The sequence below is a fragment of the Catenulispora sp. GAS73 genome (assembly GCF_041262085.1).
In the GTDB taxonomy this organism is placed as follows: domain Bacteria; phylum Actinomycetota; class Actinomycetes; order Streptomycetales; family Catenulisporaceae; genus Catenulispora.
The window spans coordinates 171,359-399,585 of the sequence record NZ_JBGCCM010000003.1; the positions used below are offsets into that span (position 1 = coordinate 171,359).

A 228,227-nucleotide genomic window follows, 5' to 3' on the forward strand; every position below is an offset into this window, starting at 1 on the left:
GCACGCCGCTGCACACCACCGAGTTGCCCTCGTCGATCACCGCGGGCAGCGACAGCCGCTTGGCGACCGACACCGCGCTGTCGGCGGCCGACGTCTCCTTCGAGTGGGTTCCGGACGACAACAGGCCGGCGATGCTCGGCCCCGGGTTCGGGCTCCCGCAGTTGGACAGCGGGTAGTGGTGGCTGGTCAGCTCGCTGATTTGCGGGGACCCCATCGACGCCTGGTCGTTGACGAAGGCGGTCTGCAACGCGCCGGTCGGCGAGGTGGCCGCATCGCTGCCCTCGATCGGCACGCCGGGCACCGCGGCCCGGATCGCCTGGACGTAGGCGTGGAAGTCGGTGACGTACTGCCCGGAGTTGCCGCTGTACTGCGGATAGAGGTCCGGTTCGTTGCCGATCTCGATGTCCTGCAACGACGAGCCGAGCGCGGCCTCGGCGTGCGCGGCCTCGTCGGCGGCGCGCGCCGGGTCGTACTGCTTCATGTTCACGCCGAGGACGACTTTCCAGCCGCCGGCGGTGGCCAGGGTGGCGAGGTTGGTCAGGTCGGCCGGGGTGATGGTGGCGTCCGCCCAGGACGGTTGCGGCTCGTTGCCGGAGGTCCAGAAGGACTTGTCGACCTGGTTGCCGCCGATGCGGATGACCGAGGTCCCCAGGTTCTTGAGGTACTGGAACTGGTTGCCCTGCCCGAAGCTCGGAAGCGCCAGGAACGACGCCTCGTACGACAGGCCGACGTCGCTGTTGGCCAGCGAGGTCCCGGTGCCGGCCGCCGAGACGCTGATCGTCGCGCTGGCGGCGGCGGTCGTGGTGGCGGCTTCAGCAGCAGTCTGCGGGGCCCGCGCGGCCAGCGCTGTGGGGATCGCGGCCACGGCGGTCAGGACCGCCGCACCCACGACGATCGACGTTCGGCGGGAGAATCCGCCCGGTGTGAGGGCATGCCGCATCGAGGCCTCCTGGCGGGATGATGGTGTTCACGTATATGAACGCCTTCTGCATGGGTGAACGGCGCTGATGCTAGATGCCGGGAAAGCCCTCGTCTACGGATTCTTGTTGCGCAACTCAGGGCCTTGTCGAAGCGAACTCGACGATCTCGGCCAGCCCCGGTTTCCAGCTCGCTGTGGTGTCCACGACCAGGGTTGGAACGTCCAGCGCGATCGGGACCCACGACTCGATCGGCCGCTCTCCGTCAGCGATGCGGCGCAGGAGCGCGGCGTCCGCGTGCGCCGCGCGCGCAGACTGAGTCGCTGCTCGGTGAGCGATGCGTTCGCGAGCGAGTTCGGGATCGACGACGCATCGCAGGATGCGGATGTCCGCCAGCTCGGCCAGCGGCTCCAGTCCCGGACGCCAGAGCCGGTCCTGGAAGGCCGCCTCCGCGACCACGCTCGTGCCCGACCGCAGCAGCTCGCTGAGGGTGTCGAAGAATGCTGCGTTGGTCTTCAGGTTCAGGTTCAGGTCGTGGGCGTCGGCGAGGTTCTGGGCGTCGGCGCCGACGGCGACCATCCGCTCCTTGATCTCGTCACGGCACACCGCCGGCCGGCCGAGCGCGTCGGCCAGCGCGTGCGCGAGCGTCGTCTTGCCCGTGCCGGGTGGGCCGCTGACGGCGATCAGGCTGGGTCTCATCGACTGGCTGCGACCGCTACTAACCGCTACGACCGCGGCGTCGCCCGCGCCGCGAGGATGGCGATGTCATCCTCGATGGCCGCCGGCGCGACCAGGCGCAGCGCGTCGTCGAGCAGGTCCTCCAGTCCGCCGCCGGCCGGCAGCGGCAGCGACGCGAGCCTGGCGAGGGAGACGTCGATGTCCTCGCCGCGGCGCTCCACGAGGCCGTCGGTGTAGATCAGCAGGACCTGGTCCTCGCGCAGGTCGACGATCACCTGCTCGTAGCCGCCGAGGCCGGTGCCCAGCGGCGGGCCGGTCGGGACCGTCACCAGCTCGGTCGGGCGGTCGGCGACGAACAGCGCCGGCGGCAGGTGGCCGGCGCTGGCGAAGGTCCAGCGGCCGCGGTTGGGGTCGGCGACGCCGAGCAGGCAGGTCGCCGGGCGCGCCGACTCGTCGCGGGCAATCAGCGTGTCCAGGTGTCGCAGGATGCCGTGCGGCGGCAGGTCCATGCCGCCAGCGTCGCGGATCGCCGAGCGATAGATGCTCATGTCCACCGCGGCCTCGACGCCGTGCCCCATCACGTCGCCCATCACCAGCAGCGTGCGGCCGAACGGCAGCCGGACGATCTCGTACCAGTCGCCGCCGACCAGGGCGCGGTTGCCGGAGGGGCGGTAGCGGGCGGCGACTTCGAGGTTCGAGTGCGGGCGGCCCGGCTCGACCAGCAGGGCGCGCTGGAGTTCCAGCGTCACGCTCTGGGAGTCGGCGTACTGCCGGGCGTTCTCCACGCTGACCGCGGCCCGGTCGGCGAGGTCCTGGACCAGTACGGCGTCGTCGTCGGTGAAGCCCTTCGACGTGCCGCGGCTGCGGGCCAGCGTCATCACGCCGACCAGTCGGCCGCGCGCACTCAGCGGGACGGTCAGGACCGAGTCGATGTCGGCGAGTTTGTAGGCGGCCAGGGTCTCCCGGCTCTCGGCCCAGTCGGCCAGCTCGTCGTCGGAGAGCAGGTTGCCGACCACCGGCCGGCCCTCGGCCAGGCTGCGCGCGACCGCCGAGTCGGCGCCGGGCCGGATCGAGGCGCCGGGCAGGGCCAGCGGACCGAGGCGGCGCCGCAGCTCGGGAGTGCAGGCGAGTGCGGCGCGGCGCATGCGGGGGGTTTCTGGCGGGGCGCCTTGGCCGCTCTGTCCGCGGTCGACGAAATCGTGCGGCATGACCTCGACGATCGTCAGATCGGCCATCGCGGGAACCGTGAGCTCGGCGAGCTCGATGCAGGTGATGTCCACGTCAAGCGTGGTGCCGATGCGCTCGGCGGCGGCGGCCTGCAGGGCCAGCCGGCGGCGGGCCTGGTCCAGCTCGCGCTGGTGGCCGGTCGGGGACGGCGTCACGGCCGCGACCACGCCGACGACCTGGCCGTCGGCCTCCAGGCGCCGGTATCGGACGTGCCACCCGGTCGCCGTGCCGGAATTCGCCTCCCGGGCGTCGGCGTCGGCCAGCACCCGGCTGATGGTGGGCAGGTCGGCGGCGAAGGGCGTCGCGGCGACCGGCCGGCTCAGCAGCCGCGCCGACTCCAGCCCGGTGGTCTCCAGGAACGCGGAGTTGGCGTAGATCCAGCGCAACTCGGCGTCCAGCAGACCCATCCCCACCGGGGCCCCGGCGAGCACGTCGGCGAGCAGCTCCGAGCTCAGTGACGCGATGGTGCCGAGGAGAGCGTCAGCGCGCCCTCCCCGAGGATCGCTCCGCGAGTACCCGTCGTCCATATCCATCTATCGGGATGATATCGTCACTAACTGCTCAAAAGGGATGACGGAGCGCAGCAGCCAGTGTGGCCTTCCGCACAACCGCCGACACGCGACCAGACACATCTGGCTGGCCTCATCGTAGGTCACGACGCGATTCGAGGCATTGGTTCGGAGCGGTTCTTACACTTCTTTATGGATTCCCCTCTAAGGAGACTCGATGAACACGCACGCCCGCACGAAGGCAGCGATCGAAGAACACTGGCAAGCCTCCGAGGCCGGGGACATCGAGCTCGAACACGCGATCTACACCGACGACGCGATCCTCGACTACCCCCAATCCGGCGAACGCTTCCGCGGCCGCACGACCATCGCCGCCCAACGCGGCGGCCACCCCGCCGACCGCCACTTCAGGGTCCTGCGAATCACCGGCCACGACAACCTGTGGGTGAGCGAATGCGTGATCACCTACGACGGCGCCCCGAGCTACTCGGTCAGCATCATGCAGTTCGCCGACGACCACGTGGTCCACGAAACGCAGTACTTCGGCGACGCCTTCGGAGCCCCCGCGTCGCGGCTGGCGCTCGCCGAACCCATGCCGGGGCGGGCGATCAACGGGTCTTGATTCGCTCCCGTCGGCCCGACCGGCCCGGCCCGCGCTCACCGAGCTGATGCCGGGGCGGGCGATCAACGGGTCTTGATTCATTCCCGTCGGCCCGACCGGCCCGGCCTGCGCTCGCCGAACCGGTGCGGGGGCGGGCGATCAACGGGTCTTGATTCGCTCCCGTCGGCCCCACCTGCCCGGCCCGCGCTCACCGACCTGATGCGCGCGTTTGCGATCGGCGCTCGCCAACCTGGTTCACGCTCGCCGATCTGCGCCGCGCACGTTTGCGATCGGCGGCTCGACAGCCTGGTCCGCGCTCGCCGATCTGGCTCGCGCGTGGGCGATCGGCGTGCGCGCCTGCTGGCTTGCAGCAGGCGGTCGTGCGCGAATGTGATCGGCGCTCTTCGACCTGCTGGCGCGCGCCCGCTGGTCTGATCGGCGTGTCTGCTGTCGCGGCGCGCGGGCCGGATCAGGGGCCTGCTAAGCCGTCGCCGGATCGCTGGGATGCCGCGTCAGCGCCAGCGTCCCGACCTCCAGCCACTTGTCCATCGGCAGCGACCGCAGATACCCGTCCAGGCTCCCGGCGTCAGCCGCCTGCCACAGCCCGAGGTTGCGCCCTTCGCCCGGCAGCGACCACAGCCGGATCAGCCGCCGCTCGGCCGCGAGTTCGGCGGTGCGCCGGGCTTCGCCGGCCGTCGTGGCCTCGACGTCCTGCGGACTCGCGTCGGGCGGCACCGTGAGCGCGAACGTCGTGAAGTACTCCGTGGCCGTCCCGTCGAGCGCCACGCGGCCGGGCCCCGGGTCGTTGCCGTGCGGCCCCAGCGGCGTCACCTCGTCGGTGCGCCAGACCCGCAGCGGCATCGTGGCGAGGGTCTTCTCCAGATCGTCAGGGTCCTGCGCCGCGAACAGACCGAGCGTGCGCCATTCCCCGGGCGCCAGCGGTGGACGCCACAGTCGCAGCACCTTGCCGGCCTCCGCGAGGGCCCGTGTGTTCGCGGCCTCGCGCGCCCGGACGGCGTCCACTTCCTCCGGCTTCGTGCCCTCCGGCACCTGAGTCGTCATTGTGACGAGGTATTCCATGAATGTTCTCCGAATCCGTCATCACGCCATCCGTCATCACACCGGCTGATTCTTCGCTTCCAGCATCAGCAAGTCCGCTTCCCGAAACGCCTCCGCGAGTCCCCGCCCCGCGATTGCCGTGACCCCCATGGTCACCGACACCGGCGTGCCCGGAGCCAATCCGCTCCAGTCGTGCGCGGCGACCGCCGCGGTGAGCCGCGTGACCACCTCCTGCGATTCGGCGAGCGCCGTGCCCGGCAGCACGATCACGAACTCGTCGCCGCCGTAGCGCGCCAGGAAATCGTCGCCGCGCAGCGTCCGCGACAGCACCGCCGCCACCTGTTGCAGCACCTCGTCCCCGACGAGATGCCCGTGGACCGTGTTCACCTCCTTGAACCCGTCCAAGTCCGCGACCCCCAGCACCCCGCCTCCGCCGCGTCCGGTCAGCTCCCCGACGTACCGCTCCAGATGCCGCCGGTTCGGCAGCCCGGTGAGCGGATCGGTCTGCGCCTCGTCGGCGTACCGGCCGATGTTGCGGCGCAGCTCGTCGAAGTCCAGCCGCGCCGTGATGCCGTCGACGAAGAGGTCGTAGACCTGGTCGCTGGCACGCGCCAACAGGTACGTCACCTCCCGGTCGGCGGCGTGCGCCGCCGCGTGGTCGCCGGCGGCGAGGTGTGCCAGGGCTCTGAGTCGCGGCACCTCGGCGCGGCCCAGCCGGGTCTGCGACGTCCGCGCGTCGCCGAGCAGTCCCAGTGCCTTCGCCGAGTCGCCCTCCGCGATCTGCAACGCCGCCTCCCCGAGCCGGGCCAGCTCGACGCTCTCCGGGAACTGCGCGTTCTCCAGACGCAGCAACAGTCTCGCGTCCCCTTCGTAGGACCCGCCGAGCGCCGAGTAGCGCGCCATCGCGTAGCCGAGGTACGGAACCTCCATCGCGATCAGATCCTCGGCCCGCAGCCGGTCGACGAGGTCGCCGAGCACGGCCTTGGCGGAGCCGGTCTCGCCGCGCTGGTCCAGGAACACCGCCTGCCGGACGCGGATCTCCGGGTGTGCCGTCAGCCGCCGGTCCTCGTCGCTGCCGAACCGGGCGATGTCCTCGGCGTGCCGCTGCGTGGCGACCGCGTGGCGGTGGAAGCCGACCAGCGAATAGGTGACGGCCATCGAGATCCACGGCCGGACCGCGCGCTGGTCGTTCGTCGTCGCCTCCAGCGCCTGCGCCCCGCGCACCAGGTCGGTGACGCAGCGCTCCAGCGAGCCCTTGCGGTAGGCGAAGAAGGCCGCGAGCGCGTGGAACTCTCCGACGTCCGCCGGCCGGGCGCCGTGCTCCTGGATGATCGCCCAGGCCGCGTCGATGATCGGCGGGCAGTCCCGGAGCCGGTCCATGTTCAGCAGCGCCGACACCTTCGCCAGCTGCACGGCCAGCACATCCTGCGGCGCGGTCAGCCCGGCCAGCAGCCGGTCGGCCTCCGCGACGGCCTCGGCCTGCCGGTTGGCCCAGTTCAGCCGGGCCACCGCCAGCCGCGGCTCGTCCGGCTCGGACGACTCTGACAGCTCGGTCGGATCCGGCACAGTTCCATCATCGACCCGGCTCCCGACCGGCGCCACGGCATCAATCCCGACCCGACTCGCGTCGCGCTTGCCATATGGGGGAGGCTATAGACGTGAACGCCACGCGCATCATCCCGTTGCGTCGGCGTGACGCGCTGGGGGCGGCCTGACCGTCCATGGCCGATGACACGCCCGGAGCAGACGCGGACACCGCGGAGAACAGCCGGAGCGCGGGGGGACCCCAGCCCCGGCGCCATCCCGTCGTGGGCGTCGCCACCGCGCTGTTGGAAGCCGACGGCCGAATAGTCCACTGGAGTGCCGCCGCCGAGGCGATGCTCGGCTACTCCGCCGAGCAGGCCGAGGGCAGCTTCGCCCTCGATCTGCTCGGCTCCGAGCAGCGGCGCGACGACATCCTGACGATCTACGGCCAGATCCTGCAGGGCGAGGACTGGGCCGGCGTCTTCCCGGTCCGGCGCGGCGACGGCCGCGTGGTGGACCTGGAGATCCACACCTATCTGATCGACTCCGGAACCCGGCCGCCGATGGTGCTGGCCACGGCCGTGGACGTCGGCGCCGTCCGCGGGGTCGAGGCCGACCTGGCCGTGCTGGACAGCTTCTTCAGCCAGTCGCCGGTCGGCATGGCGGTCTACGACACCGACACCCGCTTCGTGCAGGTCAACGCGGCCCTGGCGGCGGCGCACGGGATCTCGGTCGCCGAGCACCTCGGGCGCCGGGTCCGGGACGTGCTGCCGGGAGACGAGGGCTTACGGATCGAGGCGCAGATCCGGCAGGTGCTCGGCACCGGCCGCCCGATCTCCGACGCCCGGTGGGCCGGCCGCGCCGACGGCGACGTCGAGCACGGCGAGGCCGCGCACCATCACACCTGGTCGGCCTGGTACTCCCCGCTCCAGGACCCCTCCGGCCGGGTGTTCGGCGTCAGCTCGACCGTCATCGACGTCACGGAGCGTCACGAGGCGGAGGAGGAGGCCGCGCGGGCCCGGCGCGGGCTGGCCCTGCTGGCCGAGGCCAGCGCCGCCATCGGCGCCACACTGGACGTCCGGCAGGCTGCCGCGGAGCTGGTCAAAGCCATGGTCCCGGAGATCGCTGACGTGTGCGGGGTCCACGTCCTGGAGCAGCGCTCCCGGCACGGCCGCGGGCACGGCTCGGGTCACGGCGGGAACGGGAACGGCAACGGGAGCGGGGCCGCCGCGAGCGGGCCAGGTCCGGGCTACACCAGCGGCTACGCCGAGGCGCAGGCCGATCCGGAGTCGTTCGTGGTGCGCCGCGTCGCCTTCGACGCGGTCAGCGGTGACTTCCCCTACGACGACGTCCCGATCGGCCAGCTGCAACGCCTGGAGTCGGGCTCCCCGTACGCCGAGGCCCTACGGCTGCACGAGACCGTCATCGTCGACCCGGCCGAGATGCCGTCGATCATCGCCAACCCGACCGGCCGAGTGAGCGACTTCTACGCCCGCCGGGCCCAGACGGTGCGCGTCGCGCCGCTGGTCGCGCGCGGCGCGGTGTTGGGCTTCGTGTCCTACGCGCGCCGCAAGGAACGCGAGCCGTTCGACGACCAGGACATCACCCTCGGCGAAGAGCTCATCGCCCGCGCGGCCACCGCCTTCGACAACGCCCTGCTGTTCCAGCGCGAACGCGAGACCGCGCTGGCCCGGCAGGAGACGCTGCGCCAGGCGAACGCCGCTCAGGGCCGCCTGGCCCTGCTCAACGACGCCAGCGTCCGCATCGGCACCACCCTCGACCTGCAACGCACGGCCGAAGAGCTCATCGAGGTGGTACTGCCGCGCTTCGCGGACTTCGCGACCGTCGACCTGCTCGCCTCGGTGATGCGCGGCGACGAGCCGGCCTCCCCGGTCCCCGGCGAGCCGGTGGTCCTGCAAGCCGTCGCCGTCGCCGAGTCCTTCCCCTCCGGCCTGACCTCGCTCGCCGACGCGGTCGGCAAGACCTCCACCCGCGACGCCACCAAGGGCTACGCCCGAAGCCTGCGAAGCGGACGCCCCATGGTGATCCCGATCGTCGACGAGGAATCGCTCGCCGCGATCGCCTCCTCCCCGGAGCGCGTGGCGGGCGGCCTGGCCGCCGGCATCCACTCCTACCTGATGGTCCCGCTGCTGGCCCGCGGCGTGGTGCTCGGCGGCGCGGAGTTCATCCGCATGCAGGACCGCGAACCCTTCGGCCGCGCCGACGTCGCACTGGCCGAGGAACTGGCGGCGCGCGCAGCGCTGTGCATGGACAACGCGCGCCTGTACCGCAGGGAGCGTGCCACGGCACTGACGCTGCAACGCAGCCTGCTGCCGCAGAACGTCACCCACACCATCGGCATGGAGATCGCGCACCGCTACCTGCCGAGCAGCCGCGTCAGCGAGGTCGGCGGCGACTGGTTCGACGTCGTACCGCTGTCCAGCGGCCGGGTGGCACTCCTGGTCGGCGACGTGATGGGGCACGGCATCCGGGCCGCGGCCACGATGGGGCAGCTGCGCACCGTCGCCCGGACCCTGGCCACCCTGGACATGGAGCCCGAGCAGGTACTGACACGCCTGGACGCCACAGCCGCGAGCAGCGGCGACGACCAGTTCGCCACCTGCGTGTGCGCGGTCTACGACCCGGTCGAGCGCTCCGGCGTGATCGCCTCAGCCGGCCACCTCCCCCCGGTGGTGGTGGCACCAGACGGCACCACCACGCTGCTGGAGGTCGAGCCGGGCCCACCTCTGGGGGTGGGAGGCGTGCCCTTCGCGAGCATGGAGTTCGTCCTACCCGAGCACAGCGTCCTGGCCCTCTACACCGACGGCCTGGTCGAACGCCGAGGCCGCGACCTCGACGAAGGCATCAAGCTCCTCCGAGAAACCCTCGCACCACGCGGCCGCCCCCTGGAAGAAGCCTGCGACGCCGTCCTGGCCGCCCTAGTCCCCGGCGGCGCCGAAGACGACGTAGCCCTCATCATGGCCCGCACAGTCTCCCTGGCCGACGAACGCGTAGCCACCCTGGCCCTCTCCGGCGACCGCCGCATGGCCGGCCAAGCCCGCGTCTTCACCCGCGAGCGCCTCCGAGCCTGGAACCTATCCGCCCTCACCGACCTAGCCGAACTCCTAGTCAGCGAACTGGTGACAAACGCCCTAACCCACACCGACCGCCCCAGACAACTCCGCCTATTCTGCGACCGAATGCTGACAATCGAGGTCGCCGACTCAGACCCCCGAGCCCCAGCCCTCCGCAAGTTCACGGACTACGACGAGAGCGGCCGCGGCATCCGCCTCGTCGACGAGCTCTCGCACAGGTGGGGGAGCCGGACGACCCGCCACGGGAAGGTCGTGTGGTTCGAGCTGGAGCTGCCCGCCGGGTGGAACGGCGGCAACGGCAGCAACGGCAACGGCGGACAGCCCGACGAGTGACGGCAGACGCGCTCGCTGTCCACCGGCGCGGACACGACCGCGCACCGGCTCAAGCCCGAACCCGCGAATCGCCGACGAGTGGCGGTCGGCACCGGGCCGATGCGGCCAGACCGCCGATTCCGACGAGAACCGGCGCCTTGGCCGCCGTGGGTGGTGACGGGTCAGCGCGACCGGCCCCGTGGTGAGGGGGTCCGAAGGACCATGCGGGGTGTTGGTTCTGGGTCCCTCGCCGCGTCGGCGGGCGAAGCCAACCTGGCCGGTTTGGTGGTGTCAAGCCGGACGAGGCTGTACCACAGCAACAGGGGTGCGGCTTGATTCCGCCAAACCGGGCTGGTTCCGTTTACGGCGACGACGCGGCGAGGGACCCAGAACCCTGGTGACCACAAGCAGCGACCGCAGCTGACCAGCGCGACGCAGGCAACAGCGGATAGGAAGCCGACCAGTTGCGGGCCGCCGCCATCAAGCAGGTCGCGCGGGTCGCCCCCTCGCTGTAGAGCGCCCGCCGGAGGCCTCAAGGTGCCCACCACGCACGACGATTGCCGCCTACGACATGCGCAGTGACTCGGACCGGCGCGCGGTCGTGCACACGAACACCGCCAGCCGCCCACGCGCCATGCCTGATTCGAGCCGCCGCGCGGTCGTGCACACGAACACCGCCAGCCGCCCACGCGCCATGCCTGATTCGAACCGCCGCGTGGTCGTGCCAGCGAAAACCGGCGGCCGCCAGCGCAACATGCTTCGCTCAACCGAACTGCGTCCCCCTGCGAGGTCATCAAACCATTGGCGAAGCCGTAAAAACTGCCTGTAAACCACACGCCAGCCGCACCCTGACAAACCAACCGCACCGCACGCGACACCGCACCGCACGCGACACCGCACGCCACCCGACACCCCACCCCACTCCTCAACCAGCACCACCCACCCCCAACCCTTGCGCGATCTAATCGTATTCTTACCGCAATTTCTCAGACTCTTGCGTCAACGACACACCTGACACACGATGGAGCCGAGCGCGGGGAGGGCGAGTCTGACACCGGCGTGTGGCAGGCGTTTCAAGGGGGCTGGGCTATGGCTCTACCGGTACCGCAGGCGATCCTCGGCGGCGTGCGCATGACTGACGCGATCGTCGTCCCCTTCGAAGGCCCAGGCGCCGGCGTCGGTGAGCTGACCTGGGGGCAGCGCAAGGTCTGGACGCTGATGCAGCAGGCCCGGTCGTCGCTGAGCATGGGCGGCGCGGTGCCGGTGACCGACGGTCGGACGGTACAGGACCTCGCCTCTGAGCTCGCGTTCTTCATGTCCCGCTACGCCTCGATGCGCGCCCTGATCCGGTCGGGCCCGGGCGGTGCCTTGAGCCAGGTCGTCGCGGCCTTCGGCGAGGCGACGCTCGGCATCCTCGACGTCCCCGCCGACACCGACGCCGCCGACCCGGCCCAGGCCGCGCAGTCCCTAGCCGCCCACTGGGAGGCGACCCCCTTCGACCACGCGTGGGAGTGGCCGATCCGCATGGCCGCCGTCCGCTCCCACGGCGTCGTCACCCACGTCGTCGTCACAATCTCGCACGTAGCCACAGACGCAGGCGGAATCGCCGCCATGCTCGACGAACTCGGCACCCGCGACCCGCTCACCGGCGAACCGAAGAACCCAGATCCGGCGATCGGACCGCTGGAGTTGGCCGCACTCCAGCGCACGGCGTCCAGCCAGCGGCAGAGTGAGGCCTCGCTGCGCTACTGGGAGCGCCTGCTGCGCTCGGCCGCCCCCCTGCGCTTCGGCCCACACGTAGACCGGGGCGAGCCCCGCTACCGCCGCGCCTACTTCACATCCCGCGCACTACACCTGGCGTCGAAAGCAGCCGCAGCGCGCCTCGGCGTGCCAGCGTCAACAGTGCTGTTGGCTGGCTACGCGGTGGCGGTGGCGCGGCTGACCGGCATCAGCCCCGCGCTGATCCAAGTAGTCGTCAGCAACCGCTTCCGCCCCGGCCTCGCCGACGTCTCGCATCCGCTGTCGGTGAACGGCCTGCTCACGGTCGACGTCGCCGACGCCCCCTTCGACGAGGTGGTCGACCGCACGCAGCGCGCCATGGCTCTGTGCTCGAAGTACGCGTACTACGACCCGACGAAGCTCGAAGAGCTACGCGCCCGGATCAACGAGGAGCGCGGCGAGACTATCGACCTGTCCTGCCTGTTCAACGACCGCCGCGTCGGCATCGGCACCGAGCCGGTCGGCCCACCGACATCCCGCCCCGAACTCGAAGCCGCGCAGCATGAAAGCACCCTGCGCTGGGCCGAGCCGTTCACGACCTACCACGACAAGCTGATGATCCAAGTGGGGACGTCCCCGGATACGGTGGAACTGGAGGTCCAGGTCGACACCTACCACGTGTCCGTAGCCGAAGTCCAAGCGCTCGTGCTGGACATGGAGTCGCTACTGGTCCTCGCGACACCGTAAATCGCAGGTGCCGCGAGGACCAGTAGAACGTCAGGACTTAGCGACCGTCACCGTCATTGACCCGGTGACCCCGCCCGACGTCACCGAGATCGTCGCTGTTCCCGGGCACTTCGCATGCACCACACCGGTAACCGCATCCACGCTGGCCACCCGCGGATCCGAACTCCGCCACACATGCGACGCCGGATCCGCGATCGGCACGCTCAGCGCAGGCAGATCGTCCCCCGTCGGCGAGGTCCCCGTTGCCGACAGCTGCGTCGTCTGCCCGACATGCAGCGCCGCCGCACCACCACCCGCACCACTCACCGCAATACTCGCCAACGTAGGAACCGCCGCAAACTGCACATCCCCATCCGGCAGCACATGGAACAACCCGTAGTTATAAAACCCACCCTCGTCCGCCGCCGCATACGCCTCAACCCCAGCATCCGCGACCACGAAGTTCGGCAGCCCGTCCGCCGCATTGTGCCCCGTCGGATCCAACAGATTCTCAGCCCACCCCCGAGCATGCCCGAACAGCAAAATCACATGCGTCCGCGGATGCGAGTCCTGATACCTCCGCACCAACGTCTCGAACATCTGCGCCTCCCACCGATCAGCAAACTGACTGTCCTGCTGCGGATGCGGGTCATACGCCGGCACATGACTCACCACGAACACCACCGGCGACCGATTCGCCGTCAGCTGGTCGGCCAGCCACTGATACTGCGACGGATCAGTAGCCGGCACCTGATACGGATCCGAAGGCAGAATCCCGATATGCGAACTGTCCGTCACCACAACGTTCGCCGCACCCTGCGTATAGCTGTAGTGCGTCGGCCCGAACAGACTGGTCCAGTTCTTGTTCTCCGCATCAGCACCCTGCGTGATCTCGTGGTTCCCAACGCCCTCGTGATACGCCAGCCCAGTACCGTCCAGCAACGACTTCAGATACGTCAGGTTCGCCATCGTCCCGGAATCGCTCATGTCGCCCATCGTCTGCAACGACAACGCCCCGGTCTGGCTCGACGGCAGCGCCTTGATCTGCGCCCCGTCCTGCTTCAGCACCACACTCCCGGTCGAGTTCGGATCGTCGGCATGCGTGTGCGCGTCGTCCAGCGCGGCCAGCGTGGTCCCGCCGGCCCGGAACTTCGCCGGGTCCTCGGTGTACTGCAACCACGACGGATTGTGCGGGATCGCCACATACGGCGGCGTCACCAACGGCCGCGGCGAGTACAACGCCTGCAGGTCACTCACATACAGGTCCCCGGACAGCTGCTGCGTCGGGCTGATGACCAGGAAGTCCAGGAAGTTCACGGTCATCGGGAACTGAAGCCCCGCCGGCAGGTTCGCGACGATCAGCTGCCACCCGTCATACGTCACCGTCGACGGATAGAAGTCCACATACTGCCCGTTCACCTCGGTGTACGCCTCAGCCAACGTCAAGTTCCCCAACCCCAGCGGCGACCCCGACCCACCGGTCCCGGTGCCCTTGATCCACACCCCGACGCCGTCCGGCAGCTGCGTCTCCCCGGGCGGCGGGAACGACTCGTTCCCGTTCGGGAAGAACACGACCTGCTTGACGCCGTTCCCCGCCGGAATGTTGTAGCTCACGTCCATCGAACCGGCGTCGCTCGGCAGCCGCTTGGTCGTCGTCGACAGCGACAGACTCCCCGTCGCGCCGCCATGCGCCCGCACAGCCCAATTCCCCACATCGGTCATCGAGTCGACGATCTCAGAACGCTGACCCACCGCGATCGACACCGTCGCGCTCGCCCCGGCCGCACTCGCCGTGACCGTCACCAGTCCCTCGCCGCTCGCCGCCGCGGTGAACAACCCCGTCGTGGGATCGACGCTGCCCAGGTTCGACGGCGACGCCGTCCACGTCACCGACGCCGGCAGCAGCGACACCGGCTGCTTGTCCCGCGTCGTGGCGCTGATCGTGAGCTGCTGCGTCCCGCCGTTGTTCAGATCGACCGTGGCCGGGCTGAGCGACAGCGAGTTCAGCCGATCGGTCACCCGCAACGGCACCGAGTCGTGAGCCCGACCGGCCTTCACGACCAGATCGCCAGTGCCCGGCTCGCCCGACGCCGTCAGCGAAGCCCCGCTTGTTCCAGTACTGATACTCGCCCGAGAAGCCGGCCGCACCGACAGGCTCACCGCGTCGCTCGCCGGGTTCCCCAGCTTGTCGACCGCGTACGCCGCCACCGGAACCGTGCTGTTCGTCAGCACGGCCAGCGGCGCGCCGGCGTTGGGGACGGCCTTCACCGCCGGCCCCGGGTGCGCCTCGGTGCTGTAGAAGAACAGGCCGTTGGCCACCGGCCGCTCGTGCCCGTCCGACGGCGTGTTGCTGACGCCGGCCTGCTGCCGCCCCGGCTGCCGCGCGACCATCTCGCTGGAGCCGCCGGAGTCGAACAGCATCGCGTTGTACGCGCCGTGCGCCATCATCCACCCGGCCAGCTGCGGCCGGGTCAGGCCCTCGGCCGCGTCCTCCGGCTGGTGGCCGTCGAAGACCGCGACGATCGCGTGCTTGCCGTCCTTCGTCACGCCGAGGCCCGTGACCGGGTTGTTGACGTTGTTCTCGCCACCGCCCTGGAGCGGCACGGCCATCGTCCCGTTCTGCACTAGCACGGCCCCGCCGGACAGCGCCTGGCGCACGTTGTCGTCCGGGCTGATCGCCTCCGCTATGGCGATCCGGTCGCTGACGTGCGCCGTCGCGGTGAGCCACTGGCCCGCAGTGCCCGACCCGGCCAGGTCCTCGGTCCCGGCGGGCAGCGGCGCGAGGTCGGTGACGTTCGGCGTCACCTTGTCCACGACCAGGACGCCGGACGCGGCCGGATCCCGGTGGCCGGACACCACGACCGACGCCGGGACCTTCCCGCTGTCCCCGAGGTCCGGCGTGATCCGCACCAGGCCGTTGGCGGACAGGTCGTCCACGAAGTTGACCGAGCTGATCGGGTGGCTCGCGGCGCCGTCCGTGGCAGTGCCCGAATATGCCTCGGCGCCGATGCCGATCGAGCCGTCGGCGCGCACCACGAGGTTCTGGTTCCACCCCGGGTTCGGGCTCTTCACCAGGCGGCCGTTGATCACGACCATGCCGTGCGGACGACCGGAGCCGTAGATGTCGAAGAAGTCCCCGTTGATGCCGGCGACCGCGCCGGTCCGGTTCGCCATGGACGAGGGGATCTCGTTGGCGGGGTCGCTGAGCTCGTTGTGCGACTCCACGACGCCGAGCCGGACGTTCGGGTCGGTCAGATCGACGTTGAGTTCCGTCGCGTGCTGCACGCCGCCGACCGTCTGATAGGTGTCGGTGTGGTAGCCGATACCGCGCGTGATCTCCTGCTCGGCAGTGTGCGAGGCGGTGACGACCAGCGGCCACTGATTCGGGGTCGGCGGCAGCCAGGGCCGGTTGCCGGCGTCGCTGTCGGCGTTCGCGTTCGGGGTCGCGTTCGTCGTGCTCTGGGCGCTGGCGCCTCCGGTTCCGGCCACCGCCCCACACGCCAGCGCGACGACGACGGCGGCCGAAGCCGCGAGCCGTCTTCTCCTGTGCAGCATCATTCCACTCCCTCGGCACGGGCCATCCCGCAAGACTCCTCGCAAAGAGTGTCCTTGCCATGGCAAGTCGCGACACAAACGGGAAACAAGTCAGGACGCTGTAGCGATGTGCACAGGAAACCACAAAGAGTGGCTATTCTTCGATCTCCGGCGCCACCAGCCGCGTCGCGATCTGACGGTCGCTGTGCCCGGCGCCGACCAACAGCGCCACCTGACGTTCGCGGCCGGTCAGCGCGGCCAGCACAGTGGCGCTGGCAAGCGGCCCCGAGCCCGAGCCCGAACTCGAACCCGAACTCGAACCCGAACCCGAGCCCGAGCCCGAGCCCGAACTCGAACCCGAACTCGAACCCGAACCCGAACCCGAACCCGAACCCGAGCCTGAACCCGAACCCAAGCGCGAGCCTGAACCCGAACCAAAGAGCGAGCCCGAACCCGATGCGGAACCCAGCGCACCGGCGGCGGATCGCCCATCGTGCCGGCCCTGTATGGACCAGGAGCGCGTGATCTCGGTGCGTATCTCGGCGCGTATTAGGTCGGTGTTATCGCCGTGTGGGGCGGGCCCGGGAGGCTTCAGGTAAGCACTCCGCGCCTAGGGGGACGCCACGTGACCGAGACTTGCCCTTGCCTGACGCTGCACTGTGTCGGCTCCGACTCCGACTTCGAACACCTCCAGACGGAGCCGGAACCCGACCCGGCGTCGTCCGTGGCCGAGCGCCGCGCCGCCGCGGCCGAGATCCTGCGCGTCACTCCGATGCGGTCCGACCGCGAGGTCGGCAAGGCCGTGGGGCTGTCCGCCGGTACCGTCTCGGCGGTGCGGCGCACCCTCGGCGATCGGCGCGCCTCGCATCTGCGGGTCGGCGCGGACGGCCGGGTCCGGCCGGTGAACGCCCACGAGGGCCGCCGGGCCGCAGCGCGCCTGCTCGCCGAACGCCCGGAGATCCCGGTGCGGGCGATGGCGCGCGAGGCCGGGATCTCCCTCGGGACCGCGCATGACGTGCGACGCCGCGTGCTGGCCGGGCTTTCCCCGGTTCCCGAAGGACGCGCCGGCTCGCCGCCCGGCCAGCCGCAGCCCGGCGTCCCCGACGTCCCGCAGCCGCCGAACCTCGCACGCCGCACCCCGCGCTCGGACCCCGCCGCCGTGCTCGACGCCCTGCGTCGCGACCCCGTCCTGCGCTACTCCGACACGGGTCGCACGATCCTGCGACGCCTCGACGCCCAACTGCTCGCCGCCAGCCAGCTGATCGAGCTGTGCGAACACGTCCCCGCGCACTGCGGCACGCAGGTCGAAGCCGTGCTGCGGCACATCGGCGCGGCGTGCGAGGACGCCGCGCGCGCGGTGCAAGGCCGGGTGCCCGGGCGTCCGAGCGACGAATTCGACGGCTGATTTCCCTCTAGGTCGGCAGCGGCCCGCTGAGCGCCTTCGCCACCGCGACAGATGCCTCGCTGAACGCGCGCTGCACCGCGATGTAAGCGCGCAGCTGCTCGTCGGAGAACGCGGTGGCGACGGCTTCGAACCCTTCCGCCAGCTGGCCGTACGCCGCTCGCAGCGCCGCCTCGTGCCGTCCCGTGGACCGCACGTGCACCTTGCGCCGATCCTCGGTGCCCCGCACGCGCTCGACGAAGCCTGCCCGCTCTAGCCGGTCGAGCAGCGCGGTGACCGCCGCGGCCGACAGGCCCGTCGCGTCGGCGATCCGGCCCGCGGTCAGATCCGGCTCGGCGCGCGCCAGGTCCAGGCACTTGAGGTCGCTCGCGCCGAGCCCGAAGCGGTCGGCGATGGCCTGGTGCAGCACCAGCGCCCGGCCGGACGCCTCGCGGGCGACGGCGGCCAGGTCCGCCAGCAGCGCGTCGCGGTCGGTTGACATCGGGCTCTCCTCGGGCGACTATTTCGATGGATCGAAAGTTTCCATCCGTGGAAACAATTTACGCCGTCGGGAGGAGGCGTGCAATGTCCGCCACGCCAGTCGCGTCAGTCAACTCAGCCAACTCAGCCACGTCAGCCGCGCTGAATTCGTCCGTCCTGATCGTCGGGGCGGGCCTGGCCGGCCTGTCCACGGCCGTGTTCCTGGGCCTGCACGGCATCGACACCCTCGTCGTCGAGCGCCACTCGGGCCTGTCCACGCAGCCCAAGGCGCGCGGCCAGATGCCGGCGACCATGGAGGCGCTGGCCGTCGCGGGCCTCGCCGAGCGCTTCGCCGCAGCCGAGCCGCCCGGCCGCAATGAGATGAAGATCCTCATCGCCGAGAGCATGACCGGCCGTGTCTACCGCGACTTCGCGCAGACGATGCCCGACTTCTCACGCTTCTCGCCGCAGCGCGCCGGCATGGTCAGCCAGCAGCGCGCCGAGCGCATCCTCGCCGACCGGGCGGTCGAGCTCGGTGTCAGGATCCTGTTCGACACCGAGGTCGAGTCCTTCGATCAGAAGTCTGATGAAGTCGTCGTCCGGCTGCGTGGCACTCGGGACGGCACCGATTCCCGTGCCGTCACGCAGTACCTGATCGGCGCCGACGGTCACAAGGGGACGATCCGTGACGCGGCCGGGATCGGCGCTCACGGACGGCAGCGCGAGACGGAGTCCTCGGTCATGTTCGCCTCCTTCCGCGCGAATCTGGCCGCGGCTCTCGACGGCGCGGCTGTCGGGCTGTGGCACCTGCACAACGCCGCTTTGCCCTCCGGGTCGGTCACGGTCGCCACCACCGACGAGCCGGACCGCTTCGTGATCGGCGGCGGATTCAGCGTCGAGGACACCGAACCCGACCGCCTAGCCGAGCACATCCGCACCGCCGCCGGCGATCCCGGGCTGCGGGTCAGTGACGTCGAGATCGCCTGGACCCGAAGCGGCACCTGGATCACCCGCGTCGCCGACACCTTCCGCTCCGGCCGGGTCCTGCTGATCGGCGACGCCGCGCACCTAATGCCGCCGACCGGCGGCCAGGGCGGCAACGCGGCCGTGCTCGACGGGTTCCACCTGGCGTGGAAGCTGGCCGCGGTGCTGTCCGGCGACGCCGACGACAGCCTGCTGGACAGCCACGACGCGGAGCGCCGGCCCTACGCCGACATGCTGACCGAGCAGCAGTACGCCAACTTCGTCCAGCGCGTCGACCCCACCCTGGCCGACGAGAGCGTCGCAGAGCTCGTCGATCCGGCGCGCGGCTTGTTCGGCTACGTCTATCCCAGCGGCGCGTTCCTCGCTGAACCCGGCCACACCGCCGACAGCCCGTTCGAGGACCCCGAATCCCCGACGGCACGCCCCGGAACCCGCGCCCCGCATGCGGTCCTGCCCGACGGCACCTCGACCCGGGACCTGTTCGGCCGCGACTTCGTGCTGCTGGCGGCGGCGGGGCGCGAGGGGGAGTGGAGGGCGGCGGCGGCCGGCGTCCGGCCAGCGGTCACGTTGATCCCGGTGGACGATACGGTGCGCAAGCTCTACCAGCTCGCCGAGGCCGGTGCGACGCTCGTGCGTCCGGACGGCGTGGTCGCCTGGCGGTCCACCGAACCCGGCGAACTCGGCTCGGCGCTGCGCCAGATTCTGCACTGAATTCGGCGCTGGCCGAAGAGTGCCCCAGCGCACCGCCTAGACATCAGCCCTCTACCATCGTTGCATCATGGACTTCTTCGACAGCTTCCCAGAACCCGCACCCCCACCCGAGCAACCCCCGCTGCCGCCGCGCCCGACGTGGATGAAGCCCGACGCAGTGATTCCGGCGGACATGGCCGAGAACGCGATCATCGTCCACCAGGAGCGGCTCGCCATCGCGATCGGCGGCCTGTCGGTGTATCCGAACGGCTTCGACTTCTCCATTCACATCCGGACTCGCGACGACATCGAGCGGATCGACCCCCACGGCCGCCGTCGCCGCCGGGACTATGTGCGGAACACCGTCACACCCGACTCCGGCGATCCCACGCAGGACTTCCGCATCGGCGTCCTGTTCGCCGACGGCCGCCGCGCCGCCTCCAACCAGCCGCGCCCTCACCTCACGCCCGACCACGAAGTCGATCCCGACGAAGCGGTCCTGCTCTCAAGCCGCGGCGGAGGCGGCGGCCGGTCCTACGACATGACCTACTGGATCCACCCGCTGCCTCCGGAAGGCCCCGTCACCATCGTCGTATCCTGGCTCGCCCACGGCATCACCGAGGTGCGCCACGAACTCGACGGCGCCGCCATCCGCGCCGCCGCCGAGAAGGCGGTCCAGTTGTGGCCCGACGACCAGCCGCTTCAGGGCTGGGTCGGCAGTCCACAGTAGCGCTCCGGCCACGCCGGTGCCGCTGCGTCGGCGCCTGGGCGGGGCTCAGGCTTGTTCGTGGTCTGACAACTGTCGAACCGACCAGGCAGCGACCAGCGTCCCGGCGGCCAGCGTCAGCCACAGCGCGGCCGAGCCGTGCGAGGCCAGGACAGCGATGACCGTCGGCGAGATGGCCAGTCCCACGCCGTTGGACAGCTGGAAGCGGCCCAAGGTGCGACCGAGGATCGGCGCCGGAGTGATCGCCACCAGCAGAGGACCGATGCTTCCGGCGTACATGATCTCGCCGAAGGTGCAGAGCACTGATACGCCCGCGACGGCAGCTGCCGCGAAACTGTGGCCGAGGTCCGAGGCGAGTAGGAATCCCCCATAGGACGTAGCGATCACTACCCCAGACGCTGCCAGGGCGACGCTGCGTGGCCACCGCGCCAGGAAGATGGTCACCGGCACCTGGAAGGCGACCACGAGCGCCGTATTGGTCACGAAGATCCCGGCGGCCCAGGCCGGCGAGGCGTGCAGCAGCTTCACCAGGATCAACGGCAGCGCGATCTCGGGGACGTTGACGCAGAACACGTACATCACGTTCGCCGCCAGCAGCGTGAGCAGAGCCGGGCCGGGCCCGGGCCGGACCTCGGCAGTCTCGGCGGACGTCGACTGCGCGCGGATGTGGACCGACCAGGCCAGCGACGCGGAGCCCAGGAAGCTGAACCCGGTCGCCACGGCGAGCCAGCGCATCGCGGTCGGACCGCCGGCCAGGCAGGCGGTGGCGGCCAGCGCGCCCAGGCCCATGCCGGCGTTGCGCACCGACCGCGCGGCGGCGCTGGCCGCGTCCCGTTCGCGGCCCTTCGCGATGGTGGCGATGAGGGCGGAGTGCGCCGTGGGCATCGTCTGGTTCCCGATCCCGAGGAACAGCGCGGCCGCTGTGAACAGCACGACACTGCCGGTCGGAGCCGCCAGCAGCAACACCGTTCCGAGGACTCGGATCAGCATCGCCACGGCCACAACCGTGCTGCGCGCGCCGGTGTCCAACCAGCGGCCGGCGACTGGCGTCGCGGCGAGGCCGGCGATGATGCCGACGGTCATGGCGGCGCCGGAGGTCGGTGCCGACAGGTGCAGGACGTCGATGCCGTAGAGCAGCAGGAAGGGCCGCAGCATGCCGTTGCCGAAGGAGTCGACGAGCAGCGCGACGGCGTAACGGGGTCCGCCGGAGGCGCGCAGCAGGCTGCGTGCGCTCACGCGGGGTCGCGCGGCGGGAGCTGAGCCGTCGGACGCGGCGGCGGCGGCCGGGGCGGCATTGGACGAGGAGGCGGCGGCGTTCGGGGCGGCGCCGGCTTCGGTGGTGTCGTCCGGCACGGTTGGCGCGCTCATGGTCATGGCTCAAAGGTGCGGACCGTCCGACGACCGGTCACGTGAGTTGACGAAACGCGTCAACCGACGCGGCGTTCAGCACCGCCACCAGCGACAATGGTCACGTGACCTTGCGCATCGACATCACCGGCATGCCGCCCGAGCGGCTGCGGTTCGCCGTCTCCCCGCTGGCCGAGCTGACCGCGATGCTGCACGCGCTGGCCGCCACCGAGCACCACCCGAACTTCGCGTCCCGGGCCGCCGGCGTCCGCGCGGCGCTGCGTCCGGAGCTGGCCGAGCGCCTTCAGGAGGCCGAGTTCCTGTGGCGCTCCTCGCGTGCGGACTTCCTCCTCCCGGCCCGGCCGAAGCCGACTCTGAAGGAGGAACTGGACGACGTCGACCTCATCGACGACGAGGCGTACGTGCTGTCGGCGCTGGTCACGACGTGCGGCAGCAACCGCGTCCACTTCGGCGCGGCCTCGCCGCTCACCGACGACGCGGCGCGCGAGCGTGCGCTGGACCAGGCTCAGGCACGCGGCGCGGTGCAGGAGGCGTTCGCCGAGCGGCTGCTGGCCGATCCGGCCGCGGTGCGGCAGCGGGTGCGCCAGACACTTGAGCAGTGCGCCGAGGCGTTCTTCGACGCCGCGTGGCGGGACGTGGTGGTGCGGCTGGCGGCCGACGCGCAGGTGAAGACGGATCTGCGCGAGCGCGGGGGCATCGGTCGGGCTCTGGCCTCGGTGTCCGGCGCGGTGGCGGTCACTTCGCTGGGGGACGGCGCCGAGTGCATCGTCGTGGACAAGCTGCAGGACAACGCGACGACCGCGCGGGGCGTCGGGATGACGCTCATCCCGAGCGTGTTCGGCAGCCCGCATCTGGTCGCGGTCCACGCCGCCGGCTGGCGACCGGTGATGCAGTATCCGGTCGCCGAACCGAGCGTGGCGATGCGTGCGGTGCCGATGGACGTCATCGAGCGGCGGCTTCAGGCGCTGTCGCATCCGGTGCGGCTCCGGCTCGTGCGGACCATGGCCAGGAGCCCGCACACTACGGGCGAACTGGCCGACGCCTGGCGGTTGACGCCTCCGGAGGTCTCGCGGCACCTCGCGGTGTTGCGGAAGGCGGGGCTGTTGGTGACCGAGCGGCGCGGGCGGTATGTGTACTACGCGCTGGACGCTTCAGTGCTGACCGCGCTTGGCGGCGATCTGCTGTCGGCGGTGCTGCGCTGACGGTTCCCGGCCTCAGTTCCACAGGATTCCGATGCCCGCCCCGAAGGGCTTCGTGTACTTCTTCACGTGGTTGGACCACTGTTTCCGGGTCGTCAGGTCGTACCAGCGGGTCGCGCCGGTGGTGCCCGCGTTGATCCAGTCTGGGCCGTAGTCGCCGCTTCGTGCTCCGAACAGGTTGCGCAGCGAGGGGTCGTTTTCGGTCAGAGTCTTGACATAGTCGTCGAGGATGCTGCCCTTGAGCGCGTTGGTGAGGGCGGTGGGGTTCTTGGACTTGGCGATGGACGCGAGGTTGTCCCGGGTGTAGCCGATCTTGCCCGTGTTCCAGTCGTTGAGGGCCTTGTCGACGTAGTTCTTCAGCTTGGTCGCGATCGGGTCGGGGTTGGCGAGCGGCTTTCCGTCCGGGCCGACCAGGCGCGCTGTCGTCGAACAGCTTGGAGCCGGACCCGGGGCGGCGATGCGGAACGCGCTCGGCACGGCGTTCGACGTCGAGCAGGGGTCTTCCTGTTTGTCGTCAGCCTGCTGGTTCTCCTCGTCCTGCACGAGCTGGTCGACGGAGACCTGGGCCGTGGCGTAGACGTAGTACTCGCCGTTGAAGTGCACGTAGTAAGGGACTTCGGCGCCGTTCTCGGCTCTGGACTGCGCCTCGGCCGCCGCCTTCTTCTCGGCGTCCACGGACGTGAACACGCCGCCGGCGCCGGGGTCCGAGCAGCCCATCGTGGCGGAGTTGTTCAGCGGGAGCTGGCCGCTGGAGTCGCAGGACCCTGCCGGCTCGCCCTCGATGCTGATGTCCGCGTGCAGCTCCGCCGCGATCTGGCCGCCGGTGATCTTCGCGTTCGCCGTGGTCGGGTCGATGGTGTTGCTGACGGTGACGCTGACCTGGCAGCCCCCTGCGTTGCAGCTGATCTGGCCGTTGCCCTGGAGCTTGAACTGGAGGTCGCTGTTGACGGCGGTGCTGAGCTGCTTGGTGTCGTTCAGGATTTCGCCGGCGGTGGCGTCGGGCTCGTTGGCCGGATCGCTGGGGAAGTCGGTGTCGGGAGCTTGCCTTCCGGTCCAGGTGAAGGCTGCCGCCGCCGCTGTCGGGGAGCCGTCGCTCGCCGGGGGCGGGGACGACGAGCCGTCGCCGAGCGACACGAGGTGATACGGGGCGTCTCTGGACACTGACAAGGTGCCGAGCGAGGTGTTCGCTGTCAGGACACGAACACCGTCGACCACGGTTCCGGGATCGGAATCGGACGGCAGATCGTGGCTCGCGGCCAGGGCCGCGGCCAATCGCTCGGCCAGCTGCCCGGGCGGGACGAAGGGGGAGAGGCGGTCGCCGAGCAGGGTGTCGACGTCCTTGCCGGTCAGCCACTTGCCGCTGATCGCCGCCAGCTGGGCCTTGTTCGTCACGCCGGGCAGGCCCGACGCCGGCGGCTTGATGTAGAGCTTGCCGGCGACGCTGAGCAGGCTGATGGCGGCGCCGCTGTCGGTGATGGTGCCGACGGACTCGCCGTGGCTGGTGACGCGGATGTCGATCGGGTCGCCGTCGACGGTGCTGCGGTAGTGGACTTCGGGTGCGACCGCCAGGGTGTTCAGGGCGGCCATGAACGGGGCCTGCGATATGGCCGGGTGCAGCTTGGGGACGGCGGCGGCGGAGCCGGTCTCGCCGTGATGCGTGGACAGGCCCGGCAGGATGGTCACGGCGGCGACGACTGCGGCGGCCAGTGCGCCGATGCCGGATGCGAGCAGCAGTCTTCGCTTCCGCTGCTGGTTACGTACCGGAGCCGAAGCCCAACCTGGAACGGGAGCTGGAGCCGGTCCCGCAGCCCACGTGCCCAACTGCACTGTCGGCGTGCCCTGATTCGGCTGCTGCTGCCAGGTCGGTTGGTTCGACTCGGCGCCTTCTTGTTGCCAGTAGTGCTGCTCGTCCACGGCGTCCCTCCCTTGGCCCTGGGGCCAACTGTAGGAACGCGCTAAGAGGACCGGTCCTCCAAGAAGGCCGAGACAGCCGGATCGGTCTCGGTCGCCCGGTACAGCAGATGGAACCCCACCTCCAGGCCCGGTCCGGCGAGCGGCCGGTAGACGACGTCCGGCACGGCAGCCCTTCGTACCCCCGCCGGGACGACGGCGACGCCGACGCCCGCGGCGACGAGCGCGAGTACTGTCAGGGTGCTGTCTGCGCGGTGGCGGGACGTGGACGGCGGCAGGGCCAGGCCGGCGCGGCGCAGCGCGTCCGGGACCTGATCGTCCGGCTCCGCGCCGACCGCGTACTCGATCAGGTCCTCGCCGGCGATCTGCTTGACCGTCAGCCTTTCGTGGTCGGCCAGGGCATGTCCAGTGGGCAGTGCGACCACGAACCCCACTGAGCTGACCGGGAGTGATGCCAGCCGCGGTTCGTCGGGCGGCGCTGGTAGGGCGCTATAGCCGACGTCCAGCTCGTTGGCGAGGATCGCCGCGCGCTGCCGGAGCGGCGTGGCCTCGCGCAGCTCGATCCGCACCAGCGGCCGGGCCTCGTGGAACGCGCGGATCCGGTCGGCCAGCATGCCGCCGAGCACCGCGGCGCCCGCCACGCCGATGCGGACCGTGCCTGAGCGGCCCTCCAGCGTCAGGCGTGTCGTCGCTTGCGCTCTTTCGGCTTGCGCCAGCACCTGTCGGGCCTCGACCAGGAACACCTCGCCGGCTGCCGTGAGCTTGGTCCGTCGTGCGCCGCGGTCGAAGAGCGGGCCGCCCAGCTCGTTCTCCAGGTCGCGGATCTGCATGCTCAGCGTGGGTTGCACGACGTGCAGCCGACGCGCGGCGCGGCTGAAGCCGCCTTCCTCGGCGACGGCGATGAAGTACTTCAGGTGCCGCAGTTCCACTCGGAGTCTCCTATCAGCAGAACTGATCGGTCGATCACAAACAAGTGTTTGAGCTTATCGCTCGTCGGGGCCATCGTGGGTGGTGAAGACACAGATGAAGACACAGATGTCGAGACGACAAGGTGGTAGTGATGCGCATCGTCACGCTCGAAGAACACTGGACCGATCCGGCGATCGCCGCGGCCGGGGCGCCGACCGTGGCCGAACTCGTTCCGGCGAACGCGGAGCTGTTCGCTCCTGGGAATCCCTATACGGAACGGCTTCAGCTGTTGCGGGACATCGGCGATGCGCGGATCGCCGATATGGACCGCAACGGGATCACCACGCAGGTGCTGTCCTGCTTGAACATGTTCCTGCCGGCGGATGTGGCGCCTGCTTTGACCCGGACGGCCAACGATACTGCGGCGCGTGCGGTGCGGGAGCATCCGAGCCGGTTCGCGGCGTTCGCGACGTTGCCGACGGCGGTGCCTGAGGCGGCGGGCGACGAGCTGCGGCGGTGCGTCGGGGAGTTGGGTTTTGTGGGGACGATGATTTTGGGGCGTACGGATGGCGAGTTCTTGGATGAGGCGAGGTTCGATCCGATACTGCGTGCGGCCGACGCGCTGAACGTGCCGATCTACCTGCATCCTGCTCCGCCGCCGTTGGCTGTCGGTGAGTCGGATTACGGTCGTGGGTTGTCGCCGGTGGTGTCGTCGTTCTTCCGTTTGGCCGGTTGGGGGTGGCACCAGGAGACGGCGGTGCATTTTCTGCACCTGGTGCTGGCCGGGGTTCTGGACCGGTATCCGGGGTTGCAGTTCGTTCTTGGGCACTGGGGCGAGTTCATCCCGTTCTACCTCGATCGGCTGGACGAGGCGATGCCGCGGCATCTGACGAAGCTGGACCGGACGTTCCGGGAGTACTTCCGCGACAACGTGTTCATCACGCCGAGCGGGATGTTCAATCAGGCGCAGCTGCGGTACTGCGTCGAGACGGTCGGGGTGGATCGGATCATCGACTCGGTCGACTTCCCGATGCTGGGGAACGAGGGTGCGGTGGCTTTTCTGGCCGATTCGTACCTGTCGGAGGAGGACCGGGCGAAGATCGCGCATGGCAATGCCGACAAGCTGCTCGGGTTGGCTTCGTAGGGGTTCGGTTCGTCCGCGTGTTTGCAGGCGACGACTGTACGGATACGATCAGTCGCTCGTTTGTCGGCGTTTGGATGATCTGAATATTCGGGGGCTTCGCGTGGGTACGGACAAGCTTGGGGGCAAGGGCGAGGACAAGGGCGAGGCCGGTGGGGGTGCCGCTGGCAGTGCCGGTGCCGCCGGTGCGGGTGCGGGAGCGGGTGCTGGCAGGGCGCTGCCGTTGCCTTCGGAGCCTTCGCCGGAGGCTGAGACGGTCGCTGTCGCGTTCGGGCCGGCGGATGTCGCTGCTGCGGCCGGGGCCCGAGACGTTGATCGGCGGCGTCGGATGGTGATCGTCGGCGGTGCGGCCGTGCTGGTCGTGGCTGTGGCCGTCGTCGGTGGGGTGCTCGCAGTCGGTGGCGGCGGGTCGCACGCGCCATCGTCTTCTGCGCGTCAGGGTTCGCAGACCGGGAACGGCACGCCGTCCGGGGCTGACCTGGCCGGTGGTGCGGCGGGGCAGTCGACGTCGGAGCAGGGCGGCGGGGGTGCGGCGACCGGGAGTGCCACGGCTCCGAGCTCGCTTGGCTCGGCCGGTTCGGTGGGTCCGACCGGTGGTCAGAGCAGTGCGGGCGGTGGGCCGACGAGCGCGGGGCAGCCGGGTGGTCCGTCCAGTGCGAGCAAGGCGGGCCGGCCGTCGGGCTCGGCGCCTTCCGGCGGTGGCGGTCCCAGCGCTGTGGGGACCGGCGGGCCCAGCGCTCCGCCTTCGCAGCAGGCTGCGAAGGCTCCGGCATACGTCGGGCGGTTGGCGTCGAGTGCGGCGTCGTCGTCGCCGGATCCGATGCGGGTGACGTTGCAGACGTCGGGGTCATCGGCCAGCGGGGACACGTTGGTGGTGTCGGTCATGCTCACCAATACGCACTCGGGGGGTGTGGGAGCGTCCGACAGCGCGGGCAACGGCTACTCGGTGGTCGCGGATCAGAGTGATGGGGCGGGTGATCGTACCCTGATTCTCGCCGCGGTCGGGGCGAAGGCACTCGGTGCTGGCGGGTCGGTGACCCTCACGTTTCCGAGCACAGCGGAGCATCATGTCGCGGTCGATGTTTTCTCCGGCGTGACCGGCATCGGCGGGCACTCTTCGGCGTCTGCGGCGTCTGGCCCGTTCGCATCGGGTTCGGCTTCCGGCGGCGGAATCGTCTTCGGGGTCGCGGGGGTGCAGGGCGGCGAGAACGCGACGTGGTCTTCCGGATTCACCGCGTTGCCGACGCTTGTTGTGTCTCCGGCGGACCAGCTGGCGACGGCCTACGAGAGCGTGGGCTCGGGGAGCTTCCAGGCATCAGGGTCCTGCGATCACCAGTGGATGGCCGCGGTCGCGACGCTGACCGGCTGAGGCTCGGCCTCCGACCTAAGATCTCCCTACCGGACGAGACGCGGGGATAGAAGCGTGGACGTGCACTGGTGGGCCCTGGACCCCATTCGGGTGGAGGTGACGGGCCGCAGCGGCCGGTCCACGCGGTTGGTGGTGGAGCTGGCGTGGAATCCGGACTCGGGGGTGGACGCGTCGCTGGCGGCGGAGGTGCTGGCCGGCACGGTGAGGCCGGCACAGTTGTGGGCGCCGATCGGGTCGGTGGTTCTCGTGGCGCCGGGAGCCCGTGCGCACCCCGGTGTGGGGCCGGCCGTGGACACGGTCCGGGAGTTGTGGCCCGCGGCGACGGTCACGGTGGTGGAGGAGGCGGTGGCCGCCCTCGTCGGGGCGGGGCTGGACCCGGAGCCGGCCGTGGCCGTCGTGGTGCACTTGGACTCGCGGCGCACCTCGGTCGCCGTCGTCGCCGGACGCGAGGTGGTCACCGGCGGCCTCGCGGCGGGCGGCGCGTGGGGTCTGGCCGAGGCGGTGATCGCACACCTGCGTGCGGAGCACCGGTTCGACGTCAGCCTGGAGGAGGCGTGGAGCGCCGCTGTCGGCGGCGGCTCGTTCGTCCCCGAGCTGACGGTGACAGGTCCCCGGCCTGTCTACGGCAGGGCGATCGCAGAGGACGGCAACGTCATCCTCCCTCAGCAGTCAGGCAAGGTCATGGTGTCGCAGACGGACCTGCGAACGGTCCTGGCGCCCGCCTACCAGCCGGTGGCGGACCTGGTGGCGCAGGTGCTGAGCGATGCGCCGCCAGAGGTCGCCCGGCAGGCGGCTGACAGTGGACTGTTGCTGACCGGCCACCACCCGCCGGGAACAGAGGAGCAGCTGGCGAGTCTCGCCGGGCTGCCGGTACGCCGGGTTGTCGAGCCGGAGGGAGGGTTCGAACACCTCGCGGTCCTCCTCGCGGGGGTGGCCCGCCTGCTCAGTGACGACCTACGCGCCGCCCGTTAGGCTGACCCGGTGACGGCATCGAGCCAGCAGTATCCCGAACTGACGGTGGAGTCCGTCATTGACCAGCTCGTCGGCACCGTACACGGCCAGGCTCGTATCCTTGTCCGGCCCGCGGAACTCGAAGCCGGTATGACCCTGCGGCTGCGCCGCTTCCTGCCGCGCGTAAGTCTGCTGCGCTACCGCGACCTTGCGCAGGACGGATCGGAGCTGGGACCGGAGCGCGACGCGGTGACCCTTCCGAACGATGATCCCCGCCACGTCGAGTGCGTGGTCGACTTGCTGCCCGGAGCCGCGACTCGCGTGTACCGGCTGGAATGGGAGCTCAACCCGGATGACCACCCGGCGATCGGGGTGAGAGGCCAGGAGGCGCTGCTGTTCCGCGCCCACCTGGTGGATCGCGGTGAGGATGGCGTAGAGGAGATCCGGGAGCAGGGGCTCATCCGCATCCATTGGGAAGACCATTCCTCCGCGTTCGACCGCTGGTGCAGAAGCACGAGTACTCCAGAGCCACTTCGGGAAGCGTTGCAGGAGCTGTTGCTGGCGGAAATCCAAACCCCCCGCACATGCGAGTTGTGCCACGCGCGCGACGACCTCGACCTGCTCTTGGCACAGGACCGGGTGTGGGAATGTTCCGCCGAGCCGGAACTGGAGGAAATCCGTCGCCTGTTCGTGTTCCGCGAACTGGCAGGGCTCGCCGAGACCAGCTTCGCCGGGACGATCCGGACCAGGCACAACCACGAAGACCTCAGTGCGCAACTCGCTGCGGCCCGCGAGCGCCAGAAGGCACGGCTGATCGCCTACGCGCCGTCCGGGACCGATCAACTTCCCGCGGACTAGCCGGCCCGTCGAGCAGGGCGGCCCGTTCCGGTTCACCGCGGCCGGGTTGCCAGCGCGCCCGCGATCGGTAATCGCCACCGTGAGCGTCTGCGGAACCCGCGGCGCCCGATCTGCCTGGCCCCAGCCCTCCCGCCCGCCGTTGTTAGGGCGGTGTTAGGCCTCTTAGAGGCCTCGGTGCGAGCCTGGTTACCAGGCAGTAAACAGTGCCAACGGCGTCGGGCCGCCGCCACTCCCATCCACCCTGAAAGGGAGATCCGCCATGCCATCATCCACGCGGGCAGCCCGAGGCGTCCTCGGTGTCCGGTACGACGGAGGCGCCGCCGTGCGGTCCTTCGGCCGCTCGATCGTCGGCGCGTTTCGGGGCGCGGACACCGGGTGGGGGAACTGAGCGGTCGGCTGGGACGTGCCGTGCTGCGGGCGGCGCTTCGGCCGGTGAGTCAGAGGGCTGCCAAGTCAGGAGTGCTGACTCGGCCAGTCCGGTGAGGGCCGTATCCATTGCTATGAGCGCTGAGGTCGCGGTGGAATCGGCCTGCGGCTCGATCCTTCGAAACGGGGCGCCGGGCTTGTTGCCGAGGGCCCGGCGGATCGCCCCGACGTTTGCCGCAACAGCGCGGCGCAGCGGGTCCCACTCCGGTACGGCGTCGGCCTTGGTGCCGGCGAACACCCCGGCGAGGGTCCCGACCGGCTCGACGCAGCCGTGCAGCAGGTCGACGGCGTCGGCTCGGTCGGACGCGCCGGACAGCATCCGCTGCGCCCGCAACGGCTTCGCGATCTGCTCCAACTGCGTGACGGCGTGCTGGAAGTGCGCCTGGCGCCGCCGGACCTCGCCCGCGTCGCCCATCGGCGCGCCGAGGAAGGCGCTCAGCGCCGCGAGCGCGTCGGCCAGCCGGCGCTTGAGTACGCTCCCGGTGCGCACCGGCAGCAGGAACCAGGACGCTGCGATACCGATCGCCGCGCCGACGACGATCGCCTCCAGGCGCGTCTCCAATAGTGACGGCGCGCTTTGCCCGAAGTACCCGTACAGCAGCGACAACGCCGCCGTCACGCTACCGGCCCAGAATGCGTAACTGATCTCACGCAGCCAGCTAGCCAGCCCCAGCACCGTGAAGATGATCACCACCGACCAGCGATCCCCGGGCGGAAACGCCCCGGCGATCGCGGTGGCGACCACCGTCCCGACAGCCGCCCCCGCCGCACGCAGCACGCCCTTGTGCAGCACGTCCCCACGTCCCCGCGAGCCGCTGCAGACGATGAACGCGGTGAGCACCGCCCACGGCCAGTGATCGTGGAAAACGGTGTGGCCGAAAAGGAAAGCGGCGCCGAGAGCGACGGCCATCTGGCAGGCCATGCGCGTGCTGGCCGGAATGCGACCGGCGCTGGACGGAGTGGTGAGAGGCGCCGGTACCGATGGTCGAGAGCGCTGCTCGCGAAACCCCATCGCCGCGCCGCCAAGCTGAAACACCGCAACCCAGAAGGCTGCGACCACCGCGATCAGCGCGCACCACAAGTCATAACTCGCAGCGTGCGCCGGAACCCCCTCGGCATGCGTGACCAGCAGCGTGATGAACGGAACCACCACCACGGTCCCAGCCTTCGTCGCCCGCGGCCCGAAGCGCCGGATCCAGATCACGCCGGCCATCGCTGCAGTGAACGCCGCATCCCCGAAGAACGGGTACCGCAGTAGCAGAGAGCTGACTTCGGAAGCGCCCGCCGCGGCCACCGCGACCACCGCCGTACCGATCAACCGGTCCCGATGAGCGACGCCGAGCTGAACGCGCCCCAACGTCATCGTCATCGCCACGGCCGCGATCACGATGTCCACCTGCAGATGCGCGCGATGTTCGATCCAGATCGCCGAGCCGAACGCGCACAGCACCGCCGCCATCGCGACGACTGCGGCGCGCAGAGCCGCAGGCCGCCACACCGACCGGCTCCGGCGCGGCCCGATGGCTATCAGATTAGTACTCAATGTTTACGACCTTGCGCGAGAAATCGGCATGTCAGAGCGCAACAGACATGGACTAAACAACTGGATAGTAAGTGATAGCGTACCGATGTGACAAACGCCGAGACCCCACCGGACCACCTGGAAACGGACCACCTCGAAACCGCCACAGCCATCCGCCAAGGTGCCATCCGCCTGGCCCGCCGCCTGCGCTCCAGCCGCGCACCCGGAGCCCTGAGCACCAACAAGATCAGCGTCCTCAGCCACCTGAAACGGCACGGACCGGCCACCCCCGGCGAGATCGCGGCCGTCGACCGCCAGCAGCCGCAGTCCCTCACCCGTGTCTTCGCCGACCTGGAGCGCGACGGCCTCATCGTCCGCTCCGCCGACGCCGGGGACCGCCGGCAGTCGATCATCACGCTCACCGACGCCGGCAGCCGCGAGCTGGAGCGCGACGTCGCCGAACGCGACGCCTGGCTGGCCGGCGCCCTCGCCGGCCTGACCGAGACCGAGCGCCAGGTGCTGCGCCTGGCCGCGGCGCTGATGGAACACATCGCGGACGGCTGAACGGCGAACACGCCGGGTTAGGGCAGGATGTCTCGGGTGAGCGACATTGAGCGACCTGCCACTGCCCCCGAGCCGGACATCCGCGTGGCGACGGTCGACGACGTGCCCCGGATCGTCACCCTGATCGAATCGGCCTACCGCGGCGACTCCAGCCGCACGGGATGGACGACCGAGGCCGACCTCCTCGACGGCCAGCGCACCGACGAGGCCGACGTCACCGCCGCGCTGACCGACCGGTCCAGCCGCATGATGGTCGCCGAGTCCGGCGAGGACCTTCTCGCGTGCTGCCTGGTGCAGCACCGGGAGACCCACGCCTACTTCGGCATGTTCGCTGTCAGCCCGAAGTCGCAGGGCGGCGGCCTGGGCAAGCGCGTGCTCGCGGTGGCCGAACAGCTGGCGCGCGACGAGTTCGGCATGAGCACGATGCACATGACCGTCATCCGGCAGCGCGCCGACCTGATCGACTGGTACGTCCGCCGCGGATACCGGCGCACCGGCGAGATGAAGCCGTTCCCTTACGGCGACGAGCGGTTCGGCAAGCCGCGTCGAGACGATCTCGAATTCGAAGTGCTCATCAAGGATCTGGCGGCCTGAGCGGTCGGGATTTCAGCGCGCCTCGATCGTCTGGGCCAACACCCGGTACGTCCGCGCCAACTCCGACGACGGCCCGACCCCGGTCGCGCTCCCGGCCCTGCTCCCGGTCCTCCTTCCAGCCCGGCTCCCGGCCAGCCGGTTCGGCACGTCGGCCAGAGCCCGAGTCCGTCGCGCGATCGAGGCGTGCCCCGCGAGCCGGTCGCGCGCCGCGACGGGGTCGGTGCCCGATATCAGGGGCCTGGTCATCGGCTGCGCGACGAGCGCGAGCTGCCGCATCCGTTCTTCCATGAGCCGGACCCGCACCGGCAGGTCCGGCTCGGCATCGTCGTCGAGGGCTGACGCACTGGCGCGCAGCACGTCGGCGACGGAGTCCAGGAACGCGCGCTCGGCGGCGTCCAGGGTGTCGCGGGTGCTCGTCGGCAGCACGAAGACGCCGACGGCGATGCCGACCGCGGCTCCCAGCGCGGTCTCCTTCAACCGCAGCACCAGCAGCGAGGGCACGGTCTCGTGCAGTACGCCGTAAAGCTGCGCCACCATGATCGTGACGAAGAAGATCATGCCGGCGTAGGAGAGGTTGACCACGTAGAACCCGCACGACATGCTCGCCACGATCACCGCGACCGCGGTCACGGTGTGCCCGGAGGTCAGCGCGGCCAAGCCGATGCCCACGCCGAGGCCCAGCGCCGTGCCGAGCACCCGCGCCAGCGCCTTGTGCGAGGTCTCCGACCTGGTGGCGGTGCCGCCGAAGACGACGAACGCGGCGATGACGGCCCAGTAGTAGCGCTCCGGCGACAGGATCCGGCCGAGGACGATCGCGAGCGCCCCGGCCAGTGCCACCTGGACCGCCTGGCGCGTGGTGAGTGAAGCGCGGCTGAGCGGATTCCAGCGGCCGCGCGCCGGAAGGGCTCCGGCGACGGCGGCGGATCCGGGCAGCCGGCCCTGGATGAGCGCGACGGCCGGTGCGAAGTGGGGAGCCCGCGCGTGGGCGGCCTTCCTCGGCGCCTCTGATCGCTCGGGAGTTCCGGCGATCGCCAGGTCCGCGATGGCCACGGCGGCCAGCGCGAAGCGTGCCAGCGGCGCTCGTGGGCCGAGGTCGGCTCCGGACGCGACGGTGGTTTCGAGGGCTGCGACGTCCCGGGCGTGGGCTTCGGCGTTGCCTGTGAGCTTGGCGCGGATGCTCACGCCGCTGCCGTCGCCGTTGCCGTTACTGCTCGCCGGGAGCGCCGAGGTCACCGCGTCGAGCAGTTCGAAGGCCTGGTGGACGGCTGCGACCTCGACCGCGATCGGGTCGCCCTGCGGCGGCAGCAGCCGCTGCGCGCTCTGGCGGGCGGCATGGTAGTCGCGGCGCGCGATCAGTCCGGCGGTCTGGACCGGCACCTGTATCTGCTGTCTTCCCTGCGAGATGAGCGCTTCGGTGGCGTGCGCCAGCTCGTCGAGCGCCAGTTGGGCGTCGAGCAGGCGGCGCCGCAGGGCGAACGCCTCGCCGGCGTCGACGGCGGGATTCGGCTCGGAGAGCCAGGCATCGATCACCAGGGCCGTCTCCGCCAAGCGCAGGCCGCGTGAATGCAGGCGCCGGGCAGCCCGGGCGGTGCGGCGCGGATCGTCGCCGGCCTCCAGCAGATCCGCGCACGCCCTGGCCACGGCGCGCGCCCGGGCGCCGAACGCGTTGCGCAGCCGTGTCAGGGTTCTGCCGGGGTGCTGGCCCAGCACGGTCAGCGACAACAGCAGGGAGACTCCCGTGCCGACCAGCAGATCGGCGAAGAACGTCGGCAGCGTGGAGACCTTCGCGCCGAGGAACGCGGCGAAGAAGTAGCCCATGAACAGCATGAAGCCGTAGAAGAAGAACGCGGGCCCGAAACGCCGCACCCAGACCGCGGCGAACATCACGACGACGAAGACGCACAGCATCAGGTCCTTGTGGTCGGCGACCAGCGCGCCGGGGAGCAATCCCACTCCGAACGCGACCGGGAAGAACACCGCGGTGCGGATCTTAGGCCACCGCGCGGTGCCGGTCAGGGCCATCGAGCCCATGATCGCGACCATTCCGCCGAGGAGCATCGCGACCAGCACGGCGCGCGTCGCGTCGTGGATCACTTTGGCGTACCCGAACTCGACGGCGAGCGCCGCCGCCATCGCCACCGCCCCGGACACCGCCATCCGGGCCCGCACCAGGCCCGGGTCCGAGGCCACGATCCGGTCCCACAGTTCGAGCGGGGCACTGGCCCGCTTCGCGTCGCCAGCAGCCGACATACCCACCCGCAGCCTCCAGTTCCCGCGCCGCGGCGGGCCTTGTCGCGCGTCCGCCGCCGGCGCTCTCGCGGGCTCGGACGCCCTATCCTGCGGGAAAGGCCCTGGCCCGGAGATTACATGTATCATACCGATAATTGGAGGCGGTCGTGGAGGCAGCGCGGACGAGCGGATCCGTGGCGGAGCCCGGCGGGGGTTCGGGTGCGGGTTCTGGTTCGAGTTCGGGGCGGCGGCGGACCGACGCGCTGTCCGGGGTCGAGCGGCAGACGGCCGTCCTGATCCGCCACGTCGAGCTGCTCTACCGGCGGACCGACATCCACGACAACCTCGACCGCGCCGAATACCTGCTGCTGCGCGCGCTGGACGAGGCCGGGCCGCTGAACATCAACGCGCTGGCCGTGCAGTTGGGCCTGGATCCGTCCACGGCGGGACGTCAGGTGTCGGTGTTGCAGGCGGCCGGGCTGGTCGAGCGCCGCCCCGATCCGGCCGACCGGCGGCGCTCGGTCGTGACGCCGACGCCTGAGGGCGCGGAGCTGATGCGTCACGTTCAGGCCAGGCGGACCGAGAACATCGCGGATCTACTGGCGGCCTGGACGGACGAGGACGTGCAGGCGCTCGGGACGATTCTCGCGAAGTACAACTGCGCGGTCTCGGCCAAGTACCTGACCGGGCCCGCCCTGATCGAGGAGCCCTCGGGGGCGGGTCGGTGAGGTCCTGAGTATTTGCTACTCGTCGTGCCACTGCGGCGGCAGCAGATGCTCGACGGTCGGCGCCGGTGAGGACAGTTCGTTGGCCCGCTGTTCGAACTCCGAGTCGGCGCCGGTGAGCCGGATCGAGCGCTGGTCCTGGTGCTCCTGCCACGAGGCGACCTCGAAGACCTCGACGAACGCGTCCTCCCGGTCGCCGTCGCGGAAGACGCCCCAGCGGGTCGCGCCGGTGCGCCGCCGGGACAGCCCGACCCAGTCCATCGCCTCTCTGAACGCGGCCTGGTCGCTCGGCGCGACCTGGTACCGCTTGACCACCAGGATCGGCCCGCTGTCCAGGCCGGGTTCGAAGGTGAGGTGCGGGTCCGGCCAGTTGGCGTTCGTGGTGCGGTCCAGCTTCCCGGTCAGCGGGTGCAGCGGCAGCCAGCGCACGCTCACCGCCGCCAGCACGAGCAGCGCCGCGGCGATCACCAGCACCGTCGGGAGGCCGAGCGGTGCGGCCAGCGCGCCCCAGCCCAGGGACCCGATCGCCTGGCCGCCCATGAACACCAGCAGGTACACGGCCAGCGCCCGGGCCCGTACCCACGCCGGCAACGACAGTTGCAGGGCCGAGTTCAACGTCGACAGCGAGGCCAGCCAGGCCACGCCGGTCGGCACCATGACGATGATCACGGCCGCCTCGTTGGTGGTCTCGCCCAGGACCAGCGTGCCGACGGCGAATACGAGGGCTGACGCCGCCAGCAGGCGGTTCGACGTCAGGAAGCTGCTCAACCACGGCAGCGTGAACGCGCCGATCACAGCCCCGACGCCCAGCGCCGCCAGCAGCACGCCGTAGCCGCCGGCCCCGAGCCCGAGCCGGGAGCTGGCGACCACCGGCAGCAGCGCCCACAACGCGCTGCCGGGAATGACGAACAGCGTCGCGCGCAGCAGGATCCGCCGGGGCGAGGGCGCGTTGCGCATGTAGCGGTTGCCGGCGCGCAGGGCGGCGAGCGCCCGCTCGGGGTGTTCGCCGCCGGGCTGCGGTCCGCGGTGCCAGACCGCCACGGCCAGCACGACGAACAGGAACGACACGGCGTTGATCGCGAAGACGAGCGCGGCTCCGGAGGCGGCGACCAGGAAACCGGCGACCGCCGGCCCGACCGCCCGGGCCAGGTTGACGGTGAGGCTGCCGAGCGTCGCGGCGGCCGGGATCTGCTCGCGCGGCACCAGCTCCGGCTGGATCGCCTGCCACGCCGGCCCGACGAAGGCCTGGCCGCAGCCGAGCAGGAAGGTCAGGGCCAGCAGCACCGCGGGCGTCGTCAGCCCGGCGGCCGTCAGCCAGGCCAGCGCCCCGGCCACCAGCGCCATGACGAGCTGCAGGTAGATCAGCAGCCGGCGGCGGTCCAGGACGTCGGCCATCACGCCGGCGGGCAGCGAGAACAGCATCACCGGCAGCAGGCTGGCGGTCTGCACGGCCGCGACCAGGGCGGTGGAGGAGCTGTGCTCGACCAGCAGCCACTGGGCGCCGACCGTCTGCATCCACGAGCCGACGTTGCTGCCCAGCTGGGCCAGCCACAGGATGCGGAAGATGCGGTCGCGCATCGGGGCCCAGGGACCGGTCGAGGGCGTCGCGGCGGCCGGGCGCCCGGCACTGTCGGCAGATTGCGTCACACCGGAGTTGTACCTCGGATCCGGGTGCCGGTGCCCGACCGCCGGCAGTGCGCGTGTCGCCGGCTGCGATCTGTTGACGATGAAGGCGAGAGACCGCCTCCGGCCGCGACCGACGAACACGCCGCGATCGGCGAGCCGTCCGCGACCGACGAGCCGTCCGCGACCGACAAGCAAGCCGCCTCCGCCGAGAAACCCAACCCCGGCAACGGAAACATATAGTCGAACCCTCATCGGCCTCCGATTCCTTCACCCACTGCGGTAGTGTCAGGCACCGTAGATGCTCCGTGTATCCTTCCGGCCACAGCCGGCTGAGTATCACGCCTGACATGGGCTCGTTCCCGGCGCAGACCTGATTGAGAAGACGGATGAATGCTGATATAGCCCTGTGGTGTACGGTCGGCGCCCTCGTCGTCGTGATAGCGCTGGCGGTGTACTGGGTCGCCATCGCCCGGCGCCTGCGCGCACGCGTCGCAGGCCTCGAAGAGGCTTGTGCCGCCCGGGACGCCGCGGTGGGGCAGCTGGTCTCATTCGGCCTGCCGGCGGTGGCCGATGTGCTCAGCGACGCCCCCGTCGCCCGGACCTCGTTCGCCGTCGCGCCGTCCCTCAACGGCACCGCCTTCGCCGGCAACGCCGGTGTGCTGGCGCAGCGGTACACCATCGGCCTGCGTGAGCTGCAGGTCAAGGTGGCCGGGGCCGTGCGGCAGCGCGTGGAGGAAGAGGCGCAGCAGACCACTGAGTCGGCGGTGCGCTCCTTCGCCGAGACCGTGGTCAGCCTCGGGGCCAGCCTGAGCAAGGTGGTCGCCGAGGCCATGCGGCAGCACCGGGGCGACGAGACGTTCGAGACCCTCACCCTGATCGACCACACCGTCCAGCAGATGATCCGGCAGGCACAGTCCTACGTCGTGGTCTGCGGCGGGCTGCCGGGGCGGCGCTGGCCGGCGCAGTCGATGACCGACGTGGTGCGCGGGGCGATGGGCCGGATCCAGGACTACCAGCGGATCCGGCCGCGGGAGCTGAGCCGGCAGGTGGTCGGGCAGGCCGTCGAGCCCGCCGTGCATGCCGTCGCCACGCTGCTGGACAACGCCGCGCGTTATTCACCGCCCGGGTCGTTCGTGGACGTCACGTTCCAGGAGGGCCACCACGGCGTGACCGTCATCGTCGACGACGCCGGCGTGGGCATGAACAGCGAGCAGTTGGACTCCGCGCGGCGCATCCTGTCCGGGCAGGAACCCGTGGACCTGCACCGGTTCGGGCCGCATCCGAAGATCGGCTTCCCGACGGTCGCGGCGCTGAGCAAGCGCTACGGGTTCCAGGCGTCCATCGACGGATCGAGCAGTCCCTTCGGAGGTACGCGTGCCGCGCTGTTCATCCCCGAGGCGCTGCTCGCCGCCGACGCTCAGTCCACAGGCACAGACGGCGTGACGCCCGAACCCGCGCAGGCGCAGGCGCAGGGACAGGCGAAGGCGCAGGGGCAGGCAAAGGCGCAGGCGTCTGTGCCAGCGCAGACGCAGTCACCGGAGGTCGAGCTGACCGAGACCGGCCTGCCGCGCCGCAAACGGCACAGCGCCACCACCGACACCCAGCCCCTCCCCCCGGTGTTGAGCACCACCCAGCCGCGGCCCAGTGTCGCCGCGGCCTGGCAGAACGGTGCCCACGGTGCCGACCGCGCGGCCACGCCCTCCGACCCCGCAGAAGGGACTCGATAGCCTGTGAGCACCTCCGCCCCGCCGGCTGACGGGAACAACAAGCTCACCTGGATGCTCTCCAGCCTGGACATCGAAGGGGTGCGCTACTCCGTCCTGATCTCCGGGGACGGGCTGCGCATGGCGCATTCGGACTCGATCACCCGGGACGAGGCCGACGCCTTCGCCGCCGCCGTCAGCGGGGTCCAGTCCCTGGGCAAAGCCCTGGCCGCGATGTGCGGGGACGGGGACAACCGGCTGCGCCAGAACCTCATCGAGTACGACCAGGCGCTGGTCCTGGTCACCGCCGCCGGGCAGAACGCGATGCTCGGGGTGTGCGCGACGCCCACGGCCGACGCCGGGCTGATCGTGCACCGGATGAACGACCTCGCCTCGCGGCTGGGCAACGAGCTCACCAGCGAGACGCGCCGGCCGTGAGCCGGCCGCGGCGCGACCCGGATCTGGTGCGCGCGTACGTCATGACCGGCGGTGCCGTGCGCCCCAGCCGGGAGATGGGGCTGGTGACGCTGCTGGTCGCCCAGGACGTCCCGGCCCAGGGGCTGGCGCCGGAGCAACGCAGGGTGCTGGGGGTGTGCAGCCGGCACGGCGCGCTGTCGGTCGCCGAGATCGCCGCGCACCTGGACCTGCCGCCGTCGGTGGTGACGATCCTGGCCGCCGGGCTCATGGACTCCGGGCATCTGGCCGTCCCCACTCCCGCCGCTGACCTTCCCGACGTCGACGTGCTGAAAGAGGTGCTTCGTGGGCTCCGCCAACTTGTCTGAGGTCGCCTACCTGCCCGGCACCGTCACCCGGTCGGTGAAGCTCCTGGTCGCCGGGCCCTTCGGGGTCGGCAAGACCACCTTCGTGGGCAGCGTCTCGGAGATCAGGCCCCTGCGGACCGAGGAGATGATCACCGAGGCCAGCGTCGGGGTCGACGATCTGGCCGGGCTGCCGGCCAAGACCTCCACGACCGTGGCGATGGACTTCGGCCGCCGGACGTTCGGGGGAGTGGCGTTGTACCTATTCGGCACGCCGGGTCAGCACCGGTTCCTGCCGATGTGGGACGAGCTGGCCCGCGGCGCGCTCGGCGCGCTGGTGCTCGTCGACACCCGGCGGCTGGACCACGCCGACGAGATCCTGAGCGCCGTGGAGAAGCGGGACATCCCCTACACGGTGGCCGTGAACCAGTTCGACGGGGCCCGCCGTTACCCCGACGAGGAGATCCGCGAGGCGCTGGACCTGGCCCCGCACACCCCCTTGACCTCCTGCGACGCCCGCGACCAGGTCTCCTCGGCCAAGGCGCTGATCGTGCTCGTCGAACACCTCACCACCAGCCGACCCAGCCGACCCAGCCGACCGGAGATGTTTGCGTGACCACCCAGACCGCGGCGGACGCCACCACGGCGCGCGTCCCGATGTACACGCCGGAATTCGCCGCCGACCCGCACGGCGCCTACGCCGAGATGCGCCGCCTGCACGGCTCGCTGGTGCCGGTGCTGCTGCACCCGGACGTGCCGGCCACGCTGGTGATCGGCTACCACGCCGCGCTGAAGATCCTGCACGACCAGGACCGTTTTCCCGCCGACCCGCGCCGGTGGGAGGAGGGGATCGACAACGCCTGCCCGGTCAAGCCGATGATGGAGTGGCGGCCCAACGCGCTGCGCAGCTCGGGCGTCGAGCACGCCCGGTATCGCAGCGCGAACGTCTACAGCCTCAACGGCGTGGACCTGCACGGCCTGCGCAAGGTCGTGCAGGACGTGGCGATCAGCCTGATCAACGACATGTGCCAGGCCGGCGAGGCGGACCTGATCACCCAGTTCGCGTTCCCGCTGGCCTTCCAGGTTCTCAACACTCTGCTGGGCTGCCCGCCGGAGATCGGGCAGCGGGTCGCCACCGGGATGGCGCAGATCTTCGAGGGCAACGACGCCGAGGCCGGCAACGCGATGCTGGCCGGGGCGCTGGCCGAGCTGGTCGTGATGAAGAAGGAACGCCCGGCCAACGACGTGACGACTCGGCTTCTGCAGCACGAGTCAGCGCTGGACATCCCGGAGATGGTGCATCAGCTCGCCACGCTCTACGGCGCGGGAATCGAGCCACAGCAGAACCTCATCGCCAACGCGCTGCTGCTGATCCTCACCGACGACCGGTTCTCCGGCGACGTCCTGGACGGCAACCTGACGGTGCGCGACGCTCTGGACGAGGTGCTGTATCAGGACCCTCCGATGGCCAACTACGCCATCTCCTACCCGCCGTATCCGGTGCAGATCGACGGCGTCTGGCTGCCGGCGCACCAGCCGGTGCTGATCAGCATGTCCGCGTGCAACAACGATCCGGCGATCGCCTCCGACCAGCGGGCCGGGAACCGCGCGCACCTCGCGTGGAGCGTCGGCCCGCACGCCTGCCCGGCGCAGTCCGCCGCGTACCTGATCGCCCAGGCGGCGGTCGATCAGATCCTCGACGCGCTGCCGGAGATGGAACTGGCGGTCCCGCAGGAGTTGCTGGTCTGGCGGCCCGGACCGTTCGCCCGGGCGCTGGCGGCGCTGCCGGTCACGATCCCCGGTTCGCCGCCGATCCCGATGCGCTGACCGAACCGCCGATCCCGTCCCGTTGACCCCACCCCCACCCCCATCCCGCCGCGCCGACCGAACTGTGCTCGTTCATCCTCGTTCGTTCCCGTCCGCCATGGAGGCCCCAGCATGGACCAGCCTGTGCTCACACTCGACCCGACCGGCGCGAACCGCCACACCGAGGACGCCTATCTGCGCGACCACGGTCCGGCCACGCGCGTGGACCTGCTGGGCCAGGAGGTGTGGGCGGTCGCCGATCCGGGAGTGCTCAAGGCGCTCCTGATCGACCCCCGGGTGTCCAAGGACGCCGCTCAGCACTGGCCGAAGTTCCCCGACGAGATCCTCGGCAAGTGGCCGCTGGCGCTGTGGGTCGGCGTGAGCAATATGTTCACCGCCTACGGTGCCGACCACCGCAGGCTGCGCCGCCTGGTCAGCCCGGCCTTCGCCGGCCGCCGGGTCGCCGCGCTGGCCCCGCGCATCGAGGAGATGACCGACGCCCTGCTCGACGCGCTGGCCGAAATCCCGGCCGGGCAGAGCGTGGACCTGCGCGAGAACCTGGCCGTACCGCTGCCGATCCAGGTCATCAGCTCCCTGATGGGCCTGCCGCCGGCCGCGCAGCAGGCGTTCCGCGGCCTGGTGGACGCCGTGTTCGACACCACGCTGTCGCCGGAGGAGGCCCAGGACAACGCGGTGAAGCTGTACGGCGTCCTGGCCGGCCTCGTCGCCGAGAAGCGTGAGAACCCCGGCGACGACATGACCTCCGTGCTCATCGCCGCCCGCGACGACCAGGACGAGGAAGGCGACGGCTCGGCGCTGACCGAGCAGGAGCTGCTCGACACGCTGCTCCTGGTGGTCTCGGCCGGATACGAGACCACGGTCAACCTGATCGACCAGGCCATCACCCTGCTGCTGACGCACCCCGAGGAGCGCGCGAAGGTCGACGAGGGCAAGGCCCCGTGGCGCGACGTCGTGGAGGAGACGCTGCGGTTCGAGGCACCCGTCGCGCACCTGCCGCTGCGGTACGCGGTGGAGGACATCGAGCTGGCCGGCGGGCTGGTGATCCGGCAGGGCGAGGCGATCCTGGCTTCGTACGCCGCGATCGGCCGCCACCCGGATCTGCACGGCGAGACCGCGGGCGCGTTCGACGTCACGCGCGCCGGGCAGGACCACTTCGCGTTCGGCCACGGGGTGCACTTCTGCCTCGGCGCGCCGCTGGCGCGGATGGAGGCGGAGACGGTGCTGGACAAGTTGTTCGCGCGGTTCCCGGACATCGCTTTCGCGCCGGGGGCGGAGCTCGCGCCGCTGGGGTCGCTGATCTCGAACGGGCACCAGGCGCTGCCGGTAGTGCTTCAGCCTGCGGTAGCGAATCTTTAGGAACCTGTCAGGAACGTCGATCTTTGCTGCTTCCGGCCGCTGACATCTCTACAGTCGGTCGGATGAGCGGCACCATCTTGATCGTCGAGGACGACCCCAAACAGGCGGAGCTCATCCGCGTGTCGCTGGTGAGCGAGGGGTATCGCGCGACGGTCGTGCACGACGCGCCGGCTGCCTTCCGCAGCCTTGAGGAGTGGCCCCCGGACCTGGTGGTCCTGGACCTGATGTTGCCGGGGGCCGACGGGCTCAGCATCTGCCGCTGGTTGCGGGGGCGTGGGGATACGCCGGTGCTGATGCTGACCGCGCGCTCGACGGAAGACGACGTGCTGGCCGGGCTCGACGTCGGGGCCGACGACTACATGACCAAGCCGTACAGCCCTCGGGAGTTGGTGGCACGGATACGGACGGTCCTGCGCAGGGCTCGGGGGAGTGTCGGCGCAGATGCTCCCGCCCCGAACTCCACCGCTCTCCACGTCGGTGCCCTCACCGTCGACCCCGCCCACCACACAGTCCTCTGCGACAACCACCCCGTCGCCTGCACCCCCGACGAGTTCGCCGTCCTGGCCGCGATGGCCGCAGCCCCCGGCCGCGTCTTCACCCGGGCCCAACTCCTGCGCCACACCCGCGGCTTCAACCGCGCCTCCACCGAGCGCGCCGTGGACGTCCATGTCATGAACCTGCGCCGCAAGATCGAGCCGGACCCGGCCAAGCCGACTCGCCTGCTCACCGTCTACGGCGTCGGTTACAAACTGGTCGGGACCCCCTGATGCGGCGGCCGGTCCCGCTCTACCGCAGCCTGCTCGTCCGCCTGCTGGCCGCCTCCTGCCTGATCGCCGGCAGCGCCATCGCGGCTACCGCGTGGTTGGCCGCCTCCACCGTGACCTCGGCCCTGGCCCGCCAGCAGGGGCAGACGCTGCAAGCCGACAGCGACATCGTCACGCAGCTGAGCACCTACGCTGTCGGCCACACCGACTGGAGCGGCGTCGCGCCGTTCCTGCGTCAGCTGTCCGCGCAGTACCAACTGCGGGTCGCGCTGGTCGGCAGCGACGGCAAGGTGATCAGCGACTCCGCGGCACCGCAACCGGCCCCGCTGCCGCCGTCCGCCACCGCCACGGTCGACCCCCTGAGCTTCGACACCTCCACCAATCCGGGGGCGCAGCACCCCGGCATCGACCCGCGTGTGGTCGGCCCCTACCGACTCACCTCGGCGGAATCCACCGGGCTGAAGGCACTCGCCGACAAGGAAGTGTTCTGCCTGGTGAAGGACGGCACACAAGCTCAGACGGTCGAGTCGCCTTCCGGCCGATACACGGTCCAGGACCTCTCCGCGACGACCAAGGACGCGGCCACCTGCACTCCCGAATACGACAAGTACGTCGCCGAACCCCAGCCGACCGAGGCCAAGCCGTTGGCTGCTCTGGTGTCGGCCACTGCGGCGTGCGTGGCACGCGAGGGCTTGGCCGTCCCGTATGAAATGGCCGTCACCCCGACCTTCCAGCTTCGGGAGCTCCTGCCGCGCGGCGAGGCGGCCGCCCCGAGCGAACAATGCCTGCGCGCCGCACGGCTCGACCAGCTCCGTCCCTACGTGGCCGCCCCGGCCCAGCTCTACCTCGGTATCGGCACCAGCGCGCGCGGGCGGTTCGACCTGTCCGGGCAGAACCGCAGCAAGATCATCTGGACGGCGGCGAGCGTTCTGGCGCTCACCCTGGCCGTGACCGCGCTCGTCGGGCTGCGGCTCGTCAGGCCCCTGAGAGCGCTGATCCACACCGCGCGGCGCGACCCGGGCGAGTTCGCGCGCGCCCCGGTCACGACCCGCGACGAGACCGGCTACCTGGCGATGGCGTTCAACCAGCAGACCGAGCGCCGGCAGCAGATGGACTCCCAGCGCAAGGCGATGGTCGCCGACATCGCGCACGAACTGCGCTCGCCGCTGACCAACATCCGCGGCTGGCTGGAGGTCGCGCGCGACGGTGTGGTCGAGGCCACGCCAGAGCTGATCACGTCGCTGCACGACGAGGCCGTGCTGCTTCAGCGCATCATCGACGATCTCCAGGACCTGGCCAGCGCGGACGCGGGGACGCTGCGGGTGCGTCCGCAGCCGATCCCGGCGGTCGAGCTGCTGCAGCAGATCGCCGTCGCGCACCGGGCTCAGGCCGCCGATCTCGGGATCACGGTGACCGTGGACGCGGCGCCGGGTCTGGAGGTCTACGCCGATCCGGAGCGGATCCGACAGGTGCTGGGGAACTTGGTGTCCAACGCGGTGCGGCACACCTCACGCGATGGGCGGATCACGTTGACGGCGATCGCCGCCGGCGACGACGCCGTCGAGCTGCGAGTGCAGGACACCGGCACGGGGATCGCGGAGGCCGAGTTGCCGTACATCTTCGATCGCTTCTGGCGCTCGGAGAAGTCGCGGAACCGCAGTACCGGAGGGAGCGGGCTCGGTCTGGCCATCGCGCGGCATCTGGTGCAGGCGCATGGCGGCAGTGTTCGGGCCGACAGCACTGTCGGCGTCGGGACGACCATGACGGTGCGGTTGCCGGTGCGACAAGAATAATTCTGTCGACGATCCTGACGAGTTCCGAACAAGTGCTCGTCAGGCTTGGAACATGTCTCGCAGAAGTCTCATCCAATCGGTATGGATAGCGGTTCTTTTCGCTTCGGTCAGCGTATTGCCCACGGCGTGTTCCTCAATACATTCGTCGAGCACCGCGGAAGCCCAGGGCGACCCCATAGCGGCCACCTCGACACAGGCTCCCGTCCCGGCCGTCTCCTCGGCGCCGCGGGCGAATTCCGATGTCGTGCAGCCGGCGGCGGTGACGGTCCTGACCAGCCTGCCCGGCCTCGGTCCGAGGACGTCGGCCGCGATCCCGACCTCGGCCGGCCAAGTCGTCCTCGCCATCGGAGCGAGCACGACGTCCTCGGACACGACGGTGCAGCTGTTCACCAGGGTTCCCGGCGGATGGCAGCCCGCCGCGCTGGCGTGGCAGGGCCACAACGCGGTCGACGGCTGGACCGCCGAGCATTATGCCGGCGATTCGAAGTCTCCAGTCGGGATCTTCGGCCTCACCGACGCCGGCGGCCTTCTGCCCGATCCCGGTACCAAGCTGCGCTATACGCAGTCTTCGGGATTCACCATCAATGGGACCGGATTCCGGAACGAGCCTTTGGCGGGGTCGTTCGACTATGTCATTGCCATCAATTACAACCGCACTCCCGGAACATCACCCATGGACCCGACGATGCCGATGGGGGCTTCGCGAGGCGGTGGCATCTGGCTGCACGTCGACCACGGCGGACCGACGCACGCCTGTGTGAGCGTGCCGCGCGACGACATGAAGCAGCTGCTGCTGACGCTGGATCCGGCGCTGAAGCCGGTCGTCGTGATGGGGGACCGGGGGTCGCTGGCGCGCTGAATCAGGGTGCTGTCAGCGGGCACTGTCCCAGGCGGCCTGGATCATGCCGAAGATCTCGTCCACGGTGGCCTCCGGATCGTCCGATTCGCGGGCCACGGAGAAGGCATCGACGGCGAACCGGGCGATGGCCTGGCAGGCGGTCGCGGTGTGTGGCTGACCGGAGCCGGCGTCGGCGTCCGCTGCGATGGCCGTGGCCAAGGCCTGCGCGTGCCGCAGCCGCATCGACGCCTCGTACTGCCGCAGCGCCGGCGTCTCGTCGATCATGCGCCACATGGGGGCGGCGTCGTCGGTGGTGCAATGCCGGATCAGGGCCTGGACCTGGTCGCGCAGCGCGGGGATCAGCGGCTCGTCGGGCTTGCGGTCGGTGACGGCTCGCACGAGGCCGCGCTCGAAGTCCTCGTCCTGGTCGAAGACCAGCGCCTCCTTCGCGGCGAAGTGGGAGAACAACGTGGTCACGGCCACGTCGGCCTCGGCGGCCACCTCCCGGATGCCCACCGCGTCGTAGCCGCGCTCCAGGAAGAGCCGGAGGGCGGTGTCAGCGATCTTCTGGCGGGTCGCGGCCTTCTTGCGCTCGCGGCGCCCCGGCGGCTCAGGCGGCGCAGGCGGCTTGGTCATGGCTGAACACTATCAGGTGCAAAACAGTAGCTGTTTCAAAACACTAACCGTTAGTGCTACGGTCATGCGTCATGAAGAAAGTGAGCTTCGCCGAGTTCGGCGGTCCCGAAGTCCTGCACCTCATCGACGCCGAAGAACCTCACGCCGGCCCAGGTCAGGTGCGCATCGCGGTGCGCGCGGCAGGCGTGAACCCGGTCGACTGGCGGGTCCGGGAAGGCCAGAAGCTGTCGGCCCATCCGCTGAAGCTGCCTTCCGGCGTCGGGCTGGACGCCGCCGGGATCGTCGACGAGATCGGCCCGGGCGTCGAGGGGGTCGCGGTAGGCGACCCGGTGTTCGGCGAAGGCTCTGAGACCTACGCCGAGTTCGCGGTGCTCGGCGCGTGGGCCCGCATACCCGAAGGGCTGTCGTTCGAGGAGGCGGCCGGGTACCCCTCGGTGGTCGAGACGGCGCTGCGCATCATCGACCAGGTCGGTGTGCGGCCCGGGGAGACGCTGCTGGTGAGCGGCGCGGCCGGGGGCGTCGGGTCGGCGGTGTCGCAGGTCGCCCGAGACCGGGGCATCGCGGTGATCGGCACGGCGGGGGAGGCGAACCAGGACTACCTGCGCAGCCTCGGCGTCGTCGCCACGACCTACGGTCCCGGCTGGGTCGAGCGGGTCCGCGGGCTCGGACGCGTGGACGCGGCCCTGGACCTGGCCGGCTCCGGCGTCATCGGCGAACTCGTCGAGCTGACCGGGGATCCGCAGAAGGTCGTCTCGATCGCCGACCTCGACGCGCCGCAGTTCGGCGTGCGGTTCTCCGGCACGGCCGGCAGCGTGCCGGACGCGCTGGTCGAGGCGGTCGCGATGATCGAGCGCGGCACGCTGCACATCCCCGTCGAGAGGTCGTACACCCTGGCCGACGCCGCGCAGGCGCACATCGACAGCCAGGCCGGTCACACGCGTGGCCGACGGGTGATCGTGGTCTAGGCGGTGATCGTCGTCTGACCGGAGCGGTGTTTGATCCAGTGCGCCCCGGGCACACGCAGCCGGATGTCCTGGAGCAGGGCATCGGTCTCGTACCAAGGGAGGCGAACATGCCCCGCGGACAATGGAGCGCAAAGCGCGAACGCCAATACGAGCACATCAAGAAGAGCGCCGAGGAACGCGGTGAATCTGAATCGCGGTCCGAGGAGATCGCCGCTCGGACGGTGAACAAGGAACGAGCACGCCACGGCGAGTCGAAGACCGCCAGCCCGCTGTCCAAGCAGGACATCTCCTCCGGACGGCGCGGCGGGCTCCGGTCGCACCAGGGCTCCGGCGGCCGGACCTACGACCAGCTGTATCAGGAGGCCCGGCACCGCGGTATCAAGGGCCGCTCCAAGATGACCAAGGCCGAGCTGCTGAAGGCGCTCGGCGATCGCTGACGGGCCCTGAGCGCCCCGCGAGTCCCGCGAGCCCTACACGGAGAACGTGTCCGGATCCGCGGCGCGCCAGTCCTCGTACCAGTCCTCCGGCGGCTCGTGGATCAACTGGCCCTCGTCGAGCCACGGATAGAGATCGGCGAGCGTGCCGATCGTGCTCTGATCCACACGCCGCCAAATATGCCGAGGCCGCAGCTGATCGGGCCCCGTGAGTCCCATGGAGGCCACGATCTGCTGCGCCTCGGCGACCGTCCCCTGCTGGAAGCGCCGGACCCGCTCGGCCTTGTCGGCGACGTCCAGCGCTCGGCTCCGCTTCGGGTCCTGCGTCGCCACGCTGACCGGGCACTGGTTGGTGTGGCACTTGCCGGTCCCCAGCTCCCAGATCAGGTCCCCGCCCTGGCGGTGGTACTTGGAGATGCCGCCCTCGCCGGTGTCGTGCGCGAAGTGCCCGGCCGCGGCGGCGATGTTCAGCGCGCGCAGGGCGTTGCCGCTGAGGGCGCCGAAGCTCATGCCCGAGACGTTCAGCAGCGCCATCGGGTACGGATGCCGGCACTGCGCAAGGGCCGGCCGTCGTAGTTGCGCTCGATGAAGTACTGCTGGAGCTCGGGTCGCACGAACTCCAGCGCGAAGCGCAGATGGCCGATGACCGGGTAGTTCCGCAGGATCGAGTGGCGCCGCTGAACCAGGTCGTACACACCGAGGACGAACTCGTACCCCGGTAGTAGCGGTTCATGTACCCCGGCCGTGGCGGATCATGTGCAGGTTTTGTCCGATTTCGAACCATAACTCGGCCGGGTTTAGCCCTTGACTTACCGGGCAATCGTCGGCAATGGCCGGAATGAACCTTGCGCGCAAGCTCATCGGAGCGCATCTGGTCGACGGCGAGATGTCGCCCGGCTCCGAGATCGCGGTGCGCGTGGACCAGACGCTGACGCAGGACGCCACCGGGACGCTGGTGATGCTGGAGCTGGAGGCGCTCGGGCTAAAACGGGTCCGGACCGAGGTCTCGGTGCAGTATGTCGATCACAACCTGCTCCAGGCCGACGAGCGGAACATGGCCGACCACCTGTTCCTGCGCTCGGCGGCGCAGCGCTTCGGGCTGTGGTTCTCCCCGCCCGGCGGCGGGGTGTCGCATCCGGTGCACATGCAGCGCTTCGGCATCCCGGGCAAGTCGCTGATCGGCTCGGACTCCCACACCTGCGCCGCCGGCTCGCTGGGCATGCTGGCGATCGGTGTCGGCGGGCTGGAGGTCGCGCTGGCGATGGCGGGGGAGCCGCTGTACCTGACCATGCCGCGGGTGTGGGGCGTGCGGCTGACCGGCGCGCTGCCGGACTGGGTCAGCGCCAAGGACGTGGTGCTGGAGATGCTGCGGCGGCACGGCGTGAAAGGCGGCGTGCACCGGATCATCGAGTACCACGGGCCCGGCGTGGCCACGCTGTCCGCGATGGACCGGCACGTCATCGCCAACATGGGCGCCGAACTCGGGGCGACCGCGACCGTGTTCCCCTCCGACGACCGGGTCCGGGAGTTCCTGCGCGCCGAGGGGCGCGAGGACGACTTCGTCGAGCTCGCCGCCGACCCCGACGCCGAGTACGACCTCACCGACGAGATCGACCTGGCCGGCCTGGAACCGCTGATCGCCAAGCCCAGCTCGCCCGGCTCCGTGGTGCCCGTCCGCGAGGTCGCCGGCACCCCGGTGCACCAGGTGGTCGTCGGCTCCTCGGCCAACCCCGGGCTGCGGGACTTCGCCGTCGTCGCCGCGATCCTGCGCGACCGCCGCGCGCACCCGCAGGTCTCGCTCGACGTCAACCCGACCTCGCGCGAGATCCTCGCCGACCTGACCAAGACCGGCGCCACCCTGAACCTGATCCGCTCCGGCGCGCGCCTGCACCAGACCGGCTGCCTGGGCTGCATCGGCATGGGTCAGGCCCCTGCGAAGGGCCGTAACAGCCTGCGGACCTTCCCGCGCAACTTCCCCGGCCGCTCCGGGACGCCCGACGACCAGGTGTGGCTGTGCTCGCCGGAGACGGCCGCGGCAGCGGCGCTGACCGGCAGCATCACCGATCCGCGGGACCTCGGGTTCGACTACCCGGTCGTGGAGCTGCCCGAGCGCGCGTCGGTCGACGTCGTCGTGCTGGAGCACCCGCTGCCGCCGGGACTGGCGAAGGACGTCGAGCTGGTCAAGGCCGAGAGCATCGGCAGCCTGCCGGAGCTCGATCCGCTGCCGGACCGGCTCCGGATCCCGGTAGTGCTGAAGGCCGGGGACAACGTGTCGACCGACGAGATCCTGCCGGCCGGCGCCAAGGCCCTGCCGTATCGCAGCGACATCGCCAAGCTCGCCGACTTTTCCTTCACACGGCTCGACGAGACCTACCCGCAGCGGGCTCGCGACGCCGGCGACCACGCGGTGATCGGCGGCGAGAACTACGGCCAGGGCTCCTCGCGCGAGCACGCCGCGCTGGCTCCGCGCTCGCTGGGGCTGCGTGTGGTGATCGCCAAGTCCTTCGCCCGGATCCACGCCTCGAATCTGGTGAACTTCGGCGTGCTGCCGCTGGAGTTCACCGACCCGGCCGACTACGACGCCGTCCGACCCGGCGACGAGCTCCAGTTTGACGAGCTGAGCCAGAGCCTGGCCGCGACGGACGGCGAACTGGCCGTCACCAACCTGTCGCAGAACACGACGTTCCGGGTCCGGCATCACCTCTCGCCGCGGCAGATCGCGACGATCCTGGCCGGAGGGCGCATCGCCGAGCATCTGCGCGATCGGTGATCACCGGAACCGGAACCGGTCACCGATCGCTGAACGCCGATCGCCACACACCGGTCGCGGCACGCCGGACCCGATATGCGCGCCGCCGGCCTACCAGCCGACGACGCGCCGATCGTCCTCGGCTTCTCGGAACCGGATCCGGGTGTTGAGGACCCACTCCTCCAGTTGAGCTTCCAGCAGCTGCCGCGTCTCGGCATAGGAATCCAGAGCGGCCGCGCACGCCCGGTCCGCACTCTCAAGTCTGCGCCGCGTCTCCAGAACCGCCTGCTGATCCCCGACGAGCTGCACGACGGTCAGCCGATCGAGGAGCCGCTCACGCACGTGCGTGCAGAGGCTCACCGTCGACTGCGCCTCGTACTCGGCCAGCAGCAACTGCCCTATCCAGGCATCGCTCACCGCCTGTTCGGCGCTCCGCACGACCGCGCGCTGATCAAGGCCGCGATCGTCCCGGTTGATGTCCATGTACTGTCACCTCCCTGTGGCGTCTTCGAGCACTGACGGTAAGTGTGCACCGCCGTGAAGGCGCCAAGACTTCCGGCTTGACCGTTCTGCTGAGATCGAAACGGGGGCAGTTGAGGTTTTTCGGTGGTGCGGCTGCGAAGTGTTGGGATCCGACCTTACGACCATGGCGCCACCCTCCGCACCTTGATCGGGTTTGTCGTGAGATTGTCGGTCCGCACCGAGGTCCACGCCTGTGGAACGTACTTCGGGCGGGCCGCGTTCATCGGCCCGCCCGAATCTCCGTGCTCTGACTTACTCGGCGGGTTCGGGGGTGTTCCGCGTGCCGGTTCGCGTGCCGCTGTGCTCCAGAGCGCGGGTCACGTGCCGTCGGCTGTAGCCGAAGTAGACGACGAGCCCGACCAGCATCCACAGCCCGAACCGGATCCACGTCTCGACGGGCAGGTTGAGCATCAGCCACAGGCAGGACAGGATCGCCGCGATCGGCACGTACGGCACGCCCGGCGTACGGAAGGCGCGCGGCAGGTCGGGGCGGGTGCGGCGCAGGATGATGACACCGAGCGAGACCAGGATGAAGGCTGCCAGCGTGCCGATGTTCACCAGCTCGGCCAGCGCCTTGAGCGGGATGACGGCGGCGAAGCAGGCCACGACCAGGCCCAGCAGGATCGTGGAGCGGTAGGGCGTCTTGAACTTGGGGTGCACCCGGGAGAAGGAGCGCGGGAGCAGGCCGTCGCGGCTCATCGCGAAGAACACCCGGGACTGGCCCATGAGCAGCAGCAGCGTGACCGAGGTGAGCCCGGCGACCGCGCCGGCGCTGATGAAGCCGCTGAGCCAGTGCGCGCCGGTGGCGTTGAAGGCGTCGGCCAGCGGGGCCTTCTCCGAGAGCAGGGTGTACTTCTGCATGCCGGTCACGACCAGCGTCACGGCCACGTACAGCACGGTGCACACCGCCAACGAGGCCAGGATGCCGCGCGGCAGGTCGCGCTGCGGCTTCTTCACTTCCTCGGCGGCAGTGGCCACGACGTCGAAGCCGATGAACGCGAAGAACACAACGGCGGCCGCGGTGAAGATCCCCATCACGCCGTAGGCGCCGGGCGCGAAACCCAGGTGCTGGATCAGCGGCTGCGCGGCGCCGGTGGCGGTGTTGGCCGCCTTGTTCGACGTCGGCGGGATGAAGGGGTGGTAGTTCGAGCCCTTGATGAAGAACAGCCCGGCGACGATGACCAGCAGCACCACCGCCACCTTCACCGAGACGATCACGGCGGTGAACCGGGCCGACTGCTTGATCCCGACCACCAGCAGCGCGGTCATCACCAGCACCAGCGCCGCCGCCGGCAGGTTGAGCCCCCAGCGACTGTCGGTGCCGCCGCCGATGGAGGTGGGAACATGAACGCCGATGTCGGCCAGCAGCGTCTGGATGTACCCGGACCAGCCGACCGCGACCACCGCCGCACCGAGCGCCAGCTCCAGGATCAGGTCCCAGCCGATGAGCCACGCCGGGAACTCGCCGAGCGCGGCGTAGGAGAACGTGTAGGCCGACCCCGCGACCGGCACCGTCGAGGCGAACTCGGCGTAACACAGGGCGGCCAGCGCACAGACCACGCCGGCGGCGACGAAGGACAACGCGACCGCCGGACCGGCGTACTGCTTGGCGGCTGTTCCGGTCAGGACGAAGATCCCGGTCCCGATGATGACGCCGATGCCGTAGACGGTCAGGTCGAGCGCTGACAGCTCACGTTTCAGGCTGTGCTCGGAGTCGGTCGCGTCTCTGATGGTGTTCTCGATGTTTTTAGTACGGAACAGGCCCTTCGTCGCGTTCTGAGTGCTCATTCGCCCCGGCTACCCCGAAATAGGGAGGGCTATCGTAGATCTTTTGTCTTAGGATCCCGCCATGACGACCTCTGCCTCTGCCCCGGACGGCCGCGCCGGCATCGACGTAGCCCTGGTCGAACGTCTGATCGCGGCCCAGTTCCCGCAGTGGGCGGGGCTGCCGGTGACGCCGGTCGAGCTCGACGGCTGGGACAACCGGACCTATCGCCTCGGCGCCGACATGACCGTGCGGCTGCCGACTGCGGCCGGCTATGTCGCCGCGATCGCCAAGGAGAACGAGTGGCTGCCGCGGCTCGCCCCGCAGTTGCCGTTGCCGATACCGCGCGTCCTGGCCACGGGACAGCCGGGGGAGGGCTATCCGCATCCTTGGTCGGTTAGGGGCTGGCTGCCGGGCACCACGCTGAGCATGCCGGAGGTGGCCGATCCGGTGCGGTTCGCCACCGATCTGGCCGCGTTTCTGCACGCGCTTCAGGCCTGCGACACCAGCGGCGGCCCGATGGCCGGCGAGCACAGCTTCTACCGTGGCACGCCTCCGTCCTACTACGACGCCGAAACCCGTGCCTGCCTGGAAGACCTCGACGGACGTATCGACACACGCCGCGCCGCCGCCGTCTGGGAGGCCGCGCTGAAGGCCGATTGGGACGGCGAACCGGTCTGGTTCCACGGCGACATCGCCACCGGCAACCTGCTCACCGACGCCGGCCGGCTCAGCGCCGTGATCGACTTCGGCACCAGCGGCGTCGGCGACCCGGCGTGCGACCTGGTCATCGCCTGGGTGACCCTGACCGGCGAGGCTCGCGAGGCCTTCCGCGGCGCGATGGCGCAGGACGCGGGTATGTGGGCCCGGGCTCGCGGCTGGGCACTGTGGAAGGCGCTGTTTCTACTCAGCGGCAGGGGGCAGCTTGATTCGGCGCTGGTTCCGGTTGTCGAGCGGGTGATCGCGGACATCCTCGACGATCACGACCAGCACGGTTAGTGCGACCGGCGCGGCCAGCAGGACCGGCGCGCCCAACGCGATCGGGACGGCGAGCGCGACTGGCACAGCACGACCGGCGCGATCGGCAAGACCGGCGCGCCTAACGCGACTGGCATGGCGAGCGCGATCGGCACGCCCAACGCGGTCGGCACAGCACGACCGGCACGACCAGCAAGACCGGCGCGCCTAACGCGACCGGGACGGCGAGCGCGACTGGCACGGTCAACGCGGCCGGCACAGCACGCCCAACGCGGCGGCACAGCGACCGGCGCGACCGGCACGGCCAGCCACACCGGCGCGGCGAGCGCGATCGGCGCAGGCGAGCACGACCGGCACGGCCAGCCAGACCGGCACGGCGGGCGTGATCGGCGCGATCGGCACAGGTTGGCGCGATCGGCACGGCCAGCCAGACCAGCGCAGCCCGCGCGCCGATCACGATCGCCGCCGCTGAAGCGTTTCAGCGAATTCCGGTAGCCTCAAAGCCTCACAGCGATCGCTCACCGGAGGCCCAGTTGACCGCCCTGCCCCGCTCAGCCCCCTCCGCGCAAGCCACCGACGCCCGAGGCGTCATCGCCTTCCTCGACGCGATCGAGGGCGTCTCCGGCATCGAACCGCACAGCATCATGCTGCTGCGTCATGGCCACGTCATCGCAGAAGGCTGGTGGGCCCCCTACCACCCGGACGGCGTCCAGCAGCTCTACTCGCTGAGCAAGAGCTTCACCGGTACCGCCGCCGGATTTGCGTGGGCAGAAGGGCTTCTGGACCTCGACGCCCCGGTCATCTCCTATTTCCCGGAGCTGGACGCCGACATCACCGACCCCCGCAGCCGCTCGATCCTGGTCCGCCACGTCGCCTCCATGTCCGCCGGCCACAGCTCCGAGCAGTGGGACCGCGCACTGGCCACGGACCGGGAGGAACCGGTGCGCGGCTTCCTGCTCGACCCTCCGGACGGCACCCCCGGCGTCACCTTCGCCTACAGCCAGTCCACCACCTACGCCCTCGGCGCGATCATCCAGCGCCAGTCAGGGCAGTCGCTCATCGAGTACCTGCGGCCCCGGCTCTTCGAGCCCCTCGGCATCGGCGAGGCGTTCTGGGGCCGGCACCCGGCGGCCGGACGCGACCTCGCCTTCTCCGGTCTGCACGTCACCACCGACGCCGTCGCACGCCTCGGCCAGCTCTACCTCCAAGGCGGAGTCTGGGACGGACGACAACTGCTGGCCCCGGAGTGGGTCGCCGAAGCCACGCGAGTGCAGGTGGACAACAGCGGCGACAACGGTTCGGGCTCCGACTCCGACTCGGACTGGTCCCAGGGCTACGGCTTCCAGTTCTGGATGTCCCGGCACGGATACCGCGGCGACGGCGCGTTCGGCCAACTCTGCGTCGTCCTCCCCGAACACGACGTCGTCCTGGCCATGACCACCGAAGCCGTCCCCATGCACCTCATCCTCGACGCAGCCTGGACCCACCTGCTCCCCGCCTTCGACCGCGAAGGCTCGGCGGAGGCCGACGCGGCCCTGAAGCACCGGCTGACCGGCCTCCAGTTCCCCTTCCCTGACGGAGAAGAGGTCCCGGACAGCGAGTTCACCGTGGCCCACACAGCCGTCGAGCGGCTCCGGAAGGTCAGCCTCACGGCGCAGAAGCTGACCCTCCAGGAGGAGGACGGCACCCTCACGACCCTGCCCTTGCTCACCGGCTCCTGGCCGCCGCCGACCGGACATCTGTCAGCGCGCGCCGTCCAGACCGACGCAGACACAGTCCGCGTAGACCTCCAGTTCGTCCAGTCACCACACAAGCTGGTCATCACCGGCGATCTGCGCAGCGGCACGTTCGACGCGGACTGGCGCGTGGACCCACTGGGGCACGTGTCGAGACTGTCGCTGTTCGACCTCGCCAACCCCGAACCGCGTGAAGCGCCGTGACCACAACCGTCGTTCAGCTCGCGGTGCAGACCGGAGTCGGAGCGGGGTTGGTCCCGTTGTAGCTCGCCTGGAAGCCGAACGACGTGGTGGCTCCCGGCGCGACGACCGCGTCAGAGCTCACTGCGGCGAACGTCTCCTTCTGACCGCTGTGCGACTCGGTCGCGTTCCAAGCGTTGCTGACCTGCTGGCTGCTCGGCCACGTCCAGCCGACCTGCCAGCTATGCGTCGCCGCGGTTCCGGTGTTCGTGATAGTGACGGTCGCGGTGAAGCCGTTGTTCCACTGATTCGACACCGCATAGGCGGCGGTGCAGCCGGCGTTGGTGCCAGTGCCCTGAGTCGTCGCGGTCACCGAGTTCGAAGCCTGCGATACGTTCCCGGCCGCGTCGAACGCCTTGACGGTGTACGTGTAAGCGGTCGAGGGGCTCAGGCCGGTGTCGGTGTACGTCGTGCCGGTCCCAGCCGTCGTGCCGACGAGCGTGCCACCACGGTAGACGTCGTAGCCGGTGACCCCGACGTTGTCCGTAGAGGCCGTCCAAGACAGCGTCGCCGAGGTGGATGTCGTCACCGTCGCCGCCAGGTTGATCGGAGCCGTCGGCGGCGTGGTGTCGCCTCCGCCCCCGCCCCCGCCGGCGAAGCCGGGCGCCTTGATCGTGGCCAGGTAGGCGTCCTTGGCGGTGTTCACCGTGGTCCAGTCGTCGTTCAGGATGCCGCCGGTGTCGCCGGAGTCGGGGTTCCAGGACCAGAACGTCCACTGGTAGGCGTCAGCGCCGTAGGCGGCGGTGGGACGCAGGTAGGTGACCAGGGCCTTGAGCCACGTCTGGTCGGTGGTCGCGGCCAGCGTGGTGCCGAACTCGCCGACCCACACCGGCGCGGTGTTCGACTCGAACAGGTAGCCCCAGTTCTTGTCCCAGATGCCCGGCATGTTGGACGGGAACGACGGGTCGGTGAACCACGGCTGGCTGGCGACGCTGGTCGCGTAGTCGTGCGCCGAGTAGACGAGCTGGTTCGCGACGTTCAGCTGCACCGGATAGGTGCCGGCGCCCTGCAGGTTGCCGCCCCACCAGTAGGAGCTGCCGTTGTAGGTCTGCACGCCCTCGACGAAGATCAGCAGGTGCGGGTTCACCGCCAGCACAGCGTTGCCGGCGCGCTCGGCGGCCAGGCGCCAGTCGACCGTGACGTCGCCGCAGCCCCAGCACGCGGGGTCGTGCGGCTCGTTGTGCAGGTCGATGCCGACCACCGTCGGGTTGCCCTGGTAGCGCGTGGCGATCGCTGTCAGGTCACTGATCCACGTCGACTCCGGCACCGATGCGGTGTACCACAGCGCCGACTGCCCGCCGGCGTCCGGCCGGTGCCGGTCCAGGATCACCTTCAGCCCGATGGAGCCCGCGTAGGCCACGATCTTGTCCATGACCTGAAGCGAATTCAGGCCCTGCAGATCGGTGTTCATCTGGTAGAAGTTGATGCTGTTCGGCATGGTGCCCGGCTTGAAGATGTCATCGCTGTACGGCAGCCGGATCGTGTTGTATCCCAACGACTTCATCTGGTCCATCATCGACTTGTAGTCGCGCGACCAGAGTCCGTGGACGACGTCGTTGCTGGTCTCGAAGCCGAACCAGTTGACGCCGGCGATGCGGACCGGCTGGTTGGCGGAGTCCAGGATGTCGCGACCGCTGGTGTGCCAGTAACCGGTGCCGGCTGCCGGTGCCGCCAGTTTGGTATTGGCCGCGGTCGCCGGCTGCGCGACCGCCCCGGCGAGGATCAAGACCAAGGCTGCGGCCATGTGCCGTATCGACAATCTTCGAAGTCTGATCGGCCGCATGGCGACTCCTGTCTGCGTGGTCCGTGGCCTGTGGAGTTCACTACAGGGCACGTATATCGGCGCGGCAACCGAGACCTGCGACACCGGCCGCGGCGCGGGGACGAATCCCCTTGTCATGGCGATGGTTCCCGAGCGGTGCGAGGGCTTCGGCATCTGGAAGTTTCACCGCCGACGAGTGTTGACGCGCCCGGTCGCTCGCCCTAAGCTCCCCAAGCATCTCATATATGAGATCTGACGGACCCCGCGGAAGCGTACGAAACGGAGCCGACATCCATGACCGCCGCACCGGACCACGCGACACCGCCGCCCCTGGCCCACCTGCGGGACCGCCTGGCCACGGTGGTGGCGATCCCGGCTACTCCCTTCACCCCCGCCGGCGACGTCGACTGGGACGGCCACGCCGCGCTGCTCCGCCGCCTGGTCGAGCACGGCGTGCAGGCCGTGACGCCCAACGGCAACACCGGCGAGTTCTACACGCTCAGCGAATCGGAGAAGAAGCAGGCCGTGGAGTCCACGGTCCGGGCCGTGGAAGGCCAAGCCGAGGTCGTCGCGGGGGTCGGCCTCGACATCGCGTGCGCGGTGGACGCCGCCGAGCACGCGGCGCGCGCCGGTGCCAGTGCCCTGATGATCCACCAGCCGGTGCACCCCTACCGCTCGGCCGAGGGCTGGATCGAGTACCACCGCGTCATCGCCGACACCGTGCCCGACCTCGGCGTCATCCTCTACATCCGCGACGAGCGCGTGGCCGGGGAGCACATCGCCGCGCTGGCCGAGCACAGTCCGAACGTGATCGCCGTCAAGTACGCGGTCCCGGATCCGGTCCGCTTCGCCTCGGTGGCGCGAGACGCTGGGCTCGACACTTTCGCGTGGATCGCCGGCCTGGCCGAACTGTCCGCTCCCGGGTACTGGGCCGTCGGTGCGACCGGCTTCACCTCCGGCCTGGTGAACGTCGCGCCCCGGCTGTCGGCGGCGATGCTGGACGCGCTGCGCGGCGGCGACTTCGCCAAGTCGATGCTGTTGTGGGAGACGGTCCGCGAGTTCGAGGAGCTGCGCGCGGCCGACGCCAGCGCCGACAACGTCAGCGTGGTGAAGGAGGCGTTGGCGCAGCTCGGCTTCGTCGGCCGCGACGTGCGCCCGCCGTCCCGGGTGCTGCCGCAGCCGCTTCGAGACCGGATCGCCGTCGTGCTGGAGCAGTGGCGGAGCGGGGGTTGGCTGTGACCGGTGAGGCGGAGAATCAGGACACGTCGACGACGAATCAGGGCAGGTCGACCCGGCTGCGCAGCGCGGCCTGGTTCGGCGAGGGTGCGACCGGCGGTTATCTGCGCGCCTTCAGCCATCGCTCGCGGATGCGGCAGCTCGGCTACCTGCCCGAGGAACACCTCGGCAAGCCGGTCATCGCGATCCTGAATACGTGGTCTGACATCAATCCCTGCCACATGCACCTGCGCGAGCGTGCCGAACAGGTCAAGCGCGGAGTGTGGCAGGCCGGCGGATTCCCTTTGGAATTCCCGGTTTCCACGCTCTCCGAGACGTTTCAGAAGCCCACGCCGATGCTTTACCGCAATCTGCTCGCGATGGAGACCGAGGAGCTGCTGCGCTCCTATCCGGTGGACGGCGCGGTGCTGATGGGAGGCTGCGACAAGACCACGCCGGCGCTGCTCATGGGTGCCGCGAGCGCCGGGCTTCCGGCGCTGTTCGTGCCGGCCGGGCCGATGCTGCGCGGCCACCATCGGGGCAAGACGCTCGGCAGCGGGACCGACCTGTTCGCCTACTTCGACGAATACCGCGCCGGACGCGTCGGGGAGTGCGAGATGGCCGAGGTCGAGTGCGGCCTGGCCCGCTCGCCGGGGCACTGCATGACGATGGGCACGGCCTCGACGATGACCGCGTGCGCCGAAGCCCTCGGCATGGCCTTGCCCGGGGCGTCGTCGATCCCTGCCGTCGACTCCGCGCATCATCGGATGGCCGCGGCCTCCGGGATGCGCGCGGTCGCGATCGCCCTGGAGGGCGTCACTCCGCAGCAGGTGATGACGCGCGAGGCATTCGAGGACGCGGCGGCCACGGTGCTCACGCTCAGCGGCTCGACCAATGCCCTGATTCACCTGATCGCGATGGCCGGACGGCTCGGCGTCGAGCTGCGCCTGGACGATTTCGACACGATCGGGGAACGCGTCCCGGTCCTGGCCGACATCCGGCCGGTCGGCAGGTTCCTGATGGAAGACTTCTACTATGCCGGCGGTCTCAGGGCCTTGTTGCGCCAGCTCGCCGAGGTTCCCGGAGTGCTGCACCCGGACCGGCCGACGATCGCCGGCGTCCCCTTCGGCCAGTATTACGCCGACAGTCAGACCTACGACCCCGAGGTGATCCGTACGCCGGCGAATCCGGTGGCCGAGCACGGCGGCGTCGCGGTCCTGCGCGGCAACCTGGCTCCCGACGGCGCGGTGATCAAGCACCTGGCCGCCGAGCCACGGCTGCTCACGCACAGCGGGCCGGCGGTCGTCTTCGACTCCTACGCCGACTTGCAGGCCCGCATCGACGATCCGGCGCTGGGGATCACCGAGGACACGGTGCTCGTGCTGCGCGGCGCCGGTCCGCTCGGCGGGCCCGGGATGCCGGAGTACGGGATGCTTCCCATCCCTGCGTACCTGCTCAAGCAAGGCGTCACGGACATGGTCCGGATCTCCGACGCGCGGATGAGCGGCACCAGCTACGGCACCTGCGTGCTGCACGTCGCCCCGGAGTCGCATGCCGGCGGGCCGTTGGCGCTGGTGCGCAGCGGCGACACGATCACGCTGGACGTTCCGGGGCGCACGCTGCGCCTGGAGGTCGACGACGCCGAGTTGGCGCGGCGGCGCGAGGCATGGCAGCCACCGGCTCCGCGGTTCGAGCGCGGTTACGGCGCGCTGTACGCGGAGCACATCACGCAGGCCGATCAGGGCTGCGATTTCGACTTTCTCGCCCGGCCCGGGGTGAATCCGGCGCCGGACCCGCACTGAGCACAGCCGTATTGAGAAACATCCGTACCGCACCTGCACCACCCGCACAGCGCATCCGCAATACGTAAGACGACGTAAGACGCTTGCCAGTTCACGGCCACCGCCGGGCCCGAATCCGTCCGCCGGTCCCGCATCAGGCCCCTGTCGCACCACTGCGGCGTCGGCTTCTCACACTCACTCAGCGAAGGACACCCCTATGTCCGTGCGCACAAAATCGTCCATGTCCCGCCGCACCCTGCTCGGCTCGCTCGCCGCCGGTGCCGCCGCCGCGCCGCTGGTGTCCGCGTGCGGCGCGCCGGGATCGTCGAGCTCTCCCAAGGCCGCGCCGCCGAGCACGCTGGCGACCGTGCCGTCCAAGCCGGTGGCGTTGAACGTTCTGGACGTGGCCGGGAACCTGCAGCTGACGCAGCCGATCCTGAACGCGTTCAAGGCGCAGCACCCTGAGATCGTCTCCGGGATCACCACCAGCACCGGCACCGCGCCGGAGCTCGCGCCGAAGGTGCAGGCGCAGCAGCAGGGCGGGAACGTGCAGATCGACCTGGTGCTGACCGGGACCGACGGGCTGGCCGCCGGGATCGAGAAGCAGCTGTGGTACGAGCTCAAGCCGTACTACGACACGTTCTTTCCGGGGCTGATGGCGAACTATCAGCCCGCTGCGGCGTCGATGGCGGCGCTCGCGCAGGACCAGGGGATCGAACTGGTGGTCACCCCGTCCGGGCCGCTGCTGGAGTACGACCCGGCGAAGGTGGCGACGCCGCCGACGACGCCGGACGCGTTGCTGGCGTGGGCGCAGGCGAACCCTGGCAAGTTCCAGTACGCGCAGCCTCGCAACTCCGGTCCGGGGCGGACGTTCCTGATGGGGCTGCCTTACCTGCTGGGGGATTCGGACCCGAGCGATCCGACCAACGGCTGGGCCAAGACCTGGGACTACCTGGCGCAGTTGGGCAAGTACGTGCAGAGCTACCCGACGAAGACCTCTGCGACGATGACCGGGATCGCGCAGGGGACCGTCTGGATGATCGCCTCGACGGCCGGCTGGTACATCAACCCGCGGGCTACGGGGACGGTTCCGGCCGGGGTGAAGGTGGCGAAGTTCGACAATCTGACGTGGGTCAGCGATGCGCAGTACGGCGTGATTCCTAAGGGGATTCCGGCCGATCATCTGACGGCGGTGCTGCGGTTGCTGGCGTTCGCGCTGACTCCGGATCAGCAGGCTGCGACGTACGACAAGGGGTACTTCTATCCCGGGCCCGCGGTGAAGGGGGTGACGCTCGCGCAGGCGCCGGCGGCTTCGCAGCAGGTGGTGCAGAAGTACGGGGATCCGGACTTCGACGCGTGGACGTCCTCCGGGCCGATTCGGAACTCGCTGCCGGCTCAGGCGCAGGTCACGGCGTTCGACTTGTGGGATAAGAAGATCGGCGCGGCGAAGTGACGATGACTGGTGTGACGTCCTCCCTGCCGTCTTCGTCCCCGCCTGCCGGGCAGCGGCCCGACTCCCAGCTCGGCCGGCTGAGCCTGCGGGGCGTCAGCCGGGCCTACGGCGCGCACACCGCGCTGCACCCGCTGGACCTGGACATCGCCGGCGGGGAGTTCATCGCGCTGCTCGGGCCGTCCGGCTGCGGCAAGACCACGGCGCTGAACTGCCTGGCCGGGCTGCTGCCGCTGACCTCCGGAGAGATCGAGCTGGACGGCCGGCGCGTGGACACGCTGCCTCCGGAGAAGCGCGGCTTCGGGATGGTGTTCCAGAACTACGCGCTGTTCCCGCACCTGACGGTCCGCGCGAACGTCGCCTTCGGCCTGAAGATGCGCGGGGTCGGCAAAGCCGAGATCGAACGCCGCGTCGCCGAAGTGCTGCGACTGGTCCGCCTGACCGAGCACGCCGCGAAGCACCCGGCGCAGCTGTCCGGCGGGCAGCAGCAGCGGGTCGCGATCGCGCGGGCAATCGTGACCGAGCCGGCGCTGGTGCTGATGGACGAGCCGCTGTCGAACCTGGACGCCGCGCTGCGGCTGGCGATGCGCGGCGAGATCCGCCGCATCCACCAGGACTTCGGGCTGACGACGGTGTACGTCACGCACGACCAGGAGGAGGCGCTGTCGATGGCCGACCGGCTGGTGGTGCTGCACGACGGTCGCGTGAGCCAGATCGGCACCCCCGCCGAGCTCTACGAACACCCGGCGGACCCGCACGTCGCGGCCTTCATGGGCTACCGCAACCTGCTGCCGATGACGGTGACCTCGGCCGACGCCACGACGGCGCTGGCCGAGGGCGACGGCTTGCGCATAGTCGGCACCCCGGCCGCTGAACCGCCGGCCGCCGGCGACCAGGCGCTGGTCGCGATCCGGCCGGAGGACCTGCACATCGCCGCCGAGGGGGAGACCGGCATCGGCGAGGCGACGGCGGAGATTGTCGAGTACCACGGCCGCGTGCTGCACGTGGAGGCGGCGACGGCCGAGGGCAGGCGCCTGCATCTGAAGGCTCACGAGCCGGTCCGCCCCGGCGACCGGCTGCGCGTCGCGGTGGCGGCCGAGCGGGCGCTCGTGTTTCGGGGCGCGGCGGCGGAGGCCGCGTTGGCACCGGAGGTAGATACAGGCGCTACAACCGTTGCGGTGCAAGGGGACTCGGGAGCTGATGCCTCATGACCGCCGCCATTGGGCCCGCCGCCGTGCCTCGGGGCCCGGCTCGCTGGCCAGCCCTGTGTTACCGCCTGGTCGCGGCACCTGATGCCGCATGACCGCCGCCGCTGTGCCCGCCGCCGCGCCTCCAGGTCCGGCGCGTCGCTCCGCGCTGCGGCACCGCCTGGTCGCGGGGGCTGATGCCGCATGACTGCCGTCGTTGTGCCCGCCGCCGCGCCTCGGGGCCCGGTCCGCTGGCCAGCCCTGCGTCACCGCCTAGTCGCGGGAGCTGAGGCCTCATGACCGCCACCACCGCGCCCGCCGCCGCGCCTCCTGGCCCGGCCCGCCGCCCCGCGCTGCGGCACCGCCTGGCCGAGCGCGGCGTCGACCGCACGCTGCTGCTCGTCCTGCCCGGCGCCCTCGCGCTGCTCGCGCTGTTCTGCTATCCGTTCCTGTACGGCCTTCAGCTCTCGTTCCAGCCCACGCAGGGCGGCGTGTTGGGCGCCTACCACAAGTTCTTCAGCGATCCGTTCTCGCGGAAGTCGATCTGGGCGACGTTCTCGCTGGCCGTTCCGGCCTCCGTCATCAACGTCGGCGCTTCCGTTCCCATCTCCTACCGGATGCGGCGTGACTTTCGGGGGAAGCGCGTCATGCTCGCGGTGCTGGTTGTGCCGATCACGCTCGGGACGGTGCTGACCGCCGAGGGCATCCTGGAGTTCTTCGGGCCCGCCGGGTGGTTCAATCGCACGCTGCACCTGCTGGGGCTGGCGGCGTCGCCGATGCGCCTGACCATGAACTACACCGGCGTGCTGTTGTCGCTGATCATCAGTGGGTTCCCGTTCGCCTACCTGCTGACCCACTCCTACCTCTCCGGTATCCATCCGAGCCTGGAGAAGGCCGCGGCCACGCTCGGCGCCGGGTGGTGGCAGCGCTTCCGCTACGTCACGCTGCCGCTGCTGCTGCCCGGTCTGCTGACCACCTTCAGCCTGACGTTCGTCATGGCCTTCGCGGTGTTCCCGTCCGCGCTCATGGTCGGGGACCCCGACGGCCACACGCACGTCATCTCCATCGAGGCCTACGAAGCCGCGTTGGAACGCTTCGACTACGCGCAGGGCTGCGCCGACGCCATGATCATGACGCTCCTGATGCTGGCGGTGATCGGCGCGCTGGCCGCGGCCCGGTCCCGGATGTACCGGGGCGCGACGGGAGGCAAGGGATGAGCACTTCGAGCGCGACGATGTCCGACGCGTTGGACGCCTCCGCGCCGGCCCCGGATCGGCGCCGCCTGGCGCTGCGTCCCGGAACCTGGATCACCTGGGGCGTCCTGGCCTTCTTCCTGCTGAACCTGGCCGGCGTGATCACCACGGTCCTCCTGGACTCCTTCGGCACCCGCTGGTTCGACTCCTGGCTCCCCGGCGGTTGGACCGGCCACTGGTACTCCGACGCCTGGCGTGAGTTCAGCCTCGGCCGGGTCCTGGGCGTCACGCTGGAGGTGACGCTGCTGGTCGTCGCGATCTCGCTGGCGCTCGGCGTCCCCGCCGCCTACGCGCTGGCGCGCCGCGACTTCCCGGGCAAGCGCGCGCTCACGTTGCTGTTCGTGCTGCCGATCCTGGTGCCGCCGATCGCCTACGGCATCCCGCTGGCCACCATGCTCTACAAGGTCCACCTGGCCGGGACGCTGACCGGCGTGGTCCTGGCCAACCTGGTGCCCTCGATCCCGTTCGTGGTGTTCACCATGACACCGTTCATCGAGCAGATCGACCCGCGCATCGAGGCGGCGGCGCGGGTGTGCGGGGCCGGGACGCCGACCGTGCTCGGCCGCATCCTGGGCCCGCTGCTGGTACCCGGCATGCTGGCCGCCGGGATCCTGGTGCTGGTGCGGACGTTCGGCATGTTCGAGCTGACCTTCCTCACCTCCGGACCGAGCAGCCAGACGCTGGTCGTGACACTGTTCTCGGCCGTGAACTCCGCCGGCATCCGCTCCACGCAGTCCATCGACGCCATGGCCGTCGTCTACACCGGCTCCATGGCGGTCCTGCTGCTCATCGCGCTGCGCTTCGTGAACCCGACGCAGCTGGTCGCGAGGTCCGCGGACTAGAGACGAAAGAGGCCTGACATGAACCAGCACAGGTTCGCTGCGACGAGCAGCCCGAGCAGCCTCGGCGCCTCGTGCCCGCCGCGCGACGCCGACGAAGCAGCCGACCACGCAGCCGACCGAATCGTGCGCTCCATCCAACGCCCCCGCATCCCGCTCCGAATAAGTGTTACCGCTAAAGGCGTTCTCGACGGAGTCCCGCAGTGACCTCGTCGGTCCTGGTGACGGGCGCGGCCGGCCGGATCGGCGGCTACCTGCGGTCCGGCCTGCCGCCGCTGGGCTGGCGGGTGCGGTGCCTGGACCTGGCCGAACCGACTGAACCCGAGCCCGACGGCCTGCCGTGGGTGATCGGCGACATCCTCGACCCCGAGGCGGTGGAGGAGGCCATGGCCGGCGTCGAGACGGTCGTGCACCTGGCCGGCATCCCGACTGAGGCTCCGTTCGCCGACCTGCTACCGGCGAACATCGACGGGACGTATCGGGTTTTCGAAGCAGCGCGGCTGGCCGGTGTGCGACGCGTGATCTACGCCAGCAGCAACCACGCGGTGGGCTTCCACGAAAGCGGATCGCTGCTGACGGCCTCGGCGAGAGCGTGTCCTGATTCGCTCTACGGCGTCACGAAAGCCTTCGGCGAGGCGCTGGGCTCGTTCTACGCGGATCGCTACGGCATGGACGTGGCAGCCGTACGCATCGGGAGCTGCTTCGACCGGCCGCCGGGGGAGCGCGGCTTGGGCACGTGGCTGAGCCCGGGCGATTCGGTACGGCTCGTGGATGCGTTGCTGCGCGCGCCGTCGTTCGGATACGCGGTGCTCTACGGCATCTCCGCGAACACGCGTGCGTGGTGGGACCTGGGGCCGGCGCGCGCCCTCGGCTACCGGCCGGAGGACGACGCCGAGGTCTTCGCCGAACAGATCCTCGCCGAGAACCCGGCACTGACCCACGACGACCCAGACCGCCGATACGTCGGCGGCCGCATGGCCGTGACCAGCGCTCACCATCGGGATCTTGTCCCTGGGGCCGGCCGTCGTGCTGGCGGCCGCGTCGAATGACGATCCGTGACGACTACTTCTGGGGCACGCACGGCATCTCGATCGGCAGCGAGACCAACAGCGGCGTGCGGAACATCGAGTCACGGTGACCGGGATTTCCGGCAGCGGGAGCGTGCCGCCGTGCACGTTCCCTGGTTACCCGGCGCTGTGAGCTGACTGGATTCCGCTGGCGTCGGATGTCGGAGCGAACTCGCCGATCAGCTCCGCGTCCGACGCCTCCGGCCGCGCCGCGAGCCGGCCGGCCAGTTCCAGCCAGCGCTCGACGTGTCCGTCGAGGCGGCTCCGGACCAGGTTCTCCAGCGGCCGGTTCAGCGGGTGGTCCAGTGTGTCGTCGGTGCGTGGCCACTTGGTGGTTGCGGGCTCTGGCGCCTCGTCCTCCCGGACCGGCATGGCGCGCGCCGCCGCGTAGATGGGCTCCGCGTCGCCGGTGGCCATGGACTCGCGGATGTACGGCTCCATGTCGTCGAGGTTTCCGGAGCGGTCCAGGTCGAGCGCCCACACCGCCTCCGGGCCGGCGATGTCGGCGAGCAGGGCGTAGGCGGCGATCTCCTCCGGTGCGTCGAACTCGTCGATGATGACACGCAGCAGGCTGAGCAGCCACGCGGGATCGTCCGCCATGCTGCGGAGCGCGACGAGGACTTCCCGGATGTTGTAGCTCGCGCACTCGATCATCCACTCGCGCAGCTTGCGCCCGCGCGGTGCCGCGGCGAGCGCACGCGACAGAACCTCCGGGCCGACCTCGTCACGATCCATGATGGCGAACGTGATGTCGGTGAACTTCGACTTCTCCAGCAGCCGGTCCAGCACCGAGTCGGGCGTCGCCTCGTTGGCGGCCAGGGCCTCGCGCTGGGGGACCGTGCCCCGCGTGACGATGTGCTCCACCAGCGCGCGGCACAGCGGGACCTCGGCAGCCAGGGCATTGATGGTGCGCTTCATGTTCTTGGTGACCAACGCACGGGTCGCGATGTCGCGCGGTGCCAACGCGAGCAGTACGTTGCCCGCGTCGAGGTCGGCGACGATCTGGGAGCCGTGGTCGTCGGCGAATCTGCGGTCGCGGTCGGCGACCGGGCCGGCGAGCAGTTCCAGCAGCGTGCCGCCGTAGGCCTTCACCCAGGTGACGGCGTGCGCCCAGCGCCTCACGTCGTCGCCGAGATGGTCCACGGCGCTCTGCGCTATCAGAGCCCGGATATCGTCCGCGGCGCGGCGTTCCCCGGGCCGTACGTCCTCGTCGTCCTCGCAGACGGCCAGCGAAACGGCGGCGGCGGCCGGGCGCGTGTGCTCCAGTACCTCTAGCGGAGACACGGTCCCGGCGCGCAACGACGCCCAGGCCACGGCACGCATCCGAGCGTAGCCCGCGTGGCTCGGGCTCTGGGACTCCTCGACGAGCCTGCGGTATTCGTCGAGGGACACTGGATCCACGAAATGATAGTTCGGGGTGCGGCGGAACACGGTGTCGTGGCGGTAAAATGTTGATACGGCAGTGAAACGGCGGCGCCCGAGCACGCTGAAAGCGCGGCCGCGGCCGGCCCACAGCCCGCGATGCCGCTTCGCTTCGGCCCGCAGGCCGTACGCGTCCAGGGTGATGATGGCGCTCGCGGCGTCCTTCGCGGCGAGCTGGTCGGCGTACGGCAGCACAGCCAGCACCAGGTCCGGATCGTCGGCGCCGGCCAACTCGGCCAGCAGAACCTTGTCGGGCGCCGAGGCGGCGGCGACGGAGTCGAGCAGGGACTGCTTCACCGACGGCGGGATGACGGCTCGGCCATCAGGCCCCTTACGGTCGCGGAGGATCGCTGCGCGGGCCCGGCGCACCAGGTGGTAAGGAGGAATCGGCTCAAAAAGCGCCGCGTCGGCCGCCGGATCGAACCTCAACAGAACGCGGTCCACGACATCGGCCGCCTCCTCGACCCGGCTGAGAACCGCTTGCCGGGACAGCGCGATCAGCGCGGCGGACGGGCCCTCGTCGAGGATGTACTCGCGGATCGCCAGGCTGATCCGGCCCTGCGCGGCTTCGACCGCCGCGGCGAGGTCGGCCTCGGGCAGCGTGGCCGCGACCGCCCGGGCGTCGGCGGGCCGGGCGGATTCCAGGAGCCTGAGCAGCCTGGCCAAGGCTGCCGCATCGTCGAGCACCCGCATCACCGCCTCTCGCCTCGGGCCACGAGTCTGAAGCACCCAGGTTAGGTGATGGCGATCACGGAGACGGGCCGGGGCCGGTGACTGCGGTGGTGGCCGAGGCGCTGTCGGCCAGCCGGATGCCGGGCACGGCGAAGGCCGCGAGGGTGCCGGACCTGGCAGCAGCTTGCGCCTGGTCAGTCCGTCGGCGACAGGGTACTGATCCACGGGGTGGTTCCATCCGGCGTCGATTGCCAGAGGTCTGTATTGACCATGGTGAGTGCCTTTCAGCCGGCCGCCACGAGCGCGGGGGTCGATCGCTCTCGGGGCCGTGATCGGGTTCGACTTCGCTGCCAGGGTGGGCTCGGCGCCGTGGTGATCGGCAGAGACTGAATGGTTCAGCAAGTGGCAGGGGGAGAACCGGAAGCCAGGCATCGGCTGACGAACTGTTCCAACTCGGACGGGGCCGGGGACGCGACGACCGTCGCAGCGCCCGACCATACGGCCGCGCTCCCCGCCGACGCGGCCACGCCGGCGATCACCGGCGATCTCGACCTCGGCGGTACCGCATCGCCCCTTTCGCGATGAATTCTGCGATCCCGCCGAAACCGGTCAACCCAGACTCCTTGACAGTCCGACAGGTCTAGTCCAATCTGCGTCCTAGCCGCAGCTCCGGAGCAGCCGGCATCCGCCAACTCGCCATCTTGTGCTGCCTGGAGGACGTTTGATGCTCAGGAATCTCAGTTCTCGCCGGAGACAGCTCCTCACTTCCGCCGGCGCCGCAGTCGGCGCGCTCGCCCTCGCCGGAGCCGCGGCGGCTTTCGCCACGAGCGCCACCGCCGCGCCGTCCACGCAAGCCGCAGCCGCGGCGGCGTCCGGCAACCTGCTCACCAACCCCGGGTTCGAAACCGGGAACCTGACCGGTTGGACCTGCGACGCCGGAACGGCCGCCGTCGTCTCGTCCCCGGTCCACTCCGGAAGCCACGCGCTTGCCGGCACGCCCTCAAACTCCGCCACCGCGCAGTGCACGCAGACCGTCTCGGTCCAGCCGAACACGGCGTACACGTTCTCGGGGTACGTCGAAGGCTCCTACGTCTACATCGGTGTGACCAGCGGCACCTCCACCTGGACGCCGTCGGCGACCAGCTGGCAGCAGCTGTCGGTGTCGTTCACCACCAGCGCGTCGCAGACCTCTGTCCAGGTCTACATCCACGGCTGGTACGCCGAACCCGCCTACACCGCCGACGACCTCGCCCTGACCGGCCCCGCCGGCCCGCCGCCGACGACCCCCTCCACGTCGCCGACCACCGTCCCGACGTCGAGCACGCCGCCGACCACCCCGTCCAGCACGCCGCCCACGAGTACACCGCCCACGAGCACACCTCCCACCAGTACCCCGCCGACCAGCAGCAGCTCCTCCTCGCCCGGCGGCAGTACCTGCCCCGTGAAATCGCGTCCGGCCGGCAAGGTGATCCAGGGCTACTGGGAGAACTGGGACGGTGCGCTCAACGGCGTGCACCCGGGCCTGGGCTGGATCCCGATCAATGACCCGCGCATCCAGCAGCACGGCTACAACGTCATCAACGCCGCGTTCCCGGTCATCCTGTCCGACGGCACCGTCGAGTGGCAGGACGGCATGGACACCAACGTCAAGGTCGGTTCGCCCGCCGACTACTGCGCGGAGAAGGCGGCCGGCGCGACCATCCTGATGTCGATCGGCGGCGCCACCGCCAGCGTCGACCTCAGCTCCAGCGCGGCGGCCGACAAGTTCGTCTCGACCATCGTGCCGATACTGAAGCAGTACAACTTCGACGGTATCGACATCGACATCGAGACCGGCCTGGTGGACAGCGGGAACATCAACAGCCTGTCGACCTCGCAGCAGAACCTCGAACGCATCATCGACGGCGTGCTGGCCCAGATGCCCTCGAACTTCGGCCTGACGATGGCCCCGGAGACCGCCTACGTGACCGGCGGCAGCGTCACCTACGGCTCGATCTGGGGCTCCTACCTGCCGATCATCAAGAAGTACATGGACAACGGCCGGCTGTGGTGGCTGAACATGCAGTACTACAACGGCAGCATGTACGGCTGCTCCGGCGACTCCTACCAGGCGGCCACGGTCCAGGGCTTCCAGGTCCAGACCCAGTGCCTGAACAACGGACTCACCATCCAGGGCACGACGATCAGGGTCCCGTACGACCACCAGGTCCCGGGCCTGCCCGCGCAGCCCGGTGCCGGCGGCGGGTACATGACGCCGTCGCTGGTGTCGCAGGCGTGGAACAGCGTCGGCGGGCAGATCAAGGGGCTGATGACCTGGTCGATCAACTGGGACGGCTCGTTGGGCTGGACGTTCGGCGACAACGTGAAGGGGTTGGAAGGACGCTGAGACACTGACACGGCGCACGAACGTCGCGGGGTTCCACGCAGCTCAGGAGTGGAACCCCGCGACGCGCTTCCGATGTTTTCAGTGCTCCTGCGCGGTGAAGAACGCCAGAACCTGGGGCGTGGCCAGCTCCGCGGACGTGTTGTGGTCGACATGGCCGACGTCCACCAGCTTGACCTTGTCGCCGTGCTCAGCCAGCTGCGCCTGGCACTGCTGGGCGTTGGCGAACGCGACGCCGTCGTCCCCGTCGGCGGCGTAGATTTGCGCCGGGACGTTCGGGTGCCAGTCGCAGGACACGTCGTTCTGCTTCATCGCGTGCAGCAGCGCGCCGGTCGGGTGCTGGAGACGTGCGATGTACTGCGGCGTAAGCAGCGCGGTCGGGCTGTTCGGCAGCGCCGAGAGGATGTCCTCCTCGCTGTGGTCGCCGTCGTAGAGCCCTTCCACGATCGAGGCGTACGGTTGCTGGAAGACCTCCGCCGGGTTGTCGTAGAGGTGGTAGAGCCGGTTCATCGAGACGGTCCAGAACGAGATGTAGAGGACTTCACTCTCCGGGTTGAGCGAGTTGCTCAGCAAGGCGGGGATCTCGGCGGTGCGCACATTGTAGGGGCCGCTCATCGGCGCGACCGCCCCGAGCCGCCAGTACCGGCCGGCCTGGCCGTCCTGGATCGCGTGCGCGAAACCCATCGCCGCCGCGCCGCCCTGCGAGAAGCCGGTGACCATGACGCGTGGGTCGAGCCGTACGTCGTGCCGGTCGGCCAGGCTGCGGCTCGCGGTGAGCATGTCCTCCGAAGCCGTGACCTCCGAGGCCAGGTTCATATACGGGTGCTCGCCCGGCCCGGTGCCCAGCCCCAGGTAGTCCGGCGCGAGAGCCGCGTACCCGGCGGAGCCGAACAGCTCGACGGCCTCGCGGTCGCCGCCGCCGGCGGTGACCGACGCGACGGCGTCACGCGTCGGGTTGGTGCCGTGGGCGTAGGAGATCACGTTCAGGTGGCTCCCGGCCCCGGTCGGCAGCACGACCAGACCGCTCGCGGTGGTCGGCCGGCCCTGCGGGTCGATCGTGCTGTAGGTGATCCGGTAGTCGGTCACCGCGTAGTGGACCCGCTTGGTGTCCCCGAAGAACGGTACGACCGCCGCCTGCACCTGCGCCGGGGTCAGTGCCGCGACCTCCGTGACCGACAGCAGCCGGCCGCGGTCGTGGTGGTACCGGCCGAACGCCGCGGCACCGGGGCCGGACTCCGCGGCGCCGGCCACGCCGGCCGACGCGACGGTCAGCAGCAGCGCACCCGCCGCCCCCGCCGCGACGGCCGACGCGGTGTGCTTGCGAAAGAGGTTGTGTGAACGCATCATGACTCTCTTCCCCCGAGATCAGGGCTTGCTCCGGATTGACGTCTCAAGTCGATGACTCAAGTCTCCGGGTCGCGATGCGCTCGCACGATGGCCCTACGTGGTGTCTATGGGGTGTATCTAGTGACACCCCTCAGGTGCGGACAGGTGCTCCTGCCTGGTGAAGACCATGCGGCAGGTGTCCCCGCTCGCGAACGTCACCGGCCGCACGAAGCGCAGGTGATGCCGGTCGGGATCGATGGCGTCGGCCCAGTTCAGGTCGAAGCGGCACAGGATCGGCTGCAGCTCGGGGTGTCCGGCTGCGGCGAGCGCTTCGTGGAACAGACAGCGCTTGATGTCCAGGACGTACGTGTGCTGGTCGTCGACCGGACGCTCGAAGGTGAACGACGGACCGAAGTACGTCTGCTCGCGCTCCTTGCTCGCCTCGACGAGCGCGGCAAACGGATCCGGGACGTTGTCGAGCATCGCGGCCGTGCCCTTGATGACCTGCTGACGCAGGGTTCTGTTGAGACAGTCGTCGACGATCGCGGCGGCCTCGGCCGCTCCACACATCGGCGACAGGACTTCGAACGCTGCGATCGCCAGTGCGGTGAAGCGCACGTTCGCGGCATCCATCGGGTTCGCGACCAGGTGGTCCAGATCGGCGATGCGGGCTGTGAGCCGGTCGCGGACCCGGTCCTCGACCGGGCCGAGAAGCTGGCCGTGAAGCCGGTCGGGAAGTCGGTCGTGAAGCCGGGCGAGACGGTCGAAGAACGCGCGCTCGATCAGCGGGGTCCATTCGGACGGGTCGTAGGTGGGCTGTGCCTGGTCAGGCTGCTCGGCCCGGGCAGGGGAATGCGGGGTGGTGGCGTCGTGCATGAGCGGTGGCCCTTCTGGTCCAGGGTTCGACCAGCGCGCTCCACCACCGACCGGCGCTGCTTGATGACACTTCGATCCAACAACGGCGGCAGCGCCATCGTCAACGCGAAGGCTGCTCCAGCAGCCGTCGTTCCAACAACCGCCGCTCGGCGTCGGTCGGCGCCAGCTCCAGCGCCGTCCGCAAGCTCGCCTGCGCCTCCTCCTCGCGTCCCAGGCGGCGCAGCAGGTCGGCGCGCGTCGCGTGCAGCAGGTGGTAGCCGTCGAGGTGGCCGGATTCGGCCAGCGCGTCCACCTCGGGCAGCGCCGCCTCAGGACCCTGAGCCATCGCCACGGCGACCGCTCGGTTCAGCTCGACCAGAGGACTGGGCAGCACCTGCCGAAGCTGGTCGTAGAGCCCGACGATCTGCGGCCAGTCGGTCTCGGCGACCGACGGTGCGGTGGCGTGGCAGGCTGCGACGGCCGCCTGGATCTGGTACGGCCCGGCGCGGCGGCGGCGCAGGGCACGCTCCAGGATCGCGGTGCCTTCCTCGATCCCCTCGTGGTCCCACCGGGACCGGTCCTGGTGCTCCAGCGTGACCAGCTCGCCGTCGGCGTCCAGCCGTGCGGAGCGGCGCGCGTCCTGCAGCAGCATCAGCGCGAGCAGGCCCTGGGCCTCGGGCTCGTCCGGCATCAACGAGGCCAGGACGCGGGCCAGCCGGATCGCCTCCGCGCTCAGCCGAGCCTTGTGTTCCTGGTCGCTGTAGCTCTCGTTGAACAGCAGATACAGGACGTGCAGCACGGCCGGGAGCCGGTCCGGCAGCAGATGCGCCGGCGGCACCCGGAACGGGATGACGGCGTGCGCCACCTTCTGCTTGGCCCGGAAGATCCGCTGGCCCATCGTGCGCTCGCTGACCAGGAAGGCGCGCGCGATGTCGGCGGTGCTCAGCCCGGCCAGCGAACGCAGCGTCAGCGCGACCTGCGCGTCCAGGTTCAGCGCCGGGTGGCAGCAGGTGAACATGAGCTCCAGGCGCTCGTCCGGGATCTCGCTGTCGCGGGTGTACGGCTGCTGCACTTCGGCCTCCTGCGCGGCCCACTGCCGCAGCTTCGCCGCCTCGGTCGAGGCGCGCCGCAAGGTGTCGATCGCGCGGTTGCGGGCGGCGGTGGTGAGCCAGGCCAGCGGCTGGCGCGGCACTCCTTCCTCCGGCCACCTGCGCAGGGCCTGCGTGAACGCCTCCTGCGCGCACTCCTCGGCCAGGTTCCAGTCGCCGCCGGTGAACCGGATCATGGTCGCCACGATCCGGCTCCACCCGTCGGCGTAGATCTCGGCGACGACCTCGCTCGCCGGCTTGTCGGTCATCGCCGTGCCCGCCTGTCCCTCGTGGTCGGTGTCGGTGTCGGTGTCGGTATCCGTTCCTTTGTCAGTCCGTAGCCACCATGATCATTCGCCGTCCGACCAGAACGGGCGCAGCTCGATCACGCCGTGCCAGGCCATCGGGTGCCGGGAGGCGACCTCGACGGCCTCGTCCAGGTCGGCGCACTCCAGCACGTCGAAGCCGGCGATCAGGTCCTTGGTCTCGACGTACGGGCCGTCGGTGAGCAGCACCTCGCCGTTGCGGACCCGCACGGTCGTGCTGTCGCTGTCGGGGCGGATCCGCTCGCCGATCAGGCGGGTCCCGTTGCTGTCGTTGTCCTTCACCCAGCCCTCGATGTCGGGCGTTCCGGGAATGTCCTCGTCCGGCATGCCGGGGTCCACGCACACCAGCATCAAGTACCTCATGTGACTGCTCCGTTCACAGCTGTTCGGGCGGCTCTCGCCCCGTCTCATGGGAATGACGAACGGGTTCGCGGTATTACTACAGGCTCGCGCAAAAAATCTTCGGGCGCACGGTCGGCACGGTCGCACGCAGTCTGGTCAGACGATCAGGCTTCTGTGACACTCTGGCGCATGCAGATCGCCGTCATCGGAGCCGGGATCGCCGGCCTGGCCGCCACCAAGGTGCTCACGGCTGTGGGGCACGACGTCACGACCTTCGACACCGAGCCGGAGTTCGGCGGCGTCTGGAGTCCCACGCGTCACTATCCGGGCCTGACCACGCAGAACACGCGAATGACCTACGAGTTCTCCGACCATCCAGCGCCGGACTCGTGGCCGGACTATCCCAGCGCCGAGCAGTGGCACTCCTATCTGCGCAGCTACGTGGACCGCTTCGACTTGGGCGCGAAGCTGCGCCTGGGCACCGGTGTCGCTCTGGCCAAGCCCACCGCCGACGGCTGGGACCTGAGCCTGGACTCCGGGGAGCACGTCGAGGCCGCGCACCTGGTCGTCGCCAACGGCGTGTTCTCCCGTCCGGCGATCCCCGACTGGCCGGGGCGGGAGGCGCACGCCGAGGCCGGCGGCGTGGTCAAGGCCCCGTCCCAGCGGCTCACGCTCGACGACGGCCGGGGCGGGCACGTGGTGGTGATCGGCTACGGCAAGTCGGCGTGCGACACGGCGACGGCGCTGTCGACGGTCGCGGCGTCGGTCACCGTGGTGCCGCGCCGGCTGCTCTGGAAGGGCCCGAAAGTCCTGCTCGGCAAACACTTCGAGGACGTGGCGATCACCCGCCTCGGCGAGGTGCTGTTCGCCAAACCGCAGCGCTTCGCACCGCTGTTCCGGGTCCTGAGCCGCGCGACCGTCAAGCAACAGGGTCTGGCCGCACTCGGCCTGATCCCGCCCGGCCGCTTCGACGACATCGCGTCCAGCAGCGCCAGCCTGGCCACCGAAGGGTTCTTCGACGCGGTGCGCGCCGGCAAGATCGCCGTTCGCCGCGACCGCTCCGTCGCCGAGCTGCGCGGCGGCGACGGCCCGCAGGCGGTCCTGGACGACGGGACCGTGCTCCCCGCCGACCTGATCGTCGCCGCCACCGGCTTCGAGCAGAGCGTGCCGTTCCTCGATCCGTCGCTCAGCGTGCGGAACGAGGCCGGCGACTTCGAACTGTTCCGCAACGTCCTGCCGCACCGCGTCCCGCATCTGACCTTCGTCGGCTACAACACCTCGCTGGTCAGCTCCCTGAGCGCGGAAGTCGGCGCAATCTGGACCGCCGCTCACCTGGCCGGCGCCCTGACCCTTCCGACCCCGGCCGTCCGCGAGGCCCAGGCACGCGCCGACCTGGCCGAACGTGCCGCGCGCACCCGTGGCAAGCACGCGAGCGGCACGGTGATCCTCCCGCACTCCATCGGCAACATCGACCTGATGCTGAAGGATATGCACGCGGTCCTGCCGCGGCGGACGCGGATGGCGCAGTGGACGCGGCGGTCGTATTCGATGGACTTCCGGGAGCCGCTTGCCGCCGCTGTGAAGGCGCTGAGCTCGGGTTCCTAGATGGAGGCAGCGCTAGAGACGGTTGAGACGGCGCGTCAGACTGCCGCAGTCTGCCGTCCCCGCGTCGGCCGGGGCAGCAGCCGCCACAGGCGCCCGCACGCGATGGTCCCGGCCAGCCAGACCACGTACACCGCCGGCGTCCACGCGCCGCCGGAGTGCGAGACGCCACTCTGATCGACGGTGAACGTCAGCGGGCTTTGCAAGTAGCTGACGCCGCTCCACGTGAAGATGCCCGTCCCGTGCGCCGCGGCGAGGCCGTTGCCGTAGGCGTTGGCGGCTTCGCTGAGGACGTAGTTCAGTAGCAGCGGCACCAGGGCGACGAAGTACGCGGCGGCTACCCAGGAGTGGTGCGGTCGGTCGCCGTACTCGGCGCCGAGGTACTCGCGGGCCAGGGCGCCGCTGCTGCCGATGCGGCGTAGGGCTTCGCCGGTGCCCTGGTCGGCCGCGGCTTCCAGGAGATTGGCGCGGACTTCGCGGCGCTTGGCTATGCGCGAAGCGCGCGGGAGGTCGTAGAGGCGCTGGTCGAGGGTCCAGACCAGGCGTTCGATGCGGATCCGGTCGAGCGGCGTCAGCTTGTGCGGCATCTCAGGTGCCTTTCTCGGGCGAGTCGGGAAGCGGACGAGCCAGGACGGCCTCGACCCCGGCCACGTGCCGCGCCCAGGCGGCGCTCGCGGCGTGCAGGGAGTCGAGGCCGGCCGGAGTGAGCCGGTAGTACTTGCGGGCCGGGCCGCTGGGGGAGGGCACCAGCCGGGTGGCCAGGCGTCCTTCCCGCTCCAGGCGCGTGAGCGCCGGGTAAACCGTGCCTTCGAGCACGTCGGCGAAGCCCGCCGCCTGCAGGCGCTGCGCCACCTCGTAGCCGTAGGACTCCTTCTCGGCCAGCAGGTGGAGCAGCACCATCGACAGCACGCCCTTGAGGAGCTGAGGGTCATGGCTGGTGGTCACAGCTACTAGACTGCGCCAACTACTAGGCATAGTCAAGTAGTGGGGCCGGATGATGTTCTGACGCCTCGACAGCGAAGCGTCAGAACACGAAGCGCCGGTCGATCAGTTGATGTCGAACTCGTTCCCCTCGGGGTCCTTCATCCCGACCGCGTAGTGGTCCAGGCCGTCCTGCTGCATGACGACGGTGATCCTGGCGCCCAAAGCCACCAGGCGCTCGGCCTCGGCGTCGACCAGCTGCTTCCGCTTCTCGATCGGGTTCGACCGCCCGCCGCTGGCATGGATGTCGAGGTGCAGCCGGTTCTTCACCGTCTTCGGCTCGGTGACCACCTGGAACCAGATCGCGGGCCCGCCGCCCTGCGGATCGCTGATCCGGTTCGCGCCGCCGACCAGTTCCTCCTCCGGCACCCCGAGTTCGCGGTAGAAGTCGTTCCAGGTAGCGAACCCGGCCGGCGGCGGGGCGAGTTCGTAGCCGAGCGCCGCGGCCCAGAAGCGGGCCAGGCGGTCGGTGTCGGTACAGTCGATCACCAGCTGGTATCGGACAGCCATCGCAAGTCCTTTCCTCGGCCACGGGGCTTCCCTGCGCCACGCGGCATCCCGCACCATGGTGTCCTCCACCTCCGACACCCCTGGACCCCCTGGACCTCCTGGACCTCCTGGACCCCTCGACCCTGGCCCCCGGCCCCCTGGACCCCCTGGCCCGGGTACCCACCAGGGTTCACCCCTGGGGTGATCGGCCCGTACTCCCGGAATGGTTGTCGGCGGATGCCGACCGGCATGCCGCTGGGGCGAGGGAGCGGACAAGACGATGGTGGATTTCAAGCTGGAGGTCGTGGTACTCCCGGTTTCCGACGTGGACCGGGCCAAGGATTTCTACACCAAGATCGGCTTCCGTGAGGACGTCGACTACTCCGGGCCCGGCGGCTTCCGGGTCGTGCACCTGACGCCGCCCGGGTCGGCGGCCTCGTTCATCATCGGCAGCGGGGTCACCGAGGCGGCGCCGGGGTCCGAGCGCGGGGTGCACCTGGTCGTGGCCGACGTGGTCGCGGCGCGCGCCGAGCTGGTCGCGCACGGCGTCGAGGTCAGCGAGGTGTTCCACGACGCCGGCGGCGTCTTCCACCACGCCGGCACCGTCGACCGGGTCGCGGGCCCGCACCCGGAGCGGCAGTCGTACGGGTCCTTCGCCTCCTTCACGGACCCGGACGGCAACGTCTTCGTCCTGCAGGAGGTCACCACGCGCCGCCCCGGCCGGGGCGACTACGTCGTTTACAGCTCGCCCGCCGACCGCGAGGCCTGAGGCCAGTGGATTCCATCGGCATGGCGATGGTGGGTCGGCAGGCCGAGCAGGCCGAGCTCGCGGCGTTCGTCAAGGCCACCGCGGGCCAGGCGCTGGTGCTTCGCGGCGAGACCGGCGTCGGCAAGAGCGCGCTGCTGGGCCTGGCCGCCGACCTGGCCGAGCAGGAGGGGCACCTGGTCGTCCGGGCGGCCGGCGTCGAGGCGGAGTCCGAGCTGCCCTACGCCGGGCTGCACCAGTTCCTGCATCCGCTGCTCACCGACGTGGCCGGGCTCGACGACGGCAACCAGGCGGTGTTCGACGCCGTCTTCGGCCGCACCGAGGGCGAGCCGCCGTCGGTCATGACCCTCGGCATCGCCGTTCTCAGCCTCCTGTCCCTGGCCGCCGCGCGCCAGCCGCTGCTGCTGGTCCTGGACGACGGCCAGTGGCTCGACGACTCCAGCGCCGACATCTGCGGCTTCGTCGGCCGGCGCCTGGCCGGCAGCCCGGTGAAGCTGCTGGTCGGCGTGCGGACCGACGTCGCCTCGCGCTTCGACACCGCGGCGTTGCCCGAGCTGCCGATCACCGCGTTGAGCGACCAGGACGCCGAGCACCTGCTGACCCAGCGGTTCCCGGTGCTGGGCAAGCGGGTCCGGCTCATGGTGCTGGAGCAGGCCCGCGGCAACCCCCTGGCGCTGCTGGAGCTGCCCGCGCACCTCGGCGGGCGGCCCGGCGATCCGGCGCTGGACGTCCTCATCGGTGAGCACGGCATGCCGCTGCCCCGACGGCTGCAACGGCTGTACGGCGCGCGCATCGCAGGGCTCAGCGACGCTGTGCGCGCGGAGCTGCTGATGGGAGCCCTGGACGGCGCCGGGACGCGGCTCGGCCGCGCGGCCGGCGCGGCGGGTGGCATCGGCGGGCTCGGTGCGGCGCCGGGCGCGCGCTACCGCATGCGCGATGCCGAGGAGGCCGTAGCCGCCGGGCTTCTGGAGATCGACCTGGTCGGCGGTGAGTACGCGTTCCGTCATCCGCTGGTGCGCTCGGCGGTCGTGCAGATGGCGACTCCGAACCAGCGTCGCGCAGCGCACAAAGCCCTAGCGCACGTCCACCGCGAGCAGTTGGAGCGCCGCGCGACGCACCTGGCGGCGGCGACCGTCGACCCGGACGAGGAGGTCGCCGACATCCTGGAGGCGGCCGCGGAGTCGGCGACCCGGCGCGGCGGCGCTTTGGCCGCCGTGGCCTGGCTGACCCGCGCCGCCGAGCTCAGCGTGGAACACACCGGCCGTTCCCGGCGGCTGGCCGACGCGGCGTTCGTCGCCGGGCACGCCGCGCGCCTCGGACAGGCGCACGGGCTCGTTCAGTCCGGCCTGGCGCCGGGTTCGACCGACTCCCCGGCCTCGGTGCTGGCCTCGGCGTATCAGGCGCTGTATCAGGATGGCGACGTTCTTTCCACGCACCGGCAGGTGGCGTCGGCGATCGAGCGGCAGCGTGATGCGGGGTCGCGCGAGAACGACGAGGTCTTGACCCGGCTGGTGAACCTGTTGCTGGCGATCAGCCAGTACGCCGGTGACCGCGCGGCCTGGGAACGGACGCATGCGCTGCTGGACGATCTGGGCAGCCAGGTGAGCGAGCACTCGCGCCTGTTCAGCGACGCCTGGAGTGACGTGGTCCGGCACGGCGCCGGGAGCGCGGAGGTGGTGGAACAGGCTGCTGCGAAGCTCGTGGGGCAGGAGCCGTGGGAGGTCTCGCGGCTGGCTGTGGCCGCGTATCACCTGGACATCCTGAGCCAGTTCCGTCCGCATCTGCGTGCGTGGCGCTGGTCGCCGCTGCTGTCGGTCGATACCGAGACTCCGGCTGCCGCGGGCAGCGGCGCGATCGCCACTGCGGCCCGGGCCAGGCCGGCGTCGAGGAGTTGCTGGGCGATGAGGCCGCCGACCGAGTGCCCGATCACCACCGGTCGGCTGTCCAGGGCGCGGACCGCCTTCTCGTAGTGCGCGGTGAGTTCGTCGATTCCGAAGCCGCCGAGCGGTCCGGGGCGGCTGCGGGCCTGCGCCACGGCGTCGGCCTCGCCGGGCCGGTTCGGCACGTGGACGTCGTAGCCGTGCGCGGCGAACCGTTTCGTCCAGCCCTCCCAGGACGACATGTGAAGCCACACACCGTGGATGAGGACTACGGGGATTCGATTCACGGCCAGGCCTTCCGGTTGCGCACGACGTTCGGCCGTCGGCTGGTGTCGCGGCGGCTCCTCCAGCGTCCGTCATGGGGGGCTCGGCGGGAAACAGTCGGATGACTGAATGCGACGGCCGGCGTCATGTGACTGATGTGCGGGGCCGGTGGTGCCGAAGAGAGTGGAGATGCCAGAAGACATCCAGGAAGGACCAGACATGATCAACAGGAGAACGTTCACCAAGGCGGTCGGGCTCGGCGTGGGGGCCACGGCGGTGTCCGCCGGTGGCGCCTCCGCCGCCTTCGCGAGCGGCTCCGGCTCCGGTGTCGGCGCCTCGGCCTCGGCCGGCCGCAAGGTCCCGGTGATCCCGACGATCGCCCCGGGTACGCACACCACGTTCTCGGACCTGAAGCAGGTGCGGGCCGGGGTGCTGGACATCGGCTACGCCGAACTCGGCCCGAGGCACGGGCCGGTGGCGATCCTGCTGCACGGCTGGCCCTACGACATCCACAGCTTCGTCGACGTGGCCCCGCTGCTGGCCGACGCCGGCTACCGGGTGATCGTGCCCTACCTGCGCGGACACGGCTCGACGACGTTCGTCTCGCCGTCCACCATGCGCAACGCGCAGCAGTCGGCGATCGCGCTGGACATCATCGCCCTGATGGACGCGCTGCACATCCACAAGGCGGTGCTGGCCGGCTTCGACTGGGGTTCGCGGACCGCCGACATCCTCGCGGCGCTGTGGCCCGAGCGGGTCAAGGCCCTGGTCTCGACCAGCGGCTACCTGATCACCAACGTGGCGGCGCAGAAGAACCCGCTGCCGCCGAAGGCCGAGCAGGTCTGGTGGTACCAGTACTACTTCGCCACCGACCGCGGGCAGACCGCGATGCGGACCCCGGCCGACCGCGACGCGCTGTGCCGGCTGGTGTGGGACGACGTGTCGCCGACGTGGCACTTCGACGACGCGACCTTCGCGCGCACCGCTGCGGCGTTCACCAACCCGGACTACGCGGCGATCGTGATCCACAACTACCGCTGGCGCCTGGGGCTGGCGGACGGCGAGCGCCGCTACGACCGGTACGAGCAGCTGCTGGCCGCCAAGCCGAAGATCGCCGTGCCGACGATCACCGTCGACCCCGCGCTGGACCCGTTCCTGGCCTCGACCGACGGCAGCGCCTACCGCGCGTTCTTCACCGGTAAGTACGACCACCGCGTGTTCAGCGCCGTCGGGCACGACGCTCCGCAGGAGGCGCCGACTGCGTTCGCGCAGGCTGTTGTCGATGCGGATCACCTGTGAGCGACGTGCATGAGCCTGAGCACCAGGCCGCGCAGGACGTCCGGCAGGCCCGCTTCGGCGCGCTGCCCGACCGCGTCGCCTTTGAGGACATGGTCCAGGAGACGCCCGCGTTGCCGGCGAACCAGGCGGTGGATTCGTACGATCCCGACGGCGTTGGAGTCCGGTTCTCCTGTCTGGCCGCTGATCTGGGGCTCTGACGACGACGCTGTGACCATGGCGGCGGGTGTCGCGGCACCCGCCGCCTTCCCCATTCGACAGTAATATCCCTACTTTCAATATGTGTAACAAGCGGCCAAAGCCGATGCCTGCCATAGTGGGGACATGGCCAAGCGCACCTACACCTCGACCGTCCGGGCCGCGGCGGCACGGGAGACCCACGCCGCGATCCTGAAAGCCGCGGAGAGCCTGTTCGTGGAGCGGGGTTACGTGCGCACCACCGTCGCCGGCATCGCCGAGCGCGCCGGAGTCGCGCTGAACACCGTCTACACCAGCGTCGGCGGCAAGCCGGCGATCGTGGAGGCGCTGGCCGTCGAGGGCACCGAGGACGAAGAGGTCCAGGCCGCGCTCGCCGCCGTCCACGACACGACCGACCCGGCGGAGGTGCTGCGCCGCACGGCCGAGAGCACCGCCGCCATCACCCGCCGCCACGACGCGATCATGACGGTCCTGCTCGACAACGCGACCGCCGACCCGGCCGTGGCGGCGGCAGCCGACCAGGCGGTCAGGCGCTACCGCGAGCGCCTGAGGGTCATCGCCGAGCACCTGGTCTCACTGGGAGCTGTCGAGACCGACGTGGCCCGCACCGAACAAGTCCTCTGGTTCTACTTCGGACAGTCGGCGTGGAAGACCGTGCGCGGCTTCGGCTGGAGTTGGGCCGACAGCGCCGCGTGGCTGGCGGAGCAGGCTGCTGCGTCGCTGCTCGGGCCGAAGGCTCAGGAATCTCAGGACGCTCAGGCGTGATGGTTTCAGGCAGTAGCACGCCGGTCGCGCTGACGGAGCAGGAACGGCTGAGATTCGCGCGGAGCTGTTCCTCAGTGCCAGGACCGTCGAGTGACACCTTCGGAAGGCGTTCAGCAAGCTGCCATCCCGACCAGCATCATCTCCGGGACCCGGCCGGAGTAAGCGAAGTCGGACTCGGCCTCGGCCCCGGCGGCGCGCGCGACCTGCAGCCGGCTGTCCTGCGCGGCCTGCGTCGCCACGTGGTCCAGCAGCGCGGACTTGCCGATGCCGGCCTCGCCGCGCAGCACCAGGACCCGGCTCTGTCCGTCGCGCACTTCGCGCAGCCGGCACCATCCTACGAATGATCTTGGGCCGGCGGTATCCGGCCGACGCGGCGTTGAGCAGGCCGAATGAGAGTGCTGACACCGGTTACACCGCGCGGCCGCCTGGATACCCCGCGTTTCCGGAATGAAAACAGGGCACAAGTCACTACTAAGTCATATCGTGGCGATGCGCTTCGCATGGGCTAATCATGACGCCACGCACTTTCACGCCAGCTGCCCTGTGACCAAAGTGGTCTTCGACCGAGACGTTCGCAGAACTCGAAGACGAGGCCGCCGCATGGATGACCGTTACGAGGCGTACACGATGCTCGACCGGCATTTTTTCGATGCCGCTCGGGCCGTCGTGCCTGCCGCGCACGGCTTCGCCGCGGCGGAACGGGAACTGCCGGCGGGCTGGCGGCGGCGCGGGCAGGACGACTGGACGGTCGTCGAGCCGGTGCCGCTGGAGCTGCCGGGGCAGGGGTGGAAGATCCACGCCTCGGCCACGGTCACCGGTGCCGAGGAAGTGCTCGACAGAGTCTTCGAGTACTGCGTTCCCCGCGGCATACCGTTCAAGTTCCTGCGTTCGCCGGCGGCGCTGCTGGCGCGGGTGTCGAAGTACGCCCCGCGCGGCTACTCGGGCAAGTTCGTCACGATCTACCCGGCGGACGACACGGCCTGCGAGCGGATCCTCACCGAGCTCGGCGAGCTCCTCGACGGGCTGCCGAACCCGTACATTCTCAGCGATCTGCGATGCGGCGCCGGCCCCCTGCACGTCCGCTACGGCGCCTTCGCGAACCGGTACACCGTCTCGGAGAACGGGTCGGTGGTGCCGGCGATGGCCGCTCCCGACGGGACCCTGGTCCCGGACCGGCGCACGCCGGTGTTCCGGACGCCGCCGTGGGTGGAACTGCCGGAGTTCCTGGCGCCGCACCTGGCCGCGCGCAATGCCGTGAAGCTCACGGATATGCCGTACACCGTGGAGAAGGTTCTGCATTTCTCCAACGGCGGCGGGATCTACGTGGGCCGTGATTCGCGGACCGGCGACGAGGTCGTGCTGAAGGAGGGACGGCCGCACTCCGGGCTGGACGCTCGCGGGGCCGACGCCGTGCAGCGGGTCGAGCACGAGTACGCGATGCTGCGGCGGCTGGAGGGCATACCGGGCTTGCCGCGTGCGCGTGACCTGCTGTGGGTCGGCGAGCATCGGTTCCTGGTCATGGACTACGTCAAGGACGGCGTTCCGCTCAGCCGGGTGATGGGGGTCCGCTATCCGCTGACCGACCCCGGCGCCACGGACGAGGACCGTCAGCGGTACGCCGACTGGGCCCTGGACATTCACCGCCAGGTCAGCGAGGCCCTGGACGCCATCCACGAGCGCGGCGTCGTCTACGGCGACCTGCACATGTTCAACATCCTGGTCCGCGACGACGACACCATCGCGCTGCTCGACTTCGAAGTGTCCTGCGAAGCCGACGCGACGGCGCGGCCGGGGCTGGGCAACCCCGGGTTCAGCGCGCCGGCGACGGTCACCGGTGTCGACCGGGACCGGTACGCGCTGGCGTGCCTGCGGCTGGCGCTGTTCCTGCCGCTGGCGAACATGGTGTGGCTGCATCGTCCCAAGGCCCGGGAGTTCGCTGAAGTCATCGCAGAGAACTTCCCGGTGTCGGCTGACGACCTCGCTGAGGCGGTGGCGGTGATCACCGGCGTCGAGGACCGGGCCCGGCCGCTCGCGCCGAACGTGCCGGTGCGGATCGAGGCGGGGCCTTCGCAGTGGCCTGCGATGCGCGACGAGCTGGTGCGGGCCATCGAGGCCAGCGCTACGCCGGAGCGTGACGACCGCTTGTTCCCCGGCGACATCAGGCAGTTCTCTGTCGGCGGGCTCGGGCTGGCTTATGGCGCGGCCGGCGTGTTGTATGCGCTGGACGTGACTGGCGCCGGGCGGTTCCCGCAGTACGAGGACTGGCTTGTGCGGCACGCCAAGGATCCGGGCAGCGGTGCGCGGCCCGGGCTGTGGGAGGGCCTGCACGGCGCCGCCTTCGCGCTGGACCACCTCGGCTATCGCAGCGAGGCGTTGGACATCGTCGAGTCCTGTCTTCGCGACAAGTGGGAGGCCTATCCCTCCGATCTCGCCGGTGGTTTGTCGGGGATCGGGCTCAACCTGCTGCATCTTGCCGAACGCACCGGCGATGCCTCGCTTTCCGCGGCCGGCCTGCGGGCGGCGGAGATCGTCGCCGAGCGGCTCGCCGCCCCGGACACCGCGCCTGCTGTCTCCGGTCGCGAGGGCTTCCACGCCGGCCTCACCCGTGGGTACTCCGGGCAGGCGATGCTGCTGCTGCGGGCCTTCGACACCGTCGGCGACACACGTTTTCTGGACTCCGCGGCCGAGGCGCTGCATCGGGACCTGCGGCGCTGCGTGGTGCGCGACAAGGGCGCCATGCACGTCGACGAGGGCTGGCGGACGCTGCCGTATCTGGACGTGGGCAGTGTCGGGATCGGTCTGGCGCTGGACGCGTACCTGGCGGTGCGGCCCGACGAGGCCGACGCTGACCCGCAATTCCGCGAGGCCGTCGAGACCATTCCCATGGCCGCGCGTTCTCCGCTCTACGCGCTGCCGGGCCTGTTCTCCGGACGTGCCGGAACCATCCTCTACCTGGCCGGCCGTACCCCCGAGCGGCACCGCGACCCGGTGCTCGCCGCGCAGGTGCGGAGCCTGACCTGGCACACGCTGCCGTACGGCGGCGGCACCGCGTTCCCCGGCGGCATGCTGATGCGGCTGTCGATGGACCTGGCCACCGGGACCGCCGGCGTGCTGCTGGCGCTGGGCGCGGTGCTGCACGACGAGCCGGTTCACGCACCGCTGCTCGCCCCCCGAATCTCCCGTGCCGACCGGCGCGGGGAAGCCGAAACTGAAAGGTGACGGACATGACCGAAGAGATGACCCTCATGGACCTGCAGGGCATGGAGCAGGCCGAGACCGACAGCTGGGGCGCCAGCGGCCACGGCGGCGGCGGCGAGTCGGAGCTGAGCCTGACCGGCTGCAACGGCCACAGCGGCATCAGCCTGCTCTGCGACCTCTGATCGAGCACCCCGCTGGGGTGACCGGACCGGCTCGCACGCCGGCCCACCGATGAGCGCGGCGGCCCCGGACGACTGACATTCGCCCGGGGCCGCCGGCTTGGGGGCGGTCGGGAGACCGCCCGCCATGCCTGTCCATCTGTATCCATGACACCCGACCTCGGAGGCCGCGTCCAGATATGAGCGCTTACACAAGCGCCGTACGCCACGGTGGTGCCTGGTTGCCCGCGATCGGCTTGGCCGCGCTGGGCTCCACGGCGGTCACCCTCGCGGTGCCGGACGTGCTCGGTTCCGCCGTGGACGCCGCCGCGGCCGGGCACGGTGTGGGCGGGAAACTGCTGCTGGCCGGGGCGCTGATGGCTTTCGGCGTGCTCTGCGACATGACCGCCGGGTACGCCTCCGCCGCGTGCATCGCCGGGACAACGGCGTGGCTGCGAGTGCGGATGACGCGCCGTGTCCTGGACGCCGGCCCCGCGAACACCGGCGGCTTCTCGGCCGGCGACCTGCTCGGGCGGGTCTGCGGCAACGCCGCCGACGCCGGGCGCGCCGGTCCCGGCGCGGTCAGCGCGGTGACCGCGATCGCACCGCCGGTCGGCAGCCTGGTGCTGCTCGCCGTCATCGACCCCTGGCTCGCCGTGGCGTTCCTGGCCGGGACCGTCGGCGTGATCCTGGTCCTGCGGTCTTTCACCCGCGGCACCACGCGCGTGTTGCGGACGTACCTGGAGATCCAGGGCCGCATCGTCGGACGGCTGGTGGAATCGCTCGGCGGCATCCGCACGATCGCCGCCGCCGGCACCGCCGCCGCCGAGCGCGACCGGATCCTGGCCGAGCTTCCGGAGTTGCACGCGGCTGGGCGCGCCACGTGGCGGGTCCTGGCGCGCTCGACGTTCCAGGGCTCGGTGCTCGGCCCGGCGACGCTCGCCGCCGTCCTGGCGGTCGGCGGCCTGGAGCTGGTCAGGGGCCGCATGACCCCCGGCGAGCTGTTCGCCGCCAGCCGCTACGCCTCCATCGGCACCGGCCTCGGCGGCCTGACCGCGGTGTTCGCCGCCGTCGCCCGCTCCCAGTCCGGCGCGGCGCGCGCCGCCGAGTTGCTGGAGCTGCCAGAGGTCGGATACGGCGCCCGGGCCCTCCCCGAGGGCACCGGCGAGCTGACGTTCCTCGGCGTGTCCTGCGGCAGGCTGCGCGACGTGGACCTGACGGTTCCCGGCGGCGCGGCGGTCGCCGTGGTCGGCCCCTCGGGCTCGGGCAAGTCGGTCCTGGCCACCCTCGCCGCCCGCCTGCGCGACCCCGACGAGGGCGAGGTCCTGCTGGACGGCGTCCGCCTCCCCGAGATCGCCCACGACGAACTCCGCGCCGCCGTCGGCTGCGCCTTCGAACGCCCGACCCTGGTCGGCACCACGGTCGCCGACGCCATCGGCCCGAACCTGGAGCGCTCGCGCATCGAGTCCTCGGCGCGGGCGGCGCGAGCGGACGCCTTCGTGCGGCTGCTGCCGAAGGGATACGACACACCGCTCGCCGACGCACCGATGTCCGGGGGAGAAGCGCAGCGGATCGGACTCGCACGAGCCTGGCAAGCGCACCGCCTCCTGGTCCTCGACGACGCCACCTCCAGCCTCGACACCGCCACCGAAGCCCTGATCAGCGAGGCGCTACTCGGCGGCGCCCGCGGCCGCACGCGCCTGATCGTGACCCATCGAGCGGCCACGGCGGCCCGCGCCGACCTGGTGGTGTGGCTCGACGAAGGGCGCGTGCGCCGGGTCGGCCGCCACGACCGGCTGTGGCAGGACGCGGCGTACCGGGAGGTGTTCGCGGCATGAGGCGGCGGATGGGGATGGGCTCAGGGCGCCTCGGCGGGGCATATCTCTCTGGCGACACCAACGATTCCGCTCGGCTTGGGCTATCCCGAGAGTCTGGCGGCGCGGGCAACTCAGGTCGGTCTGGTGAGGCTGTCCCCGCAGGCCGTGGCCGCGAGCTGCGGTTCGCGTTCGGAACGGTGCGCCGGTCCTCCATCATCGCTTTGTCCTGCTGGTCCCTGCTTGAAGTCCCCTCCTCCGCACTGTCCGGCATCGCCGTCGCGCACGCCCTCGACGACGGCTTCCTCCGCCACCGCACCGGCGTCGGCCTGGCGTGGATCGGCGTGCTCCTGGCCGCTGCGACGCTGGCGGCGCTCGGCGCGCGCAGGGTCTTCGCGCTGCTCGGCAACTTCGTGGAGCCGCTTCGGGATGTGCTTGTCCGGCGCGTTGTGGATGCCGCCGTCACGCGCGGTGTGGCCGGCGAGCGCGATGGCGGCGCGACCGCGCGGCTGACCCGGCAGGTGGAGACCGTGCGTGACTCGTTCGCGGGCATCATTGTTGCAGTGCGCGGATTCGTCGTTGCGGCGCTGGGGACCGCAGTCGGCGCGTACGCGCTGGATCCGCTGATCGCTGCCATCGTGTTGCCGCCGTTTGTGGCCGGGTTCGTGCTGTTCCTCGGGGTGCTGCGGGTTGCCGCCGCGCGACAGCGCGCCAGCGTCCTGGGTGAGGAGAAGGTCGCCGCTGCGGCCGGTCCCGTGCTGGCGGCGGTGCGTGATGTGGCGGCCGGCGGAGCTGAGCAGTACGCGGCGGATCTGGTGCGGGGGCCGGTCGTCGCGCAGGCACGCGTCGAACGCAGGCTCGCGCGCACCGCCGCGTTGCGCCAGCTCTGCTTCGCCGTGGGCGGCTGGCTGCCCGCGCTGTTGCTGCTGGCGGCGAGTCCGGCGCTGCTGCGACGCGGGCTGAGCGCCGGCGCTCTGGTCGGGGGCTTGACGTTCGTGGTGACCGGGCTCCAGCCGGCGCTTCGCGGTGTCATCTCGGGGCTCGGTGACAGTGGTCTGCGATTCTCGATCACGATGGCGCGACTGTTGGACGCCGCCGTGCCGATCACCGTGCTGCGGGAAACCCCGGCCACGCGGGCCACGCTCGGCACCCCGGCGGCCCCGGCACCGACCCTCCACACCGACTTCGCCACCCGCGGCCTCACCCTCCGCGCCGTCACCTTCGCCTACGGCCCCGCCTCCGAACCGGTCCTGCGCGACCTCGACCTCACCGTCGCACCCGGCGAGCACCTGGCCGTCGTCGGTCCCAGCGGTATCGGCAAGTCGACCATGGCCGCCCTGATCTGCGGCCTGCGCCCCCCGGACGCCGGCGCGGTCCTGCTCGGCGGCGCCGATGCCGCATCCCTCGCACCGGATCACCTCGCGCGTCTTCGGGTTCTGATTCCGCAGGAGGCCTACGTCTTCGCCGGCACGCTCCGGCAGAACCTGTCCTACCTCGCGCCGCACGCCCCCGACGGACGGATCGCCGCCTCCGTCGACGCCGTAGGCGCCGCGCCCCTCGTCGCGCGCCTCGGCGGCCTGGACGCGACGGTCGCCCCGAACGAGTTGTCCGCCGGAGAGCGCCAGCTCCTCGCCCTCGCGCGGGCCCACCTGTCGTCGGCGCCGCTGGCCGTCCTCGACGAGGCGACCTGCCACCTCGACCCCATCGCCGAACGCCGCGCCGAGCAGGCCTTCGCCGAGCGGGGCGGCACGCTGATCGTCATCGCGCACCGGCTCAGCTCCGCCCTGCGCGCCGAGCGCGTCCTGGTCCTGGACGGCGTCCGCGCCGACGCGGGCAGCCACGACGAGCTCACCGCACGCTCCGCGCTCTACCGCGAGCTGCTGGCGCACTGGACGGCCGCACCGGGACCCGGACCGGGACCCGGACCCGGACCCGCGCCGATCTCAGATCCACCCCTCGTCCCGGGCGATCCGCACCGCCTCGATCCGACTGCGCGCGCCGGTTTTGGCGATGGCGCGAGACAGATAGTTGCGAACAGTGCCGTTACTTAGAAACAACTCCGCCGCGATCGCCTTCGTCGGCGCGCCGTCCACCGACTTCAGCAGCACCTCCCGCTCCCGGTCGGTGAGGGGGTTGTCGACGGCCGACAGCGCCGCCACCGCCAGCTCCAGGTCCAGCACCGGTTTGCCGTCGACGATCCGGCGCAGCCCGTCGACCAGCTGCGCGGGGGAGGCGTCGACGGTCAGGAAGCCGGTCTGCGGGGCCAGCCGGGTCAGCACCGCCAAGGTCGCGGCCCAGCGCTCCACCAGAATCAGGACCTTGATGTCCGGGCGGCGTTCGCACAGTTGGGCGCACACCGCGTCCATGGCCGGGTCGCCGGGCAGCTCGGCGTCCAGCAGGATGACGTCCAGCCGGCGCCGCCGCACGGCCGGCCACACGTCCTCCAGCCGCGTGGGCCGCACCACCACCCGGAAATCGCCCTCCCGGCCCAGCAGCGCGGCCAGCCCTTCTCGCCACAGCACGGCCCTTTGCGCCAGCGCGATGTCGATCAACGTCGCCCCCAGTCCACAGCATCGGCGGTCCTTCCCCGGCACGCCGGACCGCATCGCCGATCACGTTCCGCCCCCGCGCAGTGACGCTCAGCCTAGCCAACCGATACTGTCCCCGAAAATGCCGTGGAGCGAAATAATCGTCGGATTCTTGCTAGGTGCTCATCTGCGGCTACGACCGCGCCGACCTGGTGTCCCGTGAATACACGATCGTACGCGGCAGTGCGATCGGTGATTTCCTGGTGACTATTATTCGCAATTTATTTCGAAGTCGCGGACGGCGGTCGCGCCCCATATCAGGACCCTGAGCCTCCAGCCGCTGACGGCCGTCGGTTACCGGACGGAAACGTTCGACCACGCTAAGCGGCGAGCGCTTCTGCGCCGCGCCCCGACAACAGCCGCCGGATGTCCCGGACCGCCTCGCGCCCGGCGCGGTTGGCGCCGACAGTGCTGGCTGACGGACCGTACCCCACCAGATGCAGCCGCGGTTCCAGGACGACGCGCGTCCCGTCCATCGCGATGCCGCCGCCGGGGGCGCGCAGCCGCAGCGGCGCCAGGTGGTCCAACGCCGCACGCCAGCCGGTGCACCACAGGATCACGTCCGCCTCGATCGAGCCCGGCGCGCCGCCGGCCGGAGCGTCCCAGGCGACCCCGTCGGGCGTGATCCGGTCGAACATCGGCAGCCGGTCGAGCACCCCGGAGCGCTGCGCCTCGCGGATCGCATCGGTGACCGGCAGCCCGGTGACGCTGACCACGCTCTCCGGCACCAGCCCCGCGCGCACCCTGCGCTCCACCATCGCGACCACCTCACGACCGTACTCCCGCGTGAACGGCTCGTCGCGGAACGCCGGCTCCCGGCGCGTCACCCACGTCGTCGAGGCGCCGGCCGCGGCGAGCTCGCTGAGCAGCTGGATCGCGGTGATCCCGCCGCCGACCACGACCACGCGCTGACCGGCGAACTCCTGCGGCCCGGGGTAGGTCGCGGCGTGCAACTGACGTCCCCGGAAGGTCTCCCGGCCCGGGTAGTACGGCCAGAACGGCTTGTTCCACGTGCCAGTGGCGTTGATCACGGCGCGCGCGGCCCAGGTCGCGGAGTCGGTCTCGACCAGAAGCCGCTCATCGGGCCCGTAACGGACCGCCCGCACTGCCACCGGCCGGTGCACGGCGAGCTGGAAGTGCTCCTCGTACTGCGCGAAGTAGCGGGGGACCGCGACGGAAGCCCGCTCCTGCGGTGACGGCGGTTCGAAGGCCATCCCGGGCAGGTCGAAGATGCCGTTGACGGTTTCCATCCGCAGCGAGGGCCACCGGTGCTGCCACGCACCGCCGGGCGCCGGGTCGCCGTCCAGGAGCACGTAGCCGGCCTCGGGCTCGAAACCGGCTCTGCGCAGGAAGTAGGCACTCGACAAGCCAGCCTGTCCGGCACCGATCACCACGACGTCCGTCGCTCGCGCGTCCTCGTTCACGGTGGGTTGAACAATCAAGCCGCGGCATTCCTTCCGCGCGGATGACCTGGAAGGTCTCCACCACTGCGTACCCAAGAAGCGAATCAGGCCATGTATACACACCGTGACGAATCCAGTGAAATCCGTGGTCGTCCGGGTCGTGCGTCGATATCCGTATATAGACGCTGTAACCGCGCCGTAACGTGTTCCGGCCAAACGTTCACCAGCCGCCCCCTCCGCCGGTGGCAGAGATAATTAGCAAGGGTAAATATCTAAGGGTCACCGGTCGAAAGGAAGAAACATCATGTGTGGCATCACCGGCTGGATCTCCTACGAACGCGACCTGCGCGATAACGCGCCCACCCTGGACGCGATGACCGCCACCATGGAATGCCGCGGCCCTGACGACCGCGGGACCTGGATTGACGGTCCGGCCGCGCTCGGGCACCGCCGTCTGGCCATCATCGACCTGCCCGGCGGCCGGCAGCCGATGACCGCGGAGGTCGGCGGGCAGAGTGTGGTGATTGTTTATTCCGGCGAAACATACAACTTCACCGAGCTGCGCGCGGAGCTGACCTCGCGCGGGCACCGCTTCACGACCGACTCGGACACCGAGGTCGTGCTGCGCGGCTACATCGAGTGGGGCTCGGCCGTCGCCGAACGCCTCAACGGCATGTACGCCTTCGCGATCTGGGACGGACGGGACCGCAAACTGCGCCTGATCCGCGACCGCATGGGAATCAAGCCCCTGTATTACTCGCCGACCCCCGACGGTGTCCTGTTCGGCTCCGAGCCCAAGGCGATCCTCGCCAATCCGCTCGCCGAGCGGGCCGTCGGGCTGGAGGGCCTGCGCGAGCTGTTCGTGTTGGTCAAGACGCCGGGGCACGCGTTCTGGTCCGGCATGCGCGAGGTCGAGCCCGGCACCGTGGTCACCATCGGACCCGAGGGCATCCGCACCGACGTCTACTGGACGCTGACGACCCAGCCGCACGGCGACTCCCGCGAGGAGAGCATCGCGCATGTCAGGGAGCTGCTGGACGACATCGTGCGCCGGCAGCTCGTCGCCGACGTCCCGCGCTGCGTGCTGCTCTCCGGCGGCCTGGACTCCTCGACGCTCACCGCGCTGTCCGCGCGGCAGCTGGCCGTGACCGGCGAGAAGATCCGCAGCTTCGCCGTCGACTTCGTCGACCACGCCAAGAACTTCGTCCCGGACCCGATCCGCGCCGACCCGGACACGCCGTTCGTGCACGCGGTCGCAGAACACTCCAACACGGTCCACCAGGACATCGTGCTGGACGCCGAGTCGCTGACCGACCTGGACGCCCGCCGCACCGTGATCCGGGCCCGTGACATGCCGGCCGGCCTCGGCGACATGGACACCTCGCTGTATCTGCTGTTCAAGGAGATCCGCGACCATTCGACGGTCGCGTTGTCCGGGGAGTCCGCCGACGAGGTGTTCGGCGGGTACCAGGACTTCTTCAACGAGGAGGCCCGGTGCGGCGGGACCTTCCCGTGGCTGGTGAAGTACACCGAGAACTTCGGCGACGACATGGGGCTGCTGCGTCCCGAGCTGCGTCAGGCCATGGATCTGCAGAACTATGTGCAGGAGTGCTACGACGCGGCCGTCTCGACCATCGAGCGGCTGCCCGGCGAGAGCGACTTCGACTATCGGATGCGGCGGGTCTGCCACCTGTACCTGACGCGGTTCGTGCGCTTCCTGCTCGACCGCAAGGACCGGCTCAGCATGGCCGTCGGTCTGGAGGTGCGCGTGCCGTTCTGCGACCACCGCCTGGTGGAGTACGTCTACAACGCGCCGTGGGCGATCAAGTCGTTCGACGGCCGCGAGAAGTCGCTCCTGCGCGAGGCGGCCGCCGAGGTGCTGCCCCGCTCGGTGTACGACCGCGTCAAGAGCCCCTACCCGTCCACGCAGGACCCGCGCTATGCCATCGCGCTGCGCTCGCGCGTCGCCGATCTGCTGTCCCAGCCGTCCCACCCGGTTTTCGACTTCGTCGACCCGACCACGGTGCGCCAGCTTGTCGACGACTCCGGGTCGGCGATCCTGCAGTCCTCGCGCCGGGGGCTGGAGCGGACGCTCGACATGGCGCTCTGGTTGGAGATGTACCGGCCGACGGTCACCTGGTCCTGAGCACGGCAACCGGTTGCCCACGGTGGACCGTGCCTGACCGAGCGTTGACCGCGTACCCGACCCGCAGTACGGTCACGGACGACGGAGGCGAGTTAAGCAACTTTACTTTGGTGGGTTCATGAGAGTCCTGATGTTCCGCCGAACACGGCTGGCCCTGCTTGCCGCCGTCGTCGCGCTCGGTATGACAGTGTTCGGCGCCGCCGGGGCCACGTCCCCGGCGGCCGCCGCCTCGTTCCCCAACGTCGTGGTGCCGGTTCCGGTCTCCGAGTCGGCGAACGGCTCGACGTTCACGCTCGGCTCGGCCGCGACGCTGACCGCCGACGACGGAGGAGTCGGCGGCTACCTCGCCGGGATCCTGCGCGCCTCGACCGGATACGCGCTGCCGCTCACCGTCGGGGCGACGACGCCCGGCACGATCGCGCTGTCCCTTTCGGGTGCGCCCTCGACGGTCGGGGCCGAGGGGTATCAGCTCACGATCACCGCGTCCTCGGTGCGCGTCCGGGCGAACACCGCGGCCGGCCTGTTCCACGGCGCGCAGACCTTCCTGCAGCTCCTGCCGGCCAAGGTGATGAGCCCGACCGCCGTGACCTCGGTGGCGTGGAAGGCGACCGGCGGCACGATCGTCGACTACCCGCGCTACGAGCACCGCGGCGCGATGCTGGACGTGGCCCGGCACTTCTTCACCGTCGCGCAGGTCGAGCACTACATCGACGAGCTGGCGCTGTACAAGGTGAACTACCTGCATCTGCACCTGTCGGACGACCAGGGCTGGCGCATCGCGATCAACTCCTGGCCGAACCTGGCGGCCTACGGCGGCTCGACCGAGGTCGGTGGCGGCGCCGGCGGGTACTTCACGCAGGCCGACTACACCGCGATCGTGAACTACGCGGCCTCGCGCTACATGACCGTCGTCCCGGAGATCGACACGCCGGGACACACCAACGCCGCGCTCGCCTCCTACGCCCCGCTGAACTGCAACGGCGTCGCGCCGCCGCTCTACACCGGCACCGACGTCGGCTTCAGCTCGCTGTGCACCTCGCTGCCGCTGACCTACACCTTCCTGGACCAGGTCGTCGGCGAGCTCGCGGCCCTGACTCCGGGCCCGTACATCCACATCGGCGGCGACGAGGCCAGCTCCACGACGCAGAGCGACTACGTGTCCTTCATCAACCAGGTGCAGCAGATCGTCGCCAACCACGGCAAGGCGGTCATGGGCTGGCACAACATCGCCGCCGCGACCCTGGCGCCGTCCACGGTCGCGCAGTTCTGGGACACGAACAACTCCAACAGCGCGCTGGCCGCCGCGGCCGCCACCGGCACGAAGATCATCATGTCTCCGGCCAACCATGCCTACCTGGACATGAAGTACACCAGCAAGACGCCGCTGGGCCAGAACTGGGCCGGCTATGTCGACGTGAACAAGGCCTACGGCTGGGACCCCGGGAACTACCTGACGGGCATCAGTTCCTCGGCGATCGCCGGCGTGGAGGCGCCGCTGTGGTCGGAGACCCTCGTCACCTCGGCGAACATCGACTACATGGCATTCCCGCGGCTGCCGGCGCTGATGGAGCTCGGCTGGTCGCCGGAGTCGACCCACAGCCAGTCGGCCTTCGACGCGCGGCTCGGCGCGCAGGGGCCGCGCTGGCACGCCATGGGCATCGACTACTACAAGTCGACGCAGGTCAAGTGGCCGACCGGATCTTGAGGGGCGTGATGCTCTAGCATCTTCGGAATGCGGGGAGATAAAAGCAGTGCCCTGATGTCGGTGGAGATCGGCCCGTTCGATCCGTCGTCCGCCACCGACATCGAATTGGCCGAGAGCTACGCGGTGATGTCGGCGGTCATGACGGAGGACCATCCCGGGCAGGCTCTGCCGCCGTTGGAGGAGTACGTCGCGCTGATCCGCCGGCCCCGGACGGCGTTGGGGCCGATGAGCCGCTGGGTGGCGCGGGAGGCGGGCCACATCGTCGCCGCCGCCTCGGTGAGCCTGCCGGAGAACGAGAATCGCCACCTGACGATCGTGCGCGTCATCGTTCCACCGGAACGGCGCCGCCAGGGTATCGGCACCGCCCTGCTACGGGCGGTGCTCCCGGCGGCGGTCGCCGACGGCCGTACCGTCGTCGTGGGGACCGGCGTCAAGGCTGAGGCGTCCGGCGAGTTGTGGGCCCGGGAGCTCGGTTTCGTACGCACCGAGGCTTACGTCCGCCAGTTCTTGACGATCGCCGATGTGGACCCGGCGCTGTGGGAGCGTCCGGTCGCCGAGGGCTTCCGGTTGGAGCGCTGGACTGGCGCGGTGTCCGAGGCGTTGCTTGAGGAATACGCACGTGCTCGCACCGCTATGCTCGACGCCCCGCACGGTGAGTCGGCGGTGGAGTTCGAGGACTGGACGCCTGAGCGTGTCCGCGAGCACGAAGCGGACCATCGGGCCCGGGGCATCGAGAACCGCGTCGTGGTGGCCGTGCACGAAGACAGCGGACGCGTGGCGGCCATGACCGAGGTCGAACTGTGGGCCAGCCAGCCAGGTGAGGCTGCCCAACAGGACACCGTCGTCGCCGCCGACTTCCGGGGACGCGGCCTCGGCTTGGCCATCAAGGGTGCCATGCTGCGCTGGCTGACCGCCGACCGGCCCGCGATCGGACAGGTCTGGACGCACACGGTCCACGACAACACCCACATGATCCGCATCAACCACGCGCTCGGCTATGTCACCACGGCGGCGTTGGCGTACGTCGAAGTCGGCGCGGACGAACTCGTCAAGCGGTTGGAGGCCCGATAGTGCCCGTCGAGATCAGCCCGTTCGACTACGCGTCCGCCACCGACACCGATCTGGCCGAGAGCTACGACGTGACGATGGCCGTGGCGAACGACGACTATCCCGGCGAACCGAGGCCGACGCTCGACCAGTATGCCCAGATGGCTCGCAGACCCGCGGGCTTCTGGGGCCCGGTCCGGCGCTGGGTGGCGCGGGAGGACGGCCACATTGTCGCCACGGGGTCGGCGACGTATCCGGAGCATGAGAACCGGCACGGGACGATCACCGGAGTCGCCGTTCGGCCGGACCGGCGTCGGCAGGGCATAGGAACCGCGCTTCTGCGGGCGATGCTGCCGGACTTGCGCATCGACGGACGCACCGTCGTCATCGGCTACGGCCTCAAAGCCGACGCCGCCGGCGAGTTGTGGGCCAGGGAACTGGGCTTCGTGCGTACTCAGGCGAACGCACGTCAGGTTTTGACGATCGCCGACGTCGACCCGGCATTGTGGGAGCGTCCCGTCGCCGACGGGTTCCGCCTGGAGCACTGGACCGGCGCCGCGCCCGAGGCTCTGCTGGCGGAGTACGCGCGCGCTCGCACCGCCATTCAGGACGCGCCGCAGGGGGATTCGACGCTCGCGTTCCCGGAATGGACGCCGGAGCGGGTCCGCGCCGAAGAAGCGGACATGCTGGCCCGGCGCTCCGAGGTTCACGTGATCGCGGCCGTCCACGAAGCCGACGGCCGCGTCGCGGGCTTCACCGAGCTCGAACTGGTGGCGACCCGGACCGACGCCGCCTTCCAGCTCGACACCGCCGTCGTGGCCGAGTTCCGGGGTCACGGCCTTGGGCTGGCGGTCAAGGGCGCCATGCTGCGCTGGCTGACCGCGCAGCGTCCGGCGATCGGGACCGTGTTCTCCTCCAACGCCTCCGACAACACCCACATGATCCGCGTCAACCACGCCCTGGGCTTCGTGACCAAGGCGGTGATGGCCGACGTCGAACTGGACGCGGCCGAGCTCGTCAAGCGGCTGGACGCCCACTAGGGGAAACGCCACAGGCCTCGTCGCCCTCCCGGCTGTCGCAGTACTCTGACTCCGGTGTCCGGCGAGCGGGCCCGAGGCAGGGGGATGAGGAGTATGACGGTTCAGCCCGGGGGAGTCGGCGCCCAAGCACCGGCTCCGGACGTGTCCGTGTTCGTGCTCACGATTCCCGGCCTGCCCGGGGCCACGGCGAAGATCGTGTTCCAGGAGATCGTCGACATCGTCAGCGAGATCGAGGTCGCGCAGTCCGCGCCGACTGGCGCGCCCGCACCGGGAAGCGGTGTCACGCACACGAAGCAGCAGATGGGTCCGACGCTGCCGCCGACGGTGACGCTCAAGCGCGGCCTGGACGGGGACACCACGCTGTGGCAGTGGCATCAACTGGCCTTGGACGGGGCCCCGAACGCCCGGCAGGAGGTCGTCCTCGGGATGTACACCGCCGCCGACTACGCGGCCGGCAAGCCGCCGGTCTCCACCTGGAACCTGACGAACGCCTGGTGCGCGAAGATCGCCATCGTGGGTGCGGGTGCGGGTGCGGGAGCCGGGAACGGCGTGGTCGGGGAGACGGTGGACATCGTGTGCGAGACCCTGTCGCTCTCGAAGCCGTGACAGCCGGCGCTGAGCGCTGAACACTCCTGAGCGCGCGGCCGGTCAGGGTCGCGTGTTGTCCAGCAGCGTGATCAGCTCCTCGGTGGTTCCGGTCTCGGCGATCCTCGGGAAGATCTTCTGAACGCTGTACTCGTGCGACTCCGGCGTCCGGTCGGTCATCGCGTCGATCGGCAGGCTGACGTGGAAGCCTTCCTCGTGCGCGCTGCGGGCCGTGGACTCCACGCCGCCGCTGGTGGAGATACCGGTCACCACGACCTGTGTGACGCCGAGCCTCAGCAGGAGTTCGGCCAGGCCGGTGCCGGCGAAGGCGCTGCGCGCGTACTTGGTGACGACGTGGTCCTCGGGCCGGCGGTCGAGCTCGGGGACCAGCTCGGTCCAGTCCTCGGTGAACGTGCGCGGCGCGCCGGAGCCGGCCTCGGTGCGTCCGGGCGGCGAGCCCGCGACGTTGACCAGGACGACCGGCAGGCCGTGCTTCCGGAACGCGGCGGCCAGCGCGGCGCTGCGGGCGACGACGTCCGACATCGGGTGCGCCAGGTCCAGGCCGGTGAGGCCCTTCTGGAGGTCGATCACCACCAGCGCGGTGGTCGGGTCGAGGGTGGAGAACATGGTGTTTTCCTTTCGGGCACAGGTTTTGGCGCAGGTTCAGACACGAGCCCTGATATAGGCCCAGACGCGAGTCCGGCTGCCGGGAATCAGGACCCGGCGAGCCGCCTGAGCAGCTCGATACTCGCGGCGAGCTGCTCCAGCTCGGCCGGGCCGAGGGTGGCGGTGATCGCCGTGGTGAGCCAGTCCTCCTTGGCCAGCCGCCCGGTGCGGTACCGCTCGCGGGCCTCCTCGGTCAGGCCCAGGATCGTCTTGCGGCCGTCGGCCGGATCCGGCGAACCGGCCACGAGCCCGGCGTCCACCAGCGCGGCCACGATCGCCGCCATCGACTGCTGCCGGATGCCCTCGGCCCGCGCCAGGGCCGTCGCCGTGGCCGGTCCGTCGCGTTCCAACCGGCCGAGCGCCGAGGACTGCGATTTGGTCAGGTCGCCGCTTTCCGACTGCGCCCGCAGCCGCCGCAACAGCTGGCCCAGCGTCACCCGCAACTCGCGGGCGACCTCGGCGGCGCGCGCCGGATCGACTTCTTCCATGCCGGCGACGCTACCAGATACACAGCCAACTGCACAGTTGGCTGTGTATTCTGCAACGATGAGTCCTCAGCGCCGGGGAGCTGCGGTTTGCCGTGATCCCGCGGTCGCGGCTTCTGGGGCCGTCGGTGCCGAGGTCTCCAGTCTCAGCGCGCGGACTTCGCGCCACACCAGCGGCGTTCCCGCTGCGGCGACTGTCAGGCCCGCCGCCGCGAAGAGGACTGGCGCCACGCCGAACTTGTCCGCCAGCGGACCTGCCGCGGCATAGCCGACAGGGATCGGCAGCAGCTGGACCAGGGTGTTCACGGCGTTCATCCGCGCCAGCAACTCGTCCGGGACGGCCTGCTGGCGGTAGGTCGACCAGGCGAGGATGCTCATGTCGAGTCCGATGCCCGCCACCACGGTGCCCAGCACCACGACGAACGTCGGCGCCGCGACCGCCATCGCGAGCAGCGGCACCGCCATGCACGTCGAACCGGCGGCCATCACCGTCGCGACGCGTTCGGGGCGCCAGACGAGCGCGCCGAGCGAACCGGCCAGCAGCCCGACCGCGAATCCCGCCGAGATCTCGCCCCACGCGACCGAGCCGCCGTGCGAGTGCGACGCGTAGACCGGGCCGATCAGCTGGAATCCCACGAGCCAGCCGAGGACCCCGACAGCTCCTTGGATGACCAGGATCCGCAGCCACGGTCTGGCCCAGAACTCCCACAGGCCCTCGACCAGCCCGGCGGTGAACCGCTGCGACCGCGCGACGACGTCCTCGGCGGGCAGCCCGGTCATGATCAGCGCCGCGCCGAAGAACGTCGCCGCGTCCCAGGCGATCGCCCACCCCGCGCCGACCGTCGCGACGACGACGCCGGCGACGGCGGGCCCGGCGACCTTGAAGACGTTGAACGCCATGCGCAGCAACGCGTTGGCGTCGCGGCGCATGGGGCCGGGGACCAGGCGGGCGACGGTGCCCTGCGCGGCGGGGGAGATGAAGGCGCTGGCCGTGCCTCCGAGGAAGGACAGGGCGACCAGCTCGAAGAGCTTCGCGCTACCGGAGAGCACGACGGCGGCGACCACGCCCTGCACGCATCCGGCGGCGGCGTTGCCGTAGATCAGCACTCTGCCGCGCGGGATCCGGTCGGCCAGTGCGCCGCCGAGCAGCAGGAAGATCACCTGCGCGCCGACGTTCGCGATCAGCACCAGACTCAGGTCCGTGGCCGACCGGTCGAGGTGCAGGACGGCGAAGGCCAGCGCCACCGGCGACATCGCCGTGCCGGTGACGGACAGCACGCGGCCGGCCCAGAAGCGGCGGTAGGCGGGGATGGAGAGCGGAGCCAATCGGGTTCGTACTCGGAGAATCAGTTCGCTGTGATTCTTCTGCCCGTCGTCCGCCGCCATCGCGCGAGCCTACAGCGGTCGGCCGGGGCCGCGTCCCGATCTCCTGATGAACTTGACGTCAGACTCAAGTACGCTGTGCGCCATGACTGACACCACCGAGCTGCCCGTCCGTCCGAGTTCGTTCGAGGACCTGCAGGCGCTCATCGGCAAGGAGATCGGGCCGACCGACTGGTACGTGGTCTCGCAGGAGCGCATCGACGCCTTCGCCGCCGCGACCGGCGACGATCAGTGGATCCACGTCGACCCGGTCCGAGCCGCGGCCAGCCCACTGGGCACGACGATCGCGCACGGGCTGTTCTCGCTCGCGCTGGGACCTGCGTTCTCCTACCGGCTGCTGTCCTTCGAGGGCTTCGCGCACGGCCTGAACTACGGCTACGACAAGGTGCGCTTCCCGGCGCCGCTGCCGTCGGGGACGCGGGTGCGGATGCGGATGACGTTGCAGGCGGCCGACCGGGTTCCGGGCGGGATCCAGGTGCGGAGCCTGCAGGTGTTCGAGGCCGAGGGTGTGGAGAAGCCGGTCGCGGTCGCCGAGGCGCTGGCGCGGATCGTCGAGTAGCGATGGACGGGCAGCATCATCCGTCGGCGAGCCGCTGGATCGTCCTGCCCAGCCACGCTTCAAGCGCTTCCGGCCCCGCCTCCGCGAGCTCCGAGCGCAGTACCCGGCGGCGCGTCGAGACACCGAGTACGAACGCGTCGATCGCCGCGGCCCGGTTCCGTGCCTCGTCCTCGTCCAGGCCGCCGGCACGCAGGTAGTCGGACAGCGGCTCCAGCGAGTTCGCGTCCAGGAACGCCGCCAGCGCCTCGGCCGCCTCGGGACGTTCGCCCGACGCGCGTTGCAGCACCAGCAGCGGGTCCTCGCCGGGGGCCCCGAACCAGCGCCGCACGATGCTGGCGGCCAGGCGCGCGCCGAGCGCGGAGCGGTCGCCGTCGAACGAGTCCGTGACCGGGATCGTCACCTGCGTCGCGGCCAGGAACAGGCCGTCCTTGCCGCCGAAGTAGCGCGTGATCAGGTTCGGTGAGACGCCTGCCGCGTCAGCCACGCCCTTGACCGTGACCGCCGCGAATCCGTGCTGCGCGAACTGCCGGCGGGCCTGCTCCAGGATCCGCTGCCGGGTGGCGGCGGAGTTGCGGGAAGTCATGTGTACGAGCATACACATCGGTGTGTATGCTCGTACACATGAGCACCGACCTGCGCACCCGGATCCACGACACCCGACGCGTGACCACGCCTTGGAGCGACGACAAGACCCGCGGCGTCACCGCCGGTCGGCTTGACGAGCTGCTGGAACGCTGGGCCGACGGCTACGACTGGGCCGTGCACGAGCGCCGTATCGCGGAGTTCCCCTGGACCACCGTCCATGTCGGCGGCATCGACCTGCGAGTGATCCACCAGCGTGCTGCTGGGACTGAAGCACCAGTCGTGGTCCTCCTGCACGGTTGGCCCGACTCGGTCCTGCGCTTCGAGCGCATCCTGCCGCTGCTCACCGACATGCATGTGGTCATCCCCGCGCTGCCCGGCTTCCCCTTCGCCGCTCCGCTCACCGAGCCCGGCATGTCGGCCGCGCGCATGGCCGACGTCGTCGCGCAGGCTGTGTCCAGCCTCGGCTACTCCCGCTACACCCTTTCCGGCGGCGACATCGGCGGCGCCGTCGCGGAGATCATTGCGGCCGAACACCCGGACAGCGTGGCGTCTCTGCACCTCACCAACGTCGCCCCGCAGCGTGCGCTCACCGCCGATCCCGCCAAGCTCGCCCCTGACGCGACCGCCTATCTGGCCCGCGCGGCGCAGTGGTTCCGCGCCGAGGGCGGCTATATCGCCGAGCAGTCGACGCGCCCGAACACGCTCGCCGTCGCCCTTGGCGACTCACCTGCCGGTCTGGCCGCGTGGCTCCTTGAGAAGCTGGATTCCTGGTCGGATACCTCCGCATTCACCACCGATGAACTGCTCACCTGGATCAGCGTCTACTGGGAGACCGGCACGATCGGCACCTCCTTCGCCGCGTACACCGAACCGGCCACCCTGCCGCCGGGCCGGATCGAGACGCCGACCGTGTTCTCGGTGTTCGCGCACGACATCAAGCCCGAGCCGCGAAGCTATGCCGAGGTGTTCCTGAACGTGTGCGAGTACGTGGAACACGCCGCCGGCGGTCACTTCGCGGCCTGGGAGCAGCCCGAGGTGTACGTCAGGGACCTGCGTCGGGCGGTGGAGCTGGGCGCCTGATGCACCGACTCGCGTCGGGGAGGTGCTTTCGCGTCGTCCGTGCAGGGTTATTTCGGCTTCACGCCAGGTCTTGCCCAGCGGGGACATCCCTCGCGATACCGTCTGCCGGTGTCGATAACCGAGTCACCGCATCGCACGAAGATCTTCATCGCTGCCGTCGCGGTCCTGCTCGCGGTCGCCGTGGGCGCGGTGGTCGTGGCGTATCAGGGCCGGCCTACGGCGCGCGCCGGGGTGAAGGGGACTGTCGTTCTCGACCAGTCCAGCAGTCTGGACACCGGTTCGGGGTACCTGCTGTACAAGACCACGGTCGCGGGGCCTGATTTCGGGACGCTGGCCGAGCGCAAGGTGTCGGGGAACCCGGGCACTGTCACGGGTGTGCCGACGTTGTCCAGCGTTCAGTGCGATCGGTCTTACACCGCGGCCGGGGTGCTGCTGTGTCTGCGTGCTGATGACAACTTGGTGCGCGTCGCGTCGGTCGAGGTCTATGACAAGTCGCTGAAGCCGATCAAGAAGGTGCAGGCGGCCGGGATTCCGAACCGGGCGCGGCTGTCGGCCGACGGCCGGATGGCTGCGTGGACCACGTTCGTGGCCGGCGACGCTTACAACGGGCCCGCTTTCTCGACCCGGACGTCCATGCTGGATCTGAAGACCGGGGTACTGGCCGATTCGTTGGAGTCTTTCGCGGTCATGTTGCAGGGCAGGCCGTACAGCAACACCGACGAGAACGTGTGGGGTGTGACGTTCGCGTCGGATGACAACACGTTCTATGCCACGCTCGGTACCGGCGGGAAGACGTGGCTGGTGCGGGGGAACGCCGCGGCGCACACGCTGACGACGGTGATCGACAACGTCGAGTGTCCGTCGCTGTCTCCGGACGGGACGCGAGTCGTGTTCAAGAAGCGGGTTTCGAGCGACGCGTGGAAGATGTGGCACCTGGAGGTGCTGGATCTGGCGACTCTGAAGGAGACGCCGCTGGCGGAGCAGCGGAGCGTGGACGATCAGGCCGCTTGGCTGGACGACCACACGGTGATGTACGCGGTGCCGCAGAAGGCGGGGACCGGGTATGACGTGTGGTCGACGCCGGCGGACGGGGCGGGGGCACCGGTGTTGCTGGCGCCGGACGCTTTCTCGCCGTCGGTGACTTCGGGGTGATGGTTCCGAACCGCCGGGGTCACGGTGACCCCGGCAGTGAGTCGGCGTTCAGTTCGCGGCGGTGAACCGGCGGCGCTGGAAGGCCGGCTTCTCGATCTCGTCCAGCATCGCGACCGCGAAGTCCTCGGCGGAGATCTGGTCGCCGGCGGGGGAGTCCGTGCCGGTCTGGTAGGAGCCGGTGCGCTCGCCGGGCTGGATCACCGGGGCCGGGCTGAAGAACGTCCAGTCGGCCGTGTCGCCGAGGCTGCGGAAGTACTCCAGGGCCTCGGCCGCGATGAGGGCCTCGGCCTTGTAGATCTCGGGGAACTCGGGGTCGTCGACCAGGCGGTGGCCGTTCACCAGCAGCGAGCCGGCGCCGCCGACGACGAGCAGGCGCGCGCTGCCCAGAGTCTCGGCCAGGGTGCGCAGGTCGGCGAGGAACTCGCGCCGGTCGCCGCCGGTGCGGCTCGGCCCGATCGCCGAGACGACGACGTCGGCGTCGGCGGCGATGCGCTTGGCGGACTCGGCGTCACCGGCGCTGCCCTGCACCGCGCGCACGCCCTCGGGCAGCTCGCCGCCGGTGCGCGTGATGCCGGTGACCTCGTGGCCGCGTGCCAGCGCCTCGGCCACCACCCGGCTGCCGATCATGCCGGTGGCCCCGTAGACGGCGATCTTCATGGTCGTGTCTCCCTCACAGTGGCTCCAGCCGCGGGGTGCGCCTGGCTGCCTCAGACAGTAACCATTGGTAACTGATTACTTCAACGTGCTATAAGTACCTCATGGTTACCATTGCCGGACCAGCGCGACCACGCCTGGTCGACGACCTCCGGCCCCCGCAGGAGGCGACCGCGGACCGCGGCGACCTGTTCGACGCCGACTGCCCGACCCGCCTGATCCTGGACCGCATCGGCGACAAGTGGACGGTCCTGGTCGTCCTCCTCCTGTCCGACGGCCCGATGCGCTTCACCGAACTACGCGCCAACCTCGGCCGCGTAGCCCCGAAGGTCCTGACCCAATCCCTGCGCCGCATGGAGCGCGACGGCCTGGTCACGCGCGAGATCTTCGCCGAGGTTCCACCCCGCGTCGAATACACCCTCACCGACCTGGGCCACTCTCTAGCCGGCCCCATCGCCGTGATCGGCACCTGGGCCGAGGCGAACATGCCGCGCTTCACGGCCGCGCAGGCCGCTTACGACGCGGCGCACGGGGACTGATCGCGGCGCGGCGAGCGGTCGGCGCGCCTGGCCGGATGAACGCGCCGTGGCTCTCGGCGATGAGGGCGCCTTGCGGCGTGGCGCGCGCTGGTTGATCGTCGCGAGCGTGAGCCGGACCGGGCGAGCGTCTCGCGGTTGTGGGCTGCGCGATGGTTGTTCGCTGACTGCGCGATCGGTGCTTCAGCCGCCTTTAGCCGCCACCAGCACCTGCATCACCGGCGCCGGCACCTCCCGGTCCGGCCCGGAACCCGCTGCGGCGAGCTTGCATCCGTTGAGCTCCACCACGCTCCAGTCGCCTGCGCCGCCGTTGGTGAACAGGACTGCGTATTCCATCGCCGGGGTGGTGCAGTTCTTGGCGTTGGTGGCGGTGGGGGCGTTCGTCAGGCCGTTGTAGATGGTGGTGGCTGGGGTGCCGGCGATGGTGGTGGCGGTTTCGAAGTCGCCGGCGGGCTTTTGCTTGTCGGTGGTGTCCGTGAGCTTGTAGTAGCAGGCGCGGAAGGGCTTGCCGGCGTTCTGGCCGGAGAAGAACGGCTTGGTCGCGGCCGATCCGTTCATCTGCGCGCCGACGAAGGCCATCTCGGCGAACTGCTGCTCGCAGCCGCTCGCCTGCGCGCCCGGTGAGACCGTCTGGCGGATCTGCTCGGTGGACGTGACCGCGGTCTTCACGGCCGCCAAGGCGCTCGTCACGTTGCGATCCGGCGCGGAGCACACGCCCCAGAAGGGGATCTCGACGCGGTAGACCGTGCCGTCGGCGTCGATCAGGGCGAGCCACAGCGGGACGTAGCCCTCGGCGGCGCAGCTGTAGGCCCCGCCCTGCGAAGTCGCCTCCGGGGGCCTGACGTACGCGGCTCGCAAAGCACTGACAAACGCGTCCACCGAGCCTGTCGACCGCACCGTGTTGACGACCGAAAACTGCCCCTGGCCCGCGATGTCCTGGAAGTCCTGCACACACTCCAGCAGCGAGACCGGATGAGCCGACGCCGGAAGCCGGCCGATCTTCGGGGCGGTGGCGGCGCCGGTGTAGCCGGCCTTGAGCTGCGCCACGTAATCAGTGCAGTCGTTCTTCGTCGTCACCGGCGCGAAAGTGTTGGGCGTCACCGCCTGGCCGGGACCGCCTCCCGAGGCGACCGGCTTGCTGGCACACCCACTCGCCACGAGCGCCGACACGACGACACCAACGCCCGCTAGAACCATCCGCCTCATTGCCGCCCCTAAGAACTCCGAACCCCAAGAAACTCCGAACCCCAAGAACTGGTGCCACTTCGACGCGCCGCGGCGGCCCCCGGTTCCCCGCGATCTGCCCGAGTTCTCGAACCCCGGCGGCATCAAGCACGCGGCATCAAGCAGGCGGCATCAAGCAGGCGGCATCAAGCAGGCGGCATCAAGCAGGCGGCATCAAGCAGGCATAGGCAACAACATGATCGGCGTAGTCGTAGGCTGCGCCGACCCCCCAGCCGGCTCCACCGTCAGCCCGATCGTCCGCGCGTCACCCAACCCGTGCGCCAGCACCGAGTCAGAAGCCTGCGTCCCGGCGGGCAAAACCCCACCTGACCGCGTCCCTGACGGCCCCATCATCCACAGCTGATAAGCCTTCCCCGGCTCCAACCTCACCAGCCCGCTGATCGTGATCGCCGCCTCGTCCCGGGACCGGGACACCAGCACGATCCCGGTCCCGCCGGTGCTGACGTTCACACTGTCGGCGTGCGCATCCGGCGCCGACAACAGCGTCGAGATCGCCGCACTGCGCTGGTTCGCCTGGTCGATCTGGTTCTGCTGATCGCCGACCCGCACCCCCAACACCGCGACCGCCACCGCCAGCCCGCTCGCCACACCCCACCCCAGGGCCGTGAACCACCGCCGCCGCGGTCGGGCCGCGGCCTGCCGCGCCGCGGCCCGGTCGGCCGCCGGACCGGTCGCGACCAGCGGCGGGATCTGCCGCGTGACCGCGATCTGCGCGTCCACCGCCGCCTTCAGCCGCGCCGGCGGCGTCTCGGCGGCGGCCGAGGCCAGCAGCGCCGCGGTCTCCTGAAGCTCAGCCACCTCCTGCACGCAGGTGGGGCACTGGGCCAGATGACGTTCGAAAGCCTCACGCTCGGCCGGCTCCAGCGCGTGGCACACATACGCTCCGGTGAGCGAGTGGACTTCAGGGTCCATGGCGTTCATCCTCCCACCCCCAGGCAGTCGCGGAGCCGGGCCAGGCCGTCGCGCAGACGGGTCTTCACAGTGCCGAGCGGGCTGTTCAGCAGATGTGCCACCTGCGAGTACGTGTAGCCGCCGTAATACGCCAACGTCACCGACTGGCGTTGTAGTTCTGTAAGCCCTTCCATACATCGCCGGACGCGCTCCCGGTCCAGCCGCGCCTCCACCGCCTCCACCACCTGGTCGAACGGCGGCTCGACCATCAGCTCGGCGGCGCGCGCGTCGCGGCGCGCGGCGGCGTCGGCGGAGCGGACGCGGTCCACGGCGCGCGCGTGCGCCATGGTCAGCGCCCAGGCCCGGACCGAGCCGCGCTCCGGGTCGAAGCGGCTGGCGGTGCGCCAGATCTCGACCAGCACCTCCTGCGCCACCTCCTCGGCCTGCGCCGGATCGCGCAGTACGCGGCGCGCCACACCCAAGATCGGCGGGGCGAGCTGTTCGTAGACCGTGTCGAAGGCCTGCCGGTCGCCGAGGGCCACCCGGTGCAGCTGCGACTCCAGCGTCGCCTGCTCCTCGGGCGTGGACTTGGAGCCGGCAGCCTTGGAGCCAGCAGCCTTGGAGCCGGCACGTCCGAGCATGGGCTGTCGTCTCCAGCTGTCGAAGTCGTCGGGGGCACGGCGGCGCTCTGCCTGTCCCAATTCTGGCCTCACGACTGCTATTCGGCGCCCAAGCCGCCCCGGATTGGTCCGGACGTGTGGAAAATCCAATCCGCGGCGCCTCCCGCTCCGAACGGCTGGCATGAAGCGCTTCGGGAGGACGACCGGCACAGCGGCGGCGGGAAAGGCGGCACGGACAGCGGCCCGAGCGGCGCCCGGCGCGGCGATCGGCCTGATCACCGCTGGCCTCGCGGTCGGCGTCGGAGAGCTGGTCGCGGTCTGGTCCGGCCCGCAGACGGCGCCGGCGATCGCGGTCGGCTCGGCGGCGATCGACCTGACGCCGACGCCGCTGAAGGAGTTCGCGATCCGGAACTTCGGCACCGACGACAAACTGTTCCTCCTCACCGGCATCTACACCACGCTCGCCCTGATCGCGCTGGCCGCCGGCCTCCTCGCCCTGCGGCGTCTGGCCGTCGGCGTCGCGCTCGTCGCGGTGTTCGGGGCGGTCGGCGCGTGGGCCGCGTTGTCACGCCCGACCTCGCGGACCGGGGACGTGTGGCCGTCGCTGCTCGGTGCCGCGGCGGCGGTGGCGGCGATGGTGCTGCTGGTGCGTAGCCACCAGGCGGCGCACGCGGCCGGCGAAGATGAAGCTGTATCCCAAGACCGCCGCGGATTCCTCGCGATGGCCACCGGTGCCGCCGGCGCAGCAGTCCTGACCGGCCTGGTCGGTCGCGTCGTAGTGGACCGCCGCTACAACGTCGCCCTGAAGCGCGCCCGCGTGAAAATCCCGGCGCCGACCGTTCGCGCGGCCGCGATCCCGTCGGGCGCGCACCCGAACGTCGTCGGCCTCTCGGACTTCATCACGCCGAACTCCCAGTTCTACCGCGTCGACACCGACCTGGTACTACCGCAGGTCGACCCGGACGTCTGGTCCCTGCGGATCCACGGCATGGTCGACCATCCGCTGGAGCTGACCTTCGCCGACCTGCTGGCCCGGCCGCTGACCGAACACGACCAGACCCTGTCCTGCGTCTCCAACGAAGTCGGCGGCCCCTACGTCGGCACCGCGCGCTGGATCGGCGCCGCCCTGGCCGACCTGCTGCGCGAAGCCGGCGTCCAGCGCGGCGCGGACCAGCTGGTCGGCCGCTCGATCGACGGCATGACGATCGGCACGCCGGTCGAATCAGTGCTCGACGGCCGCACCGGCCTGCTGGCCGTGGCGATGAACGGCGAGCCGCTGCCGATCGCGCACGGATTCCCCTGCCGCATGCTCGTCCCCGGCTTCTTCGGCTACGTCTCGGCCACCAAATGGCTGGTCGATCTGGAGCTGACGACCTTCGCGGACTACGACCCCTACTGGGTCCAGCGCGGCTGGTCGAAGATCGCGCCGGTGAAGACCGCCTCGCGCATCGACGTGCCCAAGCCGTTCGCGCGGGTCCCGTCCGGCGCTGTGACCGCCGCCGGCGTCGCGTGGGCCACGCACCGCGGCGTCGACGCCGTCGAGGTCCGCTCCGACGGCGGCCCCTGGACGCTCGCGCGTCTGGCGCAGGCCGACACCCCGGACACGTGGCGGCAGTGGACGTGCGACCTGAACCTGGCGCCCGGGCTGCACAAGCTCGAAGTCCGTGCGACCGACGCCACCGGGGCCGTGCAGACCGACCAGCGTGCCGACACCTTCCCCAACGGCGCGACCGGCTGGCATTCAGTCGTGATCACAGCGATCTGACATTCGCCGCTCGGGAGTGCTGAAAAAACACGACCAATCCGGATCCGCTCCGGCTCCGAATGCCATTCGTCAACAGCATCAACAGCACCCATACATCCCTGAATCAAGGAGCTGAGTATGTTCTCCACCCGCAGCAAGACCGCCGCCGTTCTGTTGTGTTCGGCGGCCATCGCGGTGAGCGCGAGTGCGTGCGGCAGTAGTACGAGCAAGCCGGCCGCCGCAGCGACTTCGAGCTCTTCGATGGCCGCCAGCACGGGCTCTTCCAGCAGCGCCACCGCCCCCTCCGCGCCCTTCGGCTCGGCCTGCTCGGCGGTGCCCGCCACCGGCGCCGGCAGCTTCACCGGCATGGCCACCGACCCGGTCGCCACCGCCGCCTCACACAACCCGGTGCTCTCGACGTTGGTGACGGCGGTCCAGGCGGCGGGCCTGGTGGACACGCTGAACTCCGCGCAGGGCATCACGGTGTTCGCGCCGACCAACGACGCGTTCTCCAAGATCCCCGCCGACACCCTCAAGGCGGTGCTGGCCGACAAGGCCAAGCTCACCAAGATCCTGACGTACCACGTCGTGTCCGGGAAGCTCTCGCCGGACCAGCTGGCCGGGTCGCACGCCACGCTGGAGGGCGGGACCGTGAACGTCACCGGCTCGGGCCAGTCGTTCCAGGTCAACGGCGCCAACGTGGTCTGCGGGAACGTGCAGACCGCCAACGCGACGGTCTACATCGTCGACTCGGTGCTGATGCCGACCAGCTGAGGCTGCCGACCGGGCCGGATCGCCGGCCCGGTCCTCAGCTCCGCTCGGGCGGCCGGGGAAGGAAGGCGCTGGTCCGCGCGGCGTAGTCGGCGTAGCCGGGACGCGTCGCCGACAAATGGGCCTCCACCAGGGGCTTACCGCTCCCGGAGGTCAGCAGCCAGGTCATCAGCACCGGCGACAACACGGTCAGCAGCACCGGCCAGGCGCCCACGGCGATCAGGAACAGCCCCCACCACACGCAGGCGTCGCCGAAGTAGTTGGGGTGGCGGGTGTAGCGCCACAGGCCCTCGGTCATGAGGCGGCCGCGGTTGGCGGGATCGGATTTGAAGCGCGCCAGCTGCCAGTCGCCGACCGCCTCGAAGCCGATGCCCAGCAGCCACAGCAGAACGCCGATCACGGCACACGCGACGGCCGCTGTCGAGGCGCCGGTGGCGACCAAGCCGACCTGCACCGGGAGCGAAACGAGCCAGACCAGGGCCCCTTGCAGCAGGTAGACGCGGGTGAACGCGGCCCACGCCGGATTACCGTCGGCCTTGGCCAGCATCGCGGCGTAGCGGGGGTCCTCCGGGGCGCCGTGTCCGCGTCGGGCGATGTGCAGCGAGAGCCGCAGTCCCCACACGACAGTGCAGGCCGTCAGCAGCCAGCGGCGCCAGCCGTCGCCGTGGCCGGTGGTCAGCGCCGTCGTCACGACGGCGACCAGCGCGAACGCCGATCCCCAGACGGCGTCGACGTATCGGTGACGGTTCCGACGTAGAGCGACGACGAATACGGCGCTGAACGCGATCAGAAGAACCGCCGCGTCGATGGCAGACACGGCGGCGAACGCCGGCACGGATTCAGCCCGCATACTCACTGTCCTCCGGTCTTTGTCAGGTCTTTGATTCGTTGGGCGCTTCGGTCGGCCTTGGGCCGTGGCATGACCGGCAGCCCGCGCAGGAACAACGCAATCCCCTGACGCCGGATGCGAGCCGCGACCGCGAGCGGCGCCAGCGGGTGCCGGGCGGCCAGGCGCAGCAGCTCGCGGGTGGTCGCGGCGCGGCGCCGGCCGTGGACGCTGGCCACGAACGGCGCCGCGTCCGGCACGTCCAGCTGGATCGCGATGCTGAGCTGGTCGTCGGGCTCGGGCAGCCGCATGCGGTAGACGCCGCCTTCGATCGGTAGGAAGGGCGAGACGTAGAACTCCTTGGCGACGTTCGCGCGGCCTTCCTCGTCGGGGAACAGGAGATAGGCGTGGCGTCCACCGTAGGTGTTGTGGACTTCGGCGACGACGCACAGGAGTCGGTCGTCGGCGTCGCGGACCCAGTAGACGGTCAGCGGGTTGAACACGTACCCGAGCACGCGGGCCGCGGTGAGCATCAGGACCCTGCCGCCGGTGAAGGAGACGCCGCGGTCGGCGAGGAAGTCCTCCAGGCCGGCGCGGATGCTGATGTCGGTGCCGGTGAAGTGGTCGGCGGGGGTGAAACCGGCGAGCGGACGCAGCGGCCCAGGCAGGTGCGGGAGGCGGTCGAGGTCGACCAGCCAGAGGTAGGAGGAGTAAGTGAAGTCGTTGGCCACGCGGCCTCGGCGCACGTGGCGGATGCGGCATTCGTAGAGCACTGATGTGTCTGCTGGGGTACTGGCCATGGTGCTCACCAGGTCACCCCGAACGCCGCGGCGGCTGCGACGCCGGAGGCGCAGCCGTCTTCGTGGAAGCCCCAACCGTGGTAGGCGCCGGCGAAGGCGGTGCGGGCGGTGGTCAGCGTCGCGAGGCGGGAGCGGGCCGCGACGGATTCGGGGGTGTAGACGGGGTGTTCGTAGCGCATGCGGTCGATGACGGTCGCGGGATCGATCCGGTCGGTGGCGTTCATCGTGACCAGGTACTCGACCGGGGTGGTGAGGTGGTGGAGCTGATTCATCGCATAGGTCACGACGGCGCGGTCCGCGGATCTGTCAGTGCAGGACGGAAGCAGATAGTTCCACGAGCTGTACGCGGCGCGCGTCGATGGGAGCAGTGCGGTGTCGGTGTGGAGGACTGTTTCGTTGACCGAGTAGGGGATGGCGCCGAGGACTGCGGCTTCGGCCGGGGTCGGGTCGGCGAGAAGGCGCAACGCCTGGTCGGAGTGGGTGGCGACGACGACTTTGGCGACAGTGCGGACGTCGTCGGCGTCGTCGCGGATCTCGACCCCGTCGGCGGTGCGGCGCAGGACGCGGACCGGGGTGCTCAGGTGGACCGCGTGCAGGTTCTTCACCGCACGCTCGACGTAGGTCTTCGAGCCGCCGGTGACGGTGCGCCAGCTCGGCGAGCCGGTGACGGCGAGCATGCCGTGGTGGTTGAGGAACTGGAACAGGTAGGCGGCCGGGTAGCGCTCGGCGGTTTCGCGTCCGGAGGACCACACGGCGGAGACCAGCGGGAGGATGAAGTGGTCGGTGAAGAAGCGGGAGTAGCCGCCGACGGCTAGGAACTCGCGCAGCGTGGTTCCCGAGGCTGCCGGGTCCGGTGTGGTTTCCAGGAGCTGACGTGCGTCGCGGTGGAACCTTCGCACCTCTAGGAGCATCCGGAGGAAGGCCGGACGTAATGCCTGGCCGGGGGTGGCGAACAGGCCTCGCGGGCCCTTGGCGCCGGCGTACTCCAGGCCGCAGCCCTCGCAGCGGACGCTCATCGACATCACCGTCGGCTGGGTGGCGACGCCGAGTTCGGCGAACAGGCGGATGAGGTGCGGGTAGGTGCGGCGGTTGTGGACGATGAAACCGCTGTCCACGGAGAGGATGCGGCCGCCGTCGGCGACCTCGTGGGTGTGGGCGTGCCCGCCGAGGCGGTTGTCCGCTTCGAACAGCAGGACGTCGTAGCGGCGTTGCAGGACGTAGGCGGCCGTCAGCCCGGCGATGCCGGAGCCGATGACTGCTACCTGCTCGCGGTGGGTGTGCCGATCTGACGCCGATCCGGTCACCAGTGCCTCCCTTGACGATGTCTCGACAGGGGATATTCGGTGCCGCCGGGGGTTCGGATTGGTGGATCGGGATGGGGGGCAATCCGCGCGGCGTGCCGCTCCGAATCAGCCGTGAGAACTGCTGGAATGGATTGGTGAGCAAGCCGTTGCCTACATCGTCAGAGCTGCCGACTGCGGTTGCGTTGTTCACACGTGACCTGCGCGTCCATGACAACCCCGGGCTCGCCGCGGCGGCGACATCCGGAGGCGGCCGGGTGGTGCCGCTGTTCGTGCTCGATGACGCGATCCTGCCGCGGATCAGCCCGACGCGGCGGCGGTTCTTGGAGGAGTGCCTGGCCGATCTCGATGCGGGGCTTCGCGAGCTCGGCGGGCGGCTGGTGCTGCGGTCGGGGGAGGTCGTCGCAGAGGTCTGCCGGGTCGCGGCCGAGGTGGGGGCGACGGAGGTGCATGTGGCTGCCGATGTCACGGCCTACGCGCAGGAGCGGGAGCGTTCGCTCGCGTCGGCGTTGCGTGCCCAGGGCGCGGTGCTTCAGCTGCACGACCAGGTTCACACGATCCAGGTGCCGGGGGAGCTGCGGCCGACGGATCGTGACTACTTCTCGGTGTTCACTCCGTACTGGCGGCGGTGGGCTGAGCTGCCGTTGCGGGCCCCGGCCAAGGCGCCGCGTCTGACCGTGCCCGACATCGACGGCCTGGCTGTGCCCGACTCTGTTTCGGGCTCCGACCTACCCGGCGGCGAGACCGCCGGCCGGCTCCGGGCCCGCAAGTGGCTGGCGAACACCGTCGACCGGTACGAGGACATCCACGACGACCTCGCCGCCGACGCTACCTCGAAGCTGTCGCCGTACCTGCACTTCGGCTGTGTGTCAGCCACCGAACTCGCGGCGCGCGCGACCCGAGACCACCCCGGCGCCGGCACCGAGGCCTTCCTGCGCCAGCTGTGCTGGCGCGACTTCCACCACCAGGTCCTCGCCGCGCGCCCCGACGCCGCCCACACCGACCTGCGCCCGCGCGGCACCTGGGCCGACGACCCCGAGGGCCTGGCCGCGTGGACCTCGGGCGCCACCGGCATCCCCATCGTCGACGCGGGCATGCGCCAACTCGCCGCCGAGGGCTGGATGCACAACCGCGCCCGCCTGATCACCGCCGGCTTCCTGACCAAGACCCTCGGCATCGACTGGCGCGACGGCGCCGCACACTTCGCCCACCACCTCCTCGACGCCGACGTCGCCAACAACACCCTGAACTGGCAGTGGGTCGCCGGCACCGGCATGGACACCCGCCCCAACCGGGTGCTGAACCCTCTCCGCCAGGCCGCGCGCTACGACCCGGCGGGCGATTACGTGCGCAGGTACGTCCCCGAACTTGCGGACATCACAGACCCGACGCAGCTGCACCAACCCTGGCGCCTCGGCCCGGCCGAGCTGAGCAAGCGCGGGTATCCGGCGCCGATCGTGGGGGTCGAGGGCGGACGCGTCGCCCGGCGCGCGGTCGAGCCGGGCGAGGCGCTTTTCTGAGCTGTCGCCCGCCTCAGAGCCCTGATGAGGTGGCGTGGCCAGGCAGGTGGGGCCGATCGCCACGCTCGTGCCCTTCTTGGCCTCGCCGGTGTCCCGCCCGGTGAACGGCGCCCATGGCGGCTAAATCCCGGTTTCCGGTGGATTACGGCGTGCGCTGCGGGAAACGGCAGGTTATGCGCTCCAGGCCTATAACTGAATCTTGATATCAGCATCTTGCGGTCTCCGATACCCGTCGGTAGCTTCCCCGGCGAAAGCGAAAGCCACCTTCGCCACCCACCGGAAGGCCGCATCCCCATGTCCTACGCGATATCGCGTCGCTTCACCCTGTTCGTCGCCGTCTCGGCCGCCGTCGCCGGCGCGGCCGTGTTCGTCGGGCCCGACGCGCAGGCCGCCCACGCCGACATCACGTGCTCCCAGGCGTACCTGCCGCTGCCGGACCCGGCTTGCACGCCGGGCGTGCTGAACCCGGACGTCACGCAGGACACGATCGACTCGACGATCTGCGTGTCGGGCTGGACCGCGACGGTCCGTCCGCCGACGTCCTACACCAACGCGCTGAAGGTCCAGCAGATCGCCGAGTACGGCTACAGCGACACCAGCACGAGCGACTACGAGGAAGACCACTTCATCCCGCTGGAGCTCGGCGGCGCGCCGCGCGACCCGCAGAACCTGTGGCCGGAGCCGCACTACAGCACCGACAGCTCGGGCGGCACCTCCTACACGAAGGACGGGGTCGAGAACAAGCTGAAGAAGGCGGTCTGCAACGGGAGCGTCAGCCTCTCGGACGCGCAGAACGCGATCGTGACCGACTGGACGACGGCGCTGTCGAGCCTCGGTCTCAGCTGATCCGATCCGGCTCAGGGCTTACCGGTACAGCGGCAGGCTTCCGCTCAGCCGCTGTACCGCCTTCTTCGCGCCGACCACGGCGACGCCCACATACACGTGGTCCTCGGCCGAGGTGACCTCCATCGACTCGATGTACGTGCCGTAGTCGCGCGCCGCCTGCGCGGCGGAGGTGAAGTCCACGAGGAAGACGTCGGGTTCGGCCAGCGCCTTGCTCACGATGCCGTGCAAGGCCTGCGTATCGGCCTTGAGGATCGGCAGCGGGACCTCGGTGATCGCGGCGTGCACCTGGCCGTCGCGGTCCTTGACCTCCGGACCGAGCGCGGTCTGGCCGTAGGCATCGCCGATCGAGAGCGCCAGGACGGCCGCGGCGTTCATCGCCAGGCCGGTGGGCAGCGCGTCGTCGATGACGATCGCGCACTTCTCGAAGCGGGGGAGGGTGTTCTCGGGCGACGGCATGCGTACTCCTCGCGAGGGCTGGGCGCCGGCTGTAAGTCGGTGTTCGCGCCGTTCGGGCGAACCAGTGCCGGATCTGATGGCCGACAGTAGCCTCTGGTGCGCTCCGATCGCTCAAGATCCGAATTAAGTTCTGCTAGGTTGCCGGAGTGACCGATCTGGACGCCATTGATTCGACGCTGCTGGCGCTTTTGCAGAACGATGGCCGGCGCACGAACCGTGAGCTGGCCAAGCTGCTGAACATCGCCCCCTCGACCTGTCTGGAGCGGATGCGCTCGCTGCGCCGCCGCGGCCTGATCGTCGGCTACCACGCGCAGGTGGACCTCGCGGCCATCGGCCGCACGCTGCAGGCGCTGATCGCGGTGCGCGTGCGGCCTCCGAACCGCGCCGTCATCGACGGCTTCCGGGCTTTCGTCGAGGGGCTGCCCGAGGTGCTGTCGGTGTTCGTGGTCTCCGGCGGCGACGACTTCCTGATCCACGTCGCCGTGAAGGACACCGACCAGTTGCAGGCGCTGGTGCTGGACAAGCTCACGCGGCGCAAGGAGCTCGCGGACGTGCGGACGTCGCTGGTGTACGAGCATCTGCGCAAGACCGAGATCGCGCCGCTGTGAGGCTGTCGCGGGCTTTACGCGCGTCGCGCGCCCCATACGCTTCACACACTGCCGTCACAGGCTGACGGCCGTGATGTCGCCGCTGGACGTGGTCGCCTTGATGGTCAGGGCGGCCGCGGCGCCGACGCTGTTCTTCAGCGCGTTGGTGATGCGGCCGTGAGTCGTGCCGGCGTCGAGGGTGGCCGAGACGCCGCTGGCGGCGTGCACGGACAGGTTGCCCATGTCGGTGCGCAGCTCGACGGCTCCGGTGACCGCCTCGGCGATGGTGATGTCGCCCATGCCGTTGCGGATGCGCGCCGGCCCGGTCAGGCGCCCGACGGTGACCTCGCCCATGTGCATCGTGAGCTGGGCGCTGGCCGCCTCGGCCAGGTCGATGGCGCGGTATCCGCCCTCGAAGGCGACGTCGCCGAGCCGCCCGGTGCCGTGGAGCTCGGCGGCGCCGGCCTTGCCCTGGATCCGCGAGCCGGCGGGCAGGTAAATCGTCACGTCCACGGAGCCGGTACCGAGGTAGCGGTTGGTCTCGACGGTGGCGATCCGCAGCACGCCGTCGCCGAACTCGACCGAGGTCTGCTCGACGGCCTTCACGTCTCGCTTCTTCGAGGCCTGCACGGGCAGCACCTCCACGTTGGTCTCGGCGCGCTCGCCGGCGATCAGCCGGACCCGGCCCGCCGGGATGTCCAGGACGACGGAGATCGGGGCGGGGGTGGCGAAGGTGGTCATCATGGTCTCCCTGGTCTGCTGTCGGCTTCGCGGGCTCTTGCGGCCCGCTGTCGTGTCTCCACTTTCAGCGGGCGTGCTGACACGGAACTGACTCGGCGCTGACAGGGATGCTGACATGGCTGGATCAGTGGCATTCTCGCCACTGACTATTCGCTGTTCAATGTGGGGAAGTAATCGTCGCCGGGGTCCAAGAATTCGACCCCGGCGACGATGAGAAATCACCTACACGCTCAGTTTTCGTCGAGCACTTCCGCGAACGCGATGATCACGCCGCCGGTGGCGTGCTGCTTCGTCGCGCCGACCAGCGGACCGGCCTCCGCGGCGGCGGCACTGGCCGCGGCGTAGTCCGCGAAGTACAGGTCCAGCAGGCGGTACGCAGGGGTGGGGCTGCCGTCCTCCTTCGGCCACACCTTCGCTGCCTCCAGCCGGGTCAGGCCCGGGAGCTTGCGGGCCAGCGCGAGCTGGTCGGCGTAGGCGGCCTCGAAGGCGTCCGGGTCGGCGGGATTGGAATAGATGAAGCTGATTTTGGTGGGGTTGCTGTGCTCGGCCATAATGACCTCCCGTTTTGTTGGCTGTAATCGACGTGCGCGGGCCGGATTTGATGGGCGTATGGTGGTCCCGCTCACTGTTCGTCGAGAATATTTCAGAGGAATGGGCAGCGACCATGACCGCCCCGCCGGAAAACCTTGCAGATCGTCCAGCGACGCCGGACGGCCAGCCCCACGACCTGCTCTCGGAACTGCTGCGGAGCGTCCGGCTCAGCGGTGAACGGATCGTCGCGTACACCCCGCCGCCGTCGTTCTCGATCGGGTTCGCCGACCGGGGGAGCCTGCACATCGTCGAAGCAGGCGAAGTCCTGCTGGAGATCGACGGCTATCCGCATGCCGAGCATCTGCACCGCGGCGACTTCGTGCTGCTGCCGCGCGGCGACTCGCACTCGATCAGCGATGCCGGCGGCGGCGCGCACGCGCTAGCGCTCGCCGACGGAGCGGCGGACGACGTCCCCGAACCCGCGCGCTGGCTCTGCGGCACGTTCACCATCGGCGACCCGCAGGCCAGCCACCTGCTCGGCAGCCTGCCGGCCGTGATCATCCTGCGCGGCTCCGGCGGCTCCGGCGGCCCGGACCTGGAGGCGCTCGAAGGGCTCGAAGTCGCGCGCCGCATGATCGTCCTGGAGATGCAGTCACCGTCGCAGGGGTCTGCGGTGATGGTCTCGCGCATCCTGGACCTGATCTTCATCCAGATCATGCGCACCTGGGCCTCCGGCGCCGACGCCGAACCGACCTGGCTGGCCGGCGCCTTCGACCCGCAGATCGGCCTGGCCCTGAGCGCCATCCACCGCGAGCCCGGCCACGACTGGACGGTCGACGAGCTGGCGCGCGCCAGCAACCTGTCCCGCTCGGCGTTCGCGGCGCGGTTCGTCGCCCGGGTGGGCAAGCCGCCGGCCACCTACCTCGCGCACGTCCGCCTGGACGCCGCCACCACGCTGCTGCGCGACACGTTCCTGCCGGTCGCGCACGTCGCGGAGAACGTGGGCTACGCCTCGGAGGCCGCGTTCAGCCGCGCGTTCAAGAACCGCTACGGGACGCCGCCGGCGCGGTGGCGGCGGGACGTCCGGTTCCGCTGAGGCCGCGCGCCGTTCCCGGCGTCCGTCCGGGCCCGGGCCCGACCACGGATCGGCTGGCTCAGAGTTTTGATTCACCCTCGCTGCCGCGGCGCGGCGAGCGGCGCCGCCAGCACAATCCGCGCAGCGCTGGCCGCGATCAGCTCGTCATCCCACGGCCGCACCTCGATCGTGGTGTCACGTACACACGGCAGCAGGTGGTCCAGCAGCACCGCGTGCATCGGCTCGCCGAGCAGGTCCCACAGCGCCGTGATCTCGCCGATCACGACCACGCTGCGCGGCCCCAGCAGGTTCACGACGCCGGCTAGGGCGCGGCCCAGCAAGGTGGCCGCTGTCTGCAGCAGCGCCACGGCCGCAGAGTCGCCGTCGCGGGCGGCCGTGCCGAGATCGTCGAGGTCTGATGCGGCCGACAGGATGCCGGCATCGTGTGCTCTGCGCAGCAAAGCCTCCGTGCTCACCAGCGACTCCAGGCAGCCGCGGTTGCCGCACACGCACACCGGCCCGTCGGGCTGCACCGGCATGTGCCCGAACTCGCCGGCGGCGCCGAGCGCGCCCCGGTACGGCGCGCCGTCGAGCACCATGCCGAGCCCGATGCCCTGGCCGATCGCGGCGAGCAGGAAGTCGGCCTCGTCGGCGCCGGGGCCGTAGAGCCGTTCGGCGGCCGTCACCGCGCTGATGTCGTTGTCCACGAACACCGGCACGCCGAGCGCCTCGCGCAGCCGCGCGGCCAGCGGCAGCCCGTTCCAGCCCAGCCGCACCGACATCCGCAGGGTCCCGGTCTCCGGATCGACGATGCCGGGCACCGCGACGCCGACGCCGGCCAGCGGCAGCCTGCGGTTCCGGGCCTCGTCGATCTCCGCGCGGATCAGGGTGATGAGAGTCTCGACCGCCTCCGGGGCGGCCGGGTCGAAGGCGTGGCGGAAGCTGTGCACGACCTCGGCGTCCAGCCGGCAGGTGACGCCGGTGACGTGCTCGTGCGCGACCTGGATCCCGATGGTGTGCGCGGATTCGGGCACCAGTGCGAGCGGGATCGAGGGGCGGCCGCCGCCCTGCGACGGCCGCGGCGCCTCCTCCACCAACAAGCCTTCAGCCAGCAGCCGCCGCGTGCCCTGGGTGATCGTCGCCGGGCTCAGGTCCAGCTGCTCGGCGATCTGCGCGCGGCTGAGCGAGCCGCGCCGCGCCAGCAGCGCGAGCACCGCGGTGCGGGTCATGTCCCCGGAGACGAAGCCCGCGCCCCACCGCATATCAACCGCTTTCTTCGCCGGACGGCCCCGCGCCACGTCGTCGGCCGTGCCGGGCGCACTGGTGGGGAAGCTGATGGGGAAATCGTAGTGGTCCGGGCCGAGTGGCGTGCCGGTGCCGTTTCGGGCCGCCCCTTGACAGTGCGTTCGCTGCGGCCCTAGCTTCCGTCCAGTTAATTTACACCCGAATTAATTGAGGGAGTACCTGATGCGTCATCCCCTCGTGCGTTTCCGGCGCACCGCTTCCGTCATCGTGGTCGGCGTGCTCGCGGCCACCGTGACCAGCGGGTTCGCCGCTTACGCCGCCGCGAGTCCGGCCCCGGCCGCCGACAGTGCGACCGCCGAGGGCGCCCCGCCGAGCAGTTTCCACGGTGTGAACTGGGCCGACCCCCGCGACAACTACGCCAGCGACGCCGTCGTGCCCAGCGGCCTGAGCGTCACCGACGACTACCGCACCGTCTACCGCATCACCCAGAAGATGGTCGACGGCTTCCGCGCCAACCTCGGCGCCAACACCCTGCGCCTGCCGATCAACCCGGCCAGCGTCGGCACCGCCTGGTGGAACTCCTACCGCGCCACGATCGACGCCGCGACCGCCTCCGGCGACAAGGTGATCCTCAGCTACTGGGAGGCGCCGACCCCGAAGAACGGCAGGATCGACGACGTCACCGCCTGGAACAGCATGTGGGACACGGTCACCGCCGCGTACCGGAGCAACCCGCGTGTCTACTTCGAGCCGATGAACGAGCCCTTCGGCTACACCCTGGACGAGTGGGTCCAGGTCTGCACCGGCTGGCTCGCCCGGCACGCCGACGTCCCGCGCGACCACGTCGTCGTCTCCGGCAGCGGCTACAACGACAACGTCACCGGCGTCGGCGCGGCACCGGCCCTGAACGGCACGCTGCTCTCGCTGCACTTCTACGGCTACTGGGCCAGCTCGACCACCGAAGCGGACTGGATCAGCAACCTGCTTCCCCGCATCGGCGGCTACGCCTACCGCACCATCATCGACGAGGCCGGCTCCCCGATGACCACCGGCCTGAACTACGGCGCCCACAACGGGAACCAGTACACGTCCTACTTTGCCGCCGTGACCGACACCGCGCGCGGCATGGGCATGGGGATGGTCTACTGGCCGGGCCTGCGAACCGGCGACTCGTACTCGATCGAGAGCCTGGACGCCAAGGGGCGCCTGCAGAACAACAACGCCAGCGGCGTCAGCCAGCTGAAGTGGGGCTACGGCTTCGGCTCCGTCCCGCCGGTCAACGAGCAGCCCGCGGCTCGTTGAGGATTGAGCCGCGCTGAGGCCCGATACCCGCCGTGGCAACTACGATGAATGAAAGCATCATCGAGCACTCACATCAGCTGTCGAGTCTCCTCGGCTGGTAAGCCGTGCTCGATGGCGCGTCATCGGGCAGGCACGGCGGAACGGGTGGAAGCGCCAGTGACGGCTGGTGTCGAAGACGGCCTTCATATCGAGCGGCACGTCAGTGCGGTCCTGACCGCGGTCGCGGTCACGGCACGGGCCGTCGCGCTGATCTGCGCGGTCATCAGCCTCGTCGTCGGGCTGCGCGAGGGACAGTTCGCGCACGTCCGGCTCGCCGTCGCGGCCTACGCAGCGGTGGGCTCTTGGGCCTTGGTGTACCTGGCACGGGCTCGCGGCGGCCCGCCGGCGCTGTGGATCAGCGCGGTCGACGTGGCGGTCCTGGCCGCCGCGCTGACCACGCTGCGCGTCGCCGGCGGTGCGGGCTACTTCGACGACGTCAGCAACTCGGCGCTGGAGCCGTTCGTGTCCGCGGCCCTGGTCGGGGTGGCGATCCACGCCTCGACCAGGCAGACGCTGGCGGCCTGCGCCGTCCTCGGCCCGGCGTACCTGGCGGCCGTCATCACCCGGCTGTCGGTCGCCGACGTCGCCAACGCCGTCGGCGACCTGGCCTGGCAGGTCGGCATCGCGCTGGTCTGCCTGGCCGGCGCGCGCCGGCTGCACCGCGCGGCGGCCGTCGTGAGCGCCGGCGCGCGGTCGGTGCTCACCGAACGGGAGCGGCTGGCCGAGGACCGGGGCCGGGATCTGGAGCGCCGCCGCCAGCACGCCGACCGGCGGCGGCGTCATCTGGAGCTGCACGACGGCCCGCTGGCGCTGCTGACCGCCATGTCCCGGCCCGCGCCGGTCGGCCATCCCGACGCCCGGGTGCGGGAACGGTGCGCGGCGAACGCCGATCTGCTGCGCGGCCTGCTGAGTGAGAAGGACGACTCCGGCGGCGAATCAGTGCCCGAACTCCGCCTCGCACTGGTCGGCACCGGGGCCGACTGCGCCGCGCTGGGTCTGCGGGTGCGCTACCAGTTCGGGGCCTTGCCGCCGTGGCTGCCGGAGCCGGTCGTCGAGGCCCTGCGCGGGGCGACGCGCGCCGCGCTGAACAACGTCCTGGCACACGCCGGCACGCGCACCGCCTGGGTGACCGTCGAGGCGGCGGGCGACGATCCGGGGGCGGTGACCGTGGACGTCGTGGATCGCGGCGCCGGGTTCGACCCGGGCACGGCGACGGCCGGGGTGGGCCTGCCGACCGCCATCGCCGGCCGGATGGCCGAGGTCGGCGGGGCGGCCGAGGTGGACAGCATCCCGGGCCACGGGACCTGGGTCCGGCTGCGGTGGCCGGCGTGATCCGGGTCGCGGTGGTCGACGACGACCGGCTCGCCCCGGCGGGAATCAGAGCTCTACTGGCCGGGCAGCCGGACATCGAGGTCTGCGCGGTGCACACGACGCTGGCCGGGCATCTGGCCGCCGCGGTCGAGGCCGACGTGGTGCTGCTGGACCTGCTGCTGCAGGACGGCGTCGCCCCGGCCCGCAACATCGCGGCGCTGGTGCGCGCCGGCCGCACGGTCCTGGTCATGTCCGTGCACGCCGACCACCGGGAGGTCTGGGCGGCGATGCAGGCCGGCGCCGGCGGCTACCTGGTCAAGGACGACGACCCGGACCAGCTCGCCGACGCCATCCGGACCGTGCACGCCGGCGCGGTGGCGATCACGCCGGAGCTGGCCTTCGTCATCAGCCTCAGCCCGCCGGTGCTGTCGCCGACCGAGCACCAGGTGCTGTTGCTACGCAGCCGCGGCCACACGTACGAGGCGATCGCGCACCGGCTGAACGTGGACAAGTCCACGGTCGCCACGCTGCTGCGGCGGGCCGGGGACAAGTTCGCCAGGCGGGCTGCCGACACGGCTGCTGATACCGCCGCCGGTCCTGCTGCCGGCACCCCGTCTCAGCCCTCGACGACGTCCAAGGCCCGCACCGCCTCGGCCAGGCACCGGATCCCGTAGTCCAGCCGCCGGAAGTAGGTCGCGCGGCTCAGGTGGACGCGATGCGCCGTCACGTCGTGCCCGGTACTCCTTCCCAGGTAGTACAACCGCAGGATCTCGGCGGCCTCCTGATCGACCGGCGAGGCGGATCCGGCCATCGCGTCGATCTCCGTGCGGACGAAGGCGTTGACCGCCTGCAGCGACCCGAGCCCCGGCCACGTCTCCAGCAACCGGTCCGACGGCCGCCGCGGATTGCGCAAGTGGGTCAGGACTCTGCGAACCGCGCCGACGAGAGCGTCTTCCACGTCTTCATCGTCCGGCGGGCCCCCCGGGGCGGCAATGTCGCACCGGTGTGACAACCGGGCTGTCTGGCATGAGACGAATGTGAGACTCACCAGCCTTCGGTCGGTGCCTTAATGATTCGAGCCGCCCAGGTCGAGCGGTACGCCTAGATCACGACAGGAGTCTTCATGCGGATCAGGAACGCCATAGCAGCCGCAGCGGTGCTGGCCGCGGCGATCGGGCCGGTTGTCACGGCCTCGACGGCGAACGCCTACGACCACGGCTGGAAGTGCACCGGCTACGGCGACGGCCCGACCCCTCAGGCGGCGCACAAGGCGGCCATGGAGGACATGATCGGCAACGTCACGGTCGGAAAGTGGATCTACACCGACGGCCAGAACGCCGACGGCTCGTACTGGGAGCTGATCTCGGCGGACTGTGTCTTTGTCCAATAGTCTCACCAGGTCCGCGGCACGGTGAAGCCTGCCGAGCGCCAGACACAGGGTCCGCTGGCGCTCGGCAGGCTGTCGGCGTATCAGGCTGCTGTCCTATTCGGGCGCGGCCTCGCTCCGGCGCCGGCGGTCGGCGGCGATGACCGCCTCGGCGGCGGCGCGGTCGGCCCAGGTGCCCGGTTGGGCCTGCCGGCCCGGCTCGGTGTCCTTGTAGATGTCGAAGAAGTGTCCGATCTCGTCCAGCCGCTCCTGGGCGACGTCGGCCAGATCCTGGACGTCCTCGTAACGGGGGTCGCCCGCCGGGACGCACAGGATCTTGTTGTCGACGCCCTTCTCGTCATGGGAGCGGTAGACCGCCACCGGCCGGGCGGCCACCTCCACCCCCGGGAACGCCGGCTCGTCCAGCAGCACCATGGCGTCCAGGGGGTCGCCGTCCTGGGCCAGGGTGTCGGGGATGTAGCCGTAGTCGGCGGGATAGCTGGTCGAGGTGAACAGCTGCCGCTCCAGGCGGATGCGCCCCAGACGGTGGTCCATGACGTACTTGTTCCGGGAGCCGGCCGGTATCTCGATCACCACGTCGAATCGCATCATGGTCTTCACGTCGAACGCGGTACCCGGGGAAGGTTAGGTAGAAACGCAGGAAATTCTGTTAAGAGGTTGATTCGCTCCGTTGACGACCATGCCCCAGGAGGTTGAGGCGCCCGGTGCCAGGGATCCGTTGTAGGACACCGAGTTCGCCGTCACCGCCTGGCCGGATTGTGTTGCTGTGACATTCCAGGAGTTTGCGATCGACTGCGATCCAGCGAACGAGAAGTGCACGGCCCATTTGGAGGTCGCGACCGTCCCGGTGTTGGTCACGGTGAACGCGGCTTGGTAGCCGGTCGACCAGGTCCCGGTCACTGAACTCGTCACCGAGCAGCCCGCGCCGGCGCTGCTACTCGGGGTGGAACTCGGCGTGGAACTCGGGCTCGAACTGGGGCTTGAGCTCGGCGTCGAGCTAGGACTTGAGCTCGGCGAACTCGGCCCCGACCCCGGCGACGTCGTATACGGCACCTGCGTGTAAGCCGCGCTGCAGTTGCTCCCGCAGGACGAAGGCAGCGAGAAGCTGTACACCTGACCGCCGTTGATGAGGGTGTCCGAAGCGTCGGTCACCCGGATCTGGTAGCTCGATCCGGCAGCCACCGTCGGCCCGATGATGTACGCCTGCCCCATGTCGCTGTCCATCGTCGCCGAGACCCACGTCCCGTTCGCCGACAGGTACTGCACGCCGTGGATCCCGTTCGCCAGGTGCGACACCGAGATCGCCGGCCAGTACACCTGTGCGCCCTGTATGAACCCGATGTTGATGTCGCCGCTGTAGTTCGGCGCGTTGATGAACTGCCACGTCACCTGGCGGTTGTTCCAGTGGTTCAGCAGGTCGCCGACGGCGGTGCCGTTCTGCTGGAAGCGGTTGATCGAGTCGGTGTGCAGGTCGATGTGGTACGGGTCGTCGCGGCACCAGGCGTTGGAGTCGCCGCAGCTGTCGGCGACCAGCATGTTCAGCGTCGCGCCGTTGTACTTGTCGGTGACCCACGAGCCGTTGCGGCAGAACGGCTCGTTCTGCGCGCCGTCGTTGGTACCGGTGCAGAAGTCGCCCATGGTCACCTTCACCCAGCGGCCGCAGTTCAGCCCGTTGTCGAACATGCCCAGGACGCCGGCCTGCGACGGCGGCACCGGACGCGGGAACTGACCGTAGTTCCCCGGCGAGTTGAAGACGTTGAGCGCGATGAAGTCCTGCGAGTCCAGGTTCGCCTGCGGCATGCCGCACCCGCCGTATGGCGCGCCGAGCCCGTCGAAGTGGGTCGCGTTGCCGGTCACCGGGCTCGGGGTGCCGCCGACGCCGAGCGCCTGCGCGGGGCTGCTGGCCAGGGCCGCGGCCAGCGCGACGAGCAGCGCGGCGAGCGCCGCCAGGGCGGTGTGCAGGACGGCTCGGCGGCGGCGTGGGCGGAACGGTGGAGCTGGTCTGGTGTGGCGCACGGTGGCGGCTCCCCTCAAGAGATCTCGGCAGTCGCATGGTCTGCCGGAGGCTCGAAAAGCGTCAAAGCCCTGCGACGCCGCCCCTGGTCGCAGCCGCTCCGGCGCGAAACTTTCGCGTAACGGGCCCGCCGGCCACGGCGCGGGCCGTCGTACCAGTACGGGCTCTGACATGCCCGTTCGATTTCGTTCGACGAACCGGCCGCCCGACGCCCTCCGCCGGCTCGCGTAACGGTCCGCGTCGCCAGAGCTACGCTCCGCCCGACACAGTCCGCCACATCTGTGGAAAGGCGAGCGATGTGAGCAGAAAGATCCCCAGGAAGCTGGCCGGCGTGCTGCTCGTGCTGGCCGGCCTGATCGGGACCATCACCTTCGCGCCGCAGGCCTCGGCGCACGGCGCGATGATGATCCCCGGAAGCCGGACGTTCTTTTGCTACGAGGACGGCCTGACCTCCACCGGCCAGATCGTCCCGCAGAACCCGGCCTGCCAGGCGGCGGTGGCCCAGAGCGGGACCACCCCGCTGTACAACTGGTTCGCGGTCGGCAACCGCAGCGGCGCCACCAGCGGCGGCACGGTCGGCTTCATCCCCGACGGGAAGCTGTGCAGCGGCAACAGCAACTACTACGACTTCTCAGGGTTCGACCAGGTCAACGCCGACTGGCCGGTCACGCACCTGACCTCCGGCGCGGGCATCACCATCAACTACAACCGGTGGGCCGCGCACCCCGGGACGTTCAGCCTCTACGTCACCAAGGACGGCTGGGACCAGACCAAGCCCCTGACCTGGGCCGACCTGGAACCGACGCCGTTCTCGACGATCACCAACCCGCCGAACACCGGGACCGTGGCCACGCTGCAGAGCTACTACTCGTGGCCCGCGACGCTGCCGGCGAACAAGACCGGACGGCACATCATCTACTCGGTCTGGGCCCGCTCGGACAGCCCCGAGACGTTCTACGGCTGCTCCGACGTCGTCTTCGACGGCGGCACCGGCCAGGTGACCGGCATCGGCGCGACGGCACCGCCGCCGCCCTCGGTGCCGTGCACGGCCACGTACTCCGTGACCAACTCCTGGAGCGGCGGGTTCCAGGCCCAGATCACGGTGAAGAACCCGACCAACAGCCCGATGAACAAGTGGACGGTCGGGTGGGTGCTGGCTGACGGCGAGAGCGTGGTCAGCGCATGGAACGGCACGCTGTCGCAATCCGGGTCGCTGGCGACGATGAAGTCGGCGGACTGGAACGGGCAACTCGCGGCCGGGGGCAGTACCAACTTCGGCTTCGTGGCGAATCAGACCACTGCTCCGGCGCAGCCCGAGAGCCTGTCCTGTACGAGTCCGTAGCACTGCCGCGGGGGGGGGGGGGCGCCCCCCCGCCCGCCCCCCCCCCCCCGCCCGCCACCTTTGATGAAGGGTCCTGTCATGCCCGTGTTTCGACGCGCTCTGATATCGGCTGCCGCCGGTTGCCTGCTCGTTGCCGGCCTTGCGGCGTGCAGTCACTCGCATTCGGCGGCTCCCAAAAGCACGAGCGGTATGGACATGAACGGCATGAACGGCATGAACGGCATGAACATGGCCGGCTCTGGCGACGACATGCCGGGGATGGGAGAGCCGACCGGCCCGAAGATCGCCGCCGCGGCAGTCGCCGACAACGGACTCCACGGCACTGTCGGCGGCTACTCCTACGTCGTCGACTCGGCCGCGCCATTCACGTTCCACATCAGCGGCCCGAGCGGCAAGACGGTTACCCGGTTCCAGCCGTACGAAGGCCGGCTGCTGGTGTTCTACCTGGTCCGCAGCGACCTCGGCGACTTCCGTCAGCTGACGCCGTCGATGCGCGCGGACGGCAGCTGGACCGTGCCGCTGTCGGCGCTGACGCCTGGTTCCTACCGCAGCTACATCACGTTCGCGGCGCCCGACTCCAGTGCCGGGACGCCCTTGTCGTACTCGTTGTCCCAGCCGCTGACCGTCCCCGGTGGCCCGACCGTCGCCGCGCTGCCCGCCGCGTCCGACACCACGACCGTCGACGGTTACGCACTCCGGCTCACCGGATCGCCGCATCAGGGGGTTGCGACAGACCTCGGGGTCGCCGTCACCAAGAACGGAAAGCCGGTCCAGCAGTTCGACCGCCTCCTCGACGGCTACGCACACCTGACCGCCTTCCACGCCGGCGACGCGGCCTTCGCCCGAGCGCTGTCCACCGGACGCTCCGCCGGTGGTGCGGCCGGCGCCGGCGACCTGACGGCGACGATCCAGTTCCCCGAGTCCGGAGCGTGGCGGCTGTTCGTCCAGTTCGAGACGTCGGGTGCCGAGCACACGGCGGCGTTCACGGTGGAGGTGCCCTGATGTCCCGCGACCACTCGTGGCTGCGCAGTATCCGCGTCCTGGCCGTCGTGGCGGCGGCGGTGCTGGGGATGTCGGCCGTATTCGTGCTCGGATCCCGGCCGGCCGCGGGCGCCGGGACCGGCTGTACGGTCGCCTACCAGCCGAACCAGTGGAGCACCGGCTTCACCGCCGACGTGACGGTCACGAACGGCGGCCCGGCGGTCAGCTCCTGGACCGTGACCTGGTCGTGGACCGGCAACCAGCAGGTCACGTCGGGGTGGAACGCGCAGGTCGGCCAGAGCGGACAGCAGGTCACGGCCACCAGCGAGCCCTACAACGGATCGGTCGCGGCCGGGGCCACGGCCGCCTTCGGATTTCAGGCCACGTATTCCGGGACGAACACCGCTCCAGCCGACTTCGCTTTCAGCGGCGTGGCGTGCGGCGGCGTCGGGTCGCCGAGTTCGCCCTCCAGCTCACCGTCGACTCAACCCTCCAGCCAACCGTCGAGCCAGCCGTCCAGTCAGCCTTCCAGCCAACCGAGCAGCGGACCGTGCCCGGCCACCGCGGTGTTCTGCGACGGCTTCGAGAATCAGACCTCGACCACACCGTCCGGCCGATGGTCCGTCGTCGCCCCGAACTGCTCCGGGACCGGGACCGCCGCGATCACCACCGCGCAGGCGCACTCCGGGACCAAGTCCCTGGAGATCGACGGCCACGGCACCTACTGCGACCACGTCTTCGCCGGCGACGCCACCGACCTGGCCGCCGCCGCGCCGACCTGGTACGTCCGGTTCTGGATCAAGCACACCGCGCCGCTGCCGACGGACCACACCACCTTCCTGGCGATGAACGACTCCGCGCACGGCAACACCGACCTGCGGCTCGGCGCCCAGAACGGCGCGCTGATGTGGAACCGGCAGTCCGACGACGCCACGCTGCCCGACCAGAGCCCGGCCGGGGTCGCGCAGAGCGTGGTCCTGCCGACCGGCGCCTGGGAGTGCCTGGAGTTCTCGGTGGACGGCACCAGCGGCCAGATCCACACCTGGTACAACGGCAGCCCCGTCCCGGGCCTGACCGAGGACGGCGTGCCGACCCCGAACCTGGACGACCAGTGGCTCGCCGGTACCGGGGCATCGTGGCGGCCGCGGCTCACCGACCTGAAGCTCGGCTGGGAGAACTACAGCAGCGGCGACGACACGCTGTGGTTCGACGACGTGGCGCTGAGCACCGGCCGGATCGGCTGCTGAGAGCCCGAATATCAATCTATTGAGAATAGTTGAAAGGAGTCACCACTTTGAAAGTCTGGAGACCGGGTACGGCGCTCGCGGCCGGCCTGCTCGCCCTCACCACAGCCGTTGCCGCGGCCCCGAACGGAACCGCCGCGGCGGCCGCGGCCCCGCAGGTCAACGTCACGGTCAACACCCTGGAAGGCCTCGGCACCGTCCCGACCACCGGCTACGGCCTGAACAGCGCGGTCTGGGACAGCCAGATGAACGCCCCGGCCGTGCAGAACCTGCTCGGCCGGGCCGGGATCGGGATGCTGCGCTACCCGGGCGGTTCCTACGGCGACATCTACCATTGGCAGACCAACACCGCACCCGGCGGCTACGTCGCGCCGGGCACCGACTTCGACTCCTTCATGGGCACCGTCAAGACCGTCGGCGCCCAGCCGATCCTGATCGCCAACTACGGCACCGGCACGCCCCAGGAGGCCGCCGACTGGGTCCAGTACGCCAACGTCACCAAGGGCTACGGCGACAAGTACTGGGAGATCGGCAACGAGAACTACGGCAACGGCTACTACGGCGCCGACTGGGAAGCCGACAACCACGCCAGCAAGAGCCCGACCACCTACGCGCAGAACGTCGTCCAGTACAGCAAGGCCATGAAGGCCGTGGATCCCACGATCAAGGTGGGCGCCGTGCTGACGCTGCCGGGCAACTGGCCGGACGGCGTGGTGGCCTCCGGGGACTCGGCGGACTGGAACCGCACCGTGCTGTCGATCGCCGGCTCGGCCGTCGACTTCGTCATCGTGCACTGGTACCCCAGCGCCAAGGACGCCGCCGGCACCATGGCCGCGCCGGCCCAGCTGCCCGGCGAGCTCAGCCAGCTGCGCAGCGAGATCACCGCGTACGCCGGCCCCGGTGGCTCCCGGCTCGGAGTCGCGCTCACCGAGATGAACGGCAGCTTCGACCAGGACACCCAGCCCGACGCCCTGTTCGGCGCGGACGCCTACTTCACGGCCCTGGAACAGGGGGTTTTCACGGTCGACTGGTGGAACACCCACAACGGGGTCGGGGCGATCAGCACCGCGCCCGACGGCGCCACCGACTACGGTGACGGCGGAGTGCTCTCCAGCGGCGGCTGCACGGGCTCGGTCTGCGAGCCGGCGGTGAACACGCCGTTCCCGGCCTACTACGCCATCAGCATGCTGAGCAAGCTCGGCCGTCCCGGGGACCAGCTGGTCAAGGCCGGCACCGACCAGCAACTCGTCGCGGCACACGCGGTGCGGCAGGCGAACGGGAATCTGGCCGTGATGCTGGTGAACAAGGATCCTGCGAACGCCTACACCGTGAACCTGCACTACGCCGGATATGCACCGAGCACGGCGACCCCGACCGTCTACACCTACGGCGACGAGGCCACGTCGATCACCTCGGCGGCGCAGGGCAGCAGCGCGGTCCAGACGTTGCCGCCCTACTCGATCGAGACGATGGTCCTGACCCCGTCCGGCAACCCCGTCAGCACCCTGACGGCCCCGGGCTCGCCCTCGGTCTCGCAGGTCACCGGCACGCAGGCGACCGTGAGCTGGGCGCCGTCGGCCGGCGGCACGGCCACGCGCTACGAGGTCTACCGGCAGTTCGGCACGACCAGCGAACTGCTCGCGGAGTCGACGTCCACTTCGGCGACGATCGGCAACCTCGTCCCCGGCAGCGGCTACACCCTGAACGTGCTGGCCACCGACCAGAACGGGAACCTCTCGCCGCCCTCGGACCCGGTCTCGTTCACCACCGGGACTCCGGCGAACAGCACCTGCGCCGTGAACTACCAGGTGACCGGGGGCTGGGGGAACGGCTACGTCGCCGCGCTCACCGTCACGAACACCGGGCCGAGCCCGATCGACGGATGGTCGCTGACCTTCAGCTTCCCCGGGGCCGGTGAGACCCTGGGATCCGGCTGGAACGCGAACTGGTCCAGCAGCGGGCAGAACGTCGAGGCCACCAGCCTGGCCTGGAACGCGAACCTGGCGGCCGGCGGCGGCAACTCGGCCAGCATCGGGCTCGTCGGGAACAATGACGGCGCCTATCCCTCGCCGGCGGCGATCAGCCTGAACGGCACTGTCTGCACTACTACATACAGCTCCTGACACCCGCTGCGAGACGCGGTGCTGCCGAGGTCGAGGTATTCGACCTCGGCAGCACTGTCAGGATACCGATATTCCAGTACTGAGGTTCGGCTGGAGCGCCGCCTCGACCGCGACCTGCTCGATCTCGCGGACCAGCTGCTCGATCTGGGCCGGCGACATGCCGCGAGTGTCCGCCTCGACGATCAGGCTGAGCCCGTCCGGGCCCTCGTCGACGTGCAGGAACAGCCGTTCCACCGGGTCGTTGCGGCGCTGGACCCACTCGAAGCGGCCGGCGGCGCGCGCCTTCGCGAACTCCTCGGCGGTGGTGGGGCCGGCCGGGTGCGGGGTGGCGGATCCCGCCGGGGCTTCGGCGTCCGCGGGGCTCGGCGAGGTCATCGTCGTCGCGCGGCGGTCATTGAAGAAGGAGGCGATGTCCAGCTCGGCGCCGCGCTCCCGGCCGATCTCCTCGATCAGCTCGTTGAGTCGCTTCGGGTCGAAGTAGCTGTGCTTGAGGGCGTTCATCGCGGCGGATCCCGCGCGGTCGATCACGTCCTCGACGGTGGAGTCGGCGACGTCGAGCAGCACCAGCCCGGCCTGGGCCGCGTGGCAGGCCACGTCGGCCAGCTGGTGCCGGAAACGGTTGCCGATGACCGGCCGGAACAGGACCGGGTGCACGCCGGTGACGTGCGCCAGCGCGATCGCGTAGACCGCGAAGATCACCCGCGTCGGGTCGGCGCCGGTGCGCTCGCCGAGCGCGGCCAGGGCCGGGCGCAGCGCGGGGGAGTGGTACTCGGCGCTCCAGTAGCGCGGGCGGCGCGGGTCGTCCGACGGCGGGAAGGTCGGGGTCGGCATCACCCGCAGGATGTCGGTGAAGTGTCGCAGGGTCCTGTCGCTGTGGCGCAGGCCGGCCGGGGAGGTCTGCCACTGGGTCTGCTGCAGCTGCTGGAGCCCGTTCGGCGGCGCGCTGGCCCGGACCGCGACGTCGCGGAACATGACCTCGGCCCCGCCGCCGTCCAGGGCGAGGTGGTGCATGGCGACGGCCATGCGGGTCGCCTCGCCGTTCTGGCGGACCACGGCCATCCGGACCGGCCACTCGGTGCGCAGGTCGTAGGGCGTGTACTGGTAGTGGTCCGAGATGGCGGCGGCGAGGTCGTCGGCGGCTTGGGCGCCGGGCGGCGCGTCGTAGATCTCAAGGTGGGTGGAGCCGGAGGACAGGAGTTCCTGGTGCGGATTGCCCTGCGCGTCGAAGCGCAGGAAGGTGCGCATCGAGGGGAAGCGGGTGTGCAGGTAGGCGAGTTCGTCGGCGACGGCCTCGACCGTGGTCCCGGCTTCCAGCGGCCGCCATCCGCCCAGCGGGAGCCAGTTGCCCTGGCGCGTCATGGACTGCCAGATCTCGTGCTGGCCCCAGGTCAGCGCGGCGACGCCAGCGCTGTCGCCGGCGAACTCCACCGGGACGCGTTCGTCGGGCCGCGGCACCGGATCGGGGTCGGCGCCCAGGCCGGGCAGCCGCGCGCCGGCCATCTCCAGGATCTGATGCTGCCACGTCAGGACCCTGTCGTCGGCGAGCCGCTCCGGCGGGAGGTCGCGGTCGGCGCCGAGCACCAGGATGCGGCGGATCGTCGCGAGCTCGGCGGCGGTGAACGCGGGCCCGATGGCGGACTCGTGGTCGTCGTCGGGGTCGACGCCGGGCTGCAGGACCAGCAGGACGTCGGTCTGCACCCGGCCGCGCAGGCGGGCCGAGGCGATGAGGCAGTCGCGGATCTGCGGAGCGACCGTCAGGATGCGTTTTTCGAGCGCTTCGGGGTGCAGCTGCTGGCCGTCGTCGAGGTCGACCGGGTCATGGAAGGCGAATACGGGCTCTGAGTCCGGGGCGCGACCACTGGCTTGCTGCGAGCCAAGATGCATAGGCCAACACATATCATTCACATAAGCTGCCGGGGAATAGAACTTCCGATGTGGCCGGTTGCGCAACCCCTGACGACGCTGTCGGACCACATGATGAACGCCTGGTCCGCCTTCGCCCGCACCGGCCACTCGGGCGGGCCGACCTACACGCCGGCCACGCGCACGACGAACGTCTGGAACGTGCCGGAGCGCGTGGAGAACGGACCGCGGGAGGCCGAGCGCTCGATGTGGGACGGGTTCTCGTTCCCGGCGTGGGACTTGGAGCCTTGGAGCAGGGCGCTGGCGAAGGGTTGATAGCTGAGGGCTGGGAGCGGTAGGCGGCTGCTGACTTCGGTGGCAGCCGCGCTGCCGTTTCTCCGGCGCTCACGCCACTGAGGGCCGCGTCTCCGTCCAATCCACCATCAGGCGGCGCTCGGCGAAGAGCCATCGGCCGTCGGGTTGCTTGGTGAAGTGGTCGAGGTAGCGGATGCTGGCGATCATCAGGGTGCGGGTGCCGTCGTCGTTGACGGTCAGGTGGTGGGCGATGCAGTAGCTCTCGCCGGTGGCGGTGTCGCCGGTGAGGCTGATGGTGCTCTGGCCGTTGAAGTGCGTGGTGGCGGCGTAGGCGTTCAGCGCGTCGAAGACCGGGGCCAGGGACTCGCGGCCGCGGAGTTCCTGGGTCGGCTCGGCTGCTTTGGCGTCCATGTAGACCAGGAAGTGCGTGTCCTCGGTGAACAGGGCCATCTGGCCCTTCGCGTCGCGGCGGTCGGCGCAGTGCGCGTAGGCGTCGAAGAGCTCGCGGAGGGCCAGGCGGTCGGCCGCTTCCTCGGGGGAGATCGTCGCTGGGGAGGTCATGGCGGATCCCTTCGTGCGGCTATTTGACACCTGTATAGAAACAAGCGCCGGGCCGGAGCGCAAGTCGGGGCGACTGTGCGCTCGACTTCATGCAGCGCTCGACGCACCTCGGCGCCCCCCGCGCCGGTGTGGGGGAGCTGAAGGCTAAAGGGGCTTGATCATGACGGCGTGGCCGTCGCGGCGCGAGGCGATGACGCGGCGCCCCGGTGCGAGATCGGATGCCAGGAGGCCATCGAGCGGGATCCGCGTCCCGGTACTGCTGCGGAGCAATGTTGAGGCATCGACACCGAGCGTCACGATCCCGTCGTCCTCGCTCGCGATGCGCACCGAACCGGCGTCCACCGCCGTGATCCGCCCGACGACCGCCGCAGGAGCCGCCGGATCCTGGAACCGCACGTCGATCGAAACCCGCACCCCGTCACGCGACCGGTTCGGCAGCCCGGTGTGGACCAGCGCCTCGTGCATGAGCACCACATCCCCGGGCTCGTAGTCGGCGCGCAGCCACGAATGATCCAGCGGCGGGAGCGATTCGGCAGGCACGCAGCCTCCGCGATGACTCCCACGCGCCACCGCCAAACCACCGAGCCCGGCATCGATCGCCATGAGCGGAATCCACGCGGTCGTCATCGCGAAGCCCGGATTCAGCAGCGCGTCCTGATGCACCTGCGCCGTACCACCCGGAGGCATGATCCGGTACCTCGCCAGCGGAATGAAACCCACCGGCGCGCCGGCGATCGCCGCGAAGAACGCCGCCACCGCCGGAACTGCGACCAGCCGCTCCCACAGCTCCTTCGAGTTCAGCGCGTCCTGAAGCTCAGTATCGACCGAAGCCGTCAAAGCCCTGCCGGTCCACGCCGACGAGGCGTCGAGGAACCGCTGCTCGACGAGCGTGCGGACCACTTGCTCAGCCGTGGCCCGCACCGCGCCCGCGTCAAGCACGCCCCGAAAGAACAGGTACCCCTCGTCCGCGAACAGCGCCCGAAGCCGAACCCGATCCCCGAGCAGCCCGTTCGCCGCCCGCATCTCACCCATCGAGCGGATCTCGACGGAATCGAGCCACCGGATTCTCCAAGGTCCCGACCAGCTGCAACGCCCCGGACGGATCGCTGAGATCTACCATCTGTTGGTTGTTCCGCAACTGAAGCCGATTCAGACAGGACAACGCGAAATCTGGCGCGAAAAGGTCGAAGCGCCGAAACTCCGCAGCCAGCTGGGGCATCGAGTCCTGATACGCCTGCACGCACTCCGCGACCGTGCGCCAGAACACGTCCTCGGCGAGCACGCCCCGCTCGCTCAGGACGGCATTCAGATACCGCAGGAAACAGTCGAACACATCGGTGAAGACCGACAGCAGCCTGACATCCTCGGGCACCTCCACCCGAATCCGCTCCGCACTCGCCGGCAACGGTGTGGACGCGTTCATCACCGCGATCTCCTCAGCGATGTCCTTGAAGATGACGCGCTCGACCACGCCGCCGTCCAGCACCAGGATGACGTTCTCCCCATGCGGCATGAACACCAGTCCGTACGCATAGAACGAATGCAGCAACGGCGTCAGATAAGCATCCAGATACCGCCGCAACCACACCTCCGCCGCCAACCCCGACTCCGCGACCAGCGCCGCCGCCAACGACCCGCCCTCGCGATCCACGTGCAGCAGACTCGCCATCGTCGCCAGCCGCTGCCCCGCCTCCAACGTCGGCACCGGACTCTCACGCCACAATGCCGCCAGCATCTTCCGATAAGGCGACGAAGACTCCGTAGCCGCCTCGAACTGACGATGCCGATACCCCACAGCCGCACGCTCCCGAATCACCGAAAGCCGCGTCCGCTTCAGCACGACATCGTCAGCGATCACGCTCGCCAGCCAGTCGTTGATCGCCGGTGTCGCCTCCATGTACGCCGCCGAAAGCCCCCGCATGAAACCCATGTTCAGCACCGACAACGCCGTCTTCACATAATGCTTCGAAGGATCCGCGGCGTTGAAGAACGTCCGAATCGACTGCTGCGCCAGATGCTCGTCGTCCCCGGCGCCCAGACACACCAGACGCTGCCGCGCGATATCCCCGGCGAACGTCACCGAAAGTTTGTTCCACCACTGCCAGGGATGCACCGGGATCAGCACATAGTCGTCCAGATCCAGACCCAACCCGGTCATGACGTCGGCGAACAGCCCCAGCAGCTCCGAACCCAGTTCCCCGCGAATCAGACTCTCGTAGTCAGTGTCCGCGCAGGAAGTGAAAGCCGCGTGGTCGCGATGCGCAGCGATCCAGATCAGATGCACCGGGCAAGCCGCCTCAGGCGCGTACTGCCGAAAGTCGTCAACGCCGAACCCGATCCGGCCATTACCGGCGACGAACGTCGGATGCCCCTCCGTCATCTCCGACTCGATCCGCTGAAAGTCGGCGCGCGCCAACTCGGCCGCAGAGATCGCCGGCTTGCTCAGCTTGTACGCGGTACTCGCCAACGTGGAGCCGATCTCCTCCAGATAGACCGGCAACACCTGATCGCTCAGCCCGAGCGCCCCGCGCATCTCGATGCAGAAGTCCGCCACATCCAGCGGCTGCTCATGCCCGTCGGCAACCCGCACAATGCTCTCGGCATCAACCTGCCAGTGATTCAGCGCCAGCACCTTCGCCGAGAATCGGTACTCCACGCTCCCGTCATCGCTGTGCACTGCGAAACCGTGTTCGAAGTCTGCCAAAGGCTCCGGCGTGAGAAGCCGCTCATGGGAGAACTCTGCGATTGCCTTTTGCAGCAGCAGCCGATTGGCGCGCTCCCAGTTCTCAGGGGTCAAATGACGGACTGCGTCGCGCGGGTTCATGAAGTGGCTCCTAGGCGGGGGAGGGCAGAGGTGGCGGCTTGGAAGTCATGCCAGGTGCAGACGCTCAGCAGCGCCTGCTTCTCGGGTTTGGCGATCGGCCCGACGACACGGAATCCGACCGCGGCGTTCAACGCCTGAACTGCGGTATTGCGAACATCTGGCTCCACGACCACCCGCAGCGCGTCCGGATCGGAGAAGATCCAGGCCAGCACGGCAGTGATGACGGCGCGTGTGAACCCGTGCACCGGCGTGTCGGTCGGCGCGCACAGGAAGTGCATCCCGACGTCGCCGTCTTCGGGCTCGTACAACCCGACGAGCTCGACGTACCGGGGGTCGTAGCGCTCGGCCAGAAAGGCCGGCGTCCCGTCGACCAGGCCCAGGAACGCCTCGTGATGCGGATGCCGTTCGATCCTGCGGTACTCCTCACGCACCTCGGCGACGTCGCACCCCTGCATCAGCCAGAAAGCGGCCTTCGGGTGCGTGACCCAGCGGTGCAGCATCTCGACTTCGGCGTCGCTGTCCAGATCGAGCGGCCGGAACGTGATCATGTGAGCAGGCCGTCCGGCGCGCCGAACTCCTGGAACGTGATCGTCTTCTCCACCGGGTAGTAGTCCCGGCCGAGCATCTCGCTGATGATCCAAGAGTTCCGGTACGCTCCCATGCCCAGGTCCGGCGAGGTGATGCTGTGCGTGTGGGTGCCGGCGTTCTGCAGGAAGATCTCGCGGCCGGCGACGTCGATCGTGTAGTTCCGCGCGACGTCGAAGCGCCCGCTGCCGTCGAAGCGGATGCGGTCGCGGACCGGTTCGAGGAAGTCCGGGAACTGATACCGGTACCCGGTCGCCAGCACCAAGCCCTGTGTCGCGAGCGAGAAGGCGCGGTCCTGCTCCTCGTGATGCAGATCGAGCGTGTACGTGCCGCCGGCCGAATCGTACGAAGCCTCGCGCACCTCGGTGTTGGTTACCAGCCGAGTGGCCACCGGCCCGCGCACACTCTTGAGGTAGAGCGTGTCGAAGATCTCGTTGATCAGCACCGCGTCGATGCCCTTGAACAGGCCCTTCTGCTCCGCCTCCAGCCGGTACCTGGTCGCCTCCGGCAGCGCGTGGAAGTAGTCGACGTAGTCCGGCGAGGTCATCTCCAGCGTGAGCTTGGTGTACTCCAGCGGGAAGAACCGCGGCGAGCGCGTCACCCAGCTCAGGTGGTAGGTGTCGGTCCCGGCGTCGGAGAGCAGGTCGAGGTAGAGCTCGGCGGCGCTTTGGCCGCTGCCCACGACAGTGATGCTCTCCTTGCTTTGCAGAAGCGCCTTCGCACTCAGGTAGTCGGCGCTGTGGACGAGGTCCCCGCCGATCCCGCGACAGGGCTCAGGGATGTGCGGCGGAGTTCCGGTCCCCAGAACCAGACGCCGTGCGCGCTCCTCGGTGACCACACCGCCGTCGACGCCGACCGACCGCACGACATAGCAGGCTTCTGCTTCGTCATAGTCGATGCGCGACACCTTCTGCCCGAAGCGCACGTTGCGCAGCCGGGTCGCAGCCCACCGGCAGTACTCGTCGTACTCGGCGCGCACCGGATAGAAGTTCTCCCGGATATAGAAGGGATACAGCCGCCCCGTCTCCTTCAGGAAGTTGAGAAAGGAGTACGGCGACGTCGGGTCGGCCAGCGTCACCAGATCGGCCATGAAAGGCGTCTGAAGCGTTGCCGACGTCAGCAGCATCCCGGGGTGCCAGGCGTAGCGGGCCTCGGTGCGAGCCTCCAGGAACAGGCCGTCCAGACCCTCGATCGGCTCGGTCAGGCAGGCCAGGCCCAGGTTGTAGGGACCGAGCCCGATGGCTATGAAGTCGTACATGATCAGAGTGTTCTCCGGCGCTCGACGTATTCGGCGGCGTGGTCCGCGATCAGGTCCAGGACGTGCGCGATGTCGTCCACCGTGGTCTCGGGGTTCAGCAGCGTGAACTTCAGGTAGTGCCGACCGCCGACCTTGGTCGCGGCCACCATCGCCGCGCCGGAGGCGGCCAGCGCCTCGCGCGCGTACAGATTCGCGCCGTCGGCGAGGTCCCGGGCCGGGCCCTCCGGCGGCAGGTAGCGGAAAACCAGGGTGCTGAGTTGGGACCTGGTCACCACCTCGAAGCGCGGATCGACGGTGAGCAGCACCCAGGCCTGCGCGGCCCGGTCGATGACCTCGTCGAACAGATCGCCGACCGCGTCCGGGCCCATGATGCGCAACGTCATCCAGAGCTTGAGCGCGTCGAAGCGGCGCGTGGTCTGGATGCTCTTGTCGACCTGGTTGGGGATGCGTTGCTCGACCATGCGGGCCGGGTTGAGGTAGTCGGCGTGGTACGTCGCGTAGCTCAGCACCGCGCGATCGCGCACGATCAGCGCGCTGGAGCTCACCGGCTGGAAGAACGACTTGTGGAAGTCGACGGTCACCGAGTCGGCGTGCTCGATGCCCCGCAGGAGGTCACGCCGGGACCGCGAGACGAGCAGGCCGCAGCCGTAGGCGGAGTCGACGTGGAACCAGGCCCCTGACTCGGCACACAGCTCGGCGATCTGCCGCAACGGATCGATGGATCCGAAGTCGGTGGTGCCGGCGGTGGCGACCACGGCCATCGGGATGAAGCCGGCCCACCGGCACTGCTCCAGCTCCCACGCCAGCGACTGCGGACGCATCCGCTTGCGCGCGTCGGTCTCGACCGTGACCACCGCGTCCGGGCTCAGCCCGAGCATCTTCGCCGACTTGCGGACGCTGAAGTGCCCGGCCTCCGAGACGAAGATCCGTAGGCGGTCCATGACATCCCGGGCAGCCGCGTACTTCGCACCGGCACCCGGCAGCGAAGTCCCAGCCACGGCCTTCGCCACGATCTCCTCCCGGGCCAGCAACAGCGCCTGGAAGTTCGACTGGCTGCCCCCGCTGGTGAAGATGCCGTCGGCGGCCGGGCCCAGACCTATCCGCCCGGCGGTCCAGTCGATCAGCCGGCGCTCGATCAGCGTGCCGCCGGCGCTCTGGTCCCAGGTGTCCAGCGAGGAGTTGACCGCGGTCAGAACGGCCTCGCCGAGCAGCGCCGGGATGACGACCGGGCAGTTCAGGTGCGCGAGGTAGCGCGGGTGATGGAAGTAGACGGCGTCGCGCAGGTAGAGCTCTTCGAGCTCGTCCAGCGCGGCTCCGGCGTCGTCCAGCGGGCGGTCGAGATCGACGCCTGATATGCCGGGAGCGAGATCGTCGGGGGAGACGCCGGTGAAAGGGCTGTCCGTGCGGGCTATCCGGTTCGCGACGCGGTCGATGCCGTCGGCCATGGTGTGCCGGTAGCGGTCGAGTGTCCGGTCGTTGAACAGGTGCCCGGCGGCGTCCTCGACGGCGGGGGAGAAGATGGCGCGTGCGGTCGCGACGGCGGAGGCTTGAGGGCTCACTGTGCCGCCTCGGTTTCGGCGGCGGAGATTTTTTCGGTCCGCAGATCCTCTTCGGTGGCTCCGAGGCGCCAGTAACCGGAGAACTCCACGCGCCCGCGGTCGATGCCGCGCTCGCCGACGAGGTGGCGTCGCAGGGTCCTGACCATCCCGGCCTCGCCGGCGATCCACACGTAGGGCGCGCCGTCGGGGAAGGCCGCGCCGCCGATCTCCTCGGTCAGCAAAGCGCCGGGCCGGCGCGTGGGGTCGCGGACCAGCCAGGTGATGTCGGCTTCTGCCGGGCTCAGGAGTTCCTGGGTGTCCTTCAGATCCGGGACCTCGATCCAGGCCCGCGCGCGCAGTCCGGCCGGCAGCCATTCCAGGATCGCCGCCGCAGCAGGCAAGGCGGTCTCGTCGGCGGCGATCAGGACCCAGTCAGTGTCCTGCGGAAGCTGGAAGCCGATGCTGCGGTTGTCCTCGAACGCCGGTCCCAGCAGCACGACCCGATCGCCCGGCACGGCCTCGGCGGCCCAGCGCGACGCGGGCCCGGCCGGGGTCGCGCTGGAGTCTCCGGTGCCGTGCAACACGAAATCGACGTCCACCTCGCCGCGCTCGCGGTCCTGCGAGCGAACCGTGTAGGAGCGCATGACGCCCCGCTCGTCGGTCGGCATGGCCCGCCACTGCGCGAACCAGTCGTCGCGGGCGTCGAAGGGCACGATCGGCGCGTCCTGCCCCGGCTGCGGCAGGAAGAGCGAGAAGCTCTGGTCCCGGCCGCCGCCGGCGAAGTCGCGCAGCTGAGTCCCGCCGAAGGTGATCCGCACCATCGAGGGTCCCAGGCGGCGGGTCGCCACGACGCGCGCCTGGAAGAAGCGGAACTTGCCGTGCACGAGCCGGGAGGCTGATACGGCTTCGGCGATCGGCGCTGATGCCGGCGTGACCGAGGAGATGGCCGCAGCCGAGGCCGTGGCGGCCAGCGCCGCGCCTACTGAGGAGATCGAGTTCATGACGGTCAGCTCACCTTCTTGCAGTTCTGAATCGCCTTGGCGAGGTTCTCCAGCAGCGGAGCGGCACCGGCCCAGGAGAAGCGCGGCACCGCGTCCCACGGCGTGACCTGGCCCGCCTTCACGGCGGGCAGGGCGCTCCACGACGGCTTCGAGGCCAGCGCCTTCGGCTGCAAGGCGGTGGAGCGGCTGTCGAGCAGGATCAGGTCGGCCGCGTACTTGTCGGCGTTCTCCCAGCTCAGGCTCTCGAAGTAGTCGCCGGTGTCGAGCTTGGTGGGGACGATGAGCTCGACGCCGAGCTCGGCGAAGTACATCAGGTCGCTGGCGATCTTCGGGTTCGACGCGTAGAACACGTCGGGGCTGCCGGACGCGGCCAGCACCTTCAGCCCGCCGGCTGCCTTCGCCGCACCGCGCAGCGTCTCGGCCGCGGCCTGGAACCGGGCCTTGCCGTCGGTGACCTTCTTGGCGCCCAGGTCCGCGCCGAGCGACTGCGCCAGGTCGGCGTAGCGCTGGATCGGGGTCGGCAGCGAGGCCCGCGCCACGTTGATCGCCACGCTCGGCGCCAGCTTGGCGATCTGGTCCTTGCCCTCGTTCGGCACGTACCACAGCGCACCCGGCTCATACATGTGCGTGACCAGCAGCTGGGGGGTGAGTGCGGCGTACTTCTCCACGTTGAACTCGCCCCAGGCGTTGCCCAGCACGGTCACTTTGCCGACGTCGAGGTCGCCGGCCTGCGCCGTGGGTTTGCCGTCCGGCTGCGTCGTCTCCCCGAAGACGCCGACGATCTGCTGGTCCAGGCCGAAGTCGACGAGCGCGGCGGCGGTGCCGGTGAAGGCCACGACCCGGGTCGGCGCCGAGGACAGCTTCACCGTCGTCTTCCGGTCGTCGGTGAAGGACCAGGGCCCGGACGGGCCGCTCTGGCCCGAGGAGCGCGGGCCTGAACTCGAACCGCTGCCGCAGGCCGCGAGCACGGCGGCCAGGGCGCCCCCGCCGACGCCGGCCAGCACACCACGGCGGGATAAGGAGGAAACGGAAGGGATGTATGGCATGAATGTCGCTTTCTCATGATCGAGGGGCGCTTACCCGGCGCAGTGAAGTTAGGTTAGCCTAACCTCACCACTCGCCCAAGGGGGGTCACCCCCGCGTCGTCGATCCGGAGCCAGGTTTTGTCTGCCACCGCGCCACCGCAGGCCCCTGAGGCCGTAGCCCCGACACTCCGCAGGCATCCACCGGGCGCGCGCGGCCTCGGCCGGGTAAGCCGGGGCGCCGGCCTGGCCGCCGCGAGCCTGCTGCTGCTCGCAGTGCTCGTGCTCAGCATCTGCCTGGGCGCCAAGTCGCTCTCGCTCGGCGACGTCTGGCACGGCCTGTCCGACTCGGGCTCCCCGTACTACACCGTGGTGCACCAGATGCGGCTGCCCCGGACCCTGCTCGGCCTGCTCGTCGGCCTGGCCCTCGGTCTGGCTGGCGCGGTGATGCAGGCGCTGACCCGCAACCCGCTGGCCGATCCGGGACTGCTCGGCATCAACGCCGGGGCCTCGGCCGCGGTCGTCACCGCCATCTGGCTGTTCGGGATCGGGACCTTCGACGGCTACGTCTGGTTCGCCCTGGCCGGCGCCGCGATCGCCACCACCGCCGGCTACCTGGTCGGCGGCGGGCGCGGGGCGACGCCGGTCCGGCTGGCGCTGGCCGGGGCCGCGCTGAACGCCACCCTGTTCTCCTACGTCAGCGTCGCGATGCTGCTGGACTCCGCGTCGCTGGAGGCCATGCGGTTCTGGACCGTCGGTTCGTTGGCCGGCGCGACGCCGTCCACCGTCGTCAGGGTGCTGCCGTTCGCGGCCGTGGGCCTGGTGCTGGCTCTGGCCCTGGCCCGGCCGCTCAACGCGCTGGCCCTCGGCGAGGACTCGGCGCGCGCTCTGGGCTCACGCCCCACAGCGGTGCGCGCGGCGGCGATCGTCGCGGTGACCCTGCTGTGCGGGGCGGCCACCGCCGCGTGCGGGCCGATCGTGTTCGTCGGGCTGATGGTCCCGCACGTCGTGCGCACCATCACCGGCCCGGATCTGCGCTGGATGCTGCCGTACTGCGCGGTGCTCGCGCCGGTCGTACTGCTCGGCGCGGACGTGCTCGGCCGGGTCCTCGCGCGTCCCGGCGAGATCCAGGTCGGCGTGGTCACCAGCGTGGTCGGCGGTCCGGTGTTCCTGTACTTCCTGCGGCGCGCGAAGGCGGTGCGGGCATGAGGGTTCTGCGAACCTCCGCGTTCTCGGTGCGCTACCGGCCCCGGACGCTCACCGCTTCGGCCGTCTGCGCGCTGCTCGCGTTCACGGCCATGGTCCTCACCCTCGGCAGCGGCGACTACCAGATCCCGCCGGGCGAAGTGCTGCGCACCCTGTTCGGCGGCGGCACGGTGGGAGACCACTTCATCGTCGTGGAGCTGCGCCTGCCGCGCGTGGTGACCGCGCTGTTGGTCGGCGCCGCGCTCTCGTTGGCCGGCGCGGTCTTCCAGTCACTGGTGCGCAATCCGCTGGGCAGCCCGGACATGCTCGGCTTCACCGAGGGCGCGGCCACCGGAGCGCTGGTCGTGGTGGTGGCCGGCGGCAGCAGTCTGGCGCTGGCCTGCGGGGCGATGATCGGCGGCGTGCTGACCGGCGTCGGAGTTTATGCCCTGGCCTGGCTTCAGGGCGTGCACGGCTACCGGCTGATCCTGGTCGGCATCGGGGTCTCGGCGATCCTGAGCGGGGTCAACGGATATCTGATGACCAAGGCGCAGCTGATGGACGCCGCGCGGGCGATGCTGTGGCTCACCGGGAGCCTGGACGGCCGGGGCTGGAGCGACGTCGTGCCGCTGGCCGTGGCGATGGCGGTGCTCGGGCCGGTGCTGCTCGTCGGATGCGGCAGGGCGCTGCACGTCGCAGAGATGGGGGACGACGTGGCGCGCGCGCTCGGCGTCCCGGTCGACCGCGCGCGGCTCACGGCGCTGGCCGCGGCGGTCCTGCTCACCTCGTTCGCCGCGGCGGCGGCCGGGCCGGTGTCCTTCGTCGCCCTCACCGCGCCGCAGCTCGCCAAGCGGCTGACCCGCGCGCCGGGGCCGAACCTGATCCCGTCGATGCTGATGGGAGCGGTGCTCCTGACGTGTGCCGATCTCGTTGCCCAGCATGCGATCTCCGGTCGGCAGCTGCCGGTCGGCGTGGTCACCGGCGTGCTCGGCGGCGGATATCTGATCTGGCTGCTGGCGGCCGGGCGCAAGGCGGGGCGGATCTGACAGTGCTGAATTCGAACTTCAAGGAGACGCGCGGCATGACGACCGAGAACGGTCAGGCGGGGGCGATCACGTCCCGTCTCAGCGGCACCGGCCTGACGCTGGCCTACGACGGCCGGACCGTCGCCGAAGGCCTCTCGGTCGCGATCCCGGACGAGTCCTTCACGGTCATCGTCGGCCCCAACGCCTGCGGTAAGTCGACCCTTCTCAGGGCCCTGTCGCGGCTGCTGAAGCCCAAGGCCGGCACCGTGGTGCTCGACGGCGCGGACATCGCCTCGATGCCGACCAAGCAGGTCGCCCGGATCGTCGGCCTGCTGCCGCAGTCCTCGGTCGCCCCGGACGGCATCACCGTCGCCGACCTCGTCTCGCGCGGCCGGCACCCGCACCAGGGCCTGCTGCGGCAGTGGTCGCGCGAGGACGAGCGGATCGTGGCCGAGTCGATGACCGCGACCGGCGTCACGGACCTGGCCGAGCGCGCCGTCGACGAGCTGTCCGGCGGCCAGCGCCAGCGGGTGTGGACGGCGATGGTGCTGGCGCAGCAGACGCCGCTGCTGCTGCTCGACGAGCCGACGACGTACCTCGACATCGCGCACCAGATCGAGATCCTCGACCTGTGCGCACGCCTGCACGAGGAGGAGGGGCGGACCTTGGTGGCCGTGCTGCACGATCTCAACCAGGCCGCGCGCTACGCCACGCACTTGATCGTGCTCTGCGACGGTCGCGTGGCGGCCTCCGGCGCGCCCGAGGAGATCGTCACCGCCGAGCTGGTGGAGTCGGTCTTCGGCCTGCCGTGCCGGGTGATCGAGGATCCGGAGACCGGGACGCCGCTGGTCGTCCCGGGAGCGCGGCGGACGCGCGAGCTGTCTGCGACGCCGTCCTCTCGGTAGTCCGAAAATATCGGAGGAAAAAAGGTTCGGACACCGATATGAATGGGCTCAGAAAGAATGGCTATCCGAAGCCTTTCGGACCGTCCATATATCGGACAAGAAATAGACGGGAATCCGAGACCGTGCCACTCTCTAGCCATGTCCCGCGATGGAGTGGCCCTGGTCGGTCGGCCGTACGTCGACTTCGGACGCCTGTCCAGCACGTGCTGTACGGCGGCCGTCTGATCCGCCTGCGCTTTTCGCGGCCCGGTTCGCGCCCGTCCCGGCGCTGAACAGCCACCTTTTTTCTTTCCTCAATTCCAGCGGCTGCGCCAAGCCGCCCGCCGGTATGCCCGGCGATCCTTTCGGGAGCCTTCCTGTGATGGACATCAAGACTCTGGTTCGTACGGTCGCGGCGTTGACAGCCGCCGTCGGGATCGTCGCCTCGGCCGCCGCGTGCGGGTCGTCGAAGAGCTCTGGTTCGGCCACCAAGGCCGCCGCCGGTGGCTCCGGTGGCTCCGGTGGTTCGGACGCCTCGACGCTGCGGCTGGGCTACTTCGCGAACGTCACGCACGCCACCGCCGTGGTCGGCGTCGCGCACGGCGACTTCGCCAAGGCCCTGGGCTCCACCAAGCTCTCCACGCAGATCTACAACGCGGGCCCGGCGGAGATGACCGCGGTGCTCGGCGGGCAGCTGGACGCCGCCTACGTCGGTCCGTCCTCGGCCCTGTCGGCCTTCGTGCAGTCGCACGGCGAGGCGCTGAAGATCGTGGCCGGTGCCACCGACGGCGGTGCGGAGCTGGTCGTCAAGCCGAGCATCAACTCGGCCGCGGATCTCAAGGGCAAGACCCTGGCCACGCCGCAGAAGGGCAACACTCAGGACGTCGCGCTGCGCTACTGGCTCAAGCAGCAGGGCCTGACCGCCAACCCGGACGGCACCGGCGACGTCTCGGTGAACCCGCAGGACAACGCGACCACGCTGGACCAGTTCAAGGCGGGGCACATCGACGGCGCGTGGCTGCCGGAGCCGTGGGCCTCGCGGCTGGTCACCGAGGCCGGCGCGAAGGTGCTGGTCGACGAGCGGAGCCTGTGGCCGAACGGCCAGTTCGCCACCACCACGCTGGTGGTCGCGACCAGCTTCCTGGACAAGCACCCGGACACCGTCAAGGCCCTGATCGACGGCCAGATAGCAGCGAACTCCTGGATCACCTCGGACCCGACCGACGCGCAGAACCTGGTGAACGGCGAGCTGAAGCGGCTCACCGGCAAGGCGCTGACGGGCGCCGAGATCCAGCGGTCCTTCAGTGAGCAGAAGGTCACCAACGACCCGGACGCCTCCACGCTGCAGACCTCGCTGGACCACGCGGTCGCGGTGAAGCTGCTGAAGTCGACCGACCTGCACGGCATCTACGACCTGTCGATCCTGAACGCCGAACTGGCCAAGAACGGTCAGCCGGCGGTCTCCGACGCCGGGCTGGGCAAGAAGTGACCGGGGCCCGGGAATCCGTCGAAGCGGAAGAGGCCGTCGAGGCCGAGGAGCGTCAGGAGCCTGAGGAACGCCAGGAGCCTGAAGCATCCGAAGAGGCTGAAACGCTCGTAGAGCCCTCACAGGCCGCACAGACCGAAGCCACCGAGACCACGGACGCCGCCGACGCCACCGACGCCCTGAAGGACGTCGAAGCCGGCCTGGACGCCCTGGAGACCTCCGCCGAGCGCGAGACCAGCAGGCTCGCGACCGTCCTGCGCGCCGTCTACCCGCCGTTGCTCGCCGTTCTCCTCATCATCGCCGTCTGGCAGGTGCTCTACGTCGCGAAGATCTGGCCGGACTGGAAGCTCCCCGGGCCCTCCGAGGTCTTCACTTCCTTGAAGGCCGCCTTCAGCAGCGGCGACGCCTGGCCGTCGGTCGGCCACAGCGCCGAGCACGGCGCGATCGGCTTCGGCGCCTCGGTGGCCATCGGCACGCCGCTGGGGCTGCTGGTCGGCCGGTTCCGGTTGATCCGGGCCGGCGTCGGGCCGATCCTGTCCGGGCTCCAGTCGCTGCCGTCGGTGGCCTGGGTGCCCCCGGCGCTGATGTTCTTCGGGCCCGAGCCGGCGATGCTGTACGGCGTGGTGCTGCTCGGCGCCGTGCCGTCGATCGCGGTCGGGGTCGTATCAGGGCTCGACCAGGTGCCGCCGCTGTATCTGCGGGTCGGCCGGAACCTGGGAGCCCGGGGCCTGGCCTCGGTGCGCTACGTGCTGCTGCCGGCGGCGCTGCCCGGCTATCTGGCCGGGCTGCGGCAGGGGTGGGCGTTCGCGTGGCGGTCGCTGCTGGCCGCCGAGATCATCGTGCAGTCGGCGGATCTGGGGCACTCACTCGGCTTCCTGCTGAAGAACGCCCAGGACTCCAACGACATGGCCGGCGCCTTCGCGGCGATCGTGCTGATCCTCGCGGTCGGCGTCGCGGTCAACCAGCTGCTGTTCGTGCCGTTGGAACGCAGGGTTCTGCGGTCGCGGGGACTGGCGTGACCTGAATTCCGGCGCGACCTTGTGTCGGGCCCCGATGTTTTTTACATCGGGGCCCGACACTTTTTTGCGTTTGTCTCACGCGCTCTCGAATACCAGGCATCGAACTTCCGGGATGCGAGACTGCCCGAACTTCCATTGACGTACGTGCAGTTCCGCTGTCATTCTCATGCTATGCACCAGGGCCGACTTCTTGTGGCTCGCCGTCACGTCGATCTGCGACGGACCGCGAGCGCCATCTGTCCTGTCCACCCGTAGCCTTCGCTTCCTCGGGTCTTTCTTTTCGGTTCGCGCCGCCGCTCCGGCGCCCCCTTCGCTTGTGTGTGTGTTCTGCTGAACTGCTTTAGCGCACCGCTTTTTCTCGCCCTTTTCCAAGGAGTTTCACCATGCCCTCGATCCTGGCTGTCTCCGGCAGCCCCTCACCGGCCTCGCGCACCGTGTCGGCCGTCGACCACGCGCTCGGTTGGCTGGGGACCCGCGGCCATCGGACCGCTCATCTGGCGGTCCGCGACCTGCCGGCGGCCGATTTGCTGGCTGGCGCGCGTGACACCGTGGCTGTGCAGGAGGCGTTCGAGGCCGTCGCCAACGCCGATGGCGTCATCGTGGCCACGCCGGTCTACAAAGCCGCCTACACCGGCCTGCTCAAGGCGTTCCTCGACCTGCTGCCGGAGAACGCGCTGGCCGGCAAGGTGGTCCTGCCGCTGGCCACCGGCGGTACCGTCGGACACCTCCTGGCGATCGACTACGCGCTGCGTCCCGTGCTCACCGCGCTCGGTGCCGACCACGTGCTGCCGGGCAGGTTCCTGCTCGACATCGACATCGCCCGGAGTGAGGAACAGGGCGTGTACCTCGCCCCGCAGACCGAGAAGCGGCTGGTCGAGACGCTGGAGCGGTTCTCCGGGGCGCTGGACCTGCGCGGGATCGGCTTCTCGGCCGCGCCGGTGCGGACCGATGCCGGTCCCAGCGCCGGTCCCGGCGCTGGGACCGGCGATCTGGCCCTGGCCAACGGTGCGTCCGCGGCGGTCGGACGATGAGCGCCCTGACGGCGGCCCCGCACACCAGACGCGGCTTCCTCGGCCTGGTCGGGACCGCAGCCCTGGCCGCCGGCTGCGGTTCGGCGTCGGGCGGCTCGGCCAAGAAGACCACCAAGCTGCGCTACCAGGGCTCGGCGGGTTCCGTCACCCCGCCCGAGCTGGCGGCGGACCTCGGATATCTGGGCCCTGTCACGCTCGACTGGGTCGGCAACACGATCAGCGGGCCGCAGGACATCCAGTCGGCGGCCACCGGCCAGACCGACTTCGGCGGCGCCTTCAACGGCGCGGTCGCCAAGCTCCACGCGGCAGGCGCGCCGATCACCGCCGTCATCAGCTACTACGGCGTGGATCAGTACTCGTACAACGGCTTCTACACCCTGGCCGGCAGCCCGATCGCCGGCGCGCCCGACCTGTTCGGCAAGAAGATCGGCATGAACACCCTCGGCGCCCACGACGAGGCGATCCTGGACATCTACCTGGGCCGCAACGGGATCACCGGAGCCGACCTGAAGAAGGTCGAGCCGCTGGTGGTGCCGCCGGTGAACACCGAGCAGTCGCTGCGGGCGCACCAGATCGACGTCGCCGTGCTCGGCGGCATCCTGCGCGACAAGGCGCTGGCCGACGGCGGTGTGAAACCGCTGTTCACCGACTTCGACCTCCTCGGCTCGTTCAGTGCCGGGACCTACGTGTTCCGCAATGACTTCCTGGCGAAGAACCCTGACACCGTGCGCGCCTTCACCTCCGGCGTCGGCAAGGCGATCGAGTGGGCCCGCACCACGCCGCTCCCGGAGGTCGTCGACCGCTTCACGAAGATCATCAAGGCTCGCGGCCGGAACGAGGACGCCTCGGCGCTGAAGTACTTCAAATCCTTCGGCATCGCCGGGACCGGCGGCGTCATCGCCGAGAAGGAGTTCACCACCTGGATCAGCTGGCTCGAAGGGCAGGGCCAGATCCCCAAGGGCAAGGTCAAGGCGGCCGACGTCTACACCAACAAGTACAACTCCTTCGCGAACGGGGGCAGCTGAGATGGCCGCGACCGCGCTCACCGTGATCAACGCCGCGGAGAAGATCCGCATCGACGGCGTCAGCAAGACCTTCGCCGTCCGCGACGGCGCCACCTTCACCGCGCTGGACGACGTCACGCTGACCGTCGCGCCGGGGGAGTTCCTGGTCGTGGTCGGCCCCAGCGGCTGCGGGAAGTCGACGCTGCTGGACCTCATCAGTGGCCTGACGAAGCCCAGCAGCGGCCGGATCCTGTTGGACGGCAAGGCCGTGACCGGCCCCGCGCTGGACCGGGGCATCGTCTTCCAGCAATACGCGCTGCTGCCGTGGCGCACCGCGCAGCGCAACGTCGAGTTCGCCCTGGAGGCCCAGCCGCGCCTGGACCGGCTGAACCGCAAGGGCCGCGCCGAGCGGGCCCGCGAATACCTCGACCTGGTCGGTCTGTCAGGGTTCGAAGACCGCTATCCGCACGAGCTGTCCGGCGGGATGCGGCAGCGCGTGGCCATCGCCCGGGCACTGGTCGCCGATCCGGCCGTGCTGCTGATGGACGAGCCCTTCGCGGCCCTGGACGCCCAGACGCGCGACGGGCTCCAGGAGGAACTGCTGCGCATCTGGCACAAGACCGGCACCACGATCGTGTTCATCACGCACGGCATCGACGAGGCGGTCTATCTAGGGCAGCGAGTCGCGGTCATGACCTCGCGGCCGGGGCGCATCAAGCAGGTCGTGGACGTGCGGCTCGGCGACCGGCAGGCCGAGGACGACGTGCGCTCCAGCCCGGAGTTCGCCGCCTACCGGCACCGGGTGTGGAGCCTGCTGCGCGAGGAGGTCACCGCGGTGAGGGAGGTTGTTTCCGTTGGCTGAGATCCCGTTCGCGCCGACCGTCCAGCAGCTGTTGCGGACCGTTCCGACGCCGATCGCACGCGTGGCCGGGGCCCTGGCGGTGGTCGGCAAACGCACGATCGCGATCGCCGCGTTCCTCGTGCTGTGGGAGGTCGCGCCGCGCGTCGGCCTAGTCGACCGCACGTTCCTGGTGCCGTTCTCCGAGGCCGTCAAAGCTCTGATAGAGCTGGCGAAGGACGGCCAGCTGTGGGACAACACCCGGGCCAGCCTGGTGCGCTCGTTGTCCGGCTTCCTGATCGCGATCGGCGTCGGCGTGCCGCTGGGCCTTCTGATCGGCTGGTACAAGCCGGTCGCGGAGATCCTCGGACCGCTGCTGGAGCTGTTCCGCAACACCGCCGCGCTGGCGCTGTTGCCGGTGTTCATCCTGCTGCTGGGCATCGGCGAGACCTCGAAGATCGCCATCGTCGTCTACGCCTGCACCTGGCCGATCCTGCTGAACACGATCAGCGGCGTCCGGACGGTCGACCCGGTCCTGATCAAGTCGGCGCGGTCGATGAGCCTGCCGGCGCACCGGCTGTTCGCCAAGGTGATCCTGCCGGCCTCGCTGCCGACCGTGTTCACCGGCATCCGGCTGGCCGGCGCCTCCTCGATCCTGGTGCTGGTCGCCGCCGAGATGGTGGGCGCCAAGGCGGGCCTGGGCTACCTGGTCAACGCCTCCCAGCAGAACTTCGCCATCCCCGACATGTACGCCGCGATCATCGCGATCTCGGTGATCGGGCTGGTCTTCAACCACCTGCTCGTGCTGCTGGAGCGGCGGCTGACCCGCTGGCGTCCGGTGGCAGGGGCCTGATTCCACACCGCGAGGGGCCATCCGACATGAGCACTGACCGACGACAACTCCACCTGAACGCCTTCCTCATGGCGCCCGGGCACCACGACGCCGCCTGGCGGCACCCGGCCAGCCAGCCGCACCGGGTCAACGACATCACCTATTTCCAGCAGCTCGCGCAGACCGCCGAGCGCGGCAAGTTCGACTCGATCTTCTTCGCCGACGGGCTGGCGCTGTGGGGCGGCCGGGCCGGCGCCAACGTGTCCGGCGGCCTGGAGCCGCTGACCGTGCTGCCGGCGATCGCCGTGGCCACGCGGCACATCGGACTGATCGCCACCGCCTCGACCACCTTCAACGAACCGTTCCACCTGGCCCGCCGGTTCGCCTCGCTGGACCACGTCTCGGGCGGCCGGGCCGGCTGGAACATCGTGACGTCCGGGACGGTGAACGAGGCCAACAACTTCAACCTGGACGAGCACCTCGACCACGCGGTGCGCTACGAGCGCGCGGCGGAGTTCCTGGACGTCGCCACCCGGCTGTGGGACAGCTGGGCCGACGACGCGGTGGTGCTGGACAAGGCGTCCGGGGTGTATGCGGACCCTGATCGGCTGCGCGAGATCGAGCACGCCGGTGAGTTCTTCAAGGTGCGCGGGCCGCTCAACGTCCAGCGCTCGCCCCAGGGCTGGCCGCTGCTGGTGCAGGCCGGGTCCTCCGAGGACGGCAAGGACTTCGCCGCCCGGTACGCCGAGGCGGTGTTCACCGCGCAGCAGACCCTGGCCGAGGCACGGCGGTTCGCGGCGGACGTGAAGGCCCGCGCCGCCGCCCACGGCCGGGACGAGCTGCCGGTGATCCTGCCGGGGATCTGCCCGATCATCGGCGCCACCGAGGCCGAGGCGCTGGCGTTGGAGGACGAGCTCACCGAGCTCCAGGTCATCGACTACGGGCTGGGCCAGCTCTCGACCATGCTGAACGTCGACCTGGCCGGCTACCGCCTGGACGAGCCGCTGCCGGAGGAGGTCCTGCCGACCGAGGACCAGGTCAACGGCAACAAGAGCCGCTTCACGTTGGTCGCCGAGTTGGTGCGGGCCGAGCGGCTGACGATCCGGCAGATCATCGCCCGGCTCGGCGGCGGACGCGGGCACCGGGTCGTGGCCGGCGCACCGGAACAGATCGCCGACGCGCTGGAGTCGTGGTTCCGCGCCGGGGCCGCCGACGGCTTCAACATCATGCCGCCGATCCTGCCGACCGGCCTGGAGGACTTCGTCGACCACGTCGTGCCCGTGCTCCAGCGCCGGGGGCTGTTCCGCACCGAGTACACCGGCACCACCTTGCGCGACCACTACGGGTTGTCGCGTCCGGCCGATCGTTTCTCCCAGCCGCTGCTCGCTTCCGCGTCGCAGTACTGATTCGCTTTCTTGAAAGGACGACCTGGAATGACATCCACCCCCACCCCGACCGACTTCGACATCCGGCGCATCGGCGGCCGGATCGGCGCCGAGATCACCGGCGTCGACCTGTCCGCCGAGCTCCCCGAGGGGATCCTGAAGGAGATCAAGGCCGCGCTGCTGGAGCACAAGGCTCTGGTGTTCCGCAACCAGGACCTGGACGACGAGGGGCAGCTGCGATTCGCCTCGTTGTTCGGGCCGCTGACCAGCGCGCACCCGACCGTGCCCGGCATCGCCGAGCAGCCGCAGATCCTGCCCGTGGACAGCGAGCGCGGGGCGGCGAACGTGTGGCACACCGACGTCACGTTCGTGCAGTCGCCGCCGAAGGTCTCGACGCTGCGGGGGATCGTCATCCCGCCGTACGGTGGCAACACCCTGATAGCGAACACCGGGGCGGCGTACCGCGATCTGCCCAAGCCGCTGCGCGATCTGGCCGACACGCTGTGGGCCGTACACACCAACGACTACGACTACGCGGGCCCGAGTCCGAAGGCGGACGACGAGAAGCGTCAGCAGTACCGGGAGGTGTTCGTTTCCACGAAGTACCGGACGGCGCATCCGGTGGTGCGCGTGCACCCGGAGACCGGTGAGCGCGGGCTGTTCATCGGGGCGTTCGCGCAGACCATCGAAGGGCTGAGCACCACCGAGTCGAAGGACGTGCTGCGGCTGCTTCAGGCGTACGTCACGCGGCCGGAGAACGTGCTGCGGGTGCAGTGGAACCCGGGCGACGTGGTCGTGTTCGACAACCGCATCACGCAGCACTACGCGCCGGACGACTACGACACGCTGCCGCGTCGGCTGAACCGGGTCACCGTGGCGGGTGACGTGCCGATCGGGATCGACGGTGCGGCCAGCCGGATCCTCGAAGGCGACGAGGCTGCTCACTACACCCCGGCGGCTGCTTCCTGAGCCGTTCTTCGCCGGTCCTGAGTGTGGCCGGCCGACGTTTGGGAGGGCGTCGGCCGGCTGCTTGCGGTTGAGTCGGGCTCAGGTCAACTCGCCTCAGTCTGGCTTGCGGGCGAGATCGTAGGCAGAGCTCACGGTTTCGGTGAAGAGTCCGTCCGCGCTGAGGGGATGGAGCGTCGCCGCGAGGTCGGCGTCAAACGCTGCGGCCTGGTCGCCGAGGACCGCGGGCGGGAGGAACGAGGTCGAGCGGATGTGGCCGGCGAGCTCTTCCAGCGTCCAAGAGTGCTCGGCCGTGAACGCGGAGCGGCCGACGACCTCGAACCCGGCCTCGGCGAGCACGTCGGGGTCGGGGAGGTGACGGCGCGCCTGATCCAGGCCCGCTGGAATCCGCTCTTCATCATTCAGCTGCCGCTGCCAGCGGTTCAGGACGTCCGCGAGCGAGCGCTGCCAGTCCTCGGTTCCCGTCCAGGGCGAAGAGGACCAGCACAGCGCGAGGTGCCCGCCAGGACCGAGCCAGCCGAGCATCCGCCGCGCGACCAGCTCGCGATCCAGCCGGTGAAAAGCGTTGCCGATGACGGCCAGCTCGAAGGAGCCCGGCTGCGCGTCGAGCGTCTCAGCGCTGGAAACCACGGGCCGCAGCGCTTTCATACCCGCGGCGTTCGCCTTGGCGCGCACCGTCTCGATCATGTCCGGTTCCTGGTCCACGGCCCACACCTCGGCGAAGTGCGGACTCAGCGGGAAGGCGAGCTGGCCGGTCCCGCAGGCCAGATCCAGCAGGCGTCCGCCGCCGGAGACACGGCTGTCGGCGACCAGCCGGCTGAGCAGAGGCGCCGGATAGGGCAGCCGGTAGCGTTCGTAGTAGCCGGCGGTTCCCTGGTAGAGGTCGGTCACGAAGTGGGTCTCGTCGGCCATCTATGCGTAAACCCCCTCATCTTCGTCCGTTGACGTCAAGGTCAACTGTTGCTAGTTTCCCGCATCACGGTTCACCGAACCGATGCCACCACTTCCTGCACGACGGACGCCCCATCGGCGCGCCGCGGCGATCCCGCGTGCGCCGATACCCCACATCGGAAGGAAGCACATGTCCCACGGTTCGTCTCAGCGGCGCCGGGTCGCCGCAGCGGTCGTCGGCACCGCGGTGCTGGCCATCGGCTCCGCGGTGTCCACAGCCACCGCCTCCGCTTCGGCCTCCCCGAGCGCTTCGGCCTCGGGCACCGCGCACGTCAACCGCGGCCACGGCTACATGCCGGACGTCGCCGACGCGCAGGCGGCCCGCACGGCCACCCGGCACGGCTCCAAGACGCTGACCTACGGCGGCGGCATCGACGGCATCGGCGTGATGGACGGGCAGCCCCAGGTCTACCTCGTGTTCTACGGCAGCCAGTGGGGAACGCAGAGCACTGACGCCAAGGGCAACCTGACGTTCACCAACGACGCCGACAACGGCGCGCCGACCGCCCAGATGATGTTCAAGGGCATAGGCACCGGCGGCGAGCAGTGGTCCGGCACGATGACCCAGTACTGCGACGGCCCACTCGTCGCCAAGGGCGCCACCACCTGCCCGGCCGGCGCCGCGCACGTGCCCTACCCGACCGGCGGCGTCCTGGCCGGCGTCTGGTACGACAACTCAGCGGCCTCCCCCCAGGCCGCCTCCGGCCACCAGCTCGGCACCGAGGCCCTGGCCGCCGCACACCACTTCGGCAACACGACCGCAGCCTCGAACCGCCACTCGTACTACGTGATCCTGTCCCCCCACGGCACCAACCCCGACAACTACCAGGGCGCCTACTGCGCCTGGCACGACTACAACGGCGACACCACCCTGACCGGCGGCGCGGTCACCTCCGACGTCGGCGACTTCGCCTTCTCCAACCAGCCCTACAACATGGACTCCGGCGCCGGCTGCGGCGTGAACTTCCTGAACTCCGGCCCCACCGGCACCCTCGACGGCTGGACGATGACCCTGGGCCACGAGTACAGCGAAACCATCACCGACCAAAACCCACCCGGCGGCTGGACCAACACCACCACCGGCCAGGAGAACGCCGACGAATGCGCCTGGCTCAAGGGCGTAACCGGCGGCGCCGGCAACGTCCCGATGGGCAACGGAACCTACACCGAGCAGGGAAGCTGGTCGAACGACACGAACGCGTGCGCGCTGACGCACGCGACCGTGAGCTGAGGCTGACGCGATAGCCGACGACGGGAGCACGTAGGCCGAGGCGGCCAGGCTGTCGGTTCTGATGAGGACTGGCGCCTGGCCGCCGCGGGTGGCGACGGGCCAGCGCGACTCGCGACGTGGTGAGGGGGTCCGAAGGACCATGCGGGGTGTTGGTTCTGGGTCCCTCGCCGCGTCGGCGGGCTCTGCCAACCTGGCCGGGCCGGTGGTGTCCAGCCGGACGAAGCAGCACCACAGCAGCAGCGATGCGGCTGGACACCACCGGACCGGGCTGGTTCCGTTACGGCGACGACGCGGCGAGGGACCCAGAACCCTGGTGACCACAAGCAACACCGCCACCGAACAACGCGACGCAGGCAACAGCGGATAGGAAGCCGACCAGTCGCGGGCCGCCGCCGAAGCGCCGGACGCGCGGGTCGCCCCCTCGCTGTAGAGCGCCCGCCGGAGGCCTCAAGGTGCCCACCACGCACGACGATTGCCGCCTACGACATGCGCAGTGACTCGGACCCACGCGCGGTCTTGCACCCACACAACCGCGACCCGCCAACGCACCGCCACAGATACCTGAACCACCGCGCGGTCGTGTCCACGAACACCGCCAGCCGCGAGCCACCGCCGCAGAGACCTGAACCGGCGCGCGGTCGTGGACACGAAAACAGACGGCCGCCAGCGCAACTTACCTCGCTCAACCGAACTGCGTCCCCCTGCGAGGTCATCAAACCATGCGCGAAGCCGTAAAAAGCCTCTAAAACCAAAGAACCTACCGCCGCCCGCCGACAAACCCGCAGTGGCACCTGACCTGGCGGTTCTCACACCGAGCCCGCGCCGACCGAGCCCGCGCCGACCGAGCCCGCGCCGACCGAGCCCGCGCCGACCGAGCCCGCACCGACCAAGCCCGCACCACCCAAGCCCGCACCACCCAAGCCCGCACCACCCAAGCCCGCACCACCCAAGCCCGCACCACCCAAGCTCGCACCGACCGAGCCCGCACCACCCAACCCCGCACCACCCAACCCGCACCACCCAACCCCGCACCACCCAACCCCGCACCACCCAACCCCGCACCACCCAACCCCACACCACCCAACCCCACACCACCCAACCCCACACCACTCACCCCGCGTACCGAACCCCGACCTGCTCCCGCACCGCATCCATAGTCCGCATCACCGCAAGCGTCTCCGACCACGGCGCCAGCGGACTCTGCCCCAGCCCCGCGCGCAAACAGCGCTGCGCCTCGATCGCCTCGTGCACCATACCCCCAGCCAGGAACGGCGCCTCGACGCGCTCCACCAACGCGTCCCCCCTATACACCGAGAACCCGCTCGGCGAAGTGAACCCGCGCCCGAACTCGATCCGTCCCTCGCCCCCGGCGACGGTCGCGCTCCACGTCCCGTCCGCCGAGATCGAGCACGTCAGCGCCGACACCCCGCCGCCGGGGTGCACCAGCGTGACGGCCGTGGTGTCGTCCACGCCCTCCGGCGTCAGCGTTGCCACCGCCCGCACCGCGCTCGGCGTCCCGAACACCAGCTGCGAGATCGCCAGCGGGTACACGCCGAGGTCCAGCAGCGCCCCGCCGCCGAGCTCCGGGTTGCGCATGCGGTGCTCGGGGCCGCCGGTGAAGCTGACCGAGAAGTCGGCCGTGACCAATCGCGGCTCGCCGATCGCGCCAGCCCGCACCATCTCCACCATGCGCAGCACGGCCGGGACCGTGCGCGTCCACATCGCCTCCATGAAGAAGACGCCCGCGGCCTCAGCACGGCGGCACAGGTCCTCGGCCTGCGCGGCGTCCAGGGTCAGCGGCTTCTCGCAGAGCACTGCCTTGCCGGCGTCCAAACACAGCGCGGCCGCCGCGTGGTGCGCCGAGTGCGGGGTCGCGACGTAGACGATGTCGACCTCGGGGTCCGCGGCCAACTCGGCCCAGGAGCCGTGGGCCCGGGGGATCCCGTGCCGGTCGGCGAAAGCCTGCGCCGCGCCGAGAGTGCGGGAGCCGACCGCCACGACCTCGGCGTCGTCGAGCGTCTGCAGGTCGGCGGTGAAGGTCGCGGCGATACCGCCGGTCGCGAGGATGCCCCAGCGGATCTTGTTCTGCGTCACCGCGCCAGCATAACCGCGCGCCGGGAGCCGGCCTCCGAGACGATCAGATCTCGGAAGCCGGCCCCGGTAGCGCTGACTACTGTGAGGCGCGTCGGCAACTCACGGATACGTCACAACGTCCGACGGTCCCCCGAACGCCGAGCTCACCGCCTTCCCGGTCCCATTCACCACCGAGTCGATCCCACCGGACCCGTTCAGGAACACCGTCAGCAGGTCGTGCAGCTGCACCCCGGACGTCTGCGGCACCTGGAACGCCATCGCGTTGTGGATGTCCACGCCCTGGTTGAAGTAGCTGTAGCTGCCGAGCCCATAACCCTGGAAGGAGCTCACCGAGTTCGGGATGTACAGCGCCGGATACCCCTTCTGCGACGCCGAAGACATCCACGCCGCCTGGCTGGGCACCTCGTACGGGTTCTCGTTCTGGAAGAAGATGACCTTCCCACTCTGCCCGTTCCAGTCGACCTCGTTCTGCTGGAAGTGCTCCACCGCCAGGCCGTACGCGGTCACATTGTTCCCGTTGACCACCAACCCGGTCGGGCTCTGGTCGCCGCTCCACGTCCCGGCGCCCGCGCCGTGGTCCGCGCGCCAGATCCAGACGTCATCCAGCAGCGAGTCGTTGCTGTTGTCCACCAGCGGCGTGGTCACCGAGCCCGCGGTCGCGCCGCCGACGCGGAAGAACACGTCGTCCAGCGCCACCGGGTCGGAGTTGTGCCGGGTCGCGGAGCCCGCGGTGCCGACCTGGAGCAGCGAGGGCGAGGTGGTCCCGCCCGCGTCGAAGATCAGGCCGCTGACCTGCACGCCGCTCACGTCCGCGACGCTCAGCGCGGTGTTGCCGCTGCTCGGAACCAGCGTGGCGAAGCCCAGGCCGACGATCTGCGTGTCGGGATGGGTCACCGTGATGGTCGAGGGGATGTTGTAGACACCCGGCGTGAACAGCAGGTTGTCACCGGCGTTCAGCGCCGCGTTGATCTGAGCCACCGTCGCCGAGGGCTGCACCACGAAGAACGTGTTCAGCGACAGCGAGGTCCCCGGCGTCTGGCCGCCGGTCCAGCTCGGCCCGTTGGAGTTGGTGGCCAGCGAGGGCACGAACACGTTGTAGTTGCCGCCGGAGTCCTGGTACAGGTACGGCGCCTCGCGCGTGACCGGGCAGGTCCCGAGCGTCGTGTACGGCGCCGGGCCGCCGGACAGGCCGGAGTTCGACGCGAAGCTCTGCGCCGGCGCGCCGGGGTCCCCGCAGAACACCTGGTTCCACACCCCGTTGCTCCAGCCGTCCAGCGCCGAGTTCCGGGTGATGTACTGCTGCTGCGAGCCGTTGGTCACGGTGCCGCCGGTGAACTGCGAGTCGGCGATGAACCCGCCGCTGGCGTAGCCGGGCCCGCCGACGCAGTAGTCCATCAGGCTCACGTTGCCGTTGATGTGCACGCGGCGCATCGGCGCGGCCTGCGACACGGCCCAGAAGTCGTCGCCGTTCTGGCAGCCGCTCATGCCCATGACGTTGACCGTCAGGTTGGTCAGCGAGCGCCAGAAGTTCGTGGTGGCGTTGCAGGTGCTGCCGGAGCACTGGTTGTAGGAGTCGACGGTGCCGTTGATGACCACGTCTCCGGGGTTGCGTCCGAGCCCTGCGACGGCCTCGTAGAACCCGACCGTGAAGATCAGCGGGCTGGCCGCCGAGCCGTACGTCCCGGGCTCGAACAGCAGCTCGTACCGGCCGGTCCCGAACTCGCTGGGCACCTGCTGGTTCGAGATCGAGTTCAGCGTCGACTGGATCGAGGACTGCGTCATCGAGGGGGAGAACACGATGACGTTCGAGCCCAGGCTGCCGCCGGTCGGGGGCGGGGGAGTGCCGCCACCGCTGCCGCCGTAGACGCTGAACTCCCACAGGGAGTAGCCGTAGCCGGTGTTACGTGCGGTGCCGTACATACGGATGTAACGACCGGAGCCGGACACGTTGAGCGTTTCGTTACCGCCGGGACCCGAAGTCGTGGAATAGATGCTCGTCCACGTGGATCCGTCGTTCGAGGTCTGGATCTGGTAGGCCTTGCCCGAGGCGGTCTCCCAGTTCAGAACCACTTCACAGATGCTCTGCGTGCTGCCCAGGTCCACCTGCAGCCACTGCGGATCAGAGAACTGCGAGGACCAGCGCGTGCCGAGGTTCCCGTCCACCGCGGCCGAGGCCGGGGTCCCGGCACCCTCGATCGACGACGAGCTCGCCGGCTTGTTCAAGGCCAGGTTGGTGCCGGTGTTGCAACTCGCTGCCGAAGCCGACCGCGCCCCGAAGGACGGCACGGACAAAGCCGCCAACAACAGCGTGAGTACGACGAACAAAGCGGCCCGTGGCCGGGCCAACCTACTACTCATGTGCTCTCCAAGGCGTGGGGTTGTTGGACCGAAGAGAGCGCCCTCGGCCCTAAAAGTGGCGCACGCGTTACCTGCTGTCAATACAGAAGCGGTTCCGGAACTGGTTTCGGAACCGCTACCGAAACCAGTTCCGGAACCGGTTCCCCTCTTGACACCCTTCAGCAAAGGGCTGACGATTCAGGACCGAAGGGGCGCCCTCCCCGCATGGTCGAACCACCGCCGCCACCCGCGTAGGAGGGTCATGATTCCCGCACGAAGATCATCGGCATTGCTGCTGGTCCTGGCTTTGATGTTGGCTGTTCTGTCCGTACCGTCACTCGGGGCGGTACGTGCCCGGGCGGCTAGTTGCGACACCGGTACGAACCTGGCTCTGAACAAGACCGCGACCGCTTCCTCGATCGAGGGCGCCGGGACCCCGGCCTCGGCCGCGGTGGACGGGAACGCCGGGACGCGCTGGTCGTCACAGTTCTCTGATCCGCAGTGGCTCCAAGTCGACCTCGGCAGCACGCAGAACATCTGCGAGGTCGTCCTGAACTGGGAGACCGCCTCGGGCAAGGCCTACCAGATCCAGACCTCGAACGACGCCACCACCTGGACCACGATCTACTCCACCACCACCGGCCCCGGCGGCACCGAAACGCTGAACGTGTCCGGCAGTGGCCGCTACATCCGCATGTACGGCACCGCACGCAACACCGGCTACGGCTACTCGCTGTGGGAGTTCAGCGTCTATGGAGGCGGCGGCAGCACTCCGCCTCCGCCGAACTGGAACCTGGTGTGGCAGGACACGTTCGGCGGCACGGCCGGAACCGCACCCTCGGCGGCCAACTGGATCGAGGACACCGGCCACAACTCCCCGGGCGGCCCGGCGAACTGGGGTACCGGTGAGGTCGAATCCGCCTCGTCGTCGACCGCAAACGTTTCCGTGGACGGCAACGGCCACCTGAACATCACAGCCCTCGAAGACGGCTCGGGGAACTGGACCTCCGGCCGCATCGAGACGCAGCGTTCTGACTTCGCCGCACCGGCCGGCGGAGAGCTGGAGGTCACCGCGACCATCAAGCAGCCGAACGTGGCGAACCCGGCCGGCTACTGGCCCGCGTTCTGGGCCCTGGGCAACGGATCGCGCACGGGCTCGGGTACCTGGCCGGCCATCGGCGAGACCGACATCATGGAGAACGTCGACGGCCACTCGACCACCTCGTCCGGCCTGCACTGCGGGGTCGCGCCGAACGGTCCCTGCAACGAGTACAGCGGTCGTGGCAGTGGTCTGCGAACCTGCACCGGCTGCCTGAGCGCGTACCACACGTACACCGAGGTCATCGACCGCACGCAGTCCGACGAGCAGATCCGCTTCTCGGTGGACGGTGTGCAGACCTGGGCGGTCAGCGAGAGCCAGGTCGGCGTGACCACCTGGCAGAACGCCGTGGACCGCGGCTTCTTCCTGATCCTGGACCTGGCGGTCGGCGGCTCCTGGCCGAACGCCGACTGCGGCTGCACCTCGCCGACCGCGGCCACCACCTCCGGCGGCACGCTGAGCGTCGGACCGATCTCCGTCTACAGCACCACCGGCCCGGCTCCGACCCCGCTGACGCCGCCGCCGCCCGCGACCGGCTCGAACGTCGTCAAGGTCACCGGCAGCCAGGGGAACTGGCAGCTGACCGTCAACGGGGCGCCGTACCAGGTGAAGGGCGTCACCTGGGGCCCGGGCAACCAGGCCGGCGACGGCTACCTCAACGACGCCGCCTCGATGGGCGTCAACACCATCCGCACCTGGGGTACCGACGGGACGTCGCAACCGCTGCTCGACGCGGCGGCGGCACGCGGGATCAAGGTCGTCAACGGCTTCTGGCTGAATCAGGGAGCTGACTACGTCAACGACACGACGTACAAGACCAACACCCTGAACACCATCAAACAGTACGTCACGCAGTACAAGAACCATCCCGCGACCCTGATGTGGGACGTCGGCAACGAGGTCATCCTCACCTCGCAGAACTACACCTACCCGAACGGCGCCACGGTCGAGCAGGAACGCGACGCGTACGCGCAGTACGTCGAGCAGATCACCCAGGCGATCCACGCCATCGACCCGAACCACCCCGTCACCTCGACCGACGCCTGGACCGGCGCCTGGCCGTACTACAAGCAGTACACGCCGAGCCTGGACCTGCTCGCGGTGAACTCCTACGGCTCGGTCTGCAACGTGAACACGGACTGGACCAACGGCGGGTACACCAAGCCGTACATCGTCACCGAGTCCGGCGACGCCGGCGAGTGGGAGGTGCCGAACGACGCCAACGGCGTGCCGACCGAGCCCACCGACCAGCAGCAGCGCGACGGCTACACCAGCGCGTGGAACTGCATCGCCGGACACCCGGGCGTCTCCTTCGGCGGGACGCTGTTCAACTACGGCGTCGAGAACGACTTCGGCGGCGTCTGGTTCAACCTGCTCACCGGCGGCTGGCGGCGGCTGTCGTACTACGCGGTCAAGCAGGCCTTCACCGGCCAGGCGCAGACCAACACCCCGCCGGAGATAACGTCGATGACGCTCAGCAACACCGCGAGCGTCCCGGCCGGCGGCCAGTTCACCGTGAACGTCGCGGCGAACAACCACACCGGCGACGCGCTGAGCTACAACGTCGCGTTGTCCAGCAAGTACGTCAACAGCGCTACCGCGCTGCAATCCCCGTCCAGCTACACGCAGACCGGCCCAGGAGCGTTCACCGTCACCGCGCCGCAGACGCTCGGCGTGTGGAAGGTCTACGTGTACGTCTACGACCAGCACGGCGGCGTCGGCATCCAGTCGGCGTCGTTCCGCGTGGTCGCGCCGCCGGTCGCGGGGACGAACGTGGCGCTGGGCAAGCCGACCACGGCCTCGTCCTTCCAGGCCGCGGGCAACGGGCAGACCTACGTGCCGTCGAACGTCACCGACGGCAACTGGTCGACGCGCTGGGCCAGCGACTGGAGCGATCCGCAGTGGATCCAGGTCGACCTGGGTCAGAGCACTGCGATCAAGCACATCCAGCTGGGCTGGGAGTCCGCGTACGGCAAGGCGTACCAGATCCAGGTCTCCAACGACGGCACGAACTGGACCACCGTCTACAGCACCACGACCGGTGCCGGCGGGGTGCAGACGTTCGACGTCTCGGGGACCGGCCGGTATGTACGCATGTACGGGACGCAGCGCGGAACCACGTACGGCTATTCGCTGTACGAGTTCGGTGTCTATGCATGATCGCGAGTGATGTGAGCGTTTGACCAGATGGTGGGGTCCGGGCCTTCGGGTCCGGACCCCACTGGTGGTCGCAACGGGCGGCACGCCCCGTCATAAAAGCCCGGCCAGTCGGTACAGCACCAGCGATCCCGCCACGGCCACGTTCAGGCTGGCGCCCGTGCCGATCATGGGGATCTCGACGGCGAGGTCGAGGAGTTCCACGGCTTCCGGCGGGATGCCGTCGCGTTCGTGGCCGAGGACCAGGACGGTGCGGGTGCGGGCGGCCGGGAGGTCGGCGAGGCGGACCGCTCCGTCGGCCAGTTCGGCGCCGACGATGTTCGTGTCCTTGCGGGCGTGCTGGCGGGACAGCCAGGTGAGCTGGTCGCCGGTCCAGTGCACGCAGGCGGGTTTGCGCAGGGTGTTGCCGCGGGCCAGGGCGTCGGGGACCCAGGGCAGCTTCGGGACGGCCAGGCAGGCGCCGACCGCGTCGCAGGTGCGCAGGAGGGTGCCGAGGTTGGCGCCGTGCAGGGGCCACAGGGGTGCGGCGATGAGGTGGTCCCAGCAGCTGTGGGCGCGGTGGCGGCGTTCGGTGCGCAGATCGCGGGGTGACTTCACCCGCACGGCTGACGCGGTCACCGGATGGGCTTCTGCGGCTCCGGGAGAGAGATCGAGATCGTCGGGCGGATCATCGAGGACTTCATTTCCGTGGCGGCGCTTCGCGGCGCGCCGGGGCCATCGACGGGAGGTTTCTGTGGTGTCCACGATAGCGCGCCGGGGCGTGGGGACGGCGGCGAGAAAATCGGAAGTCGTGTCAACGCGCGCCGGGCCGGTGGAGTTGAGGAGGGCGTGGCAGGGCGACGGGCCCGCCGGGAAGAGGGTGTGACATGGCGATCGCGCGGAAGCGGAACCTGCGGAGTACCGGTGTCGGGGTGGGGCTGGGTGTGCTCGCCGTGACCGGGATCGGGATCGGGGTCTCGCAGGCGGCTTCGGCGGGCGGCGGGGGTGCGGGGCCGGCGGGTACGGTGGTGCCGAGTGGGCCGGTGTCTTCGGGATCGGGTGCGCCGGTGCCTTCGGCATCAGGGTCGGGTGCGCCGTCGGCTTCCGGGTCGATTTCGTCGCCTGGTGGTCCGGTGTCGTCGGGGACGTCTTCGGCGTCGGGCGGGCCGTCGGCTTCGGGGTCGGTGTCGTCGCCTGGTGGTCCGGTGTCCTCGGGGCCGGTCTCGTCACCGAGCGGTCCGGTTTCTTCGGGGCCTGGCTCGGGTGGCTGGTCCTCCTCGCCTTCGGGCCCGGTGGACACCCGCGCGTCCGGCTCGGCGCCGGTGTCGTCGGCGGCACACTGAGGTGATCATCTGGTGTACCGTCCATTCCCCGCGGCAGCGCACGAGGCCGTCGCGGGGTGGGCGTGGCTGACGGGAGCGCAGCGTTGGGGGATCGGGCGGAGGCGGACTTCGAGCTCTTCGCGCGCGGGATCATGCACCGGCTGCTGCGCACCGCGGTCTTCCTGGTCGGCGATCGGCACACCGCCGAGGACCTGGTCCAGGTGTCCCTGGAGCGCACGGCGCGGCACTGGCGGCGCGTCGGCGGCGACAATCCCGAGGCGTACTCCCGCAAAGTGCTGGTCAACCTGGCGATCGACCGGACGCGGAAGCTCAAGCGCGGGCGGGATACGCCGATCGGCGACGCGACCGACCTGGACTTGCTCGGCTCCGGCCGGGACGCGCTGCGCGGGCCGGGGTCAGGGTCCGGGTCCGGGTCCGGGTCGGGGTCGGCGTCCGGGTTCGGGTCCGGGCCCGGCTCCGGCGACGCCGATCCGTCCGGCGACCTCGCCGCCGGCCTGGCCGCGCTGCCCGCGAGGCAGCGCGCGGTCCTGGTGCTGCGCTACTGGTGCGATCTGGACGAGCGCGAGATCGCTGACACGCTCGGCATCTCGACCGGCTCGGTGAAGACGCACGCGTCCCGGGGGCTCAAAGCGCTCCACGGCCGACTGACCTCGACAAGTGAGGTTCCACGATGAGCGATCAGGTCGATCAGGTCGATCAGGCCGATCACGGCGAATACGGGGAACAGGCGCTGCGGTCCCACTTCGCCGCCCGGGCCGAGGACATCCAGCCTTCGGCGGACCTGGCGCGCCGGGTGGCCGCGATCCGTCCGTCGTCGCCGGGTCGGCGGTTTCCGCTGCGGATGTCGGCCCTGGCCATCGGCACGGTGGCAGCGGTGGGTGCCGCGACCGTCGTGCTCGTGTTGAGCACGCAACCGGCTTCCGCACCTGGCCATACGACCCCCGTCGCACCGCCGGCCAGCACCACGACGCCGACGCCGACGCCGTCCACGTCCAGCACGCCTGACCTGCCGCAGATCACCGGCAGTGGGCTCGGATCGAGCAGCGTGCCGACGTCGAGGTCACCAGGGGCGCCGGGATCATCGGGATCATCAGGATTGTCGGGGCCGTCGCTGTCGTCACCGTCGTCGCCGGCGGGGTCCGGTTCGGGAGCGGGGCCGAGCGGGAGCAGCAGCGGGGGAATGCCGCCGGACTCCGGCGCGAGCTCGGGCTGACCGTGCCTCCGCCAGGCCCCGTCAGCCCTAGCCAGGCCCCGCCCCGCTCCATCGCCCGAATCCGGGCCGTCAGCTGAACCGGATGATGACCGCGCTTCCCGCCTGGACCGTCACGCTCGCGCTGCCGTGCCGCACCGCGACCGGCGTCTGCTGCGGGGTCCCGAAGGCACCGTGTGCCCCGACCTCCTGCCCGCCGAGCGTGATCCCGGAGGTCGCCGCCAGGCCGGCCGGCGACGTGGTGGTCAGGGCGGTGAGGCTGCCGCGGTGCAGCCCGCGCAGGCCCAGGTCGAGGTTCACGGTTGTCGCCGTGTGGCTCGCCGGGTCCTGGACGTCGTCGAGGACCACCGTCAGGTGGCCGTGGTCGCGGATGGCGTAGGCGCGCACGTCGGCGGCGTCGGGATTGTCCAGCGCCACGAACTCTCCGCTCCCGACGAGTTCGGTGGCGAGCATCCCGTAGTACAGCGGACGCGGCGTCAGGTCGCCGGTCGTCGGGCACAGCGGGGTGTACGGGTCGCAGCCGGCGGCGTTCGTGCCGTCCATGAACTCGGCGCTGGCCATGCCGTCCTGCGCGAGCAGCAAGTTGTAGTCCAGGGACCACAGCGCGGAGGCGAAGGTGTCGCTGACCCCTGCGGTACCCGCGCAGACCGTCGAGTTGGTCTCGCTCATCGCCGCCGGCACGTGCAGCTGACGCGCCGCGCTCAGCGCCGCCTGCGCGTTGGCGTTCTCGTACTGGACCGAGGCGGTGCCCAGCAGCTGCGGGATGGTCGCGACCTGGCCGCCGCAGGCGCTCGTCGGGTACGTGTGGTCGGTGACCAGCGAGACGTCCGGGTGCGCGGCGTCGGCCGCGGCGAAGCCGGCGAGCCACGAGCTGTGGTTCGTCTCGGCCTCCGGCCCGGTCAGCCGGATGCCCGGCACGGCGGCCCGGATCGCGGAGGCGTACGTCTCGAAGTCGGCGTGATAGGCGGCGGCGTCGGCCTCGTAGAAGTTGGGCTCGTTGCCGACCTCGATCGCCAGCAGCGAGCGCCCGAAGATCTGCTGCGCGTAGCGCGCCTCGTCGGCGGCGCGCGCCGGATCGCGGTGCTTGAGGTTCACCGCGAGGATCACCTTCCAACCGGTCGCCTTCGCGATCGCGGCCAGCGGCGCCAGCTTCGCCGGCGTGATGGTGCCGGACGTGGCCCAACTCGGCGCGGTCTCGCCGGTCGAGGTCCAGAACGTGCCGTCGCCGGAGTTCCCCCCGACCCGGATGGTCCCGGCCGGACCCAGCGTCCTGAGATACCCGGCCAGGTCGGTGCTGGAGTAGTTGTCGGCGGCGACCGTCGCGGCCCCGAACGAGAGCCCGACGAAGCCTGCGGGCAGCCGCTGCCCGGCCTGGCCGGGGTGGACGGCGATGGCCAGGCCTGCCGTAGTCGATGTGGCTCCCGGCGCCGACGCCGACGCGGGCTGATGCGCTGCGGCGCCGGTCAACGCGGCAGCGAGAGTGGCGGCGGCAAGGGTCGCGGCGGCCGTGACGGCGCGCGTGCGGGTGACGGTCTTCATGGTCGCTGTGACAGCTCCTGGCTCGACGCGGGATCCGTGACGTGGAAGGTGAGGCGTGCGCACGTGCGGTACACAATGCGGTACACAATGTCGTCCGCGTATACGGGCCCGCACAAGGAGTTGGCGGGTAAAATTTCAGATTAGTGACTGACGTTCATATATGTGAACGCAGGTCCGTGGTCGGGAGCCCACGCCGCGGCGGCGGGTCGAGGAGCTCACCGAGCAGGTTGTGGACGTCGTGTGGCGTCCGGCGGGGCAGCCCGGCTGGTGGACCGGCGAGGTCACGAAGGCTGGTCCGACGGCGGCCTGACCGGGTCGATCGGGAAGCTCTGCCGTTCGCTACTTGACGGTGAGCGTGCCGTGCATGAACGGGTGGATCGTGCAGATGTAGGCGTACGTGCCGGGCGTCGTAGGCGCGGTGAACGTCGCCGTCTTGCCGGGTGCGAGGTCTCCCGTGTCGAACGCCTTGCCGGTGGTCGCGGTCAGGGTGTGGGTGGTGGAGTCGTTGTTGACCACCGTGACCGTTTGGCCGGCGCTCACCGTCAGGTCCGTCGGGCTGAAGGCGAAGTTGCTGATCACGATCTGCGAGGCGCCGACCGGAGCGCCGGTAGTGCTGGTAGCGCCGGAACCGGAGCTGGAACTTGATGCGGACGGCGTGCTGCTCGGCGTAGTGGCCGGATGAGAAGTGCTGCTGGAGCACGCCGTCAGGGTCAGCGCGGTCGCTGCCGCCAGGAGCGTCGCGGCGGCGGTCTTGCCGGGGGAGCGGAGCACGGCGGCATCCTCACTGGTGGTCGGGCCGGGGCCCGGAATCGGCGTGCAGAGCGGCGGTGGTGCGCCGTCCGAAATGTCGGACTGCGCACCACCGTTGTACCTCTGGTCCATGTTCGGGGCGCGGCGGCGGGCCGATCAGACCGTCAAAAGGGTGGGGCTGGCCGCCATGGTGGTGCTCAGAGGTTGCGATGCCGCCGGGGTTGGTGGCGTTGGCGGCGGCGAACAGGTAGGTCTGCGCCGCCTGGCCCTCCAGCTGCTGGGCGAGCTTGGCGACTCCGCCGACGTCGCGTGCTGGCTCATCGCGGTGGCGGCGAACGTGCCGACCGCCGGCGGGACGGTGCCGAGCTCCCAGCGGATCGACCACGCCGCCGAGCCGGATGCCGAGCGGCGGATGGGCTGTTCGAAAACTCATTGCGAGCAGCCGGTGTCGGATGTCTGATTGGTCGGGTACCGATCACGGGAGGAACGTTTCAGTATGTCGCTGCCCACGCCGTCGTTGCAGACCGCCCGCCTTCGGCTGCGGGCCTTCGACGACGCGGATGCGGACGAGCTCTTCGCGCTGCAAAGCAACGCCTACGTGCTGCGCTATTGGGACAGTCCGCCGTGGACCGAGCCTGCGCGTGCCGAGCGGTTCATCGACCGGTGTCGGGAGATGGAAAAGGAAGGTTCCGGGGTGCGGCTGGCCGTGGACCGTGCTTCCGACGGGGTGTTCATCGGCTGGTGCACCGTGAGCGGGTGGAATCCGGTTTTCCGCAGCGCCTCGCTGGGCTACTGCTACGGCGATGCTGCGTGGGGCCAGGGCTACGCGACCGAGGCCGCGCGCGCTCTCCTGGGGTGGGCGTTCGACACGCTGGACCTGAATCGCGTCCAGTCCGAGACCGACACGCGCAACGCGGCGTCTGCCCGCGTGCTGGAGAAGCTCGGTTTCGTGCGCGAGGGGACGTTGCGGGAAGACTGCGTCGTCAACGGCGAGGTGTCTGATTCGTGGGTCTACGGGTTGCTCAGGCGGGAGTGGCGGCCGTCCTCCGACTAGGGCGCGAAGTCCACGGGCTAGTCCGCCGAGTCCACGAGGCCGATGCTCGCCAAGCCTTTCAAGACCTCGGCGACCTTCCCGTCCAGCCATTCGGCGAACGTGCCGACCTCGTGCTCGGGCAAGCTGTCCTCGACGTACCACACCTGGGGCTCGTCGGCCCCGTCCGCTTCGTCGCCGGCCGGCCAGAACGCCCAGCCGCAGCCGTCGGCGGCGTCGAACGCGGCGAACATGACGTACTCCCAGCGGTATTCGCCGCGTTCGCGCTCCGCTCGCACGTCCACCCACTGCCGCCCGGGGTGCCCCATCGTGCCGGTCGCCCGGCGCATGCCGTGGTAGGGCAGGAACTCGAAGAAGTTCAGGGCGTCGTCGAGGCGCTCGCTCACGTCGACGTCCTCGTCAAGGTCCTCGTCGCCCACCTCGTCGGCCAGCCCGGACGGCTCGATCGTCGGACAGCGCCACGCCGCGACGAATCGCCGGTACGACTCGGGCAACAGTGCCCGCGCCTCGTCCTCGCTCGGGCAGATCCGCAAGTCCGCCCCCTGATCGTCGACGTCGGTGAGCTCGGCGTACCGGACGAGCCCCGTCAGGGAGCGTTCGCGAAGCGTCGCGTCCAGCCGAGCCCAACTCGTGTTCGCATCCATGGACGCGAGACTAGAGGTGACTCCTGACGGTGACGGCAGATGGTTCGGCGTCAGGACAGTTTCGCTTCGGGAGCGAAGGCGGGCAGCTTGTCGAGACTGCTCCGCACGGCCTCGGCGCCGTACTCGAACATCTGCCGCTCGTAGTCGTCGACCGCGCTGAGCAGATCCCGGCGGCCGTTGTCGGCCTCGATCAGGCAGCGGCGCAGCACGTCGGCGTCGCGCAGCGCGGTGTTGGCGCCGTTGCCGCCGGTCGGGGAGGTGGCGTGGATGGCGTCGCCGAGCAGGGTGACCGGGCCGGACGCCCAGCGCTCGCCGGGCTTGACCACCCGGATGGACAGCAGGGTGCTGTTGTCCGGGTCGGCCTGCTCGATCAGCGCGCGCAGCTCCGGGTGCCAGCCGTCCATCCTGGACAGCACGGCGTCCTGCGCGCTCAGGTCCTCCAGCGAGCCGTTCGGCGGCAGGATCATGGCCCAGCGCACGTAGTCGCCGATGTCGGGCAGCGTGACTTCGGGGGCCAGCCGCTCGGCGGCCTGCTTCGGCGGGGTGCGGAAGCGCATCGCGCCGAGCAGCAGGCTGACGCCGTCGCCGGCGATCTTCGAGCCGTAGGCCTTGGACAGGCCGGCGAACTCGTCGGTCAGCGGGGTGCGGCCGATGACGAACCGGACGCCGGTGTCGGTCGGGGTGGTCTGCGGCGTCAACACCCGGCGCACCGCGGAGGTGACGCCGTCCGCGCCGACGAGCAGGTCGGCGGTCGCCGGGTCGCGCCGGGCGAACTCGCTCCGGACGGTGCCGTCGGCCTGGACGTCGTAGCCGGTCAGGGCGGCGTCGGTGTGCACGGTGAGGCCGGTCAGCAACAGGTGCCGCAGTACCTGCCGGTCGACCACGATGCCGGTCCGGCCGGCGCCGAGCCGGCCGATCTCGTTCAGCCGCGGGTCCAGGATCAGCTGCTCGGCGGAGGCGTCCATGACGATCTCGTCCAGCAGCGGGTGCCAGCGCGTCGGCAGGCAGTCGCGCACGGCCTGGAAGCCGACCGGGTTCAGCACGAGCCGATAGCCCTGGAACCGGGCGACGATCCCCGGGTCCCGTTCGAACACCTCGGCCTCGATCCCGGCACCGCGCAGACCCTGCGCGAGAGCCAGGCCTCCCAGACCGGCTCCGACAATGGAAACTCGCATCGCACACCTCCGGAGAACCGCTGACGAACTTAGTTCGTCTTGACGATCTAAGTTCTACGTGGCGAACTTAGTTCGTGTCAACTCGGGGGTCACGGGCCGCCGAGCGCAGCACCCGCTTGGCACGCGGCACCAGCGATATCCGCTCGGTCGCCGGAGAGCTCGGCTAGGCTCGTTGGCGGTGCGGGAGTGAGTATGGGCACTGCGAAGGTGTCGTGGTGCTGATTGAGGAGCAGCTGCTGATGATGAGTGAGCGCCTCGTGATCGACGTGGACGAAACGGGCCGGGTGTCTGTGTCCTTCGGACAACCGGGGCCCACGGGGAGTGTGGCGGCCGGACAGGTGCCGGAGACGCATCTGTGGAACGCCGAGGATCTCCGCTGGTACTTCGAAGATTACTTGGACGCGCCGTTCGGCCTTTATGAGGAGCGTGCCTCGCGGGTCGCCGAGCTGCTGCCGCTGTGGGGACAGAGCCTCTTCGAGGCCGTGTTCTCCTCGGCGGACGGGCATGAGGCGCTCGCGGAGGCTCGGCGGCTGCGTGGTGCGAGCGGTACGGCCGAGTTGGTCGTGAGATCGGCGAGTCCCGTGTGGCTGAGGCAGCCGTGGGAGCTGATGCGCGATCCACGGGCCGAGTCCGCATTGGTCCTGGACGGGATGTCGGTGAGCCGGTGCCTGCCGTCGGCGGGGATGGACGAGCCGATCGAGGTCTCCGGCGAAGCGCTGAGGGTCCTTATGGTGATCGCGCGCCCGCGTGGCGGCACCGATGTGGACTACACCGCGGTCGCACGCCCGGTCGTCGAGGCGGTGTCCGCGGCCGGGGGACGCATCGATTTCGAGGTCTTGCGTCCGGCGACTCTGGAAGCCTTGGAACGGAGAGTCCAGGAAGCGAAGGACTCGGGCGCGCCCTTCCATTTGCTGCATTTCGACGGGCACGGTGCGCTCGAAGACGCGGCGCAAGGTTCAGGGCAAGGCTCGGGGCAAGGTGTTCTGATCTTTGAAACGTCCCAGAACGGGGCGTCGGCTTCGGCGCAGAGCGTGACGCCCGAGCAGCTCGCCGCCGTGATGGTGACGGGGAGTGTGCCGCTGGCCGTGCTGAACGCCTGCCAGTCCGGGGCGATCGGGAAGCAGACCGAGACCGCGGTGGCGACAGGCCTGCTCGCCGGCGGGGTCTCGGCCGTCGTGGCGATGGGGTATCGCGTCTACGTGGCCGGTGCCGTCGAGTTCATGACCGGCTTCTACGAACGACTGTCGGCGGAGGGCTCGCTGTCGGCGGCCGTCTCGGCGGGCCGGGAACGGATGTTCCGCAACGCCGATCGCCCCAGTCCGCGCGGCGGCCTGCCGTTGCTCGACTGGGCGGTTCCGGTGCATTACTGGCAGCGCGACGTCCGCTTCTCCTGGACCAAGACGCCGAGCGATCCTGATCCCCGGTCGGCAGCGGGATCCGGTGTCCCGGGCATCGACCCGCTCGCGGCGACCGGCGACTTCGTCGGCCGGAGCGCGGAGATCGGCCGGCTGGAGACCGCGGTACGGCCGAAGGCGGTCGTCCTGCTCCACGGCCCGGCGGGCGGCGGAAAGTCAGAGCTGGCCAAGGCGTTCGGCCGCTGGCGCCGCGCCACCGCCGGTCCAGGCCACGCGAAGGACGTCGTGTGGTTCTCATGGCGATCGACCCTTGGGAACGCGGACCTGGACGTCGTTCTCAGTGCCCTGATCCAGCAGATCAAGGGCTCGCAGCAGCAGGCGGTCGGACTTCAAGAGATTCGTGCCGAGGCGCGACAGCTCCTCCGGGAGCGGCGGTTGCTGTTGATCTGGGACAACTTCGAGTCGGTGACGTCTGCGAGTCAGGAAGTGAAGGACTTCCTGCGCGAGGTAGCGGTCGACAGCCAGAGCACCGTCCTGATCACGAGCCGTACCACCGAGGACTGGCTGGGAACTGATGTCGTGCGTGTGGAGGTGGCCGGCCTGCGTCATCAGGATGCTGCCGCGTATGCCGGTCTCCTTCTGGCCGACCGTCCCGAAACGGCGGCGAGTCGATGGAGCACCGACGATGTCGAACAGCTGTTGCGGGCCTGCGGCGGTCATCCGCTCACCCTGCGGCTCATGGTTCCGCATCTCCAGTCCGCGACTGCGAATGACCTCATCAGCCGGCTGCGAAGGCCGGTGGGAAGTCAGGCCGGTCATCAGAGTGATGAGATCTCTGGGCTGACCGCTTCGCTGGACTATGCGCTGGAGCGACTGGAGGCGGGTGTGGCCGGCCCGTTGCGCGCGCTCAGCCTCTTCCAGGACGTCGCGGATTCGGACGTGCTCGACGCCTTGTCAGCGCAGCCGGGGATGCCCGCGCGACTCGCCCTTTCCCCGGGAACGCCGGGCTGGGCCGAAGTGCTCGAACGTGCCGGCGATCTCGGGCTACTCGCGTCCAGGAGCCGAACCTGTTGGTCGATGCATCCCGCGCTGCCGGCGTGGCTGGCCGGCCGCTGGTCCGCCGCGGCCGGTGCCGATTACGAAGCAGAGCGCGCACAGGCCGAGAAAGCACTTCAGCATGCTTACGCGACGTTGTGCAGCGACGAGTCGTCACTGGTCCGTCACGCGAACGGTGGTGTCGTCTTCGCGGAACGCCATGAGGGAATGTTGACCGGCTTGCTCCGCCGAGCCTGCATCGAGAAGGACTGGCGTGACGCGCTCAACGTGCTCGTGTTCCTCAACGACTACTGGACGCGTACCGGCAAGCACGCGATCAGCACTCGCTGGGCCGAGTGGGTCCGAAGCACCGTCGGCGGACCCGACGGCGAACCGCCGGCCGTGGGAGCGGTCCACATCGATGCGGAAGGCCTGTGGTCGTTGGCGACCCTGGCGTGTGCGAACGCCTGGACGCGGGCGCAGCGTCTCGACGACGCCGAGGCGGCGCTGAAGAACATCCTCGACGTGGCGAACCGGTACCAGGGGATCAGCGGAGTCGACGATTCCCTGACCGCCATCCGAGCGCTCACCCACCAGAAGTCCGGCGTCATCGCCGAGCGCCGCCACAAGTGGAGCGACGCGGAGCACCATCACCGGTCGGCGTCCGACCTGTACCGGAGAGTCGGAGACGACAGTGGTCAGGCGGATTCGCTGCGCGGGCTGGGCCACGTCTGCTTCGAGCAGGGCCGCTGGCCTGAGGCGACTGAGTATTACGACCAGTCGTTGGCCCTGAGTAAGAAGATCGGTGATCTCGAACGACAGGCCCTGTGCTTCGACGTGCTCGGGAAGATCGCGGCCGAGCGGGGTGAGCTCGACAGGTCCGCCCGATACTTCCTGCAATCGCTCGGCATCTCCGAAGAGCGCCGCGACCTCGACGGACAGGCACGTTCGCGGCACAGCCTCGGGATCCTGGCGAGCAGACGGGGAGATTGGGACGCGGCCCGGAAGTACTTCCAATGGGCGCTCAGGACGCAAACGGCCGACTACGTCCCGGGGATGATCGCGACGTACAACCAATTGGGCAGGGTCGAGCGGGCCCAGGGACGGCACAGCGAGGCCGACGAGTGGTTCCGCCAGTCTCTGGCGGCCGCTGAGAGCATCGGCGATCGGGTGGCCGTCTGCAAGAATCTCCTGGAACTGAGCCGCAGTGCCATGATGCGAAACCAGTTCGACGAGGCGTCGAAGCATCTGGACCGGGCACTCGTCGAGGCACGTGCGGCGGGTCGATCGCGGGATATCGCCGACGTCCACTTGCAGCTGGGCGCGATCGCCTACTCCCAATGGCGGTTCGCCGACGCGGAGGCCAGCATCGCGGAGGGCGCCCTCCTGCACACTCGGGCCGAGAGTTGGTACGGGGTGGCCGGGAGTCTGCGGTTTCTCGTCGTGGTGGCGACGGCCCAGGGTCACAAGCGGGACGCACTGACTTGGGCGGTGCGATGCGCCCATCTGGCACGGTCGCATCCGTCGATCGACTTCGGTGGCATCGCGCCGGAAGAGGCCTTGATCGAGCTGAGTCCCCTCGTCGCGCCGGAACGTCTTGCCGCCCTCTGGCAGGAGGTCACTGGCGACCCGATGCCCGCCGATCTGCTGTCGACCATCACGGACATCACGACTGGTACGACCCTCACGACCGTCTCGACTCAAGGAGAGCGAATGTCCAACCCGTCCGGCGAACTCACCATGAACTCCAAGTTCGCAGCCCGCGCGGCGGCACAGCGCCTGGCCCCCGAGCTTGACCGCCGGATCCCGCAGCAGGTGGACGCGCTCATCGAGTCCCGCTCCGCGACCGGTGAGCAGGAGGTGCAGTTCGGTGTCGACGCCGTCGCTGTCGCCAGCCTCATCGTCTCGGCCGCCCAACTCGCCTGGTCCGTCCTGAGCGACTTGCGCCGGCACCGTGCCGACGTCACGCGGGACGAGCTCGCCGACCAGGTTCGGCAGGGGACGCCGGAGGCGGGCGTGAGCGACCAGGTGCGGGATCGGGTCATCGCGATCGTCGTGGAAGAGATCCTCAACGACGAGATCTAGTCCTGCGGAGGTAGGCCCCGGCGACGCCTCACCGCTCCACCGCGAGGCGCACTCCCAGGCCGATGAACACCCCGCCGGTCGCGGCGTCCAGGCGGCGCCGTGCCTTCTCGCGGCGGCCGAGCCAGCTTCCGATGCGTCCGGCGAAGACGCCTACGGCTCCGTCGACCAGGAACTCCAGTGCGATGAAGGCTGCGCCGAGGATCGCGAACTGGAGCCAGACCTGTCCCAGGCGGGGGTCGACGAACTGTGGGAGGAACGCGATGGTGAAGGTGATCATCTTCGGGTTCACCAGGTTGGTCAGCAGGCCCCGCAGGTAGGCGTGCCGCCCCGAGACGCCGGTGCCGGTCTCCAGCCGATCCTGGCCGCGGTGGCGGATGGCCTGGACGCCGAGATACATCAGGTAGGCCGCGCCGGCCAGGCGCAGCGCCGTGAACGCGGTCGGGGCCGCGGCGAAGAACGCCGACAGGCCGGCCGCGGCGAGGGCGATGTGCACGACTTCGCTGGTGGCGACACCGGCGGTGGCGAGCAGTCCGGCGCGGGCGCCGCCCCGGATGCCGCAGCCGAGGACGAAGAGCATGTCGGGGCCTGGGCTGATCATCGCGACCAGAGTGGTGAGCAGGAATACGGCGAACAGGTGCATGTTCAGGGCCATGGGCCCAATATCCATTTCGCTGGACCTCGCGGGCGAGCGATATTCGAAGGGCGAGATGCGGCTGCGGCGCCGACAACTACAACGACAACGACAACGACAACGACAACGACAGACCCTGCCAGGGCCCTGCGGCTCATTTCACCGGCGAGCCGAAGCGGATGACGTTGCCGTCGGGATCGACCAGGGCGCCTTCGTGCCGGCCCCACTCGGTGTCCTCGGGCGCGTGCACCTGGACGTCCGCCGCGCGCCATGCTGCTGCCAGCTGGTCCGCGTCGTCAACGAACAAGTACGCGGACCCGGGATGGTGCTCCCGGCTGGGCACGCCCAGGTGGAGCTCGATGCCGTCGCGGCTGGCGAAGCCGTATCCGCCCCCGGCGTAGGCGCGGACCGCGAATCCCAGGCGCTGGTAGAAGTCCAACGCCGCGTCCAGGTCGCGGACAGAGAAAATCGGCGCAATACGGTACGCGGTGGTCATGAGGTCAGCCTCGCACAAGAACGGTGCGATTGCCCCGCGCGCTTTGGTCGTGCGGGGCTCGTATGCGCTGTGTTTGATCGGTGTGGAGTCCCTGTCCGAGTTGTTCGCGGCCTGCTTGGCTTGTCCCGTGATCACCGGAGGCGTGGAGTGCGCGGCAGTCGGCGCTTCCGGTGGTATTGGCGCCCGGCACGACGACCGGCCGCCCAGTCAGCCGGAGCGCTGACAGAGCACTGACGACCCGGATCCGAAGGCCCGGCGTTTCCGGCCGGATCCGGTGTCAGCGAACGCTCTCGCATCGGGTTTCCTCTCCGGCGCCATTCCTCGCGCCGGATTTCTCTCGAACACCGGAAAGTACTCATCATCATGTCGCACAAGCCTGTTTCGTCCCGCACAGCCCTGGTCACCGGCGCCGACGGCGGCCTGGGCCTGGAGATCGCGCGGCAGCTCAGCGTCCAGCACGCGCACGTCATCCTGCACGCCCGCACCGCCGAGTCCGGCGAGCAGGCCGTGCGCGCCCTGGTCGGCGGCGGTGCGCAGGCACGCCGGCTGTCCGTCGTGACGGCCGACTTCGCCGACCTCGGCCAGGTCGGGGCCATGGCCCGGCAGGTCGCTGCCGAGCATCGGAACCTCGACCTGCTCGTCAACAACGCGGCCGTGTTCGGGTCGCAGACCCGCACCCTCACCGCCGACGACCACGAGCTCACCTTCCAAGTGAACTACCTCGCGCCCTACCTGCTGACCCGCCTGCTGTGGCCGCTGCTGACGTTCAGCCCCGGCAGCCGGGTGGTCAACGTCTCCTCCGCGCTGCACCGCGGCGGGCGGCTGCACTGGGGCGACGTGGACTCGGCCAAGCGCTACTCGGCGGTCGCCGCCTACGCGCAGTCCAAGCTCGCGCTGAACCTGTTCACCAAGGCGGTGGCTGTGCGCGGCGGCACGGATCTGGTCGCGGCCAGCGTGCATCCGGGCATCCTGGCCACCGACATGGTGCGCAACTACACGCGCGAGGTCGGACGTCCGGTGACCGAGGGCGCGACCGCCGTGCTGCACCTGGCCAGCGCGCCGGTGGAGGACGGCGGCTACTACGAGGGGATCGCGGCGTCTTCGCCGAACCTGCTGATGAACGACAAGAGCTCGGTCGACCGGCTGTGGAAGCTCAGCGCGCGGCTGGTGGGGTTGGCCGCCTGAGGCGAGGCGGGCGGTGCTCGCTCGTACGAGGTCGGGACGTTGTCTTGGTGGGCTCGCCGCGGGTGACGCGACAGAATAGGAACATGAAGCTCGAACGCGTCGAACTGCGTCGGATTGACATCCCCCTGCGTACGCCGTTCCGGACCTCGCTTGGTCTTGAGCTGAACCGCGACATCCTGCTGTTGCGCGTCGACACCTCTGAGGGCTCTGGCTGGGGTGAGTGTGTTGCCATGCCAGAGCCCGGCTATTCGGAGGAGTACCTCGACGGCGCCGCGGAGATGATCCGGCGCTTTCTCCTGCCGACTGTCGCCGCGCTTGACGTGCTCACGCCGGCGCGGGTGGCTGCCGCGATGGCGGTGTTCCCCGGTCACCCCATGGCCAAGGCGACGGTCGAGATGGCGGTCATGGACGCGTGGCTTCGGGCGCGGGGGACCTCGTACGCCGACCATCTCGGCGGGGTCCGCGCGGTCGTGGACTGCGGGGTGTCGGTGGGTATCGCTGACACGGTCGATCTGCTCCTCGCCGAGGTCTCGGGCTACGTGGACCAGGGCTACCGCCGGATCAAGCTGAAGATCGAGCCGGGCTGGGACCTCGCGCCGGTCCGGGCGATCCGCGAGCGCTTCCCGGACGTCGCGCTCCAAGCCGACGCCAACGCCGCCTACACGCTCGGCGACGCTCGCCACCTGGCGGCCCTCGACGCGTTCGACCTGGTGATGCTTGAGCAGCCGCTGCCCGCCGGGGACCTGCGCGACCACGCCGCGCTGGCGCGCATGCTGCGCACCCCGATCTGCCTGGACGAGTCCATCGCGTCCGCGCGCAGTGCCGCCGAGGCCGTCGCCGTGGGGGCGTGCGCGATCGTCAACATCAAGGCCGGCCGCGTCGGGGGCTACCTGGAGGCGCGGCGGATCCACGACGTCTGCGTCGCGAACAGCGTGCCGGTGTGGTGCGGCGGGATGCTGGAGACCGGGCTGGGCCAGGCGGCCAACGTGGCGCTCGCGGCGCTGCCGGGCTTCACGCTTCCTGCCGACATCGCGCCTTCCGAGCGGTACTTCGCCACCGACGTCACGGCGCCGATCACCATGCACGAGGGCCGGATCGCGGTTCCGGACGGCCCAGGGCTGGGGCTGGATCCGATCCCGGAGATCGTCGAGGGCTACACGACGGACGTGGTCACGGTCACCCGGTTCAGTTGATCACCCCGCCGCCGCAGCCCGGATCTCGGCCGGGCCGAGCCCGGCCGTCCGCAGCGTCGCCTCCGCCACGACTGCAGGTTCGATCTCGACCACGGCCTCCGGCGAGGTGCCGCTCCAGCGCCGCAGGGGGATGACCACCTCCACGACCTGAATCAGGAGCGCGCCCAGCACCGGCGCCGGGACTGTGTCCGCTCCGGGGACCAGTTGCCCGGCCTTGCCTCCGAGGCGGCCGTAGATCTCCTGCAGTTCATGTCGTAGTGCGCGGAAGTCGTCGAAGCGTTCGTCGCGTACCTCAGGGATCAGATACAGGCTGCCGATGTTGTGCGGGGCGCGCGCCAGTAGTTCGGCGTCCGTTGCGGCCAGTGTGTACAGCGCCGCTGCTGCGGACGCCGGGTCGGCGCCGGCCTGCTCCTCCAGGCGGCGGGCGAGTTCTGCGCTGGGGCGTACGGAGCGGTCCAGCAGTTCGGCGAGGATGTCGTCCTTGCCGGCGAAGTGGTAGTACAGCGACGCCTGGCGGATGCCGACCGCGTCGGCGATGGCGCGGGTCGAGGTGCTGCCGAAGCCCTGCTCCACGAACAGTCCGGCGGCGGCGAGCAGGATCTGTTCGCGCGGCGGCAGCTGCGGGGCGGTGTCCGGGACCGCGCGCGGCCGGCCTGCGCGTGACGTCTTCTCCACGATGGTCATTCTCGCCCCTCGCCTAGATGGACGCGCCAACCGCCGGCCGCGGTGATGTCCTCGGCGTCGTCGAGGGCTGCCGGCTCGCACAGGAAACCGGGCACGGTGCGGCCGTCGGCCAGTGCCACCGGGCCGATCGCCATCGGGCGCGGCAGGGTCGTGACGAGCTCGGCGAACCCGGCGGCGGGCAGCCTCCACAGCTCGCCCTCGATCGACGCGCCGCGTGCAGTGGCGACGCTGGTACTGACCCGGACCAGGCCGGGCTTCGCCGGGACGGTCCGCAGCGCGAGCAGCCGGTACTCCGGCGCGGTGCGCACGTCCTCGGCGAACGCGCCGCCGAGCCCGACCAGCTGCCGGTTGAGCGGCTGGCCGCGCAGGTGCGCCCCGAAGACCGCGACGTGGACCGGCGGCGCGGCGAAGCGTGCGGCGAGTTCGGCCAGCGCGGCGTCCGAATGCGGGGCGCCGGTGAACATGACGCCGAACGGCAGGCCGCCGACGAGCCCGGCCGGGACGGCGAGCGCCGCGAGCCCGAACAGGTTCGCGAAGTTCGTGTACCGGCCCAGGCGGCTGTTCACGCCGACCGGATCGGCGGCGACCTCGGCGAGCGTGGGGTGGCCGGTGGTGGTCGGGGTGAGCAGGGCGTCGCAGGCGTCGAAGACGGCGAGTCCTTCGGCGCCGAGCTGTTCCAGACGCTCCTGGTCGCGGAACAGGTCGGCGGCGCTCGGGGCGGCACCGGCCAGGACGATGGCCGCGACCGTCGGGTCCAGGTCGGCGTCCGGATGCTTCTCGATGAATTCGCCGACGGCCGCGTAGCGTTCGGCGACGAAAGCGCCGCCGTAGAGCAGGGTCGCGGCTTCCAGAAGTGGGGAGATGTCCACTTCGACGATCTCGACGCCGCACGCACGCAGCCGAGCCACCGCCGCGGCGAACGCCTCGGACCAGCCCTCGGCCAGACCGGCCAGCTGCGCCGCGACCGGGACGGCGACTCGCGGCCGCGCCGGCAACGCGGGCAGAACCGGGACCGCGTCACCCATCGTTTCGGCCACGGCGCGCGCAAGTGTGAGCTCGGGAGCGAACACCGTCACGCAATCCAGCGAACGGCACGCGGGAACCACCCCCGACGTGGGCACCGAACGCACGGTGGGCTTGACCCCGACGATGCCCTGAAGCGCGGCCGGGACTCGCCCGGAGCCGGCCGTGTCGGTACCGAGCGCGAAGTCGACCTCCCCGAGCGCCACCGCCACCGCCGACCCCGACGACGAGCCGCCGGAGATCCGCGCCGGGTCCCACGCGTTCCGGACAGCGCCGAAGGGGCTGCGGGTGCCGACCAGCCCGGTCGCGAACTGGTCGAGGTTGGTCTTGCCGAGGACGATCGCACCCGCGGCCCGCAGGCGCGCGACGCAGGCGGCGTCCCGGTCCGGCCGGTAGGAGTACGCGGCGCAGCCTGCGGTCGTGGCCAAGCCTTGGACGTCGATGTTGTCTTTGACTGCGAACACCAGCCCGGCCAACGGCAGGCGCTCCCCGGCGGCGACCCGCTCATCGATCGCCTCCGCCTCGGCCAACACCTCCGGCTCCGGACGCACACTGATCCAGACCTCGGGCCGGTCGGCCTCCCGGATCCTGGCGAACGCGGCGCGCACGCGAGCGGCGGCGCTATACGAACTCATGCCCCCACCCCGATCGCCACCAGCGCCTGCCCCGCCGCCACCTGTTCCCCGGGCCTGGTGTACACGTCCAGCACCCGCCCCGCGCACGGTGCCGTCACCACCGACTCCATCTTCATCGCCTCCACCGCCGCGATCCGCTGCCCGGCGGCGACGACCGAGCCGGGCTCGACGTGCAGCTGCCACACCGTCGACAGGAACGGCGCCGCCACGACCACCGCCCCGTCCGGCACCGCGAACCCCGCCTGGTCCGGCGCGGTTGTGGCAACCGGCTCGGTTTGCCGGTCGAACTCTCCCGAGGCATGCCAGCGCTGCTTCTCCGCGTCGAACGCAGTGCTCTGCCGCGCCCGGAACGCGGCGATCGAATCCGCCTCCCGCGCCAGGAACCGCTCGTACTCGGCGATCGAGAACGTCCCCTCGACCGTCTCGAAGTCGCCGCGGCCCGCGTCGGTCTCGGCGCGCAGCTCCAGCAGCTCCTCGGCCGACACCGGATACCACTCGATCCGGTCGAAGAATCGCAGGGCCCAGGGATGCTCGCGGAACAGCCCGCCGCGCCGGAATCGGTTCCAGACCTGTACGGTGCGCCCCACGAACTGGTATCCGCCGGGCCCTTCCATCCCGTAGATGCACAGGTACGCCCCGCCGATCCCGACCGAGTTCTCGGCCGTCCAGGTACGGGCCGGGTTGTACTTCGTCGTCACCAGCCGGTGCCGCGGATCCAGCGGGGTCGCGACCGGGGCGCCCAGATAGACGTCGCCGAGCCCGAGCACCAGGTAGGAGGCGTCGTAGACGATCCGCTGCACGTCCTCGACCGAGTCCAGGCCGTTGATCCGCCGGATGAACTCGATGTTCCACGGCGTCCAGGGCGCGTCGTCGCGCACCCCGGCCATGTAGCGCTCGATCGCCACTCGGGTGGCCGGGTCGTCCCAGGACAGGGGCAGCCGCACCGTCCGGGACGGCACCACCAGCTCCGAGGTCGGCGGGATCGTCGCCTCCAGCTCGCGCAGCAGCGCCGCCATGTCGGTCGCACGCAGGGCCCGCGAGTCGGTGTGGACCTGCAGGGACCTGATGCCCGGCGTCACGTCGAGGACGCCGCGCGGCGCGTGCGCGGCCAGGGCCTCCTGCAGGGCGTGGACGCGCATCCGCAGCCCGATGTCGAGCGTCATCGGTCCGTACTCGACCAGCACGTTGCCGTCCCCGTCACGCCGGTAGGTCACCTCCGGGCTGTCGTCGCGGGCCGGCAGCCGGCCCAGCACGCCGTCGTCCCCGTCGCCGCCGCGCAGCAGCACCGTGTGGCACGCGCGGTCGTCGGTGAGCAGCGCCGCGTCGGCCTCCCGCACCGGCACGAACCGCACGGTGTCGCCGGGCCGCAGCTGCCCGAGCTTCCACAGGTCGCCGCCGGCCACCACCGCCGGGCACACGAAGCCGCCGAGCGAGGGCCCGTCCGGCCCGAGGATGATCGGCGTGTCGCCGGTGAAGTCCAGGGCGCCGACGGCGTAGGGCGTGTCGTGGATGTTCGACGGATGCAGCCCGGCCTCGCCGCCGTCCTGCCGGGCCCACGCGGGCCGGGGCCCCAGAAGCCGCACGCCGGTCCGCGCCGAGTTGTGGTGCACCGTGTAGCAGGACGCGTACAAAGTCTCGATGTCCGCGCGGGTGAAGAACTCCGGCGCGGCGTGCGGGCCCTCGGTGACGGCGATCTCCCAGGCGTCGGTGAACGCGGGGCGCCGGTGCGCGGGGGTCGGCGGCCCGACCCGCGTCAGCCGCTCGCCCGGCGGGAACGCCGGATGCGGGTGGTCGGAGTCCGGCGACCCGGGCCGCAGCACGTCGCCGGTGACCAGGGCTCGGCCGCCGTGGCCGCCGAAGCCGCCGAGCGTGAAGGTCGAGGCGCTGTCCAAGTGGCGCGGCACGTCGAAACCGCCGCGCACGGCCACGTAGACCCGCAGCCCGGGACCCGCGACCGCACCGACCGCCAGCTCCGACCCGGCCGCGACCTCGACCGGTTCCCACATCGGGACGGGCTCGCCGTCCAGCAGGACCTCGCACGGCGCGCCGGTGACCGCGACGATCGTCGCCGCTGAGAAAAGCAGCGTCGGCCCCGAGGCGGTGGCCTCCAGCGCCGGTGCCCCGGCCGGGTTGCCGACCGCCAGGTTGGCCTCGGCGAAGGACACCGCGTCGAAGGGCCCGCTCGGCGGGACCCCGACCGACCACAGCCCGATCCGGCCCGGCAGGTCCTGGACCGTCGTCTGCAACCCCGGCACCAGCACGTCCACGCGCGGATCGGGATCGACGACACGTCCCTCCTCGGCCAACGTCGAGGTCGAATGCGTCACCGAACGCAGCGTCGCGTCATCGGTCAGGGCCCTGAGAAGCCCGAGGTTCGTCACGATCCCGTCCACGCGGCAGCCCTGGAGCCCTTCGCGCAGCACATCGAGCGCGTCGTCCCGGCTCGGGCCGGACGCGATCACCTTGGCGAGCATCGGATCGTAGTGCCCTGAGACCTCCATCCCGGTCTCCAACCAGCCGTCCACCCGCACCCCGGCCAGCGGCGGCGTGCCCTGGCCGGGGAACGTCGCCGCGGTGACCAGCCCGGAGCTCGGCTGCCCGCCGCGGCCCGGGTCCTCGGCGTAGACGCGGGCCTCGACGGCGTGGCCGCGCGGCTCGTGCGGGCCGAAGACGGCATCGTCGAGCCCGGACGCGCCGTCGCGCGCCAGCCGCAGCATCAAGCCCACCAGATCGACCCCGAACACCTCCTCGGTGACCGGGTGCTCGACCTGCAGCCGGGTGTTGACCTCCAGGAATGAGGCCTCGGCGCGGACCGGATCGTAGACGAACTCCACCGTCCCGGCCGACCGGTATCCGACGCCGGCCAACAGGTTCCGTGCCGACTCGTGCAGCAGCGCCCTGACCTCGGACGGCAGCCCCGGTGCGGGCGCCTCCTCGATCACCTTCTGGTGCCGGCGCTGGAGCGAGCAGTCGCGGTCGCCGAACACCGCGACCCGGCCGGCGCCGTCACCGAACAGTTGCACCTCGACATGCCGCGCCGGCCGGACCAGCCGCTCCAGGAACACCCCTCCCGCCCCGAAGTTCGCGCCGGCCAGCCGGCTGACCCGGTCGAACGCCTCGCGCACCTCCTCGGCCGTGGCACACGCCGCCATGCCGATCCCGCCACCGCCTGCGGTCGCTTTGAGCATCACCGGGAAGCCGATCCGCACTGCCTCGGCGACCGCCTCGTCCGCCGAGGCCAGCAACCCGGACCCGGCGAGCATCGGCACGCCGGCCGCCGCCGCGAGGGCGCGCGCCGTGTGCTTGGTGCCGAAGGCCTCGATCTGTTCGGCCGTGGGACCGACGAAGGCCAGGCCGGCCTCTTCGACCGCCCGGGCGAAATCCGCGTTCTCGGAGAGGAACCCGTAGCCGGGGTGCACGGCGGCGCCGTGCTTGACCGCGAGCTCCAGGATCGCCTCGGCTCGCAGGTAGCTCTCGCGCGCCGGTCCGGGGCCGATCCGGACGGCCGTGTCGGCCTCCCGGACGTGCGGCGCGGCGCGGTCGGCGTCGGAGAACACGGCGACGGTCCGCAGGCCCAGCTCCCGCGCCGAGCGGATCACCCGCTGGGCGATCTCGCCGCGATTGGCGATCAGGACCGTGTCGAAGCGGGGGTTCACGCGTCCTCCTGGGCGGCGGTGACGATCATGCGCAGCGGCGTCGGGTCGAAGGCGTTGCAGGGGTTGTTCATCTGCGGGCAGTTGGACACCACGACCAGCACGTCCCGTTCGGCCCGCACCGCCACGCGCTTGCCGGGCGCGCTCAGGCCGTCCACGATGCCCAGCGCCCCGTCGGCCTCGACCGGGACGTTCATGAACCAGTTCAGGTTCGACACCAGGTCCCTGACGCCCAGCCCCCACTTCGCGCCCTCGAACAGGAAGTTCTCCCGGCAGGCGTGGTCGGCTGCGGTGTGGTGGCCGTAGCGCAGGGTGTTGGATTCCTTGGAGCAGGCCCCGCCGATCGTGTCCTGTCGATCCACTTCGTTGCCGACGACGGTCATTAGGGGACTGCCGTGATTGGACCGCAGTACGGTGCCGGTGCGGACGTAGGCGTTGCCCGACCAGGTCAGTGTGTCCGGGACGCTGTAGCGCTCGGCCGGATCGGCGGCGTCGAACAGCAGGCAGTCGGCGCTCTGGTTGCCGCCGACGTCCACGATCGTCAGCACCTGCCCGGCCGGCACCACCGCCGACCACGAGGCGCGCGCGGCGACCCGGTCGTCGCGCACGACGGTGCCGGGGACCAGAGGGTGGGACCAGTCCAGGACGGTCACGAGCGAGACTCCCAGTCGTCGAGGGTGTTCAGGTACGCGCGGGTGCGTTCGGGGCTGGCAGCGAAGGATGCGTCGCCGGGGCCGGTCGGGGTGCTCCGCCAGGCGTGGACGCGCAGCGGGCCGACGCGGTAGTCGGGACGCGGGTCCAGGGGATGCGGGACGTTCGCGATCAGGACGATGAGCGGGAGCTCGGCGACCAGGTCGACCGAGGTCCCGGGACCGGCGGAACCCTGCCAGGCCAGGGTGCCGTCCTCGGCGACGCGGACGCCTTGGAAGAAGGACAGCGACGGGCCCAGGTCGCGCAGCGTCAGGCCGTGCTTCGCCGCGGCGAGCGTCAGGAGCGACTGCCCGGACGGCGTCGGGCCCTCGGGGCGGGCGTCGCCGAACTTGGCGAGGTTCCACGCGTCGGAGCTGGTGCCGCAGAAGGCGTCGTGGTGCTGCGAGGTGTCGGCGGCGAGGGTGGCCAGGACCCTGCCGTCGCCGGAGAGCAGGGGGTGGCCGGGGCCGAGGTAGGCCTGCCAGGGGATCTTGAGGGTGTCGGCGATGTTGAGGCGTTCGTACGGCGCGTCGGCCCGTAGGAGGAAGACGTTGGCGCAGGCGTCGCCGGTGGGGTCCTCCAGCCGGATCCGCGTGCCGCGGGCGACGGCGCGGTGCGTGTAGGCGGCCGGCGGCACCGTCTCGGCCCAGGTGAGAGCGTCCGGCGACACGTCGGATGGTGTGTAGGGAGAGGTCGCCGCGGGGATGTAGGGCATGGATTGCGTGGCCGTCGCGGTCGCCGATGCGGCCTGCGACCGCGCGTCGCTTCGGGCGGCGGTGATGGTGTCCGTCTGGCGGGTGGTCATGACGCCGCCTCGGCCACCGCTCCGGCCGCTCCGGCCGTGATCCCGCTCGGCGCCCGGTGCCGCCGGTGCGTCGCCGCGTAGTAGAGGCCGCCGACGGCCGTCGCCCCGGCGATGAACAGGACTCCCGACCACCGCAGCCACCAGGTGTCGCCGGTCGTGTCGTAGACGGCGGTGCGCGGCCACAGCAGGTTGACCACCATCGCGGCCTGATACAGCACGGCGATCGCCCCGACCGCGATGCCGAACCGGCCCAAGCTGAAGACGGCGTGCCCGTCCTCGTCCCGCTCGCCGTCGAGCCGGGCGGTCCATCCCGTCAGCCGCCTCCACAGCAGCGGGCCGGTCACCCCGAGGTACGCCAGATACAGCATCGCGATGCACAGGCTCGACAGCGCCGTGAACAGCGCCGTCTGGCCGATGTTCACCACCAGCGCCGCCACCGCCCCGACTCCGACGACCAGGCTCGCGGTGATCGGCGTCCCGGTGCGCGGCGAGACCTTCGCCAGGGTCCGGGAGAACGGCAGCGCGTTCTCCCGCGCCATCGAGAACACCATCCGCGATCCGGCCGTCTGGCAGGCCAGCGTGCACGCGAACACCGCCACCGCCACCGTGCACAGCAGCAGCCGCCCCAACACCGACCCGAAGCGCTGCGAGACCACCCAGGCCAGGCCGCCGGAGGCCAGGTTCCCGTCGGTCAGGCTCGGCGCCGCGATCAGCCCGGCCAGGATCAGCAGGCCTCCGCCGAGCCCTGATACGGCGACGGCGCGCACGATGGTCTTCGGCGTCGTCCGGCGCGGGGCACGGGTCTCCTCGCTGAGCTCGCCGGCGGCGTCGAAGCCGACCAGGACGTACGCGGCCATCAACGCCGAGGCCAGCCACGCGAACAGGTACGAGCCGCCCGAGGCCGCGCCGGTCGTGTGCAGGACGACGGTCGCGGACCGCTTCGGCAGGAAGAACAGCAGGGCTATCAGCGCGCTGACACCGATCAGTTCGACGACCACGCCGGCGCTGGTGACCAGGGCCATGACCCGCACCGACACGATGGTCACGACCGTGGTGACGACCAGCAGGACGCAGCCGAGCAGCACCGCGTTCTCCGCGCCGGTCGAGGATGTCGGCGTGGGATTGGCATGCGATCCGCCGACGATCTGGAACCCGTCCCAGATGCTCGGCAGCACCGCCTGCAGGGCCACGGCGGCCACCGCGACCGTGAGGATCTGTCCGACGATCATCGTCCAGCCGGTGAACCAGCCGAACACCTTCCCGGCCAGCCGCGTGGACCACTGGTAGATCGCCCCGGAGACCGGCCAGCGCGCGGCCAGCTCCGCGAAGTTCAGCGCCACGAGCATCTGCCCGGCGAACACCAGCGGCCAGGTCCAGAAGAACGCCGCGCCGCCGAATCCGAAGCCCAGGCCGAACAGCTGGAACACCGTGGTCAGGATGCTGACGAAGGAGAACCCCGCGGCGAAGGAGGAGAAGGAGCCGACTCCGCGGCGCAGCTCCTGGCGGTACCCGAGGGCGGCCAGACCGTCGGCCTCGGCGAGGCCCGTCGCGGCGTCGCGGCCGGCCGGGGACAGGGGTTGAGCGGGTAGCGCGGCGTTCGGGTGCTGACTCATCGCGGACCTCACCGGGACTGGAGAATACCTGTCGATCGACAGGTATCACCCAAAGTCATCTCGGCTGGTCACCGCTCTATGACGCGGTTGTACATCCTGCGTTAATTCCGGCGCAGGTTCGCGGCCGCGGGGAGCAGCACGGTGATGGTCAGGCCGCCCTCGGGGCGGGCGGCGGCGGTCAGGAGGCCGTCGTGGGCGCGGATGACGGCGTCGACGATGGACAGGCCCAGGCCGGCGCCGTCCGGGGTGGGGATCGCGCTGGACAGGCGGGTCCGGTCGCCACGGTGGAAGGGCTCGAAGAACCGCTCCACGGTGTCGGGTTCGAGATGCGGGCCGTCGTTGGCGACGGTCAGTTCGGCCCAGGCGCCGGGGTGCGCGGCCTCGGCCGGGTGGCGGACGGCGCGGGTGCTCACCTGGAGCAGGCCGGCGTCGTCGTTGTACTTGACGGCGTTCTCCAGCAGATTCGTGACCGCGATGTCGAGCAGGGCGATGTTGCCGCGCAGGGGCGCGGGATCCAGTCGGCTCACGACACGCAGGGCGCGCGCCTGGGCTCTCACGGCGGTGTGGTCGAGGGCTTCGGCGGTGATGTCGGCGAGGTCGTCTTCCTCGACGTCGGTCAGGTGCTGATCGGAGCGGGCCAGGACGAGCAGGGCCTCGATCAGGCGCTGAGCGCGATCGGTGGCCTGCGCGACGTCCTGGGCCATGCCGCGCCACTGTTCCTGGGTGGGTTCGGATTTGGCGAGGGTGACCTCGGTGGCGGCTCGGGTGACGGCCAGGGGGGTGCGCAGTTCGTGGCTGGCGTTGGCGACGAAGCGGCGCTGGGCTGCGAACGCGGTGTCGAGGCGCTCCAGCATCGCGTCGAAGGTGTCGCCCAGTTCTTTGAGTTCGTCGGCGGGCCCGGTGAGGTTGAGGCGTTCGTGCAGGGTCGTCCGGCTGGCGCGCCGGGCGGCGGCGGTGATCGCGGCGATGGGGCGCAGCATCCGGCCGGCGACGTACCAGCCGAGCAGCGCGGAGACGGCGACGACCAGCAGGAGCAGCAGGAAGGCGTCGCGGAGCAGGTGGGAGGCGGCGGAGTCGCGGATCTGGTCGCTGAGGCCGATGAAGTGGTCGTGGTCGGGGTCCATGCGGCCGGGGATCTGGCTGGCGGGCAGCGGGGTGAAGATCGCGTGGTAGAAGGCGAAGGTGAGGGTGAGCAGCAGCGCGGTGCCGCCGACGGTGAACAACGTGGCGTAGGCGAGGGTGAGGCGGGTGCGGATGGTCAGCGGCGGCAGCCGCAGCCAGCGGGGCGGCTTGGGCGGGCGGACGGTCATGGAACGATCCGGTAGCCGGCGCCGACGACGGTCTCCACCAGCTCTGGCGGCCCGAGTTTGCGGCGCAGCCGGTTGACCGTGACCCGGACGGTGTTGGTGAACGGGTCGGCGTTCTCGTCCCAGGCGCGCTCCAGGAGTTGCTCCTGGCTGAGAACGGCGCCGTCCGCGGTGAGCAGCACCTGGAGCAGGGCGAACTCCTTGGCGGTCAGGGGGATCGGGCGGCCGGCGCGGTGGACGGTGCGGCGCAGCGTGTCCATCGTGAGGTCGCCGTGGCTGAGCACGGCGGTGTGCGAGCGGCCACGGCGGGCCAGGGCCCTGATGCGCAAGGTGAGTTCGGGGAAGGAGAAGGGTTTGCCGAGGTAGTCGTCGGCGCCCAGGCTGAGGCCGTCGACCCGGTCGCCGGGCCCGGACAGGGCGGTGAGCATGAGGATCATGGGGGCGTCGGCCCGGCCGGACAGGCGGCGGCAGATCTCGTCGCCGTGGACGCCGGGCAGGTCGCGGTCCAGCACGAGGACGTCGTAGGACGCGTTGACGTCGATCTTGTACAGGGCGTCGTCGCCGTCGTGGCTGACGTCCACCGCCATGCCCTGGTCCCGCAGCCCTTCGGCGATGCGTGCGGCCAGGCGCTGTTCGTCCTCGGCGATCAGGATCCGCATGCGGTCATCCTCTCGCGGACCCGGGCCTGCCGGCGGTAGGTGCGGCGGTCCGCATGACGGTCACCGGTGGGCCGCGTCGAGAGCGGCCTGCAGGGACTGCGCGTAGCCGGCGGAGGTGTAGGTGGCGCCCGAGACGGCGTCGATGTTGGCGTTCTGCGCCTTGATCGCCTCGGACTTGAGCTGGGGCAGGGCGTAGGAGTCGATCTGGGAGCTGTGGCCGCCGGTGGTCTGCTGGAGCACGGTGACGTCGGTGAGCTTCCCGGCGCTCAGCACGGCCTGGACCTGCATCGGACCGTAGCGGGTGTCGACCACGCTGCCGGTGAAGCTCCCGCTGACCGCGACGGTCTTGGGTGAACTGGACGGTTGGCCGCCGGCGCCGCCGGTCGAGCTGCCACTTGAGGGGGTGCCGCTGGAGCCGGTGGTGGAGTTCGCGGGGGCGCCGCCCCCGTGCGAGGAGGCGCCGGGCTGCTTGGCGGAGGCGGTCAGCGCGGGCTTCGGGGCCCCGGCGGACTCGGCCTTGGCCCCGATGATCACCGCGAGTCCGGCGCTGGTGGTGACCAGCGCCATCGTGGTCTTGCGCATGGCGGTTTCCCTCCTAGAACTCGAACGCTTCGCGGTGGATCCGCCGCCGTGGGACGCCCACCCGCCGCAGCTGCGCCTCGGCGGCCTCGGCCATCCCGGCCGGTCCGCACAGGTACACGTCCCGCTGCTCGATGTCGGGCACGCTGTGACGCAGGCGGGCGGCGGACAGCGGGTCGCCGCGGGGCCCGGTGCGGGGGCCGACCACCGGGTAGAGACCGAAGCCGCGCAGGCGGGCGATGTCCTCCAGTTCGGGGTAGAGGACCAGGTCCTCGGGGTGCGAGGCGCGGTAGAGGAGGATCACGTCGGTGCCGGCGCCGGGCAGGCTCTCGTAGAGCGCGCGGATCGGGGTGATGCCGGCGCCGCCCGCGATCAGCAGTACCTTGCGGGCCTGGTCGCGGCGCCTTTCGGTGAAGGTGCCGTAGGGGCCCTCGAACCAGACCCGGGTACCGGGGTGCAGCCGGGTGAGCGCGGCACTGGAGTCTCCGAGGTTCTTCACCGTGATCCGCCACTGGCCCAGCTCCGGGTCGGCGGACAGCGAGTAGGGATGCGACTGCCACCACAGGCCGCGGGCCAGGAAGCGCCAGCGCAGGAACTGGCCGGCCTCGGCGCCCAACTCGTCCAGAGCATGTCCGGTGAAGTAGATCGACACCACGCCCGGCCCCTGCGCCACGACGCGGGCCACCCGCACCTGGTGCCGCAGCGAGCGGCGCAGCGGCACCAGGACCCGGAAGACCAGTACCGCCGAGGCCACCGCGATGTGGGCGCCGGACCACAGCAGCCGGTTGCGCGCCGAGGCTGAGAAGTCCGTGCCGACGGCGAACTCGTGCGCGAAGGCGAGCGCGATGGCGGCGTAGACCAGCAGATGGACGTGATACCAGGTCTCATACGGCAGTTTGCGGCGTACCGCGCGCGCCGAGACCACCCCGACCAGCACCAGCAGGGCCAGGCCGAAGGCGGACAGCAGCACGTCCGGGTAGTGCAGGACGACGGTGCCGGTCTCGGCGACCGGATTGGTGCCGGACTGCCACGCGTAGCCGAGGATGATCAGCACCGCGTGGGCGAGCGCCAGCGCGACGGTGTACTCGCCGAGCGCCCGGTGGTACCGCGCCACCACGTCCGAGCCGACCCGGTTCTCCAGCCAGGGGACGCGCGCCATGAGCGCGACCAGGACCAGCAGCAGGTAGGCGGCCAGCAGGCCGGTCAGGCGCCCGGCGGCGGTCACGTAGTCCCCGCCTCCGCGCAGCGAGCCGGGGATGGTGTTCTGCCACCACAGTGCCAGGACGGCCGGCACACCGGCCCAGATGACCAGCAGCAACGCCCGCGACCACAGCCGGCCTGTGCCAGGCAGGCCGGCTGGCCGCTGCGGGGTCGGTCCGGACCGGTGGCGGGCCGGCCGTGCGGAGTAGGAGCTCACGGTCGACACGCGCGGCTCCTATCGTGGTGCGGGGATCTCACCACACCACTGTCGCCGCCGGGGCATAACACGCCGGTTACAGGCGTACCGGCGGCCCTGCCGGCTGATCTGCCCGGACGCGGTCCAGGAACCGGGTGAGGCCGTCGACCACCGCGGGGGTGTTCGGGACGACGTGGCCCCCGGCGTGCGTCAGGATCAGGGGATCGACGAACTGGTCGGCGAGGTCCCGGGACTCGTGCGGGGGAATGACCCGGTCGGCGTGGCCGATGATGTGGACCGACGGGACGGCGAACCGGGGGCGGTAGATCTCGGCGTGCTGCGGTGCGTCGTTCTTGAAGCCGCCGACCATGACGGCGAAGTCGAACGCGATCGGCGACTGCCGATCGCCACGGTGTGCTTCCCGCATCCCGGCCAGGAGTCCGGTCATCGCGGCACCCTGACTGAAGCCGAAGACGCCGTCGAACCGGGGCTGTGCCGCGAACAGGTCGAGAACCCACGCGCGGCTGCGGTCCCAGCCGCGCGCGGGGGAGTGCCACCAGCCGAAGTCCCGCTCGGCCAGCGACGGGGCGTCGACGTACACGAAATCCACGCCGCGCAGGGACGACGCCAGCGGTTGCATCTGCCGGCGCAGGGTGTCGGCGCTGCCGTGGTAGCCGTGCAGGGCCAGGATGCGAAGATCAGGCATGGGAAGGCCCTCCTATGGGGCGACAGCGTCGATGGTGGGTCGGGACTACTTCAGTTCGGTCGGGCAGATGATCGTCGCGCGGGCGATGGTGTGGCCTGCGATGGAGAAGCCGAGGAACGCGCCGCTGGCATCCGCGCCGACGCCGGACTTCGGGACGTCCAGCGCGGTGACGGTGATGTAGTAGTAGTGCAGGCCGCTGCCCTTCGGCGGTGCGCCGCCGATGTAGCGGTGCATCCCGGAGTCGCCGCCGAGTTCCAGCGCGCCGGCCGGCAGCGCGGTGCCGTTCGGCGCCCCGGCGTTCAGCGGCAGGGAGGTGGTGCCGGCCGGGATGTCGGCCACGACCCAGTGCCAGAAGCCGCTTCCGGTCGGGGCCTGCGGGTCGTACATGGTGACCACGAAGCTCTTGGTCGCCTTGGGGAAGCCCGACCACGACAGCTCCGGCGAGATGTCCTTGCCGCCGGGGGCTCCGAACACGCCGGACTGCTGGGCGGCCGGCAGCGGTCTGCCGTTCTTCACCGTGGTGCTGTCGAGATCGAAGGACGGCACGCGCGGCAAGTACTGGTACGGATTGGGACCGGGGGTATGGTGCATATCGCTGGCCTGCGCAGCCAGTGCCACACCGTTCGGTGCGGCGGCTGACGCCTGCTTGGCTGCCGGATGGCCGGCACCGCACGCGGCGGTGAGTGCGAGCAGACCTGCGCACCCTGAGACGGCCAACGCGCGCACCGCGCGGTGCGGGAAGCGACCGGAAGACATGGCGGACTCCGTGATCATCAAGTGGCTCAGCGTCATGCCGAACCGGATGCGTTCATCCTCCGCGCGCCGTTTCCATATGTCCAACTTGTAGAAGTTCTGATTGCGATAACTTGGCTGCATGGCAGTCACCTTGCGTCAGCTCGAATACTTCGTCGCCGTCGTCGACACCGGATCCTTCACCGCGGCCGCCGCCGAGCTGCACGTCTCCCAGCCCGGTCTGTCGCACCAGATCCAGGCGCTGGAACGAGAACTGGGCGGCCCGCTCCTGGAGCGTCTGCCGCGCGACATCCGCCTCACCCCGGCGGGCCGAACGGCTCTGCCGCACGCCCGGGCCAGCCTCGCCCACGCCGAACGTACGGCGAGCGCGGCCAAGCGCGCCTCGGGGGTGGACGCCGGCGAGCTGCATGTCGGCACTCTGTACTCGATCAGCGTCGGCGTTCTGCCCAAAGCCCTGCACCACTGGCGCGCCAGCTATCCGGACGTCCAGGTCCGCCTCGTCGAATTCCGTCGCACCGAAGACCTCATCGCCGCCATGGAGGCCGGACAGGCCGACGTCGCGGTCGGTCCCACCCCGCCGAACTGGAGCGGCCCCGTCGAGGTGATCGGCGTCGAAGAGTTCGTCATCGCCGCTCCGGCCGACAGCGACCTCGGCCAGACCGGAGGCGCTGTCCGCCTCGCCGACCTGGCAGGGCGACAGTGGGTGCACTTCACCCCGCCGAGCGGACTGTGCGACATCCTCGACGCCGCGTGCGGGGCGGCCGGGTTCGAGCCGCTCCCCGCGATCCGCACCGAACAGGCACCCTCGGCCCTGTCCTTGGCTCAGGAGGGACTGGGGCTGACGCTCGTCCCCGGCAACGTCGTGCCGCCGGGTTTCGCCGGCAAGCTGTTGTGGCCGGAGCCGCCGGTCAGCCGCGAACTGTCCGTCTACACGCGCGTCCGGCCGGACCCGATCACCGCCGCCTTCGTCGCCGCCGTCACCGGCAACATGCTGGCCACGCCGTCGTATCTGCGCGGCGTTGACACCGGGGAGTAAGTTATAGAGCGACCACTAACCTAGGAGTGAGCATGACAGCCAAGGAAGACGGCGCCAGCCGCCGCACCGCCGCGCAGCACGCCGTGGCCGAGCATCTGCGCCTCACCGCCGCGGGGAGCACGGCCGAGTGGGTGGCGCTGTTCGCCCCGGACGGGGTGCTTGAGTTCCCGTACGCGCCGGCCGGCGTGCCTCGGCAGGTGAAGGGGCGCGAGGCGTTGTTGGAGCACATGAGTCATTTTCCTGAGACGTTCGACGTCGAGTTCGTCGACCTGGTGTTCCACGACACGGTCGACCCGCGTCTGGCGATCGCGGAATTCCGTTCGAAGGGCACTGCGCTGCCGACCGGCAAGCCGTACGGGCAGACGTGCATCTCCGTCGTCCGGACCGATGGCGACGGGCTCATCACGCACTACCTCGACTACTGGAACCCGCTGGTGGCGATCGAGGCCCTGACGCCGGACGACGTCGCGGCGGTCCCGGCGGTTCCAGAGCTCGGCGTGACTTTTGGAAGCTGAGGAACGGCCGTGTTTAACTGATGCCCATGCCCGCCGCCGGCACTAGCACGAAGAGCGACGAACGACGTCAGGCCATCGTGGCCGCCGCGGTCGGTTGCTTCGCGCAAAAGGGCTTCTACGGCACGACGACGCACGAGATCGCCGATTGGGTCGGCGTCTCGCAGCCCTATCTCTACCGCCTGTACGCGAACAAGGAAGCATTGTTCGCCGCGGCTGTCGACCACGTGTCCGTCGTGATGACCGAAACCCTGCTCGCGCACTCGCCGGCTCCGGGCGGGGCCGGGCCGGGATCCGAGGCGGCGCTGGACGCGGCGCGCGGCGGCTACGCCGCCCTCGTCGCGGACCCGGCCATCCTGCGTTTCCTCATGCACGCGAACTGCGCTGCCGGCGAGCCGCTGGTGGCGCAGGCCGTGCGTCGGTGCTACGCCAAGCAGGTCGACACCGTCCGAGACCTGCTCGGCGGCGACGACGAAGCCGTCCGGCGCTGGTTCGGCGCCGGAATGCTCGACAACGTGGTCGCGGTGCTGGGTCTGGCCGAGGTCGACGAGCCCTGGGCGAACGTTCTCCGGGCCGACTGACTCGCCGCGCGACGTGTTCCGGTTGGGCGCGCGTTCTTATGCCTGGAACGGGGTGAGGACGAAGATCGGCATCTTCCTGCTGGTCTTCTTCTGGTACTCGGCGTAGTCCGGCCAGACGGCGACGGCGCGCTCGAACCAGGTCTCGTATTCCTCGTCGTGGACCTCCCGGGCCTGGTAGTCCTTCTTGACCGGGCCGTCCTGGAGCTCCACGTGCGGGTTCGCGGTCAGGTTGTAGAACCAGACGGGGTGCTTGGGCGCGCCGCCGAGGGAGGCGACGACCGCGTATTCGCCGTCGTGCTCGACGCGCATCAGCGGTGTCTTGCGCAGCTTGCCGGACTTGGCGCCCACCGAGGTCAGCACGATGACCGGCTTGCCCTGGTTCTCCGTGCCCTCGGTGCCTCCGGAGCGTTCGTAGAGCTCGACCTGGTCGCGGCTGAAGTCGAACGCGCTGGGCTGGTACTCCCCGGTGAGAGGCATGGTCTCGTTGTCCAATCCGTCGGTCCACCGGCCTGCCACGGGGCGTGGCGGGGCCTCCTCGTCTCCAAGCGGACTTTACCCCGCTTCATGGGCGGAGGCCAGAGGACACGCGGACTATGCGCCGCACAGGCGCCGGATGAGGTCCTGCCAGGCCTGGCCGATCCGGTCCTCGATGCCGGTGGGCTCGGTGAGGTCGGAGGACGACAGGTAGAGCAGCATGGGTCCGTCCAAGGCGGCGGTGAGCTGGATGGCGAGCATCTCCAGGTCGGCGCCGTCGAGCTGCAGCTGCCCCAACAGCATGCGGATGTGCGTCCGGGACAGCGGCGACTCCGTCCCGGCCGGAATCGGCTGCCGGCCGTCGAGGGTGGCGCGCGCGATGTCGCGGTTCCTGATCATGAAGGCGATCCTGGCCTCGCCGTAGGCGATCAGGCGGTCCATCGCCGGGGCGCCGGGGCCCAGCGGCGCGGGTCCGGCCAGCACCTGCTCCTGGAAGTCGCGCTCGTCGTCTTCGAGTAGCGCCTGGAAGATCCCCGCGCGGGTGCCGAACCGGCGGAACACTGTGCCCTTGCCGAGCCCGGCCCGTTCGGCCAGGCCGTCCATGGTCAGGCCGTCCGAGCCGCACTGTTCGGCCAGCATCTCGCGGGCCGTGGCCAGCAGGTGCTTGCGGTTGCGCACGGCGTCGGCGCGTTCGGTCGGCGGTGCACCTATGGGCGGTGAGCCCAGAGGCAGAACGGGGCGGTCCATGGGGGCCATGGTACCGGCGGGAATGTTAATCGGGGTAAAGTCCGTTTATCGTGGAGCGCGGCGACCCCGCCTCCAGCACACTCCCTCCAGCACACTCACAGAACGGAAGCATCATGAGCGACTTGAAGATCGCGGTCATCCTCGGCAGCACCCGGCCCGGCCGCAACGGCAAGGCCGTGGCCGACTGGGTCATGGAGAAGGCCGCGGCGCGCACCGGCGCGAAGTACGAGCTGGTGGACCTGGCCGACTACCCGCTGCCGCACCTGGACGAGGCCCTGCCGCCGGCCATGGGCCAGTACGCGGGGGAGCACACCAAGGCCTGGGCCGCGACCATCGCCGCGTTCGACGGGTTCATATTCGTCAGCCCCGAGTACAACCACTCCACGTCCGGCGTGCTGAAGAACGCGATCGACTACCTGCACGCGGAGTGGAACAACAAGGCGGCCGGCTTCGTCTCCTACGGATCCCTCGGCGGGGCCCGGGCCATCGAGCACCTGCGGGCGATCGCCAGCGAGCTCCAGATGGCCACGGTCCGTCAGCAGCTGTCCTTCTCGATGTTCACCGACTTCGAGAACTTCTCCGTCTTCCACCCGGGCCCGCAGCACGATGACGCCGCCACGGTCCTGTTCGACCAGCTTGAGGCCTGGGCCGGGGCGCTGAAGACGCTGCGGGTCTGAGCAAAGGGGCCAGGCCGCCTCGCGGCGGCCTGGCCCGAGAAATCAGTACTCTGTTACGGGTACTGCTAAGGGTACGAGACGACGTCGCTCGGCCCGACGAACGTCGAGCTGACCGGTGCGCCCTTGCCGTTGATGACCGACTGGATGCCGCCGGAGCCCGTGAGGAACACCGACAGGATGTCGTGGAACTGGACTCCGGGGCTCGACGGCGCCTGGAACGCCATCGAGTTCTGGATGTCCACGCCCTGGTTGAAGAACGTGTAGCTGCCCATGCCGTAGCCCTGGAAGGTCTTCACGTGCTTGCCGACCAGGAATGCGGGATAGCCGTTCTGCGTCGGGCTCGCCATCCACGAGGCCTGGTTCGGCACCTCGTACGGGTTCTCGTTCTGGAAGAAGATGACAGTGCCCTGCTGTCCGTTCCAGACCGTCTCGTTCTTCTGGAAGTGCTCGACCGCGAGGCCGTAGGCCGTGACCGCGTTCCCGTTGACGGTCAGACCGGTGTCGGCCTGGTCGGAGGTCCAGGTCCCGGCGCCCGCGCCGTGGTCCGCGCGCCAGATCCAGACGTCGTCGAGGATGGAGCCGTTGCTGTTGTCCACGAAGGCGTCGGTCACGGTGCCGGCGGTCGCGCCGCCGACCCGGAAGAACACGTCGTCGACGGAGATCGGGTCGTCGGCGTGGCTGACCGGGAAGGGCAGCGGCGCCACGTCGAGCAGGGCCCGCGACTTGACCGGTCCGGCGTCGAAGATCAGGCCGGACAGCGTGGTGCCGCCGGTGTCGGCGACGTCCATGGTGACGTTGCCGTCGGTCGGGACGAGGGTGGGGAAGCCGAGGCCGACGATCTGCGTGTTCGGCCACAGGACGTGGATCGTCCGCGGGACGTTGTAGACGCCCGGGGTGAACAGCAGGTCGTCGCCGACCAGCAGCGCCGTGTTGATCTGCGTGACGGTGCTTGCCGGGGTCACGACGTAGAACTTGCTCAGCGGTAGCGAGGCCCCGGGAGTGGGGCCCGCGGCCCAGCTCGGTCCGCTCGAATTCTTCTGGAGCGAGGGGACGAAGACCCGGTACTGGCCGGAGTCGTCGAGGTAGAGGTACGGGGCCTCCTTGGTGACCGGGCAGGTGGCCAGCGTCGTGTAGGGGGCCGGGCCGCCGGGGTCTCCGGAGTTCGCGGCGAAGCTCTGGGCCGGAGCGCCGGGGTCCCCGCAGAAGACCTGGTTCCAGACGCCGTTGGTCCAGCCGTCGAGGGCGGTGTCGCGGGTGATGTACTGCTGTTGCGAGCCGTTGATGACCGTGCCGCCGGTGAACCGGGAGTCGGCGATGAAGCCGCCGCTGGCGTAGTCCGGCGAGCCGTCGCAGTAGTCCATCAGGCTCACGTTGCCGTTGACGACGACCCGGCGCAGCGGAGAGGCCTGCGAGGCGGCCCAGAACTCGGTGTTCGCCTGGCAGCCGTTCCCGCCGGCGACGTTGATCGTCAGGTTCGTCACCGAGCGCCAGAAGTTGTCGGTGGCGTTGCAGTTGGTCTGGCTGCCGAGGCACTGGTTGTAGACGTCGAGCGAGCCGTTGATGACCGTGCGGTCCGGAGTCGGGCCCAGGCCGGCGACGCTGGTGTAGTAGCCGACCTGGAAGATCAGCGGATCCGCGACGGAGCCGTAGGTCCCGGGCTTGAAGAGCAAGGCGTAGCGCTCGGTGCCGAACTGGTTCGGGACCTGCTGGGTCGCGATCGTGTTCAGTGTGCTCTGGATCGAGGCCTGAGACATCGTCGGATCGAACACGATCACGTTCGGGCCGAGGGCGCCGCCGGTGGGCGGGAGCGTCGCAGGACTCTGGTGTGCGGCGATCGCGGAGGTGGAACCGGACGCGGACGCGGCGCGCGGCGCGGATGCCGACGCGGTGAGGGCGGAGGCTGTCACCAGGCCCAACGCCGCCGCCGCGATCGTCAGAGTCCGGCCCGCGCGCCCCAGGGTGCGCGGGAAGCGGAAACGTTTACGTTGAATCACATTCCACCTAGCCTTCGTAGCGGATGTCTGTGATACCAGCGCTGGAGAGCGCTCTCAGGGACAGGAGTGAACTCGCGTGCGACGAGCGCTGTCAAGAGATGCTCTCTAGCTGGTCGAAGGCTCTGGCTGGTCAAACGCTTCAGGTGATCAGCGGTCTCAGTCGTCGGTCTTATTTGTCCGCGGCCACCCGCACCACCCGCGTGCAGGCCACCACGGCGACGATGACCAGCGCCGCGAACACCACCATGGCGCTGCGGGCGGAGACGTGCTGGGTCGCGATGCCCAGGCCGACCACCGGCACGGTCAGGCCGACGTAGGCACCGAGGAAGAACCCTGCCAGGACCTCTGCCCGGGATTCCGGGGCGGCGGTCGAGGCGGCGGCGGTGATCGCGGCGCGGAAGGAGATCCCGGCGCCGGCGCCGGCCAGGGCGCCGCCGATCACGAAGGTGGTGAGGTCCGGCAGCCACATTCCAGCGATCATCAGGGCCAGGCCGGGGATCAGCAGCAGCGGGCCGGTGCGGAGCGTGGTGCGCAGTCCCGCGCGGCTCATCGCGATCTGGGCGAGCGCGCCGGCGGCGAAGGCGGTGAAGGCCACCGCGCCGGCCACCGCGTGCGAGGTCTGGTGCAGGGTGCCGGCCAGGAACGACGGGGCCAGCGAGGTGAAGACGCCGTAGACGGCGAACGTGGCCGCGCCGGTCGCCGTGGCGGCGAGGAACATGGGGCGGGCGTGCGGCGGCACCGCGATGCGCTGCGGGCGGTAGCGGGGCATCGGCTCGGGGCGGTCGGTGGTCTCGGGGGAGAGGGCGATGAACAGGGACAGCACCAGGAGCGTCGCGCCGAACACGTAGTACGACAGGCGCAGCGGTTGCGGCGCGTACTGCGCGAGGAGTCCGGCGATCAGCGGGCCGACGCCGATGCCGCCGAGGTTCGCGGCGGTCGCCACGATCTGTGCTGTCTGAGAGGAGCGTGCTGTCTGGGAGGAGCGTGCCGTCTGGGAGGAGCGCGTGGACTCCGATCCGTGGGCGAGCCGCTCGCGGTGAAGCTCGGACAGGTAGGCGGTGGCCGTCGCGGTGGTCAGGCCGATCGAGACGCCGGAGACGACGCGGGCCACGAGCAGTCCGGCCAGGCTCGGTGCGAGCACGAAGATCAGGCCGCTGACCACGTTCACCAGCAGCGCCGGGACCAGCACCCGCTTGCGGCCCAGCCGGTCCGACAGGTGGCCGCCGAAGAACAGGCTGGCGACCACGCCGATCGCGTAGGCGCCGAAGACGACGGTGAGCGTGATCGTCGAGAAGTGGTCGCGGCGCTGGTAGAGGACGTAGAGCGGGGTGGGCACCGCCGAGAAGCCCATGTTCACCAGGAAGGCGGCCGCCGCGGCCCAGAACCCGAACGAGTGATGGCGGCGCCGGCGGGCGTGATCGGCGTCCCGGGTCGCCGTTGCCGCCGCCGAACCCGACGGCGCCGAGGTTCCATTCGAAATCACTGTCATGCGACTAGCGTGCGCGCCAACGCTTATGATGTACAACGAAAAGAAATCATCACGATCATCGATGAGAGACATAAACGTGGAGCTCAGGCACCTGGAGCACTTCGTCGCGGTCGCCGAGGAGCGCGGCTTCACCCGTGCTGCCGCCCGGCTGCACCTGGTCCAGTCGACGCTGTCGGTCTCGATCCGGTCCCTGGAGCGTGAGCTCGGCGGACGGCTCTTCGACCGCACCACGCACCAGGTGGAGCTCACCGACACCGGCCGCGCCCTGCTCGCCGAGGCGCGCAACGTCCTGTCCGCGGTAGACGTGGCGCGGGACGCGGTCGCCGCCGCGCAGGGCGGCCTGCGCGGCACGGTCCGGGTCGGCATCATGCACTCTCTGCACTTGATCGACATGGCCGCGATGCTGATGCGCTACCACCGGGAGCGCCCGGCGGTGCGGATCATCCCCATCACCGCGCAGAAGGGATCGGCCGAACTGGCCGCCCGCGTCGCCGACGGGGATCTGGACATGGCGTTCGCCGCGCTTCCCGGCGAGTACCCGCCCGGCGTGACGGCGCACCGGCTGGCCTCCGAGCCGATGCGGCTGGCCTGCCCCGCCGACGACCCGCTCGCCGACCGGGACGTCGTCCCGCTCGACGAGCTCGACGGCGCGCGCTTCGTCGACTTCCCGGTCGGCTGGGGCATCCGGAACGGCGTGGACCGCCTGTTCCTGGGCGCGGGCCTGCACCGCGTGATCGCCGTCGAGGTGACCGACATCCCGACCGCCGTCGACCTGGTCCGCGCCGGCTTCGGCTACGCGTTCCTCAGCCCCTCGCTGACCGTCGGATCCCGCCCGGTGGCGCTGCGCCCGGTGGCTCCGACGCGGGAGTTCGAGGTCTCACTCCTGACCCCGGCCGAACGCCGCTCCTCGGCCGCCGCGCGGGCGCTCATCGACGTGGTGCTCGCGAGCTGAGCCCTCGCGGTTCCCTCCGGATACAGACCACTGCGCATCTCTTTGTCTGCGGATCTCTTCGTCCAGGGCGCTCAGACCTGCACCTGTCCGCCGTCGACGAAGTGCTCGGCGCCGGTGATGAACGAGCTCTCCGGCCCGGCGAGGAAGGCGGCCAGCGCTGCGACCTCCTCGGGGCGGCCCATGCGGCGCAGCGGGACCTGACTGGCGAGCGCGCTGTGGAGGTCCTCTGTGCTCTGGCCGAACCTCGTGGCCAGGCCCTCGATGGCGGGGGTGGCGATGGGGCCCGGCGTGATGACGTTGACCCGCACGCCGCGAGGGGCCAGTTCGGCGGCCCAGGTGCGGCCGAGGCTGCGGACGGCGGCCTTCGACGCGGCGTAGACGCCCATGCGGTCGACGCCCTGGTGGATGGTGGTGGAGCCGAGCAGGATCACCGACGCGGTCTCCGCGAGCAGGGGCAGGGCCTTCTGCACGGTCAGCAGGCTGCCCTTGGTGTTCACGCCGAAGACGTGGTCGAACTGCTCCTCGGTGACGTCGGTCAGGCTCGTGCCGTCGCCCAGGCCGGCGTTGGCCACCACGACGTCGAGCCGTCGGCCGTCACCGCGGATGACGTCCATGACGCGGTCGAGGTCGGCGGCGCGGGAGACGTCCGACTGGACCGGGATCGCGTTGGGGCCCATGTCCTTCGCCGCGGCTTCGAGTTCGTCCGCGCGCCGGCCGGTGATGTAGACGCGGGCGCCGTCGTCGGCGAAGCGCTGGGCGATGGCCTGTCCGATCCCGGCCGAGGCTCCGGTGACCAGGGCTGTCTTTCCGTCCATGGGGCTCATGACGCCTGTCCTTTCGTGGTTCTTGACTGACTAGTCCAGAACGTAGCTCATTCTGGACTGGGTGGTCAAGAACCGGTATCGTAAGGGCATGGCGCGTCCCCGGAGCTTTGACGAAGACGAGGTTTTGCGCGTCGCCAGGGACCAGTTCTGGGCGACGGGCTACGCGGCGGCGCGGGTCGACGACATCGCGGCCGCCACCGGCCTGGGGAAGGGCAGCCTCTACGGCGCTTTCGGCGACAAGCACCAGCTGTTCTTGCGTACGTTCGACAAGTACAGCGCCGCCATGGTCGAAGGCGTGCGCCGGCAGCTGGAAGGCCCGGATGCCGGCGCCTACGAGCGGTTGCGCGCACATGTCGCGGCGGTCGCGGACGCCACCGCATCAGACGTGTGTCGGCGCGGCTGCCTGCTCGCCAAGGGCACCGCCGAGCTCTCGGGACAGGACCCGGCCGTCGTGGCCACGGCCCGCCGCACCTTCGCGGCCATCGAGGAGCTGATCGCCTCCTGTGTCGCCGGGGCGCAGCGGGCGGGCGAGATCGACCCGAACGCCGACCCGGGCCATCTCGCCGGACTCCTGCTGGCCGTGTTGCGCGGGATCGAGGCCCTGGGCAAGGGCGGTAGCAGTCCTGAATCGCTGCGTGCGATCGCCGAGACGGCCATGGCCGTCCTGCCTCGGCCATAGGAAGTGCGTCGAAGGGCCCTGAGACGGGGGTACGGACGTTGAGTCAGACCTGCTCGGAAGCTGCGATCGGCACCGGAACCTCCAGATCGACCAGCGGCGCGTACAACTGGCCGCCGTAGCTGTCGGAGTCGCGCAGATCCCCCTGGCGTACCGGTCGCGGCATGGAGACCTTGACCGCCTCGGCGCGGTCGTGGTGGACCACCAGGACCTCGGCGGGATCGCCTCCGTAGAGCTCGGCGAACAGCTCGGGCGTCAGCACGCCGGAGCCACGCAGCGCCTCGTAGCTCGCGGTGTCGCGGCACATGAAGTCGAAGGTCAGGACGAACGGCCCGGCGTTCTTGGAGCGGATCAGGGAGCACAGGTCGAGCAGGCGCATCAGGGCTTCACCTCTTCGTGGACGGTGCGGAACATCTCGTGCGGGTCGGTGGGTTCGACGACGTGGTTCAGCGTGAACTCGTACAGCGGGCCGCGGTCGATCTCCGGTGGTGAGAACGGGAACGCGATGGTGCTGGCCAGACCCTCGTACTGGGGGATCGGCAGATGGGAGCTGGAGTGCGCGACGAAGGTGGAGATGGCGTGCGCGACGGCCTGGGTCGGCGCCGTGACGGTGATCAGCACGCCGAGCTCGTGGACGGGCTGATCGCGGTCGGGGTCATTGGCGCCGAGCACCGCGTCCTGTCCGTACAGGCGGTAGTCGATGTCGATGACGTCGGGGTCGACACGCCCGCCGAACACGTCTCGGATCTTGGCCCGGAAGTACTCCTTCGCCATGGGAAGCAGCGCCGGCAGCTGCTCGATGACCACACGGTCGCGGATGCCGCCGATCGCGATGGTCTGGTACCCCACCAGGCGTGAACCCTCCAACTTGATCGTGTAGGTGTCGCTGGGCACGTATTCGGCGCCGGCGACGCGCACCGTCCGCTCGTCGACCGCGGTGTAGGTGGCGTTCGAGGTGTCCAGGACGCCCGACGGCTCCGTGATCAGATACGGGTTGGCGTTCTCGTACAGGGTGTGCGCGGCCACGGAGTGCGGCGTGAGCCGGACGGACGGGTCGAGCGTCTGGACGTCGAAGTGGTCGTCGCGCAGGTGGACGAACAGGCCGTCGGGTCTCGGCGGGACGGCGCAGGCCGCGCCGCACTCGACGGTCTTGGCCGCGTGCCAGGTCAGGCCGGGGTCGGCGCCCATCGCGTGGGGGAGCGCCGCGAACAGGGCGGTGTCGCTGGCGCGCCCGGCGAGCACCACCTCGGCGCCGTCGCGCAGTGCCTGCTGAATCGGCTCGACGCCCATCATGCCGACCACATGGCTCTCGGTCAGGGTGCTGACGTCTATCGGTGGCGCTGGCTGCAACGGACGGACGCGGCCCTGGTCGTAACGCTTGGTGAGGTAGTCAGGGTCCTGGTCGGCGTAGATGAGGGCGAGCTTGAACCCCAGGCCTTCCTGCTGCGCGATCTCGCGGGCGATGTCGGCCACCAGATCGACGCCGACATCGCGGCCACTCGTGCCGCAGGACCCGATGATCAGTGGCACACCGAGCGTGTCACGGGCCTTAAGCAGCAGCCGTAGATCGCGGCCGACAGCCTCCCGGGACAGCTTCGGCTGCCCGGCGCCGAGGTAGTACGGTCCGCTGTCGGTGGAGCCCGCGTCGCAGGCGATGACGTGCGGTCGCAGGGCGACTCCGCGGTCCAGCGACTCGACGGGGAAGCCCGCGCCGAGGGCCCCGGTGGGGGCCAGGATCCTGATCTCCATGGTGTCGTTCTCCGTTCTTTGCAATTTGCTATAGCAACAATGCGAGGAGAGGCCGCGTCGGGGAGACAAAGCGGCGTCCCCAGTCCTGGCTTAGGCGTCCCAGCCTGCGAGGTCGCCCGCCGAGGACAGGGCATGGACCCGCGCCAGCTGTTCGGCCAGGTCGCTGTTCCGGTCACGCAGCGCCGCGAGGATCTGGTGGTGCTGGCCGTAGCGCTGGATCTGGCTGGTCGCGCCCGCGTTGAGCTGGGCGGCGGCGACCTTCAGCCGTTCGGAGCGGCTGAAGGCGCGGACCTGGGCCAGGGTTCGCGTCAGCTGGATGTTGTCGGCCGCGAGCTCGATCTGGGCGTGGAAGTCGCGGACCGCGTTGAAGATCCGCTCCACCTGGTCGGGAGTCAGTGCCCGGCCGGCGTCGCGGTCCTCGCGCAGGATGACGGCGGCGTCGTCGGCGGCGTCGAGGAGTTGCTGCATCCGTTCCAGGTGCGTTTTCGTGGCCTTCTCGGCGGCGAAGCGCGCGGCCACTCCTTCCAGGGCCGCCTCGATGGTCCCGCTCTCGGATCGCGCCTGCGGGGAGACGGTGGCTACGCGCAGGGATCGCGGCCCGGTCCGTTCGACGAGCTGTTCCTGTTCCAGCCGGCGCAAGGCCTCCCGGACCGGCGTCGGACTCACCCCCAGGCTGGCGGCCAGGCCGCGCTCGGTGATCTTGTCGCCCCAGGGCAGGTCGCCCTGGACGATCGCCGCCCGCAGCGCCTTGTAGGCCTGGTCGGCGAGCGACTGCGAGCTGAGTTCCGGGAGCGTCATGGTCCTATTCGATTTCTGCTACAGCAAATTTGTCAAACGTCTCCACCTCGTCGGTGACCGGGCTGGCCGCGTCGTCGACCACGCTGACCTGGACGTTTCCGGTGGTCGGCGGCTGAGGGGCCAACACCTGCAGCACCTGCGGTCCGACCTGCACGGTGAGCAAGAAGTGCTCACCCAGGAAGGTGCTGTGCGTGACCTGCCCTTCCCAGCCGGATCCCGTGGTGCCCGCCGCGAGCGCCGAGACCGACAGCGACTCGGGCCGCACGGCCACGGTGACCGTTCCCGGTCCCGGCGCGGCATCGGCGCGGAACCGCACGCCGCCGGGCAGGCCCGGCGCCTCCAGCACGTATACGTCGGCGTCGACGTGGTGCGCGGTCCCGGTCACGAAGTTGCAGCGGCCCAGGAACTCGGCGACGAAGCGGCTGCCGGGTCGTCGGTAGACCTCCAGCGGTGGACCGGCCCGCACGATCCGGCCGCCGTTCATCACCAGGATCTGGTCGCTCATGGCCAGTGCCTCGGTCTGGTCGTGGGTGACGAAGACGGTCGTGATGCCGAGTTCGCGGTGCAGGGCGCCGAGCCAGTCGCGGGCCCGGTCGCGCAGCTTGGCGTCCAGGTTGGAGAACGGCTCGTCCAGCAGCAACGCGGTCGGGCCGTGCGCCAGCGCGCGGGCCAGGGCGACGCGCTGCTGCTGTCCTCCCGACAGCTCATGGGGATGCGCGTCGGCGCGGTGGCTCAGCTCGACGAGCTCCAGGACCTCCGCGACCCGCTTCCTGATCTCGGCCCGGTCGGTGCGCCGGACCTTGAGCGGGAAGCCGACGTTGGCTGCGACCGTGAGGTGCGGCCACAGCGCGTAGGACTGGAACACCACCCCCAACTCGCGGCGCTCGGCCGGGACGTTGCGGCGCTGCTGTGCGTCGAACAGCACGCGATCGCCGTGGCGGATGGTGCCGTGCGACGGGGTCTGGAACCCCGCGATCGACATCAGGGTCGTGGTCTTCCCACAACCCGACGGCCCGAGCAGGGTGACGAACTGCCCGTCGGGCACGGTGAAGCTGACGTCGTCCAGGACGCGGGCGGCACCGAAGGTCTGGGTCAGGGAACGTATGGAGATCTCAGGCATGGCGGGCCTTCTTCCGCAGTGTCGAGCCGAGGCCGAGGCCGATCGCGAGCGCCACGGCGACCAGGAGGACTTGGATGAGGGCCAGGGCGGCGACCGGGCCGGGCAGCCCCTTGCCCCAGGTCTGCAACATGGTGGTGCCGAGCAGTTCGGTACCGGGCTTGGCCAGGAACACCACCGGGTCGTAGTCGCTGACCAGGGTGACGAACATCAGCACCACCGCGCTGAGGATCGCCGGCCGCAGCAGCGGCAGGGTGATCCGGCGCGTCGTGGTCCACCAGCCCGCGCCGGCCGTCGAGGCCGCCTTGGCCAGCTCCGGACTGATCCGGGCCAGCGCCGGGGCGATGATGATGTACGACAGGGTCATGTTGCGCACGCTCAGCGCCAACAGCTCGCCCCACAAACTGTTGCGCAGCATGGCTCCGGGCCAGTCCACGATCAGGAACAGCCAGAAGAATCCGACGCCGAACACGATGCCGGGCGTGGCCCGGGGATAGACCAGCAGCGCGGGCAGGGTGCGGCGCAGACGGAACCGCGACTGGCCGGCGACGACGGTGGCGACGGCGACCAACGCCACGGTGGCCACGCTGCCGATCACCGCGACGAGGAGGCTGTCGGAGATCGCCCGGTGCAGCGTGGGGTCCGACCAGGTCTGGCTCCAGTTGCCGCCGGTCCACAGGTGCCACGGCGCGACCAGCGTCGTCAGCGAAGTGACCGAGGACATCAGGCCGAGGCCGAGCAACGGGATCACGGACGTGACGGCCACGAAAGCGGCTATGAGGACCGAGATCGGACGGCGCCAGCGGCCCAACTCCAGGGCGCGCGCGGGCGGGGTGGCCCGGGCGCCGGCGGTGTAGCGGGCCGAGTGTCGCAGCAGCCTGCCGCGGACGATCAGCAGCGCCGAGGCGACGACCAGCAGCAGGATCGCGCCGGCCGAGACGATCGGCGGGTCCGGGACGGTGCTGTTGGACCAGGTGTCGTAGAGGTAGCTGGCGATGAAGCTGATGTTCGCCGGGCGGCCCAGGAACAGCGGGATGCCCAGGACCTCCAGACACAGGGTGAAGATGAGCATCCCGGAGTCCAGCAGCGCGGTGCGCAGCATCGGCGCGGTCACGGTGCGCAGGACGCGGATCGCGCTGCCGCCGGACGCCCGGACCGCGTCCTCCAACGCTCCGTCGGCGCTCTCCAGAACCGCCTTGCACGTCAGATAGGCGATCGGGAGCGTGACCACGGCTCCGAGTACTGACATGCCGGGGATGGAAGTCAGGTTCCAGACCGGCAGGTGCAGGTTCTTGTGCCACAACTGGGTGAGGTAGCCGGCCGGCCCGTACAGCGACTCCCAGCCGACGATCAGCCCGAGCGGCGGGATCAGCAGCGGGGCCAGCAGGGCCGGGCCCAGCCAGCGCTTGCCGGGCAGGTCGGTGCGGGTGATGAAGACGGCGAGCGCGGCGCCGAGCGCGACCGCGAGCGTGGTGGTCGTGACCGCGAACAGCAGGGTGTTGACGGCCGCGCTGCGGAACGCCGGGTCGGCGAACAGCTGCCGGTAGGCGTCCGTGCTGAACACGCCGCCGGGCAGGTAGTAGGGCTTGGACCGCAGCGAGGTGATCACCAGCGGGACCAGCGGCGCCAGGGTCAGCACGGCGACTCCGGCCCACACCAGGTACTGGCCCGGTGCGGACGGCAGGCGCCGGCGCCGGTTCCGGCCGCGGGCGGCGACCGGGACGGCTTCGTCGAGGGTGCGGGTTGCCATGGTGCTCAGTGGCCGAGGGCCTTGTTCCAGCTGTCGGTGATGGCCTTTTGCTGGTTGACCACGTCCTGCGTGACCGGGACCAGGAACTCGGTGCTCGGGTTGACGTGCGTGGCCAGATCGGTGAGGTCCGCGGTGCACCCGGTCGCGGGCTTGAAGCCGTTCATCGACGCCTCCATCCCGGCCGCGCACATGACCTGCTGACCGGGATCGCTGTAGACGAAGTCCAGGAACAGCTGGGCGGAGGCCGACGAGGCCGCGCCAGCGGTCTGGGAGATCAGGCGCGGCGTCAGCGGGGTGGCGTCCGTCATGTAGCCGTACTTGATCAGGCCCTTGTACTGCGGGACGACGGCCTGGGCCAGCCCGCTGGACAGCCAGCCGAAGGAGGCGCCGCCGCCGGCCAGGTAGGTCAGTCCGTCCAGGCCTTCGTCGAAGTTCTTGGTGTGCGGGCCGTACGTCGTGAGGTAGCCGTTGACGGTGCCGGCGCCGAGGACGTGTTCGAGGCCGTAGACGGCGTTGTAGCCGAGCGGGTTGGCGGGGGAGTAGCTGACCAGCGGGTACTTCGCCGGGTCGGCTTTGACGTCGGCGGCGAGCTGCGCGTAGCTCGTGGGGACGTCGGAGCCGGACAGCGTCTTGGTGTTCCAGGCCGTCAGCACCGGGTCCGGCGACATCACAAAAACCCCGTGTCCCTGGTCGATGTAGTGAGGGAAGTTCACCAGGCCCTGCGGGGCCACGTCGGCGATCAGGCCGTTCTGCTCAGCCTGCATCGCCTGCGGGATCGCATCGGAGATGAGGAGGTCAGCGGTCCGTGCGCCTTGGGCGTGCTCGGACTGGAATTTTGTGTAGACCTGGTTGTCGGACAGCTGCGAGTAGGCGGGCTTGATCCACGGGTACGCCTTGCCGAAGGCGTCAAGCAGCGGCTGCATCACCGCGGTCGGCGTGTTGCCGTAAAGGATCAGCCCGGACTCGGTGTGCGACTTGGTCACGAGGTCGGCGACCGCGGCGGGAGCGGCCGGGACCGAGGATGCGGCGCCTTGCGGCGAGGCGCTGGTGCTCTTGGAACAGCCGGCTGCGGCGGCTCCGAAGGCGAGCGCGGCGACCGTGAGAGCGGCGGCGGAGCGGGAGCGGCGGGGGGACATGGCGAGCTCCTTTCGGGATGGAAGATTTGCTATAGCAACCTCCCACTAACGTGCCCGAAACGCGGTCCTCACGCGAGCCCCCGATGTTAAGCGAAACGAAAGGAGCGTCTGCTATAGCAAAGATCCGATGGCGCCGCCAGGTGGCGCGCCTCGCGGCCAGGCACCCGTTTCCCCATCGCGGCCCGGATCACGACGCCGGCTGCGATCGGCACTCGGCCAGGCTGCGCAGGCACTCGGCGCCGCCGGCGAACCTCGACACCCGCCACGCCATGATCACGGCGCTCCTCCCCTGCTCGCGGCTACCGGCAGTTCGGCTGAGCGCCTCGGACCGCACCGGCGGCCGACGGCACGCCCGAGCACAACCGCGCGAAGCAGCCCAGACGCGGCCAAGCTACCGGTTCCGGCGAGAACCGGCGCCGTGGCGGCTGCGCGTGGTGACGGGCCAGCCTCGGCCGACCACGCGGCTAGGGGGTCCGAAGGACCATGCGGGGTGTTGGTTCTGGGTCCCTCGCCGCGTCGGCGGGCTCTGCCAACCTGGCCGGGCCGGTGGTGTCCAGCCGGACGAGATCCGACCACAGCAGCAGCGATGCGGCTGGACACCACCGGACCGGGCTGGTTCCGTTTACGGCGACGACGCGGCGAGGGACCCAGAACCTCGGCGACCACAAGCAGCGACCGCCACCAAGCAGCGCAACGCAGGCAACAGCGGATAGAAAGCCGACCAGTCGCGGACCGCCGCCAAACAGCCCGACGCGCGGGTCGCCCCCTCGCTGTAGAGCGCCCGCCGGAGGCCTCAAGGTGCCCACCACGCACGACGATTGCCGCCTACGACATGCGCAGTGACTCGGACCGGCGCGTGGTCTTGCACGCGCAAACCGCCAGCCGCCAACGCGACGCCGCAGAAACCTGAACCGTCGCGCGGTCGTATATGGCGGCATTTTGTTAGGACATTATCGCCCCTTATCGATAGATATAGCAGGCACCACCGACACCAACACCACTGCCGGCGGCCGCCAGCGCGACCTGTGGCGCTCAACCGAACTGCGTCCCCCTGCGAGGCCATCAACCCATGCGCGAAGCCGTAAAAGATCGCCTCTAAAGCCAAGAACAAATCTCACCCACTCCAACCACCCCACCCACTCCAACCACCCCACCCACTCCAACAACCCCACCCACTCCAACAACCCCACCCACTCCAACAACCCCACCCACCCCACCCCACCCCCACTTAAGCGAACCGAAAGCTCCCCCCACCTAGCGTCCAGAACCGTAGCCGGTCCGTGCCCGCGGACCACGTAGTTCTAGGAGGTGGAGACCATGGAACGATTCGGTGCGCTGATCCTGCGTCACCGGCTGGTGGTGACCCTGGCCTGGGTCGTCGTGACCATCGTCGGGGTGCTGATGGCGCCGAACGTGGCCGGCCGTCTGCAGAGCGGCACGACCGTCAACACGGCCAGCTATCACGCGAACGTCGCCCTGCAGAAGGAGTACGGCGGCGTCGCCGCCAACCCCAGTGTGCTGGTGGTCGACCTGCCGCACGGGGTCACCGCCGCCAGCCCGGCGGTCAAGGCCGGCCTCATGGCCGCCGACAAGGTCGCCGCCGGTGTCCCCGGTGTCCCCGGGGTCCGCGATCTGTCCTTCGCCACCACTGGCGACCAGGCCCTGGTCGGCTCCGGTGGGACGTCCACGCTGGTGATGGTCTACCCGCCGGTCAGCGGGAACGCGGTTCCCGCACCGGTGCTGGACGCGATGAGCTCGGCGATCACCGGGGAGGTCCCGGGAGCCGTCGTGCACCAGACCGGCATCGAGCAGCTGTCCGCGGGCGGCACCAGCGGCGGCTCCAGTGTGCTGTCCGAGCTGCTGATCGGCGTCGGGCTCGCGTTGATCGTGCTGGCCTGGGTGTTCGGCTCGGCGCTGGCCCTGCTGCCACTGCTGTCGGCGCTGGTCTCGGTGCTGACGATGCAGCTGGCCATCTACGGCCTGACCTACGTGACCAGCATCCACATCAACCCCTCGGTGCAGTTCATCGTCGCCCTGCTGGGCCTGGGCCTGTCGATCGACTACTCGCTGCTGCTGGTCAACCGCTGGCGCGAGGAACGCGATCGGGGCGCCGACAACCGCCAGGCGGTCGTGCGGGCGGTCAAGCGTGCCGGACACTCGGTGGCGTTCAGCGCGCTCATCGCCTCGCTCGGACTGTTCGCGCTGATCGTGGTGCCCGTGTCGTTCCTGCAAGGTGTGGGGCTGTCCGGGCTCTTCATCCCGTCCATCGCCGCGCTGGTGGCGCTGACGACCATCCCGCTGCTGCTGTCCACGATCGGGCCGCGGCTGGACAAGATCCGGCTGCGCCGCCGCAAGAGCACCGGACCCGGGGCGATGTGGACCCGGACCGCGAAGGCCATCGTGGCCCGGCCCAAGACGGCGGCCGTGACAGGGCTGGCGATCCTGGGCACGCTGTGCGCGTTCGGCCTGACCATCAACATCGCCTCGCCCGCCTCGACGTCGCTGGCCGCGAACGGCCCCGCGCAGCAGGGCCTGGTCGCGCTTCAGCACGACGGCTTCCCGACCGGCGTCCTGACCTCGATCCCGATCGAGCTCCCGGCCGGCACCGATCCGGCGGCGACCGCCGCGACCCTGCGTGCCCTGCCGTCGATGCACGGCGTCCTGGTCGCCGACACCCCGGCCTGGCAGCACCCCGGCAGCTCGGTGATCATGGGGCTGCCGAACAGCGAGATCGGCACCTCGCACGCCGGATCGGCGCTGTCCGACCTGCACGCCGCCGTGCCGCACAACGCCATGATCGGCGGTGACCTGGTGCAGTCGACCGACGTCACGCACATCATGTCCAGCTGGTTCCCGGTCCTGCTCGGCGTCGTCGCGCTGCTGACCTTCGTGCTGCTGGCCCGGGGCATGCGCTCGCTGCTGCTGCCGGCCAAGGCCGTCGCGCTGAACGTGCTGTCGGTCGGCGCCGCGTACGGCGTGCTGGTGCTGATCTGGCAGCTCGGCTGGGGGTCGAACAGCCTGTGGGGCATCCCGGCCACCGGGTCGATCAGCCCGTTCGTCCCGATGCTGCTGTTCGCGTTCTTGTTCGGAGTGTCCATGGACTACGAGGTGTTCATCCTCGCCAGGGTCCGGGAGGCCTACGACCGTACCGGACGCACCAACGACGCCGTGGTCGAGGGCGTCAGTCGGACCGGACGCCTGGTCACCAGCGCCGCGCTGATCCTGTTCCTGGCTCTGGCCTCGTTGTCGTCGGCCCCGGACGTGACCATCAAGATGATGGCCACCGGCATGGCCGCCGGAGTCCTGATCGACGCCGTGGTGGTGCGGACGCTGCTCACCCCGGCGCTGGTGGTGCTGTTCGGCCGTGCCAACTGGTACCTGCCCGCGTGGGCCGCCCGGCTGCTGCGGGTGAAGCCCTCGGTGCCGGGTCGCGCGCTGGACGAGCGGGACGCACAGGACGTGGACGACGGCGTTGACGGCGCGGTGGACGCGCCGACCCCGCACGCGTCTGTGCATGCTTGAGCCATGCGAGTCCTCGTCATCGAAGACGATGAATCCACCGGTGCGTCCCTGACCTGGGGACTCCAGGCCGAGGGCTACACGGTCGTGCTGGCCGTCGACGGTGACGAGGGACTGTGGCAGGCCACCGAACACGACTTCGACCTGATCGTCCTCGACGTCATGCTCCCCGGCCTGGACGGCTACCAGATCTGCGCGCGCCTGCGCGAGGCCGGGAACTGGACGCCGATCCTCATGCTCACCGCGATGGACGCCGACCTCGACCAGGCCGAGGGACTGGACCTGGGCGCCGACGACTACCTCACCAAGCCCTTCGCCTACCCGGTCCTGCTGGCCCGGATGCGGGCCCTGCTGCGGCGCGGCGGCAAGCCGCGCCCGGCGCTGCTGACCGCCGGCGACCTGACCCTGGACCCGGCGACCCGCGTGGTCCGGCGCGCCGGACGAACCATCAGCCTGACGCCAGGCGAGCTGGCGGTGCTGGAGTACCTGCTGCGGGCCGAAGGCCGCGCGGTGGCGAAGGCGGAGTTGTTGGAGCACTGCTGGGACGAGAACTCCGAATCCGACCCGGCGGTCGTCGAGGTCCGTATCCACCATCTGCGCCGCAAGGTGGACGAGCCGTTCGGCTCCCGCCTGATCGAGACGGTACGAGGAGCGGGGTATCGCGTTGAACCGCAGATCTCGTAGCCGTCCTAGTAACGACCCTCGCGGTCGCGCTCGCAGCCGTTCGCTGCGGCTACGGCTCACCGCGCTGGCCGCGCTGGCCATCACCGTGACGGTCGGGCTGGCGACCGCCGTGCTGGTCGCCACGCTCGTCAGTTCCGTGCGGTCGAACGAGACCACCACCTTGAACGCGTACGCCGAATCCGTCGCCCGCTCGGCCACCGACGGCCGGTGGCCCACGCCGCTGCCGCCGGCCCCCGGCGATCCGGGGATATGGGCCCAGGTCGTCGACTCCTCCGGCCGGGTCGTCGCGGCCACGGAGAACGTCGCCGGGCAGCCCGTGATGTACACGCTGGCGGCGGGCAGCACCTCACCCAAACCCGCGCCGACCTTGGTGGGGCACGGGGACGAACAGGTCGTCGCGCAGCGGTACGTGGTCGGCTCGACGCCGGTCGTCGTCTACGCCGGCGGTCCGACGCGCCTCCTCAGCATCCTGACCAGCGACATCAGAGGGCACCTTCTCTACGCCGTACCCCTGGTGCTGCTCGGCGCGATCGGCATCTCCTGGCTGTTGATCGGCCGCACGCTCCGTCCGGTCGAGCGGATGCGCGCCGAGGCCGCCGAGATCACCGGCAGCGGCTTGCACCGCCGCATCCCCGAACCGGACGGGGACGACGAGATCGGCCGCCTGGCCCGCACCCTCAACATCATGCTCGGCCGCCTGGAGAACTCCGCCGCCCGGCAGCGTCGCTTCGTCTCCGACGCCTCGCACGAGCTGCGGACCCCGGTCACCGCCATCCGCACCTCGATGGAAGTGGGGCTGGCGCACCCCGACCAGGCGCCCTGGCCCGAGCTCGCGACGCGCGTCGTCGCCGAGTCCGCCAGACTGCAACGCCTGGTCGACGATCTACTGCTGCACGCTCGCGCCGACGACGACACGCTGGTGTCCCGGCACGAGCCGGTCGATCTGCGCAGCCTGGCCGTCGCCGCGGTCGACGCGGTCGACGCCGTGCCGTCCCGGATCCCCATCGCCGTCGAGGCCGAGGACGGCGTCCGGGTCACCGGCGATCCGGACCAGCTCACGCGCCTGCTGCGCAACCTGCTGGACAACGCCGAACGCCACGCGGCGGCGCACATCCGCGTGCGCGTCACGACGGACGGGCCGGACACCGCCGTCGTCGAGGTGGCCGACGACGGCCCCGGGATCCCCCTCGCCGATCGCGACCGGGTCTTCGACCGATTCGTCCGGCTCCAGACCGCACGGGAACGCGGGCCGGGAACGACCGCGGGCACCGGTCTGGGACTGTCGATCGCGCGCGACATCGTCACGGCGCACGGCGGGACGATCGAAGTCACCGACGCCGATCCAGAGCGGAGCCACGAGCGCGGTGCGAAGTTCACCGTGCGGCTGCCGGCCGGCGATCGGTAGGTGAAAGCTCCAGCGCGATGTCGACGAGCATGTCCTCCTGGCCCCCGACGAGTCCGCGCCGGCCGGCTTCCAGGAGCAGCGTCCGGACGTCGATGCCGTAGCGTGCGGCGGCGGTCTCGGCGTGTCGCAGGAAGCTGGAGTAGACCCCGGCGTAGCCGAGGGTGAGCGTTTCCCGGTCCACCCGCACCGGCCGGTCCTGCAGCGGGCGGACCAGGTCGTCGGCGGCGTCCTGCAACGCCAGGAGATCGCAGCCGTGCTCCCAGCCCTCCAGGTTCGCCACCGCGACGAACGCCTCGATCGGACAGTTGCCCGCCCCGGCACCGTGGCCGGCCAGCGAGGCGTCGACGCGGGTGGCGCCCTCCTCGACCGCGGCCAGCGAGTTGGCGACCGACAGCGAGAGGTTCTCGTGCGCGTGGATGCCGATCTCAGTGCCCGGATCCAGGACGTCGCGATAGGCGCGGACCCGCTCGCGGACCGCGTTCATCGTCAGGTGGCCGCCGGAGTCTGTCACGTACACGCAGTGCGCGCCGTAGGACTCCATCAGGGCGGCCTGGCGTGCCAGGTCCGCGGCCGGTGCCAGGTGGCTCATCATCAGGAACCCCGAGACGTCCATGCCGAGGTCGCGGGCCGTGGCGATGTGCTGGGCCGAGATGTCGGCCTCGGTGCAGTGGGTCGCGACCCGCACCGAACTCACGCCGAGTCCGAAGGCCTGCTTGAGATCCTCCACGGTGCCGATGCCGGGGAGCAGCAAGGTCGTGAGCCGGGCCTTGGTGAGGCTCTGCGCCACCGCCTCGATCCACTCCGGGCCGGTGTGGCTGCCCGGACCGTAGGTCAGGCTCGTGCCGGCCAGGCCGTCACCGTGCGCGACCTCGATGCCGTCGACGCCCGCGGCGTCGAGCGCGGCCGCGATCCGGCCGGCCAGCTCCGGGCTGATGCGGTGCCGGGTGGCGTGCATGCCGTCGCGAAGGGTGACGTCCTGGATGAACAGCCGAGTGCTCGTCCCAGTACTCGTCTCGGTACTCATCGCACCGCCTGCGGGGTCCGAGTCGCGATCATCTCGCCGACCCGCAGGGCCGCCGAGGTCATGATGTCCAGATTCCCCGCGTACGGCGGGAGGTGGTGCCCAGCGCCTTCGACTTCGAGCAGGACTGTGACCTGGTGGGTGACCGGGCGCTCGCCGACGAGGGTGTGCGGGACGCCGTCCACGGCCGTGATATGCACCGGCTGCTTGAGCCGGTAGCCGGGGACGTAGGCCGACACCTCGGCGACCATACGCTCTACGGCCTCGGTCAGCTGCCGGCGGACGTGCGGCTCGGGAGCGTCGACCAGGCAGAGCACTGTGTCGCGCATGATGAGTGCGGGTTCGGCGGGATTGAGGATGATCACGGCCTTGCCGCGCTCCGCGCCACCGACGGACTCGATGGCTCTGGCCGTCGTCTGCGTGAACTCGTCGATGTTCGCGCGGGTGCCCGGCCCGGCCGACTTCGAGGCGATCGAGGCCACGATCTCGGCGTAGCGCACCGGCGCGGTCCGGGCGACCGCCGCGACCACCGGGACGGTGGCTTGACCGCCGCAGGTGACCATGTTGATGTCGGTCGCGCCCGCGTGCTCGTCGAGGTTGACGGCGGGGACGACGAACGGTCCGAGCGCCGCCGGAGTCAGGTCGATCAGGCGTTTGCCGAACGGCGCGAGCGCGCGGGCGTTGGCGACGTGCGCTCCGGCGGAGGTGGCGTCGAAGACGATCTGGATGCCGTCGAAGCCGGGCATGGCCAGCAGGCCGCCGACACCCTCCGCGGTCGTCGGCACGCCGAGCCGGCCGGCCCGCGCCAGCCCTTCGGAGGCCGGGTCGATGCCGACCATCGCCGCGATCTCCAGGTGCCGGCTGTGTCGCAGGATCTTGATCATCAGATCGGTCCCGATGTTGCCCGAGCCGATGACGGCCGCCTTCACGAGTGGTCCGTCGTTCACGATGCACCTCCGGTGAAGCTTGCGCGGACCTCGCCGAGGCCGCTGATCTGTGCGTGGAAGACGTCGCCCGGCGCGACCGGCACCATCGGTCCCAGCGCGCCGGACAGCACGATCTCTCCGGCCCGCAGCGGCCGGCCGTGCTCGCGCGCGGTCGTGGCCAGCCACGCGACGGCGGCGAGCGGATCGCCGAGGCAGGCGGCGCCCGAACCCGTCGAGACCACTTCGCTGGCGCGCAGCATGGTCATGCGGCAGGCAGGTAGATCCAGTTCGGCGATCTCGACGTGCCGGTTTCCCAGTACGAACAGCCCCGAGGAGGCGTTGTCCGCAACGGTGTCCACAATGTCGATGTCCCACGCGGCTATCCGGCTGTCCACGATCTCCAAAGCCGCGACGACATACGCGGTGGCGGCGGCCACCTCGGCAGCACCGATCACCGAAGCGGTCAGATCGCGCGCTAGCACGAAGGCGATCTCCGCCTCGATCTTGGGTTGCAGGGTGCGCGCGATCTCGATGGGCACATCGGTCGGGCACTCCATGGTGTCGAGCAGCACGCCGAAATCGGGCTGATCGACGCCCAGCTGCCGCTGCACGACCGGATTGGTCAGGCCGATCTTGCGTCCCACGATCCTGACACCGGCCGCCTGCTGTTCGGCGACCCAGGCGGACTGGACGGCGTAGGCCGCGTCCACGTCACCGGCAGGCAGCAAGGCGCGCACCGGAGCACATGGCTGCCGCGTCGCGCGCGCCGCGCTGAGCCGGTGCAGCGCCTCGGTGGCGTTGACGTCGAGCGTCGTGGTGGGCGAGGGCATATCAGTCCACCTCGAAGGTCGTGGCGATGCCCATGCCGGTGATCCACTCGGGGACGGGCTCATAACTGGTCCACACGAACGGCCGGTCCACGGCGGCGCGCCCGATGAGCCAGGTTCGGATCTCGTGGCCGCCGCTTCCGGCCTGTTCTTCGAGTCCTTCGTCACCCAGCGAGGTGACCGGTGCGAGGTCTGGGGTGCTCAGCTGCTTGAGGAACCAGGTGTCCCAAGCGGCGTTGACGTGCGCGTTCGGGTCGCCGCCCATGGCCCGGACCTTGGGTTCGCGCGCCGCGGCGAAGGCCCGGAGGTTCGCGCGTCCGTGGATGACCGCCTCCCGCCGCTCCCGGGCCAACCCGGGGTCGCGCGGGTCGTTGGACGGCAGCCAGTGCGAGAGCCCGCCGCTGGCGACGAGCAGGACCCGGCCGGGGAACTCGGCGTCGCGGACGGCCCGGCCCAGGGCCGTGCCGAGCTGAACGCAGCGCGACATGCTCGGCAGCGGCGGGGCGGCGGTGTTCACGATCAGCGGTACGAACGGGACCGCCAGCGCGCCGCAGACCATCTCATAGCTCTGCGTCACGCCGTGGTCCACCGTGAGGGAGTAGGACAGCGACAGGTCGAAGCCGGCGCCGGCCAGCGCGTCGCGTACCGACCAGGCCAGCTGCGTGGCGACCGGCAGTGGTCCCGACCGGCTGCCGAAGTCGCCGAATCCCTCGGCCTGCTCCACGCCGAGGACGAACGGCGGCATCTGGTCGTAGAAGTTCGCGTGGAAATGGTCGGGGCCGATGACGACGACGGCGTCGGGCGCCATCCGGGCTACCGCCTCGGCGACGCGGACGGTGTCGGCGAGGAACCTGCCGCCGGGCTCGGCGGGCGAGCGCGGCGGCAGCATCGTGGCGAACGGCGAGTGGGAGATGCCGACCAGGCCGATGAGCTCGCTCATGCCGGGTCCTTGCCGAGGATGAGGAAATCGTGGTGGGCGCGCAGGAACTCGTCCTTCTTCTCCCACTGCGGCCAGTGCCCGGCGTCGGTGATCACGTGCAGGCGGGCGTCGGGCAGCCACCGCAGCAGCAGGTCGGCCTCGTCGAGTCCGCCGGTGGGATCGTGGTCGGTCCACAGCAGCAGCGTCGGCGCTTCGATCCGGCCGACCCAGGCCTGGCGCCAGGCGAAGTCCTTGCGCACCTCGGGGTCTTGGAGCACCAGCGTGTTGGTGATCGCCCGCAGGAACCCGGGCCGGCTGTAGACCGCGCGGCGGAGGTTCACCAGCTCGTCGGTGACCATCTCCTTGTGGTGGAACAGGAACTCCACCCGGCGCCGGACCGTTGCCTCGCTCGGGTCCTGGACGGCGGCCAGCGTGCTCTCGCGCATCCGGACCATGACCTCGGGCTTGTCGGCGATGTTGCCGGGGGTGTTCAGGACGAGCCGTGCGACGCGGTCCGGGTGGTGCGCGGCCGTCCAGGCGACCACCCAGCCTCCGAGCGACTCGCCGGACAAGTGCGCCGAGCCGATGTCCAGGGCGTCCATCAGGCCGAGCAGGTGCTCGGACAGGACGTCGATGGTGTAGGGCTGGTCCGGCAGGTCGGACCAGCCGTGGCCGACCATGTCGTAGGCCGTGACGCGGAAGTCCGCGGCCAGGCCTGCGATGTCGCGTGCGTAGGCTTCGAGGTGTCCTCCGGTTCCGTGCAGGAGGATCAGGTCCGGGCCCGTGCCGGCTCGCAGGACCCTGGTACGCACCCCGCCCACGTCGACGTGGCGCAGCTCGTGCTCCACATCGGCCAGCTCACTCCAGACGCTGATGTGCTCGGGCAACGCGCTCATCGGGAGTCCTCCCCGAAGCGGGCGCGGGCCTCGGCGACGGTGGCCAGGCCGGCACTCTGCCGCCGACCCACGCCGAGCAGGCCGAGCAGCCGGGAGTTCTCGATGGTCAGGAACTCCACCGGCTCGGTGGCCGAGTCGTTGTAGTGGCGGTGCCAGGTCCACGGCGGGGTGTAGACGAAGTCGCCGGTGGACCAGGACTCGGTCTCGTCCTCGACCTCGCTGTGCCCTTCGCCGCTGATGACGAAGTGCACGGTCTCGTGGTGGTGCCGCTGCATGTCCGAGCTGAGGCCCGGCGGGATGGTCTGCCGGAAGATCTCGAACGTCGCCGTGGGCAGCTTTCCGGCGATCGCGAGCGTGGTCGGGTTGTGCACCTGGTCCGCCGGGAGCGTCTGCAGCTCCTCGGCGTGCACGACGACCGGGCGTGCGGCACTGGGCCGCACCGTGTCCGAGATCGCGCCGAGGAAGTCGGCCAGCGCGAATCCTTCTCCTGATTGAGCCATCAGATGGTTTCCGTTCTTCCGCCGTCGACCGTGAGTACGGTCCCGTTGATGTAGCCCGCGTCCGCCGAGGCGAGGAAGGCGATGGCCGCACCGATCTCCTCGGGCCGGCCGGTCCTGCCGGCCGGGATCCGGGCGACGTCGGCGGCGTCGAGGTCCTCGAACGTGCCCGCGCCGCTCCGCGCGCGAGCGTTCAGGATCTCGCGGCGCCGCTCGGTGTCCGTGGCTCCCGGCGCCACGCAGTTGACCGTGACCCCGTCGGCCGCGAACTCCAGGGAGAGCAGCTTGGCGGCCGCCGTGACCGCGGACCGCAGGACCACCGACGCCGCCAGGTCGGGCTGCGGCTGCCGGACCGCCGTGGAGGTCACGAACACCACGCGTCCGAAGCCGCGCGCCGCCATCGCCGGCAGAGCCAGCCGCGCCAGCCGCAGCGGTCCGAGCAGCAGCAGTTCGAAGCCCTGCTGCCAGCGGTCGTCCCCGACCTCCAGGATGCGGCCCGGCGGCGGTCCGCCGGCGTTGAGCACGAGGACGTCGAGCGTGCCGAACAGGTTCTCGACCCCTTCGACGGCCGACGCCGCGGACTTGGGCTCCGACACGTCGTTGACCAGCGTGTGGACGGTGCCGCCGGGGTCCCGGCCGAGCCGCAGCGCCGCGGACTGGAGCTGTTCGGCACGCCGTCCGGTGATCACGACGCGGTGTCCGGAGCGCAGCAGCTGTTCGGCGGCGGCGTATCCGATTCCGGCGCCGCCCCCGCCGACGAGGGCGTTGTGGGCGTTGATGGCAGCCTCCTGAAGTCCGCGGGCTGGGCCGCTGGTCGCGACGGGTCTATCGTGGGCCGCACCAAGGAGGGAACCAACGTTGAGTCCCAATGAGTGGGACGATGTCGGCTCGGCCGCGGGCGGGCTCGAACGCGCCGCGGCGATCCTCGGCGCCTTCGACGCCTCGCACCGCGAGCTGACGCTCGCCGCGCTCGTCAGCCGGAGCGGCCTGCCGCGCTCGACCACGCACCGCACCGCCGAGCGGATGATCCGTCTGGGCTGGCTCGACAAGCCGAAGGACCGCTACCGGATCGGCAACCGCCTGTTCGAGATCGCCAGTCTGGCGCCGATCCGGCTCCAGCTGCGCGAGGCCGTGCTGCCCTTCCTGCAGGACCTGCACAGCGCGACCAAGACCACGGTGCAGCTCGGAGTGCTCGACGGCGGGCAGATCCTGGTCGTCGAGAAGATCACCGGGCACCGGCCGATGCCGATGCTCTCCCAGGTCGGCGGAATCGTCCCGGCGCACTGTTCCGCGCTCGGCCGGGCGATCCTCGCCTACAGCGATTCGGCGACCATCGACGCCGTGCTCTCCGGCGACCTCGCCCGCCGGACACCGCGCACGCTGACCGATCCGGTGGCCATCCTGCGCGAGCTGACCGCGATCCCGCCGCGGGGCTGGGCCGTGGAACGGGAGGAGGGCAACATCGGAGTCAGCTGCGTGGCCGCACCGATCTTCGGGCCGCTCGGCGAGGTCGCGGCCGCGCTGTCCGTCACCGGCCCTTCCGGCGTGATCCGGCCCCAGGCGGCCGGCCCCGCTGTGCGCCTGGCGGCGGCTGCGGCGTCCCGGGCCTATAGCGCGCGCCGCTGAGCAGTCCCAGTCAGCGGGACTCCCGATTGCCGACCGGATCGGACTGCCCGCACGCTGTGACCGCTGACACACCGACGACGGGCCGGTGCGGCGACCGGAAGGAGACGACCATGACTCTGGGCGGCGGCTACATGTTGCCCTCGCGTGAGGGGCATGCCATCGCGGCGATCGGGCTCGGCATCACCCTGAAGACCGACGGCAAGTCCACGCGCGACGCGTACTCCCTGTTCGAGTACACGATCCCGCCGGAGACCGACGGGCCGCCCGCGCACGTGCACACTCGCGAGGACGAGTCCTTCATCTGCCTGAGCGGGCGGCTCGACGTCCACCTCGGCGGCGAGGACTTCGTGCTCGAACACGGCGACTACCTGTACCTGCCGCGGGACGTGGTCCACGCCTTCCGGAACCCGTACCAGCAGGAGTCGCGCGTCATCTCCGTGGTCTCGCCCGCCGGGCTCGAAGGCTACTACCAGGCCCTGGCGGACATGCCGCCCGGGCCGAAGGACATCGCGCTGCTGAAGAAGATCATGGCCGACTTCGGTATCGAGCTGCAGCTGCCGCCCGAGGCCCGGTAGCCATGAGAATCGGGATCATCGGCGCCGGCGTCGCCGGCCTCACCACCGCGAAAGTGCTGTCCCAGGCCGGGCACGAGGTTCGGGTCTTCGACAAGTGCCCGGACGTCGGCGGCGTGTGGAGCCGGACCCGGCGCTACCCGGGCGTGACGACGCAGAGCCCGAAGGCGCAGTATTCGCTCTCGGACTTTCCGATGCCCAAGGACTATCCGGAATGGCCCAGCGGTGCGCAGGTGCAGGCCTACTTCGCCGCGTACGCCGCCGAGTTCGGCCTGGAACCGGCCTTGCGTCTGAACACCGAGGTGACGGCCGCGAAGCCGGTCGGAGACGGCCGCTGGACGGTCGAGACGCGCAGCGTCGGGGGAGTGGAGTCCAGCGAGGGCTTCGACCGGCTCGTCGTCGCCAACGGAGTGTTCTGCGAACCCGCGGTGCCGACGTATCCGGGCCTTGAGGAGTTCACCGCGGCGGGCGGGCGCCTTTGCGCGGGCACGGAGTTCCATGACGTCGAAGAGGCGCGCGGCAAGCACGTCCTCGTCGTCGGCTATGGCAAGTCGGCCTGCGACGTCGCCGTGGCGATCAGCGGCGTCGCGGCGGGAACCGACGTGATCGCCCGACAGCTGCTGTGGAAGGTGCCGCGCCGGATCGGCGGCTTCCTCAACTTCAAGATGCTGCTGCTGACCCGCATGGGCGAGGGCCTGTTCCGCTACCTGCGGCTGCGCGGCTTCGAGAAGTTCCTGCACGGTCCGGGCAACCGCCTGCGCCGCCGGATGATCAACTCCATCGGTTCGGTGTCGGTGCGGCAGTTCGGACTGGCGAAACTCGATCTGGTCCCGGCCGGCCACATGGAAGACATCGTGCGCGGGGCGATCGGGCTCGCGAGTGAGGGCTTCTTCGAGGGTGTCGTGGACGGCAGTATCGTCGTCCACCGAGATGCGACCACCAGTCGTCTTCTCGCCGGCGAGGACGGCCCCATGGCGGAGCTTCGCGACGGCACCCTGCTGAAGGCCGACCTGGTGGTGTGCGCCACGGGCTTCACACAGGGCGTGCCGTTCCTGCCCGAGCAGACGCAGCGGCGCCTGTTCGACGAGCGCGGGAACTTCATGCTCTACCGGCAGATCCTGCCCCTGGACGTCCCCGGGCTGTACTTCAACGGCTACAACTCCTCGTTCTTCAGCCCGCTCAACGCCGAGATGGCAGCCCTGTGGATCGCGGCGGATCTCGCGGGAGCGGTGGCACGCCCCGAACCCGAGACGATGCGCGCGGCGGTCGAGGCGCAGCTCGCGTTCATGGACGAGGCCACGGACACGCACCACTGTCGCGGCACCAAGATCATCCCGTTCTCGATGCACAACATCGACGAGGTGCTCGGCGACCTCGACGTCAACGTCGGTGCGCGGGTCCGGGCCTCGCACTGGCTCAATCCGGTGAATCCCGCGGCGTACCGGCGGGTCACCCCGACGCTGCTCAGCCGGCTGGCGTCCGAGGTGACGGAAGAGGCGACGGCACCGGGCCGGATCCGCGAGGAAGTCCGCGAAGTCCGCGAGGAAGTTCGGGAGGAAGTCCGCGAGGCCGGGTAGTTACATCGAATTAATTAAGCTAATGTAATTACCTGTGGACGAGATCGATCGGCCCGCCGCCGACGCTCAAGAGCTCGCAGCGGAGTTGCAGCTGGTCGTGGGCCGCACCGCGCGGAGTCTGCGGCAGGCCCACGCCGTGGGGTATGTGGCGCTCTCCGAGCTGTCCGTCCTGTCGCGGCTGGAACGGGAGGGTCCGGATTCCCCCGGCTCGCTGGCCGAGGCGGAGCGGGTGCGGCCGCAGGCCATGGCGGTGACCTTGGCGACGCTGGAGGAGCGGGGCCTCGTGAGCCGTCGGCAGCACCCCGGCGACGGCCGCCGTGTGGTCATTGCCGTGACGGACGCGGGCCGAACCCTGCTGGTCGAGCGCCGGTCCGAATCCGTGCGGCGAATAGCGGCGGTCCTCGACACCGAGTTCACGCCGGCCGAACGCGACACGATGCTCGCCGTGCTGCCGCTGATGAACCGGCTCGCGGAGCGACTGTGAGAGCCGCATCGGAGGAACAGTCCGGCGTCCGCGTTAAGGACAGCAACCTCAAAGACGGCCGCTACAAGTGGATCGCGCTCTCCAACACGACCCTGGGCGTGCTGATCTCCGCCGTCGACAGCTCGATCGTGATCATCTCGCTGCCCGCGATCTTCCGCGGCATCGGCCTGGACCCGCTTGCCCCGGGCAACATCGGTTACCTGCTCTGGATGATCCTGGGCTACCTGCTGGTCTCCGCAGTGCTCGTCGTAGCCCTGGGCCGTCTCGGCGACATGTTCGGCCGGGTCCGGATGTACAACATGGGCTTCGCGATCTTCGCGTGCGCCTCGCTCGCCCTGTCGGTCGACCCGCTGAAGGGCGGCAGCGGCGCGCTGTGGCTGATCGGGTTCCGCGTCGTCCAAGCCGTCGGCGGATCCATGCTCACCGCGAACTCCGCGGCCATCCTCACCGACGCCTTCCCGGCGCGGCAGCGCGGCATGGCGCTCGGCGTCAACCAGATCACGGCGCTCGCCGGGATGTTCCTCGGGCTGTTGGCCGGCGGACTGCTGGCCGCGATCGACTGGC

The 228,227-nt window shown here is 70.3% G+C and carries 201 protein-coding genes and 3 pseudogenes (2 of these 204 running past the window's edge); 105 read left to right on the top strand and 99 right to left on the bottom strand.

What is annotated here, in order from left to right:
* From ABH935_RS05765 to ABH935_RS05775, 3 genes are all read right to left on the bottom strand, one after another.
* Positions 1-940: the start of a glycosyl hydrolase family protein gene (locus ABH935_RS05765; protein WP_370376706.1), read on the bottom strand. Its footprint begins 998 nt before the window's first position; 940 of the gene's 1,938 nt are visible here — the first part of the coding sequence; the start codon lies at positions 938-940; its stop codon lies beyond the left edge, outside the window.
* Positions 941-1,055: 115 nt separating this feature from the next.
* On the bottom strand, positions 1,056-1,616 hold the full coding sequence (locus ABH935_RS05770; protein ID WP_370376707.1) for an AAA family ATPase: 561 nt from the start codon (positions 1,614-1,616) through the stop codon (positions 1,056-1,058).
* A 26-nt stretch (positions 1,617-1,642) separates the two neighbouring features.
* Entirely contained in the window at positions 1,643-3,355 is a 1,713-nt protein-coding gene (locus ABH935_RS05775; RefSeq protein WP_370376708.1) for a SpoIIE family protein phosphatase, read from the bottom strand.
* Positions 3,356-3,548: 193 nt separating this feature from the next.
* On the opposite strand from ABH935_RS05775, the gene ABH935_RS05780 reads away from it, so the two are divergent.
* Entirely contained in the window at positions 3,549-3,953 is a 405-nt protein-coding gene (locus ABH935_RS05780; RefSeq protein ID WP_370376709.1) for a nuclear transport factor 2 family protein, read from the top strand.
* 459 nt (positions 3,954-4,412) lie between these two features.
* On the opposite strand, the gene ABH935_RS05785 is transcribed toward ABH935_RS05780, so the two are convergent.
* Both ABH935_RS05785 and ABH935_RS05790 read right to left on the bottom strand, forming a co-directional pair.
* A complete protein-coding gene (locus tag ABH935_RS05785; RefSeq protein ID WP_370376710.1) occupies positions 4,413-5,012 on the bottom strand; it encodes a muconolactone Delta-isomerase family protein in 600 nt (199 codons plus the stop codon).
* Positions 5,013-5,048: 36 nt separating this feature from the next.
* Complete coding sequence (locus ABH935_RS05790) at positions 5,049-6,557, bottom strand: GGDEF domain-containing protein (protein ID WP_370376711.1); 1,509 nt, start codon at positions 6,555-6,557, stop codon at positions 5,049-5,051.
* Between the two features lie 242 nt (positions 6,558-6,799).
* Here ABH935_RS05790 and ABH935_RS05795 point away from each other — a divergent pair, with 242 nt between their 5' ends.
* Positions 6,800-9,943, top strand: coding sequence for a SpoIIE family protein phosphatase (locus tag ABH935_RS05795; RefSeq protein ID WP_370376712.1), 3,144 nt, complete (start codon positions 6,800-6,802; stop codon positions 9,941-9,943).
* A gap of 1,068 nt (positions 9,944-11,011) precedes the next feature.
* On the top strand, positions 11,012-12,388 hold the full coding sequence (locus ABH935_RS05800; protein WP_370376713.1) for a condensation domain-containing protein: 1,377 nt from the start codon (positions 11,012-11,014) through the stop codon (positions 12,386-12,388).
* Positions 12,389-12,418: 30 nt separating this feature from the next.
* On the opposite strand, the gene ABH935_RS05805 is transcribed toward ABH935_RS05800, so the two are convergent.
* Positions 12,419-15,925 carry a phosphodiester glycosidase family protein gene (locus ABH935_RS05805; protein WP_370376714.1) on the bottom strand — a complete coding sequence of 1,169 codons (3,507 nt, stop codon included), beginning with the start codon at positions 15,923-15,925 and terminating at the stop codon, positions 12,419-12,421.
* 601 nt (positions 15,926-16,526) lie between these two features.
* Here ABH935_RS05805 and ABH935_RS05810 point away from each other — a divergent pair.
* Positions 16,527-17,306, top strand: a complete 780-nt coding sequence (locus tag ABH935_RS05810; RefSeq protein ID WP_370376715.1) for a hypothetical protein — start codon at positions 16,527-16,529, stop codon at positions 17,304-17,306.
* Positions 17,307-17,313: 7 nt separating this feature from the next.
* On the opposite strand, the gene ABH935_RS05815 is transcribed toward ABH935_RS05810, so the two are convergent.
* A complete protein-coding gene (locus ABH935_RS05815; protein WP_370376716.1) occupies positions 17,314-17,784 on the bottom strand; it encodes a MarR family winged helix-turn-helix transcriptional regulator in 471 nt (156 codons plus the stop codon).
* Positions 17,785-17,867: 83 nt separating this feature from the next.
* Between ABH935_RS05815 and ABH935_RS05820 the strand changes: the two genes are divergently transcribed.
* Complete coding sequence (locus ABH935_RS05820) at positions 17,868-19,457, top strand: FAD-dependent monooxygenase (protein WP_370376717.1); 1,590 nt, start codon at positions 17,868-17,870, stop codon at positions 19,455-19,457.
* Positions 19,458-19,524: 67 nt separating this feature from the next.
* Positions 19,525-20,166, top strand: coding sequence for a hypothetical protein (locus ABH935_RS05825; protein WP_370376718.1), 642 nt, complete (start codon positions 19,525-19,527; stop codon positions 20,164-20,166).
* A 45-nt stretch (positions 20,167-20,211) separates the two neighbouring features.
* Here the strand turns inward: ABH935_RS05825 and ABH935_RS05830 are convergent, their stop codons facing one another.
* On the bottom strand, positions 20,212-21,531 hold the full coding sequence (locus tag ABH935_RS05830) for an MFS transporter (RefSeq protein ID WP_370376719.1): 1,320 nt from the start codon (positions 21,529-21,531) through the stop codon (positions 20,212-20,214).
* A 104-nt stretch (positions 21,532-21,635) separates the two neighbouring features.
* Between ABH935_RS05830 and ABH935_RS05835 the strand changes: the two genes are divergently transcribed.
* Positions 21,636-22,733, top strand: coding sequence for a DUF5937 family protein (locus tag ABH935_RS05835; protein ID WP_370376720.1), 1,098 nt, complete (start codon positions 21,636-21,638; stop codon positions 22,731-22,733).
* A 12-nt stretch (positions 22,734-22,745) separates the two neighbouring features.
* Here the strand turns inward: ABH935_RS05835 and ABH935_RS05840 are convergent, their stop codons facing one another.
* Both ABH935_RS05840 and ABH935_RS05845 read right to left on the bottom strand, forming a co-directional pair.
* Complete coding sequence (locus ABH935_RS05840; protein ID WP_370376721.1) at positions 22,746-24,644, bottom strand: hypothetical protein; 1,899 nt, start codon at positions 24,642-24,644, stop codon at positions 22,746-22,748.
* 41 nt (positions 24,645-24,685) lie between these two features.
* The gene (locus ABH935_RS05845; protein WP_370376722.1) at positions 24,686-25,570 is read right to left on the bottom strand and encodes a LysR family transcriptional regulator; all 885 of its coding nucleotides are present in this window, start codon (positions 25,568-25,570) and stop codon (positions 24,686-24,688) included.
* A gap of 131 nt (positions 25,571-25,701) precedes the next feature.
* On the opposite strand from ABH935_RS05845, the gene ABH935_RS05850 reads away from it, so the two are divergent.
* Positions 25,702-26,694 (top strand): amidohydrolase family protein, encoded by a 993-nt coding sequence (locus tag ABH935_RS05850; protein ID WP_370376723.1) that lies wholly within the window; start codon positions 25,702-25,704, stop codon positions 26,692-26,694.
* 594 nt (positions 26,695-27,288) lie between these two features.
* Here the strand turns inward: ABH935_RS05850 and ABH935_RS05855 are convergent.
* Entirely contained in the window at positions 27,289-27,576 is a 288-nt protein-coding gene (locus tag ABH935_RS05855; RefSeq protein WP_370376724.1) for a hypothetical protein, read from the bottom strand.
* Here ABH935_RS05855 and ABH935_RS05860 point away from each other — a divergent pair.
* From ABH935_RS05860 to ABH935_RS05870, 3 genes are read left to right on the top strand one after another with little or no spacing between them, the layout of a single operon-like run.
* On the top strand, positions 27,575-28,060 hold the full coding sequence (locus ABH935_RS05860; protein WP_370376725.1) for a hypothetical protein: 486 nt from the start codon (positions 27,575-27,577) through the stop codon (positions 28,058-28,060). The genes ABH935_RS05855 and ABH935_RS05860 overlap by 2 nt on opposite strands.
* Positions 28,061-28,114: 54 nt before the next feature.
* Positions 28,115-29,032 (top strand): rod shape-determining protein, encoded by a 918-nt coding sequence (locus tag ABH935_RS05865; RefSeq protein WP_370376726.1) that lies wholly within the window; start codon positions 28,115-28,117, stop codon positions 29,030-29,032.
* A gap of 9 nt (positions 29,033-29,041) precedes the next feature.
* Positions 29,042-29,869, top strand: a complete 828-nt coding sequence (locus tag ABH935_RS05870; protein ID WP_370376727.1) for a hypothetical protein — start codon at positions 29,042-29,044, stop codon at positions 29,867-29,869.
* A gap of 265 nt (positions 29,870-30,134) precedes the next feature.
* Here the strand turns inward: ABH935_RS05870 and ABH935_RS05875 are convergent, their stop codons facing one another.
* Positions 30,135-31,838: an FUSC family protein gene (locus ABH935_RS05875; RefSeq protein ID WP_370376728.1), complete on the bottom strand. Its 1,704-nt coding sequence runs from the start codon at positions 31,836-31,838 to the stop codon at positions 30,135-30,137.
* Positions 31,839-31,925: 87 nt separating this feature from the next.
* Between ABH935_RS05875 and ABH935_RS05880 the strand changes: the two genes are divergently transcribed.
* Both ABH935_RS05880 and ABH935_RS05885 read left to right on the top strand, forming a co-directional pair.
* The gene (locus ABH935_RS05880; RefSeq protein WP_370376729.1) at positions 31,926-32,381 is read left to right on the top strand and encodes a MarR family winged helix-turn-helix transcriptional regulator; all 456 of its coding nucleotides are present in this window, start codon (positions 31,926-31,928) and stop codon (positions 32,379-32,381) included.
* A 27-nt stretch (positions 32,382-32,408) separates the two neighbouring features.
* Positions 32,409-32,975, top strand: a complete 567-nt coding sequence (locus tag ABH935_RS05885; protein WP_370376730.1) for a GNAT family N-acetyltransferase — start codon at positions 32,409-32,411, stop codon at positions 32,973-32,975.
* A gap of 12 nt (positions 32,976-32,987) precedes the next feature.
* Here the strand turns inward: ABH935_RS05885 and ABH935_RS05890 are convergent, their stop codons facing one another.
* Positions 32,988-35,225 (bottom strand): FUSC family protein, encoded by a 2,238-nt coding sequence (locus ABH935_RS05890; RefSeq protein WP_370376731.1) that lies wholly within the window; start codon positions 35,223-35,225, stop codon positions 32,988-32,990.
* Positions 35,226-35,371: 146 nt separating this feature from the next.
* On the opposite strand from ABH935_RS05890, the gene ABH935_RS05895 reads away from it, so the two are divergent.
* Positions 35,372-35,932: a MarR family winged helix-turn-helix transcriptional regulator gene (locus tag ABH935_RS05895; protein WP_370376732.1), complete on the top strand. Its 561-nt coding sequence runs from the start codon at positions 35,372-35,374 to the stop codon at positions 35,930-35,932.
* Positions 35,933-35,947: 15 nt separating this feature from the next.
* Here the strand turns inward: ABH935_RS05895 and ABH935_RS05900 are convergent, their stop codons facing one another.
* Positions 35,948-37,576, bottom strand: coding sequence for an MFS transporter (locus tag ABH935_RS05900; RefSeq protein ID WP_370376733.1), 1,629 nt, complete (start codon positions 37,574-37,576; stop codon positions 35,948-35,950).
* A gap of 365 nt (positions 37,577-37,941) precedes the next feature.
* On the opposite strand from ABH935_RS05900, the gene ABH935_RS05905 reads away from it, so the two are divergent.
* The 9 genes from ABH935_RS05905 (at position 37,942) to ABH935_RS05945 (ending at position 46,615) form a co-directional block, all read left to right on the top strand.
* Positions 37,942-39,282, top strand: a complete 1,341-nt coding sequence (locus ABH935_RS05905) for an ATP-binding protein (protein WP_370376734.1) — start codon at positions 37,942-37,944, stop codon at positions 39,280-39,282.
* A gap of 3 nt (positions 39,283-39,285) precedes the next feature.
* The gene (locus ABH935_RS05910) at positions 39,286-39,696 is read left to right on the top strand and encodes a roadblock/LC7 domain-containing protein (protein WP_370376735.1); all 411 of its coding nucleotides are present in this window, start codon (positions 39,286-39,288) and stop codon (positions 39,694-39,696) included.
* Positions 39,693-40,040 carry a DUF742 domain-containing protein gene (locus tag ABH935_RS05915; RefSeq protein ID WP_370355025.1) on the top strand — a complete coding sequence of 116 codons (348 nt, stop codon included), beginning with the start codon at positions 39,693-39,695 and terminating at the stop codon, positions 40,038-40,040. The genes ABH935_RS05910 and ABH935_RS05915 overlap by 4 nt, the downstream gene beginning before the upstream one ends.
* A complete protein-coding gene (locus ABH935_RS05920) occupies positions 40,018-40,632 on the top strand; it encodes an ATP/GTP-binding protein (RefSeq protein WP_370376736.1) in 615 nt (204 codons plus the stop codon). The genes ABH935_RS05915 and ABH935_RS05920 overlap by 23 nt, the downstream gene beginning before the upstream one ends.
* A 41-nt stretch (positions 40,633-40,673) precedes the next feature.
* Positions 40,674-41,843 carry a cytochrome P450 gene (locus tag ABH935_RS05925; RefSeq protein WP_370376940.1) on the top strand — a complete coding sequence of 390 codons (1,170 nt, stop codon included), beginning with the start codon at positions 40,674-40,676 and terminating at the stop codon, positions 41,841-41,843.
* A 111-nt stretch (positions 41,844-41,954) separates the two neighbouring features.
* Complete coding sequence (locus tag ABH935_RS05930) at positions 41,955-43,199, top strand: cytochrome P450 (RefSeq protein ID WP_370376737.1); 1,245 nt, start codon at positions 41,955-41,957, stop codon at positions 43,197-43,199.
* Between the two features lie 62 nt (positions 43,200-43,261).
* Positions 43,262-43,966: a response regulator transcription factor gene (locus ABH935_RS05935; protein WP_370376738.1), complete on the top strand. Its 705-nt coding sequence runs from the start codon at positions 43,262-43,264 to the stop codon at positions 43,964-43,966.
* Positions 43,966-45,756 (top strand): sensor histidine kinase, encoded by a 1,791-nt coding sequence (locus tag ABH935_RS05940; protein WP_370376739.1) that lies wholly within the window; start codon positions 43,966-43,968, stop codon positions 45,754-45,756. Before ABH935_RS05935 ends, ABH935_RS05940 begins: the two co-directional genes overlap by 1 nt.
* A 259-nt stretch (positions 45,757-46,015) precedes the next feature.
* Complete coding sequence (locus ABH935_RS05945; protein WP_370376740.1) at positions 46,016-46,615, top strand: L,D-transpeptidase family protein; 600 nt, start codon at positions 46,016-46,018, stop codon at positions 46,613-46,615.
* A gap of 12 nt (positions 46,616-46,627) precedes the next feature.
* On the opposite strand, the gene ABH935_RS05950 is transcribed toward ABH935_RS05945, so the two are convergent.
* Positions 46,628-47,230 carry a TetR/AcrR family transcriptional regulator gene (locus ABH935_RS05950; protein ID WP_370376741.1) on the bottom strand — a complete coding sequence of 201 codons (603 nt, stop codon included), beginning with the start codon at positions 47,228-47,230 and terminating at the stop codon, positions 46,628-46,630.
* A 71-nt stretch (positions 47,231-47,301) separates the two neighbouring features.
* Between ABH935_RS05950 and ABH935_RS05955 the strand changes: the two genes are divergently transcribed.
* Entirely contained in the window at positions 47,302-48,195 is an 894-nt protein-coding gene (locus ABH935_RS05955) for an NADP-dependent oxidoreductase (RefSeq protein WP_370376742.1), read from the top strand.
* A gap of 107 nt (positions 48,196-48,302) precedes the next feature.
* Entirely contained in the window at positions 48,303-48,632 is a 330-nt protein-coding gene (locus ABH935_RS05960) for a plasmid stabilization protein (RefSeq protein ID WP_370376743.1), read from the top strand.
* A gap of 33 nt (positions 48,633-48,665) precedes the next feature.
* On the opposite strand, the pseudogene ABH935_RS05965 reads toward ABH935_RS05960, so the two are convergent.
* Positions 48,666-49,324 (bottom strand): annotated as a pseudogene (locus ABH935_RS05965) (glutamate synthase-related protein).
* A 134-nt stretch (positions 49,325-49,458) separates the two neighbouring features.
* On the opposite strand from ABH935_RS05965, the gene ABH935_RS05970 reads away from it, so the two are divergent.
* Positions 49,459-51,399 carry an aconitate hydratase gene (locus tag ABH935_RS05970; protein WP_370376744.1) on the top strand — a complete coding sequence of 647 codons (1,941 nt, stop codon included), beginning with the start codon at positions 49,459-49,461 and terminating at the stop codon, positions 51,397-51,399.
* Positions 51,400-51,489: 90 nt separating this feature from the next.
* On the opposite strand, the gene ABH935_RS05975 is transcribed toward ABH935_RS05970, so the two are convergent.
* On the bottom strand, positions 51,490-51,861 hold the full coding sequence (locus tag ABH935_RS05975) for a hypothetical protein (protein ID WP_370376745.1): 372 nt from the start codon (positions 51,859-51,861) through the stop codon (positions 51,490-51,492).
* A 291-nt stretch (positions 51,862-52,152) separates the two neighbouring features.
* A complete protein-coding gene (locus tag ABH935_RS05980; RefSeq protein WP_370376746.1) occupies positions 52,153-53,688 on the bottom strand; it encodes an amino acid permease in 1,536 nt (511 codons plus the stop codon).
* Positions 53,689-53,749: 61 nt separating this feature from the next.
* On the opposite strand from ABH935_RS05980, the gene ABH935_RS05985 reads away from it, so the two are divergent.
* Together ABH935_RS05985 and ABH935_RS05990 are read left to right on the top strand one after the other, a co-directional pair.
* Complete coding sequence (locus ABH935_RS05985) at positions 53,750-54,664, top strand: aminoglycoside phosphotransferase family protein (RefSeq protein ID WP_370376747.1); 915 nt, start codon at positions 53,750-53,752, stop codon at positions 54,662-54,664.
* Between the two features lie 512 nt (positions 54,665-55,176).
* Positions 55,177-56,583 (top strand): serine hydrolase domain-containing protein, encoded by a 1,407-nt coding sequence (locus ABH935_RS05990; RefSeq protein ID WP_370376748.1) that lies wholly within the window; start codon positions 55,177-55,179, stop codon positions 56,581-56,583.
* Positions 56,584-56,596: 13 nt separating this feature from the next.
* On the opposite strand, the gene ABH935_RS05995 is transcribed toward ABH935_RS05990, so the two are convergent.
* Positions 56,597-58,363, bottom strand: coding sequence for a cellulase family glycosylhydrolase (locus ABH935_RS05995; RefSeq protein ID WP_370376749.1), 1,767 nt, complete (start codon positions 58,361-58,363; stop codon positions 56,597-56,599).
* Between the two features lie 312 nt (positions 58,364-58,675).
* On the opposite strand from ABH935_RS05995, the gene ABH935_RS06000 reads away from it, so the two are divergent.
* From ABH935_RS06000 to ABH935_RS06030, 7 genes are all read left to right on the top strand, one after another.
* Positions 58,676-59,620, top strand: coding sequence for a dihydrodipicolinate synthase family protein (locus tag ABH935_RS06000; protein ID WP_370376750.1), 945 nt, complete (start codon positions 58,676-58,678; stop codon positions 59,618-59,620).
* Positions 59,617-61,398, top strand: a complete 1,782-nt coding sequence (gene araD, locus ABH935_RS06005; RefSeq protein ID WP_370376941.1) for an L-arabinonate dehydratase — start codon at positions 59,617-59,619, stop codon at positions 61,396-61,398. Before ABH935_RS06000 ends, araD begins: the two co-directional genes overlap by 4 nt.
* Before the next feature lie 196 nt (positions 61,399-61,594).
* Entirely contained in the window at positions 61,595-62,830 is a 1,236-nt protein-coding gene (locus ABH935_RS06010) for an extracellular solute-binding protein (RefSeq protein ID WP_370376751.1), read from the top strand.
* A 2-nt stretch (positions 62,831-62,832) separates the two neighbouring features.
* Positions 62,833-64,038, top strand: a complete 1,206-nt coding sequence (locus ABH935_RS06015) for an ABC transporter ATP-binding protein (protein ID WP_370376752.1) — start codon at positions 62,833-62,835, stop codon at positions 64,036-64,038.
* Positions 64,039-64,310: 272 nt separating this feature from the next.
* Positions 64,311-65,231 (top strand): ABC transporter permease, encoded by a 921-nt coding sequence (locus ABH935_RS06020; RefSeq protein ID WP_370376753.1) that lies wholly within the window; start codon positions 64,311-64,313, stop codon positions 65,229-65,231.
* Between the two features lie 17 nt (positions 65,232-65,248).
* On the top strand, positions 65,249-66,109 hold the full coding sequence (locus ABH935_RS06025; protein WP_370376942.1) for an ABC transporter permease: 861 nt from the start codon (positions 65,249-65,251) through the stop codon (positions 66,107-66,109).
* Between the two features lie 200 nt (positions 66,110-66,309).
* On the top strand, positions 66,310-67,155 hold the full coding sequence (locus ABH935_RS06030) for an NAD-dependent epimerase/dehydratase family protein (protein WP_370376754.1): 846 nt from the start codon (positions 66,310-66,312) through the stop codon (positions 67,153-67,155).
* A gap of 135 nt (positions 67,156-67,290) precedes the next feature.
* On the opposite strand, the gene ABH935_RS06035 is transcribed toward ABH935_RS06030, so the two are convergent.
* Positions 67,291-69,288 (bottom strand): hypothetical protein, encoded by a 1,998-nt coding sequence (locus tag ABH935_RS06035; RefSeq protein WP_370376755.1) that lies wholly within the window; start codon positions 69,286-69,288, stop codon positions 67,291-67,293.
* A gap of 703 nt (positions 69,289-69,991) precedes the next feature.
* Here ABH935_RS06035 and ABH935_RS06040 point away from each other — a divergent pair.
* On the top strand, positions 69,992-71,653 hold the full coding sequence (locus tag ABH935_RS06040; protein ID WP_370376756.1) for a glycosyl hydrolase family 18 protein: 1,662 nt from the start codon (positions 69,992-69,994) through the stop codon (positions 71,651-71,653).
* A gap of 78 nt (positions 71,654-71,731) precedes the next feature.
* Here the strand turns inward: ABH935_RS06040 and ABH935_RS06045 are convergent, their stop codons facing one another.
* The 4 genes from ABH935_RS06045 to ABH935_RS06060 form a co-directional block, all read right to left on the bottom strand.
* Positions 71,732-72,997: an alpha/beta hydrolase family protein gene (locus ABH935_RS06045; protein WP_370376757.1), complete on the bottom strand. Its 1,266-nt coding sequence runs from the start codon at positions 72,995-72,997 to the stop codon at positions 71,732-71,734.
* A 117-nt stretch (positions 72,998-73,114) separates the two neighbouring features.
* Positions 73,115-73,852, bottom strand: a complete 738-nt coding sequence (locus ABH935_RS06050; RefSeq protein WP_370376758.1) for an L-2-amino-thiazoline-4-carboxylic acid hydrolase — start codon at positions 73,850-73,852, stop codon at positions 73,115-73,117.
* Between the two features lie 100 nt (positions 73,853-73,952).
* Positions 73,953-75,188, bottom strand: a complete 1,236-nt coding sequence (locus ABH935_RS06055; protein WP_370376759.1) for an RNA polymerase sigma factor — start codon at positions 75,186-75,188, stop codon at positions 73,953-73,955.
* 81 nt (positions 75,189-75,269) lie between these two features.
* Positions 75,270-75,608, bottom strand: coding sequence for a YciI family protein (locus ABH935_RS06060; RefSeq protein ID WP_370376760.1), 339 nt, complete (start codon positions 75,606-75,608; stop codon positions 75,270-75,272).
* Between the two features lie 168 nt (positions 75,609-75,776).
* Between ABH935_RS06060 and ABH935_RS06065 the strand changes: the two genes are divergently transcribed.
* Positions 75,777-77,192, top strand: coding sequence for a flavin-containing monooxygenase (locus tag ABH935_RS06065; RefSeq protein WP_370376761.1), 1,416 nt, complete (start codon positions 75,777-75,779; stop codon positions 77,190-77,192).
* 35 nt (positions 77,193-77,227) lie between these two features.
* On the opposite strand, the gene ABH935_RS06070 is transcribed toward ABH935_RS06065, so the two are convergent.
* From ABH935_RS06070 to ABH935_RS06080, 3 genes are all read right to left on the bottom strand, one after another.
* Positions 77,228-77,776, bottom strand: coding sequence for a hypothetical protein (locus tag ABH935_RS06070; protein WP_370376762.1), 549 nt, complete (start codon positions 77,774-77,776; stop codon positions 77,228-77,230).
* A gap of 1 nt (position 77,777) precedes the next feature.
* Positions 77,778-78,134 (bottom strand): PadR family transcriptional regulator, encoded by a 357-nt coding sequence (locus ABH935_RS06075; protein WP_370376763.1) that lies wholly within the window; start codon positions 78,132-78,134, stop codon positions 77,778-77,780.
* A 102-nt stretch (positions 78,135-78,236) separates the two neighbouring features.
* Entirely contained in the window at positions 78,237-78,680 is a 444-nt protein-coding gene (locus ABH935_RS06080) for a VOC family protein (RefSeq protein ID WP_370376764.1), read from the bottom strand.
* Between the two features lie 259 nt (positions 78,681-78,939).
* Between ABH935_RS06080 and ABH935_RS06085 the strand changes: the two genes are divergently transcribed.
* Both ABH935_RS06085 and ABH935_RS06090 read left to right on the top strand, forming a co-directional pair.
* A complete protein-coding gene (locus ABH935_RS06085) occupies positions 78,940-79,428 on the top strand; it encodes a VOC family protein (RefSeq protein ID WP_370376765.1) in 489 nt (162 codons plus the stop codon).
* Positions 79,429-79,454: 26 nt separating this feature from the next.
* A pseudogene (locus tag ABH935_RS06090) lies at positions 79,455-81,212 on the top strand (AAA family ATPase); the annotation flags it as partial.
* Here ABH935_RS06090 and ABH935_RS06095 read toward each other — a convergent pair.
* The gene (locus ABH935_RS06095) at positions 81,173-81,547 is read right to left on the bottom strand and encodes an alpha/beta hydrolase (RefSeq protein WP_370376943.1); all 375 of its coding nucleotides are present in this window, start codon (positions 81,545-81,547) and stop codon (positions 81,173-81,175) included. The pseudogene ABH935_RS06090 and the gene ABH935_RS06095 sit on opposite strands and share 40 nt — an antisense overlap.
* A gap of 241 nt (positions 81,548-81,788) precedes the next feature.
* On the opposite strand from ABH935_RS06095, the gene ABH935_RS06100 reads away from it, so the two are divergent.
* From ABH935_RS06100 to ABH935_RS06110, 3 genes are all read left to right on the top strand, one after another.
* Entirely contained in the window at positions 81,789-82,868 is a 1,080-nt protein-coding gene (locus tag ABH935_RS06100) for an alpha/beta fold hydrolase (RefSeq protein ID WP_370376766.1), read from the top strand.
* Positions 82,865-83,065 (top strand): hypothetical protein, encoded by a 201-nt coding sequence (locus tag ABH935_RS06105; RefSeq protein ID WP_370376767.1) that lies wholly within the window; start codon positions 82,865-82,867, stop codon positions 83,063-83,065. Before ABH935_RS06100 ends, ABH935_RS06105 begins: the two co-directional genes overlap by 4 nt.
* 124 nt (positions 83,066-83,189) lie before the next feature.
* Positions 83,190-83,828, top strand: a complete 639-nt coding sequence (locus ABH935_RS06110; protein WP_370376768.1) for a TetR/AcrR family transcriptional regulator — start codon at positions 83,190-83,192, stop codon at positions 83,826-83,828.
* 110 nt (positions 83,829-83,938) lie between these two features.
* Here the strand turns inward: ABH935_RS06110 and ABH935_RS06115 are convergent, their stop codons facing one another.
* Complete coding sequence (locus tag ABH935_RS06115; RefSeq protein WP_370376769.1) at positions 83,939-84,142, bottom strand: hypothetical protein; 204 nt, start codon at positions 84,140-84,142, stop codon at positions 83,939-83,941.
* A gap of 286 nt (positions 84,143-84,428) precedes the next feature.
* Between ABH935_RS06115 and lanKC the strand changes: the two genes are divergently transcribed.
* From lanKC to ABH935_RS06135, 4 genes are all read left to right on the top strand, one after another.
* The gene (gene lanKC / locus ABH935_RS06120; RefSeq protein WP_370376770.1) at positions 84,429-87,047 is read left to right on the top strand and encodes a class III lanthionine synthetase LanKC; all 2,619 of its coding nucleotides are present in this window, start codon (positions 84,429-84,431) and stop codon (positions 87,045-87,047) included.
* Positions 87,048-87,052: 5 nt separating this feature from the next.
* Positions 87,053-87,208 carry a SapB/AmfS family lanthipeptide gene (locus ABH935_RS06125; protein WP_370376771.1) on the top strand — a complete coding sequence of 52 codons (156 nt, stop codon included), beginning with the start codon at positions 87,053-87,055 and terminating at the stop codon, positions 87,206-87,208.
* A 176-nt stretch (positions 87,209-87,384) separates the two neighbouring features.
* Complete coding sequence (locus ABH935_RS06130) at positions 87,385-89,022, top strand: ABC transporter ATP-binding protein (protein WP_370376772.1); 1,638 nt, start codon at positions 87,385-87,387, stop codon at positions 89,020-89,022.
* A gap of 200 nt (positions 89,023-89,222) precedes the next feature.
* Positions 89,223-91,049, top strand: coding sequence for an ATP-binding cassette domain-containing protein (locus ABH935_RS06135; protein WP_370376773.1), 1,827 nt, complete (start codon positions 89,223-89,225; stop codon positions 91,047-91,049).
* On the opposite strand, the gene ABH935_RS06140 is transcribed toward ABH935_RS06135, so the two are convergent.
* On the bottom strand, positions 90,942-91,604 hold the full coding sequence (locus ABH935_RS06140; protein WP_370376774.1) for a response regulator transcription factor: 663 nt from the start codon (positions 91,602-91,604) through the stop codon (positions 90,942-90,944). The genes ABH935_RS06135 and ABH935_RS06140 overlap by 108 nt on opposite strands.
* 302 nt (positions 91,605-91,906) lie before the next feature.
* Positions 91,907-93,028 carry an NAD(P)-binding domain-containing protein gene (locus tag ABH935_RS06145; protein WP_370376775.1) on the bottom strand — a complete coding sequence of 374 codons (1,122 nt, stop codon included), beginning with the start codon at positions 93,026-93,028 and terminating at the stop codon, positions 91,907-91,909.
* Between the two features lie 265 nt (positions 93,029-93,293).
* Here ABH935_RS06145 and asnB point away from each other — a divergent pair, with 265 nt between their 5' ends.
* The 5 genes from asnB to ABH935_RS06170 all read left to right on the top strand — a co-directional run bounded on the left by asnB (position 93,294) and on the right by ABH935_RS06170 (position 99,533).
* Positions 93,294-95,135 (top strand): asparagine synthase (glutamine-hydrolyzing), encoded by a 1,842-nt coding sequence (gene asnB / locus ABH935_RS06150; protein WP_370376776.1) that lies wholly within the window; start codon positions 93,294-93,296, stop codon positions 95,133-95,135.
* 118 nt (positions 95,136-95,253) lie between these two features.
* Complete coding sequence (locus tag ABH935_RS06155; RefSeq protein WP_370376777.1) at positions 95,254-96,840, top strand: beta-N-acetylhexosaminidase; 1,587 nt, start codon at positions 95,254-95,256, stop codon at positions 96,838-96,840.
* Between the two features lie 27 nt (positions 96,841-96,867).
* A complete protein-coding gene (locus ABH935_RS06160) occupies positions 96,868-97,911 on the top strand; it encodes a GNAT family N-acetyltransferase (RefSeq protein WP_370376778.1) in 1,044 nt (347 codons plus the stop codon).
* The gene (locus ABH935_RS06165; RefSeq protein WP_370376779.1) at positions 97,911-98,927 is read left to right on the top strand and encodes a GNAT family N-acetyltransferase; all 1,017 of its coding nucleotides are present in this window, start codon (positions 97,911-97,913) and stop codon (positions 98,925-98,927) included. Before ABH935_RS06160 ends, ABH935_RS06165 begins: the two co-directional genes overlap by 1 nt.
* Before the next feature lie 93 nt (positions 98,928-99,020).
* Complete coding sequence (locus tag ABH935_RS06170) at positions 99,021-99,533, top strand: phage tail protein (RefSeq protein ID WP_370376780.1); 513 nt, start codon at positions 99,021-99,023, stop codon at positions 99,531-99,533.
* A gap of 42 nt (positions 99,534-99,575) precedes the next feature.
* Here ABH935_RS06170 and ABH935_RS06175 read toward each other — a convergent pair whose 3' ends face one another.
* The 3 genes from ABH935_RS06175 to ABH935_RS06185 form a co-directional block, all read right to left on the bottom strand.
* Complete coding sequence (locus tag ABH935_RS06175) at positions 99,576-100,139, bottom strand: isochorismatase family cysteine hydrolase (RefSeq protein ID WP_370376781.1); 564 nt, start codon at positions 100,137-100,139, stop codon at positions 99,576-99,578.
* Positions 100,140-100,225: 86 nt separating this feature from the next.
* A complete protein-coding gene (locus ABH935_RS06180; RefSeq protein WP_370376782.1) occupies positions 100,226-100,666 on the bottom strand; it encodes a MarR family winged helix-turn-helix transcriptional regulator in 441 nt (146 codons plus the stop codon).
* Positions 100,667-100,732: 66 nt separating this feature from the next.
* Positions 100,733-102,049 carry an MFS transporter gene (locus ABH935_RS06185; RefSeq protein ID WP_370376783.1) on the bottom strand — a complete coding sequence of 439 codons (1,317 nt, stop codon included), beginning with the start codon at positions 102,047-102,049 and terminating at the stop codon, positions 100,733-100,735.
* Positions 102,050-102,131: 82 nt separating this feature from the next.
* Here ABH935_RS06185 and ABH935_RS06190 point away from each other — a divergent pair, with 82 nt between their 5' ends.
* Complete coding sequence (locus ABH935_RS06190; protein ID WP_370376784.1) at positions 102,132-102,605, top strand: MaoC family dehydratase; 474 nt, start codon at positions 102,132-102,134, stop codon at positions 102,603-102,605.
* Between the two features lie 16 nt (positions 102,606-102,621).
* Here the strand turns inward: ABH935_RS06190 and ABH935_RS06195 are convergent, their stop codons facing one another.
* Positions 102,622-103,188: a TetR family transcriptional regulator gene (locus tag ABH935_RS06195; RefSeq protein WP_370376785.1), complete on the bottom strand. Its 567-nt coding sequence runs from the start codon at positions 103,186-103,188 to the stop codon at positions 102,622-102,624.
* 38 nt (positions 103,189-103,226) lie between these two features.
* Here ABH935_RS06195 and ABH935_RS06200 point away from each other — a divergent pair, with 38 nt between their 5' ends.
* Entirely contained in the window at positions 103,227-104,270 is a 1,044-nt protein-coding gene (locus ABH935_RS06200; RefSeq protein WP_370376786.1) for an epoxide hydrolase family protein, read from the top strand.
* 108 nt (positions 104,271-104,378) lie between these two features.
* Entirely contained in the window at positions 104,379-105,422 is a 1,044-nt protein-coding gene (locus tag ABH935_RS06205; RefSeq protein WP_370376787.1) for a TolB family protein, read from the top strand.
* 48 nt (positions 105,423-105,470) lie between these two features.
* Here ABH935_RS06205 and ABH935_RS06210 read toward each other — a convergent pair whose 3' ends face one another.
* Positions 105,471-106,079 carry an NAD(P)-dependent oxidoreductase gene (locus tag ABH935_RS06210; RefSeq protein ID WP_370376788.1) on the bottom strand — a complete coding sequence of 203 codons (609 nt, stop codon included), beginning with the start codon at positions 106,077-106,079 and terminating at the stop codon, positions 105,471-105,473.
* A 101-nt stretch (positions 106,080-106,180) separates the two neighbouring features.
* Between ABH935_RS06210 and ABH935_RS06215 the strand changes: the two genes are divergently transcribed.
* Positions 106,181-106,615, top strand: coding sequence for a winged helix-turn-helix transcriptional regulator (locus tag ABH935_RS06215; protein ID WP_370376789.1), 435 nt, complete (start codon positions 106,181-106,183; stop codon positions 106,613-106,615).
* Between the two features lie 180 nt (positions 106,616-106,795).
* Here ABH935_RS06215 and ABH935_RS06220 read toward each other — a convergent pair whose 3' ends face one another.
* The 3 genes from ABH935_RS06220 to sigK all read right to left on the bottom strand — a co-directional run bounded on the left by ABH935_RS06220 (position 106,796) and on the right by sigK (position 109,389).
* The gene (locus ABH935_RS06220; RefSeq protein WP_370376790.1) at positions 106,796-107,689 is read right to left on the bottom strand and encodes a hypothetical protein; all 894 of its coding nucleotides are present in this window, start codon (positions 107,687-107,689) and stop codon (positions 106,796-106,798) included.
* A gap of 321 nt (positions 107,690-108,010) precedes the next feature.
* Positions 108,011-108,769: an anti-sigma factor domain-containing protein gene (locus ABH935_RS06225; protein ID WP_370376791.1), complete on the bottom strand. Its 759-nt coding sequence runs from the start codon at positions 108,767-108,769 to the stop codon at positions 108,011-108,013.
* Between the two features lie 5 nt (positions 108,770-108,774).
* Complete coding sequence (gene sigK, locus ABH935_RS06230) at positions 108,775-109,389, bottom strand: ECF RNA polymerase sigma factor SigK (protein ID WP_370376792.1); 615 nt, start codon at positions 109,387-109,389, stop codon at positions 108,775-108,777.
* A 160-nt stretch (positions 109,390-109,549) separates the two neighbouring features.
* On the opposite strand from sigK, the gene ABH935_RS06235 reads away from it, so the two are divergent.
* Together ABH935_RS06235 and ABH935_RS06240 are read left to right on the top strand one after the other, a co-directional pair.
* Positions 109,550-111,133: a molybdopterin-dependent oxidoreductase gene (locus ABH935_RS06235; RefSeq protein ID WP_370376793.1), complete on the top strand. Its 1,584-nt coding sequence runs from the start codon at positions 109,550-109,552 to the stop codon at positions 111,131-111,133.
* A gap of 117 nt (positions 111,134-111,250) precedes the next feature.
* Positions 111,251-111,886 (top strand): fasciclin domain-containing protein, encoded by a 636-nt coding sequence (locus ABH935_RS06240; protein WP_370376794.1) that lies wholly within the window; start codon positions 111,251-111,253, stop codon positions 111,884-111,886.
* 34 nt (positions 111,887-111,920) lie between these two features.
* Here the strand turns inward: ABH935_RS06240 and ABH935_RS06245 are convergent, their stop codons facing one another.
* Genes ABH935_RS06245 through ABH935_RS06255 form a run of 3 tightly spaced genes read right to left on the bottom strand, consistent with a single transcriptional unit; the run spans position 111,921 to position 114,813 of the window.
* Positions 111,921-112,733 (bottom strand): DUF1295 domain-containing protein, encoded by an 813-nt coding sequence (locus ABH935_RS06245; protein ID WP_370376795.1) that lies wholly within the window; start codon positions 112,731-112,733, stop codon positions 111,921-111,923.
* Between the two features lie 2 nt (positions 112,734-112,735).
* A complete protein-coding gene (locus ABH935_RS06250) occupies positions 112,736-113,509 on the bottom strand; it encodes a DUF1365 domain-containing protein (RefSeq protein WP_370376944.1) in 774 nt (257 codons plus the stop codon).
* 5 nt (positions 113,510-113,514) lie between these two features.
* A complete protein-coding gene (locus tag ABH935_RS06255) occupies positions 113,515-114,813 on the bottom strand; it encodes an NAD(P)/FAD-dependent oxidoreductase (protein ID WP_370376796.1) in 1,299 nt (432 codons plus the stop codon).
* Positions 114,814-114,977: 164 nt separating this feature from the next.
* Here ABH935_RS06255 and ABH935_RS06260 point away from each other — a divergent pair, with 164 nt between their 5' ends.
* Together ABH935_RS06260 and ABH935_RS06265 are read left to right on the top strand one after the other, a co-directional pair.
* Positions 114,978-116,330, top strand: a complete 1,353-nt coding sequence (locus tag ABH935_RS06260; RefSeq protein WP_370376945.1) for a deoxyribodipyrimidine photo-lyase — start codon at positions 114,978-114,980, stop codon at positions 116,328-116,330.
* 294 nt (positions 116,331-116,624) lie between these two features.
* The gene (locus ABH935_RS06265; RefSeq protein WP_370376797.1) at positions 116,625-117,176 is read left to right on the top strand and encodes a hypothetical protein; all 552 of its coding nucleotides are present in this window, start codon (positions 116,625-116,627) and stop codon (positions 117,174-117,176) included.
* 18 nt (positions 117,177-117,194) lie between these two features.
* On the opposite strand, the gene ABH935_RS06270 is transcribed toward ABH935_RS06265, so the two are convergent.
* Positions 117,195-117,632 carry a DUF2000 domain-containing protein gene (locus ABH935_RS06270; protein WP_370376798.1) on the bottom strand — a complete coding sequence of 146 codons (438 nt, stop codon included), beginning with the start codon at positions 117,630-117,632 and terminating at the stop codon, positions 117,195-117,197.
* Positions 117,633-117,787: 155 nt separating this feature from the next.
* On the opposite strand from ABH935_RS06270, the gene ABH935_RS06275 reads away from it, so the two are divergent.
* Complete coding sequence (locus tag ABH935_RS06275; RefSeq protein ID WP_370376946.1) at positions 117,788-118,240, top strand: Lrp/AsnC family transcriptional regulator; 453 nt, start codon at positions 117,788-117,790, stop codon at positions 118,238-118,240.
* 54 nt (positions 118,241-118,294) lie between these two features.
* Here the strand turns inward: ABH935_RS06275 and ABH935_RS06280 are convergent, their stop codons facing one another.
* Positions 118,295-118,960, bottom strand: coding sequence for a DUF4097 family beta strand repeat-containing protein (locus tag ABH935_RS06280; protein WP_370376799.1), 666 nt, complete (start codon positions 118,958-118,960; stop codon positions 118,295-118,297).
* Positions 118,961-119,190: 230 nt separating this feature from the next.
* Positions 119,191-119,511 (bottom strand): EthD family reductase, encoded by a 321-nt coding sequence (locus ABH935_RS06285; RefSeq protein WP_370376800.1) that lies wholly within the window; start codon positions 119,509-119,511, stop codon positions 119,191-119,193.
* A gap of 113 nt (positions 119,512-119,624) precedes the next feature.
* Here ABH935_RS06285 and ABH935_RS06290 point away from each other — a divergent pair, with 113 nt between their 5' ends.
* Positions 119,625-120,587 carry a cupin domain-containing protein gene (locus ABH935_RS06290; protein ID WP_370376801.1) on the top strand — a complete coding sequence of 321 codons (963 nt, stop codon included), beginning with the start codon at positions 119,625-119,627 and terminating at the stop codon, positions 120,585-120,587.
* 71 nt (positions 120,588-120,658) lie between these two features.
* On the opposite strand, the gene ABH935_RS06295 is transcribed toward ABH935_RS06290, so the two are convergent.
* Complete coding sequence (locus tag ABH935_RS06295) at positions 120,659-121,828, bottom strand: ROK family protein (RefSeq protein WP_370376802.1); 1,170 nt, start codon at positions 121,826-121,828, stop codon at positions 120,659-120,661.
* A 205-nt stretch (positions 121,829-122,033) separates the two neighbouring features.
* Here ABH935_RS06295 and ABH935_RS06300 point away from each other — a divergent pair.
* The 3 genes and pseudogenes from ABH935_RS06300 to ABH935_RS06310 form a co-directional block, all read left to right on the top strand.
* Positions 122,034-123,107, top strand: a pseudogene (locus tag ABH935_RS06300) (cellulase family glycosylhydrolase); the annotation flags it as partial.
* A 162-nt stretch (positions 123,108-123,269) separates the two neighbouring features.
* Entirely contained in the window at positions 123,270-124,484 is a 1,215-nt protein-coding gene (locus ABH935_RS06305) for a sensor histidine kinase (RefSeq protein ID WP_370376803.1), read from the top strand.
* Positions 124,481-125,137, top strand: a complete 657-nt coding sequence (locus tag ABH935_RS06310; protein ID WP_370376804.1) for a response regulator — start codon at positions 124,481-124,483, stop codon at positions 125,135-125,137. The genes ABH935_RS06305 and ABH935_RS06310 overlap by 4 nt, the downstream gene beginning before the upstream one ends.
* Here the strand turns inward: ABH935_RS06310 and ABH935_RS06315 are convergent.
* Positions 125,080-125,421: a hypothetical protein gene (locus ABH935_RS06315; protein ID WP_370376805.1), complete on the bottom strand. Its 342-nt coding sequence runs from the start codon at positions 125,419-125,421 to the stop codon at positions 125,080-125,082. The genes ABH935_RS06310 and ABH935_RS06315 overlap by 58 nt on opposite strands.
* Positions 125,422-125,586: 165 nt before the next feature.
* Here ABH935_RS06315 and ABH935_RS06320 point away from each other — a divergent pair, with 165 nt between their 5' ends.
* Positions 125,587-125,853, top strand: a complete 267-nt coding sequence (locus ABH935_RS06320; RefSeq protein WP_370376806.1) for a hypothetical protein — start codon at positions 125,587-125,589, stop codon at positions 125,851-125,853.
* A 93-nt stretch (positions 125,854-125,946) separates the two neighbouring features.
* Here the strand turns inward: ABH935_RS06320 and ABH935_RS06325 are convergent, their stop codons facing one another.
* Together ABH935_RS06325 and ABH935_RS06330 are read right to left on the bottom strand one after the other, a co-directional pair.
* Complete coding sequence (locus ABH935_RS06325; RefSeq protein WP_370376947.1) at positions 125,947-126,438, bottom strand: inorganic diphosphatase; 492 nt, start codon at positions 126,436-126,438, stop codon at positions 125,947-125,949.
* A gap of 36 nt (positions 126,439-126,474) precedes the next feature.
* The gene (locus tag ABH935_RS06330; RefSeq protein ID WP_370376807.1) at positions 126,475-127,866 is read right to left on the bottom strand and encodes a cellulose binding domain-containing protein; all 1,392 of its coding nucleotides are present in this window, start codon (positions 127,864-127,866) and stop codon (positions 126,475-126,477) included.
* Between the two features lie 296 nt (positions 127,867-128,162).
* Here ABH935_RS06330 and ABH935_RS06335 point away from each other — a divergent pair, with 296 nt between their 5' ends.
* From ABH935_RS06335 to ABH935_RS06350, 4 genes are all read left to right on the top strand, one after another.
* Complete coding sequence (locus ABH935_RS06335) at positions 128,163-129,206, top strand: lytic polysaccharide monooxygenase (RefSeq protein ID WP_370376808.1); 1,044 nt, start codon at positions 128,163-128,165, stop codon at positions 129,204-129,206.
* 195 nt (positions 129,207-129,401) lie between these two features.
* Positions 129,402-130,208, top strand: coding sequence for a hypothetical protein (locus ABH935_RS06340; protein ID WP_370376809.1), 807 nt, complete (start codon positions 129,402-129,404; stop codon positions 130,206-130,208).
* A complete protein-coding gene (locus ABH935_RS06345) occupies positions 130,208-131,434 on the top strand; it encodes a cellulose binding domain-containing protein (RefSeq protein WP_370376810.1) in 1,227 nt (408 codons plus the stop codon). The genes ABH935_RS06340 and ABH935_RS06345 overlap by 1 nt, the downstream gene beginning before the upstream one ends.
* A 47-nt stretch (positions 131,435-131,481) precedes the next feature.
* Entirely contained in the window at positions 131,482-133,554 is a 2,073-nt protein-coding gene (locus tag ABH935_RS06350; RefSeq protein ID WP_370376811.1) for a cellulose binding domain-containing protein, read from the top strand.
* A 57-nt stretch (positions 133,555-133,611) separates the two neighbouring features.
* Here ABH935_RS06350 and ABH935_RS06355 read toward each other — a convergent pair whose 3' ends face one another.
* Complete coding sequence (locus ABH935_RS06355) at positions 133,612-135,438, bottom strand: condensation domain-containing protein (protein WP_370376812.1); 1,827 nt, start codon at positions 135,436-135,438, stop codon at positions 133,612-133,614.
* Between the two features lie 48 nt (positions 135,439-135,486).
* On the opposite strand from ABH935_RS06355, the gene ABH935_RS06360 reads away from it, so the two are divergent.
* Entirely contained in the window at positions 135,487-135,732 is a 246-nt protein-coding gene (locus ABH935_RS06360) for a hypothetical protein (RefSeq protein WP_370376813.1), read from the top strand.
* A 69-nt stretch (positions 135,733-135,801) separates the two neighbouring features.
* On the opposite strand, the gene ABH935_RS06365 is transcribed toward ABH935_RS06360, so the two are convergent.
* The 8 genes from ABH935_RS06365 to ABH935_RS06400 form a co-directional block, all read right to left on the bottom strand.
* Positions 135,802-136,272, bottom strand: coding sequence for a nuclear transport factor 2 family protein (locus ABH935_RS06365; protein ID WP_370376814.1), 471 nt, complete (start codon positions 136,270-136,272; stop codon positions 135,802-135,804).
* A gap of 144 nt (positions 136,273-136,416) precedes the next feature.
* Positions 136,417-137,304 (bottom strand): phytanoyl-CoA dioxygenase family protein, encoded by an 888-nt coding sequence (locus tag ABH935_RS06370; protein ID WP_370376815.1) that lies wholly within the window; start codon positions 137,302-137,304, stop codon positions 136,417-136,419.
* Positions 137,297-139,096, bottom strand: a complete 1,800-nt coding sequence (locus ABH935_RS06375) for an IucA/IucC family siderophore biosynthesis protein (RefSeq protein WP_370376816.1) — start codon at positions 139,094-139,096, stop codon at positions 137,297-137,299. Before ABH935_RS06375 ends, ABH935_RS06370 begins: the two co-directional genes overlap by 8 nt.
* Entirely contained in the window at positions 139,093-139,644 is a 552-nt protein-coding gene (locus ABH935_RS06380) for a GNAT family N-acetyltransferase (protein ID WP_370376817.1), read from the bottom strand. Before ABH935_RS06380 ends, ABH935_RS06375 begins: the two co-directional genes overlap by 4 nt.
* Positions 139,641-140,945 carry a lysine N(6)-hydroxylase/L-ornithine N(5)-oxygenase family protein gene (locus ABH935_RS06385; RefSeq protein WP_370376948.1) on the bottom strand — a complete coding sequence of 435 codons (1,305 nt, stop codon included), beginning with the start codon at positions 140,943-140,945 and terminating at the stop codon, positions 139,641-139,643. Before ABH935_RS06385 ends, ABH935_RS06380 begins: the two co-directional genes overlap by 4 nt.
* Positions 140,942-142,498 carry an aspartate aminotransferase family protein gene (locus tag ABH935_RS06390; protein WP_370376818.1) on the bottom strand — a complete coding sequence of 519 codons (1,557 nt, stop codon included), beginning with the start codon at positions 142,496-142,498 and terminating at the stop codon, positions 140,942-140,944. Before ABH935_RS06390 ends, ABH935_RS06385 begins: the two co-directional genes overlap by 4 nt.
* Positions 142,495-143,478: a siderophore-interacting protein gene (locus tag ABH935_RS06395; RefSeq protein ID WP_370376819.1), complete on the bottom strand. Its 984-nt coding sequence runs from the start codon at positions 143,476-143,478 to the stop codon at positions 142,495-142,497. Before ABH935_RS06395 ends, ABH935_RS06390 begins: the two co-directional genes overlap by 4 nt.
* Before the next feature lie 5 nt (positions 143,479-143,483).
* On the bottom strand, positions 143,484-144,524 hold the full coding sequence (locus tag ABH935_RS06400; protein WP_370376820.1) for an ABC transporter substrate-binding protein: 1,041 nt from the start codon (positions 144,522-144,524) through the stop codon (positions 143,484-143,486).
* 117 nt (positions 144,525-144,641) lie between these two features.
* Between ABH935_RS06400 and ABH935_RS06405 the strand changes: the two genes are divergently transcribed.
* The 12 genes from ABH935_RS06405 to ABH935_RS06460 all read left to right on the top strand — a co-directional run bounded on the left by ABH935_RS06405 (position 144,642) and on the right by ABH935_RS06460 (position 156,158).
* A complete protein-coding gene (locus ABH935_RS06405) occupies positions 144,642-145,709 on the top strand; it encodes a FecCD family ABC transporter permease (RefSeq protein WP_370376821.1) in 1,068 nt (355 codons plus the stop codon).
* Entirely contained in the window at positions 145,706-146,731 is a 1,026-nt protein-coding gene (locus ABH935_RS06410; RefSeq protein WP_370376822.1) for a FecCD family ABC transporter permease, read from the top strand. Before ABH935_RS06405 ends, ABH935_RS06410 begins: the two co-directional genes overlap by 4 nt.
* A gap of 35 nt (positions 146,732-146,766) precedes the next feature.
* The gene (locus ABH935_RS06415; RefSeq protein WP_370376823.1) at positions 146,767-147,615 is read left to right on the top strand and encodes an ABC transporter ATP-binding protein; all 849 of its coding nucleotides are present in this window, start codon (positions 146,767-146,769) and stop codon (positions 147,613-147,615) included.
* Positions 147,616-147,976: 361 nt separating this feature from the next.
* Positions 147,977-149,083, top strand: coding sequence for an ABC transporter substrate-binding protein (locus ABH935_RS06420; RefSeq protein WP_370376824.1), 1,107 nt, complete (start codon positions 147,977-147,979; stop codon positions 149,081-149,083).
* Positions 149,080-150,099 (top strand): ABC transporter permease, encoded by a 1,020-nt coding sequence (locus tag ABH935_RS06425; protein ID WP_370376825.1) that lies wholly within the window; start codon positions 149,080-149,082, stop codon positions 150,097-150,099. The genes ABH935_RS06420 and ABH935_RS06425 overlap by 4 nt, the downstream gene beginning before the upstream one ends.
* Positions 150,100-150,270: 171 nt before the next feature.
* Entirely contained in the window at positions 150,271-150,354 is an 84-nt protein-coding gene (locus ABH935_RS06430; protein WP_370376949.1) for a putative leader peptide, read from the top strand.
* 128 nt (positions 150,355-150,482) lie between these two features.
* Positions 150,483-151,130, top strand: a complete 648-nt coding sequence (gene ssuE / locus ABH935_RS06435) for an NADPH-dependent FMN reductase (protein ID WP_370376826.1) — start codon at positions 150,483-150,485, stop codon at positions 151,128-151,130.
* A complete protein-coding gene (locus ABH935_RS06440; protein ID WP_370376827.1) occupies positions 151,127-152,155 on the top strand; it encodes an ABC transporter substrate-binding protein in 1,029 nt (342 codons plus the stop codon). Before ssuE ends, ABH935_RS06440 begins: the two co-directional genes overlap by 4 nt.
* 1 nt (position 152,156) lies before the next feature.
* Positions 152,157-152,996 (top strand): ABC transporter ATP-binding protein, encoded by an 840-nt coding sequence (locus ABH935_RS06445; protein ID WP_370376828.1) that lies wholly within the window; start codon positions 152,157-152,159, stop codon positions 152,994-152,996.
* Entirely contained in the window at positions 152,989-153,825 is an 837-nt protein-coding gene (locus ABH935_RS06450; RefSeq protein ID WP_370376829.1) for an ABC transporter permease, read from the top strand. Before ABH935_RS06445 ends, ABH935_RS06450 begins: the two co-directional genes overlap by 8 nt.
* A 26-nt stretch (positions 153,826-153,851) precedes the next feature.
* Positions 153,852-155,210: an LLM class flavin-dependent oxidoreductase gene (locus tag ABH935_RS06455; protein WP_370376830.1), complete on the top strand. Its 1,359-nt coding sequence runs from the start codon at positions 153,852-153,854 to the stop codon at positions 155,208-155,210.
* Between the two features lie 27 nt (positions 155,211-155,237).
* Positions 155,238-156,158 (top strand): TauD/TfdA dioxygenase family protein, encoded by a 921-nt coding sequence (locus tag ABH935_RS06460; protein WP_370376831.1) that lies wholly within the window; start codon positions 155,238-155,240, stop codon positions 156,156-156,158.
* A gap of 93 nt (positions 156,159-156,251) precedes the next feature.
* On the opposite strand, the gene ABH935_RS06465 is transcribed toward ABH935_RS06460, so the two are convergent.
* On the bottom strand, positions 156,252-157,067 hold the full coding sequence (locus ABH935_RS06465; RefSeq protein ID WP_370376832.1) for a class I SAM-dependent methyltransferase: 816 nt from the start codon (positions 157,065-157,067) through the stop codon (positions 156,252-156,254).
* Positions 157,068-157,236: 169 nt separating this feature from the next.
* On the opposite strand from ABH935_RS06465, the gene ABH935_RS06470 reads away from it, so the two are divergent.
* Positions 157,237-158,337 (top strand): hypothetical protein, encoded by a 1,101-nt coding sequence (locus ABH935_RS06470; protein ID WP_370376833.1) that lies wholly within the window; start codon positions 157,237-157,239, stop codon positions 158,335-158,337.
* Positions 158,338-159,447: 1,110 nt separating this feature from the next.
* Here the strand turns inward: ABH935_RS06470 and ABH935_RS06475 are convergent.
* Positions 159,448-160,431: a Gfo/Idh/MocA family protein gene (locus tag ABH935_RS06475; RefSeq protein WP_370376834.1), complete on the bottom strand. Its 984-nt coding sequence runs from the start codon at positions 160,429-160,431 to the stop codon at positions 159,448-159,450.
* A 99-nt stretch (positions 160,432-160,530) separates the two neighbouring features.
* The gene (locus ABH935_RS06480; RefSeq protein ID WP_370376835.1) at positions 160,531-162,789 is read right to left on the bottom strand and encodes a discoidin domain-containing protein; all 2,259 of its coding nucleotides are present in this window, start codon (positions 162,787-162,789) and stop codon (positions 160,531-160,533) included.
* A gap of 241 nt (positions 162,790-163,030) precedes the next feature.
* On the opposite strand from ABH935_RS06480, the gene ABH935_RS06485 reads away from it, so the two are divergent.
* Entirely contained in the window at positions 163,031-166,027 is a 2,997-nt protein-coding gene (locus tag ABH935_RS06485; RefSeq protein ID WP_370376836.1) for a discoidin domain-containing protein, read from the top strand.
* A gap of 90 nt (positions 166,028-166,117) precedes the next feature.
* Here the strand turns inward: ABH935_RS06485 and ABH935_RS06490 are convergent, their stop codons facing one another.
* Both ABH935_RS06490 and ABH935_RS06495 read right to left on the bottom strand, forming a co-directional pair.
* Positions 166,118-166,642: a TrmH family RNA methyltransferase gene (locus ABH935_RS06490; protein ID WP_370376837.1), complete on the bottom strand. Its 525-nt coding sequence runs from the start codon at positions 166,640-166,642 to the stop codon at positions 166,118-166,120.
* A gap of 175 nt (positions 166,643-166,817) precedes the next feature.
* Positions 166,818-167,303: a hypothetical protein gene (locus ABH935_RS06495; RefSeq protein WP_370376838.1), complete on the bottom strand. Its 486-nt coding sequence runs from the start codon at positions 167,301-167,303 to the stop codon at positions 166,818-166,820.
* Positions 167,304-167,408: 105 nt separating this feature from the next.
* Between ABH935_RS06495 and ABH935_RS06500 the strand changes: the two genes are divergently transcribed.
* Both ABH935_RS06500 and ABH935_RS06505 read left to right on the top strand, forming a co-directional pair.
* A complete protein-coding gene (locus tag ABH935_RS06500; protein ID WP_370376839.1) occupies positions 167,409-168,020 on the top strand; it encodes a sigma factor-like helix-turn-helix DNA-binding protein in 612 nt (203 codons plus the stop codon).
* Positions 168,017-168,559: a hypothetical protein gene (locus ABH935_RS06505; RefSeq protein WP_370376840.1), complete on the top strand. Its 543-nt coding sequence runs from the start codon at positions 168,017-168,019 to the stop codon at positions 168,557-168,559. Before ABH935_RS06500 ends, ABH935_RS06505 begins: the two co-directional genes overlap by 4 nt.
* Before the next feature lie 69 nt (positions 168,560-168,628).
* Here ABH935_RS06505 and ABH935_RS06510 read toward each other — a convergent pair whose 3' ends face one another.
* On the bottom strand, positions 168,629-170,095 hold the full coding sequence (locus tag ABH935_RS06510) for a glycosyl hydrolase family 79 C-terminal domain-containing protein (RefSeq protein ID WP_370376841.1): 1,467 nt from the start codon (positions 170,093-170,095) through the stop codon (positions 168,629-168,631).
* 339 nt (positions 170,096-170,434) lie between these two features.
* A complete protein-coding gene (locus ABH935_RS06515) occupies positions 170,435-170,866 on the bottom strand; it encodes a cupredoxin domain-containing protein (protein ID WP_370376842.1) in 432 nt (143 codons plus the stop codon).
* A gap of 109 nt (positions 170,867-170,975) precedes the next feature.
* Here ABH935_RS06515 and ABH935_RS06520 point away from each other — a divergent pair, with 109 nt between their 5' ends.
* Both ABH935_RS06520 and ABH935_RS06525 read left to right on the top strand, forming a co-directional pair.
* Positions 170,976-171,305 (top strand): hypothetical protein, encoded by a 330-nt coding sequence (locus tag ABH935_RS06520; RefSeq protein WP_370376843.1) that lies wholly within the window; start codon positions 170,976-170,978, stop codon positions 171,303-171,305.
* A gap of 36 nt (positions 171,306-171,341) precedes the next feature.
* Positions 171,342-171,899, top strand: coding sequence for a GNAT family N-acetyltransferase (locus ABH935_RS06525; protein WP_370376844.1), 558 nt, complete (start codon positions 171,342-171,344; stop codon positions 171,897-171,899).
* Between the two features lie 17 nt (positions 171,900-171,916).
* On the opposite strand, the gene ABH935_RS06530 is transcribed toward ABH935_RS06525, so the two are convergent.
* Together ABH935_RS06530 and ABH935_RS06535 are read right to left on the bottom strand one after the other, a co-directional pair.
* Entirely contained in the window at positions 171,917-172,540 is a 624-nt protein-coding gene (locus ABH935_RS06530; RefSeq protein WP_370376845.1) for a hypothetical protein, read from the bottom strand.
* Positions 172,541-172,590: 50 nt separating this feature from the next.
* Entirely contained in the window at positions 172,591-173,715 is a 1,125-nt protein-coding gene (locus tag ABH935_RS06535) for an FAD-dependent oxidoreductase (RefSeq protein WP_370376846.1), read from the bottom strand.
* Between the two features lie 212 nt (positions 173,716-173,927).
* On the opposite strand from ABH935_RS06535, the gene ABH935_RS06540 reads away from it, so the two are divergent.
* A complete protein-coding gene (locus ABH935_RS06540) occupies positions 173,928-178,190 on the top strand; it encodes a tetratricopeptide repeat protein (RefSeq protein ID WP_370376847.1) in 4,263 nt (1,420 codons plus the stop codon).
* Positions 178,191-178,218: 28 nt separating this feature from the next.
* Here the strand turns inward: ABH935_RS06540 and ABH935_RS06545 are convergent, their stop codons facing one another.
* Both ABH935_RS06545 and ABH935_RS06550 read right to left on the bottom strand, forming a co-directional pair.
* Positions 178,219-178,842 (bottom strand): LysE family translocator, encoded by a 624-nt coding sequence (locus ABH935_RS06545; protein ID WP_370376848.1) that lies wholly within the window; start codon positions 178,840-178,842, stop codon positions 178,219-178,221.
* A 133-nt stretch (positions 178,843-178,975) separates the two neighbouring features.
* Complete coding sequence (locus ABH935_RS06550) at positions 178,976-179,317, bottom strand: bleomycin resistance protein (protein ID WP_370376849.1); 342 nt, start codon at positions 179,315-179,317, stop codon at positions 178,976-178,978.
* Between the two features lie 363 nt (positions 179,318-179,680).
* Between ABH935_RS06550 and ABH935_RS06555 the strand changes: the two genes are divergently transcribed.
* The gene (locus ABH935_RS06555) at positions 179,681-180,502 is read left to right on the top strand and encodes an SDR family NAD(P)-dependent oxidoreductase (protein WP_370376850.1); all 822 of its coding nucleotides are present in this window, start codon (positions 179,681-179,683) and stop codon (positions 180,500-180,502) included.
* 83 nt (positions 180,503-180,585) lie between these two features.
* On the top strand, positions 180,586-181,695 hold the full coding sequence (menC, locus tag ABH935_RS06560) for an o-succinylbenzoate synthase (RefSeq protein WP_370376851.1): 1,110 nt from the start codon (positions 180,586-180,588) through the stop codon (positions 181,693-181,695).
* Here the strand turns inward: menC and ABH935_RS06565 are convergent, their stop codons facing one another.
* The 12 genes from ABH935_RS06565 to ABH935_RS06620 form a co-directional block, all read right to left on the bottom strand.
* Positions 181,696-182,379, bottom strand: a complete 684-nt coding sequence (locus ABH935_RS06565) for a TetR/AcrR family transcriptional regulator (RefSeq protein ID WP_370376852.1) — start codon at positions 182,377-182,379, stop codon at positions 181,696-181,698.
* Complete coding sequence (gene atzF, locus ABH935_RS06570) at positions 182,376-184,037, bottom strand: allophanate hydrolase (protein ID WP_370376853.1); 1,662 nt, start codon at positions 184,035-184,037, stop codon at positions 182,376-182,378. The genes ABH935_RS06565 and atzF overlap by 4 nt, the downstream gene beginning before the upstream one ends.
* Entirely contained in the window at positions 184,034-187,693 is a 3,660-nt protein-coding gene (gene uca, locus ABH935_RS06575; RefSeq protein ID WP_370376854.1) for an urea carboxylase, read from the bottom strand. The genes atzF and uca overlap by 4 nt, the downstream gene beginning before the upstream one ends.
* Positions 187,690-188,343, bottom strand: a complete 654-nt coding sequence (locus ABH935_RS06580) for an urea amidolyase associated protein UAAP2 (RefSeq protein WP_370376855.1) — start codon at positions 188,341-188,343, stop codon at positions 187,690-187,692. Before ABH935_RS06580 ends, uca begins: the two co-directional genes overlap by 4 nt.
* Positions 188,340-189,185 carry an urea amidolyase associated protein UAAP1 gene (locus ABH935_RS06585; RefSeq protein WP_370376856.1) on the bottom strand — a complete coding sequence of 282 codons (846 nt, stop codon included), beginning with the start codon at positions 189,183-189,185 and terminating at the stop codon, positions 188,340-188,342. The genes ABH935_RS06580 and ABH935_RS06585 overlap by 4 nt, the downstream gene beginning before the upstream one ends.
* Entirely contained in the window at positions 189,182-190,798 is a 1,617-nt protein-coding gene (locus ABH935_RS06590) for an amino acid permease (RefSeq protein ID WP_370376857.1), read from the bottom strand. Before ABH935_RS06590 ends, ABH935_RS06585 begins: the two co-directional genes overlap by 4 nt.
* Positions 190,799-190,899: 101 nt before the next feature.
* Complete coding sequence (locus tag ABH935_RS06595) at positions 190,900-192,108, bottom strand: sensor histidine kinase (protein ID WP_370376858.1); 1,209 nt, start codon at positions 192,106-192,108, stop codon at positions 190,900-190,902.
* Positions 192,105-192,764 carry a response regulator transcription factor gene (locus ABH935_RS06600; protein WP_370376859.1) on the bottom strand — a complete coding sequence of 220 codons (660 nt, stop codon included), beginning with the start codon at positions 192,762-192,764 and terminating at the stop codon, positions 192,105-192,107. Before ABH935_RS06600 ends, ABH935_RS06595 begins: the two co-directional genes overlap by 4 nt.
* 60 nt (positions 192,765-192,824) lie before the next feature.
* The gene (locus ABH935_RS06605; protein WP_370376860.1) at positions 192,825-193,346 is read right to left on the bottom strand and encodes an FMN-binding protein; all 522 of its coding nucleotides are present in this window, start codon (positions 193,344-193,346) and stop codon (positions 192,825-192,827) included.
* A 13-nt stretch (positions 193,347-193,359) separates the two neighbouring features.
* Positions 193,360-194,769: a ferric reductase-like transmembrane domain-containing protein gene (locus tag ABH935_RS06610; RefSeq protein WP_370376861.1), complete on the bottom strand. Its 1,410-nt coding sequence runs from the start codon at positions 194,767-194,769 to the stop codon at positions 193,360-193,362.
* 67 nt (positions 194,770-194,836) lie between these two features.
* On the bottom strand, positions 194,837-195,445 hold the full coding sequence (locus ABH935_RS06615) for a hypothetical protein (RefSeq protein ID WP_370376862.1): 609 nt from the start codon (positions 195,443-195,445) through the stop codon (positions 194,837-194,839).
* A gap of 45 nt (positions 195,446-195,490) precedes the next feature.
* Complete coding sequence (locus tag ABH935_RS06620) at positions 195,491-196,036, bottom strand: YbhB/YbcL family Raf kinase inhibitor-like protein (RefSeq protein WP_370376950.1); 546 nt, start codon at positions 196,034-196,036, stop codon at positions 195,491-195,493.
* A gap of 283 nt (positions 196,037-196,319) precedes the next feature.
* On the opposite strand from ABH935_RS06620, the gene ABH935_RS06625 reads away from it, so the two are divergent.
* From ABH935_RS06625 to ABH935_RS06635, 3 genes are read left to right on the top strand one after another with little or no spacing between them, the layout of a single operon-like run.
* The gene (locus ABH935_RS06625; protein WP_370376863.1) at positions 196,320-197,234 is read left to right on the top strand and encodes a LysR family transcriptional regulator; all 915 of its coding nucleotides are present in this window, start codon (positions 196,320-196,322) and stop codon (positions 197,232-197,234) included.
* A 32-nt stretch (positions 197,235-197,266) separates the two neighbouring features.
* Positions 197,267-197,749 (top strand): nuclear transport factor 2 family protein, encoded by a 483-nt coding sequence (locus ABH935_RS06630; RefSeq protein ID WP_370376864.1) that lies wholly within the window; start codon positions 197,267-197,269, stop codon positions 197,747-197,749.
* Positions 197,750-197,775: 26 nt separating this feature from the next.
* Positions 197,776-198,327, top strand: coding sequence for a TetR/AcrR family transcriptional regulator (locus tag ABH935_RS06635; RefSeq protein ID WP_370376865.1), 552 nt, complete (start codon positions 197,776-197,778; stop codon positions 198,325-198,327).
* 36 nt (positions 198,328-198,363) lie between these two features.
* Here ABH935_RS06635 and ABH935_RS06640 read toward each other — a convergent pair whose 3' ends face one another.
* Positions 198,364-198,804 (bottom strand): nitroreductase family deazaflavin-dependent oxidoreductase, encoded by a 441-nt coding sequence (locus ABH935_RS06640; RefSeq protein ID WP_370376866.1) that lies wholly within the window; start codon positions 198,802-198,804, stop codon positions 198,364-198,366.
* 114 nt (positions 198,805-198,918) lie between these two features.
* Positions 198,919-199,548 (bottom strand): TetR/AcrR family transcriptional regulator, encoded by a 630-nt coding sequence (locus ABH935_RS06645; protein WP_370376867.1) that lies wholly within the window; start codon positions 199,546-199,548, stop codon positions 198,919-198,921.
* A 113-nt stretch (positions 199,549-199,661) separates the two neighbouring features.
* Between ABH935_RS06645 and ABH935_RS06650 the strand changes: the two genes are divergently transcribed.
* Entirely contained in the window at positions 199,662-200,225 is a 564-nt protein-coding gene (locus tag ABH935_RS06650) for an NADPH-dependent FMN reductase (protein ID WP_370376868.1), read from the top strand.
* Positions 200,226-200,290: 65 nt separating this feature from the next.
* On the opposite strand, the gene ABH935_RS06655 is transcribed toward ABH935_RS06650, so the two are convergent.
* Both ABH935_RS06655 and ABH935_RS06660 read right to left on the bottom strand, forming a co-directional pair.
* Positions 200,291-202,219 carry a hypothetical protein gene (locus tag ABH935_RS06655; RefSeq protein WP_370376869.1) on the bottom strand — a complete coding sequence of 643 codons (1,929 nt, stop codon included), beginning with the start codon at positions 202,217-202,219 and terminating at the stop codon, positions 200,291-200,293.
* 169 nt (positions 202,220-202,388) lie between these two features.
* Entirely contained in the window at positions 202,389-203,708 is a 1,320-nt protein-coding gene (locus ABH935_RS06660; protein ID WP_370376870.1) for an MFS transporter, read from the bottom strand.
* A 61-nt stretch (positions 203,709-203,769) separates the two neighbouring features.
* Between ABH935_RS06660 and ABH935_RS06665 the strand changes: the two genes are divergently transcribed.
* Positions 203,770-204,660, top strand: coding sequence for a LysR family transcriptional regulator (locus ABH935_RS06665; protein WP_370376871.1), 891 nt, complete (start codon positions 203,770-203,772; stop codon positions 204,658-204,660).
* A 71-nt stretch (positions 204,661-204,731) separates the two neighbouring features.
* Here the strand turns inward: ABH935_RS06665 and ABH935_RS06670 are convergent, their stop codons facing one another.
* The gene (locus ABH935_RS06670; protein WP_370376872.1) at positions 204,732-205,484 is read right to left on the bottom strand and encodes an SDR family NAD(P)-dependent oxidoreductase; all 753 of its coding nucleotides are present in this window, start codon (positions 205,482-205,484) and stop codon (positions 204,732-204,734) included.
* 88 nt (positions 205,485-205,572) lie between these two features.
* On the opposite strand from ABH935_RS06670, the gene ABH935_RS06675 reads away from it, so the two are divergent.
* The gene (locus ABH935_RS06675) at positions 205,573-206,163 is read left to right on the top strand and encodes a TetR/AcrR family transcriptional regulator (protein ID WP_370376873.1); all 591 of its coding nucleotides are present in this window, start codon (positions 205,573-205,575) and stop codon (positions 206,161-206,163) included.
* 43 nt (positions 206,164-206,206) lie between these two features.
* Here ABH935_RS06675 and ABH935_RS06680 read toward each other — a convergent pair whose 3' ends face one another.
* The 6 genes from ABH935_RS06680 to ABH935_RS06705 all read right to left on the bottom strand — a co-directional run bounded on the left by ABH935_RS06680 (position 206,207) and on the right by ABH935_RS06705 (position 212,710).
* A complete protein-coding gene (locus tag ABH935_RS06680) occupies positions 206,207-206,539 on the bottom strand; it encodes a DUF4387 domain-containing protein (protein ID WP_370376874.1) in 333 nt (110 codons plus the stop codon).
* Positions 206,539-207,909 carry an acyclic terpene utilization AtuA family protein gene (locus tag ABH935_RS06685; protein WP_370376875.1) on the bottom strand — a complete coding sequence of 457 codons (1,371 nt, stop codon included), beginning with the start codon at positions 207,907-207,909 and terminating at the stop codon, positions 206,539-206,541. The genes ABH935_RS06680 and ABH935_RS06685 overlap by 1 nt, the downstream gene beginning before the upstream one ends.
* 90 nt (positions 207,910-207,999) lie before the next feature.
* The gene (locus ABH935_RS06690; protein ID WP_370376876.1) at positions 208,000-208,707 is read right to left on the bottom strand and encodes a GntR family transcriptional regulator; all 708 of its coding nucleotides are present in this window, start codon (positions 208,705-208,707) and stop codon (positions 208,000-208,002) included.
* 4 nt (positions 208,708-208,711) lie between these two features.
* Positions 208,712-209,827, bottom strand: coding sequence for an ABC transporter ATP-binding protein (locus ABH935_RS06695; protein WP_370376877.1), 1,116 nt, complete (start codon positions 209,825-209,827; stop codon positions 208,712-208,714).
* Positions 209,820-211,574 carry an ABC transporter permease gene (locus tag ABH935_RS06700; RefSeq protein WP_370376878.1) on the bottom strand — a complete coding sequence of 585 codons (1,755 nt, stop codon included), beginning with the start codon at positions 211,572-211,574 and terminating at the stop codon, positions 209,820-209,822. The genes ABH935_RS06695 and ABH935_RS06700 overlap by 8 nt, the downstream gene beginning before the upstream one ends.
* A 5-nt stretch (positions 211,575-211,579) precedes the next feature.
* A complete protein-coding gene (locus ABH935_RS06705; RefSeq protein WP_370376879.1) occupies positions 211,580-212,710 on the bottom strand; it encodes an extracellular solute-binding protein in 1,131 nt (376 codons plus the stop codon).
* A gap of 1,317 nt (positions 212,711-214,027) precedes the next feature.
* On the opposite strand from ABH935_RS06705, the gene ABH935_RS06710 reads away from it, so the two are divergent.
* The 3 genes from ABH935_RS06710 to ABH935_RS06720 are packed head-to-tail and all read left to right on the top strand — an operon-like array spanning position 214,028 to position 218,318.
* Entirely contained in the window at positions 214,028-216,232 is a 2,205-nt protein-coding gene (locus tag ABH935_RS06710) for an MMPL family transporter (protein ID WP_370376880.1), read from the top strand.
* Positions 216,233-216,235: 3 nt separating this feature from the next.
* Complete coding sequence (locus ABH935_RS06715; protein ID WP_370376881.1) at positions 216,236-216,913, top strand: response regulator transcription factor; 678 nt, start codon at positions 216,236-216,238, stop codon at positions 216,911-216,913.
* Positions 216,894-218,318, top strand: coding sequence for a sensor histidine kinase (locus tag ABH935_RS06720; protein WP_370376882.1), 1,425 nt, complete (start codon positions 216,894-216,896; stop codon positions 218,316-218,318). Before ABH935_RS06715 ends, ABH935_RS06720 begins: the two co-directional genes overlap by 20 nt.
* Here the strand turns inward: ABH935_RS06720 and dmpG are convergent.
* The 7 genes from dmpG to ABH935_RS06755 are packed head-to-tail and all read right to left on the bottom strand — an operon-like array spanning position 218,287 to position 224,273.
* On the bottom strand, positions 218,287-219,342 hold the full coding sequence (gene dmpG / locus ABH935_RS06725; protein ID WP_370376883.1) for a 4-hydroxy-2-oxovalerate aldolase: 1,056 nt from the start codon (positions 219,340-219,342) through the stop codon (positions 218,287-218,289). The two genes, ABH935_RS06720 and dmpG, sit on opposite strands and share 32 nt — an antisense overlap.
* Entirely contained in the window at positions 219,339-220,286 is a 948-nt protein-coding gene (locus ABH935_RS06730) for an acetaldehyde dehydrogenase (acetylating) (protein ID WP_370376884.1), read from the bottom strand. Before ABH935_RS06730 ends, dmpG begins: the two co-directional genes overlap by 4 nt.
* Positions 220,283-221,095: a 2-keto-4-pentenoate hydratase gene (locus ABH935_RS06735; RefSeq protein WP_370376885.1), complete on the bottom strand. Its 813-nt coding sequence runs from the start codon at positions 221,093-221,095 to the stop codon at positions 220,283-220,285. Before ABH935_RS06735 ends, ABH935_RS06730 begins: the two co-directional genes overlap by 4 nt.
* Before the next feature lies 1 nt (position 221,096).
* Positions 221,097-222,032: a 2,3-dihydroxyphenylpropionate 1,2-dioxygenase gene (locus tag ABH935_RS06740; RefSeq protein WP_370376886.1), complete on the bottom strand. Its 936-nt coding sequence runs from the start codon at positions 222,030-222,032 to the stop codon at positions 221,097-221,099.
* Entirely contained in the window at positions 222,029-222,907 is an 879-nt protein-coding gene (locus tag ABH935_RS06745) for an alpha/beta fold hydrolase (protein ID WP_370376887.1), read from the bottom strand. The genes ABH935_RS06740 and ABH935_RS06745 overlap by 4 nt, the downstream gene beginning before the upstream one ends.
* Complete coding sequence (locus tag ABH935_RS06750; protein WP_370376888.1) at positions 222,904-223,407, bottom strand: cupin domain-containing protein; 504 nt, start codon at positions 223,405-223,407, stop codon at positions 222,904-222,906. Before ABH935_RS06750 ends, ABH935_RS06745 begins: the two co-directional genes overlap by 4 nt.
* A complete protein-coding gene (locus ABH935_RS06755; RefSeq protein ID WP_370376889.1) occupies positions 223,407-224,273 on the bottom strand; it encodes an SDR family oxidoreductase in 867 nt (288 codons plus the stop codon). The genes ABH935_RS06750 and ABH935_RS06755 overlap by 1 nt, the downstream gene beginning before the upstream one ends.
* Between ABH935_RS06755 and ABH935_RS06760 the strand changes: the two genes are divergently transcribed.
* The 5 genes from ABH935_RS06760 to ABH935_RS06780 all read left to right on the top strand — a co-directional run.
* Complete coding sequence (locus tag ABH935_RS06760) at positions 224,263-225,030, top strand: IclR family transcriptional regulator (protein WP_370376890.1); 768 nt, start codon at positions 224,263-224,265, stop codon at positions 225,028-225,030. The genes ABH935_RS06755 and ABH935_RS06760 overlap by 11 nt on opposite strands.
* 110 nt (positions 225,031-225,140) lie before the next feature.
* The gene (locus ABH935_RS06765; RefSeq protein WP_370376891.1) at positions 225,141-225,605 is read left to right on the top strand and encodes a cupin domain-containing protein; all 465 of its coding nucleotides are present in this window, start codon (positions 225,141-225,143) and stop codon (positions 225,603-225,605) included.
* Between the two features lie 2 nt (positions 225,606-225,607).
* The gene (locus ABH935_RS06770; RefSeq protein ID WP_370376892.1) at positions 225,608-227,179 is read left to right on the top strand and encodes a flavin-containing monooxygenase; all 1,572 of its coding nucleotides are present in this window, start codon (positions 225,608-225,610) and stop codon (positions 227,177-227,179) included.
* Between the two features lie 34 nt (positions 227,180-227,213).
* Positions 227,214-227,663 (top strand): MarR family winged helix-turn-helix transcriptional regulator, encoded by a 450-nt coding sequence (locus ABH935_RS06775; RefSeq protein WP_370376893.1) that lies wholly within the window; start codon positions 227,214-227,216, stop codon positions 227,661-227,663.
* A gap of 98 nt (positions 227,664-227,761) precedes the next feature.
* Positions 227,762-228,227, top strand: partial view of an MFS transporter gene (locus ABH935_RS06780; protein ID WP_370376951.1) — the start only. The gene runs 1,154 nt beyond the window's last position; 466 of the gene's 1,620 nt are visible here — the first part of the coding sequence; its start codon is at positions 227,762-227,764; its stop codon lies off the right edge, out of view.

Bases quoted from the DNA above. Each gene is read 5' to 3' on its own strand.
- ABH935_RS06585 (WP_370376856.1), bottom strand. From the start codon at position 189,185: ATGACCACCCGCCAGACGGACACCATCACCGCCGCCCGAAGCGACGCG.
- ABH935_RS05930 (WP_370376737.1), top strand. From the start codon at position 41,955: ATGGACCAGCCTGTGCTCACACTCGACCCGACCGGCGCGAACCGCCAC.
- ABH935_RS06440 (WP_370376827.1), top strand. From the start codon at position 151,127: ATGAGCGCCCTGACGGCGGCCCCGCACACCAGACGCGGCTTCCTCGGC.
- ABH935_RS06445 (WP_370376828.1), top strand. From the start codon at position 152,157: ATGGCCGCGACCGCGCTCACCGTGATCAACGCCGCGGAGAAGATCCGC.
- ABH935_RS06170 (WP_370376780.1), top strand. From the start codon at position 99,021: ATGACGGTTCAGCCCGGGGGAGTCGGCGCCCAAGCACCGGCTCCGGAC.
- ABH935_RS06015 (WP_370376752.1), top strand. From the start codon at position 62,833: ATGACTGGTGTGACGTCCTCCCTGCCGTCTTCGTCCCCGCCTGCCGGG.
- ABH935_RS06480 (WP_370376835.1), bottom strand. From the start codon at position 162,789: ATGAGTAGTAGGTTGGCCCGGCCACGGGCCGCTTTGTTCGTCGTACTC.
- ABH935_RS06595 (WP_370376858.1), bottom strand. From the start codon at position 192,108: ATGACCGTCCGCCCGCCCAAGCCGCCCCGCTGGCTGCGGCTGCCGCCG.
- ABH935_RS05785 (WP_370376710.1), bottom strand. From the start codon at position 5,012: ATGGAATACCTCGTCACAATGACGACTCAGGTGCCGGAGGGCACGAAG.
- ABH935_RS06675 (WP_370376873.1), top strand. From the start codon at position 205,573: ATGGCGCGTCCCCGGAGCTTTGACGAAGACGAGGTTTTGCGCGTCGCC.
- ABH935_RS06270 (WP_370376798.1), bottom strand. From the start codon at position 117,632: ATGCCGTCGCCCGAGAACACCCTCCCCCGCTTCGAGAAGTGCGCGATC.
- ABH935_RS05970 (WP_370376744.1), top strand. From the start codon at position 49,459: ATGGCCGGAATGAACCTTGCGCGCAAGCTCATCGGAGCGCATCTGGTC.
- ABH935_RS06265 (WP_370376797.1), top strand. From the start codon at position 116,625: ATGTCCTACGCGATATCGCGTCGCTTCACCCTGTTCGTCGCCGTCTCG.
- ABH935_RS06485 (WP_370376836.1), top strand. From the start codon at position 163,031: ATGATTCCCGCACGAAGATCATCGGCATTGCTGCTGGTCCTGGCTTTG.
- ABH935_RS06620 (WP_370376950.1), bottom strand. From the start codon at position 196,036: ATGCACCATACCCCCGGTCCCAATCCGTACCAGTACTTGCCGCGCGTG.
- ABH935_RS06685 (WP_370376875.1), bottom strand. From the start codon at position 207,909: ATGGAGATCAGGATCCTGGCCCCCACCGGGGCCCTCGGCGCGGGCTTC.
- ABH935_RS06010 (WP_370376751.1), top strand. From the start codon at position 61,595: ATGTCCGTGCGCACAAAATCGTCCATGTCCCGCCGCACCCTGCTCGGC.
- ABH935_RS06505 (WP_370376840.1), top strand. From the start codon at position 168,017: ATGAGCGATCAGGTCGATCAGGTCGATCAGGCCGATCACGGCGAATAC.
- ABH935_RS06225 (WP_370376791.1), bottom strand. From the start codon at position 108,769: ATGGACCCTGAAGTCCACTCGCTCACCGGAGCGTATGTGTGCCACGCG.
- ABH935_RS06640 (WP_370376866.1), bottom strand. From the start codon at position 198,804: ATGCCTCTCACCGGGGAGTACCAGCCCAGCGCGTTCGACTTCAGCCGC.
- ABH935_RS06545 (WP_370376848.1), bottom strand. From the start codon at position 178,842: ATGGCCCTGAACATGCACCTGTTCGCCGTATTCCTGCTCACCACTCTG.
- ABH935_RS06285 (WP_370376800.1), bottom strand. From the start codon at position 119,511: ATGGCCGAGCACAGCAACCCCACCAAAATCAGCTTCATCTATTCCAAT.
- ABH935_RS06130 (WP_370376772.1), top strand. From the start codon at position 87,385: ATGAGCGCTTACACAAGCGCCGTACGCCACGGTGGTGCCTGGTTGCCC.
- ABH935_RS06635 (WP_370376865.1), top strand. From the start codon at position 197,776: ATGCCCGCCGCCGGCACTAGCACGAAGAGCGACGAACGACGTCAGGCC.
- ABH935_RS06035 (WP_370376755.1), bottom strand. From the start codon at position 69,288: ATGCGGGTGCTCGACGATGCGGCAGCCTTGGCCAGGCTGCTCAGGCTC.
- ABH935_RS06565 (WP_370376852.1), bottom strand. From the start codon at position 182,379: ATGACCATCGTGGAGAAGACGTCACGCGCAGGCCGGCCGCGCGCGGTC.
- ABH935_RS06705 (WP_370376879.1), bottom strand. From the start codon at position 212,710: ATGTCCCCCCGCCGCTCCCGCTCCGCCGCCGCTCTCACGGTCGCCGCG.
- ABH935_RS05855 (WP_370376724.1), bottom strand. From the start codon at position 27,576: ATGACCGACACCACCAACGTGTCCCCGCTGGCCGATGACCCCGACGTC.
- ABH935_RS06710 (WP_370376880.1), top strand. From the start codon at position 214,028: ATGGAACGATTCGGTGCGCTGATCCTGCGTCACCGGCTGGTGGTGACC.
- menC (WP_370376851.1), top strand. From the start codon at position 180,586: ATGAAGCTCGAACGCGTCGAACTGCGTCGGATTGACATCCCCCTGCGT.
- ABH935_RS06085 (WP_370376765.1), top strand. From the start codon at position 78,940: ATGGTGGATTTCAAGCTGGAGGTCGTGGTACTCCCGGTTTCCGACGTG.
- ABH935_RS06410 (WP_370376822.1), top strand. From the start codon at position 145,706: ATGAGGGTTCTGCGAACCTCCGCGTTCTCGGTGCGCTACCGGCCCCGG.
- ABH935_RS05885 (WP_370376730.1), top strand. From the start codon at position 32,409: ATGTCTCGGGTGAGCGACATTGAGCGACCTGCCACTGCCCCCGAGCCG.
- ABH935_RS06395 (WP_370376819.1), bottom strand. From the start codon at position 143,478: ATGAACTCGATCTCCTCAGTAGGCGCGGCGCTGGCCGCCACGGCCTCG.
- ABH935_RS06210 (WP_370376788.1), bottom strand. From the start codon at position 106,079: ATGAAGATCGCCGTCTACGGGGCCACCGGCATGATCGGCAGCCGGGTG.
- ABH935_RS06070 (WP_370376762.1), bottom strand. From the start codon at position 77,776: ATGCCGCACAAGCTGACGCCGCTCGACCGGATCCGCATCGAACGCCTG.
- ABH935_RS06605 (WP_370376860.1), bottom strand. From the start codon at position 193,346: ATGCGCAAGACCACGATGGCGCTGGTCACCACCAGCGCCGGACTCGCG.
- ABH935_RS06065 (WP_370376761.1), top strand. From the start codon at position 75,777: ATGCAGATCGCCGTCATCGGAGCCGGGATCGCCGGCCTGGCCGCCACC.
- ABH935_RS06665 (WP_370376871.1), top strand. From the start codon at position 203,770: ATGAGAGACATAAACGTGGAGCTCAGGCACCTGGAGCACTTCGTCGCG.
- ABH935_RS06325 (WP_370376947.1), bottom strand. From the start codon at position 126,438: ATGCGATTCGACGTGGTGATCGAGATACCGGCCGGCTCCCGGAACAAG.
- ABH935_RS06735 (WP_370376885.1), bottom strand. From the start codon at position 221,095: ATGCCCTCGCCCACCACGACGCTCGACGTCAACGCCACCGAGGCGCTG.
- ABH935_RS06360 (WP_370376813.1), top strand. From the start codon at position 135,487: ATGTGGCCGGTTGCGCAACCCCTGACGACGCTGTCGGACCACATGATG.
- ABH935_RS06125 (WP_370376771.1), top strand. From the start codon at position 87,053: ATGACCGAAGAGATGACCCTCATGGACCTGCAGGGCATGGAGCAGGCC.
- ABH935_RS06745 (WP_370376887.1), bottom strand. From the start codon at position 222,907: ATGAGCGCGTTGCCCGAGCACATCAGCGTCTGGAGTGAGCTGGCCGAT.
- ABH935_RS06355 (WP_370376812.1), bottom strand. From the start codon at position 135,438: ATGCATCTTGGCTCGCAGCAAGCCAGTGGTCGCGCCCCGGACTCAGAG.
- ABH935_RS06750 (WP_370376888.1), bottom strand. From the start codon at position 223,407: ATGGCTCAATCAGGAGAAGGATTCGCGCTGGCCGACTTCCTCGGCGCG.
- ABH935_RS05960 (WP_370376743.1), top strand. From the start codon at position 48,303: ATGCCCCGCGGACAATGGAGCGCAAAGCGCGAACGCCAATACGAGCAC.
- ABH935_RS06535 (WP_370376846.1), bottom strand. From the start codon at position 173,715: ATGCGAGTTTCCATTGTCGGAGCCGGTCTGGGAGGCCTGGCTCTCGCG.
- ABH935_RS06020 (WP_370376753.1), top strand. From the start codon at position 64,311: ATGACCGCCACCACCGCGCCCGCCGCCGCGCCTCCTGGCCCGGCCCGC.
- ABH935_RS06045 (WP_370376757.1), bottom strand. From the start codon at position 72,997: ATGATGCGTTCACACAACCTCTTTCGCAAGCACACCGCGTCGGCCGTC.
- ABH935_RS06290 (WP_370376801.1), top strand. From the start codon at position 119,625: ATGACCGCCCCGCCGGAAAACCTTGCAGATCGTCCAGCGACGCCGGAC.
- ABH935_RS06555 (WP_370376850.1), top strand. From the start codon at position 179,681: ATGTCGCACAAGCCTGTTTCGTCCCGCACAGCCCTGGTCACCGGCGCC.
- ssuE (WP_370376826.1), top strand. From the start codon at position 150,483: ATGCCCTCGATCCTGGCTGTCTCCGGCAGCCCCTCACCGGCCTCGCGC.
- ABH935_RS05780 (WP_370376709.1), top strand. From the start codon at position 3,549: ATGAACACGCACGCCCGCACGAAGGCAGCGATCGAAGAACACTGGCAA.
- ABH935_RS06765 (WP_370376891.1), top strand. From the start codon at position 225,141: ATGACTCTGGGCGGCGGCTACATGTTGCCCTCGCGTGAGGGGCATGCC.
- ABH935_RS06770 (WP_370376892.1), top strand. From the start codon at position 225,608: ATGAGAATCGGGATCATCGGCGCCGGCGTCGCCGGCCTCACCACCGCG.
- ABH935_RS06050 (WP_370376758.1), bottom strand. From the start codon at position 73,852: ATGCACGACGCCACCACCCCGCATTCCCCTGCCCGGGCCGAGCAGCCT.
- ABH935_RS06420 (WP_370376824.1), top strand. From the start codon at position 147,977: ATGGACATCAAGACTCTGGTTCGTACGGTCGCGGCGTTGACAGCCGCC.
- ABH935_RS06040 (WP_370376756.1), top strand. From the start codon at position 69,992: ATGCTCAGGAATCTCAGTTCTCGCCGGAGACAGCTCCTCACTTCCGCC.
- ABH935_RS05860 (WP_370376725.1), top strand. From the start codon at position 27,575: ATGCTCACCAATACGCACTCGGGGGGTGTGGGAGCGTCCGACAGCGCG.
- ABH935_RS06715 (WP_370376881.1), top strand. From the start codon at position 216,236: ATGCGAGTCCTCGTCATCGAAGACGATGAATCCACCGGTGCGTCCCTG.
- ABH935_RS05995 (WP_370376749.1), bottom strand. From the start codon at position 58,363: ATGGCCGCAGCCTTGGTCTTGATCCTCGCCGGGGCGGTCGCGCAGCCG.
- ABH935_RS05950 (WP_370376741.1), bottom strand. From the start codon at position 47,230: ATGACCAAGCCGCCTGCGCCGCCTGAGCCGCCGGGGCGCCGCGAGCGC.
- ABH935_RS06080 (WP_370376764.1), bottom strand. From the start codon at position 78,680: ATGGCTGTCCGATACCAGCTGGTGATCGACTGTACCGACACCGACCGC.
- ABH935_RS05775 (WP_370376708.1), bottom strand. From the start codon at position 3,355: ATGGATATGGACGACGGGTACTCGCGGAGCGATCCTCGGGGAGGGCGC.
- ABH935_RS06345 (WP_370376810.1), top strand. From the start codon at position 130,208: ATGTCCCGCGACCACTCGTGGCTGCGCAGTATCCGCGTCCTGGCCGTC.
- ABH935_RS06660 (WP_370376870.1), bottom strand. From the start codon at position 203,708: ATGACAGTGATTTCGAATGGAACCTCGGCGCCGTCGGGTTCGGCGGCG.
- ABH935_RS05815 (WP_370376716.1), bottom strand. From the start codon at position 17,784: ATGTCAACCGACCGCGACGCGCTGCTGGCGGACCTGGCCGCCGTCGCC.
- ABH935_RS06530 (WP_370376845.1), bottom strand. From the start codon at position 172,540: ATGGATGCGAACACGAGTTGGGCTCGGCTGGACGCGACGCTTCGCGAA.
- ABH935_RS06200 (WP_370376786.1), top strand. From the start codon at position 103,227: ATGAGCACCGACCTGCGCACCCGGATCCACGACACCCGACGCGTGACC.
- ABH935_RS05925 (WP_370376940.1), top strand. From the start codon at position 40,674: ATGTACACGCCGGAATTCGCCGCCGACCCGCACGGCGCCTACGCCGAG.
- ABH935_RS06160 (WP_370376778.1), top strand. From the start codon at position 96,868: ATGCGGGGAGATAAAAGCAGTGCCCTGATGTCGGTGGAGATCGGCCCG.
- ABH935_RS06525 (WP_370376844.1), top strand. From the start codon at position 171,342: ATGTCGCTGCCCACGCCGTCGTTGCAGACCGCCCGCCTTCGGCTGCGG.
- ABH935_RS06375 (WP_370376816.1), bottom strand. From the start codon at position 139,096: ATGAACCCGCGCGACGCAGTCCGTCATTTGACCCCTGAGAACTGGGAG.
- ABH935_RS06465 (WP_370376832.1), bottom strand. From the start codon at position 157,067: ATGGCCGACGAGACCCACTTCGTGACCGACCTCTACCAGGGAACCGCC.
- ABH935_RS06190 (WP_370376784.1), top strand. From the start codon at position 102,132: ATGACTGACACCACCGAGCTGCCCGTCCGTCCGAGTTCGTTCGAGGAC.
- ABH935_RS06430 (WP_370376949.1), top strand. From the start codon at position 150,271: ATGCACCAGGGCCGACTTCTTGTGGCTCGCCGTCACGTCGATCTGCGA.
- ABH935_RS05940 (WP_370376739.1), top strand. From the start codon at position 43,966: ATGCGGCGGCCGGTCCCGCTCTACCGCAGCCTGCTCGTCCGCCTGCTG.
- lanKC (WP_370376770.1), top strand. From the start codon at position 84,429: ATGGATGACCGTTACGAGGCGTACACGATGCTCGACCGGCATTTTTTC.
- ABH935_RS05955 (WP_370376742.1), top strand. From the start codon at position 47,302: ATGAAGAAAGTGAGCTTCGCCGAGTTCGGCGGTCCCGAAGTCCTGCAC.
- ABH935_RS06645 (WP_370376867.1), bottom strand. From the start codon at position 199,548: ATGGACCGCCCCGTTCTGCCTCTGGGCTCACCGCCCATAGGTGCACCG.
- ABH935_RS06320 (WP_370376806.1), top strand. From the start codon at position 125,587: ATGCGGATCAGGAACGCCATAGCAGCCGCAGCGGTGCTGGCCGCGGCG.
- sigK (WP_370376792.1), bottom strand. From the start codon at position 109,389: ATGCTCGGACGTGCCGGCTCCAAGGCTGCTGGCTCCAAGGCTGCCGGC.
- ABH935_RS06455 (WP_370376830.1), top strand. From the start codon at position 153,852: ATGAGCACTGACCGACGACAACTCCACCTGAACGCCTTCCTCATGGCG.
- ABH935_RS06175 (WP_370376781.1), bottom strand. From the start codon at position 100,139: ATGTTCTCCACCCTCGACCCGACCACCGCGCTGGTGGTGATCGACCTC.
- ABH935_RS06180 (WP_370376782.1), bottom strand. From the start codon at position 100,666: ATGGAAGAAGTCGATCCGGCGCGCGCCGCCGAGGTCGCCCGCGAGTTG.
- ABH935_RS06615 (WP_370376862.1), bottom strand. From the start codon at position 195,445: ATGCCTGATCTTCGCATCCTGGCCCTGCACGGCTACCACGGCAGCGCC.
- ABH935_RS06235 (WP_370376793.1), top strand. From the start codon at position 109,550: ATGAAGCGCTTCGGGAGGACGACCGGCACAGCGGCGGCGGGAAAGGCG.
- ABH935_RS06460 (WP_370376831.1), top strand. From the start codon at position 155,238: ATGACATCCACCCCCACCCCGACCGACTTCGACATCCGGCGCATCGGC.
- ABH935_RS06695 (WP_370376877.1), bottom strand. From the start codon at position 209,827: ATGCCTGAGATCTCCATACGTTCCCTGACCCAGACCTTCGGTGCCGCC.
- ABH935_RS05985 (WP_370376747.1), top strand. From the start codon at position 53,750: ATGACGACCTCTGCCTCTGCCCCGGACGGCCGCGCCGGCATCGACGTA.
- ABH935_RS06380 (WP_370376817.1), bottom strand. From the start codon at position 139,644: ATGATCACGTTCCGGCCGCTCGATCTGGACAGCGACGCCGAAGTCGAG.
- atzF (WP_370376853.1), bottom strand. From the start codon at position 184,037: ATGAGTTCGTATAGCGCCGCCGCTCGCGTGCGCGCCGCGTTCGCCAGG.
- ABH935_RS06680 (WP_370376874.1), bottom strand. From the start codon at position 206,539: ATGCGCCTGCTCGACCTGTGCTCCCTGATCCGCTCCAAGAACGCCGGG.
- ABH935_RS06740 (WP_370376886.1), bottom strand. From the start codon at position 222,032: ATGAGCGAGCTCATCGGCCTGGTCGGCATCTCCCACTCGCCGTTCGCC.
- dmpG (WP_370376883.1), bottom strand. From the start codon at position 219,342: ATGAGTACCGAGACGAGTACTGGGACGAGCACTCGGCTGTTCATCCAG.
- ABH935_RS06100 (WP_370376766.1), top strand. From the start codon at position 81,789: ATGATCAACAGGAGAACGTTCACCAAGGCGGTCGGGCTCGGCGTGGGG.
- ABH935_RS06215 (WP_370376789.1), top strand. From the start codon at position 106,181: ATGGTTACCATTGCCGGACCAGCGCGACCACGCCTGGTCGACGACCTC.
- ABH935_RS05905 (WP_370376734.1), top strand. From the start codon at position 37,942: ATGAATGCTGATATAGCCCTGTGGTGTACGGTCGGCGCCCTCGTCGTC.
- ABH935_RS06470 (WP_370376833.1), top strand. From the start codon at position 157,237: ATGTCCCACGGTTCGTCTCAGCGGCGCCGGGTCGCCGCAGCGGTCGTC.
- ABH935_RS06365 (WP_370376814.1), bottom strand. From the start codon at position 136,272: ATGACCTCCCCAGCGACGATCTCCCCCGAGGAAGCGGCCGACCGCCTG.
- ABH935_RS06690 (WP_370376876.1), bottom strand. From the start codon at position 208,707: ATGACGCTCCCGGAACTCAGCTCGCAGTCGCTCGCCGACCAGGCCTAC.
- asnB (WP_370376776.1), top strand. From the start codon at position 93,294: ATGTGTGGCATCACCGGCTGGATCTCCTACGAACGCGACCTGCGCGAT.
- ABH935_RS06060 (WP_370376760.1), bottom strand. From the start codon at position 75,608: ATGAGGTACTTGATGCTGGTGTGCGTGGACCCCGGCATGCCGGACGAG.
- ABH935_RS06625 (WP_370376863.1), top strand. From the start codon at position 196,320: ATGGCAGTCACCTTGCGTCAGCTCGAATACTTCGTCGCCGTCGTCGAC.
- ABH935_RS06510 (WP_370376841.1), bottom strand. From the start codon at position 170,095: ATGAAGACCGTCACCCGCACGCGCGCCGTCACGGCCGCCGCGACCCTT.
- ABH935_RS05800 (WP_370376713.1), top strand. From the start codon at position 11,012: ATGGCTCTACCGGTACCGCAGGCGATCCTCGGCGGCGTGCGCATGACT.
- ABH935_RS05830 (WP_370376719.1), bottom strand. From the start codon at position 21,531: ATGAGCGCGCCAACCGTGCCGGACGACACCACCGAAGCCGGCGCCGCC.
- ABH935_RS05975 (WP_370376745.1), bottom strand. From the start codon at position 51,861: ATGGACATCAACCGGGACGATCGCGGCCTTGATCAGCGCGCGGTCGTG.
- ABH935_RS06025 (WP_370376942.1), top strand. From the start codon at position 65,249: ATGTCCGACGCGTTGGACGCCTCCGCGCCGGCCCCGGATCGGCGCCGC.
- ABH935_RS06630 (WP_370376864.1), top strand. From the start codon at position 197,267: ATGACAGCCAAGGAAGACGGCGCCAGCCGCCGCACCGCCGCGCAGCAC.
- ABH935_RS06110 (WP_370376768.1), top strand. From the start codon at position 83,190: ATGGCCAAGCGCACCTACACCTCGACCGTCCGGGCCGCGGCGGCACGG.
- ABH935_RS05890 (WP_370376731.1), bottom strand. From the start codon at position 35,225: ATGTCGGCTGCTGGCGACGCGAAGCGGGCCAGTGCCCCGCTCGAACTG.
- ABH935_RS05825 (WP_370376718.1), top strand. From the start codon at position 19,525: ATGGACTTCTTCGACAGCTTCCCAGAACCCGCACCCCCACCCGAGCAA.
- ABH935_RS06700 (WP_370376878.1), bottom strand. From the start codon at position 211,574: ATGGCAACCCGCACCCTCGACGAAGCCGTCCCGGTCGCCGCCCGCGGC.
- ABH935_RS06155 (WP_370376777.1), top strand. From the start codon at position 95,254: ATGAGAGTCCTGATGTTCCGCCGAACACGGCTGGCCCTGCTTGCCGCC.
- ABH935_RS05935 (WP_370376738.1), top strand. From the start codon at position 43,262: ATGAGCGGCACCATCTTGATCGTCGAGGACGACCCCAAACAGGCGGAG.
- ABH935_RS06295 (WP_370376802.1), bottom strand. From the start codon at position 121,828: ATGCGGTGGGGCGCGGGCTTCGTCTCCGGGGACATGACCCGCACCGCG.
- ABH935_RS06415 (WP_370376823.1), top strand. From the start codon at position 146,767: ATGACGACCGAGAACGGTCAGGCGGGGGCGATCACGTCCCGTCTCAGC.
- ABH935_RS05770 (WP_370376707.1), bottom strand. From the start codon at position 1,616: ATGAGACCCAGCCTGATCGCCGTCAGCGGCCCACCCGGCACGGGCAAG.
- ABH935_RS06280 (WP_370376799.1), bottom strand. From the start codon at position 118,960: ATGACCACCTTCGCCACCCCCGCCCCGATCTCCGTCGTCCTGGACATC.
- ABH935_RS06185 (WP_370376783.1), bottom strand. From the start codon at position 102,049: ATGGCGGCGGACGACGGGCAGAAGAATCACAGCGAACTGATTCTCCGA.
- ABH935_RS06520 (WP_370376843.1), top strand. From the start codon at position 170,976: ATGTTCGGGGCGCGGCGGCGGGCCGATCAGACCGTCAAAAGGGTGGGG.
- ABH935_RS06195 (WP_370376785.1), bottom strand. From the start codon at position 103,188: ATGACTTCCCGCAACTCCGCCGCCACCCGGCAGCGGATCCTGGAGCAG.
- ABH935_RS06600 (WP_370376859.1), bottom strand. From the start codon at position 192,764: ATGCGGATCCTGATCGCCGAGGACGAACAGCGCCTGGCCGCACGCATC.
- ABH935_RS06095 (WP_370376943.1), bottom strand. From the start codon at position 81,547: ATGTCGTCCTGGGAGGGCTGGACGAAACGGTTCGCCGCGCACGGCTAC.
- ABH935_RS06650 (WP_370376868.1), top strand. From the start codon at position 199,662: ATGAGCGACTTGAAGATCGCGGTCATCCTCGGCAGCACCCGGCCCGGC.
- ABH935_RS06140 (WP_370376774.1), bottom strand. From the start codon at position 91,604: ATGCGGTCCGGCGTGCCGGGGAAGGACCGCCGATGCTGTGGACTGGGG.
- ABH935_RS06550 (WP_370376849.1), bottom strand. From the start codon at position 179,317: ATGACCACCGCGTACCGTATTGCGCCGATTTTCTCTGTCCGCGACCTG.
- ABH935_RS05980 (WP_370376746.1), bottom strand. From the start codon at position 53,688: ATGAGCACTCAGAACGCGACGAAGGGCCTGTTCCGTACTAAAAACATC.
- ABH935_RS06590 (WP_370376857.1), bottom strand. From the start codon at position 190,798: ATGAGTCAGCACCCGAACGCCGCGCTACCCGCTCAACCCCTGTCCCCG.
- ABH935_RS06245 (WP_370376795.1), bottom strand. From the start codon at position 112,733: ATGCGGGCTGAATCCGTGCCGGCGTTCGCCGCCGTGTCTGCCATCGAC.
- ABH935_RS05820 (WP_370376717.1), top strand. From the start codon at position 17,868: ATGTCCGCCACGCCAGTCGCGTCAGTCAACTCAGCCAACTCAGCCACG.
- ABH935_RS06055 (WP_370376759.1), bottom strand. From the start codon at position 75,188: ATGACCGACAAGCCGGCGAGCGAGGTCGTCGCCGAGATCTACGCCGAC.
- ABH935_RS05805 (WP_370376714.1), bottom strand. From the start codon at position 15,925: ATGATGCTGCACAGGAGAAGACGGCTCGCGGCTTCGGCCGCCGTCGTC.
- ABH935_RS06240 (WP_370376794.1), top strand. From the start codon at position 111,251: ATGTTCTCCACCCGCAGCAAGACCGCCGCCGTTCTGTTGTGTTCGGCG.
- ABH935_RS06000 (WP_370376750.1), top strand. From the start codon at position 58,676: ATGACCGCCGCACCGGACCACGCGACACCGCCGCCCCTGGCCCACCTG.
- ABH935_RS06340 (WP_370376809.1), top strand. From the start codon at position 129,402: ATGAACGGCATGAACGGCATGAACGGCATGAACATGGCCGGCTCTGGC.
- ABH935_RS06400 (WP_370376820.1), bottom strand. From the start codon at position 144,524: ATGCCATACATCCCTTCCGTTTCCTCCTTATCCCGCCGTGGTGTGCTG.
- ABH935_RS06250 (WP_370376944.1), bottom strand. From the start codon at position 113,509: ATGGCCAGTACCCCAGCAGACACATCAGTGCTCTACGAATGCCGCATC.
- ABH935_RS06370 (WP_370376815.1), bottom strand. From the start codon at position 137,304: ATGGGTGAGATGCGGGCGGCGAACGGGCTGCTCGGGGATCGGGTTCGG.
- ABH935_RS05850 (WP_370376723.1), top strand. From the start codon at position 25,702: ATGCGCATCGTCACGCTCGAAGAACACTGGACCGATCCGGCGATCGCC.
- ABH935_RS06670 (WP_370376872.1), bottom strand. From the start codon at position 205,484: ATGAGCCCCATGGACGGAAAGACAGCCCTGGTCACCGGAGCCTCGGCC.